The 227,998-nt window shown below is 62.1% G+C and carries 211 protein-coding genes, 2 pseudogenes and 1 riboswitch (1 of these 214 cut by a window edge); of the genes and pseudogenes, 106 read left to right on the top strand and 107 right to left on the bottom strand.

Translation table 11 applies throughout. The annotated features are described in order from the left end of the window. From H7995_RS05905 to H7995_RS05865, 9 genes are all read left to right on the top strand, one after another. On the top strand, positions 1-317 hold the 3' end of the coding sequence (locus H7995_RS05905; protein ID WP_166591250.1) for a putative nucleotidyltransferase substrate binding domain-containing protein. The gene continues 1,624 nt to the left of window position 1, outside the view; 317 of the gene's 1,941 nt are visible here — the last part of the coding sequence; the start codon falls outside the window, past its left edge; its stop codon occupies positions 315-317. Then, complete coding sequence (locus tag H7995_RS05900; protein ID WP_182342671.1) at positions 314-1,021, top strand: 3'-5' exonuclease; 708 nt, start codon at positions 314-316, stop codon at positions 1,019-1,021. The genes H7995_RS05905 and H7995_RS05900 overlap by 4 nt, the downstream gene beginning before the upstream one ends. Positions 1,022-1,131: 110 nt before the next feature. Continuing rightward, positions 1,132-1,650 (top strand): RNA polymerase sigma factor, encoded by a 519-nt coding sequence (locus H7995_RS05895; protein WP_166591248.1) that lies wholly within the window; start codon positions 1,132-1,134, stop codon positions 1,648-1,650. Further along, entirely contained in the window at positions 1,647-2,615 is a 969-nt protein-coding gene (locus H7995_RS05890; protein WP_185818112.1) for a FecR domain-containing protein, read from the top strand. The genes H7995_RS05895 and H7995_RS05890 overlap by 4 nt, the downstream gene beginning before the upstream one ends. A 131-nt stretch (positions 2,616-2,746) precedes the next feature. After that, complete coding sequence (locus H7995_RS05885; protein WP_166591246.1) at positions 2,747-5,173, top strand: TonB-dependent siderophore receptor; 2,427 nt, start codon at positions 2,747-2,749, stop codon at positions 5,171-5,173. Positions 5,174-5,245: 72 nt separating this feature from the next. After that, complete coding sequence (locus tag H7995_RS05880) at positions 5,246-6,376, top strand: PepSY-associated TM helix domain-containing protein (protein WP_185818111.1); 1,131 nt, start codon at positions 5,246-5,248, stop codon at positions 6,374-6,376. Continuing rightward, entirely contained in the window at positions 6,373-6,552 is a 180-nt protein-coding gene (locus H7995_RS05875) for a hypothetical protein (RefSeq protein ID WP_166591244.1), read from the top strand. Before H7995_RS05880 ends, H7995_RS05875 begins: the two co-directional genes overlap by 4 nt. 130 nt (positions 6,553-6,682) lie before the next feature. Further along, positions 6,683-7,312 carry a glutathione S-transferase gene (locus H7995_RS05870; protein ID WP_166591243.1) on the top strand — a complete coding sequence of 210 codons (630 nt, stop codon included), beginning with the start codon at positions 6,683-6,685 and terminating at the stop codon, positions 7,310-7,312. A 101-nt stretch (positions 7,313-7,413) separates the two neighbouring features. Further along, positions 7,414-8,412 carry an RHS repeat-associated core domain-containing protein gene (locus H7995_RS05865; protein ID WP_166591242.1) on the top strand — a complete coding sequence of 333 codons (999 nt, stop codon included), beginning with the start codon at positions 7,414-7,416 and terminating at the stop codon, positions 8,410-8,412. Positions 8,413-8,443: 31 nt separating this feature from the next. Here the strand turns inward: H7995_RS05865 and H7995_RS05860 are convergent, their stop codons facing one another. From H7995_RS05860 to rloA2, 5 genes are all read right to left on the bottom strand, one after another. Continuing rightward, positions 8,444-8,590, bottom strand: a complete 147-nt coding sequence (locus tag H7995_RS05860; RefSeq protein WP_166591241.1) for a hypothetical protein — start codon at positions 8,588-8,590, stop codon at positions 8,444-8,446. Then, positions 8,587-9,939 carry a cell envelope integrity protein CreD gene (gene creD / locus H7995_RS05855; protein WP_185818110.1) on the bottom strand — a complete coding sequence of 451 codons (1,353 nt, stop codon included), beginning with the start codon at positions 9,937-9,939 and terminating at the stop codon, positions 8,587-8,589. The genes H7995_RS05860 and creD overlap by 4 nt, the downstream gene beginning before the upstream one ends. Positions 9,940-10,066: 127 nt before the next feature. Continuing rightward, on the bottom strand, positions 10,067-11,485 hold the full coding sequence (gene creC, locus H7995_RS05850; RefSeq protein WP_185818109.1) for a two-component system sensor histidine kinase CreC: 1,419 nt from the start codon (positions 11,483-11,485) through the stop codon (positions 10,067-10,069). After that, positions 11,485-12,165: a two-component system response regulator CreB gene (gene creB, locus H7995_RS05845; protein WP_166591238.1), complete on the bottom strand. Its 681-nt coding sequence runs from the start codon at positions 12,163-12,165 to the stop codon at positions 11,485-11,487. Before creB ends, creC begins: the two co-directional genes overlap by 1 nt. Positions 12,166-12,315: 150 nt before the next feature. After that, positions 12,316-12,819, bottom strand: a complete 504-nt coding sequence (rloA2, locus tag H7995_RS05840) for a retropepsin-like aspartic peptidase RloA2 (RefSeq protein ID WP_185818108.1) — start codon at positions 12,817-12,819, stop codon at positions 12,316-12,318. A gap of 293 nt (positions 12,820-13,112) precedes the next feature. Here rloA2 and H7995_RS05835 point away from each other — a divergent pair, with 293 nt between their 5' ends. After that, the gene (locus H7995_RS05835) at positions 13,113-14,000 is read left to right on the top strand and encodes an acyltransferase (RefSeq protein WP_185818107.1); all 888 of its coding nucleotides are present in this window, start codon (positions 13,113-13,115) and stop codon (positions 13,998-14,000) included. A 7-nt stretch (positions 14,001-14,007) separates the two neighbouring features. Here the strand turns inward: H7995_RS05835 and H7995_RS05830 are convergent, their stop codons facing one another. Beyond that, positions 14,008-14,553 carry a DUF2780 domain-containing protein gene (locus H7995_RS05830; protein WP_166593178.1) on the bottom strand — a complete coding sequence of 182 codons (546 nt, stop codon included), beginning with the start codon at positions 14,551-14,553 and terminating at the stop codon, positions 14,008-14,010. Positions 14,554-14,820: 267 nt separating this feature from the next. Between H7995_RS05830 and H7995_RS05825 the strand changes: the two genes are divergently transcribed. Next, positions 14,821-15,876 carry an RHS repeat-associated core domain-containing protein gene (locus tag H7995_RS05825; protein ID WP_182342681.1) on the top strand — a complete coding sequence of 352 codons (1,056 nt, stop codon included), beginning with the start codon at positions 14,821-14,823 and terminating at the stop codon, positions 15,874-15,876. A gap of 22 nt (positions 15,877-15,898) precedes the next feature. Continuing rightward, entirely contained in the window at positions 15,899-16,963 is a 1,065-nt protein-coding gene (locus H7995_RS05820; protein WP_185818106.1) for an RHS repeat-associated core domain-containing protein, read from the top strand. A gap of 52 nt (positions 16,964-17,015) precedes the next feature. On the opposite strand, the pseudogene H7995_RS05815 reads toward H7995_RS05820, so the two are convergent. Continuing rightward, a pseudogene (locus H7995_RS05815) lies at positions 17,016-17,255 on the bottom strand (formaldehyde dehydrogenase, glutathione-independent); the annotation flags it as partial. A 127-nt stretch (positions 17,256-17,382) separates the two neighbouring features. On the opposite strand from H7995_RS05815, the gene H7995_RS05810 reads away from it, so the two are divergent. Both H7995_RS05810 and H7995_RS05805 read left to right on the top strand, forming a co-directional pair. Beyond that, entirely contained in the window at positions 17,383-18,372 is a 990-nt protein-coding gene (locus tag H7995_RS05810; RefSeq protein ID WP_185818105.1) for an RHS repeat-associated core domain-containing protein, read from the top strand. A 156-nt stretch (positions 18,373-18,528) separates the two neighbouring features. Further along, positions 18,529-19,623, top strand: a complete 1,095-nt coding sequence (locus H7995_RS05805; protein WP_185818104.1) for an RHS repeat-associated core domain-containing protein — start codon at positions 18,529-18,531, stop codon at positions 19,621-19,623. 96 nt (positions 19,624-19,719) lie between these two features. Here H7995_RS05805 and fdhA read toward each other — a convergent pair whose 3' ends face one another. The 8 genes from fdhA to H7995_RS05765 all read right to left on the bottom strand — a co-directional run bounded on the left by fdhA (position 19,720) and on the right by H7995_RS05765 (position 29,764). Further along, complete coding sequence (gene fdhA / locus H7995_RS05800) at positions 19,720-20,919, bottom strand: formaldehyde dehydrogenase, glutathione-independent (protein ID WP_095164333.1); 1,200 nt, start codon at positions 20,917-20,919, stop codon at positions 19,720-19,722. Between the two features lie 200 nt (positions 20,920-21,119). Continuing rightward, positions 21,120-21,977 carry a formyltetrahydrofolate deformylase gene (gene purU, locus H7995_RS05795; RefSeq protein WP_166592034.1) on the bottom strand — a complete coding sequence of 286 codons (858 nt, stop codon included), beginning with the start codon at positions 21,975-21,977 and terminating at the stop codon, positions 21,120-21,122. A 72-nt stretch (positions 21,978-22,049) separates the two neighbouring features. After that, positions 22,050-22,682, bottom strand: coding sequence for a sarcosine oxidase subunit gamma (locus tag H7995_RS05790; RefSeq protein ID WP_166592033.1), 633 nt, complete (start codon positions 22,680-22,682; stop codon positions 22,050-22,052). A gap of 181 nt (positions 22,683-22,863) precedes the next feature. Further along, positions 22,864-25,881 carry a sarcosine oxidase subunit alpha gene (locus tag H7995_RS05785; RefSeq protein ID WP_166592032.1) on the bottom strand — a complete coding sequence of 1,006 codons (3,018 nt, stop codon included), beginning with the start codon at positions 25,879-25,881 and terminating at the stop codon, positions 22,864-22,866. Continuing rightward, on the bottom strand, positions 25,878-26,207 hold the full coding sequence (locus tag H7995_RS05780; protein WP_166592031.1) for a sarcosine oxidase subunit delta: 330 nt from the start codon (positions 26,205-26,207) through the stop codon (positions 25,878-25,880). Before H7995_RS05780 ends, H7995_RS05785 begins: the two co-directional genes overlap by 4 nt. A gap of 15 nt (positions 26,208-26,222) precedes the next feature. Further along, entirely contained in the window at positions 26,223-27,473 is a 1,251-nt protein-coding gene (locus tag H7995_RS05775) for a sarcosine oxidase subunit beta (RefSeq protein ID WP_003206307.1), read from the bottom strand. Between the two features lie 23 nt (positions 27,474-27,496). Beyond that, entirely contained in the window at positions 27,497-28,750 is a 1,254-nt protein-coding gene (glyA, locus tag H7995_RS05770) for a serine hydroxymethyltransferase (protein WP_166592030.1), read from the bottom strand. Positions 28,751-29,047: 297 nt separating this feature from the next. Next, on the bottom strand, positions 29,048-29,764 hold the full coding sequence (locus H7995_RS05765; protein WP_244647624.1) for a TraX family protein: 717 nt from the start codon (positions 29,762-29,764) through the stop codon (positions 29,048-29,050). 131 nt (positions 29,765-29,895) lie between these two features. Here H7995_RS05765 and H7995_RS05760 point away from each other — a divergent pair, with 131 nt between their 5' ends. The 3 genes from H7995_RS05760 to H7995_RS05750 all read left to right on the top strand — a co-directional run bounded on the left by H7995_RS05760 (position 29,896) and on the right by H7995_RS05750 (position 32,377). Then, on the top strand, positions 29,896-30,936 hold the full coding sequence (locus tag H7995_RS05760) for a threonine aldolase family protein (protein WP_166592028.1): 1,041 nt from the start codon (positions 29,896-29,898) through the stop codon (positions 30,934-30,936). A gap of 189 nt (positions 30,937-31,125) precedes the next feature. Then, positions 31,126-31,329 carry a hypothetical protein gene (locus H7995_RS05755; RefSeq protein ID WP_166592027.1) on the top strand — a complete coding sequence of 68 codons (204 nt, stop codon included), beginning with the start codon at positions 31,126-31,128 and terminating at the stop codon, positions 31,327-31,329. 223 nt (positions 31,330-31,552) lie between these two features. Next, the gene (locus H7995_RS05750) at positions 31,553-32,377 is read left to right on the top strand and encodes an SDR family oxidoreductase (protein WP_182342689.1); all 825 of its coding nucleotides are present in this window, start codon (positions 31,553-31,555) and stop codon (positions 32,375-32,377) included. 59 nt (positions 32,378-32,436) lie between these two features. On the opposite strand, the gene gbcB is transcribed toward H7995_RS05750, so the two are convergent. Continuing rightward, positions 32,437-33,537 (bottom strand): glycine-betaine demethylase subunit GbcB, encoded by a 1,101-nt coding sequence (gbcB, locus tag H7995_RS05745; RefSeq protein ID WP_166592025.1) that lies wholly within the window; start codon positions 33,535-33,537, stop codon positions 32,437-32,439. Positions 33,538-33,819: 282 nt separating this feature from the next. On the opposite strand from gbcB, the gene gbcA reads away from it, so the two are divergent. Further along, on the top strand, positions 33,820-35,115 hold the full coding sequence (gene gbcA, locus H7995_RS05740) for a glycine-betaine demethylase subunit GbcA (protein WP_166592024.1): 1,296 nt from the start codon (positions 33,820-33,822) through the stop codon (positions 35,113-35,115). A 728-nt stretch (positions 35,116-35,843) separates the two neighbouring features. Here gbcA and H7995_RS05735 read toward each other — a convergent pair. From H7995_RS05735 to H7995_RS05705, 7 genes are all read right to left on the bottom strand, one after another. Then, a complete protein-coding gene (locus tag H7995_RS05735; RefSeq protein ID WP_185818102.1) occupies positions 35,844-36,704 on the bottom strand; it encodes an RHS repeat-associated core domain-containing protein in 861 nt (286 codons plus the stop codon). A 123-nt stretch (positions 36,705-36,827) separates the two neighbouring features. Then, entirely contained in the window at positions 36,828-37,598 is a 771-nt protein-coding gene (gene etfB / locus H7995_RS05730) for an electron transfer flavoprotein subunit beta (RefSeq protein WP_182342693.1), read from the bottom strand. A 15-nt stretch (positions 37,599-37,613) separates the two neighbouring features. Further along, positions 37,614-38,834, bottom strand: a complete 1,221-nt coding sequence (gene etfA / locus H7995_RS05725) for an electron transfer flavoprotein subunit alpha (RefSeq protein ID WP_166592021.1) — start codon at positions 38,832-38,834, stop codon at positions 37,614-37,616. Next, the gene (gene dgcB / locus H7995_RS05720; protein WP_185818101.1) at positions 38,834-40,783 is read right to left on the bottom strand and encodes a dimethylglycine demethylation protein DgcB; all 1,950 of its coding nucleotides are present in this window, start codon (positions 40,781-40,783) and stop codon (positions 38,834-38,836) included. The genes etfA and dgcB overlap by 1 nt, the downstream gene beginning before the upstream one ends. A gap of 163 nt (positions 40,784-40,946) precedes the next feature. Then, positions 40,947-43,007: a dimethylglycine demethylation protein DgcA gene (gene dgcA / locus H7995_RS05715; protein WP_182342695.1), complete on the bottom strand. Its 2,061-nt coding sequence runs from the start codon at positions 43,005-43,007 to the stop codon at positions 40,947-40,949. 15 nt (positions 43,008-43,022) lie between these two features. Next, positions 43,023-43,553 carry a DUF5943 domain-containing protein gene (locus tag H7995_RS05710; protein ID WP_003194877.1) on the bottom strand — a complete coding sequence of 177 codons (531 nt, stop codon included), beginning with the start codon at positions 43,551-43,553 and terminating at the stop codon, positions 43,023-43,025. Between the two features lie 213 nt (positions 43,554-43,766). Further along, a complete protein-coding gene (locus tag H7995_RS05705) occupies positions 43,767-44,744 on the bottom strand; it encodes a dipeptidase (protein WP_166592018.1) in 978 nt (325 codons plus the stop codon). 234 nt (positions 44,745-44,978) lie between these two features. Between H7995_RS05705 and H7995_RS05700 the strand changes: the two genes are divergently transcribed. Continuing rightward, complete coding sequence (locus H7995_RS05700; RefSeq protein WP_166592017.1) at positions 44,979-45,377, top strand: lysozyme inhibitor LprI family protein; 399 nt, start codon at positions 44,979-44,981, stop codon at positions 45,375-45,377. Positions 45,378-45,420: 43 nt separating this feature from the next. Continuing rightward, positions 45,421-45,837, top strand: a complete 417-nt coding sequence (locus H7995_RS05695; RefSeq protein ID WP_185818100.1) for a DUF3010 family protein — start codon at positions 45,421-45,423, stop codon at positions 45,835-45,837. 20 nt (positions 45,838-45,857) lie between these two features. On the opposite strand, the gene H7995_RS05690 is transcribed toward H7995_RS05695, so the two are convergent. Then, entirely contained in the window at positions 45,858-46,805 is a 948-nt protein-coding gene (locus H7995_RS05690; protein WP_185818099.1) for a GlxA family transcriptional regulator, read from the bottom strand. Positions 46,806-46,999: 194 nt separating this feature from the next. Here H7995_RS05690 and H7995_RS05685 point away from each other — a divergent pair, with 194 nt between their 5' ends. The 6 genes from H7995_RS05685 (at position 47,000) to H7995_RS05660 (ending at position 52,381) form a co-directional block, all read left to right on the top strand. Continuing rightward, positions 47,000-47,944: a choline ABC transporter substrate-binding protein gene (locus H7995_RS05685; protein WP_166592014.1), complete on the top strand. Its 945-nt coding sequence runs from the start codon at positions 47,000-47,002 to the stop codon at positions 47,942-47,944. Between the two features lie 87 nt (positions 47,945-48,031). Further along, complete coding sequence (cdhC, locus tag H7995_RS05680; RefSeq protein ID WP_182342701.1) at positions 48,032-48,919, top strand: 3-dehydrocarnitine:acetyl-CoA trimethylamine transferase CdhC; 888 nt, start codon at positions 48,032-48,034, stop codon at positions 48,917-48,919. 142 nt (positions 48,920-49,061) lie between these two features. Continuing rightward, the gene (locus H7995_RS05675) at positions 49,062-50,027 is read left to right on the top strand and encodes an L-carnitine dehydrogenase (protein WP_166592012.1); all 966 of its coding nucleotides are present in this window, start codon (positions 49,062-49,064) and stop codon (positions 50,025-50,027) included. A gap of 139 nt (positions 50,028-50,166) precedes the next feature. Then, the gene (locus H7995_RS05670) at positions 50,167-50,643 is read left to right on the top strand and encodes a thioesterase family protein (RefSeq protein WP_166592011.1); all 477 of its coding nucleotides are present in this window, start codon (positions 50,167-50,169) and stop codon (positions 50,641-50,643) included. 20 nt (positions 50,644-50,663) lie between these two features. Then, on the top strand, positions 50,664-51,827 hold the full coding sequence (locus H7995_RS05665) for a gamma-butyrobetaine dioxygenase (RefSeq protein WP_185818098.1): 1,164 nt from the start codon (positions 50,664-50,666) through the stop codon (positions 51,825-51,827). A 290-nt stretch (positions 51,828-52,117) separates the two neighbouring features. Then, positions 52,118-52,381, top strand: a complete 264-nt coding sequence (locus tag H7995_RS05660) for a hypothetical protein (RefSeq protein ID WP_159998327.1) — start codon at positions 52,118-52,120, stop codon at positions 52,379-52,381. 43 nt (positions 52,382-52,424) lie between these two features. Here H7995_RS05660 and gbdR read toward each other — a convergent pair whose 3' ends face one another. Beyond that, on the bottom strand, positions 52,425-53,528 hold the full coding sequence (gene gbdR, locus H7995_RS05655; protein WP_095164384.1) for a choline metabolism transcriptional regulator GbdR: 1,104 nt from the start codon (positions 53,526-53,528) through the stop codon (positions 52,425-52,427). 467 nt (positions 53,529-53,995) lie between these two features. Further along, positions 53,996-55,372 carry an L-serine ammonia-lyase gene (locus H7995_RS05650; protein ID WP_166592009.1) on the bottom strand — a complete coding sequence of 459 codons (1,377 nt, stop codon included), beginning with the start codon at positions 55,370-55,372 and terminating at the stop codon, positions 53,996-53,998. 434 nt (positions 55,373-55,806) lie between these two features. On the opposite strand from H7995_RS05650, the gene H7995_RS05645 reads away from it, so the two are divergent. From H7995_RS05645 to choV, 3 genes are all read left to right on the top strand, one after another. Then, on the top strand, positions 55,807-56,754 hold the full coding sequence (locus H7995_RS05645) for a choline ABC transporter substrate-binding protein (protein ID WP_166592008.1): 948 nt from the start codon (positions 55,807-55,809) through the stop codon (positions 56,752-56,754). 65 nt (positions 56,755-56,819) lie between these two features. Then, positions 56,820-57,668 (top strand): choline ABC transporter permease subunit, encoded by an 849-nt coding sequence (gene choW / locus H7995_RS05640; RefSeq protein ID WP_166592007.1) that lies wholly within the window; start codon positions 56,820-56,822, stop codon positions 57,666-57,668. Continuing rightward, on the top strand, positions 57,665-58,843 hold the full coding sequence (choV, locus tag H7995_RS05635) for a choline ABC transporter ATP-binding protein (RefSeq protein WP_166592006.1): 1,179 nt from the start codon (positions 57,665-57,667) through the stop codon (positions 58,841-58,843). Before choW ends, choV begins: the two co-directional genes overlap by 4 nt. Before the next feature lie 161 nt (positions 58,844-59,004). Here the strand turns inward: choV and H7995_RS05630 are convergent, their stop codons facing one another. Next, positions 59,005-60,945, bottom strand: a complete 1,941-nt coding sequence (locus H7995_RS05630) for a BCCT family transporter (RefSeq protein ID WP_232534647.1) — start codon at positions 60,943-60,945, stop codon at positions 59,005-59,007. Between the two features lie 378 nt (positions 60,946-61,323). On the opposite strand from H7995_RS05630, the gene betI reads away from it, so the two are divergent. The 10 genes from betI (at position 61,324) to yccS (ending at position 75,888) form a co-directional block, all read left to right on the top strand. Next, positions 61,324-61,917, top strand: coding sequence for a transcriptional regulator BetI (gene betI / locus H7995_RS05625; RefSeq protein WP_166592004.1), 594 nt, complete (start codon positions 61,324-61,326; stop codon positions 61,915-61,917). A gap of 110 nt (positions 61,918-62,027) precedes the next feature. After that, positions 62,028-63,500: a betaine-aldehyde dehydrogenase gene (gene betB / locus H7995_RS05620; RefSeq protein ID WP_166592003.1), complete on the top strand. Its 1,473-nt coding sequence runs from the start codon at positions 62,028-62,030 to the stop codon at positions 63,498-63,500. Positions 63,501-63,676: 176 nt separating this feature from the next. Next, a complete protein-coding gene (gene betA / locus H7995_RS05615; RefSeq protein ID WP_185818097.1) occupies positions 63,677-65,380 on the top strand; it encodes a choline dehydrogenase in 1,704 nt (567 codons plus the stop codon). 206 nt (positions 65,381-65,586) lie between these two features. Beyond that, on the top strand, positions 65,587-66,282 hold the full coding sequence (locus tag H7995_RS05610; protein WP_095147478.1) for an RraA family protein: 696 nt from the start codon (positions 65,587-65,589) through the stop codon (positions 66,280-66,282). Positions 66,283-66,381: 99 nt separating this feature from the next. Next, the gene (locus H7995_RS05605) at positions 66,382-67,824 is read left to right on the top strand and encodes a TldD/PmbA family protein (RefSeq protein ID WP_166592295.1); all 1,443 of its coding nucleotides are present in this window, start codon (positions 66,382-66,384) and stop codon (positions 67,822-67,824) included. Continuing rightward, a complete protein-coding gene (locus H7995_RS05600) occupies positions 67,824-69,161 on the top strand; it encodes a TldD/PmbA family protein (protein ID WP_182342705.1) in 1,338 nt (445 codons plus the stop codon). Before H7995_RS05605 ends, H7995_RS05600 begins: the two co-directional genes overlap by 1 nt. A gap of 193 nt (positions 69,162-69,354) precedes the next feature. Continuing rightward, the gene (mdtD, locus tag H7995_RS05595) at positions 69,355-70,782 is read left to right on the top strand and encodes a multidrug transporter subunit MdtD (protein WP_166592297.1); all 1,428 of its coding nucleotides are present in this window, start codon (positions 69,355-69,357) and stop codon (positions 70,780-70,782) included. A 105-nt stretch (positions 70,783-70,887) separates the two neighbouring features. Beyond that, positions 70,888-72,225: an ATP-dependent RNA helicase DbpA gene (gene dbpA / locus H7995_RS05590; RefSeq protein WP_232534648.1), complete on the top strand. Its 1,338-nt coding sequence runs from the start codon at positions 70,888-70,890 to the stop codon at positions 72,223-72,225. A 151-nt stretch (positions 72,226-72,376) separates the two neighbouring features. Beyond that, the gene (locus H7995_RS05585; protein ID WP_185818096.1) at positions 72,377-73,555 is read left to right on the top strand and encodes a BaiN/RdsA family NAD(P)/FAD-dependent oxidoreductase; all 1,179 of its coding nucleotides are present in this window, start codon (positions 72,377-72,379) and stop codon (positions 73,553-73,555) included. A 149-nt stretch (positions 73,556-73,704) separates the two neighbouring features. Continuing rightward, on the top strand, positions 73,705-75,888 hold the full coding sequence (yccS, locus tag H7995_RS05580; RefSeq protein ID WP_166592300.1) for a YccS family putative transporter: 2,184 nt from the start codon (positions 73,705-73,707) through the stop codon (positions 75,886-75,888). A 219-nt stretch (positions 75,889-76,107) separates the two neighbouring features. On the opposite strand, the gene H7995_RS05575 is transcribed toward yccS, so the two are convergent. Further along, positions 76,108-76,845 carry a substrate-binding periplasmic protein gene (locus H7995_RS05575; protein WP_182342709.1) on the bottom strand — a complete coding sequence of 246 codons (738 nt, stop codon included), beginning with the start codon at positions 76,843-76,845 and terminating at the stop codon, positions 76,108-76,110. 265 nt (positions 76,846-77,110) lie between these two features. Here H7995_RS05575 and H7995_RS05570 point away from each other — a divergent pair, with 265 nt between their 5' ends. Continuing rightward, complete coding sequence (locus H7995_RS05570) at positions 77,111-77,563, top strand: GNAT family N-acetyltransferase (protein WP_166592302.1); 453 nt, start codon at positions 77,111-77,113, stop codon at positions 77,561-77,563. 47 nt (positions 77,564-77,610) lie between these two features. Here H7995_RS05570 and H7995_RS05565 read toward each other — a convergent pair whose 3' ends face one another. From H7995_RS05565 to H7995_RS05555, 3 genes are read right to left on the bottom strand one after another with little or no spacing between them, the layout of a single operon-like run. Further along, positions 77,611-77,907 (bottom strand): winged helix-turn-helix domain-containing protein, encoded by a 297-nt coding sequence (locus H7995_RS05565; protein ID WP_166592303.1) that lies wholly within the window; start codon positions 77,905-77,907, stop codon positions 77,611-77,613. Positions 77,908-77,930: 23 nt separating this feature from the next. Beyond that, on the bottom strand, positions 77,931-78,422 hold the full coding sequence (locus H7995_RS05560; protein ID WP_166592304.1) for a M48 metallopeptidase family protein: 492 nt from the start codon (positions 78,420-78,422) through the stop codon (positions 77,931-77,933). 43 nt (positions 78,423-78,465) lie between these two features. Further along, complete coding sequence (locus H7995_RS05555; protein WP_185818095.1) at positions 78,466-80,589, bottom strand: putative bifunctional diguanylate cyclase/phosphodiesterase; 2,124 nt, start codon at positions 80,587-80,589, stop codon at positions 78,466-78,468. Between the two features lie 326 nt (positions 80,590-80,915). On the opposite strand from H7995_RS05555, the gene H7995_RS05550 reads away from it, so the two are divergent. Together H7995_RS05550 and alr are read left to right on the top strand one after the other, a co-directional pair. Beyond that, positions 80,916-81,584: a polysaccharide lyase family 7 protein gene (locus H7995_RS05550; protein ID WP_185818094.1), complete on the top strand. Its 669-nt coding sequence runs from the start codon at positions 80,916-80,918 to the stop codon at positions 81,582-81,584. A 155-nt stretch (positions 81,585-81,739) separates the two neighbouring features. Next, a complete protein-coding gene (gene alr / locus H7995_RS05545) occupies positions 81,740-82,969 on the top strand; it encodes an alanine racemase (RefSeq protein WP_166592307.1) in 1,230 nt (409 codons plus the stop codon). A 69-nt stretch (positions 82,970-83,038) separates the two neighbouring features. On the opposite strand, the gene fba is transcribed toward alr, so the two are convergent. The 6 genes from fba to tkt all read right to left on the bottom strand — a co-directional run bounded on the left by fba (position 83,039) and on the right by tkt (position 89,260). Beyond that, positions 83,039-84,103, bottom strand: a complete 1,065-nt coding sequence (gene fba, locus H7995_RS05540) for a class II fructose-bisphosphate aldolase (RefSeq protein ID WP_027617054.1) — start codon at positions 84,101-84,103, stop codon at positions 83,039-83,041. 116 nt (positions 84,104-84,219) lie between these two features. Further along, positions 84,220-84,552: an MliC family protein gene (locus tag H7995_RS05535; RefSeq protein WP_185818093.1), complete on the bottom strand. Its 333-nt coding sequence runs from the start codon at positions 84,550-84,552 to the stop codon at positions 84,220-84,222. Positions 84,553-84,611: 59 nt separating this feature from the next. Beyond that, positions 84,612-84,833 carry a hypothetical protein gene (locus tag H7995_RS05530; protein WP_166592309.1) on the bottom strand — a complete coding sequence of 74 codons (222 nt, stop codon included), beginning with the start codon at positions 84,831-84,833 and terminating at the stop codon, positions 84,612-84,614. A gap of 33 nt (positions 84,834-84,866) precedes the next feature. Continuing rightward, complete coding sequence (locus H7995_RS05525) at positions 84,867-86,030, bottom strand: phosphoglycerate kinase (RefSeq protein ID WP_166592310.1); 1,164 nt, start codon at positions 86,028-86,030, stop codon at positions 84,867-84,869. A gap of 25 nt (positions 86,031-86,055) precedes the next feature. Then, a complete protein-coding gene (gene epd, locus H7995_RS05520) occupies positions 86,056-87,111 on the bottom strand; it encodes an erythrose-4-phosphate dehydrogenase (protein ID WP_166592311.1) in 1,056 nt (351 codons plus the stop codon). Between the two features lie 151 nt (positions 87,112-87,262). Continuing rightward, the gene (gene tkt, locus H7995_RS05515) at positions 87,263-89,260 is read right to left on the bottom strand and encodes a transketolase (RefSeq protein WP_166592312.1); all 1,998 of its coding nucleotides are present in this window, start codon (positions 89,258-89,260) and stop codon (positions 87,263-87,265) included. A gap of 273 nt (positions 89,261-89,533) precedes the next feature. Here tkt and H7995_RS05510 point away from each other — a divergent pair, with 273 nt between their 5' ends. The 4 genes from H7995_RS05510 to H7995_RS05495 all read left to right on the top strand — a co-directional run bounded on the left by H7995_RS05510 (position 89,534) and on the right by H7995_RS05495 (position 94,066). Then, positions 89,534-90,529 (top strand): ArsR/SmtB family transcription factor, encoded by a 996-nt coding sequence (locus H7995_RS05510; protein ID WP_166592313.1) that lies wholly within the window; start codon positions 89,534-89,536, stop codon positions 90,527-90,529. Positions 90,530-90,548: 19 nt separating this feature from the next. After that, complete coding sequence (metK, locus tag H7995_RS05505; RefSeq protein WP_166592314.1) at positions 90,549-91,739, top strand: methionine adenosyltransferase; 1,191 nt, start codon at positions 90,549-90,551, stop codon at positions 91,737-91,739. A 152-nt stretch (positions 91,740-91,891) separates the two neighbouring features. Further along, positions 91,892-93,577 (top strand): NAD-dependent DNA ligase LigB, encoded by a 1,686-nt coding sequence (gene ligB / locus H7995_RS05500; RefSeq protein ID WP_185818092.1) that lies wholly within the window; start codon positions 91,892-91,894, stop codon positions 93,575-93,577. 93 nt (positions 93,578-93,670) lie between these two features. After that, positions 93,671-94,066 (top strand): DUF1090 domain-containing protein, encoded by a 396-nt coding sequence (locus tag H7995_RS05495; RefSeq protein ID WP_095164451.1) that lies wholly within the window; start codon positions 93,671-93,673, stop codon positions 94,064-94,066. Between the two features lie 66 nt (positions 94,067-94,132). Here H7995_RS05495 and H7995_RS05490 read toward each other — a convergent pair whose 3' ends face one another. After that, complete coding sequence (locus H7995_RS05490) at positions 94,133-94,582, bottom strand: c-type cytochrome (RefSeq protein WP_166592316.1); 450 nt, start codon at positions 94,580-94,582, stop codon at positions 94,133-94,135. Between the two features lie 129 nt (positions 94,583-94,711). Between H7995_RS05490 and mltA the strand changes: the two genes are divergently transcribed. Then, positions 94,712-95,884 (top strand): murein transglycosylase A, encoded by a 1,173-nt coding sequence (gene mltA / locus H7995_RS05485; protein WP_166592317.1) that lies wholly within the window; start codon positions 94,712-94,714, stop codon positions 95,882-95,884. 9 nt (positions 95,885-95,893) lie between these two features. Here mltA and H7995_RS05480 read toward each other — a convergent pair whose 3' ends face one another. Both H7995_RS05480 and H7995_RS05475 read right to left on the bottom strand, forming a co-directional pair. Beyond that, positions 95,894-96,277, bottom strand: coding sequence for an MAPEG family protein (locus tag H7995_RS05480; RefSeq protein ID WP_166592318.1), 384 nt, complete (start codon positions 96,275-96,277; stop codon positions 95,894-95,896). A 38-nt stretch (positions 96,278-96,315) separates the two neighbouring features. Then, positions 96,316-97,149 (bottom strand): EamA family transporter, encoded by an 834-nt coding sequence (locus tag H7995_RS05475; protein ID WP_166592319.1) that lies wholly within the window; start codon positions 97,147-97,149, stop codon positions 96,316-96,318. 193 nt (positions 97,150-97,342) lie between these two features. On the opposite strand from H7995_RS05475, the gene H7995_RS05470 reads away from it, so the two are divergent. Then, a complete protein-coding gene (locus H7995_RS05470; protein ID WP_185818091.1) occupies positions 97,343-98,518 on the top strand; it encodes an MFS transporter in 1,176 nt (391 codons plus the stop codon). Here the strand turns inward: H7995_RS05470 and H7995_RS05465 are convergent. The 3 genes from H7995_RS05465 to H7995_RS05455 form a co-directional block, all read right to left on the bottom strand. Continuing rightward, entirely contained in the window at positions 98,499-100,361 is a 1,863-nt protein-coding gene (locus H7995_RS05465) for a DUF3857 domain-containing transglutaminase family protein (RefSeq protein WP_185818090.1), read from the bottom strand. The two genes, H7995_RS05470 and H7995_RS05465, sit on opposite strands and share 20 nt — an antisense overlap. 128 nt (positions 100,362-100,489) lie before the next feature. After that, positions 100,490-101,371, bottom strand: a complete 882-nt coding sequence (locus tag H7995_RS05460; protein WP_166592322.1) for a formate/nitrite transporter family protein — start codon at positions 101,369-101,371, stop codon at positions 100,490-100,492. 65 nt (positions 101,372-101,436) lie between these two features. Next, a complete protein-coding gene (locus H7995_RS05455; RefSeq protein ID WP_166592323.1) occupies positions 101,437-101,841 on the bottom strand; it encodes an acyl-CoA thioesterase in 405 nt (134 codons plus the stop codon). Positions 101,842-102,038: 197 nt separating this feature from the next. After that, positions 102,039-102,141: riboswitch (S-adenosyl-L-homocysteine riboswitch) on the top strand. Positions 102,142-102,163: 22 nt separating this feature from the next. On the opposite strand from H7995_RS05455, the gene ahcY reads away from it, so the two are divergent. The 5 genes from ahcY to rhlE2 all read left to right on the top strand — a co-directional run bounded on the left by ahcY (position 102,164) and on the right by rhlE2 (position 108,699). After that, entirely contained in the window at positions 102,164-103,573 is a 1,410-nt protein-coding gene (gene ahcY / locus H7995_RS05450) for an adenosylhomocysteinase (RefSeq protein ID WP_166592324.1), read from the top strand. A gap of 154 nt (positions 103,574-103,727) precedes the next feature. Beyond that, a complete protein-coding gene (metF, locus tag H7995_RS05445) occupies positions 103,728-104,573 on the top strand; it encodes a methylenetetrahydrofolate reductase [NAD(P)H] (protein WP_185818089.1) in 846 nt (281 codons plus the stop codon). Positions 104,574-104,658: 85 nt separating this feature from the next. Continuing rightward, positions 104,659-105,741 (top strand): hypothetical protein, encoded by a 1,083-nt coding sequence (locus H7995_RS05440; RefSeq protein ID WP_185818088.1) that lies wholly within the window; start codon positions 104,659-104,661, stop codon positions 105,739-105,741. Positions 105,742-105,797: 56 nt separating this feature from the next. Further along, a complete protein-coding gene (locus tag H7995_RS05435; protein ID WP_182342726.1) occupies positions 105,798-106,613 on the top strand; it encodes a substrate-binding periplasmic protein in 816 nt (271 codons plus the stop codon). A 226-nt stretch (positions 106,614-106,839) separates the two neighbouring features. Further along, a complete protein-coding gene (rhlE2, locus tag H7995_RS05430) occupies positions 106,840-108,699 on the top strand; it encodes an RNA helicase RhlE2 (protein ID WP_185818087.1) in 1,860 nt (619 codons plus the stop codon). 68 nt (positions 108,700-108,767) lie between these two features. Here rhlE2 and H7995_RS05425 read toward each other — a convergent pair whose 3' ends face one another. After that, positions 108,768-109,346, bottom strand: coding sequence for a YceI family protein (locus tag H7995_RS05425; RefSeq protein ID WP_166592600.1), 579 nt, complete (start codon positions 109,344-109,346; stop codon positions 108,768-108,770). Positions 109,347-109,377: 31 nt separating this feature from the next. Continuing rightward, a complete protein-coding gene (locus tag H7995_RS05420; protein ID WP_166592599.1) occupies positions 109,378-109,929 on the bottom strand; it encodes a cytochrome b in 552 nt (183 codons plus the stop codon). Positions 109,930-110,230: 301 nt separating this feature from the next. On the opposite strand from H7995_RS05420, the gene H7995_RS05415 reads away from it, so the two are divergent. After that, positions 110,231-111,637 (top strand): adenosylmethionine--8-amino-7-oxononanoate transaminase, encoded by a 1,407-nt coding sequence (locus H7995_RS05415; protein ID WP_185818086.1) that lies wholly within the window; start codon positions 110,231-110,233, stop codon positions 111,635-111,637. Between the two features lie 50 nt (positions 111,638-111,687). Next, positions 111,688-112,407 (top strand): 16S rRNA (uracil(1498)-N(3))-methyltransferase, encoded by a 720-nt coding sequence (locus H7995_RS05410; protein WP_182342730.1) that lies wholly within the window; start codon positions 111,688-111,690, stop codon positions 112,405-112,407. A 31-nt stretch (positions 112,408-112,438) separates the two neighbouring features. Here the strand turns inward: H7995_RS05410 and H7995_RS05405 are convergent, their stop codons facing one another. Genes H7995_RS05405 through H7995_RS05395 form a run of 3 tightly spaced genes read right to left on the bottom strand, consistent with a single transcriptional unit; the run spans position 112,439 to position 114,992 of the window. Continuing rightward, the gene (locus H7995_RS05405; protein WP_166592596.1) at positions 112,439-113,341 is read right to left on the bottom strand and encodes a transporter substrate-binding domain-containing protein; all 903 of its coding nucleotides are present in this window, start codon (positions 113,339-113,341) and stop codon (positions 112,439-112,441) included. Between the two features lie 30 nt (positions 113,342-113,371). After that, on the bottom strand, positions 113,372-113,722 hold the full coding sequence (locus H7995_RS05400) for a RidA family protein (protein WP_185818085.1): 351 nt from the start codon (positions 113,720-113,722) through the stop codon (positions 113,372-113,374). A gap of 28 nt (positions 113,723-113,750) precedes the next feature. Beyond that, positions 113,751-114,992 (bottom strand): D-amino acid dehydrogenase, encoded by a 1,242-nt coding sequence (locus H7995_RS05395; RefSeq protein WP_166592594.1) that lies wholly within the window; start codon positions 114,990-114,992, stop codon positions 113,751-113,753. A 107-nt stretch (positions 114,993-115,099) separates the two neighbouring features. Here H7995_RS05395 and H7995_RS05390 point away from each other — a divergent pair, with 107 nt between their 5' ends. Continuing rightward, entirely contained in the window at positions 115,100-116,014 is a 915-nt protein-coding gene (locus H7995_RS05390; RefSeq protein ID WP_166592593.1) for a LysR family transcriptional regulator, read from the top strand. Positions 116,015-116,049: 35 nt separating this feature from the next. Here H7995_RS05390 and trhA read toward each other — a convergent pair whose 3' ends face one another. The 7 genes from trhA to pilG form a co-directional block, all read right to left on the bottom strand. Continuing rightward, positions 116,050-116,667: a PAQR family membrane homeostasis protein TrhA gene (gene trhA, locus H7995_RS05385; RefSeq protein ID WP_166592592.1), complete on the bottom strand. Its 618-nt coding sequence runs from the start codon at positions 116,665-116,667 to the stop codon at positions 116,050-116,052. Between the two features lie 65 nt (positions 116,668-116,732). Further along, positions 116,733-117,194 (bottom strand): chemotaxis protein CheW, encoded by a 462-nt coding sequence (locus H7995_RS05380; protein ID WP_166592591.1) that lies wholly within the window; start codon positions 117,192-117,194, stop codon positions 116,733-116,735. Then, entirely contained in the window at positions 117,187-123,084 is a 5,898-nt protein-coding gene (locus tag H7995_RS05375) for an Hpt domain-containing protein (protein ID WP_185818084.1), read from the bottom strand. Before H7995_RS05375 ends, H7995_RS05380 begins: the two co-directional genes overlap by 8 nt. A 38-nt stretch (positions 123,085-123,122) precedes the next feature. Next, positions 123,123-125,183: a methyl-accepting chemotaxis protein gene (locus tag H7995_RS05370; RefSeq protein ID WP_182342735.1), complete on the bottom strand. Its 2,061-nt coding sequence runs from the start codon at positions 125,181-125,183 to the stop codon at positions 123,123-123,125. A gap of 99 nt (positions 125,184-125,282) precedes the next feature. After that, positions 125,283-125,822: a chemotaxis protein CheW gene (locus H7995_RS05365; protein WP_166592588.1), complete on the bottom strand. Its 540-nt coding sequence runs from the start codon at positions 125,820-125,822 to the stop codon at positions 125,283-125,285. Positions 125,823-125,832: 10 nt separating this feature from the next. Next, on the bottom strand, positions 125,833-126,198 hold the full coding sequence (gene pilH / locus H7995_RS05360; protein WP_166592587.1) for a twitching motility response regulator PilH: 366 nt from the start codon (positions 126,196-126,198) through the stop codon (positions 125,833-125,835). Positions 126,199-126,255: 57 nt separating this feature from the next. Beyond that, complete coding sequence (pilG, locus tag H7995_RS05355; RefSeq protein WP_166592586.1) at positions 126,256-126,660, bottom strand: twitching motility response regulator PilG; 405 nt, start codon at positions 126,658-126,660, stop codon at positions 126,256-126,258. 281 nt (positions 126,661-126,941) lie between these two features. On the opposite strand from pilG, the gene gshB reads away from it, so the two are divergent. The 7 genes from gshB (at position 126,942) to H7995_RS05320 (ending at position 132,888) form a co-directional block, all read left to right on the top strand. Next, positions 126,942-127,895, top strand: a complete 954-nt coding sequence (gene gshB / locus H7995_RS05350) for a glutathione synthase (RefSeq protein WP_166592585.1) — start codon at positions 126,942-126,944, stop codon at positions 127,893-127,895. 77 nt (positions 127,896-127,972) lie between these two features. Then, complete coding sequence (locus H7995_RS05345; RefSeq protein ID WP_166592584.1) at positions 127,973-128,872, top strand: energy transducer TonB; 900 nt, start codon at positions 127,973-127,975, stop codon at positions 128,870-128,872. Between the two features lie 121 nt (positions 128,873-128,993). Then, complete coding sequence (locus H7995_RS05340) at positions 128,994-129,566, top strand: YqgE/AlgH family protein (RefSeq protein WP_185818083.1); 573 nt, start codon at positions 128,994-128,996, stop codon at positions 129,564-129,566. Then, the gene (gene ruvX / locus H7995_RS05335; RefSeq protein WP_008007435.1) at positions 129,566-130,003 is read left to right on the top strand and encodes a Holliday junction resolvase RuvX; all 438 of its coding nucleotides are present in this window, start codon (positions 129,566-129,568) and stop codon (positions 130,001-130,003) included. The genes H7995_RS05340 and ruvX overlap by 1 nt, the downstream gene beginning before the upstream one ends. An 81-nt stretch (positions 130,004-130,084) precedes the next feature. Beyond that, positions 130,085-130,588 (top strand): bifunctional pyr operon transcriptional regulator/uracil phosphoribosyltransferase PyrR, encoded by a 504-nt coding sequence (pyrR, locus tag H7995_RS05330; RefSeq protein WP_166592582.1) that lies wholly within the window; start codon positions 130,085-130,087, stop codon positions 130,586-130,588. Between the two features lie 27 nt (positions 130,589-130,615). Beyond that, on the top strand, positions 130,616-131,620 hold the full coding sequence (locus H7995_RS05325) for an aspartate carbamoyltransferase catalytic subunit (RefSeq protein WP_095164512.1): 1,005 nt from the start codon (positions 130,616-130,618) through the stop codon (positions 131,618-131,620). After that, on the top strand, positions 131,617-132,888 hold the full coding sequence (locus H7995_RS05320) for a dihydroorotase (RefSeq protein ID WP_166592581.1): 1,272 nt from the start codon (positions 131,617-131,619) through the stop codon (positions 132,886-132,888). The genes H7995_RS05325 and H7995_RS05320 overlap by 4 nt, the downstream gene beginning before the upstream one ends. Before the next feature lie 51 nt (positions 132,889-132,939). Here the strand turns inward: H7995_RS05320 and H7995_RS05315 are convergent, their stop codons facing one another. Continuing rightward, entirely contained in the window at positions 132,940-133,371 is a 432-nt protein-coding gene (locus H7995_RS05315; RefSeq protein WP_166592580.1) for an NINE protein, read from the bottom strand. A 250-nt stretch (positions 133,372-133,621) separates the two neighbouring features. On the opposite strand from H7995_RS05315, the gene H7995_RS05310 reads away from it, so the two are divergent. Continuing rightward, positions 133,622-134,242, top strand: a complete 621-nt coding sequence (locus tag H7995_RS05310; protein ID WP_166592579.1) for a C40 family peptidase — start codon at positions 133,622-133,624, stop codon at positions 134,240-134,242. A gap of 71 nt (positions 134,243-134,313) precedes the next feature. Here H7995_RS05310 and H7995_RS05305 read toward each other — a convergent pair whose 3' ends face one another. Continuing rightward, positions 134,314-135,348 carry a type IV pilus twitching motility protein PilT gene (locus tag H7995_RS05305; RefSeq protein WP_166592578.1) on the bottom strand — a complete coding sequence of 345 codons (1,035 nt, stop codon included), beginning with the start codon at positions 135,346-135,348 and terminating at the stop codon, positions 134,314-134,316. 56 nt (positions 135,349-135,404) lie between these two features. On the opposite strand from H7995_RS05305, the gene H7995_RS05300 reads away from it, so the two are divergent. From H7995_RS05300 to H7995_RS05255, 10 genes are all read left to right on the top strand, one after another. After that, on the top strand, positions 135,405-136,097 hold the full coding sequence (locus H7995_RS05300) for a YggS family pyridoxal phosphate-dependent enzyme (protein WP_185818082.1): 693 nt from the start codon (positions 135,405-135,407) through the stop codon (positions 136,095-136,097). A 54-nt stretch (positions 136,098-136,151) separates the two neighbouring features. Beyond that, on the top strand, positions 136,152-136,970 hold the full coding sequence (gene proC, locus H7995_RS05295; protein WP_166592576.1) for a pyrroline-5-carboxylate reductase: 819 nt from the start codon (positions 136,152-136,154) through the stop codon (positions 136,968-136,970). 10 nt (positions 136,971-136,980) lie between these two features. Beyond that, the gene (locus H7995_RS05290; protein WP_166592575.1) at positions 136,981-137,571 is read left to right on the top strand and encodes a YggT family protein; all 591 of its coding nucleotides are present in this window, start codon (positions 136,981-136,983) and stop codon (positions 137,569-137,571) included. Continuing rightward, positions 137,571-137,867, top strand: a complete 297-nt coding sequence (locus H7995_RS05285; RefSeq protein WP_095164528.1) for a DUF167 domain-containing protein — start codon at positions 137,571-137,573, stop codon at positions 137,865-137,867. The genes H7995_RS05290 and H7995_RS05285 overlap by 1 nt, the downstream gene beginning before the upstream one ends. A 181-nt stretch (positions 137,868-138,048) precedes the next feature. Then, positions 138,049-139,188 carry a homoserine O-succinyltransferase MetX gene (gene metX, locus H7995_RS05280; RefSeq protein WP_166592574.1) on the top strand — a complete coding sequence of 380 codons (1,140 nt, stop codon included), beginning with the start codon at positions 138,049-138,051 and terminating at the stop codon, positions 139,186-139,188. 7 nt (positions 139,189-139,195) lie between these two features. Beyond that, a complete protein-coding gene (metW, locus tag H7995_RS05275) occupies positions 139,196-139,816 on the top strand; it encodes a methionine biosynthesis protein MetW (RefSeq protein WP_166592573.1) in 621 nt (206 codons plus the stop codon). A gap of 24 nt (positions 139,817-139,840) precedes the next feature. Beyond that, positions 139,841-140,275, top strand: a complete 435-nt coding sequence (locus tag H7995_RS05270) for a DUF4426 domain-containing protein (RefSeq protein WP_185818081.1) — start codon at positions 139,841-139,843, stop codon at positions 140,273-140,275. Then, a complete protein-coding gene (gene rdgB / locus H7995_RS05265) occupies positions 140,272-140,868 on the top strand; it encodes an RdgB/HAM1 family non-canonical purine NTP pyrophosphatase (RefSeq protein ID WP_095164536.1) in 597 nt (198 codons plus the stop codon). The genes H7995_RS05270 and rdgB overlap by 4 nt, the downstream gene beginning before the upstream one ends. Then, the gene (hemW, locus tag H7995_RS05260; RefSeq protein WP_244647621.1) at positions 140,865-142,070 is read left to right on the top strand and encodes a radical SAM family heme chaperone HemW; all 1,206 of its coding nucleotides are present in this window, start codon (positions 140,865-140,867) and stop codon (positions 142,068-142,070) included. Before rdgB ends, hemW begins: the two co-directional genes overlap by 4 nt. 23 nt (positions 142,071-142,093) lie before the next feature. After that, positions 142,094-142,417: a DUF3392 domain-containing protein gene (locus H7995_RS05255; protein ID WP_166592518.1), complete on the top strand. Its 324-nt coding sequence runs from the start codon at positions 142,094-142,096 to the stop codon at positions 142,415-142,417. Positions 142,418-142,549: 132 nt separating this feature from the next. Here the strand turns inward: H7995_RS05255 and trmB are convergent, their stop codons facing one another. The 4 genes from trmB to H7995_RS05235 form a co-directional block, all read right to left on the bottom strand. Beyond that, the gene (gene trmB / locus H7995_RS05250) at positions 142,550-143,275 is read right to left on the bottom strand and encodes a tRNA (guanosine(46)-N7)-methyltransferase TrmB (RefSeq protein ID WP_166592519.1); all 726 of its coding nucleotides are present in this window, start codon (positions 143,273-143,275) and stop codon (positions 142,550-142,552) included. A gap of 9 nt (positions 143,276-143,284) precedes the next feature. Next, entirely contained in the window at positions 143,285-144,079 is a 795-nt protein-coding gene (locus tag H7995_RS05245; protein ID WP_166592520.1) for a thiazole synthase, read from the bottom strand. Positions 144,080-144,145: 66 nt separating this feature from the next. Further along, positions 144,146-144,346: a sulfur carrier protein ThiS gene (gene thiS, locus H7995_RS05240; RefSeq protein ID WP_166592521.1), complete on the bottom strand. Its 201-nt coding sequence runs from the start codon at positions 144,344-144,346 to the stop codon at positions 144,146-144,148. A gap of 71 nt (positions 144,347-144,417) precedes the next feature. After that, positions 144,418-144,798 (bottom strand): DUF423 domain-containing protein, encoded by a 381-nt coding sequence (locus H7995_RS05235; protein WP_185818080.1) that lies wholly within the window; start codon positions 144,796-144,798, stop codon positions 144,418-144,420. A 74-nt stretch (positions 144,799-144,872) separates the two neighbouring features. On the opposite strand from H7995_RS05235, the gene mtgA reads away from it, so the two are divergent. Beyond that, the gene (mtgA, locus tag H7995_RS05230) at positions 144,873-145,595 is read left to right on the top strand and encodes a monofunctional biosynthetic peptidoglycan transglycosylase (protein ID WP_166592523.1); all 723 of its coding nucleotides are present in this window, start codon (positions 144,873-144,875) and stop codon (positions 145,593-145,595) included. Positions 145,596-145,708: 113 nt separating this feature from the next. Here mtgA and rpoH read toward each other — a convergent pair whose 3' ends face one another. From rpoH to ftsY, 4 genes are all read right to left on the bottom strand, one after another. Further along, positions 145,709-146,563: an RNA polymerase sigma factor RpoH gene (rpoH, locus tag H7995_RS05225; RefSeq protein ID WP_166592524.1), complete on the bottom strand. Its 855-nt coding sequence runs from the start codon at positions 146,561-146,563 to the stop codon at positions 145,709-145,711. A 112-nt stretch (positions 146,564-146,675) separates the two neighbouring features. Further along, complete coding sequence (gene ftsX, locus H7995_RS05220; RefSeq protein ID WP_166592525.1) at positions 146,676-147,698, bottom strand: permease-like cell division protein FtsX; 1,023 nt, start codon at positions 147,696-147,698, stop codon at positions 146,676-146,678. Beyond that, the gene (ftsE, locus tag H7995_RS05215; RefSeq protein ID WP_095164552.1) at positions 147,695-148,366 is read right to left on the bottom strand and encodes a cell division ATP-binding protein FtsE; all 672 of its coding nucleotides are present in this window, start codon (positions 148,364-148,366) and stop codon (positions 147,695-147,697) included. The genes ftsX and ftsE overlap by 4 nt, the downstream gene beginning before the upstream one ends. Beyond that, a complete protein-coding gene (gene ftsY / locus H7995_RS05210) occupies positions 148,363-149,883 on the bottom strand; it encodes a signal recognition particle-docking protein FtsY (protein WP_182342743.1) in 1,521 nt (506 codons plus the stop codon). The genes ftsE and ftsY overlap by 4 nt, the downstream gene beginning before the upstream one ends. Before the next feature lie 344 nt (positions 149,884-150,227). On the opposite strand from ftsY, the gene H7995_RS05205 reads away from it, so the two are divergent. The 9 genes from H7995_RS05205 (at position 150,228) to H7995_RS05165 (ending at position 159,668) form a co-directional block, all read left to right on the top strand. Next, positions 150,228-151,589, top strand: a complete 1,362-nt coding sequence (locus tag H7995_RS05205) for a M16 family metallopeptidase (protein WP_182342745.1) — start codon at positions 150,228-150,230, stop codon at positions 151,587-151,589. Beyond that, the gene (locus H7995_RS05200) at positions 151,582-153,072 is read left to right on the top strand and encodes a M16 family metallopeptidase (protein ID WP_166592528.1); all 1,491 of its coding nucleotides are present in this window, start codon (positions 151,582-151,584) and stop codon (positions 153,070-153,072) included. The genes H7995_RS05205 and H7995_RS05200 overlap by 8 nt, the downstream gene beginning before the upstream one ends. Further along, positions 153,072-153,683, top strand: coding sequence for a 16S rRNA (guanine(966)-N(2))-methyltransferase RsmD (gene rsmD / locus H7995_RS05195; RefSeq protein WP_166592529.1), 612 nt, complete (start codon positions 153,072-153,074; stop codon positions 153,681-153,683). The genes H7995_RS05200 and rsmD overlap by 1 nt, the downstream gene beginning before the upstream one ends. Positions 153,684-153,818: 135 nt before the next feature. Then, on the top strand, positions 153,819-155,162 hold the full coding sequence (locus H7995_RS05190; protein ID WP_166592530.1) for a M16 family metallopeptidase: 1,344 nt from the start codon (positions 153,819-153,821) through the stop codon (positions 155,160-155,162). Continuing rightward, positions 155,155-156,624 carry a M16 family metallopeptidase gene (locus H7995_RS05185; protein WP_182342748.1) on the top strand — a complete coding sequence of 490 codons (1,470 nt, stop codon included), beginning with the start codon at positions 155,155-155,157 and terminating at the stop codon, positions 156,622-156,624. Before H7995_RS05190 ends, H7995_RS05185 begins: the two co-directional genes overlap by 8 nt. A 70-nt stretch (positions 156,625-156,694) precedes the next feature. Beyond that, positions 156,695-157,705: a hydrolase gene (locus H7995_RS05180; RefSeq protein ID WP_185818079.1), complete on the top strand. Its 1,011-nt coding sequence runs from the start codon at positions 156,695-156,697 to the stop codon at positions 157,703-157,705. Between the two features lie 4 nt (positions 157,706-157,709). Continuing rightward, positions 157,710-158,543, top strand: coding sequence for an AraC family transcriptional regulator (locus H7995_RS05175; RefSeq protein WP_166592533.1), 834 nt, complete (start codon positions 157,710-157,712; stop codon positions 158,541-158,543). A 79-nt stretch (positions 158,544-158,622) separates the two neighbouring features. Next, a complete protein-coding gene (locus H7995_RS05170; RefSeq protein WP_182342753.1) occupies positions 158,623-159,342 on the top strand; it encodes an AzlC family ABC transporter permease in 720 nt (239 codons plus the stop codon). Further along, a complete protein-coding gene (locus H7995_RS05165; RefSeq protein WP_166592535.1) occupies positions 159,339-159,668 on the top strand; it encodes an AzlD domain-containing protein in 330 nt (109 codons plus the stop codon). Before H7995_RS05170 ends, H7995_RS05165 begins: the two co-directional genes overlap by 4 nt. 3 nt (positions 159,669-159,671) lie before the next feature. On the opposite strand, the gene H7995_RS05160 is transcribed toward H7995_RS05165, so the two are convergent. Beyond that, on the bottom strand, positions 159,672-160,526 hold the full coding sequence (locus tag H7995_RS05160) for a sulfurtransferase (RefSeq protein WP_185818078.1): 855 nt from the start codon (positions 160,524-160,526) through the stop codon (positions 159,672-159,674). Between the two features lie 34 nt (positions 160,527-160,560). Beyond that, positions 160,561-161,232, bottom strand: a complete 672-nt coding sequence (locus H7995_RS05155) for a TetR/AcrR family transcriptional regulator (protein WP_166592537.1) — start codon at positions 161,230-161,232, stop codon at positions 160,561-160,563. Positions 161,233-161,379: 147 nt separating this feature from the next. On the opposite strand from H7995_RS05155, the gene H7995_RS05150 reads away from it, so the two are divergent. The 5 genes from H7995_RS05150 to H7995_RS05130 all read left to right on the top strand — a co-directional run bounded on the left by H7995_RS05150 (position 161,380) and on the right by H7995_RS05130 (position 166,048). After that, positions 161,380-162,810, top strand: a complete 1,431-nt coding sequence (locus H7995_RS05150) for a coniferyl aldehyde dehydrogenase (RefSeq protein ID WP_182342755.1) — start codon at positions 161,380-161,382, stop codon at positions 162,808-162,810. A gap of 26 nt (positions 162,811-162,836) precedes the next feature. Further along, entirely contained in the window at positions 162,837-163,382 is a 546-nt protein-coding gene (locus H7995_RS05145) for a twin-arginine translocation pathway signal protein (RefSeq protein WP_182342757.1), read from the top strand. Positions 163,383-163,425: 43 nt separating this feature from the next. After that, positions 163,426-165,021 carry a GMC family oxidoreductase gene (locus tag H7995_RS05140; RefSeq protein ID WP_182342759.1) on the top strand — a complete coding sequence of 532 codons (1,596 nt, stop codon included), beginning with the start codon at positions 163,426-163,428 and terminating at the stop codon, positions 165,019-165,021. Positions 165,022-165,136: 115 nt separating this feature from the next. Further along, entirely contained in the window at positions 165,137-165,616 is a 480-nt protein-coding gene (gene coaD, locus H7995_RS05135) for a pantetheine-phosphate adenylyltransferase (RefSeq protein ID WP_040071510.1), read from the top strand. 180 nt (positions 165,617-165,796) lie between these two features. Next, on the top strand, positions 165,797-166,048 hold the full coding sequence (locus H7995_RS05130; RefSeq protein WP_038358877.1) for a YfhL family 4Fe-4S dicluster ferredoxin: 252 nt from the start codon (positions 165,797-165,799) through the stop codon (positions 166,046-166,048). Between the two features lie 3 nt (positions 166,049-166,051). Here H7995_RS05130 and mutM read toward each other — a convergent pair whose 3' ends face one another. Continuing rightward, positions 166,052-166,864: a bifunctional DNA-formamidopyrimidine glycosylase/DNA-(apurinic or apyrimidinic site) lyase gene (gene mutM / locus H7995_RS05125; protein ID WP_182342761.1), complete on the bottom strand. Its 813-nt coding sequence runs from the start codon at positions 166,862-166,864 to the stop codon at positions 166,052-166,054. A 30-nt stretch (positions 166,865-166,894) separates the two neighbouring features. Continuing rightward, complete coding sequence (locus H7995_RS05120) at positions 166,895-167,764, bottom strand: HDOD domain-containing protein (protein ID WP_166592542.1); 870 nt, start codon at positions 167,762-167,764, stop codon at positions 166,895-166,897. Between the two features lie 143 nt (positions 167,765-167,907). On the opposite strand from H7995_RS05120, the gene H7995_RS05115 reads away from it, so the two are divergent. From H7995_RS05115 to ilvD, 3 genes are all read left to right on the top strand, one after another. Next, complete coding sequence (locus H7995_RS05115) at positions 167,908-169,104, top strand: class I SAM-dependent rRNA methyltransferase (RefSeq protein ID WP_095164601.1); 1,197 nt, start codon at positions 167,908-167,910, stop codon at positions 169,102-169,104. Positions 169,105-169,240: 136 nt separating this feature from the next. Continuing rightward, complete coding sequence (locus H7995_RS05110) at positions 169,241-169,699, top strand: REP-associated tyrosine transposase (protein ID WP_185818077.1); 459 nt, start codon at positions 169,241-169,243, stop codon at positions 169,697-169,699. Positions 169,700-170,041: 342 nt separating this feature from the next. Beyond that, the gene (gene ilvD / locus H7995_RS05105; protein ID WP_166592543.1) at positions 170,042-171,883 is read left to right on the top strand and encodes a dihydroxy-acid dehydratase; all 1,842 of its coding nucleotides are present in this window, start codon (positions 170,042-170,044) and stop codon (positions 171,881-171,883) included. Positions 171,884-172,065: 182 nt separating this feature from the next. Here the strand turns inward: ilvD and H7995_RS05100 are convergent, their stop codons facing one another. Next, the gene (locus H7995_RS05100; RefSeq protein WP_166592544.1) at positions 172,066-173,121 is read right to left on the bottom strand and encodes an HAD family hydrolase; all 1,056 of its coding nucleotides are present in this window, start codon (positions 173,119-173,121) and stop codon (positions 172,066-172,068) included. Positions 173,122-173,362: 241 nt separating this feature from the next. On the opposite strand from H7995_RS05100, the gene H7995_RS05095 reads away from it, so the two are divergent. Beyond that, positions 173,363-174,754: an L-cystine transporter gene (locus H7995_RS05095; protein WP_185818076.1), complete on the top strand. Its 1,392-nt coding sequence runs from the start codon at positions 173,363-173,365 to the stop codon at positions 174,752-174,754. Between the two features lie 122 nt (positions 174,755-174,876). Here the strand turns inward: H7995_RS05095 and H7995_RS05090 are convergent, their stop codons facing one another. Beyond that, a complete protein-coding gene (locus H7995_RS05090) occupies positions 174,877-175,389 on the bottom strand; it encodes a dihydrofolate reductase (RefSeq protein WP_166592746.1) in 513 nt (170 codons plus the stop codon). Between the two features lie 85 nt (positions 175,390-175,474). Between H7995_RS05090 and H7995_RS05085 the strand changes: the two genes are divergently transcribed. Both H7995_RS05085 and H7995_RS05080 read left to right on the top strand, forming a co-directional pair. Further along, positions 175,475-176,845, top strand: coding sequence for a DUF2868 domain-containing protein (locus H7995_RS05085; protein ID WP_166592745.1), 1,371 nt, complete (start codon positions 175,475-175,477; stop codon positions 176,843-176,845). Further along, positions 176,838-178,223 (top strand): GTPase/DUF3482 domain-containing protein, encoded by a 1,386-nt coding sequence (locus tag H7995_RS05080; protein ID WP_166592744.1) that lies wholly within the window; start codon positions 176,838-176,840, stop codon positions 178,221-178,223. Before H7995_RS05085 ends, H7995_RS05080 begins: the two co-directional genes overlap by 8 nt. Here H7995_RS05080 and H7995_RS05075 read toward each other — a convergent pair. The 7 genes from H7995_RS05075 to H7995_RS05045 all read right to left on the bottom strand — a co-directional run bounded on the left by H7995_RS05075 (position 178,220) and on the right by H7995_RS05045 (position 187,223). After that, a complete protein-coding gene (locus H7995_RS05075) occupies positions 178,220-178,777 on the bottom strand; it encodes a phosphonate degradation HD-domain oxygenase (protein WP_185818075.1) in 558 nt (185 codons plus the stop codon). The two genes, H7995_RS05080 and H7995_RS05075, sit on opposite strands and share 4 nt — an antisense overlap. Beyond that, entirely contained in the window at positions 178,777-179,910 is a 1,134-nt protein-coding gene (locus H7995_RS05070) for a TIGR03364 family FAD-dependent oxidoreductase (protein ID WP_185818074.1), read from the bottom strand. Before H7995_RS05070 ends, H7995_RS05075 begins: the two co-directional genes overlap by 1 nt. Before the next feature lie 130 nt (positions 179,911-180,040). Next, entirely contained in the window at positions 180,041-181,066 is a 1,026-nt protein-coding gene (locus tag H7995_RS05065; RefSeq protein WP_166592741.1) for a putative 2-aminoethylphosphonate ABC transporter substrate-binding protein, read from the bottom strand. A 50-nt stretch (positions 181,067-181,116) separates the two neighbouring features. Next, positions 181,117-182,841 carry a putative 2-aminoethylphosphonate ABC transporter permease subunit gene (locus tag H7995_RS05060; RefSeq protein ID WP_166592740.1) on the bottom strand — a complete coding sequence of 575 codons (1,725 nt, stop codon included), beginning with the start codon at positions 182,839-182,841 and terminating at the stop codon, positions 181,117-181,119. Further along, positions 182,841-183,917, bottom strand: coding sequence for a putative 2-aminoethylphosphonate ABC transporter ATP-binding protein (locus H7995_RS05055; RefSeq protein ID WP_166592739.1), 1,077 nt, complete (start codon positions 183,915-183,917; stop codon positions 182,841-182,843). Before H7995_RS05055 ends, H7995_RS05060 begins: the two co-directional genes overlap by 1 nt. 158 nt (positions 183,918-184,075) lie before the next feature. Further along, positions 184,076-184,939, bottom strand: a complete 864-nt coding sequence (locus H7995_RS05050; protein WP_166592738.1) for a LysR family transcriptional regulator — start codon at positions 184,937-184,939, stop codon at positions 184,076-184,078. A 16-nt stretch (positions 184,940-184,955) separates the two neighbouring features. After that, complete coding sequence (locus H7995_RS05045) at positions 184,956-187,223, bottom strand: heavy metal translocating P-type ATPase (protein WP_166592737.1); 2,268 nt, start codon at positions 187,221-187,223, stop codon at positions 184,956-184,958. A gap of 85 nt (positions 187,224-187,308) precedes the next feature. Between H7995_RS05045 and cadR the strand changes: the two genes are divergently transcribed. Continuing rightward, positions 187,309-187,758, top strand: a complete 450-nt coding sequence (gene cadR, locus H7995_RS05040; protein ID WP_095164637.1) for a Cd(II)/Pb(II)-responsive transcriptional regulator — start codon at positions 187,309-187,311, stop codon at positions 187,756-187,758. Between the two features lie 126 nt (positions 187,759-187,884). Here cadR and H7995_RS05035 read toward each other — a convergent pair whose 3' ends face one another. From H7995_RS05035 to H7995_RS05025, 3 genes are all read right to left on the bottom strand, one after another. Continuing rightward, entirely contained in the window at positions 187,885-188,856 is a 972-nt protein-coding gene (locus H7995_RS05035; protein ID WP_166592736.1) for a thymidylate synthase, read from the bottom strand. A gap of 57 nt (positions 188,857-188,913) precedes the next feature. After that, entirely contained in the window at positions 188,914-189,729 is an 816-nt protein-coding gene (gene lgt / locus H7995_RS05030; RefSeq protein ID WP_166592735.1) for a prolipoprotein diacylglyceryl transferase, read from the bottom strand. An 82-nt stretch (positions 189,730-189,811) separates the two neighbouring features. After that, positions 189,812-190,594: a sulfite exporter TauE/SafE family protein gene (locus tag H7995_RS05025; protein WP_095164642.1), complete on the bottom strand. Its 783-nt coding sequence runs from the start codon at positions 190,592-190,594 to the stop codon at positions 189,812-189,814. 135 nt (positions 190,595-190,729) lie between these two features. Between H7995_RS05025 and H7995_RS05020 the strand changes: the two genes are divergently transcribed. After that, on the top strand, positions 190,730-191,476 hold the full coding sequence (locus H7995_RS05020; RefSeq protein ID WP_182342783.1) for an NRDE family protein: 747 nt from the start codon (positions 190,730-190,732) through the stop codon (positions 191,474-191,476). 66 nt (positions 191,477-191,542) lie between these two features. On the opposite strand, the gene ptsP is transcribed toward H7995_RS05020, so the two are convergent. Both ptsP and H7995_RS05010 read right to left on the bottom strand, forming a co-directional pair. After that, positions 191,543-193,822 (bottom strand): phosphoenolpyruvate--protein phosphotransferase, encoded by a 2,280-nt coding sequence (gene ptsP / locus H7995_RS05015; protein WP_166592733.1) that lies wholly within the window; start codon positions 193,820-193,822, stop codon positions 191,543-191,545. 22 nt (positions 193,823-193,844) lie between these two features. Next, the gene (locus H7995_RS05010; protein ID WP_095083604.1) at positions 193,845-194,324 is read right to left on the bottom strand and encodes an RNA pyrophosphohydrolase; all 480 of its coding nucleotides are present in this window, start codon (positions 194,322-194,324) and stop codon (positions 193,845-193,847) included. A 143-nt stretch (positions 194,325-194,467) separates the two neighbouring features. Between H7995_RS05010 and H7995_RS05005 the strand changes: the two genes are divergently transcribed. Beyond that, positions 194,468-195,124, top strand: a complete 657-nt coding sequence (locus tag H7995_RS05005; RefSeq protein WP_166592732.1) for a histidinol-phosphatase — start codon at positions 194,468-194,470, stop codon at positions 195,122-195,124. Between the two features lie 122 nt (positions 195,125-195,246). Here H7995_RS05005 and H7995_RS05000 read toward each other — a convergent pair whose 3' ends face one another. Together H7995_RS05000 and ilvA are read right to left on the bottom strand one after the other, a co-directional pair. Beyond that, positions 195,247-195,672, bottom strand: a complete 426-nt coding sequence (locus H7995_RS05000) for a DUF2269 family protein (RefSeq protein WP_182342785.1) — start codon at positions 195,670-195,672, stop codon at positions 195,247-195,249. Between the two features lie 39 nt (positions 195,673-195,711). Continuing rightward, positions 195,712-197,226, bottom strand: coding sequence for a threonine ammonia-lyase, biosynthetic (ilvA, locus tag H7995_RS04995; RefSeq protein WP_166592730.1), 1,515 nt, complete (start codon positions 197,224-197,226; stop codon positions 195,712-195,714). Between the two features lie 145 nt (positions 197,227-197,371). Between ilvA and rpiA the strand changes: the two genes are divergently transcribed. Beyond that, positions 197,372-198,043 carry a ribose-5-phosphate isomerase RpiA gene (gene rpiA, locus H7995_RS04990; RefSeq protein WP_166592729.1) on the top strand — a complete coding sequence of 224 codons (672 nt, stop codon included), beginning with the start codon at positions 197,372-197,374 and terminating at the stop codon, positions 198,041-198,043. A 178-nt stretch (positions 198,044-198,221) separates the two neighbouring features. On the opposite strand, the gene H7995_RS04985 is transcribed toward rpiA, so the two are convergent. The 3 genes from H7995_RS04985 to H7995_RS04975 form a co-directional block, all read right to left on the bottom strand. Then, positions 198,222-199,136, bottom strand: coding sequence for an SdiA-regulated domain-containing protein (locus H7995_RS04985; protein WP_166592728.1), 915 nt, complete (start codon positions 199,134-199,136; stop codon positions 198,222-198,224). 159 nt (positions 199,137-199,295) lie between these two features. Continuing rightward, the gene (locus tag H7995_RS04980) at positions 199,296-199,961 is read right to left on the bottom strand and encodes a fumarylacetoacetate hydrolase family protein (protein WP_182342787.1); all 666 of its coding nucleotides are present in this window, start codon (positions 199,959-199,961) and stop codon (positions 199,296-199,298) included. 40 nt (positions 199,962-200,001) lie between these two features. Further along, positions 200,002-201,396, bottom strand: coding sequence for an FAD-binding oxidoreductase (locus H7995_RS04975; RefSeq protein WP_166592726.1), 1,395 nt, complete (start codon positions 201,394-201,396; stop codon positions 200,002-200,004). A gap of 210 nt (positions 201,397-201,606) precedes the next feature. Between H7995_RS04975 and serA the strand changes: the two genes are divergently transcribed. Then, positions 201,607-202,836, top strand: coding sequence for a phosphoglycerate dehydrogenase (gene serA, locus H7995_RS04970; RefSeq protein WP_095164654.1), 1,230 nt, complete (start codon positions 201,607-201,609; stop codon positions 202,834-202,836). Between the two features lie 59 nt (positions 202,837-202,895). Here the strand turns inward: serA and H7995_RS04965 are convergent, their stop codons facing one another. Further along, the gene (locus H7995_RS04965; RefSeq protein ID WP_185818073.1) at positions 202,896-203,318 is read right to left on the bottom strand and encodes a DUF4399 domain-containing protein; all 423 of its coding nucleotides are present in this window, start codon (positions 203,316-203,318) and stop codon (positions 202,896-202,898) included. A 132-nt stretch (positions 203,319-203,450) separates the two neighbouring features. On the opposite strand from H7995_RS04965, the gene H7995_RS04960 reads away from it, so the two are divergent. After that, on the top strand, positions 203,451-204,224 hold the full coding sequence (locus tag H7995_RS04960; RefSeq protein WP_166589176.1) for a transporter substrate-binding domain-containing protein: 774 nt from the start codon (positions 203,451-203,453) through the stop codon (positions 204,222-204,224). A 76-nt stretch (positions 204,225-204,300) separates the two neighbouring features. Here H7995_RS04960 and H7995_RS04955 read toward each other — a convergent pair whose 3' ends face one another. Then, a complete protein-coding gene (locus H7995_RS04955; RefSeq protein WP_166589334.1) occupies positions 204,301-204,786 on the bottom strand; it encodes a 2-thiouracil desulfurase family protein in 486 nt (161 codons plus the stop codon). Positions 204,787-204,788: 2 nt separating this feature from the next. Then, positions 204,789-205,421, bottom strand: a complete 633-nt coding sequence (locus tag H7995_RS04950; protein WP_166589177.1) for a 2OG-Fe(II) oxygenase — start codon at positions 205,419-205,421, stop codon at positions 204,789-204,791. 132 nt (positions 205,422-205,553) lie between these two features. On the opposite strand from H7995_RS04950, the gene H7995_RS04945 reads away from it, so the two are divergent. Continuing rightward, positions 205,554-206,306 (top strand): DUF2059 domain-containing protein, encoded by a 753-nt coding sequence (locus H7995_RS04945; RefSeq protein ID WP_182342791.1) that lies wholly within the window; start codon positions 205,554-205,556, stop codon positions 206,304-206,306. 22 nt (positions 206,307-206,328) lie between these two features. On the opposite strand, the gene bipL is transcribed toward H7995_RS04945, so the two are convergent. Continuing rightward, a complete protein-coding gene (gene bipL, locus H7995_RS04940) occupies positions 206,329-207,276 on the bottom strand; it encodes a phospholipase BipL (protein ID WP_166589179.1) in 948 nt (315 codons plus the stop codon). 96 nt (positions 207,277-207,372) lie between these two features. Here bipL and H7995_RS04935 point away from each other — a divergent pair, with 96 nt between their 5' ends. Both H7995_RS04935 and H7995_RS04930 read left to right on the top strand, forming a co-directional pair. Next, complete coding sequence (locus H7995_RS04935) at positions 207,373-207,951, top strand: DUF6436 domain-containing protein (RefSeq protein WP_166589180.1); 579 nt, start codon at positions 207,373-207,375, stop codon at positions 207,949-207,951. A 103-nt stretch (positions 207,952-208,054) separates the two neighbouring features. Further along, positions 208,055-210,454, top strand: a complete 2,400-nt coding sequence (locus H7995_RS04930; protein ID WP_185818072.1) for a penicillin acylase family protein — start codon at positions 208,055-208,057, stop codon at positions 210,452-210,454. Positions 210,455-210,576: 122 nt separating this feature from the next. Here the strand turns inward: H7995_RS04930 and H7995_RS04925 are convergent, their stop codons facing one another. From H7995_RS04925 to H7995_RS28810, 8 genes and pseudogenes are all read right to left on the bottom strand, one after another. Beyond that, on the bottom strand, positions 210,577-211,467 hold the full coding sequence (locus H7995_RS04925; protein ID WP_166589182.1) for an ABC transporter permease subunit: 891 nt from the start codon (positions 211,465-211,467) through the stop codon (positions 210,577-210,579). Next, positions 211,464-212,345 (bottom strand): ABC transporter permease subunit, encoded by an 882-nt coding sequence (locus H7995_RS04920; RefSeq protein ID WP_182344829.1) that lies wholly within the window; start codon positions 212,343-212,345, stop codon positions 211,464-211,466. Before H7995_RS04920 ends, H7995_RS04925 begins: the two co-directional genes overlap by 4 nt. A 35-nt stretch (positions 212,346-212,380) precedes the next feature. Then, the gene (locus H7995_RS04915; RefSeq protein WP_095164689.1) at positions 212,381-213,523 is read right to left on the bottom strand and encodes an ABC transporter ATP-binding protein; all 1,143 of its coding nucleotides are present in this window, start codon (positions 213,521-213,523) and stop codon (positions 212,381-212,383) included. A gap of 74 nt (positions 213,524-213,597) precedes the next feature. Further along, a complete protein-coding gene (locus H7995_RS04910; RefSeq protein ID WP_166589184.1) occupies positions 213,598-214,692 on the bottom strand; it encodes a polyamine ABC transporter substrate-binding protein in 1,095 nt (364 codons plus the stop codon). Between the two features lie 254 nt (positions 214,693-214,946). Then, positions 214,947-216,059 carry a polyamine ABC transporter substrate-binding protein gene (locus H7995_RS04905; RefSeq protein WP_182342795.1) on the bottom strand — a complete coding sequence of 371 codons (1,113 nt, stop codon included), beginning with the start codon at positions 216,057-216,059 and terminating at the stop codon, positions 214,947-214,949. Between the two features lie 168 nt (positions 216,060-216,227). Next, complete coding sequence (locus H7995_RS04900) at positions 216,228-217,592, bottom strand: aspartate aminotransferase family protein (protein WP_166589186.1); 1,365 nt, start codon at positions 217,590-217,592, stop codon at positions 216,228-216,230. 55 nt (positions 217,593-217,647) lie between these two features. Next, positions 217,648-219,006, bottom strand: a complete 1,359-nt coding sequence (locus tag H7995_RS04895) for a glutamine synthetase family protein (RefSeq protein ID WP_095164694.1) — start codon at positions 219,004-219,006, stop codon at positions 217,648-217,650. A gap of 170 nt (positions 219,007-219,176) precedes the next feature. Next, a pseudogene (locus H7995_RS28810) lies at positions 219,177-219,467 on the bottom strand (gamma-glutamyl-gamma-aminobutyrate hydrolase family protein); the annotation flags it as partial. A gap of 278 nt (positions 219,468-219,745) precedes the next feature. Here H7995_RS28810 and H7995_RS04890 point away from each other — a divergent pair. Beyond that, positions 219,746-221,122, top strand: a complete 1,377-nt coding sequence (locus H7995_RS04890; protein ID WP_071552890.1) for a glutamine synthetase family protein — start codon at positions 219,746-219,748, stop codon at positions 221,120-221,122. Between the two features lie 169 nt (positions 221,123-221,291). After that, positions 221,292-221,930, top strand: a complete 639-nt coding sequence (locus H7995_RS04885) for a TetR/AcrR family transcriptional regulator (protein ID WP_166589188.1) — start codon at positions 221,292-221,294, stop codon at positions 221,928-221,930. A gap of 98 nt (positions 221,931-222,028) precedes the next feature. On the opposite strand, the gene H7995_RS04880 is transcribed toward H7995_RS04885, so the two are convergent. The 7 genes from H7995_RS04880 to H7995_RS04850 all read right to left on the bottom strand — a co-directional run bounded on the left by H7995_RS04880 (position 222,029) and on the right by H7995_RS04850 (position 227,688). Next, a complete protein-coding gene (locus H7995_RS04880) occupies positions 222,029-222,244 on the bottom strand; it encodes a TOBE domain-containing protein (protein WP_003213899.1) in 216 nt (71 codons plus the stop codon). A gap of 33 nt (positions 222,245-222,277) precedes the next feature. Then, positions 222,278-223,084 carry an aliphatic sulfonates ABC transporter ATP-binding protein gene (gene ssuB / locus H7995_RS04875; RefSeq protein ID WP_166589189.1) on the bottom strand — a complete coding sequence of 269 codons (807 nt, stop codon included), beginning with the start codon at positions 223,082-223,084 and terminating at the stop codon, positions 222,278-222,280. Further along, the gene (gene ssuC, locus H7995_RS04870) at positions 223,081-223,869 is read right to left on the bottom strand and encodes an aliphatic sulfonate ABC transporter permease SsuC (RefSeq protein WP_182342797.1); all 789 of its coding nucleotides are present in this window, start codon (positions 223,867-223,869) and stop codon (positions 223,081-223,083) included. Before ssuC ends, ssuB begins: the two co-directional genes overlap by 4 nt. 8 nt (positions 223,870-223,877) lie before the next feature. Beyond that, positions 223,878-225,026: an FMNH2-dependent alkanesulfonate monooxygenase gene (gene ssuD / locus H7995_RS04865; RefSeq protein WP_182342799.1), complete on the bottom strand. Its 1,149-nt coding sequence runs from the start codon at positions 225,024-225,026 to the stop codon at positions 223,878-223,880. A gap of 25 nt (positions 225,027-225,051) precedes the next feature. Further along, positions 225,052-226,017: a sulfonate ABC transporter substrate-binding protein gene (locus tag H7995_RS04860; RefSeq protein ID WP_182342801.1), complete on the bottom strand. Its 966-nt coding sequence runs from the start codon at positions 226,015-226,017 to the stop codon at positions 225,052-225,054. Between the two features lie 90 nt (positions 226,018-226,107). Beyond that, on the bottom strand, positions 226,108-226,701 hold the full coding sequence (gene ssuE, locus H7995_RS04855) for an NADPH-dependent FMN reductase (protein ID WP_095164700.1): 594 nt from the start codon (positions 226,699-226,701) through the stop codon (positions 226,108-226,110). Positions 226,702-227,049: 348 nt separating this feature from the next. Next, the gene (locus H7995_RS04850; RefSeq protein ID WP_166589193.1) at positions 227,050-227,688 is read right to left on the bottom strand and encodes a peroxiredoxin; all 639 of its coding nucleotides are present in this window, start codon (positions 227,686-227,688) and stop codon (positions 227,050-227,052) included. Between the last annotated feature and the right edge of the window lie 310 nt (positions 227,689-227,998).

Raw genomic sequence — 227,998 nt, 5'->3', positions numbered from 1 at the left:
TGACGCCCTTCGTCGACGGCGCGCGCCTGTTGGCCCTGGCCAACGGCATTGAAACCAACAACACCCTGGAACGTTTCCGTGAGCTGGTGGCCAAGGACGTCATCGAGCCCCTGGACGGCGCGGCCTACGAAGAGGCCTATCACTTCATCCAGCAAACCCGCATGCAGCAACATCAGCGCCAGAGCCGCGAGAACCTGCCCTACTCCAACCGCGTCGACCCCGACAGCCTCAATCACCTGGACCGGCGCATCCTGCGCGAATCCCTGCGCCAGGCCCAACGCCTGCAAAGCAGCCTCAGCCTGCGGTACCAGCTATGAGCCTGTTTTCCTGGCTGCGTGCGGCCACCCCGACCCTGACCCTCGAACAGCAACAACGCCTGGCAAAACTGCCCGAGGCACCGACGCTGAACGATTGCAGCCTGCGCGAGCAACGCTGGGTAGTGCTCGACCTGGAAACCACCGGCTTGAACCTGAACAAGGACCTGGTGCTGTCCATCGGCGCCGTGGTCATCGAAGACGGCGCGATCGATTTCAGCCAGCAGTTCGAGCGCACCCTGCAGCGCCACGCGCACAAACTGGGACCCAGCGTGTTACTGCATGGCCTGGGGCCGAGCGCGATCGCCGCCGGCAGCGATCCGGTGGACGCCCTGCTGGACTTCATGGAGTTTGTCGGCGACAGCCCGCTCCTGGCCTTCCATGCCCCCTTCGATCAACACATGCTGGGTCGCGCCTTGAAGGACAGCCTGGGGTATCGCTTGCAACATAAGTTTCTTGATGTTGCCGACATGGCGCCACTGCTCTGCCCGCAAGCGCACATCCGCGAAGCCGGCCTGGATGACTGGATCAACTGGTTTCAACTGCAGATCTACGAGCGCCACAACGCCAGCGCCGACGCCATGGCCACGGCCGAGCTGGCGTTGATCCTGTTCAGCCGGGCGCGGGCGCAACAGATTGACAGCCCGTCACAGCTGCAACAACGGCTGAGCCAGTGGAAGCGGCGCCAGCAAAAACACTCCTTTTAATTGCGCTTTCGGCACAATCGACCCGACCAACGCCAATTGCACACGGCCATGGCCTCTGAGACAATCGCGAATAATTCTCGTTAGTTTAAACGTGTATTCGGTGAAGCCATTTGTCGTCAGTCCAAAGCCCTCACAGTGAACTGGTTGGTGCGTTGTATCGCGACCATCGCGGTTGGCTATTGGCCTGGCTACGGCGCAACGTGGCCTGCCCCTCCAAAGCCGAAGACCTGAGCCAGGACACCTTCGTGCGCTTGCTCGGGCGGGAAACGTTCAAACCGCCCCGCGAACCCCGGGCCTTCCTGGTGGCCATCGCCAAGGGCCTGCTGTTTGACTATTTCCGCCGCGCCGCACTGGAACAGGCCTACCTCACTGAATTGATGCTGATCCCCGAAGGCGAGCAACCCTCGGTGGAAGAACAGCAACTGATCCTCGAAGACCTCAAGACCATCGACCGCCTGCTCGGCAAGCTCTCGAGCAAAGCCCGCGCCGCCTTCCTCTATAACCGCCTCGACGGCCTCGGCCATGCCGAAATCGCCGAGCGCCTGGGCGTCTCCGTGCCACGGGTGCGGCAATACCTGGCCCAGGGTATCCGCCAGTGTTATGTGGCGCTGTACGGCGAGCCCGCATGAGTCCGGTCAGCTCCAAGCCCGTCTCGGCGCGGGTACTCGACGCCGCCATCGCCTGGCAACTGTCCCTGGATTCGGGGGCGGGCAGTGCGGTGGAACGCGAGGAATTCGCCAAATGGCACGCCGCCCATGAAGAACACGCCCGCGCCTGGCAGCAACTGGGCATGCTCGATCAGCGCTTCAGCGTGGCCAGCGGACCGGCCCGGGTGGCGCTGCTGCAATCGCGCGAGGGCATCCGTCGCCGGGTGCGCAAGCTTGGCAGCGGGATCGCCAGCGTCCTGCTGGTGATCGGCGTGGGATTGTTCGCTGGCGAGCGCTACCTGCCCCTCGACTACTGGCTGGCCGACCAACGCACCGCCACCGGCGAGCAACGCACCCTGCGCCTGGCCGACGGCACGGTGATCAACCTCAATACCCACAGCGCGCTGGACGTGCGTTTTGATGAGAAGCAGCGCCGGATCGTCCTGCGGGAAGGGGAGATCCGCATTGAAACCGGACACAACGACGCGCGCCCCTTCATCGTCGAAACCCGCGACGGCCAGATGCGCGCGCTCGGCACACGGTTCCTGGTCAAGCGCGAAGACCACGGCACGCGCCTGAGCGTGTTGCAGTCCGCGGTGGCCGCACGCCCCGAGACCCTGGCTGACGAACAGATCCTCAAGGAAGGCCAGCAGGTGCTGATGCAGCGCGACAGCCTCGGCCCGCTGCTGGCGCTCACCCCCGGCAGCGACGCCTGGACCCGCGGCATGCTGGTGGTGGACAACGTTCGCCTCGAAGACCTGGTCCACGAACTCGATCGGTATCGCCCGGGCCATCTCGGCGTCGATCCGGCCGTCGCCGACCTGCGGATCACCGGCAGCTTCCCGCTGCACAACACCGACCTGGCCCTCAGTGCCCTGCTGCCGACCCTGCCCGTGCAGATCGAACAGCACACCCCGTGGTGGGTCACCGTGATCGCCAAACCCTGAGGGTTGGGGACCGCCTCGGTCACCGGGGCCATTTTGGCTGAATCGAAATTATTTCCATCCAGCCCTATCACTTTTTCAATCTCGTTCGGCACATAGGCAATTGAGAAATATTTCCATTCAGGAGCTGCCGTATGTCACGTTCGCTAGACACCTTGTTGCGCCCCAGTCTCTTGGCCCTGGCCATTGCCTTCGGCACTCCGCTGACCAGCACCCTGCTGGTGGCCGCTGAACAGACGTCCAACGTTCGCGCCTACAACCTGCCAGCCGCGCCCCTGGCCAGCACCCTGAACCAGATCGCCAGCCAGGCCGGCCTCGCCTTGAGCCTCAACCCGTCCCTGGCCGCCGGCAAGACCTCCGCCCCGGTCAACGGCCAGTACGACGCCGCCAGCGCCCTGAGCCAGGCCCTGCGCGGCACCGGCCTGCAACTGGAACAAAGCAGCGCCGGCACCTACAGCCTGGTGGCGGTTCCCGAGGGCGTGATGGCGCTGCCGGAAACGGCGGTCATTGGTGTGGAAAACAGCGAAAGCGCCTGGGGGCCGGTAGAGGGTTACCTCGCCACCCGCACTGCCGCGGGTACCAAGACCGACACTTCGCTGCTTGAAGCGCCGCGCTCCATCTCGATTGCCACTCGCCAGCAGATGGAGGATCGCGGCGTCCAAAACCTCGATGACGCTGTGCGCTACATGCCCGGCATCGTCGCCAGCAGCTACGGCAGCGACACCCGTGCCGACTGGCTGCGGGTCCGCGGTTTCGAACCAACCCAGTTCCTTGACGGGCTGCCGCTGCCTAAAGGCGTGTACGCCAACCCGAAAATGGAAACCTGGAACCTGGACCGTATAGCCCTGCTGCGCGGACCGGCTTCTTCGGTCTACGGCCAGACCCCTCCAGGTGGCCTGCTGGACATGGTCAGCCGCCGCCCTAGCGAAGAGGCCAGCAGCGCCGTTCAAGTGCAGTACGGCAGTGACAACCACCGCCAGATCAACTTTTCCAGCACCGGCAAGATCGACGAAGAAGGCCAGTTCCTTTACGGCCTCAGCGGCGTGATACGGGACAGCGACACTCAGGTCGATGACGTTCCCAACCAGCGCTACAACATTGCTCCCAGCCTGACCTGGAACATCGACCCAGACACCAAACTGACGTTTCTCTCGCAGTTCACACGCGACGATACCGGCATCACCAGCCAGTTTCTGCCGGTCCAGGGCACCAAGATCGACATGCCGTTCGGTGATATCTCCCACCACAAAAACCTCGGGGACCCGGAGTGGGAGTACTACGACCGCACTTACTACGCCCTGGGCTATGCCTTTGAACATCGCTTGAACGATGTCTGGCAGTTCAAGCAAAACCTGCGCTACACCAAGTCGGACCTGTCTTTCCAGGCGATCACCGTGGGCTCCTACCCTTACACCGAAGTTGACGACCAAGGTAATGTCGGCCGCTCGACCACCAGTGCAGACGAAGACATCAGCCAGTTTGCCGTGGACAACCACTTCCAGGCCGACTTCGCCATAGGCGACATCACTCACACTCTCTTACTGGGCCTGGACCACCAGCGCACGAACACCAACTACACCTCGGTGTATGGCAGCGCGCCGCCGATCAACGTCAACGACCCAGCCCACGGCTTGCCGATCGTCCGGCCACCACGCTCCAGCGCGTACTATGACTACGACCAGAAGACCTACCAGACCGGTCTGTACGTTCAAGACCAGATGGCGCTCGACCAATGGCGCCTGACCCTGGGCGGCCGTGAAGACTGGGTGCACACCGGCACTCAATACTTCAACAAAAATGACGCCACAAACACCGACCGGAACAAGAACTTCAGCGCTAATGCGGCGATCAGCTACGTCTTCGATAACGGTTTCGTACCTTATCTGTCCTACGCCGAATCGTTCCAGCCAGCCAGCAACGCCAGCACCTCGCCCACCGACTCGTTCGAACCAACCGAAGGCAAGCAGTGGGAACTGGGCATCAAGTACCAGCCGCCCGGCAGCAACACCCTGTTGAGCGCAGCGGTGTATGACCTGACCCAGAAAAACGTCGATGTCACCACCACCGTCAACAACATCTCGGTTACCAGCCAGACGGGTGAAGTGAAAGTGAAGGGGCTTGAGCTGGAAGCGATTTCCGACGTGACTGAAAACCTCAAAGTCATTGCCGCTTACACCCTGGCCAAGTCGGAAGTGCAAAAAGGCGACTACAAAGGAAACCGCCTGCAATTAATGCCGAACCAGCAAGCATCGTTATGGACCGACTACACCTGGCACAACGGTGTATTGGACGGCTTTGGCGTAGGTGCCGGTGCGCGCTATACCGGCAACACCTACGGTGATCAGGGCAACACCTGGCTGGGCAAGGCAGACGCCTACACGGTGTTTGACGCTGCTGTTCATTACGACCTGGGTCGTCTGGACAACAGCCTCAAAGGCGCCTCCCTGGCGCTCAACGCCACAAACGTGTTCGACAAGGACTACATCTCCACTTGCGATAGCTTCTATTGCTACTACGGGGACCAGCGCAGCGTGGTCGCCAGTGCCACCTACAAGTGGTAACCCACTGACGTAATACGCGCCATTAACAGGCCGCCCTCACTGGGCGACCTGGGTCTTTCTGAAGGCAGTGAAATGAAAAGCAAAACCATCCGCCGCTGGTCCTTTATCCACACCTGGACCAGCCTGATTTGCACGGCGTTCCTGCTGATGCTCGCCCTGACTGGCCTGCCGCTGATCTTTCATCATGAGATCGAGCACCTGCTGGGCGATGCGCCCGAGCTGCGACAGATGCCGGCCGACACCCCGCACCTGGACCTGCAGCAACTGGTCGCAAAGGCCCAGGCCCATCGTCCCGGCGACGTCATGCAGTACTTCGGCTGGGATGAGGACGAGCCCAACGGCGTGATCACGATCATGGCCAAGACCGCCGGCACCGAACCCAACCTGTCCCACACCTACATGCTCGACGCCCGCACTGGCGAGCCGGTGGCCATGCCCTCGGCCAACGGCGGGCTGATGATGTTCATCCTGCGCCTGCACGTCGACCTGTTCGCCGGGCTACCGGGTAAGTTGCTGCTGGCGTTCATGGGCATCCTGTTCGTGCTGGCGATCGTCTCCGGGGCGGTGCTGTACCTGCCGTTCATGCGCCGCCTGAAGTTCGGCACCGTGCGCCAGGAAAAATCCACGCGCCTGCGCTGGCTCGACCTGCACAACCTGATCGGCATTGTCACCCTGACCTGGGCCCTGGTGGTGGGTGTCACCGGCGTGGTGAGCGCCTGCGCCGACCTGCTCATCGCCGCCTGGCGCAACGAAGCCCTGAGCGCGATGATCGAACCCTACCGCGAGGCGCCCCCCCTGACCCGCCTGGCACCCGCCAGCCAGCTGCTCGAGATTGCCCAGCGCGCCGCACCCGAGATGCAGGCCGACTTCATCGCCTTCCCCGGCACCCGTTTTTCCAGCGAACACCATTACGCGGTGTTCATGAAAGGCAGCACCCACCTGACCTCCCACTTGCTGACCCCGGTACTGATCGACGCCAGCACCCTGGAGGTCACCGCGATCGCCGAACGACCGTGGTACATGGACGTCATGGGCATGTCGCAGCCGCTGCACTTCGGTGACTACGGCGGCATGCCGATGAAAGTCCTCTGGGCGGCACTCGATGTACTGACCATCATCGTCCTCGGCAGCGGTCTGTACCTGTGGACAGCCCGGCGCCGGGCGGCAAAACCGCTGGCCGTGGCCCAGGAGAGCGCCCCATGAGACCGCGCCAGTCGAACTTCTGGAAAGTCTTCGCCACCCCCACCGTGATTGCCCTGCTCAGTGCCGCCGGGTTGTTCGCGGCGCTGTTGGGTGATGGGATCTGGGATGGCTTGAGCTGGATCGGCCTGGGCGTGCCGGCGGTGCTTGGGGTGCGGGGATTGATGCAACGCCAGTGAACCCTCACGCTGGGGGAGCGAACCGGCGGCGCTCCCCCATGAAATACGCTGGCAACGGCAAACCCCTCGCCAGCCACGCCGGAACTTACTAGGCTAAACCTCTGCTCCCCGATGATCGCCGAGGAATGCCATGTCCACCCCCAGCATGACCCTGTTCCACAACCCTGCCTCGCCCTTTGTGCGCAAAGTGATGGTGCTACTGCACGAGACCGGGCAGACCGACCGCGTCGCGCTGCAGCTCAGCCAACTGAGCCCGGTCAGCCCCGACCCGGTATTGAACCAGGACAACCCGTTGGGCAAGATCCCGGCCCTGCGCCTGGCCGACGGCAACGTGCTGTACGACAGCCGAGTGATCCTCGACTACCTCGACCAGCAACACGTCGGCAATCCGCTGATCCCCGCCGAAGGCACAGCCCGCTGGCGGCGTCTGACCCTGGCGGCACTGGCCGACGGGATCATGGATGCGGCGGTGATGGTGCGCTACGAATTGGCCCTGCGCGCCCCGGAAAAACACTGGCCGGAATGGCTCGACGCCCAGCGCGAAAAAATCCGCCGCGCCCTCTCAGTGCTCGAAGCTGACGCCATCGCCGAACTGACCTGCCACTTTGACGTCGCCGCCATCAGCGTCGCCTGCGCCCTGGGCTACCTCGACCTGCGCCACCCCGACCTGCACTGGCGCGACGCCCAACCGCAACTGGCGGCTTGGTATTTCGAAGTCAGCCAGCGCCCGTCGATGCTGGCGACGGTACCGAAGGTGTGAGGCGGCAAGCGGCGAAACACTAACAGTTCTGCTAGTTGGCAAATATTCACATAGCTCCGATGCTAAAGGCTCCACTCCAGACCTTGCTCGGAGCTCACCCCATGCCGACTTCCATCCTGAATCGTTACCAATACGACGCACTGAACCGCCAGATTGGCCGCACACCGTCGCAACAGCCGGTCATCCAGCATTTCCACTGCAACAGCCGATTGACCACCGAAATCCAGGGCGCAGCGTTCTGGAGCATCGTCCAGCACGACGAGCAGTTACTGGCACTCCAACAGTCGCAAGGCGCTGCACCCAACGCCACGTTACTGGCCACCGATCAGCAACGCTCGGTGTTGCACGCACGCGCCGGCAACCAGTCATCGGCCCTCACCTACACCGCCTACGGCCACCACACAGCGCAGAATGGCTTGCTCAGCTTGCTGGGATTTAACGGCGAACGACCCGACCCAGTAACCGGGTACTATCATTTGGGCAACGGCTATCGACAGTTCAATCCCGTGTTGATGCGATTTAACAGTCCGGACAATTTGAGTCCGTTTGGGAAGGGCGGTTTTAATGCATACGCATATTGTGCCGGGGACCCCGTCAACCGAGTCGATCCGTCCGGGCATTCGGTCCTGTCCAGGATTGCGAAAGTATTCAGGAAGACATTCCTGGACAAGACCATTAAAAACATGAAGAGAAACACAGAAGTATCTCCTTTCACAGTAGAGCTTCTGAGAGAGACAAAAACCAACCTGGGTGGGAGTAATAAAATAAAACAGATGGCTTCGACTAGCGGTGTAACCGCTGAAGAACTTCTATTGTATTCGGCCCGGATCACAGCGTTTAAAAAGGTCATGCCAGTATTAGCAAACCCTAAGGTTGTATCGATCTCCACTAATCAGCAATTCATAAAATATGCAACAGCTGGAGCTGAGATCACCAAAAGTAAACTTTTACATAGCCTCGACACGATTGATTGGTTACCAACGCCGGCTCGACAAACACCGACTTCATCAATGTCATCAAGTTATCAGTCGGTAGCGAACGCCGGACGAACCTCCCATCCTGCGGGAGAAAAAAATCGAGATATACGAAACTTAATGTAAAAACTCGCAGCAGTGGTATTTCACAGTCAGCTCAGTCACAGTCAGCCAGCGCCCGGCGAGGCTGGCGACCGTGCCGAGGGTCTAGTCCGCCACGCTGCGCCACCAACCATCCACTGATGTGCAGCAGCAATCGCGCCACCTGCACCCGCTCCTCACGCAAGCCCAGCGACCGGCTCATGCCGCCACCTGCGTCTTGCTCGTCTGACCTACCCCATACCAATCCAGCCGACGGGTCAGCACCATGAATACGCCGAGCAACCCGAACAGCAACAACGACCCCATCAACAGCGCGTAATCCTCGGCGCTCAGCAGTCCGTACAACAGCCCATACAACGCCGCCAGCCCCGCCGAAAAACCCAGGCCGTGCGGCGTGCTGTGCAGCACGTGGCGCACATAAAAACCGATCAGCAACACACAGGCACTGGCGGACAACAGGTAGGCCAGGGCGAACCCGATGTGCTCGGACAGCGACAACAGCAGCAAGTAGAAAAACGCCAGCGCCACCCCCACCAGGGCGTACTGCACCGGGTGCACCGCCAGCCCCTTGAGCACTTCGAAGAGAAAGAAGCCGGCGAAGGTCAGCACGATAAACAACAGGGCGTATTTGATTGCACGCTCGCTCTTGAGGTACTGGTCCACCGGGTCGATGAAGCTGACGCCAAAGTTGCGGCTCTTGAACTCTTCACAACCGCCACCGGCCACACAATTGCCAAGCGCCTCCTCCAGGTTGGTGGAGAAAAACGAGGTCTGCCAGTCGGCACTGAAACCTTCGGCGCTGATCTCGCGCTGCGCAGGCAAATAATTGCCGATGAAGCTTGGATGGGGCCAATCGGCCTTTAGCTTGACCTGGCTGGTTCTGCCCACCGGCGTGACCTGCAGTTGCCCGGTCCCCTGCAGGCGTAGATCAAAGCCGAACTGCAGCGTATTGGCTTTACGGCTATCCAGTGGCGCGAGCATCACGTGCACGCCCTCCCCCAGCCAGTCCTCCTGGGTTCCCGGCGCGAAGTCCAGGCGCTGGCCGTCGAGCTCCAGCTGCAAGGCATTTTCGATGCCGCGGATATCGCTGATGCCCACCGCCAGGTAAGGCTGGTCGAACTGGTAGTCGATAAAGTCTTCCTTGATGCCCAGGCGCTCGGGAAGGGAAAACTGCCCGCTGATGCGGTTGCTGGCGTGGAACAGCCGCGCCTCATAGATCCCTCGGGCCCGCAGTTCGGTCTGCACCTGGCCATCGAGCTCAAAGCGCTCCGGTAGGAAATACAAACGGCCGCGCTCCTGGCTGGTTTCCTGATAACGCTTGTTGGTTTTCTCGTTGAGCTTCCAGGTGCGCACCGCCTTGCGGTACGGCACCACCAGCAGCGGGCCGGTCAGTTGCTGGCGGTAGCTGGAACTGCGGGCGATGTCGTCGAGCACGCCATCGCGCAGTTGCTGGCGGTCGAAGATCATGCCGCTGATCATCAGCAAGGGAATCAGCAACAACAGAATCAATAGGGCAATCGCCCCGAGTTTTATGGCCAGGCTGCGGTTCATGGAAGTTCTCCCTGTTCGAATGAGGGAGAGTCTGCAAGGCCCGTGTGTGGGTTTTATGGAGCGAATATGCAGAGTGTGTGGAGAACCGGTATCTGTAGCAGCTGGCGCAGCCTGCGTTCGGCAGCGGCTACGGTAGGTGCAACGTCACCTCAACCCCATCGGGTACATTCCCAACCCGCAGTGTTCCCCCATGCAACTTCACCACCTCTTCCACAAAATTGAGCCCCAGCCCGGTGCTTTTACGTCCGCTGTCAGGCCGTGGCAGTGAGTAGAAACGCTCGCTCAGGCGGCCCAGGGCGTAATCGGGAATCGGGTCGGCCTGGTTGAACAGACTGAACTCGACCTGCTCGCCCCGCCGTTGCGCGCGAAAACGCAGGACGCCGTGGGACGGGGTGAAATCCAGAGCGTTCTCCAGCAGGTTGGCCAGCGCCTGGCGCAACAGAAAGGCTTCGCCTGACAGCGCCAGGTCCGCGGCGATGTGTTTTTCGATGCGCAGCTGTTTGCGTTCAATGCGTGCCTGCTGGGTCTCGAGCAACTCATCGACCAAGGCTGCCAAGGGCACCTGCACTCGCTCCTCGAGGGTTTGCCGTTGCTCGACCTGGGCCAGGTTCAACAGACGCTCGATCAACTGCTGCATACGCGCGCTTTCGCTGTCGATGTTGCTGACGAAACGCTGGCGCTGGGTGGCCGGCATCTCGTCCTGCAACAGTTCGGCCGCGCCACGAATCGCCGCCAGCGGGCTCTTCAATTCGTGGGTCAGGGTGTGCACATAACGCTCCACATACGCCTTGCCTTCCAGTTGCGTGCGCATGTGTTCCACTGCCACGGCCAGTTGCTCAAGCTCACCGCCACGGTAGTGCGGCAGCTCGGCCCGGCGCCCTTCGCTCACCGCCTGGGCATACGCGGTCAAGCGCCGCAGCGCCACGCTCAACCACCACGACAATGCCGCCCCGAACAGCAGGCCGAGGCCAATCAAGCCCGCACCGTAGCCGAGCAAACGGCGCTCGGTGCGGTCGACGTAAGGCTGCAATGAACTGTTGGGTTTGGCCACCGTGACCACACCGATGATTTGCCCGTTGTCGCGAATCGGTGCGCCAACGTGCATCACCGAAGAACTGGCGTCATCGGGATCGCTGCGGGTCGAGCGCGCGCCGTATTCACCGCGCAGGGTCAGGTACACATCGTTCCAGCGCGAGTAATCCTGGCCCACTGCACGGGCGCTGGAGTCCAGTACCACCACGCCTTTGGCGTCGGTCACGTAGATGCGATGGTTGACCTGATTCTTGGCCAGGCCCCAGATACTCGCCCCCGGCTGCCGCTCACCGTAGGCCTTGAGCAGTTCCGGCCAGCGGTTCTGATTGAGGGTTCCGGCCTTGAAGTCGTCGCGCAGGATTTCGGCCATCAGGTTGGCAGTGTCCACCAGGGTTTCTTCGGTGGACTGACGCACGCCGGGACGGATTTCTTCCATCACTGTGTTGAGCACAAAGTAACCGGTCAGGCCGACAAACAGCACATACACCAGGAAGATCCGGATCGCCAATGGCATCAGCTGGATCCCGGGCTGTAGCTGTAACCAAGGCCGCGGTGGGTCTGGATCGGCTCGGCATTGGCCGCCACCAGGCGCAACTTGGCGCGCACGCTCTTGATGTGGCTGTCGATGCTGCGCTCGTAACCGGCGTCGCTGGCAATGCCCAGCGCATCGAGCAACTGTTCGCGACTGAAGACCCGCTCCGGCTGCTCCAGCAGACACTGCAACAAGCGGTACTCATGCCGGGTCAAACTCAGAGGCTGGCCGCGATAAGTGATCAGCACACGCTCACTGTCCACCAGGAACAACGCACGGGTGGACTCGATCCCCGGTCGCGGGGCCATGCGCTTGAGAATCGCCCGCACCCGCGCCGCCACTTCCCGTGGGCTGAACGGTTTGACCACGTAGTCGTCGGCACCGATTTCCAGGCCGACGACTCGATCGATCTCGCCATCGCGGGCGCTGAGGAACATCACCGGCACTTCGCTGAACCGGCGCAACTGCTTGCAGGTTTCAAAACCGCTGATGTCCGGCAGGCCGATGTCGAGAATGATCAGGTCGGCGGGCGTTGCCTGTTGATGCTCAAGGGCGGCCGCCCCCAGGCTCACCCAGGTCGTGGTGAAACCCTCGCCTTGCAGGGCAAACACCAGGGTATCGGCAATCGCCGCTTCGTCTTCGACAATCAGGATATGAGGCATGGCATCCAGGCCCGGCAGTTAAGTGGGCGAACGGTGCCCCACGGTGTAATCGACGTCAATCCGACAAGTGTTACGCAGCGCCAAATACCGTAGGACCTTATCGGCCCCACCTGTAAGAAGTAGCTGAAAAGTCGCCACCGGCGGCTGGCCTCAACACTCCGGCTTATCCGCCGTAAACCGTCGAGCCGGATTCACCGCCGCGCCAAACTCACGCAGGGCCTTGGCACCAATCAACAACGGATAATTAAAGCTGCTGCGGTCAGTCAGGTTGACCTCGACCGTGCGTTTGACGTTGCCCAGGCACAACTCCAGATCGACCACCGGCCGCTTGCTGGGCGCGGCCACCTCTTCGTCCTCGTCCTCTTCGGAACGGGTCTTGATCTTGCTGATGCGCGCGACCTTGTGCTCGTAGACCTTGTTGCTGGCATCCTTGGTCGCGAGGCGGAAACGCACCCACTCCTCGCCATCGCGGGTGAAGGTCTCGATGTCCTTGGCCGACAGCGACGCGGTCAGCGCGCCGGTGTCCATCTTCGCCTTGAGCACTTCACCACCGATCTCCGGCAACTGGATGTACTCGTAACGGCCATACAGGGTCGGCTCGGCGGCCATGACCGGCAAGGCCAGGAGGGATAACAGTGCGAGGACAGATTTCACGTGGTGGATTCCCTGAAAGTAGGACAGCGGGATTTTAGACCGTCTGAAATGGATTGGTTCGTTCTCTGGATGGCAATCGCGGGCAAGCCCGCTCCCACATGGAACTCCACAGGTGATCCACTGTGGGAGCGGGCTTGCCCGCGAGAGGCCGGCGCACTCACCACAGCCCCCCCGCCCCATGAACATTGCTGCACCATACCCCCCAACCTGTGAAACATTCGTCAGCCCGCCGATTTGGCCTGCGCGTCGAAGCTGCTTATCATGGCCCGCCCAAAGGCTTTCAAGAGTTACTTATGCGCCGCCTGCTCACCGGCTGTTTCGTTACCCTTCTGCTGCTGCTCAACACCCTGGTCCTGATCGGGCCCCTGCTGGTGTTCGCCCTGCTCAAACTGGTCCTGCCGGGTCGTTATCGCGATGCCGCAAGCGCTGTGGTGATGTGGATCGCCGAAACCTGGGCGCAAATCGACAAACTGATTTTCGCCTGCTGCATCCCCACCCGCTGGGACATTCGTGGCGGCGAGGGCCTGCGGGTCGACACCTCCTACCTGGTGGTCAGCAACCACCAGTCATGGGTCGATATCCCCGCGCTGATCCAGACCCTCAATCGGCGCACGCCGTTCTTCAAGTTCTTCCTGAAAAAGGAACTGATCTGGGTGCCGTTCCTGGGCCTGGCCTGGTGGGCGCTGGATTACCCGTTCATGAAGCGCTATAGCAAGGCCTTCCTGGCCAGACACCCGGAGCTGCGGGGCCAGGACCTGGCAATTACCCGGGCCGCGTGCGAGCTGTTCAAGCGCCAGCCGGTGACGGTGGTCAACTACCTGGAAGGCACCCGCTTCACCCAGGCCAAGCGCAACGCCCAGCAATCCCCTTTCAAGCACCTGCTCAAACCCAAGGCCGGCGGCGTGGCGTTTGTGCTGGCGGCCATGGGCGAACAACTGGACGCCATGCTCGACGTCACCGTGGTCTATCCACAGGAGAAGATTCCGGGGTTCTGGGATTTGATCAGCGGTGCGGTGCCACGGGTGATCATCGACATCCAGACCCGTGAGCTGGATCCGGCGTTGTGGCAGGGCGATTACGAAAACGATCCGCTGTTTCGCCAAAGCGTCCAGAACTGGGTCAACCAGCTCTGGATCGACAAGGATGCACGCATCGACGCCTTGCACGCCGAGCGTGAGTGAGGCGCGGTCAGACGCCCCAGATGCTGCCCAGGCTCTTGAGCAGGGTACCGCCAACGCCTTGCTGGCCCAGGTACTGCAGCAGGATCGGGGCAAACTGACCGACCATGCCGCTGTCCATGCCCAGCGCGCTGAACGCGGTGTTCAGGTCGTTGGTGTCCTTGACGTTACCCAGGGCATTTTCCAGGCCCGCGGCCTTGCCGGACGAACCCAGCATGCCCGCGAGGGCGCCCAGGTTACCGCTGCCACCGGAGAGCTTGTCGATGCCCGGCACGCTCTTGGCCAGTTCCGAATAGTCGCTGGCGCTCAGCTGGTTCTTGGCCAGGCCCAACATCGCGCTGGTGCCACCAATGGCTTGTTCCGGCTTAACGTCCAGGGCACTCAGGGCGCTCAACAGACCGGCGGTCTGCGAGGTCGGCGCTGCGGTTGCGGCCTTGTCGCCACCTTGCATACCCGCTACCGCACCGGCCACATCGTTCAGGTTGAAACCGGCGAAGACCGGGCTGGCGACCAATGTCATGAGCGAAGCCAAAGCAAAACCGCGTGAAATCTTCATCGAAAAACTCCTGAACCTTCAAAAATGCCCTCAAGCGGGCGCAACGCTGGCATTTTGACTGAAAATCACCCGGTATTGTTCCGCGACGGCCATTCCTTTCTTCTCATGGACTGCGCAGAGGTTTTTTTCCCCAATAAACAGGAACACCACTCGTGGCACCCAGCGCCCTTTCCAGACGCCGCCCCTAGCAGTTCTGCCAGTAGGCAATCCAGTCGGGCTAAGTCACAGTAAAACTCTGTATTGCGCACCTCTCAGGGAGCTCCATTCATGCAATCCCTCCGCCAAACCCTGCTCTGCAGCTACCGCTACGACCCCTTGGATCGCCTTGCAAACTGCACCCCAACGGCACAGGCCAGCAGCCACCGCTTCTACCTTAACGACCGCCTGTCCACCGAGATTCAAGGCGTGCTACAGCACTCGATCATGCAGCATGAAGATCAACTGCTGGCGCAGCAACAACACCAGAACGGCACGCCGGAGTCCCACTTGCTGGCCACCGACCAGCAACGCTCGGTACTGTGCATCCTCGACGCCATACGCCCCCAGCCTCTTGCTTACGCACCTTATGGTCATCGCGTACCGGAGAGCAGCCTGCTCGGCTTCAACGGCGAACTGCCGGACCCGGTAACCGGGCACTATTTGCTGGGAAATGGCTATCGGGCGTTTAACCCGGTGTTGATGCGGTTCAACAGCCCGGACAGTTGGAGTCCCTTTGGGCGGGGTGGGCTAAATTCGTATGGGTATTGTGTCGGGGATCCGATAAATCAAATTGATCCAACGGGGCACTTAGGCAACCCGATTAAAGGCATCATGAACTTGTTTGGATTAAGAACCCCGAGCAAGACTGGCACAATTAATAACTTGACCCTTCTGGCTCAAGACGTATACGCCTTCACGGACGATTCAAAATCAGGCCCTCGACTTAATATCGCAGCCCATGGATTCGTAGACCCCGCGGCCCCCAATAAAAAGATAGTCGACATCAAAGCTGGCGACGAGGAATGGACTGCCAACCATCTGTATAAAAAGCTAGCCAAGGAATTCAACTTAAACAAAGTTGGAGAAATACGCCTACTTGTATGCGGCAGCGCGAATGAAAATAAATCTTCGTTCGCCCAACAGTTCTCGAACCTGACTGGAAAACCTGTAACCGGCCACAAAAACATTGTTTCCTTTACACCCCCCTTCAAATCAGTCGAAGATCTGTGGATAAAATCGCAAAGCATCCCCAACGGAGAAAAACATTTCAGGAACCATCCAAAATTACAGCGCTACCTGATCAAGCAACAGACGCCTAGAACCTTTACACCTAACATCCGCTGATACCCCTTCAATGGAGTGCCACATGAGTGTTAAACACAGAGAAGTTCTTTGCCAATACAATTACGACCCCTTAAATTTTCTCAGCACCCGCACCAAGACAACACAAGCATCCGCCAAGCAGTTCTACCTCAAGGAACACCTAGTCACCGAGATTCAAGGCACGCTCCAGCACTCGGTCATGCAGTATGAGAATCACTTGCTGGCCCACCAGCAACGCCAAGCCGGCACGCGACACACTCACTTGCTGGCCACCGATCAACAACGCTCAGTGCTGGCCCTGATCGACTCGACGCGCGCCCATCTCCTCGCCTATTCGCCATACGGTCATCGCGCCCCGGAAAACGGCTTGCTCAGCCTGCTCGCTTTCAACGGTGAACGGCCGGATCCGGTAACCGGATGTTATTTGCTGGGCAATGGCTATCGGGCGTTTAACCCGGTGTTGATGCGGTTCAACAGCCCGGACAGTTGGAGTCCGTTTGGGCGGGGTGGGTTGAATGCGTATGGGTACTGTGTGGGGGATCCGATCAATAGACAGGATCCTAACGGACATATACCAGGACTCGTGAAGGATTTTCTGCGCTGGGCACGGATAATGAAGCCCTCCCCTAAAACGAGCAGCAACCATACTTCTAACTCTACGACTGGAAGAAACTCAACTGTCACCCCTCCCAACAGCCAGCCATACAACGTCACTGACGACAAGTCGGTTTTTCTCGGCTATCACGGCACAAGTGTGGAAAACGCGCAAAGCATGTTAACCAACGGAGTTCACAACGACACTAAACACCTCTTCATAACCAACACTTATGAAGGAGCAAGAGCTTACGCAAACTTTCACACAAGAGGCGAAGTAGTTTCTGTTCACACAACAGACTTTAAACTCCTCCACTCGAACGCTGCACGTGGAACCGCGAAAGCAGGCACCATGCAAATAGATCAAGTGAAAATCGCAAAAGCAGCGCACAGCTCGCTAGCCTTAACAATCACAGGCGACGCACAAGTGAGTTCAAACTTCAATCGATTCATGTCAGAACAAGAGCATACTAATCATTGGGTAATGAGATTTAGAGATGTACGGGAACAATAAAAACAACGCCATACCGTTCAGCGTCGCTGATGTAAATGGCGAAATAAACCTCTTACATCACACTAAAAAGCTTATGCAGATCAATCACAAACTTCTTCGGCACGCTGGCATCGAACTCGCCATAACCACGTGGCGCGTCGTCCAGGCTGATCACTTCCACCCCAACGATGTCGGCAATATGAATGCGGTCCCACATGATCGTCCGCATCAGTTGGCGGTTGTACTTCATGACCGGGGTCTGGCCGGTGTGGAAGCTGTGGGATTTGGCTCAGCCCAGGCCAAAGCGGATGTTCGGGCTGTCCATCGTTGCGACAGCGCCCTTTCCAAACGCCGACCCTAGCAGTTCTGCTAGTAGGCAACTCAGTCGGGCTAGGTCACAGTAAAACCCTGTATTGCGCATCTCTCAGGGAGCCTCATCCATGCACCCCCAGCGCAAAACCCTGCTCTGCAGCTACCGCTACGACCCACTGGATCGCCTGGCCGACTGCACCCCAACAGCACAGGCCAGCAGCCAACGTTTCTACCTCAAAGACCGCCTGTCCACCGAGATTCAAGGCGTGCTACAGCACTCGATCATGCAGCATGAAGATCAACTGCTGGCGCAGCAACGGCGTCAGAACGGCACATCGCAATCGCGCTTGCTCGTCACCGATCAGCAACGCTCCGTGCTGTCCATCCTCGACGCCACGCGTTTCCTGCACCTTGCCTACACCCCTTATGGTCATCACGTATCAAAGAGCTGCCTGCTCGGCTTCAACGGCGAACGGCCGGACCCGGTGACCGGGCATTATGTGTTGGGCAATGGTTATCGGGCGCTTAATACGGTGTTGATGCGGTTTAACAGTCCGGACAGTTGGAGTCCGTTTGGGCGGGGTGGGTTGAATGCGTATGGGTATTGCGTGGGGGATCCGGTGAATCGGAGTGATCCGACAGGGCATTCCAATTTCATAATGCGTTTTGGCAAAGGATTAGCAAACCTTTTGGGTCTCAGACAACGGAGGCCTGAGAAGACTCCAGCCTGGACAACGCGAGACTTGTTCTCTGTAGATGCAACTTCAACGACCCAGCTCCAAACGTCGGCAAGGCACTCGACATCTTCCGGCTCTGTTGAAACGGCACTCACTTCACTAACAGAGGCACCTGCGAGGTATACAAACCCTTACAGCTCCTCGCCGCCAACAAGCGGGGCGCGCGAAATTCCGACTACAAATAGAAACATCACCGACATACAGAGCACTGTGAGGAATCTTCATTCAAGTGCACGGCGTCCTTGGCAACTGCACGACAAACCACCTCCGTACTCAGAATACGCACCTCCTCGTTATGATGAATGGTTAAAACGCAACTCAACTTCAAGCACCGAAGGTCGCCGCCCTAAAGATATCCGAGGCGCCCCAGAAAATAGTTGATAACGAAAGTTTCCACCGCCAACGCCACAAGCTTGTGCTTTGGTCTTGTTGCCAGTGCCTATCTGTTCACTGGGAGAACACACTAGCAGTTCGACTATTAGGCAGAGTCGTCCGGCTGGTCCAAAGTAATCCCATGTCGCTCAAGGAGTTCGCCCCATGTCGACTCAACGCCAAACCCAGCTCTGCAGCTACCGCTACGACCCACTGGATCGCCTGGCCGACTGCACCCCAACGGCAAAGGCCAGCAGCCAACGTTTCTACCTCAAAGACCGCCTGTCCACCGAGGTTCAAGGCGTGCTACAGCACTCGATCATGCAGCACGAAGATCAACTGCTGGCGCAGCAACGGCGTCAGAACGGCATATCGCAATCGCGCTTGCTCGTCACCGATCAGCAACGTTCCGTGCTGTCCATCCTCGACGCCACGCGTTTCCTGCACCTTGCCTACACCCCTTATGGTCATCACGTATCAAAGAGCTGCCTGCTCGGCTTCAACGGCGAACGGCCGGACCCGGTGACCGGGCATTATGTGTTGGGCAATGGTTATCGGGCGCTCAATACGGTGTTGATGCGGTTTAACAGTCCGGACAGTTGGAGTCCGTTTGGGGAGGGGGGAGTGAATGCTTATTCATATGCTGCGGGCAACCCAAGTAAGTACTCTGACCCAACAGGCCATGGCCGCTTTGACTTCATTTCTAAGTTTTTTTCTACAACACCACCGTCAACGAAGCGGAATTCATTAAATATTTTCCAATATGGTGGCTCTAACCGCCAGGCAACTGCACGCTGGGGTGAAAGACGGCCTCTTGAAATCACTTCATCTCAGAAATCAAAAAGACGCAGCTCTCTTCCAGAGCTTGGCACGCCACCAGCTCAGGACCAGTTCATCGGCTACCACGGCACCGACGATACTTCAGCCAACCGCTTACTGAATGAAGGTGTTAATCAAAAATATTTCAAGAGCACAAATTTGGGTGCTGGATTTTATGTCTCCCCGAATTTATCTGTCGCACAGAAATACGCAGGACTGAGCAAAAATGGTCGTGGCCAAGTTGTCGAGGTCCACATGAAAAACTTCTCAGGCATGAAGCCTGGAAGAGACTATGACTTCAAACACCATGACGTAGCTCCAACACTGAACATGGAGATGGTCATTAGACCCCACCAAATAAAAGCTATCTCGATCAGAAAGCTCGGCTCCTACTCTGGCAAGAATAAAAGCACCCCAAGGGCGCTGGAAGTTCATTTTTGAGCTTTTTCGATTGCATCAAGCCAACGAACAGACCTGATCAGATTTACATTGTAAAAAGCGGCGATCCAAGGATCGCCGCTTCCTCGATTTTTATGCTTAAGCCGCACTAAACAACTTATGCGGATCAATCACAAACTTCTTCGGCACGCCCGCATCGAACTCGCCATAACCACGTGGCGCGTCGTCCAGGCTGATCACTTCCACCCCAACGATGTCGGCAATATGGATGCGGTCCCACATGATCGCCTGCATCAGCTGGCGGTTGTACTTCATCACCGGGGTCTGGCCGGTGTGGAAGCTGTGGGATTTGGCCCAGCCCAGGCCAAAGCGGATGCTCAGGCTGCCCATCTTGGCGGCGGCATCCACCGCACCCGGGTCCTCTGTGACATAGAGGCCAGGGATACCGATTTTGCCAGCCACACGCACCACGCCCATCAATGAGTTGAGCACGGTGGCCGGGGCTTCATGTTTCACCCCGGCATGGCCATGCCCGCGAGCTTCGAAGCCAACGGCATCGACGGCGCAATCGACTTCCGGCTCACCCAGCAGCGCGGCGATCTGTTCGTGCAGCGGGGTGTCCAGGGACAGGTCGGCAATTTCGAAGCCCTGGGCCTTGGCGTGCGCCAGGCGGATTGGGTTGACGTCACCGATGATCACCACCGCGGCGCCCAGCAGACGGGCCGAAGCGGCAGCCGCCAGACCGACGGGGCCGGCACCGGCCACATACACGGTGCTGCCCGGGCCAACGCCGGCAGTCACGGCGCCGTGATAACCGGTAGGCAGGATGTCGGAGAGGCAGGTCAGGTCGCGGATCTTCTCCATGGCGCGGTCGCGATCCGGCAGTTTCAGCAGGTTGAAGTCAGCGTACGGCACCATGGCGTATTCGGCCTGGCCACCGGTCCAGTCGCCCATGTCGACATAACCATAGGCGCCGCCCGGGCGAGCCGGGTTCACGCTCAGGCACACGCCGGTGTGCATTTCCTTGCAGGAACGGCAGCGCCCGCAAGCCACGTTGAACGGGACCGAGACCAGGTCACCGATTTTCAGGTTCTCGACGTCGCTGCCCTTCTCGATCACTTCGCCGGTGATCTCGTGCCCCAGCACCAGCCCGGTCTGGGCCGTGGTGCGACCGCGCACCATGTGCTGGTCGGAACCACAGATGTTGGTGGAGACCACGCGCAGGATCACCCCGTGCTCGATCTTGCGGCCGCGCGGGTCCTGCATTTTCGGATAGTCGATTTTCTGTACTTCGACCTTGCCCGCGCCGAGATACACCACACCACGATTGCCAGACATGCTTTCACCTCGCTGTTGTTTTTATGAAACCGCGTTGCCCAGGCAGGCAGCGCGTTAAGTGCTCGGGTACAGATGCTGAATCTTGTGCTGCTTGTAATGACCTCATCGCCAGCAGGCCAGCCCCCACACTTATTCGGGGTGGACACAGGATTGGTGAACAACCCAGAACCTGTGGGAGCTGGCCTGCCAGCGATGGCGATCTAAAGAACGACCGTGCGATTGGCGTTCAAGAACACCCGCCGCTCAATGTGATAACCCACCGCCCGGGCCAGCGTCAGGCCTTCGATATCCCGCCCCTTGGCGATCAGGTCTTCGGGGTAATGGCTGTGATCCACCGCCTCCACGCCCTGGGCAATGATCGGGCCTTCGTCCAGGTCGTTGTTGATGTAGTGCGCCGTGGCGCCGACCAGCTTCACGCCCTTGTTGTAAGCCTGGTGGTAGGGCTTGGCGCCCTTGAAACCGGGCAGCAACGAGTGGTGGATGTTGATCGCCTTGCCGTCGAGCTTGCGGCACAGTTCCGGCGACAGCACTTGCATGTAACGCGCAAGGATCACCAGTTCGGCGCCGGACTCCTCGATCACCTGCCACACCTGACGCTCCTGGGACGGTTTGTCGTTGGGGTCGAGGGGGAAGTGGTAATAGGGAATGCCGTGCCAGTCGGCCAATGGCTTGAGGTCCGGGTGGTTGGAGACCACCGCCGCCACGTCCATCGACAGCTGGCCGATGCGTTGACGGTAGAGCAGATCGTTGAGGCAGTGATCGGCCTTGGAGACCATGATCACCACTTTTGGCCGGTGGTGCGGCGGGGTCAGTTCGAAAATCATCCCGAAGCCTTCGCCGCGCTCGGCCAGGCCGGCACGGAAGGACTGCTCGTCGAACCCCTCGGGCTGGCGAAACTCCACACGAATGAAAAAGCGTCCCGAGAGCCGGTCATCGAAGGAGTGGTGCTCGGTGACGTAGCAGCCTTGCTCGAACAGAAAGCGGGTCACCGCGTCCACGGTGCCGAGGACGCTGGGGCAGTCGGCGGTCAGAATCCATGTGTCTGGGGCGCGGCTCATAGTGCGGTGACTCCTGTGAAATCGGTGGATGCCTACTGTAGGAGCGAGCAGGCTCGCTCCTACAGGTTCTCATCAAGCCTGAACGCTCAGCCCGTACTCGGCCGCAGCGTCCTGCAACCACAACCACCAGTAATCCGAGAAGCTGCGGCGGATCAGCAATTCCCAGGTGTCTTCTGCGGTGTGGCGGATCACCAGTTGCGACTTGGCGAACACCGTGCCCACGGCCTTGCCCACCGGGAAGTTGTTGGGGTGCACGTCGTAGCTGGTGGACTTCATCAGCACCTGGCGCACGTTCGGGCCGCTCAGTTCGAGGATCTGCTGGCCACCGCTGACGTTGACGATCTGGATGTGCAACTCGCCCAGGGCTTCACGCAGCTTCTGCTCGGCGGCGAACTCTTCACCGCCTGGCACGATCAGCAGCCATTCATCCGGGCCCATCCATTGCAGGCTGGTTTCACCCTTGACGATGACACTCAACGCACCTGGCAATTCGATGCCCAGGGCCTTGTGCACACCGGCGGCGAACGCGGCATCGTGACCGTCGCCACGCAGGGTCAGGTGACCGAGGAGCTTTTTCTCACGCACGATCACGCCGGCGTTTTTGCGGCCCTTGCCCACCAGGCTGGCGAGGTCGGCATGATGCAACGACGACTCGGCCTTGGCCCCGGTGGTTGGGCGTTGTTGGTACACATTGGCTACGGTCATAAAGCACCTGCTTGAATTCTGTTGGTTCCGACCTTTGTGGTGGCTGTTCTATTGCCATCGCGAGCAAGCTCGCTCCCACAGTGGATTGATGCCTGACACAAACTTTTCCGGCGACTTCGATCCTGTGGGAGCGAGCTTGCTCGCGATGGCGGCAGCTCACACCCCACAGGACCCAAAGCAATCACACGTTCTGGCGATCACCCTTCGGATCGAAGAACACCGAAGAAACGATTTCCGCCTCGATCACGCTGCCATCGGCCAACGGCGCGAATACCCGCTCGCCGATGCGCTTCAAGCCGCCTTTGACCACGCCCATGGCAAACGAGTAGCCCAGGGAGTTGTGCAGGTAGCTGGAGGTCACGTGACCGACCATGCTCATCGGGATCGCCTGCTTGGTGTTGAACACCAGCTGCGCACCCTCCGGCAGCCACTTGGTCGGATCGATCGGCTTGAGCCCGACCAGCTGTTTACGCTGATCACGCACGCAGTCTTCGCGGTTCATGCCCCGCCAGCCGATCCACGAGAACGGTTTGGTGCGTCCCACACACCAGCCCATGTTCAGGTCGTCCGGGGTCATCGAACTGTCGGTGTCCTGGCCAACGATGATGAAGCCCTTCTCGGCCCGCAGTACGTGCATGGTCTCGGTGCCGTACGGGGTCAGGTTGTACTTCTTGCCGGCCTCGACGATTTTTTCCAGTACGCCCATGGCGTAGTCGGCCTGCACGTTGACTTCGTACGACAGCTCACCGGTAAAGGAAATCCGGAACACTCGCGCCGGCACGCCACCCACCAGGCCTTCTTTCCAGGTCATGAACGGGAAGCCGTCCTTGTCCAGGTCGATGTCGGTGACTTCGCTGAGCAGCTTGCGGCTGTTCGGCCCGGAGAGCGTCATGGTGGCCCAATGGTCCGTCACGGAAGTGAAGTACACCTTCAGGTCCGGCCATTCGGTCTGGTGGTAGATCTCCAGCCATTGCAGCACGCGAGCCGCGCCGCCGGTGGTGGTGGTCATGACGAAATGGTTGTCGGCCAGGCACGCCGTCACACCGTCGTCGAAGACCATGCCGTCTTCCTTGCACATCAGGCCGTAGCGCGCCTTGCCCACGTCCAGCTTGGTCCAGGCGTTGGTGTAGACGCGGTTGAGGAACTCGCGAGCGTCCGGGCCTTGAATGTCGATTTTGCCGAGGGTCGAGGCGTCCAGCAGGCCGACGCTTTCGCGCACCGCCAGGCATTCACGCTTGACCGCCGCATGCAGGTCTTCGCCGTTGCGCGGGAAGTACCACGGACGTTTCCACTGACCGACGTCTTCGAATTCGGCGCCGTTTTTCAGGTGCCATTGATGCAGTGCGGTATAGCGCACCGGCTCGAAGATGTGCCCACAGTGACGACCGGCTACCGCACCGAAGGTCACCGGGGTGTAGTTGGGGCGGAACATGGTGGTGCCCATCTGCGGGATCGTCACGTTCAGCGAACGGGCCGCGATGGCCAGGCCGTTGACGTTGCCCAGCTTGCCCTGGTCAGTACCGAAGCCCAGCGCGGTGTAGCGCTTCACGTGCTCGACCGACTCGAACCCCTCGCGGGTCGCCAGTTCGATCGCCGCGGCAGTGACGTCGTTCTGCAGGTCGACAAATTGTTTCGGCGCCCGTGCGGTGTTCTTTTCATGGGGCACCTGGAACAGCGCCAGGGTCGCCTCTTCATGGCGACTCAGGGCTTTGGGCAACACACCCTCGACCGTCTGGAACCCGGCTTCGGCAGCGGCGCGGGCGCCGCCTTCAAAACCGTCGGCCAGGGAATCGCCGAGGCCATAGACGCCGTTGATCCCGCCCACGCACACGCGTTTTTGCGGCGCTTCGCCCGGGACAAAACCGAGGATGTCTTCACGCCAGGTCGGCTTGCCGCCCAGGTGCGACGCCAGGTGGACCACCGGGCTGTAGCCGCCGGAACTGGCCACCAGGTCGCACTCCAGCCATTCGCCCGGGCTGGTCACGGTGTGCGCCTTGACGTCGATCGCGGCCACACGGGCGGCGGTCACATGTTTGCTGCCACGGGTTTCGATCACCGCGCTGCCGGTCAGGATGCGGATGCCCTTGGCCCGGGCTTCTTCCACCAGCGCACCGCGTGGGTTGCTGCGGGCATCGGCGATGGCCACCACTTGCAGGCTGGCGTCGAGCCAGTCCAGGGCGACGCGGTAGGCGTGATCATTGTTGGTGCTCAAAATCAGCTTCTTGCCCGGTGCCACGCCGTAGCGCCGCACGTAGGTGGAGACCGCACCAGCCAGCATATTGCCCGGCACGTCGTTGTTGCCGTAGACCAGCGGCCGCTCGCACGCGCCGGTCGCCAGCACCACGCGCTTGGCGCGAACCCGGTGGATGCGCTGGCGCACCTGGCCAATCGGCGCACGGTCACCGAGGTGGTCGGTGAGGCGCTCGTGAATGGTCAGGAAGTTATGGTCGTGGTAACCGTTGACCGTGGCGCGCGGCAACAGCAGCACGTCCGGGGTGTCTTTCAGTTCAGCGATGACGCTGGCGACCCAGTCGGTGGCCGGCTTGCCGTCGAGGCTTTCGCGCGAATCCAGCAGGCTGCCGCCGAACTCTTCCTGTTCGTCGGCGAGGATCACCCGCGCCCCGCTGCGCGCAGCCGCCAGTGCCGCGGCCAGGCCAGCAGGACCGGCGCCGACGATCAGCACGTCGCAGTGCTGGTTCATGTAGTCGTAGGTGTCCGGATCGTTTTCGGTCGGCGAGCGACCCAGGCCAGCGGCCTTGCGGATGTACTTCTCGTAGGTCATCCAGAACGATTGCGGGTACATGAAGGTTTTGTAGTAGAAACCCGGCGGCATCAGCTTGCCGCCGACCTTGCCGAGAATCCCCATCATGTCGTTGTTCACGCTTGGCCAGCCGTTGGTGCTGGTGGCGACCAGGCCCTGGTACAGCGCCTGTTGGGTGGCACGCACGTTGGGGATCTGGGTGGCTTCGGTGGCGCCGATCTGCAGCACCGCGTTCGGCTCTTCGGCACCGGCGGCGAAGATCCCGCGCGGACGGGAATACTTGAAGCTGCGACCGATGATGTCGACGCCGTTGGCCAACAGGGCCGCGGCCAGGGAGTCACCTTCAAAGCCCTTGTACACCTGGCCGTTGAACGTGAAGCTGAGGACTTTGTTGCGGTCGATCCGTCCACCGTTGGACAGGCGATTGATCTGGCTCATACCTTCGCTCCCAGAGCCTGCGCGGCCGCTTTCGAACTATCAGTCTTGTCGGTGAACTGCGGCTTGCTGCCGATCTTGTAGGTTTCGAGAATCTCGTAGGTCACGGTGTCGCGGGTGACGTTGAAATACTGGCGGCAACCGGCGACGTGATCCCAGAGTTCGTGGTGCAGGCCACGGGGGTTGTCACGGAAGAACAGGTAGTCGCCCCACTCCTCGTCGGTGCAGGTGTTCGGATCCAGCGGACGCGGGATGTGCGCCTGGCCGGAAGCGTGGAATTCCTCTTCGGAGCGCAGTTCGCCGCAGTGAGGACAGAAGATATGCAACATAGGAAATTTCTCCTGTTAGTGGGCGACGGCAGCAGCGCCGTGTTCGTCGATCAGCGCACCGTTGTGGAACCGGTCGATGGAGAAAGGTGCCGCCAGCGGGTGCATTTCACCCTTGGCCAGGCTCGCCGCAAACACGTTGCCCGAACCCGGCGTGGCCTTGAAGCCACCGGTACCCCAGCCGCAGTTGAAAAACATGTTCGGCACCGGGGTCTTGGAAATGATCGGGCAGGCATCCGGCGTGGTGTCGACGATGCCGCCCCACTGGCGGTTCATGCGCACCCGCGACAGCACCGGGAACATCTCGACGATGGCCTGGATGGTGTGCTCGATCACCGGGTACGAACCGCGCTGGCCGTAGCCGTTGTAGCCGTCGATACCGGCGCCGATCACCAGGTCGCCCTTGTCGGACTGGCTGATGTAACCGTGCACCGCGTTGGACATGATCACGCTGTCGATAATCGGCTTGATCGGCTCGGACACCAGCGCTTGCAGTGGGTGTGATTCGATCGGCAGACGGAAGCCGGCGAGCTTGGCCATGTGCCCGGAGTTACCGGCTGTCACCACACCGACGCGCTTGGCACCGATGAAGCCCTTGTTGGTTTCGACGCCGATGCACACGCCGTTTTCCTTGCGAAAGCCGATCACTTCGGTCTGCTGGATCAAGTCCACGCCGAGGGCGTCGGCGGCCCGGGCAAAGCCCCAGGCCACGGCATCGTGACGGGCCACGCCGCCGCGCCGCTGGACGGTAGCGCCCATCACCGGGTAGCGGGTGTTCTTCGAGCAGTCCAGGTACGGAATCTCGTCGGCAACCTGTTTGGCGTTGAGCAGTTCGCCGTCGACGCCATTGAGGCGGTTGGCGCTGACCCGACGCTCGGAATCACGAATGTCCTGCAGGGTGTGGCACAGGTTGTAGACGCCACGCTGGGAGAACATCACGTTGTAGTTGAGGTCCTGGGACAGGCCTTCCCAGAGTTTCATCGCGTGTTCGTAGAGGTGCGCCGACTCGTCCCACAGGTAGTTGGAACGCACGATGGTGGTGTTGCGCGCGGTGTTACCGCCGCCCAGCCAGCCTTTCTCGACCACGGCCACGTTGGTGATGCCGTGCTCCTTGGCCAGGTAGTAGGCGGTTGCCAGACCATGCCCGCCACCGCCGACGATGACCACGTCGTAGACTTTTTTCGGGGTCGGCGTGCGCCACATGCGCTGCCAGTTTTCGTGGTGGCTGAGGGAGTGTTTGAAGAGGCCGAAGCCTGAGTAGCGTTGCATAGTCATTTCTCCAAAAACCGCGCTCAGCGATAAACCGGGAAGTCAGCGCACAGGGCCGAGACCTGCTGGGCGACATTGGCCTCGACATCGGCATCGCCGAGGTTGTCGAGGATGTCGCAGATCCAGCCGGCCAGCGTGACGCACTGACTCACTTTGAAGCCGCGCGTGGTGACCGCCGGGGTGCCGATGCGCAGGCCGGAAGTGACGAACGGCGACTGTGGGTCATTCGGCACGGCGTTCTTGTTCACCGTGATGTGCGCACGACCAAGGGCGGCATCGGCGTCTTTGCCGGTGAGACCCTGGCGGATCAGGCTGACCAGGAACAGGTGATTGTCGGTGCCGCCGGACACTACATCGTAGCCACGTTTGATAAACACGCTGGCCATGGCCTGGGCGTTGTCGATCACTTGTTGCTGATAAGCCTTGAAGCCTGGCTCCAGCGCTTCCTTGAAGCACACGGCCTTGCCGGCAATCACGTGCATCAGCGGGCCACCCTGGGCACCGGGGAACACAGCGGCGTTGAGCTTCTTCTCGATTTCCTCGTTGGCCTTGGCCAGGATCAGGCCGCCACGCGGACCGCGCAGGGTCTTGTGGGTGGTGGTGGTGACCACGTCGGCGTACGGCAGCGGATTGGGGTACAGACCGGCAGCGACCAGGCCGGCAACGTGGGCCATGTCGACGAACAGCAGCGCGCCGACCTTGTCGGCAATCTGCCGGAAGCGCGGGAAGTCGAGGGTCTTGGAGTAGGCCGAGAAGCCGGCGACGATCATCTTCGGCTGGCACTCGACGGCCAGGCGCTCGACCTCGTCGTAGTCGATCAGGCCGGTCTTGGTGTCGATCCCGTACTGCACGGCGTTGTACAGCTTGCCCGAGGACGACACCTTGGCGCCGTGGGTCAGGTGACCGCCGTGGGCCAGGCTCATGCCCAGGATGGTATCGCCAGCCTGGATCAGGGCCAGGTACACCGCGCTGTTGGCCGAAGAGCCGGAGTGCGGCTGGACGTTGGCGTAGTCGGCACCGAACAGTTGCTTGGCGCGCTCGATGGCCAACGCTTCGACTTTATCCACATGCTCGCAGCCACCGTAGTAACGCTTGCCCGGATACCCTTCGGCGTATTTGTTGGTCAGGCCACTGCCCTGTGCTTGCATGACGCGCTTGCTGGTGTAGTTCTCTGACGCGATCAGCTCGATGTGATCTTCCTGGCGTTGCTCCTCGGCATTCATCGCCGCCAGCAGTGCATCGTCATAACCCTGGATCTGGTCTTGCTTGCTGAACATCGCGTCTCTCCCAGCGGCGGTGGTGCGCCATTTTGTCTTGGTGAGGCACCGGCCTGGCGGCAGTGCCCTTTGATGCGATGGTATGACCGGCGCAGACCGGTCAAATGCCTACGGACGCCACACAAAGGTGCGTTTACGACATGGGCTGAAATGGACACGTCGTACTCGCTCACAAGATCAACACACTACCTGTGGGAGCGGGCTTGCTCCGGGCGGCGTTCCGACGATGGCGGAGGGTCAGCCGACTCTTATGCCGGATGTGACGCCGTCATCTCGGGCAAGCCGGCTCCCACACGGTTATGCGGCGATATTGCGGACGAGTAACAGAAGCAGAAAATGTAGCGGATACAAGGCATACGCCCAACGGCGCATCGGCGGTGGCTTGAGATGTCTGGTATGTCGCAACAAGACCAGACCCAGCAATGGCGCAATCAGGCAGACACCAAGAGCGACCACCGCCACCGGGTTGCCCAGGCGGGTGGCGGCAATCAGCACCTGCCATTGATTCGCCGCCAGGCAGACCAGCCCCGGCAACACGGCCCAGTACCATGGCCGACGCATCACCAGCCATGTCGCCAACGGTAGCAACACGCCAAAGACGCCAAACATCAGTCGCTCACTCAACAGCGTCGCCAGCAGCAGCGCGACCAGCCCCAAGCCCCGCGCCTGCAGGTCCTTTCGCAACCAGCCACGCGCCACCAGCAAGCCCAACGCCAGCGTCGGCAACACGTTCAGCACATCGGGGTCGGGAATGAATAGGCGGTAGGGGATTTCGCTCACCAGGCTAAACAGCATCAACCACCCCAGATAACGCCACTGACCGCCGGTCGGCGCTGTCGACGTACGGGCCAGGTTTACCGCCATCGCCAGGCAGAACCAGGGAAACGCCAGGCGGCCCGGCACATAGAGCACATCGAGCGGCCAACCGACATAGCGCAGATGGTCCAGAACCATGCTCAGCAGTGCCAACCATTTGAGCAGATCGAGTGCACCGTCACGTTGCGTCACGTGCATAATTGCGCCTCGACTGTGTAGTTTTCTGACAGATACATCGCGTGTGCTCTCCGGACGATCTTCGGTAACGTACGCACCCTCATTGACCACGAGCCGCTTCACCATAAGCGCCTCGACCACGGAAGCCGGCCATGACCGATAAGAGCCAACAATTCGCCAGTGACAACTATTCCGGCATCTGCCCTGAAGCCTGGGCGGCCATGGAACAGGCCAACCAGGGCCACCAGCGCGCCTACGGCGACGATGAATGGACCGCCCGCGCCTCGGACTATTTCCGCAAACTGTTCGAAACCGACTGCGAAGTGTTCTTCGCCTTCAACGGCACCGCCGCCAACTCCCTGGCCTTGTCGTCGTTGTGCCAGAGTTACCACAGCGTGATCTGCTCGGAAACCGCCCACGTCGAAACCGACGAATGTGGCGCCCCGGAATTCTTCTCCAACGGCTCCAAGCTGCTCACCGCGCGCACCGAAAACGGCAAGCTGACGCCGGAGTCGATCCGCGAGATCGCCCTCAAGCGCCAGGACATCCACTACCCCAAACCACGGGTCGTGACCCTGACCCAGGCCACCGAAGTCGGCAGCGTCTACACCCCGGAAGAAATTCGCGCCATCAGCGCCACCTGCAAAGAGCTGGGCCTGAACCTGCACATGGACGGCGCGCGTTTTTCCAACGCCTGTGCCTTCCTCGATTGCTCGCCGGCCGACCTGACCTGGAAAGCCGGGGTCGACGTCTTGTGTTTTGGTGGCACGAAAAACGGCATGGCGGTGGGTGAAGCGATTCTGTTCTTCAACCAGAAACTGGCCGAAGACTTCGACTACCGCTGCAAACAGGCCGGACAACTGGCGTCGAAGATGCGCTTCCTCTCGGCGCCCTGGGTTGGCCTGCTGGAGCACGACGCCTGGCTCAAGCACGCCCGCCACGCCAACTACTGCGCACAGCTGCTGGCGGAACTGGTCAGCGACATTCCCGGCGTCGAACTGATGTTCCCGGTGCAGGCCAACGGCGTGTTCCTGCAACTTTCGGAAGCCGCCGTGGCCGCACTCACCGCTCGCGGCTGGCGCTTCTACACCTTCATCGGCAAAGGCGGCGCACGCTTCATGTGCTCCTGGGACACCGAGGAAGAACGCGTGCGGGAATTGGCGCGGGACATCCGTGAGGTGATGAGCGCCTGAGGTCGCTGCCAACGGCGCTGCACATCTCGGCGGCGCCGTTCATCCGAACTGGCATTTCTGACAGTTCAACGCCTCCAAGTCGCCAGCGTAGCCTGTACGCACCTGAAAAGGAGTTCACGCAGTCTTTCAGGAACCATGGTCTGTCGAAGATTCGACGGAGAACCTGAATTCCAGAAGAGCGCAATCAAAATGAACGATAAAACCTTGGGCCAACCGCTGACAAACGACTCCGAAAGCACCGCCACGCCTATCACGTGGGACGAATTGGTCAAAATTGTGCAGGTCGGCGACATCGTTCGCAGGTCAAACAGAAACTCACAGATCACGGGCAAGGAATTCAAGGAGGATGCGCAAGGGCTATTCAACATAATGCTGATTAGCCGTGAAGTTTAAGTACCGACGCCAATAGCCCGCATCATCGATTAATGGCGGCTTGAGTCCTGACTCACTCCACTGCGGCCAGATGCTTGCCGCCTCGGCGCAGTGGCCTCCACCCACCACAGACACTGTGGATCGAAACCTCCAGAAGCCATCCCTCACACCGACGCCTGCAAGACTTCGTCTACATTGTCTATCGAGCCAACCCGCTCGCATAACAATAATCAGGAGCGTCAGCATGTCATTGCAAGGCAAAACCCTGTTCATCACCGGCGCCAGCCGCGGCATCGGCCGCGAGATCGCCCTGCGGGCCGCGCGCGATGGCGCCAACATTGTGATCGCCGCCAAAAGTGCCGAGCCCCACGCCAAGCTGCCGGGGACGATTTTCAGTGTCGCAGAGGAAGTGCAGGCCGCCGGGGGTAAAGCCTTGGCGCTGCAGGTTGATGTGCGTGATGAAGACGCTGTGCGGGCGGCGCTGGCCCGGGCCAACGAACATTTCGGCAGCATTGATGCACTGATCAACAACGCCGGGGCGATCAAGCTGACCGGGGTGCAACACATCGAGCTCAAGCGTTTCGACCTGATGCACCAGATCAACACCCGCGCGGTCTTGCTGTGCAGCCAGGCTGCGTTGCCGTACCTGAAAAAGTCCGGCGGCCACATCCTCAACCTGTCCCCACCGCTGAACCTGGACACCAAGTGGTTCGCCCAGTACAGCCCTTACACCGTCACCAAATACGGCATGAGCATGCTGACGCTGGGCATGAGTGAGGAATTCAAGGGTTACGGGATCAGCGTCAACTCGCTATGGCCGCAGACGATGATCGCCACCGCCGCAATCGAGTTCCAGTTGGGCTCACGGGAATCGTTCAAGCATGCGCGCCTGCCTGCGATCATGGCCGATGCTGCCCATGTGATTCTGAGCAGCAGCGGGCGCAGCCTGACCGGGCGCTTACTGATTGATGAGCAAATACTGCGCGAAAGCGGCGTGACGGAGTTCGAACACTACCGGTTCGCACCCGACAGCAGCGACACGTTGATGACGGATCTCTTCGTCGACTGAAAAACACCCTTCCCTGTAGGCGCGAGCGCCCGCTTGCTCCTACAGTAGATCGGTGTTGATCAGAACTCGATCCGCACATCCCCCTTCGGCACGCTGCAGCACGACAGGATGAACCCTTCGGCCTCGTCTTCCTCGGTGATCCCGCCGTTGTGATCCATCTCCACCTCGCCCCCCAGCTTCATCACCTTGCAGGTCCCGCAAATGCCCATGCCGCAGGCCTTGGGAATCAGCAGGCCAAGCTTGGCCGCCGCCGCGTGCACGGTTTCTCCCGGGGCCACGCGGATGCTTTTGCCGGACGCGGTGAACTCCACCTGGTGCAGGTCGGCGACGTCGATTTCCGGGGCATCGGCCGCCTGCTCCGCTTGCTCCACCGCATCGGCGCGGGCTTCCGGCGGCGTGGCACCGAAGGACTCCTCGTGGTAGCGCGTCATGTCGAAGCCTGCCGCCTCCAGCAAGCGCTTGACCGCATTCATGTACGGCGTCGGGCCGCAGCAGAACACTTCACGCTCGAGGAAGTCCGGCGCCATCAGTTCGAGCATCTTGTGGTTCAGGTAACCGCGATAACCGGACCACGGCTCGCCCAGGCCGTGCTTCTCGCAAATCAGGTGCAGGCTGAAGTTGTCGATCCGCGACGCCATGTGCTCCAGCTCGCGGTGATAAATGATGTCTTTCGGGGAGCGGGCGCTGTGGATAAACACCATGTCGACATTGCCGTTGGTGTCGTAGAACCAGCGCGCCATCGACATCACCGGGGTAATGCCCACGCCGCCGCTGAGGTAGAGCACTTTCGGCGCGGTGAAATCCATCGCGTTGAACAGCCCGACCGGCCCGTGCACCGCCAACTCCTGGCCTTCGTGCAGGGTGTCGTGCAGCCAGTTTGAGACCTTGCCGCCCGGCACCCGCTTGATGGTCACCGAGAAGCTGTAGGGCACCGACGGCGAGCTGGAGATGGTGTATGAGCGCATGATCGGCTGGCCGTCGATTTCCAGCTCCAGGGTGACAAACTGCCCCGGCTTGAAAAAGAACATGATCGGCTGGTCGGCCATGAAACAGAAGGTGCGCACGTCCCAGGTTTCCTGGATGACTTTGACGCAACGGACAATGTGTCGACCATTGGCCCAGGTCTGGGTGGTTACCGGGTTCAGGAAGCTGTTGGACATGCTGTTCTCCACGGCCGACTGTCGGCCTCATGTTGGCGATTCTGCGTATAGCGCTGACCGGCCATTTACCTATCTGCGACATTCACATGCTTATCGCGACCAGCCCCTTGCTACCGGGGGTTGAGCGTCGGGAACAGAGTGGGCCATGTCGCTCGTGGATAAGGTTCTGGGCGGCTGCAGCCCCACACTCGCCTCAACAGATAAACACTGTTTATGTCTTGCGTAGCAACCGTATCAGCCACTATTCGCCGGCCACACAGAATGGCCTTGAGGACTCAATCGATGGACGTCACCGCAAAAATCAGCCTGGGCGATCCGCTGGAACCCGCACGCAAGGCCACCGCCCAGATGTTGCAGGAACGTGAGCGCACGTTCTCGCTGCCCCAGCCGTTCTACTCTGATGAGCGGCTGTTCGATATCGACATGCAGGAGATTTTTCAGAAAGAGTGGTTGATCGCCGGCATGACGTGCGAAATCCCGACCAAGGGCAACTACCTGACCCTGCAGATCGGCAAGAACCCGATCATCGTGATCCGCGGTGCCGAGGGGGTGGTGCATGCCTTCCACAACGTCTGCCGCCACCGTGGCTCGCGCCTGTGCACCAGCGATAAAGGCAAGGTGGCCAAGCTGGTCTGCCACTACCACCAGTGGACCTATGAGCTGGACGGTCGCCTGCTGTTTGCCGGCACCGAGATGGGTGACGACTTCGACATGAAGCAGTACGGCCTCAAGCCGGTGAATGTGAAGACCGCGGGGGGCTATATCTTCATCAGCCTGGCGGAAAACCCGCCGGCCATCGATGACTTCCTGTCGACGCTGAACCACTACATGGAACCGTACGATATGGAGAACACCAAGGTGGCGATCACCACCACCTTGATGGAAAAAGCCAACTGGAAGCTGGTGCTGGAGAACAACCGCGAGTGCTACCACTGCAACGCCTCGCACCCGGAACTGCTGAAAACCCTGCTCGAATGGGACGACGTCACCGACCCCCGTGCCGACCAGGCCTTCAAGGACCACGTCGCCGCCTCTGCCGCCGCCTGGGAAGCCGAGAAGATTCCGTACGCCCACGCCAGCTTCGGCCTGCGCAACCGCATTGTGCGCATGCCGCTGCTCAAGGGCACCGTGTCGATGACCCTGGACGGCAAGCAAGGCTGCAAGAAACTCATGGGGCGCATCCAGAACCCGGACCTGGGCTCGATGCGCATCCTGCACCTGCCGCACTCCTGGAACCACTGCATGGGCGATCACATCATTGTGTTCACCGTGTGGCCGATCAGCGCCCAGGAAACCATGGTCACCACCAAGTGGCTGGTGCACAAGGACGCCGTCGAAGGCGTGGACTACGACGTCGACCGCATGCGCCAGGTCTGGGACGCCACCAACGACCAGGACCGTCGCCTGGCCGAAGAGAACCAGCGCGGCATCAACTCCACCGCCTACCAGCCAGGGCCCTACTCCAAGACCTATGAGTTCGGCGTGGTGAACTTTGTCGATTGGTACAGCGAGCGGTTGCTGAGCAACCTGGGCGCTGAGCCTGCGCCTTACCTCAAAGGGGTTCCGGTTCAAGGCTGACGCCACCGCCCGTGTAGGCGCGAGAAAGCTCGTGCCTACACGGGGCTTGTTCGCAACTTCCGTTAGAACTGTACGAAATATGATCTATTGCGTTCAGAGCTATATTGCACGTGCCTCCCAGCCTTCAGTAAACAAGTTATCCACACCTCCACCCACAGCTAATGGGGACAACTGTGGAAATGCTGCCGATTTTCTCCACAGAAACTGAAGAAAATCCGTGACTTATCCAAATGTGTGGTTTTCACCGGTGATTGGTTGTTTTTTGATCGAAAGCCTGAAAGCCTCGGCCTGTATGGCTCTTATCAGATCGCAAACACCTTATCCACAGAAGCGCCAACAGACTTTGGGGGCAACTTGTGCACCGTCGCCCTGTTGTGTGGAAAACCCTGTCCAGACAGCAGATTTCAAGGCGTCCAGAGTGCATCGAGGGGTATAAACAGGCATTTGGTTATTTATTGACCAAAATCTTGAAAGGCCCGATTAATAAGGCTCACAGCCAATAGTGAACATCTTATCCACAGAAGCGCCAACAGAGATTGGGGGCAAGTCTTGAACCCGGCAGCGCCTCATCCACTGAAAAAAGCTCGAAAAAACAAGCAATAGCACTGGTTGTTTTTCGTACAAAGGCCTGCAGGGCTTGCTGTGCAGGGCGTGTAGCGATGGGCGAACATGTTATCCACAGAAGCGCTAACAGGGATTGTGGGTAACCGATGCGCACTCTTTGCGATCTAGGTTTTCCTGATCTGCGAAGCATCCTGTATTGGCAGGCCGGACAAACCAGCTGAAGTTGGAACAGAAGATCCGGGAACAGAATCACTCAAAGGTATAACTGTAACCTGAGTAATCGAAGCGGGAGGTTGAACGTTTTTTGTCGAACCAAACGAAGGCAACAAGCTTTTGAGGTTATCTGTGATGGTTTTCCACAGCCCCCTCCCCTTATAGGCATTCGCAGCTCCGATAGCCACTCGCGTTAAAGCCCCCGTCAGCAATGCTGCGGTTCCTACATTGGCAACATGGTTTCCAAGCGCGCTTCCCGATAAATGCAAAGCCGCCCCAGCAGCACTGGTGAGCGAGCCGGCCAAGCTGATACGCGAGGCATTCAAAGCGGCTCCAGTAAGCTTGGGTCCTATCAGTGTGGCCCCCGTGACTGCGGTGTGCAGTCCAGCGGTCAGGAACGGCTGAATGAGCTTGGCTACAAACACAGGGTACTCACCCGTCGGATCCTTAAAGTTGACCGGATCACCCCTGGAGTAGGTGTACGAGTTGATCCCCCCTTTATCAAACGGACTCAACCGATCCGGGCTGTGAAACCGCATCAACAGCGGGTTATAGACCCGATGGCCATTGCCCAGGTGATACCAGCCAGTAGGACGTTCTTTGAGCTGCCCATTGAAGCCCAGGCCCGCACTCGTCGGCCTCAGGCTACTGGGCGAACCATAGGGGGTGTAAGCGCGAAGGTTCGGACCGCTGCGGTCCAACTCGGCGAGGATGGATTGTTGCAGGTCGGTAGCCAGCAACAAGGTACGCGGCTGCAAAACAGTGGCGGCCGGTGAGCGGACAGGAAGAGGAGAATTACCGGTAACGTGCATCAGGCAGCCTCGCATCGATCCAGACGCCCCGCAGCACGCCTGCGGGGGCTCATCCATGCTCATCAACCTAACAAAAGCGCATTGAATGCAACACTAGCAGTTCTGCTAGGAACGCCGTCAGAACTAGCGAACAACGCCCTCTTCGACCAGCAACTTGAGGATCGCCTCGGCACCTTCCTGGGCGGTCACGCCCTTGAGCACCTGGCCACCGCCACCGCTGGCCTTGGCCGTCGCGGCTTTCATACGGTCGGCACCGCTTTTGGCCTTGATCACCTTCAAGCGTTTGGGCCGTGGCTTGGCCGGATGCAGGGTGGCGACCGCCAATAGTTCATCGTCGACGATCTCCACGTCCTCGGCCTGCAACACCCCGCGCCGGGCCGGGCCGTAGGCGCTCTGGCGTGGCTTGGGTGCGGCGTTATCCACCGTCGCCAGGAACGGCAGGCGCACCTTCAAGCGACGGCGTTGACCGCGGGGCAAGGCTTGCAGCACCAGCGCAGACGCGCCGTCGATCGACTCCACCTGCGCCAGCCCCACCACCAGCGGCCAGCCGAGGCTTTCAGCCAGCAGGAACGGCAACATGCCCGAGCCTTCACCGGTTTCCGCCTGGCTACCGGTCAGCACCACCTGGGCTCCGGCATCACGCAAGTACGCGGTCAAGGCCGGCAGCGCATCGGCGCCTTCCGGTTGTTCCAGCACATGCAGCTGTTCCAGCCCCATGCCCAGGTAAGCGCGCAGGGCGGGCTCGGCGATGTCGCCGGCATGCAGCACCTGCAAGTTATCCCCAGCCAGTTGCAGACCCAGTTCCACCGCCCGCGCATCCTGCTCCGCGCGACGGGGCCGACCGGAAGTCGGGTGGGCGCCGATGGAGACCAGGCTGATGATTTTCGTGCTCATAACCCTTTCCTTCCCTTAAGCCGCATCGCGCTTGGCACCGTTGCGGTAAGCCTCTACCGCCGCGATCAAGGCGTGAAGAATCTCGGCGCTCTCGCCGATCACCGACAGGTCGGCCCGCTTGATCATGTCGCACCCGGGATCCAGGTTGATCGCCACCACCTTGTCGCAGGCACCGATGCCCTGCAGGTGCTGGATCGCCCCGGAAATCCCCACCGCCACGTAGACCCGTGCGGTGACCCAGGTGCCGGACGCCCCGACCTGCCGGTCGCGGGCCATGAAGCCGTCGTCCACCGCCACCCGCGAGGCGCCTTCGGTGGCCCCCAGCGCAGCGGCGGTCTGGTGGAACAACGCCCAATCCTTGACCCCGTTACCGCCCGAGAAGATGAACTCGGCTTCGGCCATCGGAATTGCTGCCGGGTCCACTGCCACCGCCCCCAGATCCTCAATCCGCGAGAGACTGCGCGCGACGGTTGTGGATAACTCCACCGGCAAGGCTTCGTGACGGGTTTCGCTGACCGGTTCGGCGCATTCGACGGCGGCCAGAATCAAGCGTGCGAGCGGACGAGCAAGGTCTTGCAAGCCGGCGCCGGCACGGCCGATGCACGCCTGGTCCTTGACCTGCCAGACCCGCGTGGCCGGGCGTTCGCCCAGGGCGGCGGCGAAGCGCCGACCCAGTTCACCGCCACCGGTGCGACTGTCCGGCAGCAACCAGTGACGCGGGCTGAACTGGTTATCCACAGCCCGCAGGCCCTGGACCCGTTGTTCCGGTGCATAACCGCTGAACTGCTCGCCTTCGAGCACCAGCAAGCGATCAACGCCAGCCGTGGCGAAGGCGCTCTCTTTGTGTTCGCCGAAGACCACGGCCAGGACCGCGCCGTCCTTGCCGGCCAATTGATGCGCCAGGCCGAGCAAGTCGCGGTCATGGCTGCTCAAGCGGCCGCCGACCATGTCCGGCACCACGCTGATGTAAAACGCCGGTGCAGGCACCTGATGCAACGGCAACTGCACTTCAACGGCGGCCGTACGCTTGGTCGCGCCGCCCTGCTGCGCGCCACTGCGGTCGATGCGCTTGACCCCGTTGGGGCCGATGAAGCCGACTCCATGGGGATTCTTGCGGATGACGCCGTTAGGCCCCATCCAGCTGTGTTGCGCCGGTTGCATGGCCGCGTGCAGCGGGTGCAGGCGGTTGCGGGCAATCCATTCAGCACGGGGGTCGCGGCGGATAATCTCGCTCATCAGTGCAACTCCGCAGGTTCACGTTGGGCCGGCGTGATCGGCTTGCTGGGTGCCTGGTCTTCCAGCAGCGCATCGGCCACCAATTCGGCAATGTCCTTGATCAACGGTCGCGGCTCGACCACGCCTTCCAGCATCGCGGTGCACTGCGGGCAGCCCACGGCCACCAGTTCGGCACCTGTTTCGCGGATGTCTTCCATGCGCATGTCCGGAATCCGCTGCTTGCCGGGGATGTCCGTGATCGGCGCGCCGCCGCCACCGCCGCAGCAGCGCGAGCGGAAGCCGGAGCGTTGCATCTCTTTGACTTCGATACCGAGGGCGCGCAGCACTTCACGCGGTGCCTCATATTCGCCGTTGTAGCGGCCCAGGTAGCACGGGTCGTGATAGGTCACGCTATTGCCTTTGTGCTGGCCGAGGTTCAACGCACCGGCACCGATGATTTGTGCCATGTAGGTACTGTGGTGCTGTACCAGGTAATTGCCATCGAACGCGCCGTACTCGTTTTTCAGCACGTGGAAGCTGTGCGGGTCACAAGTGACGATACGGTTGAAGCGGTATTTGGCCAGGGTCTGGATGTTGCGTTTGGCCAACAGTTGGAAGGTCGCTTCATCGCCCAGGCGTCGGGCCACGTCACCGCTGTCGCGCTCTTCGAGGCCAAGCACGGCGAAGTCGACTTTGGCCGCTTTCAGCACTTTGACGAACGCGCGCAGCGTGCGCTGGTTGCGCATGTCGAAGGCGCCGTCGCCGACCCATAACAGCACGTCGGTGGATTGCTTCTCGCTGAGCAGGTTCAGGTTCAGGTCCGCCGCCCAGTTCATCCGCCCGCCAGGGGCGAAGCCGCCCGGGTTGTCGGTGGCGATCAGGTTTTCCAGGACCTCGGCACCCTTGTTCGGGGTCGCGCCTTTTTCCAGGGTCAGGTGCCGGCGCATGTCGACGATAGCGTCCACGTGCTCGATCATCATCGGGCATTCTTCGACGCAGGCCCGGCAGGTGGTGCACGACCACAGGGTCTCGGCGTCCACCAGACCGTTGACGATCGGCTGATGCGGATTGCCTGCATGTTCGCCGATTGGCTTGCCTGGGTACGGGCTGCCGGCGAACTTGGCGTCGGTGCCACCGGCCAGGCCGACCACCATGTCCTGAATCAGCTTTTTCGGGTTCAGCGGTTGGCCGGCGGCAAACGCCGGGCACGCGGCTTCGCACTTGCCGCACTGCACGCAGGCGTCAAACCCCAGCAGTTGGTTCCAGGTGAAATCCTTGGGTTTTTCCACGCCCAGCGGTGCGCTTGGATCGTTCAGATCCAGTGGTTTCAAACCGGTGGAGCGACCGCCACCAAAACGCTCGGCGCGACGGTGCCAGGCCAGATGCAAGGCGCCGGCGAAGGCGTGCTTCATCGGCCCGCCCCAGGTCATGCCGAAGAACAACTCGGACACACCCCACAGCACCCCCAGCCCGAGGATAGCCACCACCAGCCAGCCACCGAAATGCTCCGGGAGAATGCCCGCCACTGGCAGGGTCACCAGGAAGAAAGACGCCGAGAACGCCAGCAGGCTCTTCGGCAAACGCATCCACGGGCCTTTGGACAACCGGGCTGGCGGGTTGCGCCGGCGCAGGTAAACGAAGATCGCCCCCACGAACATCACTGCCGTCATCAACAGCAGCGCATACCCCAGGAAGCGGTTATGCAGGCCAAATCCGTGGACCAGGATCGCCAGAACCGCCGACGCGACAGCGCCGCCGGCCGTGGCGACGTGGGTATTGGCGATGTATTTGTCCCGCGCCACCACGTGGTGCAGGTCGACCATGTAGCGCTTGGGCATGGCGAGCAGGCCGCCGATCAGGTCGACTTTCGAAGCCCGGCCCCGACGCCACATGGCCACCCGCCGCAAGGCGCCCAGGACAGCCAGGCCCAAGGCAGCAAACAGCAGGATGGGAAGAATTGTGTTCAACATGGGTGTTGCTCCCAAAGACCTCAGGGTCTTAACGATCTGGATACCTGACCCGACTCCTGTGGGAGCGGGCTTGCCCGCGATAGCGATAGGTCAGTCAACATTGGTGTTGAATGTGCTGCCGTCATCGCGGGCAAGCCCGCTCCCACATTGGTTTGGCGTCGTATCAGAAATCCTTACACAGCCGCAGGGCGTCATAGATCGCAGCATGCGTGTTGCGCTGGGCCACGCAGTCGCCGATGCGGAACAGCAGATAACCGTCGCCGCTCTGCTCCAGGCAAGGCTGGGGCTTGATCGCGAACAGCGCTTCAACGTCCATCTGGCCCTTGTTGCGCGAACCTTCCTTCAGCGCGTAGTAGATTTCTTCATCTGGCCGCACGCCGTTTTCCACCACCACCTGGTCGACCACCCGCTCCTCCTTGGCGCCGGTGTATTCGTTCTCCAGCACGGCAATCAGCTTGTCGCCTTCGCGGTAGACCTTTTCCAGCATCATGTCGCCGGTCATGATCACTTCCTTGGGGTACATGCTGCGGTAGTAGGTCGGGAACGACGTACCGCCGATGGCCACGCCGGGCTTGATGTCGTCGGTGACGATCTCGACCTGGCAACCCTTGTCGGCCAGGAAGTCGGCCACCGACATCCCGGTGAATTCACAGATGGTGTCGTAGACCAGCACGTTCTTGCCGGGCGCCACCTTGCCGTCGAGCACGTCCCAACTGCTGACCACCAGGCCTTCGGCCGCGCCCCAGTGTTCGTTCTGCTCCAGGAACGGATGCCCGCCAACCGCCAGCACCACCACGTCCGGACGCAGGTCGAGAATGGTCGCGGCATCGGCCGCCACACCCAGGCGCAGGTCGACTTTCAGGCGTGCCAGTTCCAGCTGGAACCAGCGGGTGATACCGGCGATCTGGTCCCGTTGCGGGGCTTTGGAGGCCGTGGTGATCTGCCCACCGATGAATTCCTTCTTCTCGAACAGGGTCACGTCATGGCCACGTTCCGCCGCGACGCGCGCAGCTTCCATCCCGGCCGGGCCGGCACCGACCACGACCACCTTGCGTTTCGGCCCGGTGGACTTCTCGATGATGTGCGGCACGCCCATGTATTCACGGGACGTCGCGGCGTTCTGGATGCACAACACGTCCAGGCCCTGGTACTGCCGGTCGATGCAGTAGTTGGCACCCACGCATTGCTTGATCTGGTCGATCTGGCCCATCTTGATCTTGGCGATCAGGTGCGGGTCGGCGATATGGGCGCGGGTCATGCCGACCATATCGACATAGCCGCCTTCCAGAATCCGCGTGGCCTGGTTCGGGTCCTTGATGTTCTGCGCGTGCAACACCGGAACCTTGACCACTTCCTTGATCCCGGCCGCCAGGTGCAGGAACGGCTCCGGTGGATAACTCATGTTGGGGATCACGTTGGCCAGGGTGTTGTGGGTATCGCACCCCGAGCCGACCACACCGATGAAATCGAGCATGCCGGTGTCGTCGTAGTACTTGGCGATCTGCTTCATGTCTTCGTGGGACAGACCGTCCGGGTGGAACTCGTCACCGCACAGGCGGATGCCGACACAGAAGTCGTCACCGACCTCGGCACGCACTGCCTTGAGCACTTCCAGGCCAAACTTCATGCGGCCTTCAAAGGTGCCACCCCACTCGTCAGTGCGCTTGTTGACCCGCGGGCTCCAGAACTGGTCGATCATGTGCTGGTGCACGGCCGACAGCTCGACGCCGTCCAGGCCGCCGGCCTTGGCCCGACGCGCGGCCTGGGCGTAGTTGCCGATGACCCGCCAGATTTCTTCCGGCTCGATGGTCTTGCACGTGGCGCGGTGTACCGGTTCACGGATGCCCGACGGCGACATCAGGGTCGGCCAGTTAAAACCGTCCCACCGTGAGCGGCGGCCCATGTGGGTAATCTGAATCATGATCTTGGCGCCATGCTTGTGCATGGCGTCGGCGAGGTTCTGGAAGTGAGGAATGATGCGGTCGGTGGACAGGTTGACCGAGCTCCACCATTCCTGCGGGCTGTCGATGGCCACCACCGACGAACCGCCGCAAATCGCCAGGCCGATCCCGCCCTTGGCTTTCTCTTCGTAATACTTGACGTACCGATCGGTGGTCATGCCGCCGTCAGTGGCATACACCTCGGCGTGCGCGGTGCTGAGCACGCGGTTGCGGATGGTCAGTTTGCCGATCTGGATCGGCTGGAACATTGCTTCGAAAGCCATGGCAGGATCCTCGACTTACAACGGCTTGACGGTGAACAAGCCGTCGTCGTGGCCTTCTTCGGAGCCACCGTAAACCTGTTCGGCGACGGTGCGGATGTTGCTGCCGCGCGCCTGCAGGATCTGGTCCATGGCACCGGCAAACCAGCCGGTGAACATGTAGTCGACCTTGCGTCCAACCTTGCCGTACACATAGACAAACGCCGAGTGCTCGAGCTTGACGCTGGCAGTGCCTTTGTCGAGGTCAATGTCCTGGATCTTGAACAGGCCCCAGCCCCGTTGCGACAGGCGCTTCATGTAGTGCTCGAACACCGCGACACCTTCCAGGCCGTGGCATTCGGCTTCCTTCTCGCACCAGTGCCAGGCGGACTTGTAGCCGGCCTTGTAGAGGATTTCGGCGTAGGCGTCGGCACCCAGTACTTCTTCGATGCCCATGTGGTTGTTGACGAAGAAATGGCGCGGCACGTACAGCATTGGCAGGGCGTCGGAGGTCCAGACACCGGTCTCGCTGTCGACTTCGATTGGCAATTGCGGGGCGATCTTGGCCATGGAAACTAAACTCCAGAAAATTCGTGGTCAGTGCTTAGCAAAGCTTTTGCTTTGCTCTTATAAACAAGCTGTGTGAATGACTTTGGAGCCGTAGCGAGCACGTCGAGAGCAAGGAAGGACCGGAGCGACAAGCGAGACAGTACGGGACGTACGGCGAGCTTGGCGCGAAGACCTGACGCAGCTATCGGCGAGCGGAGTAGGCTCCAGAGTTATTCACTCGCCCCAGACGTCTTTGAGAACGTTCACCCAGTTCTCGCCCATGATCTTGCGCACCACGCGCTCAGGATGGCCGCGCTTGAGCAGGGTTTCGGTCAGGTTCGGGAACTCGCCCACGGTACGGATGCCCAGTGGGTTGATGATCTTGCCGAAGCTGGTCAGACGGCGGGCGTAGCCCTTGTCGTGGGTCAGGTATTCGAAGAAGTCCTGGCCATGGCCCTGGGTGAAGTCGGTGCCGATACCGATGGCGTCTTCGCCGACAATGTTCATGGTGTATTCGATGGCTTCGGCGTAGTCGTCGATGGTCGAATCGATGCCCTTGGCCAGGAACGGCGCGAACATGGTCACACCGACAAAACCGCCGTGATCGGCAATGAACTTGAGCTCTTCATCGGACTTGTTGCGCGGGTGCTCCTTGAGACCCGACGGCAGGCAGTGGGAGTAGCAGACCGGCTTTTTCGATTCGAGGATGACTTCTTCCGAGGTCTTGGAGCCGACGTGGGACAGGTCGCACATCACGCCGACGCGGTTCATCTCGGCGACGATCTCCCGACCGAAGCCCGACAGGCCGCCGTCACGCTCGTAGCAACCGGTGCCCACCAGGTTCTGGGTGTTGTAGCACATCTGCACAATGCCAACGCCGAGCTGCTTGAACACCTCGACATAGCCGATCTGGTCTTCGAAGGCGTGGGCATTCTGGAAGCCGAAGAGGATCCCGGTCTTGCCCAGTTCCTTGGCCTTGCGGATGTCGGCGGTGGTGCGCACCGGCATCACCAGGTCGCTGTTCTCGCGGATCAGTTTCTGACTGGCGGCGATGTTGTTGATGGTGGCCTGGAAGCCTTCCCACACTGACACGGTGCAGTTGGCCGCAGTCAGGCCACCCTTGCGCATGTCTTCAAACAGCTCACGGTTCCACTTGGCAATGATCAGCCCGTCGATAACGATGCTGTCGGCGTGCAGTTCGGCTGGGCTCATCAGGCTGTCCCCTTATTGGCGATTCATGCGCCGAATCGTCTGCCGGCGCTTTGGGTCAGCATATGCCTCGGTGCCTGGGCAGCCGGGTGCAAAAACGACAGGGGGTTTGCCGAAAGCGTCAATCCACGACAAAGGGTCACATCACCACCGGTTTGCCCGTCTGTTCTTTACCCCGCGCTTGGGCCAGAATCCGCCGCATCACTGAATGCTTCACGGAATTGGGACGACAGCTCAATGAAATCGATCTTCTTCGCATTGGCACTGATCGCGACCGGGGTACAGGCAGCTGAAGACGCTGACAACAACCCTTGTGATGCGGTCGAAAACGACATCCAGACCCTGGAATGCTCGGCGTACAACAAGACCACCGCCGAACAACTGCTCAAGGACAACTACCAGGGTTTGCTGGAGCGGTTCAGGGCTGAATACGCAGGCAACAAGACTCAGTTGGCGGACATCACCGGCAAACTGCAGGTCGCCGAACAACTGTGGATCAAGTCGCGGGACGCCGATTGCGCGATCGCGCCATTCCCTGCCGCCGTGGGCAGCAAGGCCTACATCATCGATCAGAACGACTGCCTGGCGAACAAGAGTGACGAACGCTCGGAGTTCCTGGAGTCACTGGCTCAGTGACGCAGCCACACCCCTCAACAACTGACTGAAAAAGGCGACCTCCATGAAACTCTGCGGCATCGAAATCAAAGGCAGTGAAGCGATCATCGCCGTCGCCTCCCTCGACGGCAAGGTGCTCAGCCACGTCGCCCTTTCCACCAAGAAAATCGCCCTGGACGATGACGACGACGCCGCCCACGTCAAACTGTTCGCCGCGCAAGTCGCAGCATTCGTCCGCGAGAACTCGATCGACCGCATCGCGATCAAAAAGCGCAGCAAGAAAGGCGAGTTCGCCGGCGGCCCGACCACCTTCAAGATCGAAGGCATATTCCAGCTGCTCGACAGCTGCGAAGTCACCCTGCTGTCGCCCCAGACCATCAACGCGCAGGCCAAAAAACACGACTTCGCCCTGCCGGCCACCCTCAACAAGTACCAGCATGAGGCCTACAAGGCGGCGTGTTCGGCCTTGATGAAGTCGTAGGAACAGAACAAACCTCATCGCTAGCAAGCCGTGCGCTGGCTCCGATCCTCTCGCGGACAGCGCTCGAACCGGGCCCGGTAGCTGCGGGTGAAATAGGACGGCGATTCAAAGCCGCAAGCGATGCTCACCTCCAGGACGCTCATGTCGGTCTGGCGCAGCAGTTTCCGGGCTTTTTCCAGGCGCAGGCCCAGGTAGAAATTGCTCGGGGTGTCGTTGAGGTGCAGGCGGAACAGACGCTCCAGCTGGCGCCGGGTAACTTTGATCGACTCTGCCAGTTCCAGGGTGCTCAGGGGCGGCTCGCTGTGCTGCTCCATCTCGCCAATCACCTGCACCAGCTTCTTGTTGCTGATGCCATAGCGCGTGGCGATCTGCATGCGCTGGTGGTCCTTGCGCGGGCGAATGCGCCCCAGCACGAACTGCTCGCTGACCTCGATCGCCAGCTCCGGGCCGTGGGCCTGGGCGATCAGGTCGAGCATCAGGTCGATGGACGCCGTACCGCCGGCCGAGGTGATACGCCGACGGTCGATTTCGAACAGCTCCTGGGTCACGCTGAGCTGTGGATAAGACTCCTTGAACGCCTCGATGGCTTCCCAGTGCAGGGTCACCCGATGGCCGTCCAGCAGACCCGCCTGGGCGAGGACAACACTGCCGGTATCGATCCCGCCGAGGGTGACGCCCTCGTGATCGAGGCGGTGCAGCCAGTGCTCCAGCGCCGGGTCGACGAACTTCAGCGGTTCGAAGCCGGCGACCACCAATAACGTCGCCCCCCTCTTCAACGGCTCCAGCGCCGCGTCGGCGTTGAGCGACATGCCGTTGCTGGCCAACACCGGCCCACCGTCGGCGCTCAGCACGTGCCAGCGATACAGCTCACCACGAAAGCGGTTGGCCACCCGCAGCGGCTCGATCGCCGAAATAAAACCGATGGCCGAAAAGCCCGGCATCAACAAGAAGTAGAAATCCTGGGACATGGAGCGCACTCGGTTGACGGGTAGCGTGGGGACGTTGATACGCCACTTGCAACAGGCATTCAAGAGCACAGGTCGCTGCAGTGCAAGAGCTGGTCGCCGTGGTGCGCTTTCATGGGCCTTGAGCTGCGTAACTTGGCATCACCGGCGCACAAAGACGACCGGACCCACAATAACGAACTGCCGAGGAACCTGAGATGAAACGACTGATAAGCCGCTGTGTTGTTGCGCTCAGCGCTAGTGCTTTGCTGAGTTCCGGCGCCATGGCCGCCGACCCCGCCGCGTGCCAGAACGTGCGCATGGGCGTGGTCAACTGGACCGACGTGATCGCCACCAGCGCCATGACCCAGGTCCTGCTCGACGGCCTCGGCTACAAGACCAAACAGACCAGCGCCTCGCAACAGATCATCTTCGCCGGCATTCGCGACCAGCGCCTGGACCTGTTCCTCGGCTACTGGAATCCGCTGATGACCCAGACCATCACCCCGTTCGTCGAAGCCAAGCAGGTCACGGTCCTGGCTGAACCCAGCCTCAAGGACGCCCGCGCCACCCTGGCCGTGCCGACGTACCTGGCCGACAAGGGCTTGAAGACTTTCGCCGACATCGCCAGGTTCGAAAAAGAACTGGGCGGCAAGATCTATGGCATCGAGCCCGGCTCGGGTGCCAACACCCAGATCAAGGCGATGATCGCCAAGAACCAGTTCGGCCTGGGCAAATTCCAGCTGGTCGAGTCCAGCGAGGCCGGCATGCTCGCGGCGGTCGACCGTGCCGTACGGCGCAAGGAAGCCGTGGTGTTCTTCGGCTGGGCGCCGCACCCGATGAACGTCAACGTGCAAATGACTTACCTGACCGGCAGCCAGGACGCCCTGGGGCCGAACGAAGGCTCGGCCACCGTCTGGACCGTGACCGCCCCCCAGTACGCCAGCCAGTGCCCGAACGTCAGCCGCCTGCTCAGCAACCTGACGTTCACCGCCGAAGATGAGAGCCGGATGATGCAACCGCTGCTGGACCACAAGGATGCGTTCGAGTCAGCCAAGCAGTGGCTCAAGGATCACCCGCAAGACCAGCAGCGCTGGCTGGAGGGCGTGACCACCTTTGACGGCAAGCCGGCGGCCGAGAACCTGCAACTGACCAGCAAATAAACCCGAATCGATCACCGTTTCGCAGCCGAGCGTGGCTGCGAACGGGCGCCCTATGCCCCACACAACCGGCCTGAAGGAAATTACCCCATGAACCACGACGTCATCATCACCTGCGCACTGACCGGTGCTGGCGACACGACCGCCAAGAGCCCCCACGTGCCGGTCACTCCGAAACAGATTGCCGCCGCCGCGGTGGAAGCCGCCAAGGCCGGGGCCACGGTGGTCCACTGTCATGTGCGCAACCCGCAGACTGGCAAGTTCAGCCGCGACGTGGCGCTGTACCGCGAGGTGATGGAGCGCATTCGCGAAGCGGATGTCGACATCATCGTCAACCTCACCGCCGGCATGGGTGGCGACCTGGAAATCGGCGCCGGCGAGAACCCGATGGAGTTCGGCCCCAACACGGATCTGGTCGGTCCGCTGACCCGCCTGGCTCACGTCGAGGCACTGCTGCCGGAAATCTGCACCCTGGACTGCGGCACCCTCAACTTCGGCGACGGCGACACCATCTACGTCTCCACGCCTGCGCAACTGCGGGCCGGGGCCAAACGCATCCAGGAACTGGGGGTCAAGGCCGAGCTGGAAATCTTCGACACCGGCCACCTGTGGTTCGCCAAACAACTGATCAAGGAAGGCCTGCTGGACGATCCGCTGTTCCAGCTGTGCCTGGGCATTCCGTGGGGCGCGCCGGCCGACACCACCAGCATGAAAGCCATGGTCGACAACCTGCCCGCCAATGCGGTGTGGGCCGGCTTTGGCATCGGTCGCATGCAGATGCCCATGGCTGCCCAGGCGGTGCTGCTGGGCGGCAACGTGCGGGTCGGGCTGGAAGACAACATCTGGCTGGACAAGGGCGTGCTGGCGACCAATGGCCAACTGGTGGAGCGCGCCGGCGAAATCCTCAGCCGCCTCGGCGCCCGCGTCCTGACCCCAGCCGAAGGGCGCAAGAAAATGGGCCTGGTCCAGCGCGGCTAAGCCCAACCTACTTCTAACACCTGTGGGAGCGGGCTTGCCCGCGAAGAGGCCGGTGCAACCAAAGCCTCCTCAGTGGTGATCCACCGCTTTCGCGGGCAAGCCCGCTCCCACAGGGATCGCCGGTATCTTTCAGGAAATCGCCATGAGCTTTATCACCGAAATCAAAACCTTCGCAGCGTTAGGCAGTGGTGTCATCGGCAGCGGCTGGGTGTCCCGCGCCCTCGCCCATGGTCTGGATGTAGTGGCCTGGGACCCAGCGCCCGGGGCCGAAGCGGCGCTGCGCAAGCGTGTTGCCAACGCCTGGGGTGCCCTGGAAAAACAAGGCCTGGCACCCGGCGCGTCACAGGATCGGCTGCGTTTTGTCGACACCATCGAAGCCTGCGTAAAGGACGCCGACTTCATCCAGGAAAGCGCCCCGGAACGCCTTGAATTGAAACTCGACCTGCACAGCAAGATCAGCGCCGCGGCCAAGCCCAACGCACTGATCGGTTCGAGCACCTCGGGCCTGTTGCCCAGTGAGTTCTACGAGGGCTCGACCCACCCGGAACGCTGCGTGGTCGGCCACCCGTTCAACCCGGTGTACCTGCTGCCGCTGGTGGAAGTGGTCGGCGGCAAGCACACCGCGCCCGAGGCGGTACAGGCGGCCATGCAGGTCTATGAATCCCTGGGCATGCGCCCCCTGCATGTGCGCAAGGAAGTGCCGGGGTTCATCGCCGACCGCTTGCTCGAAGCCCTGTGGCGCGAGGCGTTGCACCTGGTCAACGACGGCGTGGCCACCACCGGCGAGATCGACGATGCGATCCGCTTTGGCGCCGGCCTGCGCTGGTCGTTCATGGGCACGTTCCTCACCTACACCCTGGCCGGCGGCGATGCCGGAATGCGCCACTTCATGGCGCAGTTCGGTCCGGCCCTGCAACTGCCGTGGACCTACCTGCCCGCCCCGCAGTTGACCGAAAAACTGATTGATGATGTGGTGGACGGCACCCGCGAACAGCTGGGCAACCACAGCATTGCGGCGCTGGAGCGCTATCGTGATGACTGCCTGTTGGCCGTACTGGACGCGGTGAAAAACACCAAGCAAAAGCACGGGATGAGCTTCAGCGAGTAATGAATCGGCTGGTCTGGCCCCTTCGCGGGCAACCCCGCTCCCACAGGTTTTGCCCTGACCATGTGGGAGCGGGCCGGGCGGCGTTCCGCTTGCCCGCGAAAGCGCCAGTCCTGTCACCCCCCCTATCGGAACCTGAAACATGCCCGCACTCACCACCTACCAGACCACCATCATCGCCGACTGGGTCGACTACAACGGCCATCTGCGCGATGCCTTTTACCTGCTGATCTTCAGCTACGCCACCGACGCGCTGATGGACCAGTTGGGCATGGACAGCGACAACCGCGAGGCCACCGGCAACTCGCTGTTCACCCTCGAACTGCACCTCAATTACCTGCACGAAGTGAAGCTCGGCGCCGACGTCGAAGTGCGTACGCAGATCATCGGCCATGACCGCAAACGCCTGCACCTCTACCACAGCCTGCACCGGGTGGGAGAGGCTCAGGAACTGGCGGGCAACGAGCAGATGCTGCTCCACGTCGACCTGGCCGGCCCGCGTTCGGCGCCGTTCAGCGAGCAGGTGGCGAACAAGCTGCTGGCCATGACCGCGCTGCAATCAGACCTGCCCACACCCGCCTATCTCGGCCGGGTGATCGCCCTGCCAGCGGAAAAATAATCACAAGACAAGGAGCGCTCATGAACACCGCCGCCCCCATTGCCGACTTTCGCCGTTACCCCATGATCAGCGCGTTGACCGCCGTGCAAACCCTGGCCGATCGCGTTTCAGTGCAGTGGGCCGATGGCCGGACCAGCCCCTTCCACCACCCCTGGCTACGGGACAACTGCCCCTGCGCCAAGTGCGTCTACAGCGTTACCCGCGAGCAGGTGCTGGAGATCGTCGACGTCCCTGAAGATCTGCTCCCCCGCGCTACCCGGGTGGACAGCGATGGCTGCCTGCACATCGACTGGCAGGACGGCCATGTCAGCCGCTTCGACCCCGGCTGGTTGCGCGCCCACGCCTATGACGATGCTTCCCGCGCCGAGCGCCGTGCGGCAAAACCGCAAAGTCGGCTGTGGGACAGCCAGTTGCAGCTGCCGGTGTTCGAGTACCAGGCGCTGATGGACGACTCCCAGGCCCTGCTGCAATGGCTACTTGCACTGCGCGATATCGGCCTGAGCCAGGTGCGTGGCGTGCCCACCGAACCGGGCTCACTGACATCGATCGCCAAGCGGATTTCCTTCATTCGCGAGAGCAATTTTGGCGTGCTGTTCAACGTGCAATCACGTGCCGACGCCGACAGCAACGCCTACACCGCCTTCAACCTGCCGCTGCACAGCGACCTGCCGACACGCGAGTTGCAACCGGGGCTGCAGTTTTTGCACTGCCTGGTCAATGAGGCACAGGGTGGCGAGAGTATTTTTGTCGATGGTTTTGCCATCGCCCATGCATTGCGCCAGGAAGACCCCGAGGCCTTTCGCGCACTGTGTGAAATCCCCGTGGAGTTTCGCAACAAGGACCGTCACAGCGACTACCGCTTCCAGGCACCGATCATCGCCCTCGATGCATCCGGGCAAGTGGCGGAGATCCGCATGGCGAATTTCCTGCGCGGACCGTTCGATGCTTCGGTCGAGCAGATGCCCGACCTCTATCGGGCCTATCGGCGCTTTATGGCCATGACCCGCGAGCCCCGATTCCGCCTGATCCAGCGCCTGGAACCCGGCGAACTCTGGTGCTTCGACAACCGCCGTACCCTGCACGCGCGCAACGCCTTCGACCCCACCAGCGGCGCCCGACACTTTCAGGGCTGTTATGTGGACCGCGATGAATTGTTGTCGCGGATTCTGGTGTTGCAGCGCTAGCGCTCACCGCGGGCAGGCCTGTGCAACTCCCGGATTCACAGGCAAAAAAAACCCCGATTCAGCCGTGACTGGATCGGGGCCCAAGGTACTGTTGAGGAGCCGTTGCGCGAGGGTGACCAAACCTTCGTGTAGCGAGCTGGGATCAGTGTGCCCAGTCCCTGACAGGGTGAGTTAGCCGAAAACGACCTGTTCATAGGTATTGCGGCCATTACGACAATTCGCCCTTGCCCACACCCCAAGCCCCCACCAGAATCGAATCACGACACCGTTCCCTGAAGAAGGATTGCGTCATGATGCACGCCGATTTGATAGACCAGGAAGACCTGTTGGGCCAACTGAAGTCATTGGGGTTTCAAGTACCGAGCGGCTCCACCGCCGAGCAGGCGTGCGAGTGTGCGGTGCGCGGCTTGAACGATGAGCGGGCCAACACCCTGCGCACCATGATCAAGCAGATGTACACCAGCAGCGCGACAATCCTGCCGGCCGTGCGCCAGGCCATCGACAAGCAACTGTTGCCGGCATTGACGGCGTATCAGCAGAGCCGCAGCGCCTGACAGATCCAATCGCCAGCAGGCTGGCGATGAACGATGCCTCGGTTTAAAGCCTTACGCTAGCGAACGTCGACTCATTACGCGCCTGGCTCAACGCCGACATCGGCCCGGACAACGGCGCCAGCACCAGCGCCTGCGGGATCGGCATCATCGCCACTTGCTGAGAGTTGTTGGAGCCAACACGTTCGTCACGCGGTGGAATACCGAAGTATTCGCGGTAGCACTTGGAGAAGTGCGGCGTGGAGACAAAACCGCAGACCGATGCCACCTCGATGATCGACATCGGCGTTTGCTTGAGCAACTGCCGGGCGCGGATCAGGCGCAGCTTGAGGTAGTAGCGCGACGGCGAGCAGTGCAGGTATTTCTGGAACAGCCGCTCCAGCTGCCGACGCGACACGGCGACGTACACCGCCAGCTCATCGAGGTCGATGGGCTCTTCCAGGTTGGCCTCCATCAGCGCGACGATTTCCTGCAGCTTCGGCTGATTGGTGCCCAGCATATGCTTGAGGGGCACGCGCTGGTGATCCTGTTCGTTACGAATGCGCTCGTAGACAAACATTTCCGAAATCGCTGCCGACAGTTCGCGACCGTGATCGCGGCTGATCAGGTGCAGCATCATGTCCAGCGGCGCGGTGCCGCCGGAGCTGGTGAAGCGGTTGCGGTCGAGGGTGAACAAGCGGGTGCTCATGGCCACGCGCGGGAAGGCTTCCTGCATCGCGGCCAGGCATTCCCAGTGCACGCTGCAATCAAAACCGTCCAGCAGCCCTGCGCAGGCCAGTGCCCAACTGCCGGTGCAGACAGCGCCAAGACGGCGCGATTGACGAGCCTGGCTTTGCAGCCATGACACGTGTTCGCGGGTCACCGTACGCTGGATGCCGATACCGCCACAGACGATGATGGTGTCCAGTGGCGGGGCTTTGTGCATGGAGGCGTCGGGGGTGATCTGCAAGCCGTCACTGGCCCAGACCTGGCCTCCGTCGACGGTGAGAGTCGTCCAGCGATACAGCTCGCGACCGGACAACTGGTTGGCCATGCGCAGGGGTTCGACTGCGGAGGCCAGAGAAATCAGCGTGAAATTGTCCAGCAGCAAAAAGCCGATGGATTGAGGCGCACGGTTCTGGGGTTGAGCCCCGGAGTTGAACGACGTCATCGCGGTATCTCCTCACACAAAGCGGGTGATGGCCTCAGGCGGAGGCTCTTGTTATGGCCATCGTTCTCGCGTGGGAGACGGGCTTTGTAATGACAGAGCAATTGCCATGCCTAAAGTTGAATGCGTATTCAATAACTCCTGAAAACGACGTCGCGGCGTGTCTATATAAGACGCGCGGGAAGTAGGGATTAACCGCTCTCTTTCTGGCGGCAAGTGCGCTGTACCCCGGCCCGTGAGCAAATCGGTAGCACTTGTGGGAAGAGGGCTACAGGGCATCGGGCAAGAGTGTCACCGCAGGCACAGGTGACAGACGGTAAGCGCCGGTTTGGATCCCTGGGCGGGAGTCGCGGGCTTGTCTGATAGCGACGCGCCAAAAGGTGGCGCGTCGAGGTGCAACTGTTCACTGAGCGAGCACTTTTGACTGATGGCCTCCCCTCAATCTGCTCGCGAAAAGGCGCAATCGCCTCTCAGCATTCCACCGCGCTGACCGCCAAGCCACCGCGCGAAGTCTCTTTGTATTTGTCATGCATGTCGGCCCCGGTGTCACGCATAGTGCGGATCACCCGATCCAGGGAGATGAAGTGCTGGCCATCGCCGCGCAAGGCCATCTGCGCCGCGTTGATCGCCTTCACCGCAGCAATGGCGTTGCGCTCGATGCAGGGCACTTGCACCAGGCCGCCGACCGGATCGCAGGTCAGCCCCAGGTTATGTTCCAGGCCGATCTCCGCCGCGTTGCACAGTTGCTCCGGCGTGGCCCCGAGAATCTCCGCCAGCCCGGCCGCGGCCATGGCGCAGGCAGAACCGACCTCCCCCTGGCAGCCGACCTCGGCGCCGGAAATCGATGCATTCTTCTTGCACAGGATGCCCACGGCCGCGGCGCCGAGGAAGTAATCGACCACGTTGGCGTCGGTCACCGCCTCGCTGAATTTCATGAAGTAGTGCAGCACCGCCGGGATGATCCCCGCCGCCCCGTTGGTCGGCGCCGTGACCATGCGCCCACCGGCAGCATTTTCTTCGTTGACCGCCAGGGCAAACAGATTGACCCACTCCATGGCACTCAAGGTCGAGCCGATCACATTCGGTTTGCCCAGCTCTTGCAGGCTGCGATGCAACTTGGCGGCGCGCCGGCGCACGTTCAGGCCACCCGGCAGGATGCCTTCGTGCTTGAGGCCCTGCTCGACGCAATCCTGCATGGCGCGCCAGAGCTTCATCAGGCCGCTGCGGATGTCTTCTTCCGAACGCCAGACCTTCTCGTTCGCCATCATCAGTTCGGCGACCCGCAGGTTGTGTTTCTGGCACAGGGCAAGCAACTCCACCGCGCTGGAAAAGTCGTAGGGCAGCACGGTGCGATCCAGGTCCACCACGCCACTCGACGCCTGGGCCTCATCCACCACAAAACCGCCACCGACCGAATAGTAGGTATCGCGGTGCAATTCCCCCGCCTCACCTTCGGCCACCAGCGTCATGGCGTTGGGGTGGAATGGCAGGTTTTCGTCGATCAGGCGCATGTCCCGCGACCAGACGAAGGGCACCGGCAAGCGCCCGTCGAGCAGCAAGGTCTGGGTTTCGCGCAGGGTCTCGATGCGCACGCCAATCAACGACGGATCGATCGCATCCGGCCACTCCCCCATCAAGCCCATGATCACCGCGTTGTCGCTGCCATGACCGATACCCGTGGCCGACAACGAACCATACAGCTGTACCTCAATGCGCCGTACCTGCTCCAGCAGGCACTTTTCCCGCAGCGCCTGGACAAACAACGCGGCCGCCCGCATGGGGCCGACGGTGTGCGAACTGGAGGGGCCGATGCCGATTTTGAACAGATCGAAAACACTGATAGCCATGACGTACGGGACTCCTCGATGAGCGGATTCCAGGCGTCAAAGCGCCTGGCGACGGAGCTGCTACGCTCAAGCAGCAATCCGTTGACTGGCCGCATCATCAGGCTTTTGCGAGGTCGCTCAACGTCTCACACCGACGTAACCATGCCCACTAACGCCGCTGGCCGCAGACGACACATTACGGCGTATTTTTTGCGGTGCAGAGCGCTGAAAAGGTCCGAATAAAGCTGTAAACGACCTCGCTGACACTGGATGCGACCCTCCCTGTACTGGATACGACGCACCCTGTAGGCGTCAGATTTTCACTGGTACATGATCGGTTACGACTCGATTGCGAGGCGCCGTGGCAGAGCAGTTGCCAGGCACCACCAACCGCAACACTTATAAGTGCGGTGTCCTGTCGGAACACCGCCAAGAAAACACCAAGGAGTCCACCCATGAAAGGTTCCCCGTCGTTGTTGTTGGCCGCCATGCTGAGTTTGCCGGTGCTGGCTCAAGCTGCAGAACCGGCCCAATGCAGCACCGTAAACTTCTCCGATGTTGGTTGGACCGACATCACCGTGACGACCGCCACCACCAGCGTCATCCTCGACGCCCTCGGCTACAAGACCAAGACCACCATGATCTCCGTGCCCGTGACCTACAAGTCGCTGGCCGACGGCAAGAACATGGACATTTTCCTCGGCAACTGGATGCCGACCATGGAAAACGACATCAAGCCGTACCGTGAGGCCGGCACCGTGGAGACCGTGCGCGCCAACCTGGAAAACGCCAAGTACACCCTCGCGGTGCCAGAGGCGCTGTACGAAAAAGGTCTGAAGGATTTCGCCGACATCGCCAAGTTCAAGAAGGAACTGGACGGCAAGATCTACGGGATCGAGCCGGGCAACGACGGCAACCGCATGATCCAGAGCATGATCGACAAGAACGCCTTCGGTCTCAAGGACGCCGGTTTCAAGGTCGTCGAATCCAGCGAAGCCGGCATGCTGTCCCAGGTCGAGCGCGCCTCGCGCCGTAACACCGACGTGGTGTTCCTGGGCTGGGAACCGCACCCGATGAACACCCGCTTCAAGATGAAGTACCTGACCGGCGGGGACGATTTCTTCGGTCCCAACTATGGCCAGGCCACCATCTACACCAACACTCGCAAGGGCTATAGCCAGGAGTGCAGCAACGTTGGCCAGTTGCTGAAGAACCTGTCGTTCACCCTGAACATGGAAAGCACCCTCATGGGTAACGTTCTGGACGACAAGATGAAACCGGACGCGGCTGCCAAAGCGTGGCTGAAGAATAACCCACAGGTCCTCGATACCTGGCTCGCTGGCGTCACCACCATTGACGGTAAACCAGGGCTGGAAGCCGTGAAAGCCAAGCTCGGGCAGTAATCGCGACGCCGGGCGAGCGCGCTCGCCCGGGCTGTTTTTTTCCTTGCATGCGGACGTTCACTACCATGCTGATTGATCAGAAAATCCCTTTAGGCCAGTACATCGCTGCCTTCGTTGAATGGTTGACGCAACACGGCGCCAATACCTTTGATGCGATTGCCGTGACACTGGAAACGATGATCCACGGCGTGACGTTTGCGCTGACCTGGTTCAACCCGCTGGCATTGATCGGCCTGATCGCCTTGCTGGCGCACTTCATTCAACGCAAATGGGGCCTGACCGGCTTCGTCATCCTGTCCTTCCTGCTGATCCTCAACCTGGGTTACTGGCAGGAAACCATGGAAACCCTGGCCCAGGTGTTGTTCGCCACCCTGGTCTGCGTGCTCATTGGCGTGCCGTTGGGCATCGTCGCCGCGCACAAACCGATGTTCTACACCATGATGCGACCGGTACTCGATCTGATGCAGACCGTACCGACGTTCGTGTACCTCATTCCTACCCTGACCCTGTTTGGTCTGGGCGTTGTCCCAGGGCTGATCTCCACGGTGGTGTTCGCGATTGCCGCGCCCATCCGCCTGACCTACCTGGGCATTCGTGATGTGCCACAAGAACTGATGGACGCCGGCAAGGCCTTTGGCTGCTCGCGCCGGCAGTTGCTCTCGCGAATAGAACTGCCCTACGCGATGCCCAGCATCGCGGCCGGTATCACCCAGTGCATCATGCTGTCGTTGTCGATGGTGGTGATCGCCGCACTGGTGGGCGCCGATGGCCTGGGCAAACCCGTGGTCAACGCACTGAACACCGCCGATATCGCCCTGGGCTTCGAAGCCGGGCTGGCGATCGTCCTGCTGGCAATCATGCTCGACCGTATCTGCAAACAACCCGATGCAAAAGTAGTAGGGGGTGACGCATGAGCATAATCCGCTTCGATAACGTCGACGTTATCTTCTCCAAGGATCCACGCGAGGCCCTCAAGCTGCTGGACCAGGGCATGACCCGCAATGAAATCCTGAAAAAGACCGGTCAGATCGTTGGCGTGGAAAAGGCCAGCCTGGACGTCGAGAAAGGTGAAATCTGCGTGCTGATGGGCCTCTCCGGTTCCGGCAAGTCGAGCCTGCTGCGCTGTATCAACGGCCTGAACACGGTGAGCCGCGGCAAGCTGTTCGTCGAGCACGAAGGCCGGCAGATCGATATCGCCTCGTGCACCCCGGCAGAACTGAAAATGATGCGCACCAAGCGCATTGCCATGGTGTTCCAGAAGTTCGCCCTGATGCCCTGGCTGACCGTGCGCGAGAACATCAGCTTTGGCCTGGAAATGCAGGGTCGTCCCGAAAAGGAACGACGCAAGCTGGTCGACGAGAAGCTGGAGCTGGTGGGCCTGACCCAATGGCGCAACAAGAAACCCGACGAGCTGTCCGGCGGCATGCAGCAACGCGTCGGCCTGGCTCGCGCCCTGGCGATGGACGCCGACATCCTGCTGATGGACGAACCCTTCTCGGCCCTCGACCCGCTGATCCGCCAGGGGCTGCAGGACGAACTGCTGGAACTGCAACGCAAGCTGAGCAAGACCATCGTGTTCGTCAGCCACGACCTCGATGAGGCGCTGAAACTGGGCAGCCGCATCGCGATCATGAAAGACGGCCGGATCATCCAGTACAGCAAGCCCGAAGAAATTGTGCTCAACCCGGCCGACGACTATGTGCGCACCTTCGTCGCCCACACCAACCCGCTCAACGTCCTCTGCGGTCGCAGCCTGATGCGCACCCTGGACAACTGCAAACGCATCAACGGCTCGGTGTGCCTGGACCCAGGCGGCGATTCATGGCTGGACCTGGCCGAAGGCAACACCATCAAGGGCGCCCGCCAGAACGGTGCGAGCCTGGACCTGCAGAACTGGGTCCCGGGGCAATCGGTAGAAGGCCTGGGCCGGCGGCCGACCCTGGTGGACTCCAGCATCGGCATGCGTGACGCGCTGCAGATCCGTTACCAGACCGGCAACAAACTGGTGCTGCACGACAATAACCATGTGGTCGGGATTCTCGGCGACAGCGAGCTGTACCACGCGCTGCTCGGCAAGAACCTGGGATAGACCAGACAGCAGACACAAAAACGCCGCGAGAGGATCGCGGCGTTTTTGTTTATAGGGAAATCGGGCGCTGCGGTGTTGAAGTTGAAGGCCCCATCGCTTGCGGCCTGCTGGCGATGATGCCGACGCGGTGCTTCTGACTGAAACACCGCGTCACTCACACCTCAGCTATAGACACGGCCAAGGAGCTGCCGATGGCTTTCAAACTGATCGAGCACGTCACGGGTGATCTGATCCTGGGTGAAGCCCATCAAGTCGTACTCCTGGCTGCCGTTGTGCAGGTACACCTCGGCGCGGTAGTAACGGGTGCGGGTTTCATCCGGGCTCGGCGATTCGCTTGGCGCCGCCAGGTAACCGTCCAGGCTGACCTCGTAGACAAACGGGTTGCCCTCTTCCATCTCGATCCGCAGGCCCATGCAGCGCTTGGCTTTACCCAGCAGGGTTTGCACGTCCAGCCCTTGCGTGCGCAACTGCACCGCCGCGTCTTCCAGCGCCGGGCTCACGTGCTTGTCCATGAAACGTTGCACGATCGCCTGGGTCGGTTGCAGTTCCAGTGCCGTCAGCCGCTCGCTGAAACCACGACGACCCCGCGCCGCCAGCTCGGCCTGTTCCTGTTCGATCTGCACGTCCTGGCGCATGGCCTTGTGCAAGCCGAACATGAAGCACACCAGCACCACCGAGAACGGCAGCCCGGCCAGCACCACCATGGTTTGCATGGCTTCGAAGTTACCGGCGAACAACAGACCGATGGTCACCAGGGTGATCACCACCGACCAGAAGATCCGCAGCCAGTGCGGCGCATCTTCATCCACGTTGCCGCCCTTGCAGGACAGGTTCGCCATCATCACCGCGCCGGAGTCGGCCGGGGTCAGGAACAGCACGAAGCCGACGAAGATCGACACCCCGATCACCACTTTCGATGCCGGGTAATGCTCGAGCAACTGATAGATCGCCATCGACGGCTGCTCGAGCGCCGTCTTGCCCAGCTCCACCGCCCCCTGGTTCATCACCAGGTCCAGGGCCGAGTTACCGAAGATCGACAGCCAGGCCAGGGTGAAGCCCAGTGGAATCAGGAGCACACCGGCAACCAGCTCGCGCACGGTCCGGCCACGGGAAATACGCGCGATGAACATGCCGACGAAAGGTGCCCAGGAAATCCACCAGGCCCAGTAGAACAGGGTCCACAGGCCCAGCCAGCGCTCGGACTTGGCGGTGTCGGCTTCGTACACATACAGGTCGAACGTCTTCAGCACCACGCCGTTGAGGTAGTCACCGACGTTCTGCACAAAGCCGTTGAGCAGGTGCAGGGTCGGGCCGAACAACAGCACAAAAATCAGCAGGCCACTGAACAGCACGATGTTCAGGTTGGACAGGCGACGAATGCCGTTCTCCACACCCGACACGGCCGCGATGGTCGCCACGGTGCTCATCACGATGATCACGATCAGCAGGTTGGTATTGTTGTGCTCCATGCCGAACAGGTTCTCCAGCCCCGACGACACCTGCAGCGAGCCGATCCCCAGGTTGGTCACCAGGCCCAGCAGGGTCACGAACATGCCGAAGCCGTCCACCGCATGCCCGGCCGCCCCCTTCACCCAACGCTCGCCGACCAGCGGATAGAGCGCCGAACGCAGCGCCAGCGGCTGGTTGTGACGGTAGGCAAAGTACGCCACGGCCAGGCCGACCAGGGCATAGATCGCCCAGCCGTGCAGGCCCCAGTGCAGGAACGTCAGTTGCACCGCCTGGCGCGCGGCCAACTGGCTGCCCGCCACGCCTTCTGGCGGGTTGAAGTAGTGATCCAGGGGCTCCGAAGCACCGAAGTACAGCAGCGAGATGCCGATACCGGACGAGAACAGCATCCCGGCCCAGGCGCCATAGCTGAAGTCCGGGGTATCGTCCTTGCTGCCCAGCTTGAGCTTGCCGTAGGACGAAAACGCCAGGCCGACCACAAACACCAGGTAGGCGGCAATCACCACCATGTAGTACCAGCCGAAGCTGCGCGACAACCAGGCCTGGGCAATCCCCAACATTCTCCCGGCTTCTTGCGGCGCGGCGATGAGAATGGCGGTCAACAGCAGGATCAACGCGGTAGAGGTGTAGAACACCCAACCGTTGACCGTCACCTTCTCGGGTGGGGTCTTTATAAGAGAGGCAGAACTCATTGCACAGATGCTCCAGGCAGTGCGAGAGAAGGACACAAGGCAAAGCAGCACCCGACTAATCGGTTAGTGGGCAGCCGACCGACGGGTGATATAAAGACACCCCGAAAAAAGCCCGAAGCCCGCAAGCGCCAGAGCACGTGGGTTTCGAGCATTTTTGGATGCCGTTTTTCCGCCAACCATACGTAGGAAAAACCTGTAGGTAGCGACGATTTGTCGCAGATCTTATTCTTTGTTGATTGAACGTTCAATCAAAACAAAATAGACTGGCCCTCAATCCGACAGACGCTTTGCGCCTGCCGGAAGGCCTAAGGAGATGTGCAGATGCCCAAGGTCGGTATGCAACCCATCCGCCGCCAGCAATTGATCGAAGCCACGTTGCTGGCTGTAGATCAGGTCGGAATGGGGGACGCCAGCATTGCGCTGATCGCCCGTTTGGCTGGTGTCTCGAATGGCATCATCAGTCACTACTTCAAGGACAAGAACGGTCTGATCGCCGCCACGGCGCAGTACCTGATGAGTGTCCTCAGCGAGAACGTCACCGCGCGCCGTCAGGCGCTGGTGGACAACAGCCCGCGGGCCCACCTGAAAGTGATTATCGAAGGCAACTTCGACGCCAGCCAAGTCAATGGCCCGGCAATGAAAACCTGGCTGGCCTTCTGGGCCACCAGCATGCACCACCCGTCTTTGCACAGGTTGCAGCGGATTAACGATCACCGCCTGTATTCCAACCTGTGCTGCCAGTTCCGCCGAGTGTTGCCGCTTGATCAAGCGCGCAGTGCAGCCCGCGGCCTGGCGGCCCTCATTGACGGCCTGTGGTTGCGCGGCGCGCTGTCGGGAGATGCTTTCGACACCACGCAAGCGCACCAGATTGCGTACGAATACATGGATTTCCAACTGGCCAAGCAGGCGTGCTAGAGCACACATAAAACGCTCAGCCCCTGAACTGTCGCGAATCGGTGATGCCACACCCTTAGGGCACCACCGTTGTGACCAACGCCAACCACTTATGCACTTGCGAGGACTTTATGGCCCGTTTCGAACTGCAAAAACTCTACATCGACGGCGGCTACACCGACGCTGGCAGCGATGCCACCTTCGAAGCCATCAACCCGGCTAACGGTGAAGTTCTCGCCAACGTGCAACGTGCCACTTTCGACGACGTTGAACGCGCCGTTGTCAGCGCCGAGAAAGGCCAGAAGATCTGGGCCGCGATGACCGCCATGGAGCGTTCGCGCATCCTGCGCCGTGCCGTCGACATTCTGCGTGAGCGCAACGACGAACTGGCCGCCCTGGAAACCCTGGACACCGGCAAGTCGTACTCCGAGACACGCTACGTCGACATCGTCACCGGTGCTGACGTGCTGGAATACTACGCCGGCCTGGTGCCCGCCATCGAAGGCGAGCAGATCCCGCTGCGCACCACCTCCTTCGTCTACACCCGTCGCGAGCCGCTGGGCGTCGTGGCCGGCATCGGCGCGTGGAACTACCCGATCCAGATCGCCCTGTGGAAATCCGCCCCGGCCCTGGCGGCGGGTAACGCGATGATCTTCAAGCCGAGCGAAGTGACGTCCCTGACCACCCTGAAACTGGCCGAGATCTACACCGAAGCCGGCGTTCCGGATGGCGTGTTCAACGTCCTGACCGGCAGCGGCCGTGAAGTCGGCACCTGGCTGACCGAGCACCCGCGCATCGAGAAAATTTCCTTCACCGGCGGTACCGACACCGGCAAGAAGGTCATGGCCAGCGCCTCGAGCTCTTCGCTCAAGGACGTGACCATGGAACTGGGCGGCAAGTCCCCGCTGATCATCTTCGACGACGCCGACCTCGATCGCGCCGCCGACACCGCCATGATGGCCAACTTCTACAGCTCCGGTCAGGTCTGCACCAACGGCACCCGCGTCTTCGTGCCGAGCCACCTGAAAGCCGCGTTTGAAGCCAAGATCGCCGAGCGTGTTGCGCGCATCCGCGTGGGCGACCCGCAAGACGAGAACACCAACTTCGGCCCGCTGGTCAGCTTCGCCCACATGGAAAGCGTGCTGGGCTACATCGCCAAGGGCAAGGAAGAAGGCGCTCGCGTACTGTGCGGCGGCAACCGCCTGACCGACGGCGAATTCGCCAAGGGCGCGTTCGTTGCGCCGACCGTGTTCACTGACTGCACCGACGAGATGACCATCGTCCGTGAAGAAATCTTCGGCCCGGTGATGAGCATCCTCACCTACGAAACCGAAGAAGAAGTGATCCGCCGTGCCAACGACACCGACTTCGGCCTGGCCGCCGGTATCGTCACCAAGGACCTGAACCGCGCCCACCGCGTGATTCATCAGCTCGAAGCCGGTATCTGCTGGATCAACGCCTGGGGCGAATCCGACGCCAAGATGCCGGTCGGTGGCTACAAGCAGTCGGGCGTGGGTCGTGAGAACGGCATCAGCTCGCTGAACAATTTCACTCGCATCAAATCGGTACAGGTCGAACTGGGCGATTACGCCTCGGTGTTCTAAGGCGTCAATCGCCTCGCCTGCGAGGCCGTCATCGCCAGCAGGCTGGCTCCCACAGGTTTGGTGTCATGCACCAAATCTGTGGCATCCCCAATCCCCTGTGGGAGCCAGCCTGCTGGCGATTGAGTGCAAAGCACTCACCCGGCCTGACCTGACCACTATCAAAGAGGGTGCATCCAATGTCCCAAGAATACGACTACATCATTGTGGGTGCCGGCTCGGCCGGTAACACCCTGGCGACCCGTCTGACCGAAGACGAAGGCGTCACCGTCCTGCTGCTGGAAGCCGGTGGACCGGACTATCGTTTTGACTTCCGCACACAAATGCCGGCAGCCCTGGCGTTCCCGCTGCAAGGCCGACGCTACAACTGGGCCTACGAAACCGATCCAGAGCCACACATGGACGGCCGCCGGATGGAATGCGGTCGCGGCAAGGGCCTGGGTGGCTCGTCCCTGATCAACGGCATGTGCTACATCCGTGGCAACGCCATGGACTACGACGGCTGGGCCAAACTCCCTGGCCTGGAAGACTGGACCTACCTGGACTGCCTGCCGTATTTCCGCAAGGCGGAAACCCGCGACATCGGCCCGAACGACTACCACGGTGGCGACGGTCCGGTCAGCGTGACCACGCCCAAGGCCGGCAACAACCCGCTGTTCCACGCGATGGTTGAAGCCGGTGTACAGGCCGGTTACCCGCGCACTGAAGACCTGAACGGTTACCAGCAGGAAGGTTTCGGCCCGATGGACCGTACCGTCACGCCCAACGGCCGTCGCGCCAGCACCGCTCGCGGTTACCTGGACACCGCCAAGAAGCGTTCGACCCTGAACATCGTCACCCATGCCCTGACCGACAAGATTCTGTTCGAAGGCAAGCGTGCGGTTGGCGTGCGTTACCTGGTCGGCAGCGCCGAAGAGCGGGTTGAAGCCCGTGCCCGCAAGGAAGTGCTGGTGTGCAGCGGCGCGATCGCGTCCCCGCAACTACTGCAACGCTCCGGCGTCGGCCCGGCCAAGCTCCTGGAAAGCCTGGACATCCCGGTGGTTCACGACCTGCCGGGCGTGGGCGAGAACCTGCAGGATCACCTTGAGCTGTACCTGCAATACGCCTGCACCCAGCCGGTGTCCCTGTACCCGTCGCTGCTCTGGTACAACCAGCCGGCGATCGGTGCCGAGTGGCTGTTCAACGGCACCGGGATCGGCGCCAGCAACCAGTTCGAAGCCGGCGGTTTTATCCGTACCCGTCCTGACTTCGAATGGCCGAACATCCAGTACCACTTCCTGCCGGTGGCGATTAACTACAACGGCAGCAACGGGGTGAAAGAGCACGGCTTCCAGGCACACATGGGCTCCATGCGTTCGCCAAGCCGTGGGCGGATCCAGGTCAAGTCCAAGGACCCACGCCAGCACCCGAGCATCCTGTTCAACTACATGGCCACCGAACAGGACTGGCAGGAATTCCGTGACGGCATCCGCCTGACCCGGGAAATCATGCAGCAGCCGGCACTCGACCCCTTCCGTGGTCGCGAGCTGAGCCCGGGCATCGAGGTGCAAACCGACGAGCAACTGGACACCTTCATTCGCGAACACGCCGAAACCGCGTTCCACCCGTCCTGCTCGTGCAAGATGGGCACCGACGAGATGGCGGTGGTCGATGGCGAAGGTCGCGTCCACGGGATGCAGGGCCTGCGCGTCGTCGATGCCTCGATCATGCCGCTGATCACCACCGGCAACCTGAACGCGCCAACGATCATGATCGCCGAGAAAATCGCCGACAAGATCCGCGGTCGCCAACCGTTGCCTCGCAGCCAGGCCAAGTACTACGTCGCGGGCGAAACCCCGGTGCGTGGCAAGCCACTGCGTGAAGTGAGCCGGACTGCGCAATAACCCGGCGCCTTCGGCGCATCCCGAGCAAGCGGAGCGGCGCTCCGCTTGCCCGCGATCGCTTGCTACCCAACGCTACTCATCCCCCGTCCTACACCGCCCCACCCTTGCTCCCACCCCCTGCGCCGGCCTACTCTAGGCACCGCGCAAACGTTTCACCCCCCCGCCCCACCGACAAGCCGCCACCTGGCTGGCCACGAGGCTTACTCATGTTTGATGTCGTCTCTTCGAGCAAATGGCCCACCGGCTATCTGATCAATCCCAACGTAGAACCCCTCGATCCGAAATGGCTGACCGAGTTCAGCAAGATCCCCGCCGCCGCCGTCAGTGACTGCCTGGGACGCAACGTCGGAGGCCTGGGGCTCAAGGCCTTCCATGGCAATGCGCCGATGCTCGGCAGCGCCCTGACCGTGCGCGTTCGCCCCGGCGACAACCTGATGATCCTCAAGGCCATGCAGATGGCCCGCCCCGGTGACGTGCTGGTGATCGACGGCAGCGCCGACCTGACCCGCGCCGTGTTCGGCGGCATCATGCGCGCCATGGCCCTCAAGGCCGGCATCGTCGGCGTGGTGATCAACGGCGCCCTGCGCGACCTCGACGAATGGCAGACCGGCGAACTGCCGGCCTATGCCATCGGTGGCGTGCACCGGGGCCCGAGCACCGACGGTGGCGGCGAGATCAACGTACCGATCTCCTGCGCCGGCATGCTCGTAGCACCTGGCGACCTGATGATCGGCGACGGTGACGGCGTCGTCGCCGCTGCCCGCGCCGAATTGCCGGAACTGCTGGTGCGTTGCCACGACCTGCTGGCCCGCGAACAGGCTACGCTTGCGGCTATCGAAGCTGGCACCCTGGACCCGGATCGCTTTGACGCTATCCTGCGCGCCAAGGGTTGCCCGGTCTGACGCCAAAAGCATCGCGAGCAAGCCGCAAGCGGGCGCCCGCTTGCGGCTTGCCCGCGATGAGGTCCACAAGGTCACCGCCACTCACAAGGAGGTTCGTGCATGTTCGATTTCCACCCCCAGCTCAAGCAGCGTTTCGCTGCCCTGCGCACGGGCGCTGAATTTTTTTCGCTGCGCTACGTGCGCGAATCTGGCCAGTACCTGTCGGTACGCAAGAACGTCGCCGAGCCACCCCACCTGAGCCGCGACGAAGGCGCGATGCTGACCGCCCGGGTCAATGGCGTCGAAGCCTATGCCGCGACCAACGACCTGTCGCCCGCCGGCCTGCAGGCCGCCCTCGACCGCGCCGAACAACAGGCCCGCGCGCTCGCGGCCCACGCCCTGCTCGACCTGCGCCAGCAGGCCGTTTCCAGCGAACGTGGCGACTACCTGTCACCGAATCTGCAACAGCCCTTCCCGTCCCTCAGCGAGTGCTACCAACTGCTCGGCGCCGAATCCGCCGCCGTGCCCAAGGACGAGCGCCTGGTGAACTGGCAGGTCAGCATCGGCATCAACCATGTCGAGCAGATTTACCTCAACAGCGCCGGCGCCGAACTGCGCCAGGCGCAACGTTTTGTCTACCCGGGCCTGGACGTCACCGCCTACGACGGCCACGACAGCCAGACCCGCAGCCTGGGCCGCGAGAACTTCGGCCAGCAAGGCAGCGCCGACGTCATCAGTCGTTGCGGGCTGATCGGCGCAGGCCCCCTGGTCGCCGACCAGGCCCTGCAGTTGCTCCTCGCCCCCAACACCCCGCAAGGTGTGCGCGACCTGCTGTTGATGCCCGACCAGATGATGCTGCAGATCCACGAATCCATCGGCCACCCGCTGGAGCTGGACCGCATCCTCGGTGACGAGCGCAATTACGCCGGCACCAGCTTCGTCAAGGCCAGCGACTTCGGCCACCTGCAATATGGCTCGCGGCTGCTCAATGTGACCTTCGACCCGGACATTCCCGAAGAGCTCGCCAGCTACGCCCATGACGACGACGGCACTGCCGCCAGCAAGCAGTTCCTGATCCGCGAGGGCCGGCTGGAACGCCCACTGGGCGGTGCGCTGTCGCAGTTTCGCGCCGGCCTCGGCGGCGTTGCCAACAGCCGCGCCTGCGGCTGGAACCGGCCGCCGATCGACCGCATGGCCAACCTCAACATCGAGCCGGGCGAGCAGTCCCTCGAGCAACTGATCGGCGGCATCGAGCACGGCGTGATGATGTCGACCAACCGCTCCTGGTCCATCGACGATGCGCGCAACAAGTTCCAGTTCGGCTGCGAGTGGGGCCAACTGATTGAAAACGGCGAACTCAAGGGCGTGGTGAAGAACCCCAACTACCGGGGCATCAGCGCGCAGTTCTGGAACAACCTCAGCGCCGTGGGCGACCGCAGTACGTTCAAGGTGCTGGGCACGCCGAACTGTGGCAAAGGCGAACCGAACCAGGTGATCCGCGTGGGTCATGCCTCGCCGGCCTGCGTATTCAGCAACATTGATGTGTTTGGGGGAGATGCCTGATGAGCAGCGCATTGAGTCAGGTCGAACAGTTCAAGGCCCTGGTGTCCTGGCTGCGCAGCGCCTTGCGCGAGCCGGAGCAATTCACCTTGAGCTATGCCGCCGAATCCTCGGCGTTCGTACGCTTCAACCACGCCAAAGTGCGCCAGGCCGGAGAGGTGCAACAGGCCAGCCTGGGCTTCAAGCTGATCGACGAGGACCGGCACGCCGACCTCAACATCACCCTGGCCGGCGACCCGCAAGTCGACCAGCAACGCCTGGCCGAGGGCCTGCAGCAGTTGCGCGAGACCCTGCCCTTGCTGCCACCGGACCCGTACCTGCTGCTCAACCACACCGGCTGGCAGAGCAAGCAAGTGCAGGAGCACCCGCTGCCGGACACCGCCCAGGTGGTGGAGCAGATCACCCGTGCGGCCGAAGGCCTGGACCTGGTCGGTTTTTATGCCGCCGGCCCCATCAGCCGTGGTTTTGCCAGCTCGGCCGGCGCTTTCGGTTGGCACCAGGCCAACAGCTTCAACTTTGATTTCAGCCTGTTCCACGCCAATGGCCAGGCGGTAAAGGCCAGCTACGCCGGGCACGACTGGAGCGACGCCGGTTTTGCCAAACGCTTTGAACAGGCGCGCGAGCAACTGCAGTACCTGGGCCGACCGCTGCATACCCTGGCACCCGGGCAATACCGGGCCTACCTGGCCCCGGCCGCACTCGACGAGATTCTCGGCATGCTCTGCTGGGGTGGTTTCTCGGCACAGTCGATTGCCAGCAAAAGCAGTCCGTTGCAAAAACTCTACGGCGGCGACCAGCACTTCAGCCCGCTGCTGGATCTTGCGGAGAAAGTCAGCGGCTCCCTGAGCCCGGCGTTTTCCGGCGAGGGCTACCCACGCAGCGACCTGGCACTGATTGTCGCCGGCGCGGCAGGCGAACGACTGGTGGGCTCGCGCAGCGCCGCCGAGTATGGCCTGACCGCCAACGGTGCGGGCGGCGGTGAGTCGCCCAGCGCCCTGAACATGGCGGCCGGCACCCTGCCCGAAGCCGAGATTCTCAAGCAACTGGGCACGGGCCTGTACATCAGCAACCTGTGGTACCTGAACTACTCGGACCAGCCGGCCGCGCGCCTGACGGGCATGACCCGTTTCGCCACCTTCTGGGTCGAGAACGGCGAGATCCAGGCACCGGTCAACACCATGCGTTTCGACGACAGCGCCTACAGCCTGCTGGGCTCGCAGCTGGAAGCGCTGACCCAGGAGCGCGAGCTGATTCTGTCGGCCAGCACCTACGACCAGCGTGCCACGGCATCGGCGCTGCTGCCGGGAGCGCTGGTCAGCCGTTTGACCCTGACCTTGTAAACACACTCTGTAGCCGTTGGCGAAGCCTGCGTTCGAGGACGCAGTCCTCGCAAAATCCGCAAGCGCATTTCTTCTGAAGAAACGTGATTGTCAGGTTTCACAACCGCTTCGCGGCCGAATGCAGGCTTCGCCAGCGGCTACAGGGGTTCCATCGCTCTGCGGCTGATGTCATCAAACAATGCCTAGAGGTCCCATGCCCAATCGCCCTGACCTGGACGCCACCACCGCCCGCTGGATTCCCTGGGTGGTGGCGATTGCGTTTTTCATGCAGTCCCTCGACGGGACCATCCTCAACACCGCCCTGCCCGCCATGGCCCGCGACTTGGCCGAAGACCCATTGCGCATGCAGGGGGTGATCATTGCCTACATGCTCACCGTGGCACTGCTGATTCCCGCGTCGGGCTGGATCGCCGACCGCTTCGGCACCAAAAAGATCTTCTTCAGCGCGATCCTGCTGTTCAGCTTTGGCTCCCTGCTCTGCGCGCTGTCGCAGACCCTGAGCATGCTGATCGGCGCCCGGGTGATCCAAGGCCTGGGGGGCGCCTTGATGTTGCCGGTCGGGCGCCTGGTGGTGTTGCGCGCCTACCCCCGCTCGGAACTGGTGCGGATCATGGGGTTCATCACCATTCCCGGCCTGCTCGGCCCGCTGATCGGGCCGACCATGGGCGGCTGGATGGTGCAGTACCTGACCTGGCACTGGATCTTCCTGATCAACCTGCCCGTGGGCCTGGTGGGTTGCTACGCCGTCTGGAAGTTCATCCCCGACCTGCGGGGCACTGAGCGCACGCGCTTCGATGGCCTGGGCTTCGTGCTGTTCGGCGCGGCCATGGTGCTGATTACCATCGCCATGGAAGGCCTGGGCGAACTGCACCTACCGCACCTGCGGGTAATGTTGCTGCTGTTCGGTGGCATGGCCTGCCTGGCGGCCTACTGGCTGCGGGCCGGGCATATCGACAACCCGCTGTTCGCGCCGTCGCTGTTCCGGACCCGAACCTTCGCCGTGGGCATTCTGGGCAACCTGTTCGCCCGCCTGGGCAGCGGCGCATTGCCGTTCCTGGTGCCATTGCTGCTGCAGGTGGCACTGGGTTATTCGCCCTCCCAGGCCGGGATGAGCATGCTGCCATTGGCCGCGGCCGCCATGCTTGCCAAGTCGGTGGCACGACCGTTGATCGAGCGTTTTGGCTACCGCATGGTGCTCACCAGCAACACCCTGGCGCTGGGGATCATGCTGGCGAGCATGGGCCTGGTCAGCGAGCAGACGCCCTACTGGCTGCTGCTGGTGCACCTGGGCGTGCTCGGGGCCATCAACTCCCTGCAGTTCACCGCGATGAACACCGTGACCCTGATCGACCTCGACGACGCCAGCGCCAGCAGCGGCAACAGCCTGCTGTCGGTGGTCGCGCAACTGTCCCTGAGCCTGGGGGTGGCCTGTGCCGGCGCGTTGCTGGGCGGCTTCACCGCCGAGGTCGGCAACGATGGCGTGGACACCATTCTCGGGGCGTTTCAGCTGACCTTTGTCACCGTCGGCATCATGGCCATGCTGGCCGCGACGATCTTCTCCCAGCTGTCCAGAGAAGACGGACGGCGCGTCAAACGTCCGGAATCGCACATCGAACCTTAGGGCGAATGGCCACCGGACTGGTACACTGCGCGACATTTTGTTTTGCAGGCCAGTCCCGTGACCACCATCGCCACCGCTTTTAATACTTTGCCGCTGTCCGCCGCCATGCTGGCTAACCTCGACTCTTTGGGTTATGCCGAGATGACGCCGATCCAGGCGCAAAGCTTGCCGGTGATCCTCAAGGGGATGGATCTGATTGCCCAGGCCAAGACCGGCAGCGGCAAGACTGCCGCCTTTGGTATCGGCCTGCTGAACCCGATCAACCCGCGCTTCTTCGGTTGCCAGGCGCTGGTCATCTGCCCGACCCGCGAGCTGGCCGACCAGGTCGCCAAGGAAATCCGTCGCCTGGCCCGTGCCGAAGACAACATCAAGGTCCTGACCCTGTGTGGCGGCGTACCGTTCGGCCCGCAGATCGGCTCCCTGGAGCACGGCGCGCACATCATCGTCGGCACCCCGGGCCGCATCCAGCAGCACCTGCGCAAGGGTTCGCTGGTCCTGCACGGCCTGAACACGCTGATCCTCGACGAAGCCGACCGCATGCTCGACATGGGTTTCTACGACTCCATCGAAGAAATCATTGCCCAGAGCCCGGAGCGCCGCCAGACCCTGCTGTTCTCCGCCACTTACCCGGTGGGCATCAAGCAACTGGCCGCCAAGTTCATGCGCAACCCGCAGCAAGTGAAGGCCGAGGCGTTCCACGACGACACCCAGATCGAGCAGCGCTTCTTCGAGATTTCCCCGGAAGAGCGCATGGACGCCGTGGTCAAGGTGCTTGCGCACTACCGTCCGCAGTCCACCGTGGCGTTCTGCTTCACCAAGCAGCAAGTGCAGGAAACCGTCGATCACCTGACCGCCAAGGGCATCTCGGCCGTCGGCCTGCACGGTGACCTGGAGCAACGTGACCGTGACCAGGTCCTGGCGATGTTCGCCAACCGCAGCACCTCGGTCCTGGTCGCCACCGATGTGGCCGCCCGTGGCCTGGACATCGATGCGCTGGACATGGTGATCAACGTCGAGCTGGCCCGGGATTCGGAAATCCATATCCACCGCGTTGGCCGTACCGGTCGTGCCGGTGAAAAAGGTATCGCGATCAGCCTGGTGGCGCCGTCCGAAGCCCACCGTGCCCAGGCCATCGAGCTGCTGCAGAAGTCGCCGCTGAGCTGGGATCAACTGAGCAACCTGCCCTCCCAGGGCGGTGGTCCGCTGCTGCCGGCCATGAGCACCCTGTGCATCGGTGCCGGGCGCAAGGACAAGGTGCGTCCGGGCGATATCCTTGGCGCACTGACCGGCGACGCCGGCGTGCCGGGTGCCCAGGTCGGCAAGATCGCGATCTTCGACTTCCAGGCCTACGTGGCCGTGGACCGCAGCATCGCCAAGCAGGCTGTGCAGCGCTTGAGCGAAGGCAAGATCAAAGGCCGCTCGTTGCGCGTGCGGATTTTGTAAGCGATCTTCATCCCAACGAAGATCCCTGTGGGAGCGGGCTTGCCCGCGATAGCGGACTGACAGACAACATCAATGTTGAATGTGCCAGCCCCATCGCAAGCAAGCCCGCTCCCACAGTCAGTTTTGTGATGACACACCAGAGGACACCGTTTTGCGCTCTACCGAAGTCGTGATCATTGGCGCTGGCGCCGCAGGGTTGATGTGTGCGCTGACCGCTGCCGGACGCGGGCGCAAGGTGTTGTTGCTGGACCACGCCAACAAGGCCGGCAAGAAAATCCTCATGTCGGGCGGCGGTCGCTGCAATTTCACCAACATGTACACCGAACCGAGCAATTTTCTCTCGCAGAATGCGCATTTCTGCAAATCCGCACTGGCCCGCTACACCCAGTGGGACTTCATCGGCATGGTGGCCAAGCATGGCGTGCCGTACCACGAGAAGAAGCTCGGCCAACTGTTCTGCGATAACAAGTCCAGTGACATCCTCGAGATGTTGCTCAGCGAGTGCGACCAGGCCGGCGTCAGCCTGCACCTGGACACCTCGATCCAGACCATCGAGAAGCTCGCCAGCGGCTACCTGCTGGACACCACCCTCGGCCAATTGACGTGCGAGTCCCTGGTGATCGCCACCGGCGGCCTGTCGATCCCGACCCTGGGTGCCACGGGCTTCGGGTATCAGGTCGCCCGCCAGTTCGGTCACGAACTGCTGCCGACCCGCGCCGGCCTGGTGCCGTTCACCATCACCGACCAGCTCAAGGAGCTGTGCGGCGAGTTGTCCGGCACCTCGGTGGACTGCCTGGTGAGCTGCAACGAGCAGAGTTTCCGCGAGAACATCCTGTTCACCCACCGCGGCCTCAGCGGCCCGGCGATCCTGCAGATTTCTTCGTTCTGGCAGTCCGGCGACACGGTTGAAATCAACCTGATGCCCGACCACGACGTACCGGCCTGGCTGCAACAGCAGCAAGCCGAACGGCCCAACAGCGAGCTGAAAACCCTGCTCGGCGAGATCTTCACCAAGAAGATGGCCAACCTGCTGGCTGACAACTGGTTCGTCTCCAAGCCGATGAAGCAGTACACCCACGCCGAAATTGCCGAGATCGCCGACAAGCTGGCGAGCTGGAAGCTGGTACCGGCCGGCACCGAAGGCTACCGCAATGCCGAGGTCACCCTGGGCGGTGTCGACACCCATGAAGTGTCCTCCAAGACCATGGAATCGCTGAAAAGCCCCGGGCTGTATTTCATCGGCGAAGTGCTGGATGTCACCGGCCACCTGGGCGGCTTCAACTTCCAGTGGGCCTGGGCTTCGGGCTACGCGGCGGCGCAGTACGTCTGATGCCTGCGTGCCCTTTGCAGGGGGCACGCAAACCGCCAAGGCCAATCCGACAAGGAACACTTTTTGCTGTCAGATGTGATCGACGCCATTGCGTCGGCGTCATTACTGGCTCAATTTAGCGTCATTGCCCCGGAAGGCCTTCGCACTTCATGCCATCGACTTCGTTTCGTCAGTCTCTGCGTCGCCTTTGGGCACTGGATAAATTCAGCTACAGCGTGCGGGTGTTCATCGCCCTGACCGGCAGCATGGCGCTGTGCTGGTACCAGGATGAGATGGGCCTGCTGATCCCGCTGTTCCTGGGGATTATCGCCAGCGCCCTGGCCGAAACCGACGACAGCTGGCAAGGCCGGCTCAATGCGCTGGCGGTCACGCTGGTGTGTTTCAGCGTCGCGGCATTCTCGGTCGAGCTGTTATTCCCCTACCCCTATATCTTCGTGTGCGCCCTGGCGCTGGCCAGCTTTGGCCTGACCATGCTCGGCGCCCTGGGCGAGCGGTATGGGGCGATTGCCTCGGCGACCCTGATTCTCTCGGTCTACACCATGATTGGCGTAGACCAGCGCGGCGGCGCGGTCACCGACTTGTGGCACGAGCCCCTGCTGCTGGTGGCCGGGGCGGCCTGGTACGGCCTGCTCTCGGTGTTGTGGCAGGCGCTGTTTTCCAACCAGCCGGTGCAACAGAGCCTGGCGCGGCTGTTCCGCGAGCTGGGGTTTTACCTCAAGCTCAAATCATCGCTGTTCGAGCCCGTCCGGCAGATGGACGTCGAGGCCCGGCGCCTGGAACTGGCGCAGCAGAACGGGCGAGTGGTCGCCGCCCTGAACGCCGCCAAGGAAATCATCCTGCACCGGGTCGGCAACGGGCGGCCGGGGTCGAAGGTCAGCCGCTACCTGAAGCTGTACTTCCTCGCCCAGGACATCCACGAACGCGCCAGCTCCTCGCACTACCCCTACAACGCCCTGGCCGATGCCTTCTTCCACAGTGACGTGCTGTTCCGCTGCCAACGCCTGCTGCGCCAGCAAGGCAAGGCCTGCCGGGCGCTGGCCGAGTCGATCCAGATGCGCCAGCCGTTTGTCTACGACGCCAGCTTCGCCCAGGCCCTGAGCGACCTCGACGCGTCCCTGGAGCACCTGCGCATCCAGAGCAATCCGGCCTGGCGCGGCCTGCTGCGCTCCTTGCGGGCCTTGGCCGCCAACCTTGGCACCCTCGACCGCCTGCTCAGCGATGCAAGCAACCCCGACAGCCTGGCCGATGCGACCGACAGCAGCCTGCTCGACCGCTCGCCACGCAACCTCAAGGATGTCTGGACCCGCCTGCGCACCCAACTGACGCCCACCTCGCTGCTGTTCCGGCATGCCCTGCGCCTGCCCCTGGCGTTGACCATCGGCTACGCCATGGTGCATTTGATCCACCCCTCGCAGGGCTACTGGATCATCCTCACCACGCTGTTTGTCTGCCAGCCGAACTACGGCGCGACCCGGCGCAAACTCGGGCAACGGATCATCGGCACCGCCATCGGCCTGACCGTGGCCTGGGCGCTGTTCGACCTGTTCCCCAATCCGCTGGTGCAATCGTGCTTCGCGATCGCCGCCGGCGTGGTGTTCTTCATCAACCGCACCACCCGCTACACCTTGGCCACGGCGGCAATCACGGTGATGGTGCTGTTCTGCTTCAACCAGGTCGGCGACGGCTACGGGCTGTTCCTGCCACGCCTGTTCGATACCTTGCTCGGCAGCCTTATCGCCGGCCTGGCGGTGTTCCTGTTCCTGCCGGACTGGCAGGGCCGCCGACTGAACAAGGTGCTGGCCAACACCCTGACCTGCAACAGCATCTACCTGCGCCAGATCATGCAGCAATATGCCGCCGGCAAACGGGACGACCTGGCCTACCGCCTGGCCCGCCGCAACGCGCACAACGCCGATGCCGCACTGTCCACGACCCTGGCCAACATGCTCATGGAGCCTGGGCATTTCCGTAAGGAAGCAGACGTCGGCTTCCGCTTCCTGGTGCTGTCCCACACCTTGCTCAGCTACCTCTCGGGCCTGGGTGCGCACCGCGAGACGCAGCTCCCGGATGAAGTGCGCGAGCACCTGATCGAAGGTGCCGGTGTCAGCCTGGCGGCGAGCATCGACGAAATCGCCCAGGGCCTGGCAAGCAAACTGCCGATCGCCATTCACAGCGACGCCGAAGAAGCCCTGGCCGCAGAGCTTGAGCAGATGCCGGATGAAATCGATGAAGGCCAGCGCCTGGTACAGAGCCAACTGGCGCTGATCTGCCGTCAGCTCGGGCCGTTAAGGACGCTGGCAGCGCATTTGATCAAGGATACGCGCCAGGATTGATCGCCGGGGGGGCTGTCGGGACCTCATCGCGGGCAGACGGAGTCCCGCCCGGCTCGCACACAGTAAATCTGGCGGCCCACAAATTTTGCGTATGGCCGCCAAATCTGTGGGGCCGGGCGCCCGCTGCGGCTTGCCCGGGGCCCGGGATGGCAGTGGGTCAGGCACCATAAATGTTGAATGGGGCGGCCCCATCGCTAGCAGGCTAGCCCCCGCAGGGTTTCACATCCCATGCTGACGAAGCAGCCGGTCGTAACTCCCATCGGCCTTCATCTCGGCGATTTCCCGATCGAACCCGGCGACGATCTTCGCGTGGTCCGGGTTCTTCAGGCTGACCAGGATATGCAGGCTGTTTTCACTCAAGGGCCGGGGCAAGAACTCCACCGCGTTGCGCACCTTGGGTGACTCACGCGCCAGGTAGTAGCGGGCCACATACTCGTCCTCCAGGGTCAATTGCACCCGGTCAGCCGCCAGCATCCGCACGGCCATGGCGAAGTTGTGCACCTGGACCTTCTGCAGGGCGGCGTCGCCGTCAAAGTCCGGGGAATAGGCATAACCGCGCACCACCGCGATCGGGTAGGTGTGCAACTGCTGCAGGTTGTTGTATTCGATGGGAGCATCCCTGCGCTTGAGAAAGCGGATGCGATTGAGCAGGTACTCGGCGGAATACTGCCCCAGATGGGTGCGCTCCTCGTTGTACCAGGCATTGACCAGGACGTCGTAGCGCCCCTCGCCCAGGCCCAGCAACGCCCTGGCCCAGGGTACTTGCTGGAAATCACTGGCATAACCGGCCCGCGCCAGCGCGGTGCTGACAATATCAGTGGCCAATCCACCATTGACCAGCGTGGCGTCAGTGAAGGGAGGCCAGACATCGGCCACCAGGCGCAACTTGTCTGCTGCAGCGCTCTGGCTCAGCAACAGCAGGCCAATCAAGGCCAAGACTCGATGCAATCGCGGCATGCCCATGGATCCTTAAAGGGCGCGAAGCCCAGCGTGTGTTGAGCCGGATTCGATACCCCGTACGCCGACTGGCGGCCACAACCCGGGCTATAACAATAGCTGACCACGGCTTCGGCAAAGTGCCTCAAAGCAGATTACACAAAGATGACCACGCCGCGCTAAATGAATGATGGCATTTTGGTCTTTGTCACAGAATTTCCTGCAGACAAGACATCACGCAGCCAGACGCTTAGTATCAGGACCAGACTTTTCTAAGGACGCGAAGATGACGGTTGAATGGGTTTGCAAACACCACAGTGACCTGGGCAAAGAGCAGCTCTATGCCATTTTGCAGTTGCGCACAGAGGTGTTCGTGGTCGAACAGAAGTGTGCCTACCAGGAAGTCGATGGCCTGGACCTGGACAGCGACACCTGCCACTTGATGGCCTGGGACGGTGATCAACTGGTGGCCTACGTGCGCCTGCTCGACCCGACCTCGCAAGGCGGTGACGTGGTGCTCGGCCGAGTGGTGATTGCACCGCAGGCCCGGGGCCAGGGCCTGGGTCATGAGCTGATGGCGCAGGCGCTCAAGCAGGCCGAGAAGCATTGGCCGCAGACTCCGATCTACCTGTCGGCCCAGGCCCATCTGCAGGGGTATTACGGGCGCTACGGGTTTGCCGTGGCCGGCGAGCAATACCTGGAAGACGGCATTGCGCATATCGGCATGCGCCGGCCCTGAAGGCTTTTCGCACAGTCGTGCTGGTTTGCCAGCACTCCTGTGCGAACTCAGGGATACCCCAACACCGCCTTGATCTGCCGCAGATGCTGCTCGATCCAGCGTGGATCGATCGCCCCCCACTCGCGAATACAGTAACGTCCGGCGTGGTTGCGCGCGCCGTCCTCCTGCTCGAACTCGCAGACCACATCCAGGTCCGCCAGGGCGGCAATGGTGTCCTGGGCCGTGCGCCGGGGCATACCGGTGATTTCGGTCAGCGCCGGGACACTGCTGGCCAGCCCGCTGTCGATCAGGTACGCCACGTACAGGCGACGGTAGAAGCTGCTCTTGGTCTTGCTCACGTCCATCCAGACACTCCTGCTGGTGATGATTACTGCATGTCCCGCCAGGTCAGATAAACCCGCAAATCGAATTCCAACTGGTGATAACCGGGCAGCATGTGTTCGCACAACTTGTAGAACGCCTTGTTGTGGTCGGACTCTTTGAAATGCGCAAGTTCGTGCACCACGATCATCTTGAGGAACTGCGGCGCGGCCTCCTTGAACAACGAGGCGATGCGGATTTCTTTCTTGGCCTTGAGCTTGCCGCCCTGCACCCGGGAGATGGCGGTATGCAGGCCCAGTGCGCGATGGGTCAGGTCCAGGCGGTTGTCGAACAACACTTTGTCGATGGCCGGCGCGTTGCGCAGGTACTCCTGCTTGAGCTCCAGCGCATAGCTGTACAGCGCCTTGTCACTCTGCACGGCGTGCTTGTCCGGGTAGCGTTGGCTCAGGTACTCGCCCAGCCGATCCTGCTCGATCAGTTGATGCACCTGCTGTTGCAGGGCGGCGGGATAAGCCTGGAGGTATTTAAGCGCGGTCATGGGGCAACGACAGAAGTCACGAAAGATCGCCAGTGTAGCGAATTCAGACGGTCGTCGCGCTCCAGTCGAACGGCTGCACAAAGTCCCTGACCTCCTCCGCCATCAATGGCCGCGCCACCAGGCAACCCTGGGCAAAGGGACAACCATTGGCCAGCAGCCACTGATACTGGGCAATCGATTCGACCCCTTCGGCGATCACCAGCACGCCGAATTGCCGCGCCAGCTCGATGATGTTTCGCGCCAGTGCCGCATCCCGGGGGGAGTCCAGGACCCGGGCGACCAGATGCCGGTCGAGCTTCAGGGTATCGAGTTCGACATCGCGCAGATGGGTCAGCGAACAAGGCCCCGCGCCGAAGTCGTCGAGCGCCACCCGCACCCCGAGGCTGCGCAGCAGGCGCAGTTGCTTGCGCGCTTCCTCGGGGTTGTGCAGCAAGGCCTCTTCGGTGATTTCCAGCTCCAATTGACGGGGCATCAACTGATGGCGCTCCAGCACCAGCCGCAACTCGGTAGCCAGGTTGGGCATGCCGAACTGGGTGTGGCTCAGGCTGACCGCCAGCACCATGTCTTCGCTGAACAGTTTGTCCCAGGTCTTTCGTTGCTGGGCACTGCTCTGGTAGATCCAGCTGCCCAGGCGACTGATCAGTTGTGCCTCTTCCAGCAACGGCAAGAACAGCCCCGGCGAGACATCGCCCACACTGGGATGTTGCCAGCGCAGCAAGGCCTCGAACCCACGTATGCGTCCATCGACCAACGAAACCTGAGGCTGGTAGACCAGGTTGAACTCCTTGTGTTCGATGGCCGAGCGCACGCTCTCCTCGAGCATCAAGCGGGTCCGCGCGCGACCATTCATGTCGTGGTCGTAGAAGCGGTACTGCTGGCGACCCGCGCGCTTGGCCTCATACATGGCGATATCGGCGGTACGCAGCAAGTCGTCGAGGCTGGCGCCGCAATCCGGGTACGTGGCGATGCCGATGCTCGCGCCCAGCGCCACGTCCAGCCCGTCAATCTGCTGACAGACCGACACCCGTTCTATGAGTTTTTCCGCCATCTTCGCCGCTTGCTCGGCAAACTCGAGGTCGAGCAGCGCGGTGAATTCATCCCCGCCCATGCGCGCCAGAATATCGAAGGGGCGCAGGCAGGCCTTCAACTGCTCCGCAACCCAGCGCAGCACCCGATCGCCGGCGTCATGCCCCAACGAATCGTTGACCCGCTTGAAGCCATCCAGATCCAGGTACAGCAACACCCAGACACTGCCCGCGCGCTCGCCGCGCAGCAGCAGGTTTTCCGTGGCCTGGTAGAACCCCCGGCGGTTGAGCAGGCCGGTCAGCGGATCGGTGACCGCCTGGAACTCCAGTTGCTGATGCAGGTGGCAGACCACCGACATGTCGAGCACGGTGACCACCATCGCTCGCTGCTCGGGCGGCAGCGGCGCACAGGATAGCGCCACCGGCACTTGCTGCCCGGACGCAGTGCGCAGCATCGCATCATGGGCGCGCCAGGTCTCGCCACGGCGGTAGTGAGCGTGGATATCCGAACCGCTCCACAGCGTGATCGGCGGCTTTTGCAGAAAATCGATGAAGCCTGTCCCCTGCAACTCGTCGACCCTGGCGCTGAGCAAGCGGCACATGGCCGGGTTGGCAAAGCGAACTCGCCCATCCTCGCCCACCACCAGGATGCCTTCGGCGGCATTCTCCAGCACCGAGGCGTTAAAGGCTCGCGCAGCCTCCAGGTCCCGGCTCAACTGCTGCAAGGCCCGGCGACTGCGCTGGTGCTCCAGCAGGGCCTGGACCTTGGGCTTGAGAATCTGTGGGTCGAACGGTTTGAACAGGTAGTCCACCGCGCCATGGGCATAGCCCTTGATCACGGCATCCGGGGATTGCTCGTTGGCGGTCAGGAAAATGATCGGGGTCAGTTGGGTGCGCTGGCTGCCGCGCATCAGGCGGGCCACTTCGAAGCCATCCATCCCCGGCATCTGCACGTCCAGCAGCACCAGGTCGACCTCGTGTTCAAGTAACAGATTCAGGGCTTCCAGGCCCGAGGCCGCGGTCATTACCTGCCAGTCCTGGCGCTGCAGCAAGGCACGCATGCTGACCAGGTTTTCCGGGTAATCATCAACGATCAAAAGAACCGAGCGGCCGTCACCTGGCTTAGGTTGCGCGCATTCCATGCTGCTTCTCTTTGTGGGGAGGGGTGAAACGGCTTACCGAAAAAACCGGAAAATTGCTGTGGTTTCACTCTAGACCGGGTTTTGCCCAATCAGTAGGCATCAACACGCCATCACCGCACCAAAGCAGGCGGCTCCCGACTAACGGACTGTCTTTGCAGGCCCCGCAAACCGCTAGGTGTGGCACGTCGCCATTTGGCTGGCGCCAATTAACCGCCAGACGGGCATTAACAACGCGCGCTCCCGAGCTTATAAAGGCCGCCCCCAAGATGGCCGGACCAGAGCTTGTGCCGCGCCATTTCCGCCAGAACCCGTGGAATTCTTTGACGATGATCGATCTCGCGACCTGGAACCTCAGCGTTCCCGTTGGCACGCCCCCGGCTACCATCGACACCCCGAAACTGGTCAGTGGTTTCAAGAACCAATACTTCCATTCCGACACCGGCACCCTGTTTTTCTGGGCACCGGTGACCGGCACCCGCACTGAAAACGCGATCTATCCACGCACCGAGCTGCGCGAAACCTACAGCAACGGCACCCTGCGCAACTGGCTCTACCCGGACGCCGACAACTCGTTGCGGGCGACCCTGGCGGTGAATCAGGTGCCGAGTTCGGGCAAGTTGGTGATCGGCCAGATCCACGCGTACGACAGCCAGAAACCGCTGGTGAAACTCGAGTACCAGTACAAAAGCACAACCGCCACCGGCAACATCGTCGCCAAGGTGCGGATGCGCCCGGACGATGCCGAAGGCCGGGTGATCATCATCGCCAGTGGGGTCAAGCTCGACCGCGACTTCTCCTACCTGATCCACCTGAGCCCGGGCGGCGCCCTGGGCATCAGCGCCGCCGGCGCCCAGTGGGACAGCAAGATCAGCTCCACCTGGCGCAACAAACCGCTGTATTTCAAGGCCGGGGTCTATGTGCAGGACAACAGTGGCAACAGCCAGGAAGGCGGCAAGGTGACCTTCAGCAAGCTGGACATCGATCACGACAAATAAACGGGTGTGGCACGGGCGAGACGGGACACAGATGCAGCACCACGACGCTTTCAGACAGATCCGCGTCGAGGGGGTCGACATTTTTGTAGGACAATCTGAGTATTGCCCCGCGTAAATACGACACCCCCTATCAGTACGTCATGGAGACACACCCGATGCCCTTTACTCGCTCCCTTCTCGCACTCTCTCTGGGCATGGCTTTGTTGCACAACCCGGTCTTCGCGGCGCCCCCTTTGTCGATGACCGATGGGGTGGCTCAGGTCCACGCCCAGGACAGCAACGCCTGGGTCGAAATCAACAAGAGCGCGTTCGAAAACAACATTCGCGCCTTGCAAGCCACCCTCGCCGATAAATCAAAACTCTGCGCCGTACTCAAGGCGGACGCCTACGGCCACGGCATTGGCCTACTGATGCCGTCGGTGATCGCCATGGGCGTGCCCTGCGTGGGCGTTGCCAGCAACGAGGAAATCCGTGTGGTGCGCGAAAGCGGCTTCAAGGGCCAATTGATCCGCGTGCGCACGGCTGCCTTGAGTGAGCTGGAAGCGGCCCTGCCCTACAACGTCGAAGAGTTGGTGGGTAACCTCGACTTCGCCGTCAAAGCCAGCCTGATTGCCGAACAGCATGGCCGGCCGCTCGTGGTGCACATTGGCCTGAACTCCAGCGGCATGAGCCGCAACGGCGTGGAAATGACCACTGCCCAGGGTCGCCGCGACGCGGTAGCCATTACCAAGGTGCCGAACCTGGACGTGCGGGCAATCATGACCCACTTCGCGGTGGAGGACGCCGCCGACGTGCGTGCCGGCCTCAAAGCGTTCAACCAGCAAGCCAAATGGCTGATGAGCGTGGCCCAACTGGACCGCAGCAAGATCACCCTGCATGCGGCCAACTCCTTCGCCACCCTGGAAGTGCCCGAGTCGCACCTGGACATGGTCCGTCCCGGCGGCGCGCTGTTCGGCGACACCGTGCCATCCCATACCGAATACACCCGGGTGATGCAGTTCAAATCCCACGTTGCCTCGGTCAACAGCTACCCCAAGGGCAACACCGTCGGCTACGACCGCACCTTCACCCTGGCCCGTGACTCGAAACTGGCCAACATCACCGTGGGCTACTCCGACGGCTACCGTCGTGCGTTCACCAACAAGGGCATCGTGCTGATCAACGGCCATCGCGTGCCGGTCGTTGGCAAGGTTTCGATGAACACCTTGATGGTCGACGTTACCGATGTACCGAGCGTAAAAAGCGGCGATGAGGTGGTGTTGTTCGGCAAGCAGGGCAACGCCGAGATTGCCCAGGCAGAAGTCGAAGACATCAACGGCGCGCTGCTGGCCGACCTGTATACGGTGTGGGGCAACTCCAACCCGAAACTGCTGGTCGACAAATAAGCCCACACCGAGCACAAAAAACCCGCCTTTCGGCGGGTTTTTTTATGCAGGCGGTGCAACGCTCGAGGCTTAGTTGACCTTGGCGTTCAGCTCACCTTTGAGGTAACGCTGGTACATCGCTTCCAGGGAGATCGGCTTGATCTTCGAAGCGTTGCCGGCGGTGCCGAAGGCTTCGTAGCGGGCAATGCACACGTCGCGCATGGCGGTCACGGTGGCGCCGAAGAATTTACGTGGGTCGAACTCGCTCGGGTTGGTGGCCATCAGGCGACGCATCGCACCGGTGGACGCCAGGCGCAGGTCGGTGTCGATGTTGACCTTGCGCACGCCGTGCTTGATGCCTTCGACGATTTCTTCAACCGGTACGCCGTAGGTTTCTTTGATGTCGCCGCCGTACTGGTTGATGATCGCCAGCCACTCTTGCGGAACCGAGGAAGAGCCGTGCATCACCAGGTGGGTGTTAGGGATGCGCTTGTGGATTTCCTTGATGCGGTCGATCGCCAGCACGTCGCCGGTAGGTGGCTTGGTGAACTTGTAGGCGCCGTGGCTGGTGCCGATGGCGATGGCCAGGGCATCGACCTGAGTGCGCTTGACGAAGTCAGCCGCTTCTTCCGGGTCGGTCAGCATCTGGCTGTGGTCCAGCACGCCTTCGGCGCCGATGCCGTCTTCTTCACCGGCCATGCCGGTTTCCAGCGAACCCAGGCAACCCAGCTCGCCTTCTACCGATACGCCGCAGGCGTGGGCCAGGGCAACGGTCTGCTGAGTGACACGGACGTTGTAGTCGTAGTCGGTCGGGGTCTTGCCGTCTTCACCCAGGGAGCCGTCCATCATGACCGAGCTGAAGCCCAGTTGGATCGAACGCTGGCAGACGTCAGGGCTGGTGCCGTGGTCCTGGTGCATGCACACCGGGATATGCGGGAATTCTTCGATTGCCGCCAGGATCAGGTGCCGCAGGAATGGCGCGCCAGCGTATTTACGGGCGCCGGCCGAAGCCTGGACGATCACCGGGGAGTCAGTCTTGTCAGCGGCTTCCATGATGGCGCGCATCTGCTCAAGGTTGTTGACGTTGAAAGCTGGAACGCCGTAGCCGAATTCGGCCGCGTGGTCCAGCATCTGGCGCATGCTGATAAGTGCCATTGTGTGTGTCTCTCCCGGTTTAGGGTCGTTAATCGTGCAAGCCTGCCGTAGCGGCGGCTGCTATTCAAGTTATTGCAGATCGGGGGTCAAGCCGACCTGCGTGCATTCGCTGTGTATTACTTGGCCTTGCAGCCACGGCCGATCAAATCATTGGTAGCCACCCAGTACACCAGGCCTTCCTCACCCTTGAGGTGAAATGCCAGTTGGTCGTCGCTGTACAACGCGCCACTGCCGGCCGGCTCGAGCTTCAAGCGATGCACCTGGTCATCCCCCAGCCGTACTTCCACGGATTCCTGCGTGGTGTCGGTGAAGCGCCAGTGCACCTGGGCCTGGCTATCACAGACCCAGTCGGTCCACGTGCCGGACGCTGCCGGCGCTGATGCAAACGGGTTCAAACTGGCGCAACCGGCAAGCACTGCCAGGGACGCCACGGCGATCAAGCCTTTCATCCATCTTCCTCGGCGCTCGGCACATGCCAACCGCACTGGGCGTTAGTGAATCAGACCGGTCAGGGACAACCCTGTTCCTTGGCCGGAGTGTGCGTCTCGTACTTATCCAGGCCCTCGGGCCCGGAACGCTTGTTGAGCACCGGGTTGGTTTCCGCCTGCCAGTCGGCCTGGTAACAGCCTTTATCGGGCGCGCCGGTATCCGGGTCCTTGGCGGCCTTGGGATGACTCCCACAGCCGGCCAGCACCGCCGCGGCGATCAACGTCGCTAACGTCTTGACCATGTGAACACTCCTTTGCCTGGTCAACGGGCGGCCTTAGGCCTTGGCCCGGCTTTCCAGGACTTCTACGGCTGGCAGCACTTTGCCTTCGACGAATTCGAGGAACGCGCCGCCACCGGTAGAAATGTAGGAGATTTGCTCGGCAACGCCATATTTATCGATGGCCGCCAGGGTATCGCCACCGCCCGCGATGGAGAACGCCGAGCTGTCTGCGATGGCCTGGGCCAGCACTTTGGTGCCGTTGCCGAACTGATCGAACTCAAACACGCCGACTGGACCGTTCCACAGAATGGTCTTCGACGACTTCAACAGCTCGGCGAAATGCGCAGCTGTCTGTGGGCCGATGTCCAGGATCATGTCGTCTTCAGCCACATCAGCGATCAGCTTGACGGTGGCCGCGGCGCTTTCAGCGAATTCCTTGGCAACCACCACGTCGACCGGCAATGGCACGCTGACTTTGGCGGCGATGGCGCGCGCGGTGTCCAGCAGGTCCGGCTCGTACAGGGACTTGCCGACCGGGTGTCCGGCCGCGGCGAGGAAGGTGTTGGCGATGCCGCCGCCGACGATCAACTGGTCGCAGATCTGGCTCAGGCTGTTGAGCACGTCCAGCTTGGTCGACACCTTGGAGCCGGCCACGATGGCGGCCATTGGCTGGGCCGGGGCGCCCAGGGCCTTGCCCAGCGCATCCAGCTCGGCAGCCAGCAACGGGCCAGCAGCGGCCACCTTGGCGAACTTGGCCACGCCGTGGGTCGAACCCTCGGCACGGTGCGCGGTGCCGAAGGCGTCCATCACGAACACGTCGCACAGGGCCGCGTACTGCTGGGCCAGTTCGTCGGCGTTCTTTTTCTCGCCCTTGTTGAAGCGCACGTTTTCAAACAGCACGATGTCGCCGGCCTTGACGTCGACGCCACCCAGGTAGTCGGCCACCAGTGGCACTTCACGACCCAGCGCCTTGCTCAGGTACGCAGCAACCGGTGCCAGGCTGTTCTCGGCGGAGAATTCACCTTCGGTCGGACGACCCAGGTGCGAGCAGACCATCACGGCCGCGCCTTTTTCCAGGGCCAGCTTGATGGTCGGCAGCGAAGCCAGGATACGCGCATCGCTGGTGACTACACCGTCCTTGACTGGGACGTTGAGGTCTTCGCGGATCAATACGCGCTTACCTTGCAGATCGAGGTCGGACATCTTCAACACGGTCATGGGTCGCACTTCCTGTTAGCTCAGGTTAGAGAGCAGGTTTCTTGATAGCTGTTTGCAGATAATGTTCTGCAACATCCAGCATTCGGTTGGCAAAACCCCATTCGTTGTCGAACCAGGCCAGGACGTTCACCAGCCGGGGGCCGGAAACGCGGGTCTGACTGGCATCGACAATCGCCGAATGTGGGTCATGGTTAAAATCACAACTGGCGTGAGGCAATTCGGTGTAGGCCAGCAGCCCCTTGAGCGGGCCGCTGGTGGCGGCCTCGCGCAGGAGTCGATTGACCTCGGCCGCATCGGTGTCGGTCACCGTCTGCATGGTGATATCCAGACAGGACACATTCACCGTCGGCACCCGTACCGCTTTGGCCTGAATTCGCCCGGCAAGTTCCGGCAACAGGCGTTCGATGCCACGCGCCAGACCAGTGGACACCGGGATCACCGACTGGAACGCCGAGCGGGTGCGGCGCAGGTCCTCGTGGTGATAGGCATCAATCACTGGCTGGTCGTTCATCGCTGAGTGAATGGTGGTGATCGACACGTAGTCCAGGCCGAATGCCTGATCCAGCAGGCGCAGCAGCGGCACACCGCAGTTGGTGGTGCAGGAGGCGTTGGACACCAGCAGCTCAGCGCCGGTCAGGCAGTCCTGGTTGACGCCAAAGACGATGGTGGCGTCGACATCGGCCTCGCTGGCCATCGGCTGGGAAAACAACACCCGTGGCGCGCCGGCGTCGAGGAACCGCTGGCCGTCGGCGCGGGTGTTGTAGGCACCGGAACATTCGAGCACCAGATCGACGCCCAGGGACGCCCAATCGATGCCTTCGGGGGTGGCACTGCGCAGGACCTTCACGCAGTCGCCATTAATATGCAGACAATCGCCCTCGACCTTCACTTCGCCGGGAAACCGGCCGTGGGTGGAGTCGAAGCGTGTCAGGTATTCAATGCTGGCCATGTCAGCCAGATCGTTGATCGCGACAATTTCAAACCCGGCCGCCGAGCCTCGCTCGAACAACGCCCGCAAGACGCAACGACCAATGCGGCCGTAGCCGTTGAGTGCAACTTTGTAAGGACGCGGTTGAGGCATGGGGTTCTCGATTACCGTGGTGAATCCATTAATGCAGCGTCACCTGAGCGACCGCTATCGCGGGCAAGCCCGCTCCCACATGGACGGTGTATATCCCTGTGGGAGCGGGCTTGCCCGCGATGGCGTCGGCTCAGGCAACACCTTTTCTGGATCAGTCTTCCAGCAACTCTTCAGCCTGGCCCAGGATGTTCTCCAGGGTAAAGCCGAACTCTTCGAACAAGGCTGGCGCAGGCGCCGACTCGCCGTAGGTGGTCATGCCGATGACGCGGCCTTCCAGGCCCACGTACTTGTACCAGTAGTCGGCGTGAGCCGCCTCGATGGCGATACGGGCGCTGACCTGCAACGGCAGGACCGATTGCTTGTAGCCGGCGTCCTGGGCTTCGAACACGCTGGTGCAGGGCATGGACACAACGCGCACGTTGCGGCCTTGCTCGGTCAGCTTGTCGTAGGCCTGAACGGTCAGGCCCACCTCCGAACCGGTGGAGATCAGGATCAGCTCAGGCTCGCCGATGCAGTCCTTGAGCACGTAGCCGCCACGGCTGATGTCGGCGATCTGTGCGTCGGTGCGCACCTGATGCTGCAGGTTCTGGCGCGAGAAGATCAGCGCCGAAGGGCCGTCCTTGCGCTCGATGGCGTGCTTCCAGGCCACGGCGGATTCGACCGCGTCGGCTGGGCGCCAGCAGTCCAGGTTCGGCGTGGTACGCAGGCTGGTCAGTTGCTCGACCGGCTGGTGCGTCGGGCCGTCTTCGCCCAGACCGATGGAGTCGTGGGTGTAGACATGAATCACACGCTTCTTCATCAGCGCGGCCATGCGCACCGCGTTGCGGGCGTATTCCATGAACATCAGGAAGGTCGCGCCGTAAGGCACCAGGCCGCCGTGCAGGGCAACGCCGTTCATGATGGCGCTCATGCCGAACTCGCGCACGCCGTAGTACATGTAGTTGCCGCTGGCGTCTTCGGCCGAGACACCTTTGCAGCCTTTCCACAGGGTCAGGTTGGAACCGGCCAGGTCGGCCGAACCACCGAGCAGTTCAGGCAGCAGCGGGCCGTAGGCATTCAGAGCATTCTGGCTGGCTTTGCGGCTGGCAATGCTTTCACCCTTGGCGGCCACTTCGGCGATGTACGCGTCGGCCTTGGCCGAGAAGTCCAGCGGCAGGTCGCCGTTGAGGCGGCTCATCAGCTCAATGGCCAATGCCGGGAATTCGGCGGCGTAGGCTTCAAAACGCTGGTCCCACTCGGCTTCTGCGGCACGGCCGGCTTCCTTGGCGTCCCACTCGGCGTAGATATCAGCCGGGATTTCGAACGGGCCGTGGTTCCACTTCAGCGCTGCACGGGTCAGGGCGATTTCCGCGTCACCCAGCGGGGCACCGTGGCAATCTTCCTTGCCTTGCTTGTTTGGCGAACCGAAGCCGATGGTGGTCTTGCAGCAGATCAGGGTCGGCTGCTCGCTTTTGCGGGCCGTCTCGATCGCGGTCTTGATCTCTTCTGGGTCGTGACCGTCAACGTTGCGGATCACCTGCCAGTTGTAGGCTTCGAAGCGCTTAGGTGTGTCATCGGTGAACCAGCCTTCGACTTCGCCGTCGATGGAGATGCCGTTGTCATCGTAGAAAGCGATCAGCTTGCCCAGGCCCAGGGTACCGGCCAGGGAAGCGACTTCGTGGGAAATGCCTTCCATCATGCAGCCATCACCCAGGAACACGTAGGTGTGGTGGTCGACAATGTTGTGCCCAGTGCGGTTGAACTGCGCTGCCAGGACTTTTTCCGCCAGGGCGAAGCCCACAGCGTTGGCCAGGCCCTGACCCAGTGGGCCGGTGGTGGTTTCAACGCCTGGGGTGTAACCGAATTCCGGGTGGCCCGGAGTACGGCTGTGCAGTTGACGGAAGCTTTTCAGGTCGTCGATCGACAGGTCGTAGCCAGTCAGGTGCAGCAGCGAGTAGATCAGCATCGAGCCATGGCCGTTGGACAGCACGAAGCGGTCACGGTCGGCGAACGATGGGTTGCTCGGGTTGTGCTTGAGGTAGTCACGCCAAAGCACTTCGGCGATATCCGCCATACCCATAGGGGCACCGGGATGGCCGCTGTTGGCTTTTTGCACGGCATCCATGCTGAGGGCACGAATGGCGTTGGCACGCTCACGACGGCTTGGCATCGCTGTTCTCCTGAGGATTTTGAATCGAGAGTGAATAAAACGGCACGGAAAAAAGGCGAGCATTTTCCCTCAGCGGACAGCCTCGGGGCAATGACAGATAGTCGATCAGGCACGTTTTTCCTGTGGATAAGTGTGCATTCGCCAGGTGAAACCTTTCCGCACTTGGTTTGTAGAGTAAGGTTCGGCGAAAGAAGTGCCATCCATCGAGCAATATCAAAACTTTTTGATATTGAACTTGCGGGGATTTCTAGGCGTGACTAGACTGCCGGCCTTATGAACTTACGCGCGCCTTCCATTCGCCCAGACGATTGTGATGAGCTGGCGGCCCTGTGCAAGGCCGGCGGCGATCCGTTGCGCCTGAATGTATTGCGCGCCCTGGCCAATGACTCGTTTGGTGTACTGGAGCTGGCGCAGATCTTTGCCACCGGCCAATCCGGCATGAGCCACCACCTCAAAGTGCTGGCCCAGGCCGACCTGGTGGCGACTCGCCGTGAAGGCAATGCGATTTTTTACCGGCGCGCCCTGCCCCACACCGAATTGCCAGGCGGCAAGCTGCATGCCGCCCTGCTCGAAGAAGTCGACAACCTGACCCTGCCCGGCGACGTGCAATCGCGTATCGCACAGGTCCACGGACAACGGGCTGCCGCCAGCCAGGACTTTTTCTCACGGGTTGCGGACAAATTTCGCGCCCAGCAAGACTTGATCGCCGGCCTGCCGCAGTACCGCGAAAGCGTGCTGGCGCTGCTCGACAAGCTGAGCTTCAGTGAGACGGCCACAGCGATTGAAGTCGGCCCCGGGGATGGCAGTTTTCTCCCGGAACTGGCCCGGCGTTTCAGTCAGGTCACGGCGCTCGACAATAGCCCGGCGATGCTCGAACTGGCGCGCCAGGTGTGTGAACGGGAAATGCTGACTAACGTCAGCCTGCAGTTGGCCGATGCCCTGAATGGCGTGAGCCTGGCAGCCGACTGCGTGGTACTGAATATGGTCCTGCACCATTTCGCCGCCCCGGCCGATGCGCTCAAGCACATGGCCGGCTTGCTACAACCAGGCGGCAGCCTGCTCGTGACAGATTTATGCAGTCACAACCAAAGTTGGGCCAGGGAGGCCTGCGGTGATCTTTGGTTGGGGTTTGAACAGGACGATCTGGCCCGTTGGGCCACCGCTGCGGGACTCGTTCCCGGGGAAAGTCTCTATGTAGGCTTACGTAATGGTTTCCAGATCCAGGTCCGCCATTTTCAGCGACCGGCTGGCGACACTCACCATCGGTAAATTTCAGGAAAACATCGAGATGAGCGAATACTCCCTTTTCACCTCCGAGTCCGTGTCTGAAGGGCATCCGGACAAAATCGCCGACCAGATTTCTGATGCGGTGCTGGACGCAATCATTGCTGAAGACAAGTTCGCCCGCGTGGCGTGCGAGACGCTGGTGAAAACGGGCGTGGCGATCATCGCCGGCGAAGTCACTACTTCCGCCTGGGTTGACCTGGAGCAGATCGTTCGTGATGTCATCACCGACATCGGCTACAACAGCTCCGACGTTGGTTTTGACGGCGCAACCTGCGGCGTGATGAACATCATCGGCAAGCAGTCCCCGGACATCAACCAGGGTGTCGACCGTGCCAAGCCAGAAGACCAGGGCGCCGGCGACCAGGGCCTGATGTTCGGCTACGCCAGCAACGAGACCGACGTGCTGATGCCTGCGCCGATCACCTTCTCGCACCAACTGGTGCAGCGTCAGGCCGAAGCCCGTAAATCCGGCCTGCTGCCGTGGCTGCGCCCGGATGCCAAGTCCCAGGTTACCTGCCGCTACGAAGGCGGCAAGGTCGTCGGTATCGACGCCGTCGTCCTGTCGACCCAGCACAACCCGGACGTGTCGTACAAAGACCTGCGCGAAGGCGTGATGGAGCTGATCGTCAAGCACGTACTGCCGGCCGAACTGCTGAGCAAGGACACCCAGTTCCACATCAACCCGACTGGCCAGTTCATCATCGGTGGCCCGGTTGGCGACTGCGGCCTGACCGGTCGCAAGATCATCGTCGACAGCTATGGCGGCATGGCCCGTCACGGCGGCGGCGCGTTCTCCGGCAAGGATCCATCGAAGGTTGACCGTTCGGCCGCCTACGCCGGTCGCTACGTGGCCAAGAACATCGTGGCCGCCGGCCTGGCCGAGCGTTGCGAGATTCAGGTGTCCTACGCCATCGGCGTCGCTCAGCCTACCTCGATCTCGCTGAACACCTTCGGCACCGGCAAGATCAGCGATGACAAGATCGTCAAGCTGGTACGCGAAGTGTTCGACCTGCGTCCTTACGCCATCACCAAAATGCTCGACCTGCTGCACCCGATGTATCAGGAAACCGCAGCCTACGGCCATTTCGGTCGCACGCCGCAAACCAAGACCGTGGGCGACGACACCTTCACCACGTTCACCTGGGAAAAAACCGACCGCGCCGACGCCTTGCGCGCTGCCGCCGGCCTGTAAGCCCAACGGCCTGCAACACAAGCCCCGCCCGGTTCGCCGCGCGGGGCTTGTGCTTTTTCGGGGGCGCGACACACCCTGCAAAGCACTGCGCAACACCCGCTTCGGTCCTGATCTAGCCTTGAGTTTCTCCCCCTCGGGCAAGGACGCTCACGATGCTGGCTCACTTCCCTCTGTTGCTCGGCTTATGCCTGGGCAGCGCCTGCCTGCTGGCCAATGCCACCACCTGCCCCGATTGGCCCGCCGAGCGCGCGACTGCTGAAATCGAGGCCCTGCAGCAACAGATCCAGCGCTGGGACGAGCGCTATCACCGCCAAGGCCAGTCTCCGGTGGCAGATGAGCTCTATGACCAGTCTCGCGCCCGGCTCAGCACCTGGCGTAGCTGCTTCAATGCGCACGCCAAAGCCGACAATCCGTTACTGACCGCTCGCGGCACCCTGGCCCACCCCACGCCCCATACCGGCCTGGACAAGCTCAGCGACGGCCAGGCCGTCAACGACTGGCTCGCCTCACGCCAACAGGTCTGGGTGCAGCCCAAGGTCGACGGGGTGGCGGTGACCCTGGTTTACCAGCAGGGCCGACTGGCCCAGGCCATCAGTCGTGGCGACGGCATCCTGGGACAGGACTGGACCGCCCAGGCCCGCAAGCTCAGCGCCGTCCCCCAGCAATTGCCGCAAGCCATTGACCTGCTGGTGCAGGGCGAACTCTATTGGCGCCTGACCGATCACGTACAGGCCACGGCGGGCAGCCGCAGTGCCCGCAGCAACGTGGCCGGGCTGATGGCCCGCAAGACCCTGCAACCCGAGGAGGCCGAGGGGATCGGTCTGTTTGTCTGGGACTGGCCCCGGGGTCCCGTCGAGTTGCCGGCCCGTGCCGCCGCCCTGGCTGCCCTGGGGTTCGGCGACACGCAGCCCTTCAGCCAACCGGTGGAAACCTTTGCCGACGCCGAGCACTGGCGCGAGCACTGGTATCGCACGCCCCTGCCGTTCGCCACGGACGGCATTGTCCTGCGCCAGCAACAACGGCCGCCTGCCGCCCGCTGGCAAGCCCGGTCGCCGTATTGGGCCATCGCCTGGAAATACCCCTTCGCCCAGGCCTTGGCCGAGGTGCGCAAGGTGCACTTCAAGATCGGCCGCACCGGACGCATCACCCCGGTGCTGGAGCTTGCCCCCTTCACCCTCGATGACCGACAGATCAGGCGAGTCAGCGTCAGTTCACTGGAGCGTTGGCAACGCCTGGACATCCGCCCCGGCGATCATGTCGCAATCAGCCTGGCCGGCCTGACGATCCCGCGGCTCGACAGCGTGGTACTGCGCAGCACCGAACGCGCCCAGGTCCTGGTGCCGCGCGCTGAAGACTTCCATCCCCTGAGTTGCTGGCAACCGACCCCCGGCTGTGAAAGCCAGTTCCTGGCCCGCCTGACCTGGCTCAGTGGCAAGCAGGGCCTGGCCTTGGCCCAGGTAGGACCCGGCACCTGGGAGAAGCTGGTCAAGGCCGGCCGTATCAAAGGGTTACTGGATTGGTTGACCCTCGATGCCCAAGAGCTTGCTACCATTGACGGTTTCGGCGAACGCAACAGCGCACGCCTGATGGAGAGTCTGCAGCGTGCCCGCCAGCAACCATTCGCCCGCTGGCTAAAGGCCTTGGGTGTTCCGCCCACGGGCGCGGCAAGGCTGGTAGGCCCATGGCCACTGCTGGCACAGCGAAACACCGCTCAATGGTTAGCCGAAGGTGCCATCGGCCCGGGCCGCGCGGCGCAGTTAAGCGCCTTTTTTCGCGACCCGCACGTGCTGGCCTTGAGCGAACAATTACGGGCTGCCGGTATCGACGGATTTCAGTGACCGGGATACCTGCACCCTTGAACCGAATGAGTATCGATGCGCTCAAACAGACCATCTGCTCGCCGACTTGATTACCTGTTGAACGGAGCTTTCATGAAACGTCTTTCACCGCTCGCCCTGTTAACCCTGTGCAGCGTCCTGGCTGCCCCACTGATGGCGGCCGAACAAGCCCCGGAACTCACCGGCTGCGCCGCCAAGCGCCAGTCCATCAGCACCCAGATCGAGCAGGCCAAGGCCCACGGCAATGCCGAGCAACAGGCTGGCCTGGAAAAAGCCCTGAGCGAAGTCACCGCCCACTGCACCGATGCCTCCCTGAAGAAAGAGCGCGAAAGCAAGGTGCTCGATGCCAAGCACGAAGTCAGCAAGCGTCAGGCCGACCTCGACAAGGCGATGAAAAAGGGCGACCCGGAGAAGATCAACAAACGTAAAGACAAACTCGCCGAGTCCCGCAAGGAATTGCAGGAAGCGCTGGACGAGCTGGACAAGTAAGCACTACACCGAACCCAGGTTGTGCAGGAGCTGGCGGCTAGCCAGCTCCTGCAACAGCCAGTGCACTCAGTGATCGCGAAACTCTTTATGACAGGCACTGCACGCGTCTTCGACTTTCTGCACCGCAGGGCCGAGGTTGCTCGCCTTGTAGGGCTGGACCTGGCTGGCAACCACCAGTTCAGCGGTGGCCGCTTCCAGCGTGCGGGCCATTTCCTGGAAACGAGCCTGCTTCTGCCAGACCTCATCCTTGGCGCTGCTGTGATCCTCCTCGCGAACCTGGGGAAAATGCTTCCACGGCTCCCGGGACAGGGCGTCGAGCTTGACGGCGCCCTCGGCAAAACGCGGACCGTCGAACGGTATGCGCCCACGCAACATGCCGCCCAGGTCTTCGCCGGTCTTGAGCATTTGCTTGAAGATCGCCTTGCGCTGACCCAGCGGCGAGTTCGGATCGACACCGCCGCAGGCAGACAGCGTCAGGCAGGCCAGCAATACAACAGAAATTCTTTTAAGAGTCATGGTGGCTCAAGGTCACGGAAATCGGCGGCCAGTATCCTCGCCTGATCCACAAAGACCAATAGCCCTATTAACAATAAGGGTTGCCAGAGTGCCTGACGGCCTCCGGCAGCCGGTCACAGGAAGTACCGCATGAACAGTCGTTTCAAGGCCTGGCGCAAGCACCTGGGCTGGACCTTTCCGATGATCGCCCTCCTCGCCGGTTGCAACGGTGGCGATAGCACCAAACCGCAAACCCACGCACTCGCCACCTATTCCAGCGCGACCTGGGACGCCTTGCCGGCGGTCTCCGATAGCGACCTGCTGGCCGGGTTCGGTTCCTGGCGCAGCGCCTGCACCCGCCTCAAGGCCGATCCCGTCTGGGGCGCGCCCTGCGCCGCGGCGGCCAACGTGCCACAAGACGCCACGGCAATTCGCGCCTTCCTCCAGGAACAGCTTCAGGTCTACGGCCTGCGCTCCTCCGGCGGCAATGCCAACGGCTTGATCACCGGTTACTACGAACCGGTGTACCCCGGCAGCCTGACGCAGACCCCGGCAGCCAACGTGCCGATCTACGGCGTGCCGGAAGACATGATCATCGTCTCCCTGGACAGTCTTTACCCCGAGCTCAAGGGCAAGCGCCTGCGCGGCCGCCTCGAAGGGCGAGTGCTCAAGCCTTACGATGACGCCGCCACCATCGGAACCCAAGGGGTCAAGGCTCCGGTAGTGGCCTGGTTGACAGACCCGATGGACCTGCAATTCCTGCAGATCCAGGGCTCGGGCCGGGTCCAGCTGGCCGATGGCCGGCAACTGCGCATCGCCTATGCCGACCAGAACGGCCACCCGTATCGGCCCATTGGCCGCTGGCTGGTGGAACAGGGCGAACTGAAGAAAGAAGAAGTGACCATGGGCGCCATCAGCGCCTGGGCCAAGGCCAATCCGACCCGCATTCCCGAACTGTTGGCCAGCAACCCGAGCTATGTGTTCTTCACCCGAAACCCCGACAGCAACGAAGGCCCGCGCGGCTCGCTGAACGTGCCGCTGACCTCGGGTTACAGCGTGGCGGTGGACCGCAAGGTGATTCCGCTGGGCAGCTTGCTGTGGCTATCGACCACTCGCCCCGATGGCACCCCACTGGTTCGCCCGGTGGCCGCACAGGACACCGGCGGCGCGATCACGGGCGAAGTGCGCGCCGACCTGTTCTGGGGAACCGGCGATGCCGCCGGGCACTTGGCCGGCGACATGAAGCAGCAGGGGCAGATCTGGATGTTGTGGCCGAAAGGCGCGCCGCTGCCTGAACTGCCACAGGTGCCTGACACCAAGTGACTGGCCGTATCAGATCGAGACGAAAAAGAAGCTGATGATCAGGCCGACGCCGACAAACCACACCAGCGACCGCAGGATCGCCCAGTCGGCCAGGTAGCAGATGATGTACAGCAGCCGGCTGGTGATGAACAACACCGACAACACGTTGATCGTCACCAGCTCGGCGTTGCCGGCCAAATGCGCAACGATGACCGCCGCGGCGAATGCCGGGGTGATCTCGAAACTGTTGAGTTGGGCCGCATGCGCGCGCTTGGCGAAGCCGTCCAGGGTCAACGCAAACGAACGCGGGTCATGGTTATCCCGCAGCCGGTAGCCGCCGCCGATCTTGGCGACGGCCGTGCACAGGTACGGCAGGAAAATTGCGATCAAGATGCACCACAGAGCCACAGTCATTACCGATTCCTTCTTTTTGGGGTTTTATGAGCCTTGGCTCAGAACTTCATCACGAGCATGCCGATCAGCACCAGCCCACAGGCTAAGAGCCGCGGTCTGCCGAAAGGTTCTTTGAGGTAACGCATACCAAAGAGCACCACCAGGATCACGCTGATCTCGCGCAACGCTGCCGCTTCGGCAATCGACCCCAACTGCATGGCCCAGAGCACCAAAGCGTAACTGAACAACACGCAGAATCCGACCGCCAGCCCCAGCCGCCACTGCTCTCGCCAGAACAGCATGAACGCCGGCCGCTTGCGCACCATGGCCAGCAACGGGAACGGCCAGGCACTGAGCAACGTGACCCAGACCAGGTAATCCAGCGGGTGCGACCAGCGACGAATCGCCTGGCCATCGATGAACGTGTAGCAACCGATGCACAGGCCGATCAACGCCACCACCGGCAGCATCGTCCACGGCAAGCGCTCGCCACCACCGCCCTGCCACAGCAGACAGAGCATGCCGAACGGGATCAGCAGGATGCCGAGGATCTGCTGGGTGCTCAGCACTTCGCCGGCGAAGATCAGGGTCAACGCCAACACCACCAGCGGCGACAACCCGCGCATCAACGGATAGACCAGGCCCAGGTCACCCACCCGGTAAGCCTGGATCAGCAGGTAGCGATAGAGCAGCTCAAAGGCCGCCGACGCGAGGATCCACGGCCAGATGTCCAGCGGCGGCAAGCTCACGAACGGCAGCGCCAACGCCACGAACAACAGCGCCACGCTGTCCATGCAGGCCACCACCAGCAAACGTTCGGCGCTGAACTTGATCAGGGTATTCCAGGCCGCATGCAACAGCGCCGCCACCAAAACCAGAACTGTCGCGAGCACGTAGCCTCCTTGCCCTAGTGAATTGATTCGCCATATGTCAGTAGCTGTTTATACTGCAAGCGACCACGCCGCACTCACTTGCGCACATACTTATTCCAATAAATTTCTGCTGCGACCTGACTCTTCAACGACTCGGGAGCCGGCAGGCGTTCGCCTGATCAAAGCGTCAAGACTACCCATAGAGACCTTGCGCATGCCACTGGCCTTGCTTGCTTTGGCCGTTGCCGCTTTTGGCATCGGCACCACCGAATTCGTCATCATGGGCCTGCTGCCCGATGTCGCCCGCGACCTCGCGGTGAGCATCCCCGACGCCGGCCTGCTGATTACCGGCTATGCCCTGGGCGTGGTGTTCGGCGCCCCGATCCTCGCGATCGGCACCGCCAACATGCCCCGCAAGGCTACATTGCTGGGCATGACGCTGATGTTCATCCTCGGCAACATCCTCTGCGCCCTGGCGCCAAACTACGCCACGCTGATGGCGGCCCGGGTGATCACCGCGCTGTGCCATGGTGCCTTTTTTGGCATCGGCTCGGTGGTCGCCGCCGGCCTGGTGGCACCGAACAAACGGGCCCAGGCGATTGCGCTGATGTTCACCGGCCTGACCCTGGCCAATGTGCTGGGCGTACCCCTGGGCACGGCCTTGGGCCAATACGCCGGCTGGCGCTCGACGTTCTGGGCGGTGTCGGTCATCGGGGTGATTGCGGCCCTCGCCCAATGGCTGTGGCTGCCCAAGGACATCGCCATGGACAAGGCCAACCTGGCCAGTGAGTTCAAGGTGCTGGGCAAGCCCAGTGTCCTGCTGGCACTGGGCATGAGCGTGCTGGCATCCACCAGTCTGTTCAGCGTGTTTACCTACATCGCGCCGATCCTGCAGGACATCACCGGCGTCAGCCCCCACGGCGTGACCCTCATGCTGCTGCTCTTCGGCGTGGGCCTGACGGCGGGCAGCATGCTTGGCGGCAAGCTGGCCGACAGCCGGTTGCTGCCATCACTGGTGGGCATGGCACTGGCGGTCATGGTGGTATTGGCGGCATTCAGCCAGACCAGCCACTCGGTGATCCCGGCAGCCATTACCCTGGTGCTCTGGGGGATATTTGCCTTTGCCCTGTGCCCGATCCTGCAACTGCTGATCATCGACCAGGCCCATGAAGCGCCCAACCTGGGCTCGACCCTGAACCAGAGCGCCTTCAACCTGGGTAACGCTGCCGGCGCCTGGATCGGCGGCCTGGTGGTGGCCAGCGGCGCCGACCTCGCAGACCTGCCCTGGACCGGCGCGCTGGTCAGCGGCCTGACCGTAATGACCGCGCTGTACTTCATCTACCGGCAACGCCGGGCGAGCGCCCTGGCGCTTAAAGCGACTGCACAATGATCTGGCTTTTCAGGTCATTGGCCGCGGCCTCAGCCATGGCTTTCATCGACTTGAAGTCATCCGGGGTGCACACCGCGCCCGGCTGCTTGAAGTCGAAGCGGCGCTTGACCACCACCGCGTTGCCCTCGCGGGCATAGGTCGAACTGTAGTCAAACCGCTCGTGGTTCAGTGTCACGTTCTTCGGTGCCGCGAGAATGCTGACATCCTGCGGGAACTCAAAACGCGCCTGCTCCTCGGTCACCCCGGAAATACAGGTGAACGCCTGAGTCCGCTCCGGCTCCATGAGCAGGCTGAAGACACTTTGCGCAATCCCGCCGGCAAGGCTGCTCATGGTCAGCACGCCAATCGGACCCGGAAGATTGACCAGGTTTTCCACGCGCCCGGCCATGTTCATTTCATAACCCTGGCCGCTCCCCTCGAACTTCCCGGCATCAAACGTGCCGCTGCCGTTGAGCCCGTAGGACGCGAGGACCTGCTGGATCAGCAGGTCGCGGTCGGCGGGTTTCATCGACTTGACCCCATAGCGATTCACCTCGGCGGCCCAGCCGATCACAGTGGAGGTATGGCTGAAGTCGGCAGCGCCTTTTGACGAAACCTTGAACAGCAAGCTGTTTTCCACCAGGCCCTCTTGTGAGGTCGGCGTGTGCCCAACATCACCGGACTTGCTCAGCACCACCGGCTTGTCCAGCACCGGCACCGGCAGGTAACCCGCGGCAATGCCTTCGGCGGTGGAATCGAGATACAGGTTCAGGCTCGGCACATAGGTGATGGCGTGGTTGAGCAGCCCCAGCGTCGGCACCTTGGGCAACACATAGGCATTGCCCAGGTTGACCAGGGCCGGTGAACTCTCGATCCCCACGGCCGCCAGCATGGCTTCCAGCAGTGCAACGTGGTCCTTACAGTCGCCATAGCGGTTGGCCAGAATCGTGTCCACCGGATGGGGCACCACACCGCCAGGGCCGACGTAGACCGCAACATAACGAATGTGCTTGCGCACCCAGTCGCTCAGCGCAATCGCCTTGGCCCGGGGCGTGTCGAGCCCGGCCGTGAGGCTGTTGGCGAGGTCCTGGATCTGCGGTGTCAGGGTACTGTGGGCTCGTGCATCGTAGGCCTTGGCGAATGTGGCGAAATCGCCGAATGTCGACACGGCCAGGTATTGGCCGTAGTCCAGGTAAGACACCGCCCCCTGCTCGATTCGCGCCTTTTGCGCAGGCACATAGTCCCAGCGATAGACTTTACGTCCCGGCCCGGCGGCCGGTGTGCTCGCGGTAAAGCCCTTGGCATCGGCGTGCAGCGGCATGTCGGCCGGCAAGTCATAGATCAGGGTGAATTGCCGGGTCGGGAAAAACGCCGGGTAGGACAGGTCTTCGAAATGGCCAGGAAACAGCGCCGTGCTGCGCTTTTTCTTGAACTGAACCACCAGCCGGTCGCCCACGGCCACCTCAGGGAAGATCACCACCTTGAGCAGTGTGTCCTGGAACATCGGGGCATCCGCAGACGCTCGCTCCTGCTGCTCCTTGATCTGGTCGGCCTTGACCTGCACTTTGCGTCCGTCAGGCTTTTGCGTATACGCCTGGACCACCTCCAGGGTTTCCAGGGTCCGGTTGTAACTCATCGAACGTTGCGCCCAGGCCTTGATCGCCCGTTCTTCGTTGATCAGGTGCACCGTTTCCAAGGTCGCCACGAAACTGCCGTCGGCATTGACCACATTGGTCTGGATTTCTTTCTCGATGGTGATCGAAAGGTCAGTGCCATCGTCCTTGGCCTGGGCGGTGCCCACAACCAGGACAGACACCAGCAGCGCACTCAGAAGGCGCGCAGGGGAGAAGCATGAGAACTGCATAAAGATCCGTCTTTTTCATGAATGGGAAGCGTTCGCAATATACAGCAAGCACTGCCCCATCATTTCGACATCTTTGAATAATTGTTCAAATTCAGGCTCTTACCCGCGCAGCAGGGTGAACCTGCGGCTCATTTGTCCGGCGTGTGCGGACCGGCCACAGGCGCTTCTGTGTTCTTCGGCGGTCCACTCTCGCTGCGAATTTGCGCATGACTGAGCAGGGCAAAGATGAAGCTGCCGCCAATGATGTTCCCCGCCAGCGTAGGACCTGCAAACACCAGCCAGAAGTCCGCCCACGACAATTGGCCCGCGAACACCAGGTAGGAGACCTCAGCCGAACCGACCACGATGTGGGTGAAGTCCCCCAGCGCCATCAGGTAAGTGATGAGGATGATGATCCACATCTTGGCGCTTTCCATGGAAGGGATCATCCAGACCATGGTGGCGATCATCCAGCCCGAGACGATGCCCTTGGCGAACATCTTGCTGGCGTCGTTCTCCATGACCTTGCGCCCGATATCGAGGAAGGCCAGGTCGGTCCGGGTGTCGAAAATCGGCAGGTGCAACATCACGTAGGCCACCAGCAAGGTCCCACACAGATTGCCAAACAAGACCACCGTCCACAGGCGCAACAGCCGGCCGAAATTGTTCAACGTGGGTTTGGTCATGACCGGCAGCACGGCGGTCAGGGTGTTTTCCGTGAATAACTGCTGGCGGGCGAGGATCACCGCCAGGAACCCGGCGCAGTAGCCAAAACTGGCGATCACCTTGAAGGCTTCGCCCTCCGGCAGTCGCGAGTTCAGCAGCCCCATGGCCATCAGCGACAGGCCCATGGTCAAGCCGGCGGCCAAGGCAGACCACCAGAGCGCGGCGACACTGCGCTCCAGCTCCTGGTCACCCTGGGTGCGGATAATTTCATGCAGCACCGCCGCGCGCGGTGGCTGGTTCTTGTCGACGTCGTGCTGTTCCTGCGCCGAAAGGTTCGGGGTCTTGCCGTCTTTTTCAGTGTTCATGGAGTCCGCAACCTGTGGCGTGTCGTTTAAGTACGACACGCGAGGTGCGGCATACGTTCTGTGTTTTATTCGACGCCGGCGCCATCCTGGAACTGGTCCTTGACGTATCTGATCTCGGTCCGCCCGTGCGCGGCCGGCAGGCCGTCCTCGCCGAGGTTCACAAAGACCATCTTCTCCACCGTGAGGATGCTCTTGCGAGTGATCTTGTTGCGCACTTCGCAGGTCAGGGTGATCGAGGTACGACCGAATTCGGTGGCGGTGATGCCCAGTTCGATGATGTCGCCCTGGCGCGAGGCGCTGACAAAGTTGATTTCGGAAATGTACTTGGTGACTACGCGCTGGTTGCCCAGCTGGACAATGGCATAGATCGCCGCTTCTTCGTCGATCCAGCGCAACAGGCTACCGCCGAACAGCGTGCCGTTGGGGTTGAGGTCTTCGGGTTTTACCCATTTGCGGGTGTGGAAATTCATGCTCACTCCTGACCGTCTTGCCGATTGATGCCGACCATCATGGCAGAGCCCGACGCAGAGCTCTACGCAGCATCGACTATGGTCTCGATCAAGATTATCAACCAGCCGACAGAAACCCTTTGGAAGATCCGCCCGGCCCGCTATAATCGCCCCCGTTTCAAAACGGTCATCTTCAATTGCTACCGTTTTCCCGCCACCTGTCCGAGGGGCGCTGCAGCAGGTTCGACCTGTCAGGCTCGGATGGGGCGTTGCCTGGCCTTGAACCGCCAGACTCTAAACGCACAACGGCGCCCATTCGCCTACTTACGAATGGAGGCTCTTCATGAGCGCTGTCAACACGCCTGCAGATTTCAACGACTACAAAGTCGCCGACATGTCCCTGGCTGCCTGGGGCCGTCGCGAAACCATCATCGCCGAATCGGAAATGCCGGCCCTGATGGGTCTGCGCCGCAAGTACGCCGAAGAGCAACCGCTCAAAGGCGCGAAGATCCTCGGCTGCATCCACATGACCATTCAGACTGCCGTGCTGATCGAAACCCTGGTTGCCCTGGGTGCCGAAGTGCGCTGGTCGTCCTGCAACATTTTCTCGACTCAAGACCAGGCTGCCGCGTCCATCGCCGCTGCCGGCATTCCGGTTTTCGCCTGGAAAGGCGAGACCGAAGAAGAGTACGAGTGGTGCCTGGAGCAAACCATCCTGAAAGATGGCGCGCCTTGGGATGCCAACATGATCCTCGACGACGGCGGCGACCTGACTCAGTTGCTGCACGACAAGTACCCACAGGTTCTGGATCGCGTCCACGGCGTGACCGAAGAAACCACCACCGGCGTGCATCGCCTGCTGGACATGCTGGCCAAGGGCGAGCTGAAAATCCCGGCCATCAACGTCAACGACTCGGTGACCAAGAGCAAGAACGACAACAAGTACGGCTGCCGTCACAGCCTCAACGATGCGATCAAGCGTGGTACCGACCACCTGCTGTCCGGCAAACAAGCGCTGGTCATCGGCTACGGTGACGTGGGCAAGGGTTCGGCCCAGTCCCTGCGTCAGGAAGGCATGATCGTCAAGGTTTCCGAAGTTGACCCGATCTGCGCCATGCAAGCCTGCATGGACGGTTTTGAACTGGTATCGCCGTTCATCGACGGGATCAACACCGGCACCGAAGCAAGCATCGACAAAGCGCTGCTGGGCAAGATCGACCTGATCGTGACCACCACCGGTAACGTCAACGTTTGCGACTCGAACATGCTCAAGGCCCTGAAGAAGCGCGCTGTTGTCTGCAACATCGGCCACTTCGACAACGAAATCGACACCGCTTTCATGCGCAAGAACTGGGCATGGGAAGAAGTGAAGCCACAGGTGCACAAGATCCACCGCACCGGCCCTGGCGATTTCGACGCACAAAACGACGACTACCTGATCCTGCTGGCCGAAGGTCGCCTGGTGAACCTGGGTAACGCCACCGGTCACCCAAGCCGCATCATGGACGGTTCGTTCGCCAACCAGGTCCTGGCACAGATCTTCCTGTTCGGCCAGAAGTACGCCGACCTGTCGCCAGCCCAGAAAGCCGAGCGCCTGACCGTTGAAGTACTGCCGAAGAAACTCGACGAAGAAGTGGCCCTGGAAATGGTCCGCGGTTTCGGCGGCGTTGTGACTCAACTGACCAAGACCCAGGCCGACTACATCGGCGTGACCGTCGAAGGCCCGTTCAAGCCGCACGCTTACCGTTACTAACAGACGCTGACCGTTCGCTCTCCCTGTGAGAGCGAGCTTTTGTGGGAGCCGGGCTTGCCCGCGATGGCATCGCAGGCAAGCCAGCCCCCACAAAAGCCCGCTCCCACCTGGGCAGTGCAGCTTCGAAGGTTCTCGTGTTTCCAAGGATATGACCATGTCCCAAGATCGTCGCTACAGCTTCGAGTTCTTCCCGACCAAGACCGATGCTGGGCATGAAAAGCTGCTCGCCACTGCCCGTCAGCTGGCCACCTACAACCCCGATTTCTTCTCCTGCACCTATGGCGCTGGCGGTTCGACCCGTGATCGCACCATCAACACCGTGTTGCAGCTGGAAAGCGAAGTCAAAGTCCCTGCCGCCCCGCACCTGTCCTGCGTCGGCGACAGCAAGGCCGACCTGCGCGCCCTGCTGAGCCAGTACCAGGCGGCAGGCATCACCCGGATCGTTGCCTTGCGTGGCGACTTGCCGTCGGGCATGGGCATGGCCAGCGGTGAACTGCGCCACGCCAATGACCTGGTGCAATTCATTCGTGAAGAAACCGGTGATCATTTCCACATCGAAGTCGCCGCCTACCCGGAAATGCATCCGCAAGCGCGCAATTTCGAAGACGATCTCACCAACTTCGTGCGCAAGGCCAACGCTGGCGCCGACAGCGCGATCACCCAGTACTTCTTCAACGCCGACAGCTACTTCTACTTCGTCGAGCGTGTACGGGCGATGGGCGTGAACATCCCGATCGTGCCGGGTATCATGCCGATCACCAACTACAGCAAGCTGGCGCGCTTCTCTGATGCCTGCGGTGCGGAAATCCCGCGCTGGATCCGCAAGCAGCTGGAAGCCTACGGCGACGACACCCAGAGCATTCAGGGTTTCGGCGAGCAGGTGATCACACAAATGTGTGAGCGTTTGTTACAAGGCGGCGCACCAGGGCTGCATTTCTATACCCTGAACCAGGCGGATCCTAGCCTCGCTGTCTGGAACAATCTGAAACTGCCACGCTAATCACGGCAGTGCATTCAGAAAAATGGCCCTGGCGAACCCCAGGGCCTTTTTTTTACTTGTCACTCAACCGGGAAAACTGCAGTAGATGTCGACACCCAGCTCAACGCCAACCCCACAACTGATCTACCTGGTCTACGGTACCTGCACTTACCACCAGGAAGCACTCTTCAGTATTGCCAGTGCGTTGGCGGGCCTGCGCAAAACGCCGGGGGAAGCGCTCGACATCCAGGTCTTCACCGACAACCCGGCGCCCTACCGCGACCTGCCGGTACGGATTCGCCAGTTCGACGAAGCCACCCGCCAGGGCTGGATCGCGCCCCACGGCTACCACTTCCGCGCCAAACACGCGGTCATGCAACAGGTCCTGGCCGAGTCGGAACTGGCCCTGCTGATCGACACCGACACCTTCTTCCACTGCTCGCCCCTGGAGCTGTTCCGGCGCATCCAGCCTGGCACCCTGCTGTGCAACACCCTCGGCATGTCCTACGGCAGCAACAAGCAGACCCGCCTCTACCAGACCCTGGCCGAGGTGCTGCAACAGCGACAACTGGCAGACGACCAGATGCCCCTGCTGAACTCCGGGGTCATCGGCCTGTACCGCCAAGATGCCGACATCCTCGCCCACTCCCTGGCCCTGATGGACGAGTTTTATCCCCTGGCCCAGGGCGCCTACACCCTTGAGGAGTTCTGCCTGTCGGTGGCCGCCTACCGTCAGCGTGAGGTGCGCGATTGCCCGGACCTGATCCATCACTATTGGAGCCGCAAGGAGCTGTTTCGCGCCAAGACCAATGCCTGGCTTGAAAAACACCGCTCCAACCTCACCAGCACCCTGGCCCTGGACGAAACGTCACTGGTAACGGCGACTCTGCCGCGCCCACCGACCCTGCAGCGCCTGGCCTATAAGATCGTGACCCTGGCCTTGCCCCGCCAGCAGCGCCAGTTCATGCGCGAAATCCTCTACGGCTGCTACCGCCATGCCAATCCGTTTGATCAGGCCTGTACGCCGGTCTGGTGGGAAAAAGCCCATGCCAATGTGGAAAAACGCCTGAAACGGCCGCTGGAAAACGATCAACTGGAGCGCTGGTTCAACCACCCGATCAACCGCCTGGTTCTGGGCCGGCGACGCCAGGCCATCTACCTACACCTGATGCAGGCAAAAGGCGACTAAGCCTCAGGCTAGACAGCCTCTAGCTATTTCACTGCCTATCGTCGTAATCTCCAGCGATGCCCGTCATTGCCCAATTGCTGACAGCCGCGCTTCTTGTTTGCCTGAGCTTTGCTGCCCGGGCGGAAAAGTTGCGCATCGTCACCGAGCCCTGGGCACCTTACGTGTACGAGGAAAACGGCCAGCCCCGGGGGCTGGACTACGAGACCACGGCCATTGTCTTCCAGCGCCTGGGTATCGAAGTGCAATGGCAGTTCCTGCCGTGGAAGCGCTGCCTGGCCATGCTCGATCAAGGGCTGGCCGACGGCGCACTCGACATCTTCCACAGCAACGAACGCGACGCCACCCTGCTCTACCCCAGCGAACCGCTGTCGCAAGTCGAGTTCGTGATGTTCTACGCCAACGCCCGCCCCCACCCGTTCAACACCCTCGAAGATCTGCGCGGCCTGACCATCGGCACCTCCCCCGGCTACCTGTACAGCCAGGACTTTCGCGAGTCCACGCTGTTTACCCGGGAGCCGGCGCCGACCCATGAAGCCAACTTCGGCAAGCTGGCACGCGGGCGCATCGACCTGTTGATCACCGACCGCCGGGTCGGGCAAACCCTGCTCGACAGCCTGAACCTGCGTGACCAGATCAGCGAAAGCCCGACCGTCATCAGCCGCGAGAGCCAGTTCCTGGCCGTGCGCCGCAATGCCGGCATGGACCTGCTGGTGCAGCGTTTCGGCGCCGAACTCAAGCGCTTCAAGCGTGAGCCGGCCTACGCCCAACTCAGCGCGCGCTATGGCGCGGCGCCGGCCAAGGACCAGACACTTGTGCCGGCGCAAGCCCGTGAAGAAAAAACCGTTGAGCAGCAGGAAAGCAGCGCACAGTGATTGCTCTGTTATACTCCGGCCTTCCCGCCAGGCTTACGCCCGGACGCTCGGCACTGTTTCAGGCCTCTCGACATCGCTACAGCGCAGCTTTTCAGCCCGCGCGAGCACTCGCAGATGAGCCATCAGGGCCCAGCAGGACCGGACGCGATTGCGCTTCTCTCAAACGCCACTCGCGCCAGGCAAGACTATCCCATTGGGCCAAGCCCTAACTAAAACAGGATTACTCATGTCCTTTGCTTCCCTCGGTCTCTCCGAGGCTTTAGTCGGCGCCATCGAAGCCGCCGGCTATACCCAGCCTACTCCGGTGCAACAGCGGGCCATTCCCGCCGTGTTGCAAGGTCGCGACTTGATGGTTGCGGCACAGACAGGCACTGGCAAAACCGGCGGCTTTGCCCTGCCGATTCTGGAACGCCTGTTCCCCAACGGTCACCCGGACAAGTCCCAGCGTCACGGCCCGCGCCAACCGCGCGTACTGGTCCTGACCCCGACCCGCGAACTGGCCGCCCAGGTGCACGAGAGCTTCAAGCTCTATGCCCGCGACCTCAAGTTCGTCAGTGCCTGCATCTTCGGCGGCGTTGGCATGAACCCTCAGGTTCAGGCCATGGCCCGCGGTGTTGACGTGCTGGTAGCCTGCCCGGGTCGTTTGCTCGACCTGGCCGGCCAAGGCAGTGTCGACCTGTCCCACGTGGAAATCCTCGTGCTCGACGAAGCCGACCGCATGCTCGACATGGGTTTTGTCCATGACGTGAAGAAGGTCCTGGCCCGTCTGCCGGCCAAACGTCAGAACCTGCTGTTCTCGGCGACGTTCTCCAAGGACATCACCGACCTCGCCGGCAAGCTGCTGCACAACCCCGAGCGCATCGAAGTCACGCCGCCCAACACCACGGTCGAGCGGATCGAGCAACGTGTGTTCCGCCTGCCGGCGAGCCACAAGCGTTCGCTGCTGGCGCACCTGATCACCGCCGGCGCCTGGGAACAGGTACTGGTCTTCACCCGTACCAAGCACGGCGCCAACCGCCTGGCCGAGTACCTGGACAAACACGGCCTGAGCGCCGTGGCCATCCACGGTAACAAGAGCCAGAACGCCCGCACCAAAGCCCTGGCCGACTTCAAGGCCGGTGAAGTGCGGATCCTGGTTGCCACCGACATCGCGGCGCGCGGCCTGGACATCGACCAACTGCCACACGTGGTCAACTTCGAACTGCCGAACGTCGACGAAGACTACGTGCACCGCATTGGCCGTACGGGCCGTGCCGGTCGTTCGGGCGAGGCGATCTCGCTGGTCGCTCCGGACGAAGAAAAACTGCTGAAAAGCATCGAGCGCATGACCAAACAGAAGATCGCCGATGGCGACCTGATGGGGTTTGATGCCAGCAGCGTCGAGGCCGAGAAGCCAGAAGTGCGCGAGCGTCCGGATGTGCGTAACCCGCGCAACCCACGTGGCCCGCGCGGCGACGGTCCGAACGGCGGTGGCGGTGGCGGCGGTCGCAAGGACAAAGGCAAGGACAAGGGCGGCAAGGAAAAGCCGGCAGCCAACCGTGGCGAACGCCCGGCGCAAAAGCCGCGTGAAGGCACCCCTGCCCGCGAACAACAGCGCCCTGCCCCGCGTGCGGCCGCTGACCGGGCACCGGACGAGTTCCTCGACGACGATGTGGATAACTTCGGTAACCGCGTCGACTACGTGCCACAGCAGAAACCGGCCCAAGGCCGTGGTCGCCGTCCAGGTGCCCCGGCACAAGGCGCAGGCGCCGGCGCTCCACGCACTGGCCAGCCACAGGGCCGGCAGAACGGTCCACGCAACAGCAGCGGCGCCAGCACTGGCACCCCGCCCGCCAAGCGCAGCGGCCCACGCAGTGGCGCACCCCGTGACGGCCAGGCCCGTCGCGAGGAGTCCCGCAACCGTCGCCCGGCCCGTGATGATCAACCACGCCAGGAGCCAGCGGTACAAAACCCGCGCGGTGGCCCGGCACCGAAGATCATTCACAAGGAGTCCAAGACCGACCGGTTCCCGACTCCTGAGCAGCTCGATCAACTGCCAAGCCGTCCACGTGGCGAAAAACCAGCGCTGCTGACCCGCAACCGCTGATTTTCAACGCGCCATAAAAAATGCCCCACATCCAAGGATGCGGGGCATTTTTGTTTGCGTGGCGAAAATTACTTCGCTTTCACGCCTTCAAACGAAACGTACAACTCGACTGCGTCGGACGCTGGGCCCAGGTCTTTCTGCTTGCCGAAGTCGGAACGCTTGATGCTGGTAGTGCCTTCGAAGCCGGCACGGTAGCCGCCCCATGGATCCTTGCCTTCGCCGAGGAAAGTGGCCTTGACCACGACCGGCTTGGTCACGCCTGCGATGGTCAGGTCGCCGGTCACGTCAGCGGTTTTTTCGCCAGTGGATTTGACGCTGGTGGAAACAAACGTCGCCTTGGCGAATTTGCTCGCATTCAGGAAGTCAGCGCTGGCGATGTGCTTGTCGCGCTCAGCGTGGTTGGTGAACACGCTGGCGGTGTTGACGTTGAACTCGATTTTGCTGTCTTCAGGCTTGGCAGCGTCAAAGCTGAACTTGCCGTCGATATCCTTGAAAGTACCGGTGATGTAGCTGTAGCCCAGGTGGCTGATCTTGAAGTCAACGAAGGCGTGCTGGCCTTCCTTGTCGACAACGTAGTCGGCTGCCATCACGTTGGCCGACAGCAGAGCCGCACCGATTGCCAGAGCGGCGAGAGACTTTTTCAACATGCTTTCTATTCCTTGGAGTCGAGGTTGAACATCAGGCTTTGCGACCCAGCATGCGTGCCAGGGTCACATCACGATCGATAAAGTGGTGCTTCAATGCTGCCAACGCATGGAGGCCGGAGACAATCACCAGCGCCCATGCCAGGTAGAAATGAATCTCACCGGCCAGGTCTGCCTGGTCCGGTAAACCGGAAATCAGGGCAGGGACTTCAAACAAGCCAAACACCGGTATCCCGACGCCGTCTGCGGTGGAAATCAGGTAACCGGCAATCATGACGGCAAACAGGCTGACATACAGAAACCCGTGACCGACCTTGGCGCCAATGCGGGTCAGGCGATCGTAGCTGGCCAGGGTCGGCGGTGGTGGGCTGATCAGACGCCAGAGCACCCGCAGCAGCATGACCGCGAAGAGCACCAGACCCACGCTTTTATGCAGGTCCGGGGCGTCCTTGCGCCAGGTGCTGTAGTAATCCAGCCCGACCATCCACAAGCCCAGGGCGAACAGACCCACCACAGCCAGGGCTACACCCCAGTGCATGAAAATACTGACCCAACCGTAGCGGGAGGAAGAATTACGTAGCTGCATTTCCTAAATCCTGTAAGAACTGCGATCAAGACTATCGAGTTATCTATCGAATTAAAGCGGAAAAATTCGCTTTGAAATATCGAGAAATACGATCTTGAGTCTGGTGCCGGTTGGTTAAGGAAAGATTAACCACGTCAGAGACTTGTCCTCCCGGCCCCACAAACGTGGCCTCCAGAACGGGTTTATCGTCAGCCCAGGCAACTGAAAAAAACCACAATAGGTTGTCCGCATGCCCGGCATTGCATAGGCTTGCGCGATTGTTTGCCCGCGAAACCAGCGCGCCGTCTCGAGGAGAATTTACATGGGCTTGAATAATCAGTGGATGCAGCGCGATCTCGCGGTGTTGTGGCATCCCTGCACCCAGATGAAAGACCACGAACAACTGCCGTTGATCCCGATCAAACGGGGTGAAGGCGTGTGGCTGGAGGACTTCGAAGGCAAGCGTTACCTCGACGCCGTCAGTTCCTGGTGGGTCAACGTGTTCGGCCACGCCAATCCGCGGATCAACCAGCGGATCAAGGATCAGGTCGACCAACTCGAACACGTGATCCTCGCCGGCTTCAGCCACCAGCCAGTGATCGAACTGTCCGAGCGCCTGGTGAAGATGACACCCGAGGGGCTGACACGGTGCTTCTACGCCGATAACGGCTCATCGTGCATCGAAGTCGCACTGAAAATGAGCTTTCACTACTGGCTCAACCGCGGCCAGCCGAACAAGAAGCGCTTTGTCACCCTGACCAACAGCTACCACGGCGAAACCATGGCCGCGATGTCGGTCGGTGACGTGCCCTTGTTCACGGAGACCTACAAGGCCCTGCTGCTGGACACCATCAAGGTGCCGAGTCCCGATTGCTACCTGCGCCCCGACGGCATGAGCTGGGAGGAGCACTCGCGGAACATGTTCACGGCGATGGAGCACACCCTGGCCGAGCACCACGACAGCGTTGCGGCGGTGATCGTCGAGCCGTTGATCCAGGGCGCCGGCGGCATGCGCATGTACCACCCGGTGTACCTCAAGCTGCTGCGCGAAGCCTGTGACCGCTACGGTGTGCACCTGATCCACGACGAAATCGCCGTCGGTTTCGGCCGCACCGGAACCATGTTTGCCTGTGAACAGGCCGGCATCCGTCCGGACTTCCTGTGCCTGTCCAAGGCCCTGACCGGCGGCTACCTGCCACTGGCGGCCTGCGTCACCACCGAGGAGGTCTACAGCGCCTTCTACGACGACTACCCGACCCTGCGTGCGTTCCTCCACTCCCACAGCTACACCGGCAACCCGCTGGCCTGTGCCGCCGCGTTGGCGACCCTGGATATTTTCGAACAAGACAACGTCATCGAGAACAACAAGGCCCTGGCCCAGCGCATGGCGACCTCGACCGCACACCTGACCGATCACCCGAACGTGTCGGAGGTGCGTCAGACCGGCATGGTGCTGGCCATCGAGATGGTCAAGGACAAGGCCAGCAAAGAGGCCTATCCGTGGCAAGAGCGTCGCGGCCTGAAAGTGTTCCAGCACGCCCTGGAGCGCGGCGCGCTGTTGCGCCCGCTGGGCAGCGTGGTGTATTTCCTGCCGCCCTACGTGATCACCCCCGAGCAGATCGACTTCCTCGCCGAAGTGGCCAGCGAAGGCATCGACATCGCCACCCGCGACTCGGTCAGTGTCGCCGTGCCGAAGGACTTCCACCCGGGGTTCCGTGATCCGGGCTAGCAGCCGCTAAATCCCACTCAGATGAATGACACCTTTTACAGAGACCCCGCATGAGACTGTCGCGCTTTTTTATCGATGCCCCCTTGAGCCTTGGCGAGCATGAATTGCCGGAGGCCCAGGCCCATTACATCAGCCGCGTGCTGCGCATGGCCGAGGGTGATGCGCTGCAAGTGTTCGACGGCTCAGGCCAGGAATACCTCGGCACGCTGGCGGAAGTCGGCAAGAAGCGCGTGCGCGTGGCGTTGACCGAACGCTTTGCCGGGCAAATCGAATCGCCACTGCAGATTCACCTGGGCCAGGGCTTGTCCCGGGGTGAACGCATGGATTGGGCGATTCAGAAAGCCACGGAGCTGGGGGTGAGTGAAATCACGCCGATCTTCAGTGACCGCTGCGAAGTGCGGCTCAAGGACGAACGCGCCGACAAACGCCTGCAGCACTGGCGCCAGGTGGCGATCAGCGCCTGCGAGCAATGTGGGCGCTCGCGGGTGCCGGTGATCCATCCGCCGATGCTGCTGGCAGACTGGATCAAGCAGGTCCCGGCCGAGCTGAAACTGGTGCTGCACCCGGTGGCAGAGCCATGGGCCAGCCACGCCAGGCCCGCGACCCTGGCATTCTTGATCGGCCCTGAAGGTGGCTTGTCGGACGCCGAAGTGGAGCAGGCCAAGGCTGGCGGTTTTCAGGCCGCACGCCTGGGCCCTCGGGTGCTACGCACCGAAACAGCGCCGGTCGTGGCGCTGGCGGTAGCACAACAGCTATGGGGCGATTTCTAAGCCCGCAGGCTGCAATCGCCTGATCTGAAAATCACTGCACCGGATCACTCGTCGGCTTGGCAATGATCGCCTTGAGTTCGCTGGTCATCGGGAACTCAAGGTTCAGGCCTTTTGGCGGGATCGGCTGTTCAAACCAGCGCTGGTAGATCCCGTTGATTTCCCCTGAGCTGTACAGCTCACCCAGTGTCGAATTCACCAGGGCGAGGAACTGCGGATCGTCCTTGCGCACCATGCAGCTGTAGATTTCCCGCGACTGCTCTTCCCCGACCACGACCCACTTGTGCGGATCGCGAGCCTTGGCGCGTTCGCCGTAGAGCAACGCATCGTCCATGTAGAACGCCGCCGCCCGACCGGACTGCAACATCTGGAAGGCTTCGCCGTGATCCTTGGCGCTGATCACGAACATGTCGATCTTGTTGTCGACGTTGTAGCTCTTCAGATAGCGCTCGTTGGTGGTGCCGGCGGTGGTCACTACGTTCTTGCCACGCAAGTCGGCGAAGCTCTTGATCCCGCTGTCGTTGGCGGTCAGCAACTGGCCTTTGACATAGATAAAGCCGTAGGAAAACGCCACCTGCTTTTGCCGCTCAGCCGTCACGCCGGTCGACCCACACTCCAGGTCGACCGTGCCGTTCTGCACCAGCGGGATGCGGGTTTGCGAGGTCACCAGGTTGTATTTCACCTGGAGCTTGGGCACCGCGAGCTTCTGCTGCACACGCTCGACAATCTTGCTTGCCAGGTCTACCGAGTACCCCATCGGTTGACCCGAGTGATCACCCACGTAGGAAAACGGTACTGACGCATCGCGATAACCCAGGGTAATGCTCTGGGTGCTGGCAATCTTGCTCAGAGTGGGGCCCAGCGGGGCTTCTTCAGCCTGCACTTGAGTGCCAAGCAACACGCCCAGGGTGCAGCCGAGCAACGTGATTTTTTGCATTGTTATTCTCCGTTGTGGGTGATGGATGACTTAGCGGCGTGCCGCGATAACGCTGATTTCGACTCGCACCTGCGGGCGGGCCAGCTCGGCCTGCAAGGTGGTGCGACTCGGTGCCTGGCCAGGCGACAACCAGGCCGACCAGACATCATTCATCGCCGCGAAATCCTCACCGATATCCTTCAGGTAAATGGTCGCGCTGAGCAGATGATCCTTGTCGCTGCCCGCTTCGGCCAGCAGCGCGTCGATTTTTTCCAGCACCTGGCGAGTCTGGCCACTGGCATCGGTGGCATCACCCGGCACCTGGCCGGAGAGAAACACCAGGTCGCCAAAGGTCACGGCACCGGACAAACGTGGATTGGTCTGGATACGGCTGATGGTCATCGGATAGTCCTTTTCTTGGGTAATGGTTTCAGGCCGCACGGGGCGTAAAGCCTTGCAGGTCAATGGAGGGGCGGCGCTGGCCGATCAGTTCACTGAGCAACTGCGCGCTGCCGCAGGCCAGGGTGAAACCCAGGGCGCCATGGCCAAGGTTCAGCCACAGGTTGCAATACCCCGTAGCGCCCAGCAGCGGCACGCCGCTGGGGGTCGCCGGGCGCATGCCGGCCCATTCGATGGCCTGCTCGTAGTCGCCGGCGTTGGCAAAGGTGTCACGCGCCTGACGCTTGATCAGGGCCAGGCGCTTGGGGTCCAGCGCCGGGTCAAAACCGACGATGTCGACCATGGCCGCCACCCGCAATTGCTCGCCAATGCGGGCGTAGACGATCTTGCGGTCATAGTCGGTGATGCTCAGGTCCGGGGCCCGGTGTTGGGCGCCGATTGGCACGGTCAGGCTATAACCCTTGAGCGGATACAGGGGCAGGTGCACGCCGGGCAACGCCAGCAGTGGGCTGCGATGGCCGGCGGCAATCACCAGGTGTTCCACTGGCAGCACTTCATCCCCCAGTTCGATTGCACTCACCACGCCATTGGCCTGGCGAATACCGGTCACGGCCTGGCCCAGGCGGAACTCGCAACGGCCCGAGGCCCGCAAACGCGCCGCCAGTTGCTGGCAAAAACCGTGGCAGTCACCGACTTCCTCATCCGGGGTGTAGATCGCGCCAACAAAGGGCGCATCGGCCAGTGCCGGATCCAGGCGGGCACAGTCGGCGGACGACAGCACCTGCTGTTGCTGGGGGTCGGTCAGTTTGTGGCGGGCATGTTCGAAGCTGGCGGCGTTTCGAAAGGTCACCAGCTTGCCGTTGCGCCGCCAGTGGAATCCATCCAGGGCATCGGCTTCGCGCCAGGTCTGCAGGGTGGACTGGCTGAACAACGCCAGGCGCAATAAATGGGCTGCGTTGGCGCGGTTGACCGAGGAGCGGCAGGCCCCCAGGAAGGACGCCATCCAGCGCCACTGCGCTGGGTCGAAACGTGGGCGCAGCTTCAACGGTGAGTCACCGCGCAGCATCCAGCCAATGGCTTGCAACGGCACGCCGGCATCGGCCAGGGGCGCCACGTAGCGATAGGACAACTGGCCGCCATTGGCAAAGCTGGTTTCGCTGCCCAACGAATCCCGCGCCTCGACCAGGGTCACCTCAACGCCATCGCGCACCAGCGCGTAGGCCGTTGCCAGGCCAATGACGCCGCCGCCGATGATGCATACACGCTGAGCCATGTCAGTCCTTAATCGTGGTTGAGACGAGCCCGAGGTTAGAGCCAGGTGACAGGCGCCGAACAATGAATAAAGATGGTCACCCCATAAACAAAGGTTATGGACTCGCCATGCGCCTTCGCCACATCGAGATTTTCCAGGCCATCCGCCAGACCGGTTCGGTCAGCGCCGCAGCGCAATTGCTGCACGTCTCCCAACCCGCCGTGACCAAAGTGCTGCAACACGCCGAGCAGCACCTGGGCTTCCCGCTGTTTCTGCGGGTGCGCGGCAAACTCCAGGCCACCCCGGAGGCGCTGGAACTGGAGCGTGAAGTCGACAAGGTCACCGAGAGCCTGCAAGGGGTGCGACGCCTGGCCCAGAGCCTGCGTCGCGAGCCGGGCCAGAGCCTGCGGATCGGCGCGACCCCGGCCCTGGCCCTGTCGTTGTTGCCCCCGGCCATCCATGAGTGGACGCAACGTTATCCGGAGATCGCCTGCGAGCTGTCCAGTGCCCACAGCCGCGAGCTGGTGCAAAACCTGCTGATGCGCGAAATCGATGTCGCCCTGACCCTGCAACGCCCCGATCACCCGGGACTCAAGGCCCAGGCGCTGGCCAGCGGGGTGCTGGTGGCGCTGGCGCCGGCCGGTTACTGGCCCTCGGGAGAGGAAGGCCTGCCGTTGCCGCTGCAGGCCCTGGCCGATGCACCGCTGATCGGGCTATCCAGTGCCGATCCACTGTCGGCGCGGCTCGACAGTTATCTCAAGGCCGTCGAGCCACCACCCCGGGTCAGCATCGCGGTGCAGACGTATTCACTGGCCAGGGCGATGGTCGAATCCGGGGCCGGACTGACCGTGATCGACCCCTTCACCGCCCTCGGTGCCTCGCCCACAACCACCGCCATCCGCCCCCTGGCGCCGGCGCTGCCAATCACCCTCTACGCGGTGACCCGCGCAACCGAACCGCCACCGCACACCCTGAACGAGCTGCTGAGCATCTTCAGCCACCGCGCGCAGGAGCAATTGGACAGGTTGGTCGGGCGGACGTAGTGACGCCGCGAAAGCGCGGTCCCTGCCCCCAGCAATCAGATCACATAAAACAGAATGGCCACGAAGTGCAGCAGACTGCCGGTGATCACAAACAAGTGCCAGATCCCGTGGGCATGGCGCAGCCGGCTGTCGAGGGCGAAAAAAATGATGCCCACGGTATAAAACACTCCGCCGGCCGCCAGCCAGGCGAACCCCGTGGTGCCCAGCGCAGCGATCAGCGGCTTGACCGCCACCAGCACGATCCAGCCCATCACCGCGTAGATCACCAGCGACAGAATCCGCGCCTCGGAGCGCGGCTTGATCTCTTGCAGCATGCCGATCACCGCCAGCGTCCAGACAATCCCGAACAGCGACCAGCCCCATGGGCCACGCAGGGTCACCAGGCAAAAAGGCGTGTAACTGCCGGCAATCAGCAGGTAGATCGACAGGTGATCGACCTTCTGCATGATCACCTTCGCCCGTCCGCGCACGCTGTGGTAGACCGTCGACACGCTGTACAGCACCAGCAAGGTCACCCCGTAGATCGCCACGCTGACAATCTTCCAGGGACTGCCATCGAGACTGGCCACCACCAGCAACCAAACCGCCCCGACAAACGCCGCAACCGCGCCGAACAAATGGCTCCAGGCGTTGAATCTTTCTCCGTGGTACATGGGCCTCCCAATGCATAAGCCAGACAACGACACATGAATACTTTCATACGCCTATATGGGAACACTCATTCAACAACCAACCCCGCCCCCAGCAACAACGCCTCCAACGCGAGCAAGTCGGGGATTTTTGCCACTTGGTCGACGACTTGCACCGCGGCCTGTTCCAGCGCACACAGCGGCACGTCGACGTAGCTCAACTGGCTGTCGAGCTTGCAGGAGCGCGGGATGCCCTGGACCAGCAGGGCAATGAACCTGAGGTTGGCCCGCCCGCTGAGGGTATTGAGGATGACGATGCGTGCGCGTTCGCCGATCACGGTTTTACCGCCGCAGGCCGACTCGAAACTCAGCAGCGGGATCTGTCGGTCGCGCCAGTTGACCTGGCCCAGGTACCAGGGCGGTGAGTCGAGGTCGAAGGTCCCGGGCTGGTAGTCGATCAGCTCGGCAACGGCGACGTTGGGCAGGATCAGGGTGCGGTCGGCCAGGGGCAACAACAGCCCGGTGAGGTGGCTGCTACGGTGCTCAAGCATGGGCCTTGCTCCACAGGGCGATACTGTCGAGCAACACCGATTCCTGGTACGGCTTGCCCAGGTAGTCGTTGACACCGATGGCCATTGCCCGGTCGCGGTGTTTTTGCCCGGTGCGCGAAGTAATCATGATAATCGGCAGGTGCTGCAGGCGGGGATCGTTACGCACCTGGGTGGCGACTTCGAAGCCGTCCATGCGCGGCATTTCGATGTCCAGCAGCATCAGGTCGGGCATGTGTTCTTCCAGCAACTGCATGGCGTCCACCCCATCCTTGGCCGTGAGCACGCTCATGCCGTGGCGCTCCAGCAGCCGACTGGTGACTTTGCGCACGGTGACCGAATCGTCCACCACCAGCACCAGCATCGAGCGCTGCGGCTCTGCTTCCGGGCTGGTCGCGGCCTGCGCCGGCAAACGTACCTGCATCGCCCGCAAGGGCGCCAGCAGGTCGAGAATCAGCACCACCCGGCCATCGCCGAGAATCGTCGCGCCGGACAGGCCCTGAACCGCCGCAAACTGCGGGCCGAGGCTCTTGACCACAATTTCCCGGGTGCCGGCCATGGCGTCGACCTGCACCGCGATATGCCGCTCGTTGCACTGCACCAGCAGCACCGGCAGCGGCAAGTTCTGCCCCAGCAAGCGGGGCCGCACGCTGGTCTTGAGCACCTCGCCCAGGTAGCACAACTCATAACGTTGCCCGGCGTACTCGTACCGAGGCGGGTCCAGCTGGTAGCGGGCCTCCAGTTCGCTGGGCAGGACGCGCACCATGCCTTCGATGGTGTTCAGGGGAATCGCGTACTGATCCTCACCACACTGCACCATCAACGCCCGGTTGACCGACACCGTGAACGGCAGGCGAATGCGAAAATGCACGCCCTTGCCCGGGACCGAGTCGATGCTCATCAGGCCGCCGAGTTGGCGCACCTCTTCATGCACCACGTCCATGCCCACCCCACGTCCGGAGATCTGGGTGATCTTCTCGGCGGTGGAGAAGCCAGGCTGCAGGATGAACTGCAGTACGTCGCGGTCACTCAGGGTGCTCTCGGGGGCCAGCAGCCCACGCTTGATCGCCTTGCGCCGCACGGCGTCGAGGGGCACGCCGGCGCCGTCGTCGCGGATGTCAAAAATGATGTCGCCGCCCTCGCGGGACAGGTCCAGGCTGATCCGCCCCTGCTCGGGCTTGCCGGCGGCGCGGCGCACTTGCGGGGACTCCAGGCCATGGTCGATGGCGTTGCGCAGCATGTGCTCAAGCGGAGCGGCCATGCGCTCCAGGACATTGCGGTCCATCTCGCCCTCGGCGTTGCCGACGATGAACTCGACGTCCTTGCCCAACTCGCTGGAGACCTGGCGGACGATGCGCTTGAGGCGCGGCAGCATCCGCTCGAACGGCACCATGCGCGTGCGCATCAGGCCTTCTTGCAGCTCGGTGTTGATCCGTCCCTGTTGCTGCAACAGGTTCTCGGCGTCGTGGTTGCGCCGCTCGAGGGTTTCCTTGAGGTCGAGCAAGTCGGAGGCGGACTCGAACATCGCCCGCGACAACTGCTGCAGCTGCGAATGACGGTCCATTTCCAGGGGGTCGAACTCTTCGTAGCCCTGGCGCTCGGCGTCGACTTGTTGGCGACTGAGGATGCGTCCCTGGGTTTCGGTGTCGAGGCGGCGCAGTTGATCGCGCATGCGCTCGATGGTGGTTTCCATCTCGCTCAAGGTCACCCGGGCATCGTTGACCTGTTGCTCGATACGCCCACGAAAGATCGAAGTCTCGGCGGCCAGGTTGACCAGGTCGTCAAGCAGTTCGGCGGACACCTTGACCATGTCGGCGCCCGCTTCGGCGGGCAACGCCGGCGGCTCCGGCTTGTTCTGCGCCAGGCTGTCGAGCGCTACCGGGGCAACCGCCCGCTCGACCGCCGACGGGTGACTGAAGGCCTGGATAGCCTCGATCAGGCGCTCGGCCGGCGCTACCGGCTGACCGGCGCGGGTGGCGTCGAGCATCTGCGCCAACCGGTCATGGCTGCGTTGCAACAGCCCGAACAGCGCCGGTGTGGCCTGCAGCAAGCCGGTCGACAGGCCTTCGTAGAGAAATTCCAGTTCATGGGCCAGGTCGCCAATGGGCGCTATCTCGACCATTCGCGCGCCGCCCTTGAGGGTGTGCAGATCGCGCAGCAGGGTTTCCATTTCCTGGCGGTTTTGCGGGTCGGCCTGCCAGCGCACCAAGGCCGCGCCGGAACTGTCGATGATGTCGAAGCCTTCCTCGAGGAAGATTTCCAGCAGCTCCGGGTCATTGCCCGGCCCATCGTCGGCCGGTGCCTCTGCTCCGACTTCGGCGTGGCTGACGCTACTCTGGCGCCACTGCGCGATGGCCGCGATCAAGGCCGTGCAATCGCCCAGCGGTTGTTGGCGTTGCAGTTGTTCGAGCAGTTGGGCGAGGCGGTCGTGGCTCTGCTGCAACAGCTGGCCCAACTCGGCGCTGTAGCTCAAGCGCCGGTCCACCAACCCCTCGTAAAGGCTTTCCAGCTCATGGGCCAGGTCACCTACCGGTCCGATCTCGGCCATCCGCGCCCCACCCTTGAGGGTGTGCAAGTCCCGTTGCAGCGACAACAACGGCGCCGGGTTCTGCGGCTCAGAGAGCCAACGCTGCAGGGCCTGCCCAGCGCTCTCCAGGATGTCGACGGCCTCTTCGAGAAAGATCGCCGCCATTTCATCGTCCGCCGCCAACGGCGTCAGTGAGGACTGCCCGAGTTCGGCGGTGACGCTGCCCAGCTCGGTGATGCTCAGGGTGCGACTGCCGTCGCTGCGGATCAGGCCCATCGCGGACGGATCCAGGCCTTCATTGAGCAGATCGCGCAGGGCCTGCACACGGGCCGGTTGGTGACTGACTTCCTGGCCTGCCGCCAGTTCGTCGAGCATGTTGATCAAGGCTTCATGGGCACTTTGGGCCTCGTGAAAGAACCGTTCGCTGACCGCCAGGCTGCTTTCCTCCACCGCGCCGTACAGGTCGAGCAAGGCCTCGCACAACTCATCCATCGGGTGCAGGTCGGCCAGGTGCGCGCCTTCGCCCAGGGTCGTCAGCTCATCCAGCAAGGCACTCAGTTCCTGACGCTCGCCGGGGTGTTGCTGCCAACGGCGCAACAGGTTTTCGGCGTCCAGCAGGATGTCCATGCCCTGGGCCAGGAAACTGTTGATCAACTGCGGGGCACGCTTGATCCGCGCACCGCTGTCGGACGCGCTGTGCAGGGCCTCCAGGCGCTCGGTCAGCAGCGCCTGGGTGCGCTGGATCAGTTCAGGAGCACCTGGGATTTCCACCAGCGGGTCGTCCTGCAACTGCGCCAGGCCTCGGCGCAGCAAGCCTTCGGCCTCCAGCAGCAGGTCGACTTCATCCAGGTCCAGGGCCAGCAGGTGGGCCTTGTATTCGCGGGCCAGTTGATCGAAGGGGGCCGCCAGTTCGGCGATCGGCACCACACCGGCCACCGAAGCACTGCCCTTGAGGGTGTGCAGCGCACGCTGCAACTCGTCAGTGGCCTGCAACGGCAGGTGTTCGGCGGCCTGCTCGAGAAAACGCTTGAGGCTGTTGAGGTGGGTGTCGGCTTCGTTGCGGAAAATGTCCAGCAACTGCGGGTCGGCGGCGCTGGCGTGCGCCCCGCCCGCCGGCTCGGGCAGCGCAGCGCCCCGGGCCAACGCGTGGGCACGGGCCGCCAGGCGGTCGACATCATCGCGTTGGCGCTGGTGGTTGGCGGCGAATTCCGCCACCAGTTCCGGCAGCAGTTGCAGCGTATCGCGCAGCAGCTCATCGACCTGCGGCCCAGGCTCGACACTGTGTTCGAGCACTCGGTTGAGCAGGTTCTCCACGGCCCAGGCGAGCTCGCCGAGCACCAGCGCACGGACCATGCGCCCACTGCCTTTCAACGTATGAAAGGCCCGGCGCAGTTCGCCCAGGACCGCTGCACTGCCTGGGCTGGCCGACCAGCGCGGCAAGTACTCGCGCAGGATATCCAGGACTTCGGCGGTCTCCTCGAGGAACACCTCGCGCAGCTCGTCATCCACCGGGTCTTCATCGGCCGGCGGTGGTAGCAGGCTGTCGGGGGGACTCATGGCCGGCGGGTTGACGGCCGAAACCGGGCGGGCCAGGACATCCACCAGCGACGGCTGGCCAGCCTGGTCCGCTTCGGCGAACCGACCGTCCTCGGCACTCGACGACGGATTGAACGACGGCAGATGAACCGCGCTGGGCAGGTAGCCCAGTGTCGCCAGACTCTGTTCGGCCACATCCAGCACTTGCTCGCCAAGGGCCTGTGGGTCCTCGCTCAAGCGCTCCAGGTAATACTCGATGCTGGTGATGGCATCGGCCAGGTTGTCCAGGTGCTGCCAATCCGGCGGTGTGCGGTCCGCCAGCAGGTGTTCGCGAATATAGCTATTGCAGGCTTCCAGCAGGCTCGCCGCACGGTGCAGGGGAATCATCGCCAGCGCCCCGCGCACCTGGGTCAGCAAGTCCGGCAGCAACTGCAATGGCTGGCGATCCCAGTGGGCATCGATGTATTCGACGATCATGTCCTTGGCCTGTTGCAGGCACAGCCGGGCTTCCTTGATGACGATCTGGTGGATCTGCGTCAGGTCCGTGGTCGGCAGCCGGCTTTCTTCACGGCGCTCCTCGACGATGCCGACCATGCCCGCCAGGGTCGCCTCGACGTAGAGCAAGGCGCCGGCGACGTCCATCAGGATCGCATCGTTCGGTTCGCGCTGACCCTGGGCCAGGCTCATGACCACGCCCAGCTGGTCGATGATGACCTTGCGTGGCTGGCCAAAACCGAGCACCGCCAGGGTGTCGGCGATTTGTCGCAACGGCGCCAGCAGGCTGTCGAGGTCCGAGGCATGCTGGCGGTCGCTGCGCACGAACAGGTCCAGGCGCTCCTTGACCCGCACCAGCTCCTCGCACAAGGCGGCCAGCACCGAGCGCATGGCGTCACGGTCAGGTCCGGCCAGGCGCGCGCGCTCCGCATCCAGCAGGGCATTGTCAGGCAAGGCGTCATCCAGCCCGTAGCGATCTTTCATGATTAACATCCGGGCACTGGGGGATTGCGCCTTGGCGATATAAAACAGCAGGCTTTTCAGCAGTTCGGGTGGCGGCACCTGGTTGATGGCCGGCATGCCGTGCTCAAGCAGGCGCTTGAGTTCCTTGTCGGTTTCCTTGAACAAGCTGCGCAGCGCCGGACTGTTGTCGATACGGCCACCGAGCATGCCCTCGACCAGCGCTGAAGCCACCTGCCACAGCGGGCTCAGGGGCGCGTCGGCACACAGCGTTTCCAGGCGTGCAAAGACCTTGGCCAGGTACCCGAGGTTGGTGCTGTCGTCCTGTTCGCGCAGCAGGCCGACCAGGCCCATCTGCAGCATCTGCCGCAGTTTGCGCAACACATTGGGCAAGTCTGCCGGCTCCAGCAGCGCCAGTTGCGCATCCGTCAGGGGCGGCAGTTCTTGCAGTTGTGGGCTGAACAGGCTGGTTTCCGCGAGCAGGCCCTCGCCTCGGGCGCTGCGCAGGTCATTGATCAGCGGCAGCACTACCAGGGGCAGGTCGCGCCGGGCGCTGAGCACGCGGTCGAGGTAAATCGGCAACTGGCCGAGGGCCTGTTGCAGCAGGCGGATGGCTTCGTCACGATGGGCCACCATGCCGCGCTGCAAGGCCGCCGCCAGTTGCTCCATCTCTTCGGCAAGCAGGGCCGCACCGTAGAACTCGACCATCTGCAGACTGCCATGGACCTGATGGATGCCCGCCAGGCATTGCTCGAGCGCGTGCAGCGCCTGCGGGTCCTCGATCAGGCGATCGAGAGCAAAGTAGGCCTGCTTCAGCGTTTCGGCAATTTCGCCCTTGACCCACTCGAGGGCCACATAGTCGTGCCGATCACCCATAACCACTCCAGTCAAAATTCGTTTGCAGCGTGCCGGGTTCAGTGCTTGTCGGTTCCGCGCTCCGGTACCGCCGGCAAGGTGAAGCCGGACACCGAGCGCCGCAGCTGACTGGCCATTTTCGCCAGGTTGCCAATGCTCTCGGCGGTGGCCGTGGAGCCCGACGAGGTTTGCGTGGTGATCTGCTGGATCACGTTCATGGTCAAGGAAATCTGCCCCGCCGACGACGTCTGTTGCTGCGCCGCATTGGAAATACTCTGGATCAGCGCGGCGAGGGTTTTCGAAACGCCTTCGATTTCTTCCAGGGCGACTCCAGCATCCTGCGCCAGCCGCGCGCCGCGCACCACCTCGGTGGTGGTCTGCTCCATGGAGATGACCGCCTCATTGGTATCGGTCTGGATCGCCCGCACCAGGGTTTCGATCTGCCGGGTGGCGGCGGACGACCGTTCAGCCAGGCGCTGCACCTCGTCGGCCACCACGGCAAACCCGCGCCCGGCGTCGCCGGCCATGGAGGCCTGGATCGCCGCGTTGAGGGCCAGGATATTGGTCTGGTCGGCGATGTCGTCGATCAGGCTGACGATATCGCCGATTTCCTGGGACGACTCGCCCAGGCGCTTGATGCGCTTGGCGGTGTCCTGGATCTGTTCACGAATGTTGTCCATGCCGTGAATGGTGTTGTGCACCACCTCGTTGCCCTTGTTGGCGATTTCCACCGAGCGCTCGGCCACGGCCGATGACTCGGCGGCGTTCGCCGACACCTGGTCGATGGACTGGGCCATGTCGTTGATCGAGGCCGATGCTTCGCTGATCTGCTGGGCCTGATGCTCCGAGGCCTGGGCCAGGTGCATCGCGGTGGCCTGGGTTTCCTGCACGGCGGCGGCGACCTGGCCGGCGGTGAGGTTGATGGTGGCCACCAGGTCGCGCAGTTGGTCGACCGAGTAGTTGATGGAGTCGGCAATGGTCCCGGTGAAGTCTTCCGTCACCGAGGCCGTCACGGTCAGGTCGCCGTCTGCCAGGTCTTCGATTTCGTCGAGCAGGCGCATGATCGCGTTCTGGTTGCGTTCGTTCTTCTCGGCGGTTTCGCGCAACTGGCGGTTGGTTTCACGCACCATCACCAGGCCGATCAGGATGATCGAGGCCAGCGCGAGCAGGCCCAGCACGTAACCGCCGATGGTATCGGTGGAACGCCCGCCCACCAGGTTTTCGAAGCCGTTGGCCAGGTGCGAGGCCTCCTCCAGCAGGGTCTGCGACAGGTTGAAGATATTGCCCGCCGACTCGCGGACCTTGAACAGTTGGGGCGAGGTTTCGAGGATTTCGTCCACCGACCCCGAGACGAACTGGAACAGCTCGGCGATCTCGGTCAAACGGGCGCGGGCATCGCGGTCCTCGACCTGGCTGATCTTGAGCGCCGGATTGCCCTGCAGCATGCCGTTGAGCACCTGGCCGAAGCGCGCCGCGTCCCGGCCAAACACGTCGGCGGCCTGCTGGGCGTTTTCATCGCCGGCCAGCACGGTGTTGACCGCCCCAAGGATGCGCTCGGCCAGCAGCGACTGGCGCTGGGCCATGGCCACCTGAGTGGCTGGCGCGCCGCGCTGCAGCAGGATTTCGACGACTTTTTCGTACTCGACCTGCAACTGCGGCACGGTCTCGGCCAGTGTCGCGGCCACCTGGTGCAGCGACAGCACGGTCTGCTCACTGGAGAGGATCGCGTCAGTGTTTTTCAGCAAGCGCTCCCAATCCAGTTGCACGGCGCGCATTTGCGGACGCACCGCCGCCGGAGCTGGCGGCAGGCCGGTGACGGGGTCGCCTTTCTTCAGGTAGCTCCAGCGCTGCGCAAAGTCATTGCGCGCATCGCTGAGCAGCTTGAACGCCGCGGCTTTGCCGGCAGCCGCTTCGGTGGCGTTCTTGGCAATACGCTGGGACAACACGCGCAATTCACCGGCATGGCCGATGTACTGCTTGTCGTAGGAGGCCTGGGTGTTGAGGTAGGCAAAGTTGGCGAACAACAACACGATGAACACGATCAGCGCGATGAACAGCGCAATGATCTGCGAACGACTGCGCGTTCCATCGCTTGAGGTGCCCGTGTTGACTTTAATCATCGCTCTTCGCCTGTTGACCCACATTGTGAAACCCGTCCGGCGTCCTTGCGCGTGCTGCGCACTCGAACGCAGCCTTCGGCAGCTGCTACAGGTACCCGCCTACACCGCTACATCCATGAAGCGTGGTGACTGCGCCACGGCAAACGGACTGAACACCTGCCAGCGTTGTTCGCGCTCGAACCGGCCCTTGATGAACGTCGCTGCCGGGTCGTCCTGGCTACCCAGCGCTCCCGGTTCGAACCGGGCCTGATCGAAGTGCTGCATGCCCAGCACCTCATCGACCATCAGCCCGACGAACACCTCCTTGTACTCGACCACCAGGACCCGGCGCTGCTTGCGCTGAGCCGACAACTCGGCGCCCAGAAAGCCGCACAGGTCCATCACCGGCAGCAAGCGGCCACGCAGGTTGGCCACCCCCCTGACCCACGGCTTGACCCCCGGCAACTGGGTCAGGCGCGGCTCATGCAGGACTTCGCTGACCTCGCCCATGGGCGCCACGTACCAGTGTTCGCCCAGGCGAAAGCCAATGCCGCTCCAGCCGTGATTGCGGGTGGGCTGGGACGGCAAGTCAGCGGCCAGCAAGCGGCAACGCTGGTCAATCTGCAGCAGCAGTTCAAAGGCGCTCAGCGACTCGGCCATGGCGCGGCCGTCAGCCTGCCAGCACGGCGTTCAGGGTCTTGATCAGGGTGTCTTCGTCCACCGGCTTGGTCAGGTAGTCCTTGGCGCCCTGGCGAGTGCCCCAGACCTTGTCGGTCTCCTGGTCCTTGGTGGTGATGATGATCACCGGAATATGGCCGGTCTCCGGGTCCTTGGTCAGTTGACGGGTCGCCTGGAAGCCGTTGAGGCCGGGCATGACGATGTCCATCAAGACCGCGTCGGGCTTTTCCTGACGGGCCAGCGCCACGCCATCGGCACCGTTCTGCGCCTTCAACACTTCATGGCCGTGCTTTTCCAGCATGCCGGTGAGTTTGTACATTTCGGTCGGCGAGTCATCGACGATCAGAATACGTGCCATGGTCTTCCCCATTCTTGTAGACACCAGGCCGGTTGGCCGGGCATCACTGTGCGTGTCTTACAGCGGCGCATCGGCAGCGAAACCCGGTACATGAGCGCGAATCGCGTTCAACAGTTCTTCCTTGCTGAATGGCTTGGTCAAAAACTGATCGGAACCGACAATCCGCCCCTTGGCCTTGTCGAACAGCCCGTCCTTGGACGACAGCATGATCACGGGCGTGGCTTTGAACGCGCTGTTGTTCTTGATTAAAGCGCAGGTCTGATAACCATCCAGACGCGGCATCATGATGTCGACAAAGATGATCCCCGGATGATTGTCGGCAATCTTGGCCAGCGCATCAAAACCATCGATGGCGGTGATCACCTCGCAGCCCGCATTGCGCAACAAGGTTTCAGCGGTGCGGCGAATGGTCTTCGAATCGTCGATCACCATGACCTTCAGGGCGTTGGAATGCTGTTCCATATCTGCTCTACCATCGCCTGGGCGAATCAGTTTGTCCGTTTGCGGCTGCCCGTTGGCTCGAAACCCTTGATGTTCAAGGGCCAGCGCGACATGCCAGCCTTTTTAGCACAGTCTCCATGTCCAATCTATCGGCCGACCCGCGAGGCGGTTTTTCCTTGACCGGGAACCCACCGGGCGCCACTCTGACGCCACTTTTTCTGGCCTTCGGCTGGTCTTCTGCAGGCGCGGGCTTGCTCGTTCCTAAACCAGACATCCAGCCCTTCAAACTCGAGGAAACACCCATGAGCGTTCGCGTCGGGATTGTCATGGACCCTATCGCCAGCATTTCCTATAAAAAGGATAGTTCGCTGGCCATGCTGCTGGCCGCCCAGGCGCGCGGCTGGGAACTGTTCTATATGGAACAGAGCGACCTGTACCAGGGCGAAGGTGAGGCACGGGCGCGCATGCGACCGTTGAAAGTCTTCGCCGACCCGCAGAAATGGTTCGAGCTGCAAGCCGAGACCGACGCGCTGCTGAGCGACCTGGATGTGATCCTGATGCGCAAGGATCCGCCTTTCGACATGGAGTTCGTCTACTCCACCTACCTGCTCGAGCAAGCGGAGCGCGCCGGTGTTCTGGTGGTCAACAAACCCCAGAGCCTGCGCGACTGCAATGAAAAGCTGTTCGCCACCCTGTTCCCCCAGTGCACCCCGCCGACCGTGGTCAGCCGCCGCGCCGACGTGTTGCGCGAGTTCGCCGCCAAACACGGCGATGTGATCCTCAAGCCGCTGGACGGCATGGGCGGCACCTCGATCTTCCGTCATCGCGCGGGCGATCCGAACCTGTCGGTGATCCTCGAGACCCTGACCGCCCTGGGCACCCAGCAGATCATGGGCCAGGCCTACCTGCCGGCAATCAAGGACGGCGACAAGCGCATCCTGATGATCGACGGTGAGCCGGTGGACTACTGCCTGGCGCGCATACCGGCCCAGGGCGAAACCCGCGGCAACCTGGCCGCCGGCGGCCGTGGTGAAGCGCGTCCACTGAGCGACAAGGACCGCTGGATCGCCGCCCAGGTTGGCCCGACCCTGCGGGAAAAAGGCCTGCTGTTCGTCGGCCTCGACGTGATTGGTGAGCACCTGACCGAAATCAACGTCACCAGCCCGACCTGCATTCGCGAGATCGACAATGCCTTTGGCACGAACATCGGCGAAATGCTGATGGCGGCCATCGATCAGAAGCTCAAGGCACGTTGATATAGAACCCCCAAGGGCAGACCAACATTGCGTTATCATGCGCGGCCTGTGCAAAACGCGATGTTGGTTTCCTTGTCATGACCCTGCCGTCCGATCTGCCCCCTGAACTCGCCCACCGCGGCGTGCGCCCGGCCGATCGCCTGGGATTTACCCTGTTCCTGGCGGCGCTGATCCACCTGGCGCTGATCCTCGGCCTGGGTTTTACCTTTGCCGAACCCAAGCAGATCAGTAGGACCCTGGAAATCACCCTCGCCACCTTCAAAAGCGAGACCCAGCCGAAAAAAGCCGATTTCCTGGCCCAGGAAAATCAGCAAGGCAGCGGCACCCTGGATAAAAAGGCGATCCCCAAGACCACCGAGATCGCGCCGTTCCAGGACAACAAGGTGCAAAAGGTCACGCCACCGCCCACGGTCAAGCCCCAGGTACCGGTCGCCGCCCCCAAGGCCGCCGTGACCACCGTGGCGCCAGCACCGAAGAAAGCCGCGACCAAGAAAGAAGAAGTGAAGTCGGCGCCGACCCCCAAGCCGGTGACGCCGACTTTCGACAGCGCCCAGCTGTCCAGCGACATCGCCAGCCTCGAGGCGGAACTGGCCAACGAACAACAGTTGTACGCCAAGCGCCCGCGCATCCACCGCCTGAGCGCGGCCTCGACCATGCGCGACAAGGGGGCCTGGTACAAGGATGCATGGCGCAAGAAGGTCGAGCGCATCGGCAACCTGAACTATCCCGACGAAGCGCGGCGGCAACAGATCTACGGCAATTTGCGCCTGATGGTCTCGATCAACCGCGACGGCTCGCTGTATGAAGTGCTGGTCCTGGAGTCTTCCGGGCAGCCGCTGCTGGACCAGGCCGCCCAACGCATCGTGCGCCTGGCAGCGCCCTTTGCGCCTTTTACTGGCGACCTGGCGGACATCGACCGGCTGGAAATCATCCGTACCTGGAGGTTTGCCCGCGGGGATCGGTTGTCCAGCAATTGAACAGCACCAAACCCTGTGGGAGCGGGCGCCCACAGGGGTCTGAGTTAATCGCGGATATTCAGGGCATTTCCTGCGCATCCCCAGCTTGTCAGTTTGCCCCTCCAACGCCACACTAGCGCACATGAAAAACGTCATCCCCAGCTACCTCAAGCATCACTTCCTGATCGCCATGCCTCATATGGCCGACCCGAACTTTGCGCACACCTTGACCTACATCGTCGAGCACACGACCAATGGTGCCATGGGGCTGGTGATCAACCGCCCGCAAGACCTTAGCCTGGCGGATATTCTTGAGCAATTGCGCCCCGACGTCGAACCTCCGGTGTTGTGCCAGCACGTGCCGATTTTCACCGGTGGCCCGGTGCAGACTGACCGTGGTTTTGTTTTGCACCCCTCGGGCATGACATTCCAGGCGACCGTTGATCTGGAAGGTGGATTGTCTCTGTCTACCTCCCAGGACGTGCTGTTTGCCATCGCCGACGGCGTGGGCCCGGCCAAGAGCCTGATCGCCCTCGGTTATGCCGGCTGGGAAGCCGGGCAACTGGAAGCCGAACTGGCCGACAACGCCTGGCTGACCTGCCCGTTCGACACCGACATCCTGTTTAACACCAGCAGCGAACTGCGCCTGGACGCGGCGGCCAAGCACCTGGGCGTCAACCTCAGCCTGCTCACCAGCCAGGCGGGGCACGCCTGATGGCCCTGCGTCTGATCCTCGGTTTTGACTACGGCACCAAACAGATCGGCGTGGCCGTTGGCCAGGTGATTACCGGCCAGGCCCGCGAGCTGTGCACCCTCAAGGCGCAAAACGGCATCCCCGACTGGAATCAGGTCGAAGCCCTGATCAAGGAGTGGAAGCCCGACGCGGTGGTGGTTGGCTTGCCGCTGAACATGGACGGCACGCCCAGCGACATGTGCCTGCGCGCGGAGAAATTCGCCCGACGCCTCAATGGCCGCTACAACCTGCCGTTCTATACCCACGATGAACGCCTGACCACCTTCGAGGCCAAAGGCGAACGCCTGGTCCGTGGGGGGCAGAAAGGCAGCTACCGCGACAACCCGGTCGACGCCATCGCCGCCGCCCTGCTGCTGCAAGGCTGGCTCGATGAAAACAGCGCACTGTTCGAATCCTGAAGAGCCGCAGCAAGCGTCTCTCTTAGCTACAACCCGAGCCTCTCCCTGCAAGTCCCGGCTCGGGCCCAAGAAGGAGCAACCATGAGCCTGCCCAATCCCGCCGAACTGATCAGCCAGATGGCGACCCAGCTTGACGCCTACCTGGCCAAACGCGGCATCAGCGAACCGCGCTACATCGGCATTCGCACCGGCGGCGTGTGGGTCGCTCAGGCCCTGCTCGAAGCATTGGGCAGCGACGCGCCACTGGGTACCCTGGACGTTTCCTTCTACCGCGACGACTTCAGCCAGAATGGCCTGCACCCGCAAGTGCGCCCATCGGCCCTGCCCTTCGAGATCGAAGGCCAGCACCTGGTGCTGATTGACGACGTGCTGATGAGCGGGCGGACCATCCGCGCCGCCATGAACGAACTCTTCGACTATGGCCGCCCCGCCAGCGTGACCCTGGTCTGCCTGCTGGACCTGGACGCCGGCGAGCTGCCGATCCGCCCGAACGTGGTCGGTGCAACCCTGTCCCTGGCCGCCCACGAACGGGTCAAGCTGTCCGGTCCGGAACTTGCGCTCGAACTGCAAGACCTCGCCCTTTAATCCGCCCTATTGAGAGTCCCCCTCGCGATGACGCCTCTAGATACCAAGCGCCCGCTGCAGCTCAATGATCAGGGCCAGCTGCGCCACTTCCTCTCCCTCGACGGCCTGCGCCGCGAGCTGTTGACGGAAATCCTCGACACCGCCGACTCGTTCCTCGAAGTCGGCGCCCGGGCGGTGAAAAAAGTCCCGTTGCTGCGCGGCAAGACCGTGTGCAACGTGTTCTTCGAGAACTCCACCCGTACCCGCACCACCTTCGAACTGGCGGCCCAGCGGCTGTCGGCGGACGTCATCACCCTCAATGTGTCCACGTCGTCGGCGAGCAAGGGCGAAACCCTGCTCGACACCCTGCGCAACCTTGAGGCCATGGCGGCCGACATGTTCGTCGTGCGCCACGGCGACTCCGGCGCCGCGCACTTCATTGCCGAGCATGTCTGCCCGCAAGTGGCGATCATCAACGGCGGTGACGGCCGGCATGCCCACCCGACCCAGGGCATGCTCGACATGCTCACCATCCGTCGGCACAAGGGCAGCTTCGAGAACCTTTCGGTGGCCATTGTCGGCGACATCCTGCACTCGCGGGTCGCACGCTCGAACATGCTGGCGCTGAAAACCCTCGGCTGCCCGGACATCCGCGTGATCGCGCCGAAAACCCTGCTGCCGATCGGCATCGAGCAATACGGCGTGAAGGTCTACACCGACATGACTGAAGGCCTGAAGGATGTCGACGTAGTGATCATGCTGCGCCTGCAACGTGAACGCATGACCGGTGGCCTGCTGCCGAGCGAAGGTGAGTTCTATCGCTTGTTCGGCCTGACCACCGCACGCCTGGCCGGCGCCAAGCCGGACTGCATCGTCATGCACCCGGGGCCGATCAACCGCGGGGTGGAGATCGAGTCGGCGGTGGCCGACGGTCCGCACTCGGTGATTCTCAACCAGGTGACCTACGGGATCGCCATTCGTATGGCCGTGTTGTCCATGGCCATGAGCGGGCAGACTGCCCAGCGCCAATTCGAGCAGGAGAACGCCCAGTGAAGCTCAGCATTCTCGGCGCCCGCGTCATCGATCCAAGCAGCGGCCTGGATCAAGTCACCGATATCCACATCGAAGCCTGCAAGATCGTCGCCCTGGGCGCCGCCCCCGCCGGTTTCGTCGCCGCTCAGACCATCGAGGCCCAGGGCCTGGTGGTCGCGCCCGGGCTGGTCGACCTCAACGTCGCCTTGCGCGAACCGGGTTACAGCCGCAAAGGCACGATTGCCAGCGAAACCCGCGCCGCCGCGGCCGGTGGCGTCACCAGCCTGTGCTGTCCGCCCCGTACCAAGCCGGTGCTGGACACCTCGGCCGTGGCCGAGCTGATCCTCGACCGCGCCCGCGAAGCCGGCAATGCCAAGGTGTTCCCGATCGGCGCCCTGAGCAAGGGCCTGGAGGGCGAGCAACTGGCCGAGCTGATTGCCCTGCGCGACACCGGTTGCGTGGCCTTCGGCAACGGCCTGGACAGCTTCCGCAACACCCGCACCCTGTGCCGGGCCCTGGAATATGCCGCCACCTTTGACCTGACGGTGATCTTCCACTCCCAGGACCATGACCTGGCCGAAGGTGGCCTGGCCCACGAAGGCCCGACCGCCAGCTTCCTCGGCCTGCCGGGGATTCCCGAAACCGCGGAAACCGTGGCCCTGGCCCGGGACCTGCTGCTGGTGGAGCAAACCGGGGTGCGTGCGCACTTCAGCCAGCTCACCAGTGCCCGCGGCGTGGCCCTGATCGCTCAGGCCCAGGCGCGTGGATTGCCGGTGACTGCCGATGTGGCGCTGTATCAGTTGATCCTTACCGACGAGGCGCTGATCGACTTCAACAGCCTGTACCACGTGCAACCGCCACTGCGCACCCGCGCCGACCGCGATGGCCTGCGCGAGGCGGTGAAGTCCGGGGTGGTGCAAGCCATCTCCAGCCATCACCAGCCCCACGAGCGCGACGCCAAGCTGGCACCGTTCGGCGCTACCGAACCCGGCATCAGCAGCGTTGAACTGTTGCTGCCGTTGGCCATGACCCTGGTCGAAGACGGCCTGCTCGACCTGCCGACCCTGCTGGCACGCCTCAGCGCCGGCCCGGCCGAGGCCCTGCGCCTGCCGGCGGGCAAGCTGGCGGTGGGTGCTGCGGCTGACCTGGTGGTGTTCGACCCGGCCGCCTCGACCGTCGCCGGCGAGACCTGGCTGTCGAAGGGCGAAAACTGCCCGTTCCTCGGCCACAGCCTGCCGGGCGTGGTGCGCTACACCCTGGTGGATGGACGGATCAGCCACCAGGCCTGAACCGTGTCGCTCCAATCGCGGGCAGGCGCAGCGCCGCCTGCCCGCGATGCTTTACTGGAAAGCGCCGCGATTCTGCGCGTTGCGCACGGAAACCTGATCGTTCAGGGTCCAGAAGTCATACAGCACCCCCAGAAAGAACAACCCGCCCGTCACCAGGTACAGCAAACCGCTGATCCACTTCCCCTGATACATGCGGTGTATACCGAACACGCCGAGGAACGTCAGCAGAATCCAGGCCACGTTGTATTCGATCGGCCCTGCGGTAAAACGTAGATCCGCTTCACGGTCCATGGCCGGGATCAGGAACAGGTCGATCAGCCAGCCGATGCCCAGCAAACCAAACGTGAAAAACCAGATCGTGCCGGTCACCGGCTTGCCGTAATAGAAGCGGTGTGCCCCGGTAAAACCGAAAATCCACAACAGATAACCGATCACCTTGCTGTGGGTGTCCTGGGGTGAAACATCCTGACGATAGGTGTTCATGTAGTCCCTCATATGCCGCGATAGAAAAATAATTTTGTGACTTGTGTGACTTTTTTATGTCGTGCCGACAAGTGGTTTGTCTGTCCGGCACTTCCCGCAAAGCCTTGTACCACCTGACTTGTGTCCGACAATCAAGCCAATTTGCCGCCGCTTCGCCGGTTTTGAGCCCCGGTTTGAATCGACCAACGGCCCCGAAAAGGACAAAAAAGCTGTTATAAAGTTGCGCGTTCCCAATATAGAGCCTTGCCTAATGCGTCCATTTTTCAAGACATGGCTAACCATTTGCCTATTATTGCCACTGGCCGCCCACGCCACCAATCGTGAGCAACGTCTTCCAAACGTTAATGGTTACACCCCTAAATCTCATGTTTCTGCCGTTACCAGCAAAAACAAACACAGTGTAAAAAGCCCACAACTGAGCAAGGCCAACAGCTCGCTGGTGCCGCCGATGGCCACCAAGCAGAGCAGCGATGTCCTGAGTCGCGCGGTCAATGTGCTCGGTACCCCGTATCGTTGGGGTGGCAGCAGCCCAAGTAAAGGCTTTGATTGCAGCGGCCTGGTGAAATACGCCTTCAATGACGTAGCCGCCGTCGATCTGCCGCGTACCTCCAATGCCATGGCCTCCGGCCACGGGCTGAAAGTCGATCGCAAGGACCTGAAACCCGGCGACCTGATTTTCTTCAAACTCAAGAGCCGCAGGGTCAATCATGTTGCCATCTACCTGGGCAACGACCGCTTCATCCACGCACCACGCCGTGGCAAGTCGGTTTCCATCGACACCCTGAAGAAGCCGTACTGGGATAACCACTACGTGGTTGCCAAGCGGGTTCTGCCAAAAGAGCCGAACACCATGCGGATTGTTCAGCGCTGAGTTGAGCTGAGTCAAAGCAAGATCAACAGATCGCAGCCGGTGGCATTCCCGCCGGCTGCGATTTTTTGCATTTACAGGCCTTCGGCCGAGCGCGCCCGCTCTCGCGCATGCTCACGACTGATCAACCCCCTGCCCAGCAACGACCTCAGGCTCATGTCCAGGGTCTGCATGCCCAGCGCGCCCCCCGTCTGGATCGCCGAATACATCTGCGCCACCTTGTCCTCGCGGATCAGGTTACGGATTGCCGGGGTACCCAGCATGATTTCGTGGGCCGCCACCCGGCCGCCTCCGACCTTCTTCACCAGCGCCTGGGACACCACCGCCTGCAGCGACTCCGAGAGCATCGAGCGGACCATGGCCTTCTCGTCACCGGGAAACACATCCACCACCCGGTCGACGGTTTTCGCCGCCGAACTGGTGTGCAACGTGCCGAACACCAGGTGCCCGGTCTCGGCCGCGGTGAGGGCCAGGCGAATGGTTTCCAGGTCCCGCATCTCCCCCACCAGGATCACGTCCGGGTCCTCGCGCAGGGCCGAACGCAGCGCAGCCGCGAAGCTGTGGCTATCGCGGTGCACTTCGCGCTGATTGATCAGGCATTTGCGCGGCTCGTGGACAAACTCGATCGGGTCTTCAATGGTCAGGATGTGTTGATGCCGGTGGCTGTTGAGGTGATCGATCATGGCCGCCAGAGTGGTCGACTTGCCGGAGCCCGTCGGCCCCGTGACCAGCACCAGGCCCCGCGGCATCTCGGCAATACGACGAAACACATCCCCCAGGCCCAGCGCGTCCAGGCTCGGCACCTTCGACGGGATGATGCGCAATACCGCGCCCGGCCCCCGGTGCTGATGGAAGACATTGACCCGAAAGCGCGCCACGCCCGGCGCCGAGTAGCAGAAGTCGAGTTCCAGCGCCTGCGCGAACGCGGCTTGCTGTGATTCGCTCATGAGCCCGTTGATCAGCGCCGTCACCTGCCGGGCGTCCTGTGGCGGCAGGTTGATCCGCCGCACATCGCCATCGACCCGGATCATCGGTGGCAGGCCGGTGGACAAGTGCAAGTCGCAGGCGCCCTGTTTGACGCTGAAGGCCAGCAGCTCAGTGATATCCATAGCACTCCTCAATTCCAGTAGAATGCCGCGAACCTCAGACTGCCGGCGTCCCTTGAATGTCCACGATAGCAGACAACATCTCCCAGGTAGCGGCACGCATCCGCCGTGCTGAACAGGCCGCGCAACGTGCCGCAGACAGCGTCCAGCTGCTGGCCGTGAGCAAGACCAAACCCGCCGCCGCCGTGCGCGAAGCGTACGCTGCCGGGGTCCGCGACTTTGGCGAAAACTACCTGCAGGAAGCCTTGGGCAAGCAACGGGAATTGACCGACCTGCCCTTGTGTTGGCACTTCATCGGCCCCATTCAATCGAACAAGACGCGAGATATCGCGCAAAACTTCGCTTGGGTGCACTCCGTGGATCGCTTGAAAATCGCACAACGCCTGTCCGAACAACGCCCCGCTGAATTACCAGCCCTGAACATCTGCATCCAGGTCAACGTCAGCGGTGAAGCCAGCAAGTCCGGTTGCACCCCGGCCGACCTGCCGGCCCTGGCGGCGGCGATCAGCGCCCTGCCGCACCTGACCTTGCGCGGATTGATGGCGATTCCCGAGCCCACCGACGATCGCGCCGAGCAGGATGCCGCCTTCGCTGCCGTACGCGAGCTGAACAAAAGCCTGCAAGACAGCCTCAACCTGCCGCTCGACACACTGTCCATGGGCATGAGCCACGACCTCGAGTCGGCTATTGCCCAAGGCGCCACCTGGGTCCGGATCGGTACAGCCCTGTTTGGTGCGCGCGACTATCCATAAAAACATGGCCAGCCAAGAACCCTGGCTGGCACTCCACTTTAAAAAGGACCTGACATGAGCAAGACGCGTATTGCCTTTATCGGTGCCGGAAACATGGCCGCCAGCCTGATCGGCGGCCTGCGGGCCAAGGGCCTGGATGCCGCACAGATTCGCGCCAGCGATCCAGGCGCCGAGACCCGTGCGCGGGTGGCCGCAGAGCACGGCATTGAAGTATTCGCCGACAACGCAGACGCCATCGCCGGCGCCGATGTGGTGGTGCTGGCAGTCAAGCCGCAGGCAATGAAAGCCGTCTGCGAGGCGCTGCGCCCGAGCCTGCAACCGCAGCAACTGGTGGTTTCGATTGCCGCTGGCATCACCTGCGCCAGCATGAACAACTGGCTCGGCGCCCAGCCGATCGTGCGCTGCATGCCCAACACGCCGGCCCTGCTGCGCCAGGGCGTGAGCGGCCTGTTCGCGACCGCCCAGGTCACGGCCGAGCAACGCCAGCAAGCACAAGACCTGTTGTCGGCCGTGGGCATCGCCCTGTGGCTGGATCAAGAGCAGCAACTGGATGCCGTCACCGCCGTGTCTGGCAGTGGCCCGGCGTATTTCTTCCTGCTGATCGAAGCCATGACCGCCGCGGGCGAGAAGCTCGGCCTGCCACGGGAAACCGCAGCCCAACTGACCTTGCAAACCGCACTCGGCGCCGCGCACATGGCGGTTGCCAGTGACGTCGACGCCGCTGAACTGCGCCGCCGCGTCACTTCACCTGCCGGCACCACCGAAGCGGCGATCAAGGCCTTCCAGGCCGGCGGTTTCGAAGCCCTGGTGGAACACGCACTGGGTGCCGCTGCACACCGTTCAGCCGAGATGGCTGAGCAACTGGGTCAATAAGGAGCCATACATGATTGGATTGAACACTGCAGCGGTGTACGTGCTGCAAACCCTCGGCAGCCTGTACCTGCTGATCGTACTGCTGCGCTTTGTGCTGCAACTGGTGCGGGCCAACTTCTACAACCCGCTGTGCCAGTTCGCCGTGAAGGCTACCCAACCCCTGCTCAAGCCACTGCGCCGGATCATTCCGAGCGTGTTCGGCCTCGACATGTCGTCGCTGGTCCTGGCAATCCTGGTGCAACTGGCGTTGATGGCCCTGACCCTGCTGCTGACTTACGGCACCACCGGCAACCCACTGCAGCTGCTGATCTGGTCGCTTATCGGGGTCACCGCGCTGTTCCTCAACATCTTCTTCTATGCCCTGATCATCAGTGTGATCCTTTCGTGGGTCGCGCCCGGCAGCCATAACCCAGGTGCCGAGTTGGTCAACCAGATCTGCGAGCCGGCCCTGGCGCCATTCCGCAAGATCCTGCCTAACCTGGGCGGCCTGGACATTTCGCCAATCCTGGCGTTCATGGTGCTCAAGCTGATCGACATGCTGGTGATCAACAACCTTGCCGCCATGACCCAGATGCCGGAAATCCTGCGCCTGCTGATCTGATGAGCTATTACCGCTGGGACGGCGCGGACCTGATCCTCGAATGCCACCTGCAACCGGCGGCCCGCAGCGATGATTTCGCGGGCCTGCACGGTGATCGCCTGAAGATCCGCCTCACCGCCCCACCGGTCGAAGGCAAGGCCAACGCCTACCTGATGGCTTTCCTGGCCAAGGCCTTTGGCGTCTCCAAGAGCCAGGTGAGCCTGCTCAGCGGCGAGCTGAGCAGGCAGAAGCGGGTGCGGATCTGCTCACCACAGAAGCTCCCGGACTTGCCGGATCTGGTGCGACAGCCTGGGTGACCGCGTCATCGTTCATCGCGGGCAAGCCACGCTCCCACATGGGAATGCGCCCCTTGTGGGAGCGTGGCTTGCCCGCGATGGCCGCGCCCCGGTCTGACAGGAAAAATCATCCCCGCCCTTTGCTTGCCGCTGACCACAGCGGTCTTTAGACTTACGCCTCATTTCAACGAGAGCAGGGTCGATGCCAACTGCCTTTCCCGCCGATTCTGTTGGTCTGGTGACGCCCCAAGTGGCGCACTTCAACGAGCCCCTGGCCCTTGCCTGCGGCCGTTCCTTGTCAGCCTATGACCTGATCTACGAAACCTACGGCACGCTGAACGCCACGGCGAGCAACGCCGTGCTGATCTGCCATGCCTTGTCCGGGCACCATCACGCGGCCGGCTTCCACAGCCCCGACGACCGCAAACCCGGTTGGTGGGACAGCTGCATTGGCCCCGGCAAGCCGATCGACACCGACAAATTCTTCGTCGTCAGCCTGAACAACCTCGGCGGCTGCAACGGCTCCACCGGCCCCAGCAGCATTAACCCGGAGACCGGCAAACCATTCGGCGCCGAGTTCCCGGTGCTGACCGTCGAGGACTGGGTCCACAGCCAGGCCCGCCTGGCCGACCGTATCGGCATCGCGCAGTGGGCCGCCGTGATCGGTGGCAGCCTGGGCGGCATGCAGGCGATGCAATGGAGCATCACCTACCCTGACCGCATCCGCCACTGCCTGGCCATTGCCTCGGCTCCCAAGCTCTCGGCGCAGAACATCGCCTTCAACGAAGTCGCGCGCCAGGCCATCCTCACCGATCCGGAGTTCCATGGCGGTTCGTTCCAGGAAGCCGGGGTGATTCCCAAGCGCGGCCTGATGCTGGCGCGCATGGTCGGGCACATCACTTACCTGTCGGACGACTCGATGGGTGAGAAATTCGGCCGCGGCCTCAAGAGCGAAAAACTCAACTACGATTTCCACAGCGTCGAGTTCCAGGTCGAGAGCTACCTGCGTTATCAGGGTGAAGAGTTCTCCGGGCGGTTCGACGCCAACACCTACCTGCTGATGACCAAGGCACTGGACTACTTCGATCCGGCGGCGAACTTCGACGATAACCTGGCGAAAACCTTCGCCGGTGCCAAAGCCAAATTCTGTGTGATGTCCTTTACCACCGACTGGCGCTTCTCCCCGGCCCGCTCCCGCGAGCTGGTAGATGCCCTGATGGCCGCCAAGAAAGACGTTTGCTACCTGGAGATCGACGCTCCGCAAGGCCACGACGCCTTCCTGATACCGATCCCGCGCTACCTGCAGGCGTTCAGCAATTACATGAAGCGAATTACGGTGTGAACAAGCCATGAGAGCTGATCTGGAAATCATCCAGGAATGGATCCCCGCCGGCAGCCGCGTGCTCGACCTGGGCTGCGGTGATGGCGAACTGCTGACCTGGCTGCGCGACAACAAGCAAGTCACCGGCTACGGCCTGGAAAACGACCCGGACAACATTGCCGAGTGCGTGGCCAAGGGCATCAACGTCATCGAGCAGGACCTGGACAAGGGCCTGGGCAACTTTGCCAGCAACAGCTTCGACATCGTGGTCATGACCCAGGCCCTGCAGGCCGTGCATTACCCCGACAAGATCCTCGACGAAATGCTGCGGGTCGGTCGCCAGTGCATCATCACCTTCCCCAACTTCGGGCACTGGCGCTGCCGCTGGTACCTGGCGAGCAAGGGCCGGATGCCGGTTTCCGAGTTTCTGCCGTACACCTGGTACAACACGCCGAACATTCACTTCTGCACTTTCGAGGACTTTGAAGCCTTGTGCCGTGAACGTGAAGCCAAGGTCATTGATCGGCTTGCCGTGGATCAACAGCATCGGCATGGGTGGGCCAGTAAGCTATGGCCTAATCTATTAGGTGAGATTGGCATTTACCGTGTCAGCAGTCCTGGCCTGCAGGATCACCAGGTAGCGGTCTAACCCGTTTTTCAAAGGAGTACGATCATGAGTCGTCTAGCTCTGCTTGCCTTAACCGCGTGCCTGAGCGTCAGCGCCATGGCGGCCGACGTCATCAAGGGCGAGCGCCAGGAAACCTTCGGCGATGTGACGGTGCACTACAACACCTTCAACTCGACCTTCATTCAGCCGGACATCGCCAAGGCCGCCGAACTGATCCGCAGCAAGAACCAGGGCGTGATCAACGTCTCGGTGATCAAGGCCGGCCAGCCCATGGTGGCCAGCGTCACCGGCACCGTGAAGGACCTGACCAGCAAGACCGTGCCACTGAACTTCAAGCAAGTCACCGAACAGGGGGCGATCTACTACCTCGCCCAGTACCCGGTGGACCAGCAGGAAGTCCGCACCTTTGAGATCAAGGTGCAGACCGGCGACAAGATCAACACCATCAATTTCAACCAAGAGCTTTTCCCCGGCGAATGATCACCTTCACCCAACTCGTACTGGCCAGCCATAACGCCGGCAAACTCAAGGAACTCCAGGCCATGCTCGGCGAATCGGTGCAACTGCGCTCGATTGGCGAGTTCAGCAGCGTGGAGCCGGAAGAAACCGGTCTGTCGTTCGTCGAAAACGCCATTCTCAAGGCCCGTAATGCCGCCCGTATCTCCGGCTTGCCGGCACTGGCCGACGACTCGGGGCTGGCAGTGGACTTTCTCGGGGGTGCGCCGGGCATTTACTCGGCGCGCTACGCCAACGGCCAGGGTGATGCGGCGAACAACGCCAAGCTGCTCGACGTGCTCAAGGACGTCCCGGCCGCCGAGCGCGGCGCCCAGTTCGTCTGTGTGCTGGCCCTGGTGCGCCACGCCGATGACCCGCTGCCGATTCTCTGCGAAGGGCTGTGGCACGGACGCATCCTGACCCAGGCCAGCGGCGAACACGGCTTTGGCTACGACCCGCTGTTCTGGGTACCGGAGCGTGACTGCTCAAGCGCCGAACTGAGCCCGGCCGACAAGAACCTCATCAGCCACCGCGCCCGCGCAATGGATCTGCTGCGCCAGCGTCTGGGCCTGAAATGACCCACGAACCCTGCGCGTTGCCGCTGATTGTCGGTGGCACCGCGCCATCGCCCCGGGCCGCCCTGCCTACGCTGCCGCCCCTGGCGCTGTACATCCACATTCCGTGGTGTGTGCGCAAATGCCCCTATTGCGACTTCAACTCGCACACCGCCAGCCCCGTGCTGCCGGAAGAAGAGTACGTCGACGCCCTGCTGGCGGACCTTGATCAGGACCTGCACGCGGTCTACGGCCGGGAGCTGAGTTCGATCTTTTTTGGCGGCGGCACCCCGAGCCTGTTCAGCGCCGTGGCCCTGGGCCGCTTGCTCAAGGGTGTGGAACAACGCATCCCGTTCGCCAGCGACATCGAAATCACCCTGGAAGCCAACCCGGGCACCTTCGAGCAGGAGAAGTTCGTCGCCTACCGGGCGCTGGGCATCAATCGCCTGTCGATCGGCATCCAGAGTTTCCAGCAGGAAAAACTCCAGGCCCTGGGCCGCATCCACAACGGCGACGAAGCCATTCGCGCCGCCGGCATGGCGCGCCAGGCCGGGTTCGACAACTTCAACCTGGACCTGATGCACGGCTTGCCCGATCAGTCCCTGGACGACGCCCTGGACGACCTGCGCCAGGCCATCGCCCTCAAGCCCACCCACCTGTCCTGGTATCAGCTGACACTGGAGCCCAATACGGTGTTCTGGAATCAGCCGCCGACGCTGCCGGAAGACGACACCCTGTGGGACATCCAGGAGGCCGGCCAGGCCCTGCTGGCCGAGCACGGCTACGCCCAGTACGAAGTCTCGGCGTACGCCCAGGCCGGCCGTGCGGCGCGGCACAACCTCAACTACTGGAGCTTCGGCGACTTCATCGGCATTGGCGCCGGCGCCCACGGCAAGCTGAGCCATCCGGACGGGCGCATCGTGCGTACCTGGAAGACGCGCCTGCCCAAGGACTACCTCAACCCGGCCAAGAGCTTCAAGGCGGGCGAGAAAGCCCTGAGCAATGACGAGCTGCCGTTCGAGTTCCTGATGAATGCCTTGCGCCTGACCGAGGGTGTCGAGGCGCGCCTGTACCCCGAACGCACCGGGCTGAGCCTGGAAAGTCTTGCCGAAGGCCGGCGCGAAGCCGAACAAAGTGGTTTGTTGCAGGTCGAACCGTCACGCCTGGCAGCGACACTGCGTGGACAGCTGTTTCTCAATGACTTGCTGCAGAACTTTCTGAGCTGATTTTCAGAACTAAGGGAAAACGAATGGATTTGGTACTCGACCTGCTCGCCACTGTGTCTCGCTGGAGCCGCAGTAACCTGTCGGAAATTTCCCTGGCATTGGTGGGGTGTTTGCTGGTGCTGTTTGGCGCGGATTTCAAAGGCTGGGTCGAGCAGCGCCTGGGCAACATCGCCGGTGCATTGCGCGTGCCGATGATGGCCCTGCTGTGTGTGATCGGCAGCGGTGCGTCCCTGATCTACGCCACGCCCTGGATCGTCAAGGGCCTGAGCCAGTTCAACAACTACAGCCTGGCGCCGGTGTTGCTGGTGGTGCTGGTGCTGATTGGGGTCGTGGCTGATCGCCGCTAACCCTGCGCCCTATACAAATCCACTGTAGGAGCGAGCTTGCTCGCGATGGTCGCAAACGAAAACGCGGGGTATCTGAAGCCCCGCGTTGATGTGTAGTTTTTCGTCGGAACGCCGCCCGGAGCAGGCTCGCTCCTACAACAGCTTCTCGAACTTCAAGTCCCACACGCCATGCCCAAGACGTTCGCCGCGGCGTTCGAACTTGGTGATCGGGCGCTCGGCCGGGCGCGGCACGCACTTGCCGTCTTCGGCCAGGTTGCGGTAACCCGGCGCGACGTTCATCACTTCCAGCATGTATTCGGCGTACGGCTCCCAGTCGGTGGCCATGTGCAGCACACCACCGACCTTCAACTTGCTGCGTACCAGCTCAGCAAAAGATGCCTGGACGATCCGGCGTTTGTGGTGACGGCTCTTGTGCCAAGGGTCCGGGAAAAACAGCATCAGGCGATCCAGGCTGTTGTCCGCCACGCAGCGGTTGAGCACTTCGATCGCATCACAATCGTAGACCCGCAGGTTGGTCAGGCCCTGGGTGAGCACGCCATTGAGCAGCGCCCCCACACCTGGACGGTGCACTTCGACCCCGATGAAGTCCTGGTCCGGCGCAGCCGCGGCCATTTCCAGCAGCGAGTGGCCCATGCCGAAGCCGATTTCCAGCGAGCGCGGGGCCGAGCGGCCGAACACCTGGTCAAAGTCCACCGGCGCGTCGGCCAATGGCAAGACGAACAGCGGCGTGCCCTGCTCCAGGCCCTTTTGCTGGCCTTCGGTCATGCGCCCGGCGCGCATCACAAAACTCTTGATGCGGCGGTGTTGGCGCTCTTCGCCTTCTTCCGTCTGGATAGGCGTGTCGTTCGATTCAGTCATCAATGGCTCTTACTTGATCAGACCATCCAGCGGCGAGGAGGCGCTGGCATAGAGTTTTTTCGGCATGCGGCCGGCGAGGTACGCCAGGCGACCTGCCACAATCGCGTGTTTCATGGCTTCAGCCATCATGATCGGTTGCTGGGCATGGGCGATGGCCGAGTTCATCAGCACCGCCTCGCAGCCCAACTCCATGGCGATGGTGGCGTCGGACGCCGTGCCGACACCGGCATCCACCAGCACAGGCACCTTGGTTTCTTCGAGGATGATCTGCAGGTTGTACGGGTTGCAGATCCCCAGGCCCGAACCGATCAAGCCGGCCAGCGGCATGATGGCGATGCAGCCGATGTCCGCCAGTTGCCGGGCGATGATCGGGTCATCACTGGTGTAGACCATTACGTCGAAGCCTTCCTTGACCAGCGTTTCGGCGGCCTTGAGGGTTTCGATCACGTTGGGGAACAGGGTTTTCTGGTCGGCCAGTACTTCCAGCTTCACCAGATTGTGCCCGCCGAGCAGCTCACGGGCCAGGCGACAGGTGCGCACGGCCTCGATCGCGTCATAGCAACCGGCGGTGTTCGGCAGGAAGGTGTAGCGCTCTGGCGACAGCACATCGAGCAGGTTCGGCTCGCCCTCGTTCTGGCCCAGGTTGGTGCGGCGCACGGCGAAGGTGACGATCTCAGCACCCGAGGCTTCGATGGCCAGGCGGGTTTCTTCCATGTCACGGTACTTGCCGGTACCTACCAGCAAACGCGACTGGTAAGTACGACCGGCCAGGACGAAAGGCTTGTCGCTGCGAACGTTGCTCATCGGAAATCCTCTGGTGGGGTGAGGTTCTTGCACAATGCGGGTGGGCGCGGTTGTCGCGGTGGGCGACTAGCCGCCACCGATGGCGTGTACCACTTCCACCGAGTCGCCCTCGGTGAGGGTGGTGTCAGCGTGCTGGCTGCGCGGGACGATATCCAGGTTGAGCTCGACCGCCACCCGGCGACCGGTCAGGTCCAGTCGGGTCAGCAGGGCCGCAACGGTCTCACCGTCGGGCAGTTCAAAGGATTCGCCGTTCAACTGAATGCGCATGCCGGATGCCGCCATCATTTTTAGGGGCCAGCATTCTAGCCCGATCATGACCTAAAGGTCAGCTACAAGTGTCAGGCGGTTACCTGCAAGCGCCAGGCGGTAATGCCCAGTAGCAACCAGCCCACGAGGAATGCCAGGCCGCCAAATGGGGTGACGATCCCCAGCTTGCTGATGCCCGTCAGCGTCAGCAGGTACAGGCTGCCGGAAAACAGCAGGATGCCCACGGCAAAACAGACGCCGGCCCAGGTCACCAGGCGACCGGGAATCTGTGTGGCCAGCAGCGCGATACCCAGCAGCGCCAGGGTATGCACCAGTTGGTAGGTGACGCCGGTATGAAAAATCGCCAGGTATTCGCTGCTCAAGCGGCCCTTGAGGCCATGGGCGGCAAATGCGCCCAGGGCGACGCCGGTAAAACCGAAAAAAGCGGCCAGCATCAAAAAGCCACGCAGCATGAGGAACTCCAGTCAGATTCATTGGGCAGGGTCTGTATAATGGCCCGCTCGACGGGTTCGGCCAAGCCATCTCTATGCTGCCAATATTTGTGCGCCGCTTCATGAAAGCCCTGCTCTGGTTTGCCGGCGGCAGCATCGTGCTGGTCCTGCTGTTGCGTTTTATCCCGCCACCGGGGACCGCACTGATGGTCGAGCGCAAGATCGAATCCTGGTTCGATGGCGAGCCCATCGACTTGCAGCGCGACTGGCAGTCCTGGGACAACATCAGCGACGACCTGAAAGTCGCGGTGATGGCCGGCGAAGACCAGAAGTTCCCCGAGCACTGGGGTTTTGACTTCGGCGCGATCCAGGCCGCGCTGGCCCACAACGAACGCGGCGGCTCGATCCGTGGCGCCAGTACGCTGAGCCAGCAAGTGGCGAAGAACCTGTTCCTCTGGTCCGGCCGCAGTTGGCTGCGCAAAGGCCTGGAAGCCTGGTTTACGGCACTGATCGAAGTGTTCTGGCCCAAGCAGCGGATTCTCGAGGTGTACCTCAACAGCGTGGAGTGGGATGCCGGCGTATTTGGCGCCGAGGCCGCAGCGCGCCATCACTTCGGCGTCAGCGCCCGCTCACTGAGCCGCCAGCAGGCCAGCCTGCTGGCGGCCGTGCTGCCGAATCCGCGGGTGTATAGCGCCAGCCATCCGAGCGCCTACGTGGCCCGGCGTGCGGGTTGGATTCGCCAGCAGATGAGCCAGTTGGGCGGCGACAGCTACCTGATCGGTCTCAACGATTCGCGTCGGGCGCCTTGGGCGCAATAGCCGAACACATTCTTCCAGACACAGCCCCCACAAGGGCCAAGGTGAATCTGGAAAATGGGCACAAACAAAAAACCCCCGATCGATGATCGGGGGTTTTTGCATTGCGCCGCAGGTTAAGCGGCGATCGACAACTTGAGCTTGTTCATCGCGCTCTTCTCAAGCTGACGGATCCGCTCGGCCGACACGTTGTACTTCTGCGCCAGGTCGTGCAGCGTGGCTTTTTCTTCTGCCAGCCAACGCTGGTAGAGGATGTCACGGCTGCGGTCGTCCAGCACATCCAGCGCCTCGTGCAGGTTGCTGGTGGAGTTGTCGCTCCAGTCTGCATCCTCCAGTTGACGGGCCGGGTCGTACCGGTGGTCTTCCAGGTAGTTGGCTGGCGACTGGAAAGCGCTGTCGTCGTCCGCTTCGGCGGCCGGGTCGAAGGCCATGTCATGGCCGGTCAGGCGGCTTTCCATCTCGCGCACTTCCCGCGGCTCTACGCCGAGGCTTTCAGCCACGCGATGGACTTCTTCGTTGTTCAGCCACGCCAGGCGTTTTTTCTGGCTGCGCAGGTTGAAGAACAGCTTGCGCTGGGCCTTGGTGGTCGCCACTTTGACGATGCGCCAGTTGCGCAGGATGAATTCGTGGATTTCCGCCTTGATCCAGTGCACGGCAAAGGACACCAGGCGCACACCCATTTCCGGGTTGAAGCGCTTGACCGCTTTCATCAGGCCAACGTTGCCTTCCTGGATCAGGTCAGCCTGGGCCAGGCCGTAGCCGCTATAGCTACGGGCGATATGTACGACAAAACGCAGGTGGGCGAGCACCATCTGCCGAGCCGCCCCCAAATCCTGCTCATAGTAGAGACTCTCGGCCAGTTCACGCTCCTGCTCCGGCGTCAGCAATGGAATGCTGTTGACCGTGTGCACATAGGCCTCCAGGTTTGCGCCTGGGACTAGAGCATAAGCAGGTTGCAAAGAAGTGGTCATACGAAAAAACCTCCGACTCACATAACTCGTGCAGTTCAGCACTGCGAAAATTGACCGGGAACCGAAGGAAAAGTTCCCCTACACGCTGAAAGGATATACAAGCAAAAAGACACTATTTCGGTGCAAGCTCTCTCAAATGGCGCGCTACCGCAATCCACGCACCGATATAACCCAACAACACCGCACCAAGCAAGAGCGACAGACCATCGGCTACTGGCACACCCGCCAGGGCAAAATTACTGCCATACAAACCGGCCAGCCCGGTGACCGCATCATTCAGCCAGTTCAGGCCAAATGCCAGGACACCCCAGGAAAGAACCCCAGCGCCAAAGCCATAAAGCGCACCCATATAGAGAAAAGGCCTACGCACATAGCTATCAGTGCCGCCGACCAGTTTAATCACTTCTATCTCGGTGCGGCGGTTTTCAATATGAAGACGAATGGTATTGCCTATCACCAAAAGTAATGCAGAAACCAGTAACACCGTCAGGCCGAAGACAAACCGCTCGCCCAGCTTGAGAATCGCCGCCAGGCGCTCGACCCACACCAGGTCAAGTTGCGCCTGCTGCACCTTCGGCAACTCGGCCAGGCGCTGACGCAAGCCTTCCAGGGCCGCTTTGTCGACCTCCTTGGGGGTCACCAGCACCACGCCCGGCAGCGGGTTCTCCGGCAACTCCTTGAGTGCTTCGCCCAGGCCGGACTGCTGCTGGAACTCCTGCAGCGCCTGCTCTGGACTGATGTACTCGGCCTCGGCCACGCCCGGCATGGCCTTGATCTGCTCACGCAGTTGCTCGCCTTCGCTGGCGCTGGCATCCAATTGCAGGTACAGGGAAATCTGCGCCGCACGCTGCCAGGAGCCGCCGAGGCGCTCGACGTTACTCAGCAAAAGTGACAGCCCCATCGGCAAGCTCAGGGCGACGGCCATTACCAGGCAGGTAAAGAAGCTGCCGATCGGCTGCTTGCCCAGGCGGCGCAGGCTGTCGAGCAGGCTGGCGCGATGGCTTTCGATCCAGGCACGCAACAGGGTGCGGAAGTCCGGACCATCGTCTTCGTCATGTTTTTTCTTCTGCGGTTGCGGATCGGCGGCCTTGGGGGCCACGCGCTCGGAAACCTTCGGACTGCGCGTCGCACTCATACCCCGGCCTCCCCGTCGCCGATCAATCGGCCACGTTGCAGGGTCAGCATGCGGTGACGCATGCGGGCGATCAGCGCCAGGTCGTGACTGGCGATCAACACGCTGGTGCCCAGGCGGTTGATGTCTTCGAACACGCCCATGATTTCAGCCGCCAGGCGCGGGTCGAGGTTACCGGTCGGTTCGTCCGCCAGCAGCAAGGCCGGGCGATGGACGATGGCGCGGGCAATGCCGACGCGCTGTTGCTGGCCGGTGGACAGATCGCCCGGGTACAGGTCGGTCTTGTCCGAGAGCGCCACGCGCTCCAGGGCTGAATCCACGCGCTTGACGATCTCGGCCTTGGACAGGCCAAGAATCTGCAGCGGCAGCGCGACGTTGTTGAACACCGTGCGATCGAACAGCAACTGGTGGTTCTGGAACACCACGCCGATCTGCCGGCGCAGGAAGGGAATCTGCGCGTTGCTGATGGTGGCCAGGTCCTGGCCGGCCAGCAGCAACTTGCCAGTGGTGGGACGTTCCATCGCCAGCAACAAGCGCAGCAGGGTACTTTTACCGGCACCCGAGTGCCCGGTGACAAACAAGAACTCGCCCCGACGGACTCGAAAGCTCAGCTCATGCAAGCCGACGTGACCGTTCGGATAGCGCTTACCGACCTGTTCGAAACGAATCATGAACGCTCCCGCTCGGCAAACAGTGCCTGGACAAAGGGTTCTGCTTCAAAGGTACGCAAGTCATCGATGCCTTCACCGACACCGATGTAGCGAATCGGCAAACCAAACTGCTTGGCCAGGGCGAAGATCACCCCACCTTTGGCCGTCCCATCGAGCTTGGTCAGGGCCAGGCCGGTCAGGGCGACCGTCTGGTTGAATTGCTTGGCCTGGTTGATGGCGTTCTGCCCGGTGCCCGCGTCGAGCACCAGCAGCACCTCGTGCGGGGCGTCGGCATCGAGCTTGCCGATGACCCGGCGAACCTTCTTCAACTCTTCCATCAGGTTGTCTTTGGTATGCAGGCGACCGGCGGTATCGGCAATCAACACGTCGATGTTGCGCGCCTTGGCCGCCTGCACCGCGTCGAAGATCACCGACGCCGAGTCGGCACCGGTGTGCTGGGCGATCACCGCAATATTGTTGCGCTCGCCCCAGACCTGCAACTGCTCGACCGCGGCCGCGCGGAAGGTGTCACCCGCTGCCAGCATGACTTTCTTGCCTTCGAGCTGCAGCTTTTTGGCCAGCTTGCCGATGGTGGTGGTCTTGCCGGCGCCGTTGACGCCCACCACCAGGATGACGAATGGCTTGTTCTGCGAGGTGATTTTCAGCGGCTGCTCAACGGGCTTGAGCATCGCCGCCAGTTCCACCTGCAGGGATTTGTACAGGGCATCGGCGTCGGCCAGCTCCTTGCGCGCCACCTTCTGGGTCAGGCGCTGGATGATCACCGACGTGGCCTCGACACCCACATCGGCGGTCAGCAGACGGGTTTCGATGTCTTCGAGCAACTCGTCATCGATGATCTTCTTGCCCAGGAACAGGCTGGCCATGCCCTCGCCAATGCTGGCACTGGTTTTCGACAGGCCTTGCTTGAGGCGGGCGAAAAAGCCGGTCTTGGTTTCTTCGCTACGCGCCGGCTCAGCGGCCACCGGCTCTGGCACAACGGGGGCAATGGGTGCAACCGGCGCGGGCGTGACCACCGCGGGAGCGACCACCGGTGCCGGTGCCGGCTGTGGCGCGACGAACGCGGCAATGACCGGCTGCGGCAGATCCGGCTCCTCAACCACCAACGGCTCGACCAACGGCTTGGCGTCGACCACCAGCAGCTCAACGGCTTGCTGGACCACGGTAGGGGCGGGAATCGGCGGGGTAATGTGCGGCGCCTGCTCGTCTGCAACCAAGGCCACCGGCTCTTCAGGAACCGGCAGGGTCAGCCACGGCGTGCGCACCGGCTCTGGAACGGGTTCTGGCGCAGGCGCGGGCTCGACCACCGGCTGCAACACCGGCTCGGCCAACGGCAATACGACAGGGGCTACGGTTTCGACCACCGGCGCGGCTTCTATTACCGGCTCTGGCGCCACCTCAGGCAGTGGCTGTGGCTGTTCGACGACGGGTTCCTGCGGTTTTTTGCGCAGCCACCCGAACAGGCTTTTTTTCTCGCCAGCCGCAGCTGGGTTCTTCTTGTCGTCGTTGGAACCAAACATGGAGGACGGCTATCTCACGGTAGCGACGCGCCAATGGCGCCTCGGCAATTGAATATTCGATGCAGAACAGACTGTGTTTCACTCAGCTTGTTCACGCGCAACATTTTGTCGAGGTGCTCAACAGCACCTCAAAGCTCGACTAATACCAAGGACTAAAACGGTATCTTCGGCGAAAACGCAGAGTTTAGCTGACAAACCCAAAGCTTCTTGCGCAAACCCATACAACCTACTGACCGATCAATGGCCTCATAGGCGTGGCCGCCAGTAAAACGGATCAGTATCCTAGCACCTCCTCGCCCGCCGACGCTAAGACCAAGCGGGCAGCCCAACAGGTTAAAAAACGAATGAATGCTCTAGCCCGCCGCGCTGCTGGCCTGCTGCTCAGCACAGTTTGTCTGCCCCTCGCAGCCCTGGCTGCCGCCCCTCAACCGACCCACGAATTCACCCTCGACAATGGCCTGAAGGTCATCGTGCGTGAAGACCACCGAGCGCCCGTGGTGGTTTCCCAGGTCTGGTACAAGGTGGGCTCCAGCTACGAAACCCCGGGCCAGACCGGCTTGTCCCACGCCCTGGAGCACATGATGTTCAAGGGCAGCGAGAAAGTCGGCCCTGGCGAGGCGTCGTTGATCCTGCGCGACCTGGGCGCCGAAGAGAACGCCTTCACCAGCGATGACTTCACCGCCTACTACCAGGTGCTGGCCCGTGATCGCCTGGCCGTGGCCTTCGAGCTTGAAGCCGACCGCATGGCCACCCTGCGCCTGCCGGCCGACGAGTTCAGCCGCGAGATCGAAGTGATCAAGGAAGAGCGCCGCCTGCGCACCGACGACAAGCCGATGTCCAAGGCCTACGAGCGTTTCAAGGCCATGGCCTACCCGGCCAGCGGCTACCACACGCCGACCATCGGCTGGATGGCTGACCTGGACCGCATGAAGGTCGAGGATCTGCGCCACTGGTACGAGTCCTGGTACGCGCCGAACAACGCAACCCTGGTGGTGGTCGGCGACGTGACCCCGGACGAAGTCAAGACCCTGGCCCAACGCTACTTCGGCCCAATCGCCAAGCGCGCCGTGCCACCGGCGAAGATTCCCCTGGAGCTGTCCGAGCCCGGCGAACGGCAGATCACCCTGCACGTGCAGACCCAACTGCCGGCCCTGATGCTGGCCTTCAACGTTCCCAGCATTGCCACCACCCAGGACAAACGCTCGGTCAACGCCTTGCGCCTGATCTCCGCGCTGCTCGATGGCGGCTACAGCGGGCGCATCCCGACGCAGCTGGAGCGCGGTGAAGAACTGGTCTCCGGCGGTTCGTCGAGTTACGACGCCTACACCCGTGGCGACAGCCTGTTCACCCTGTCGGCAACCCCCAACACCCAGAAGCACAAAACCATGGCCCAAGCGCAGGCCGGCCTGTGGAAACTGCTTGAGCAACTGAAGACCACCGCGCCATCCGCTGAAGAACTGGAGCGTGTACGGGCCCAGGTGATTGCCGGCCTGGTCTACGAGCGCGACTCGATCACCAGCCAGGCCACCGCCATCGGCCAGCTGGAAACCGTCGGCCTGTCCTGGAAACTGATGGACACCGAACTGGCCGAACTGGAAAGCGTGACCCCGCAAGACATCCAGAACGCCGCCCGTACCTATTTCACCCGCGAACGTCTGAGCGTTGCGCATGTACTGCCACTGCCCCAGGAGAACGCGCATGAGTGAGATCAACAAGTCACGGGTGGCCCTGGTCGCCCTGGCCGTCGTCGCGCTCGCCGCTGCGGCCGTGTTCTATGTCATCCGCCCCGGCGAGATCAACGCCAGCGAAGCCCTGGACAAGGCCAAGTCGAGCCAGAAGCTGCAATCGCTGGCCGAGCTCGACGGCAAGGCGCCGAGCCGGCGCACCCTGGACGTGCAGACCTGGAACACCGCCGAAGGGGCCAAGGTGCTGTTCGTCGCCGCGCCTGAGTTGCCGATGTTCGACCTGCGCCTGATTTTCGCCGCTGGCAGCAGCCAGGACGGCAACACACCGGGCCTGGCGATGCTGACCAACGCCATGCTCAACGAAGGTGTGGCCGGCCAGGACGTCAGCCAGATCGCCCAGGGCTTCGAAGGCCTGGGTGCCGACTTCGGCAATGGCGCCTACAAGGACATGGCCATTGCCTCGCTGCGCAGCCTGAGCGCCGTGGACAAACGCGAGCCGGCCCTCAAGCTGTTCGCCGAAGTGGTGGGCAAACCGACCTTCCCGGCCGACTCCCTGGCCCGGATCAAGAACCAGATGCTTGCCGGCTTCGAATACCAGAAGCAGAACTCGGCCAAGGTCGCCAGCCTGGAGCTGATGCGCCGCCTGTATGGCCAACACCCCTACGCCCACGCCAGCGACGGTAACGCACTGAGCATCCCGGACATCACCCAGGCGCAGCTCAAGGCCTTCCACGCCAAGGCCTACGCGGCCGGCAACGTGGTGATCGCGCTGGTCGGCGACCTGTCGCGCAGTGAGGCCGAGGCGATTGCCGCTCAGGTGTCCGCTGCCCTGCCCAAGGGCCCGGCGCTGGCGAAAATCCCCCAGCCTGAAGAACCCAAGCCCGGCATCAGCCGCGTCGAGTTCCCGGCCAAGCAGACCAACCTGATGCTCGCGCAATTGGGCATCGACCGTGACGATCCGGACTACGCCGCCGTCTCCATGGGCAACCAGATTCTCGGTGGCGGCGGTTTCGGCACCCGGCTGATGAGCGAAGTGCGGGAGAAACGTGGCCTGACCTACGGCGTGTACTCGGGCTTTTCACCGATGCAGGCCCGCGGCCCCTTCATGATCAACCTGCAAACCCGCGCCGAAATGAGCGAAGGCACGCTCAAGCTGGTGCAGGACGTCATGGCCGACTACCTTAAAACCGGGCCGACCCAGAAAGAACTCGACGACGCCAAGCGCGAACTGGCGGGCAGCTTCCCGCTGTCGACAGCCAGCAATGCCGACATCGTCGGGCAACTGGGCGCCATGGGTTTCTACAACCTGCCGCTGAGCTACCTCGAAGACTTCATGCAGCAGTCGCAGAACCTGACCGTCGAGCAAGTGACCACGGCCATGAACAAACACTTGAGCATGGATAAAATGGTGATCGTCACCGTCGGTCCTACCGTGCCGCAAAAGCCGTTACCGGCCCCTACTGACAAACCTTCCGAGCAGCCGCTCGGGGTTCCGGAGCATTAATGGCCACTCGCCCTAAAAAACCCGTGCACAACGTCCACAACGGTGTGAACCAGCTACGCATTATCGGTGGCGAATGGCGCAGCCGCCGCCTGAGCTTCCCCGACGCCCCGGGCTTGCGCCCGACGCCGGACCGCGTGCGTGAAACCCTGTTCAACTGGCTCGCGCCCTATGTAGCCGGGGCCAAGGTGCTCGATCCGTTCGCCGGCAGCGGCGCGCTGTTCCTCGAAGCGCTGTCCCGTGGCGCCGCCATGGGCCAGGCGCTGGATGCCAGCAGCCTGGCGGTGTCGAGCCTGAAAGAACACCTGGGCACCCTGCGCTGCACCGTCGGCCAGGTGCAGACCGCCGACGCCCTGCGCTACCTGGAAACCCAGCCAGCCAGCGCCTACGACCTGGTCTTCCTTGACCCGCCGTTCAACCAGAACCTGCTGCCGGCGGTGTGCTCGCTGCTGGAAGAACGCCAGTGGCTGGCCGACGACGCCTGGATCTACACCGAAAGCGAAAACGCACCGTCGACCCTTGGCCTGCCGGGTGCCTGGCGCCTGCACCGGGAGCAGAAATCCGGACGGGTGTACTACGCGTTGTGGCATCGCCTGGTCGAACAAGCCGCTTGAAGCCCTGCCTGGGCAGTCTCCCTGACTGCCCAGGCGTCGGCCGCACTCCAGATACATAGTTAATACCCGCCCCCTCTGTGCATCACCGACATTGATTGAGCGTTTTTCACGTCAATCAACGAGGATGCACAACCAATGAACATCTACTGCAGCGCCCTGCTGCTACTGAGTGGGCTGATGCCCATGATGGCGCTCACGGCCAGCGCGTCGACCACCCACGAGTTCAGCCTGGAAAACGGCTTGAAGGTCGTGGTGCGCGAAGACCACCGCGCCCCCGTGACCACCTCCCAACTGTGGTTCAAGGTCGGTTCCAGCCAGGAGCCTCCAGGCCAGTCCGGGCTGTCCCACGCGCTTGAACACATGCTCTACCAGGGCAGCAGCAAAACCTGCGCCGGTGAAACCTCGGCCATCCTGGAACGACTCGGGGCCGCGGAAAACGCCTTCACCAGCAACGACTACACCACCTACCACCAAACCCTGGCACCCGATCACCTGGGCGTGTCGTTTGAACTGATGGCCGACCTGATGACCACCGCGCACCTGCGCACCGACGCGTTTGCCACTGAAATCGAAGTGATCAAGCAAGAGCGCCGCGAACGCACCGATGACGTGCCCCACGGCCTGGCCATGGAGCGGCTGCAGGCCATCGCCTTCCCCTCCAGCGCCCAGGCCACGCCGACCATCGGCTGGATGCACGACCTGCAACGGATGAGCGCGCCCCAGCTGCGTGAGTGGTACCAACGCTGGTACGCCCCCAACAACGCGACCCTGGTCATCGCCGGTGATGTCCGCCTTGACCAGATAAAACCCGTGGTCGAACGCTACTTCGGCGGCATTCCCCGCAAGACCCTGCCCGAGGTGTACGCCCCCCTGGAACTGGCCGAGCCGGGCGAGCGGACCATCACCCTGCACCAAGCCATTCATGCGCCGCAGTTGCTCATGAGCTTCAACCTGCCCAGCCTGACCACTGCGCCCGACCGGCGTACGGTGCAGGCCCTGCGGTTGCTCGACATACTGCTGGCCGGGTCCAACAGCGCTCGCCTGAAAAAGCACCTGCAATTCAATGAAGAACTGTTCTCCCAGATCTCCTCCGGGTACAACCCGTTCAACCGTGGCGACAGCCTGCTGTTACTCAGCGCTCAACTCAACACCCATCAGCAGATCACTCTGGACCAGGCTCAGGCGCGTATTTGGCAGGTGATTGAACACCTGAAAACCACCCCCCTGGACCCGGAAGAACTGGAGCGCGCGCGCACCGTGCTGATTGCCAACCAGGTGTATGAGCAGGACTCCATCGAATCGCAGGCCGTGCGCATGGGCACGCTGGAAAGCATTGGCCTGTCATGGCGCCTCATGGATGAAGACATCGAGGCACTGAACCAGGTGAGCGCCAAGGATATCCAGCAGGCGGCCGCGACCTACTTGACTCGACAACGCCTGAGCGTGGCGTATCTGCTGCCGGAGAAAAACCATGGGTAAGTGCAGATTCTCACGTTATGCGCAGCCGTTCCTCAGCCTGGCAGTTTTCTGCTGCCTGTCGGCTCAGGCCCAGACTCCGACCCCGCCGGTGGCAAAACTGCAATCACTGGCCGAATTGAAGGCGCCATCCTCCGCCCCCCGGGCGCTGAAGATCCAGGCCTGGAAAACCCTGGCAGGCACCAAGGTGCTGTTTATCCAGACGTCGGAGCTGCCGATGTTCGACGTGCTCGTCAGCTTTGCCGCAGGCAGTGCAAGGGATCCGCAACACCCGGCCCTGGCCGCTACCACGTTCAGCCTGTTGAACGAAGGCATCCAGGGCATGGGTCTGGCGCAGATCAATGAAACCTTCGACAGTCTTGGGGCCCGCTTGGACATGGGCATCAGCCAGGACCGCACCTCGTTCTCGATGCGCAGCCTCAGCGCACCGCAAAAGCGTGAACCGGCCCTGCAATTGTTCGCACAAATACTCGGCCAGCCGCTGCTGGCCGATGACGCCCTACAACGGGTCAAGAACGAGCTGCAGGAACGCCTTGCGTACCAGCAGCAAGACCCCGCGACCCAAGTTTTCCAGGGCATGAGGGAATTACTCTTCAACGGGCACCCCTATGCCCAGGCGACCTACGGAACGACACAGGACCTGGCAACCCTGACGCGCGAACAGGTCCAGGCCTTTCATAAGGCCCACTACCACGCCGACAACGCCCAGATCACGCTGGTCGGGGACCTGACCCTGGAGCAAGCGCAGGGTCTGAGCCTGCAGATCAGCAACAGCCTGCCGCCAAAACCCACCACGCTGACCGTGCCGGACGCCCCGGTCACGCCATCCACCGCCGCCTCGCGGCATATTGAACACGCCCTGAGCCAGACCCACCTGGTGCTGACGCAACCCGGCGTCAGCCGTCAGCACCCCGACTATGCTGCACTCAGGGTGGCCAACCTGATCTTCGCCGGTGGCAGCTTTGGATCGCGGCTGATGAAAGAACTGCGCGGGAAACGCGGTCTGACTTACAGCGTGTCCATGGACACTGCCGACAAGCAATGGGCCAATCCCACCGTTATCTATTTGCAAACCCAACCGCAATTCAGTGAAGGCACGCTGACCCTGATCAAACGCCTGTTCCGCGACTACCTGCACACCGGACCGACCCCGCAGGAACTGGACGACGCCAAGCGCCTGATCCTGGGCAGTACCGCACTGGCCAGTGCCAGCAATGCGCAGATCCTCTCCGGACTGTCTGAGATCAGCCGCCATGAGTTGCCCTTCGACCTGGATTTTTCCGCGCATCAGGCCCAATCGTTGACGGTCGAACAGATCAAGGCAGCACTCAAGCGGCACTACAACGCTGAGCGCTGGAGCGTGGTCACGCTGGGGCCGACCACGACTCAGCAAGCCTTGCCGGAACCCGTCGATCGACCCGGCCTGGGCATGTGTCGCGCTGAGGAGCAGATTGTGGCAAGTTAGTTTTCCAGTTGTACCGGCAGAACGGGCCCCTCGTTCTGCCACCTTGTCCATCCGCAGCAACGAGATCGTCGTGCCCCAACCCTCACCCGCACCGGCAAAACCCTTCACCCCGGCATTCGGCCTCGGCAACCCGCACCTGCAAACCCTGTGGGGGCCGCTGTGGCGCAAGACCACCCACCTGGAGCGGCCGCGCGAACGCCTATGGCTCGACGACGGCGACTTCCTCGATCTCGACTGGCACGGCCCACACAGCGTCGACGCGCCCCTGGTGCTGGTGCTGCACGGGCTGACCGGTTCCTCCAATTCGCCCTATGTCGCCGGCCTGCAACGCGCCCTCGCCGCGCAAGGCTGGGCCAGCGTCGCGCTGAACTGGCGCGGATGCTCGGGTGAACCGAATCTGCTGCCACGCAGTTACCACTCCGGTGCCAGCGAGGACCTCGCGGCGGCGATCAACCACCTGCGGGCAACGCGGCCACTGGCCCCGCTGTATGCGGTCGGCTACTCCCTGGGGGGCAACGTGCTGCTCAAGCACCTGGGGGAAACCGGCAGCGCCAGCCCGTTGCTGGGCGCGGTGGCGGTCTCGGTGCCCTTTCGCCTGGACCAGTGCGCGGACCGTATCGGGCAGGGTTTCTCCAAGGTCTACCAGGCGCACTTCATGCGCGAAATGCTGGCCTACATCAAGAACAAGCAGCGCCAGTTTCTCCAGGACGGGCGCCATGAAGGCCTCGCGACCCTCGCCAGCCTCGGCTCGCTGGACAAGATGCGCACCTTCTGGGACTTCGACGGTCGGGTCACCGCACCGCTGCACGGCTACGCCGATGCCCAGGACTACTACCGTCGCGCCTCCAGTCGCTACTTCCTCGGCGAGATCCGCACCCCGACCCTGATCATCCAGGCCGCCGACGACCCCTTCGTCTACCCCCACAGCCTGCCGGAAGCCAGTGAACTGTCGGCGTGCACCCGCTTCGAGCTACAGGCCAAGGGCGGGCACGTCGGTTTTGTCGACGGCAGCCTGCGCACTCCGGGTTATTACCTGGAGCGGCGCATCCCCCAGTGGCTCAGCCAGGCAAGTCGCGGGTAAGGCCATGGACAGCCACTCGGGCGAGTCGATCCGTTTTTGGCAAACCGACCCTTTGGCCGGGGTCGAACTGCTGTCGGCGCGCTACATCGAGCAACGCTTCGTACCCCATGTGCACGACGGTTTTGTGATCGGCATGATCATGGCGGGCGCCCAGCGCTACCGTTATCGCGGTGCCGAACACCTGGCCGGCAGCGGCACCCTGGTGGTCATCAACCCGGACGAACTGCACACCGGCCACAAGGGCACCGAGGATGGCTGGCTGTACCGCGCGTTCTACCCGGACAACGGGCAAATCCTCGGGCTGCTGGCCGAACTCGAATTACCCACCCACACCTTGCCGGCCTTCGGCGCCACGCTGTATCGCGACCCGGACCTGGTCAGCGGGTTCTGCCAGTTGCACCGCTTGCTGGAAAGCCCGGCCAGCGCCCTGCAACAGCAGACCTTGTGGCGGGAAATGATGCTTTCGCTGCTGCAGCGCCATGCCGCCGTGGCCATGCCTGGGCAGCCGGGCCGGGAGCACCGGGCCATTGCCCGGGCCAAGGAGTTGCTGCATGCGCAACTGGCGGCACCGCCGTCACTGGAAGCGCTCGCGGCGGCGGTCAACCTGTCACCCTTCCACTTCGCCCGAGTGTTCCGCCACGCCACCGGCATGCCGCCGCACACCTGGCTGATGCAACAGCGCATCGCCCAGGCCCGGGCGCTACTGCGCGAAGGCTGCCTGCCGCTGGCGGTCGCCACACAACTGGGGTTTGCCGACCAGAGCCATTTGACCCGACAATTCAAGAAGGTCTACGGCGTCGGCCCTGGCGCCTACCGCTCTGCCAGAATGGCCCCGTAGAAACCGAGGAAAATCTGCAAGATCGTTCAAGACAACTCTTTGTCAGGCCGCGCAAGATGCCGGCACAAGGAGAGTCTCCATGACCCGTCAGCAACTTTTTTCCCGTGGCATCCGCGACAGTTTCGCCATGGCGGTGGGCATCCTGCCGTTCGGCCTGATCTTCGGCACCCTGGCCGGCGCGGCAGGCCTGACCCTGTGGCAGGCGGTCGGTATGTCACTGCTGGTGTATGCCGGCTCTGCGCAACTGATCGCCCTCAGTCTGTTGGGCACCGGCGCCAGCGTGCTGGTGATCCTGTTGACCACCTTCATCGTCAACCTGCGTCACGTGCTCTACAGCGCCACCCTGCAACCCTATGTCGGCCGCCTGCCGCAGCACTGGCGCCTACTCCTGGCCTTCTGGCTGACCGACGAAACCTTTGCCGTGGTCCAGCGGTTCTACCTGCTGCACGGCGACAAGCCCCTGGCGCAGTGGTACTGGCTGGGCGTCGCCAGCTCGCTGTATGCCTGCTGGGTGGGCAGTTCGCTGGCCGGCGTGCTGTTTGGCCAGGCAGTGCCGGACCTGGCGAGCTGGGGCCTGGAGTTCGCGATGCTGGCGACCTTTATCGGGATTGTCGTGCCGCTGTTGCGCAACCGGCCGCAAATTGCCGCGGCCCTGGCCGCCGGCGCCGTGGCCCTGGCCACCCTGCACTGGCCCTACAAACTGGGCCTGATGGCCGCGGCTTTCAGCGGGATCGCCGTGGGCGTGCTGCTGGAGCGCCGCCAAACGCAGCAACACCCCGCCAGGGAGTTGCGCTCATGAGTGACGGCTGGCTGATTCTGGGAATGATGGCGATCACCTTTGCGCTGCGCTACAGCCTGTTCGCCTGGCCCAACCTGAAGTTCCCGCCGCTGGTGCGCCAGGGCCTGCACTACGTGCCGACGGCGGTCCTGACAGCCATCGTGGTGCCAGGCATGCTGTTACCCGATGGCCAGCACTGGGCGCTGACCCTGGACAATGCCTACCTGTTGGCGGGGTTGGCAGCCATTGCCATCGCAGCCACCACCCGCCACCTGCTGGCGACCATCGGTGGCGGCATGCTCGTGTTCTTTGGCTTGCGCTGGCTGCTGGGGCAGTTACCGCTCTAAGGCTTAATCGCCGGTGGCAATCGCGCGCTGCGGATCGGTGATCCATTCGCTCCACGAGCCGGCGTACAGTGCCCCCAACGGGTAGCCGGCGAGGCACAGGGCAAACAGGTTGTGGCAAGCCGTCACGCCCGAGCCGCAGTACGCCACCAGTTCGCTCGGCGAGCGCTGCGCCAATTTCTCGGCAAACCGCTGCTGGAGTTGCGCAGCCGGTAGAAAGCACCCGTCCGGCCCCAGGTTATCGGTGAAGGCCGCACATGACGCGCCCGGGATGTGCCCGGCCACCGGATCGATCGGCTCGACCTCGCCGCGAAAACGCGGCAGCCCCCGGGCATCGAGCAGGGTCAGCTCCGGCCGGGCGAGGCGTTGCTGCAGTTGGTCGGCGCTCAAGACCATCGCCGCGTCCGGGGCACCGCTGAACGTGCCGCGGTGATTGCCCGGCGCATCCAGGCTCAGCGGCAGGCCGGCGGCGTGCCAGGCCTTGAGGCCACCGTCGAGAATAAACACGCCATCACGCTTGCCCAGCCACGCCAGCAACCACCAGGCCCGGGCCGCATACGCACCGGGACCGTCGTCATACAGCACCACCTGGCTGTCGTTACCGATGCCCCAGGCTTGCAGGCGCTCGATCAGGGCCTGGGGGTCCGGCAGCGGGTGACGGCCAGTGACCCCCTTGATCACCGGCCCGCTGAGGTCACGCTCCAGATCGGCAAACGAGGCGCCGGCGATATGCCCGTCGGCATAGCTGCGCTGGCCATAATCCGGGTCTTCGAGGGCAAAACGACAATCCAGGATCACCAGAGCGGCCTGATCCTTTTTCTGGTCCAGGGCAAGGGGGCTGATCAGTTGCGCGATGGGCATAGCGGGCTCCTGTGAGGTAAGTCTTGGCGCGATCCTACTGCACTTCTTCGAGGGCCTGGCCCAGCGGCACGTAAAACTCCTCGAACAGGGCGTCGATTTCCTCGCGCGATTGTTCGGTGACAAACCCGGCTTCCAGCACCAGCACCTGGTACACGCCGCGTTTAATGGCCTGTTCACTGAGGTGGCTGGAGTTTTCCCGGGTGGTGCACAGAAAACGCACCCAGGACGTCAGGATGATCCAGGCGTTGAGCGTCAGGGATTCGATCTGCACCTTGTTCATGGCGAGAATGCCCGCCTCGACAAAACCGGCGTAGATCGCCGTGCCCTGGATCAGGCAGCGTTGGGAGAAACGTCGATAACGGGCCGCCAGCTCCGGATCATTGTCCAGCAGGTGCTCCAGGTCGCGGTGCAAAAACCGGTAGCGCCACATCGCATCCAGCAGTTCCTGCAGGTAGTAGCGCTTGTCTTCGACTGTGGCGGCGCGCCCTTGCGGCGGGCGCAGGAAGCTTTCCACCAGGGCCTCGTACTCGCTGAACAACACGGCGATGATCGCCTGCTTGTTAGGGAAGTGGTAGTACAGGTTGCCCGGGGATATCTCCATGTGCGCGGCGATATGGTTGGTGCTGATGCTGCGCTCACCCTGCTGGTTGAACAGCTCCAGGCTGTTCTGCACGATGCGCTCGCTGGTTTTTATTCGTGGGGCCATGGCTTGAGCTTTAATTCTGCTGTGCGTTGTGGGCATCTTACGACCTATCCGTCGGCGGATAAATCATCGCTTCCCGAGGAAGTCATTTGACTTTTTAGAGCATAGACTCTAAAAACTTCCCCATTAAAAAAAAAACCTGGAGCTACCATGACCGCCGAAATTGCCTACCTGCAAGACTCCCAGCAGCCATTGAGTGAGCTTCACAACCTGTTTACCGCCCAGCGCCAGGCGTATGCGGCCAACCCGATGCCGCCCGCGGCCCAGCGCCAGATGTGGCTCAAGGTGTTGAGCGACGTCCTGAGTGACCAGCGCCAGAAGTTGATCGACGCGATCAGCGAAGACTTCAGCAACCGCAGCGCCGATGAAACCCTGCTCGCCGAACTGATGCCGAGCCTGCATTGCATCCATTACGCCAGCAAACACCTCAAGGGCTGGATGAAAGCCTCACCGCGCAAAGTGGGCGTGGCCTTCCAGCCGGCCAAGGCCAAGGTGGTCTACCAACCGTTGGGGGTGGTCGGGGTCATCGTGCCGTGGAACTACCCGTTGTACCTGGCGATCGGCCCGCTGGTCGGCGCCCTCTCGGCGGGCAACCGGGTGATGCTCAAACTCAGCGAATCCACCCCGGCCACCGGCAAGCTGCTTAAATTCCTGCTGGGCCAGATCTTTCCCGAGGACCTGGTGACCGTGGTGCTGGGCGAGGCCGACGTGGGCGTGGCGTTTTCCCAACTGCCGTTCGACCATCTGCTGTTCACCGGCGCCACCAGCATTGGCAAACACGTGATGCGCGCGGCGGCCGAAAACCTGACACCGGTGACCCTGGAACTGGGTGGCAAATCCCCGGCCATCGTCTCCCACGACGTGCCCCTCAAGGATGCCGCCGAACGCATCGCCTTCGGCAAGACCCTGAACGCCGGGCAGACCTGCGTCGCTCCCGACTATGTACTGGTGCCGCAGGACCGGGTCGAGTCTTTCGTCGAGGCCTATCGCCAGGCGGTGCGTGGCTTCTACCCGACCCTGGCGGACAACCCGGACTACACCGCCATCATCAACCCACGCCAACTGGCGCGGTTGCACAGTTACCTGAGTGACGCGAGCGCCAAGGGCGCGCAGGTGATCCCGCTGTTCGAGCAAGACCAGGATCGACGCATGGGCCACAGCGTGCTGTTGAACGTCAGCGACGAGATGATCGTGATGCAGGATGAAATCTTCGGCCCGCTGCTACCAGTGGTCCCTTACACGACCCTGGACCAGGCGTTTGCCTACATCAATCAACGGCCCCGTCCACTGGCGCTTTACTACTTTGGCTACAACAAGGCCGAACAGAATCGCGTACTCCAGGAAACCCACTCCGGCGGCGTCTGCCTCAACGACACCCTGCTGCACGTTGCCCAGGACGACATGCCGTTTGGTGGCATCGGCGCTTCCGGCATGGGCCATTACCACGGCCGGGAAGGTTTCCTGACGTTCAGCAAAGCCAAGGGCGTGCTGATCAAGCAGCGCTTCAACGCGGCCAAGTTGATCTACCCACCCTACGGCAAGTCGATCCAGAAACTGATCCAGAAACTGTTCATCCGCTGACTCTTCACTGCCGGGTAAAAACAATAATGAACCCACGCTTTTACGATGCCCCCGCGCTGTCCCGGCGCGGCCTGCTCAAATTCAGCCTCGGCGCCACCGCCTTCCTCGCCACCGCGGGCCTGGGCGCCAGCCTCAGCGGTTGCTCGGCCAGCAGCCCGGCCAACGGTTTTGCAATTATCCGCGACAGTGACCTGGGTTTTTTGCGGGCGCTGTTGCCGGTGATGCTCGAGGGCACCGTGGCGGCCGAAAAACTCCCCGCCGCCACTGAACAAACCTTGCGCAGCCTGGACCACGGCCTCGATCACCTGTCGCCACAAATGCTCAAGCTGACTCAGCAACTGTTCGACGTGCTGGGCATGTCGGTCACCCGTGGGCCACTGACCGGAATCTGGGGCAGTTGGGAAAATGCCAGCAGCGAGGCCATCCGCCACTTCCTGCAACGCTGGCAAAACAGCTCATTAAGCCTGCTGCGCATGGGCCACAGTTCGATCCTGCAACTGGTGATGATGGCCTGGTACAGCCGCGCCGAGTCGTGGGCCCATTGCGGCTATCCCGGACCACCGAAGGTCTGAGATCCACGCCCCTCACCACCTCATAAATATAAGAGAGCCCCAGATGCCCGTACCCGATCCGTTCCGCGAAGGCATGGCCCGCGGCTGGAAAACCTACAACGGCTCACAACTGGCCAATGACCTGACCCTGGAAGCCGACATCGCCATCATCGGCAGCGGCGCGGGCGGTGGCACCACGGCCGAGATCCTCAGTGCGGCCGGCTATAAGGTGCTGCTGATCGAAGAAGGCCAGCTCAAGACCAGCAGCGACTTCAAAATGCTCGAAGACCAGGCCTACGCCAACCTCTACCAGGAGGGCATCGGCCGCATGAGCAAGGACGGTGCGATCACCATCCTCCAGGGCCGCGCGGTGGGTGGCACGACACTGATCAACTGGACCTCGAGCTTTCGCACCCCCGAACAGACCCTCGAACACTGGGCCAGGGAGCATGCCGTCAAGGGCCACAGCCCGACGGACATGGCGCCCTGGTTCGAAAAAATGGAACAACGCCTGGGCGTCGCGCCCTGGCTGGTGCCGCCCAATGCCAACAATGAAGTGATCAAGAAAGGCTGCGAGCAACTCGGCTACAGCTGGCACGTGATTCCACGCAACGTGCGCGGGTGCTGGAACCTCGGCTATTGCGGCATGGGCTGCCCGACCAATGCCAAGCAGTCGATGATGGTCACTACCATTCCCGCGACGCTGGAAAAAGGCGGCGAGCTGCTGTACCTGGCTCGCGCCGAACAGCTGTTGATCAAGGACGACCAGGTCACCGGCCTGCTGTGCGTGGCCATGGATGAGCGCTGCGTGGCGCCCACTGGCCGCACCATTACCGTCAAGGCACGGCACTACGTATTGGCCGGAGGCGGGATCAACAGCCCGGCACTGTTGCTGCGCTCCAAGGCACCCGACCCCCACGAACGCCTCGGCAAACGCACTTTCCTGCACCTGGTGAACATGTCCGCCGGGCTGTTCGATGAAGTCATCAACCCGTTCTACGGTGCGCCGCAGTCGATTTACTCCGACCACTTTCAATGGCAGGACGGCACCACCGGCAAAATGTCCTACAAGCTCGAAGTGCCGCCGCTGCACCCGGCGCTGGCGGCGACCCTGCTCGGCGGTTTCGGCGCCGAGAGCGCGGCGCACATGCAGCAACTGCCCCATACCCACGCCATGCTGGCCCTGCTGCGTGACGGTTTCCACCCGGACAGCAGCGGCGGCAGTGTCGAGTTACGCAGCGATGGCACGCCGGTGCTCGACTACCAGGTCTCCGACTATGCCTGGGACGGCCTGCGCCGGGCGTTTCACAGCATGGCCGAGATCCAGTTCGCCGGGGGCGCCAAGGCCGTCATGCCGATGCACGCCGATGCGCGCTACGTGAACAGCCTCGCGCAAGCCCGCACCCTGATCGACGGCCTGAGCCTGGAGCTGTATCGCACCCGCCTGGGCAGTGCCCACGTCATGGGTGGTTGCGCCATGGGTGAAGACCCGGCCCACGCCGTGACCGACAGCCTCGGGCGGCATCATCAATTGCGCAATCTGTCGGTGCATGACGGCTCGCTGTTCCCCACCAGCATTGGCGCCAACCCACAACTATCGGTCTACGGGCTGACCGCGCAACTGGCGAGCGCACTGGCTGAACGCCTGCGAAACCCATGAAAAAACTGCTTATTCGCCGGATCTATAGTGCGTTCTTAGCCCAATGGCGACTTGGCCGACCGGGAAGGCTGCGATACCATCCGACTCCCCAACGGATTCCCGCCAGGACGACGCGATGAACCGAGTGTTGTACCCAGGTACCTTCGACCCTATTACCAAGGGCCATGGCGATCTGGTCGAACGCGCCGCGCGCCTGTTCGACCATGTGATCATTGCTGTCGCCGCCAGCCCCAAGAAAAACCCGCTATTCCCCCTGGAACAGCGTGTGGAGCTGGCCCGCGAGGTCACCAAACATCTGCCGAACGTCGAAGTCGTCGGCTTCTCGACGCTGCTGGCGCATTTCGCCAAAGAGCAGAATGCCAATGTATTCCTGCGTGGTTTGCGTGCGGTCTCGGATTTCGAGTACGAATTCCAGCTGGCCAACATGAACCGCCAGTTGGCCCCGGACGTGGAAAGCCTGTTCCTGACGCCGTCCGAGCGCTATTCGTTTATATCTTCGACGCTGGTCCGTGAAATTGCGGCCTTGGGCGGCGATATCACCAAATTCGTCCACCCGGCCGTGGCCGATGCTCTTACACTCCGGTTCAAGAAATAGACCCCGACTGTAGGAGCTGGCTTGCCAGCGAAAAACGTCAACGATTACGCAGCGCTATCAGAAAGTACACAGCGCCCTGACGTTTTTCGCGAGCAAGCTCGCTCCTACAGCGTCAATGCGGCACAATTGTGCGCATTAGTTTTCAGATGCCCGGGCCGACGACCCTGGCTGGAGTCCCCAATGTCCCTGATCATCACCGACGATTGCATCAACTGCGATGTCTGCGAACCCGAGTGCCCGAACGCCGCCATCTCCCAGGGCGAAGAGATCTACGTGATCGACCCGAACCTGTGCACCCAGTGCGTCGGTCACTACGACGAACCGCAATGCCAGCAGGTTTGCCCGGTCGATTGCATTCCGCTGGATGAAGCCCATCCGGAAACTGAAGAACAGTTGATGGAAAAGTACCGGATCATTACCGGCAAGGCCTAAGGCTTATCGCTGGCACCTGGGGCAAAACACACTCGCTCGCTGCCCCAGTTTCACCTCTCTAAGTTCTGTCCCGCAGACCTTGCAGCCCTCGCCGCCCCGGCCATAGACGAACAGTTCCTGCTGGAAATAGCCCGGCTGGCCGTCTCCGCCGATAAAGTCGCGCAAGGTGGTACCGCCGCGTTCGATGGCGGCGGCCAGGATGCGTTTGATCTCGATCGCCAACTTCAGGTAACGCGCCCGGGAGATGCCCTTGGCCTCGCGGCGCGGGTCGATCCCGGCGGCGAACAGCGCTTCGGTCGCATAAATATTGCCGACCCCCACCACCACCGCGTTGTCCATGATGAACGGCTTGACCGCCATCGAACGCCCACGTGACAGCTGAAACAGGCGCTCGCCGTCGAACAGGTCAGTCAGCGGTTCCGGCCCCAGGCGCAGCAGCAGTTCGTGGTTGAGCGGGTCGAGGCTCCAGAGCATCGCCCCGAAACGGCGTGGGTCGGTGTAGCGCAGGGCCAGGCCGGACTCCAGCTCGATGTCCACATGCTCATGCTTGGCCGCCGGCAGGCCGATCTCCACCAGGCGCAGATTCCCCGACATGCCCAGGTGGCTGATCAAGGTGCCGACCTCGGCGTTGATCAGCAAATACTTGGCACGTCGCTCCACCAGCACAATGCGCTGCCCGGACAGGCGCACATCGAGGTCCTCGGGGATCGGCCAGCGCAGGCGTCGCTCACGCACCACGACCCGGCTGACGCGCTGGCCTTCCAGGTAGGGCGCAATGCCGCGGCGGGTGGTTTCGACTTCCGGCAATTCAGGCATGGCGTACTCGGCTCAGGAAAGGTTCGGCGCTCAATGGTGCGCGCCGAGCTCACGGATCGTCTGTTTGAGGTTCTCGAAGTCGTAGTCCGAGAGGCCGACATAATCGAGCACCAGGTGGCCGATGCTGTCCCACTCGTGGTCTTCGGTCTGGTTGCCCAGCACCCGGTAAGAGGCACAGATGTGTTCCGCCATCTTGAGGATCGCCAGCAGGTTCTTCAACTGGCTGTTGCGCGAGGACTCGTCGCTGAAGATCGCCAGGGCGTTGTGGTGATTGGCGATGGCGTGGCTCACATGTTCCGGCAGGCGCCAGGATTTGGCCGTGTAGTAGCCGACCACCGCGTGGTTGGTGTTGAAGGCATGGTTTTCCGTGTCCACTACCCGGCAATCGACGCCGGCGTTGGCATAGGCCTGCTCCACCACCGCCATATAGTTGGGGAAGCGCTTGAGCATCAGCGGCACGCCACAGTCATGGAACAGCCCCAGGGCATAGGCTTCGTCCACCGCTTGCGAGCCGATGCGCTTGGCCAGGCTGAGACTGGTCATGGCCACGTCCTGCGCCGTGTCCCAGAAGCGGTTGAGGGTGACGATGGTGTCGTCATTCATCTCGCCCTTGATCGACTGCGCGTTGATCATGTTGATCACCGAGCGGCTGCCCAGCAGGTTCACCGCCCGCTGGATCGAGGCAATCTTGTTGCTCAGGCCGAAGTACGGTGAGTTGACGATTTTCAACAGCGCGCCGGAGAGACCCGGGTCCTGGGAGATCAGCTTCGCGATCACTTCAAGGTCCGGGTCCGGCATGTACTGCTCCATCTGCAAATCCACCATGATTTGCGGTTGAGGCGGAACACTGATGCCTTGCAGGGCCTGCTGAATCTGTTCGGAAGATAGCTCTTGGGACATAAGTACTCACTCTGGGCAGGCGGCGATTCTAACCCTTAAGCGCAGGTGGCCGACACCTCAAACCGCTGCCGCAGTCCATCCGGTGAGCCCGCCAACGGCTGCACAACAGGGTATACTCCCGCTCTTTTTTCTGGAGCGACGTCATGTCCCTGCCAAGCTTGCGCCTCAAAGCCAATGCCGACCGTCGCCTGCGCGCCGGCCACCTGTGGGTCTACAGTAACGAGATCGACGTAGCCGCCACCCCGCTGCACGGCTTCAAGGCCGGCGATCAGGCGATCCTGGAAGCCGCCGGTGGCAAGCCGCTGGGCATCGTCGCCATGAGCCCGAACAACCTGATCTGCGCCCGCCTGCTGTCGCGCGACATCAAGCTGCCACTGGACAAGTCGCTGCTGGTGCACCGCCTGAACGTCGCCCTGTCGCTGCGCGAGCGTCTGTTCGACAAGCCGTTCTACCGCCTGGTCTACGGCGATTCCGACCTGCTGCCGGGCCTGGTCGTCGACCGTTTCGGCGACATCCTGGTGGTGCAGATCGCCTCGGCGACCATGGAAACCCATAAAGACGACGTGATCGCCGCGCTGACCCAGGTGCTCAAGCCGAGCGGCATTCTGTTCAAGAATGACTCCGCCGCGCGCGACGCCGAAGGCCTCGAGCGCTACGTCGACACCGTGTTCGGCCTGGTGCCGGAGTGGGTAGCCCTGGAAGAGAACGGCGTGAAGTTCGAAGCGCCGGTCATTCAAGGCCAGAAAACCGGCTGGTTCTACGACCACCGCATGAACCGCGCCCGCCTGGCCCCGTACGCCAAAGGCAAACGCGTCCTCGACCTCTACAGCTACATCGGTGGCTGGGGCGTTCAGGCTGCGGCATTCGGCGCCAGCGAAGTGTTCTGCGTCGACGCCTCGGCCTTCGCCCTCGACGGTGTTGAGCGCAACGCTGCGTTGAACGGCTTCGCCGACAAGATGACCTGCATCGAAGGCGACGTGTTCGAAGCCCTGAAAGAATTGAAAGCCAGCGAAGAGCGTTTCGACGTGATCGTGGCCGACCCGCCGGCGTTCATCAAACGCAAGAAAGACATGAAGAACGGCGAAGGCGCCTACCGTCGCCTGAACGAGCAAGCCATGCGCCTGCTCAACAAGGACGGCATCCTGGTCAGCGCCTCGTGCTCGATGCACCTGCCCGAAGATGACCTGCAGAACATCCTGCTGACCAGCGCCCGCCACCTGGACCGCAACATCCAGCTGCTGGAACGCGGCGGCCAGGGCCCGGACCACCCAGTCCACCCGGCAATCGCCGAGACACGCTACATCAAGAGCATCACCTGCCGGCTGTTGCCCAACAGCTGATAACGCAAAACCTATGTAGGAGCGAGCGCCCGCTTGCTCCTACAGGTGCAGGACACATTCTGATCCACTGCCGAAGCGACAACCTCCCACCCCACGCCTACCGTTTTCTCTTCCCATCACCGAAGAGGACAACGGAATGTCCAACACGCCAAAAGCCCATCGATTACGCACAGGTCGGCACTCGCAATCCGGTCGTATCTATCACCTGAGCGCTGTCACCCATGAACGACAACCGATCTTCAATGATTTGTACGTTGGACGCTTGCTAGTGAGTGAACTCAGAAGAGCTCATGAAGCCGGCAATGCCACCTCAATAGCCTGGGTCGTCATGCCGGATCACTTTCATTGGCTGGTTGAATTGCACAACGGTGATTTGCCGAGACTGATGCAGGCGGCCAAATCCAGAAGTGCTCGCGCCATCAACCAGCAAAGAGGTCGCCACGAAACGCTATGGCAAAAGGGTTACTTCGATCGGGCCTTGCGTCGCGAGGAAGATCTGAAAGCCATCGCCCGATACATCATCGCCAACCCTTTGCGCGCCGGGCTTGTGACTCGAGTTGGAGACTATCCGCTGTGGGATGCCATGTGGATTTAATACTGTAGGAGCGAGCTCGCTCGCGATGGTGGTCAACGATAACGCGGGGAACCTGATGCCCCGCGGTGTTCTCGGGTTCATCGCGAGCGAGCTCGCTCCTACGGAGGTGGTCGCCAAACGTCTTGTGAATGCTTGCAGCCATTCCCTCCAGCCGCCAGCGGTGTAGAATCGAACGATTCATCGCCAGTCATCCCCCGGCGGGTTTATGAGCTCAAGCTGAAGCGCGCGGCGATCCCGCAAAGTTTTCGGCAACTTCCGGACACCCGGCTATTTCTGAGTGTTCCAGACGTCAATAGAAGCTCACTTCCCTTTTGATACCTGATTAGCCGCCCGGAGTGCTTCATGCCTGATTACCGCTCGAAAACATCCACCCACGGTCGCAACATGGCCGGTGCTCGCGCTCTGTGGCGCGCCACGGGGATGAAAGATGACGACTTCAAAAAGCCGATCATCGCCATTGCCAACTCCTTCACCCAATTCGTACCGGGCCACGTCCACCTCAAGGACCTGGGGCAACTGGTTGCCCGCGAGATCGAACGCGCTGGCGGCGTGGCCAAGGAATTCAACACCATCGCGGTCGATGACGGCATCGCCATGGGTCACGACGGCATGCTCTATTCGCTGCCGAGCCGCGAGATCATCGCCGACTCCGTCGAGTACATGGTCAACGCCCACTGCGCCGACGCGATCGTCTGCATCTCCAACTGCGACAAGATCACCCCCGGCATGCTGATGGCCGCCTTGCGCCTGAACATCCCTGTGATCTTCGTCTCCGGTGGTCCGATGGAAGCCGGCAAGACCAAGCTCGCCTCCCACGGCCTGGACCTGGTTGACGCCATGGTGATCGCCGCCGACTCCAGCGCATCTGACGAGAAAGTCGCTGAGTACGAGCGCAGCGCCTGCCCGACGTGCGGCTCGTGCTCCGGCATGTTCACCGCCAACTCGATGAACTGCCTGACCGAAGCCCTCGGCCTCGCGTTGCCGGGCAACGGCTCGACACTGGCCACCCACAGCGACCGCGAACAGCTGTTCCTGCAGGCCGGGCGCACCATCGTCGAACTGTGCAAACGTTACTACGGCGACAACGACGACTCGGTATTGCCGCGCAATATCGCCAACTTCAAGGCGTTCGAAAACGCCATGACGCTGGACATCGCCATGGGCGGTTCCACCAACACCATCCTGCACTTGCTGGCCGCCGCCCAGGAAGCCGAGATCGACTTCGACCTGAAGGACATCGACCGCCTTTCGCGCCACGTGCCGCAACTGTGCAAGGTCGCGCCGAACATCCAGAAGTACCACATGGAAGACGTGCACCGCGCCGGCGGGATCTTCTCGATCCTCGGCTCCCTGGCCCGTGGCGGCCTGCTGCACACCGACCTGCCGACCGTGCACAGCAAGACCATGGCCGAAGGTATCGCCAAGTGGGACATCACCCAGACCACCGACGAAGCCGTGCACCACTTCTTCAAGGCCGGCCCGGCGGGCATCCCGACCCAGACCGCGTTCAGCCAGTCGACCCGCTGGGACACCCTGGACGACGACCGTGAAAACGGCTGCATCCGCAGTGTCGAGCATGCCTATTCGCAAGAAGGCGGCCTGGCCGTGCTGTACGGCAACATCGCCCTGGACGGCTGCGTGGTGAAAACCGCCGGTGTCGACGAGTCGATCCACGTGTTCGAAGGCAACGCGAAGATCTTCGAAAGCCAGGACAGCGCCGTACGCGGCATCCTCGCCGACGAAGTGAAGGAAGGCGACATCGTCATCATTCGCTACGAAGGCCCGAAAGGCGGACCGGGCATGCAGGAAATGCTCTATCCGACCTCCTACCTGAAGTCCAAGGGCCTGGGCAAAGCCTGCGCCCTGCTCACCGACGGTCGTTTCTCCGGCGGCACCTCGGGCCTGTCCATCGGCCACGCTTCGCCAGAAGCCGCTGCCGGCGGCGCGATTGGCCTGGTGCAGGACGGCGACAAAGTGCTGATCGACATTCCCAACCGCTCGATCAACCTGTTGGTCAGCGACGAAGAACTGGCGGCACGCCGGGTCGAGCAGGACAAGAAAGGCTGGAAGCCGGTAGAAGTGCGTCCACGTAAAGTGACCACCGCACTGAAAGCCTACGCCCTGCTGGCCACCAGCGCCGACAAGGGCGCCGTGCGCAACAAGGCAATGCTCGACGGGCTGTAAGGCTTAACCGTCGAACAAAAAAATACCCCGCCAAGTGCGGGGTATTTTTTTGGGCAACATCCGGTCAACTGTAGGAGCGAGCCTGCTCGCGAAAAACCTGAGAGCACCGCGGGGTATCAGGCTTCCAGCGTTATCGTTGACGACCATCGCGAGCAGGCTCGCTCCTACAGTGAAGCAAATCCTTACTGAATCTCCTCCGGCTTGACGATCACCCAGTTCTTGTCCGCCGTCACTGGCAGCCCTTCCTTGGCCTGGGCCGCAGCGTGCTTGGCCATCATGCCGTTGATCTGGGCCATGTACTTATCCTTGCGGTTGACCCACAGGTGGATGCCGCCCTTGGCCACGTCGACGCTGTGGAACAGCATGTAGCCGTCGCTGGTCGGGGTATCGCCGCCCACCAGCACTGGTTTTTTCCACTCATCGATGTAGGTCAGGATCGCGGCCTGCTTGCCAGCCATCCAGGTCGCGGGGGTCCACAGGTACGGGGTCAGCTCCAGGCCCAGGTTGGCTTTCTCGTCATACTTGCCGGCGCTGATCTGCTTGCGCGCGGTGGTCAGCTCGCCGCTTTTGCGGTCCTTGAGCAGCATCGTCACGCCGATCACGTTTTGCGGTTTGACGTTGTAGCCATACTTGGGATCGGAGGCGACCATGCGCACCAGCTCTTCCGAGGCGGCGGTCATCACATAGACCTCGATGCCGTTTTCCATCAGCTTGTTGTACAGCTCGGCTTGCCCGGTGAAGATCTTCGGTGGGTTGACCTCGATGGTCTTGACCACGTCGCCGTCGTAATAGGTGCTGGGCACTGGCTTGCCGGAGGCCATCAACTCGTCGACGTAGCCCTTGAGTTCCTTGAGGGTGAAGCCGGAAAAGACCTGGGCGACCCAGGGGTAGCAGACCATGTCATCGAGCTCGCACAGCCGGTAGTAGTAACTGAACAGGCTTTCCTGGTGCTCGGCGGTGTCCTTGAACGGGATCAGTTTCAGGGAGGGGTCCAGCTTCTCGCGGGTGATCAGGCCCTTGTTTTCCATGAACGGCAACAGCGACTCTTCCAGGTCGTAGCGGTAGCTGGTGTTGTCCATGTCGAACACCGCGTAGTTACCCTTGTTGGCGTTGGCCGCGATCATCGCGTCCAGTTGTTTGGCCTGATCCTGGGGCCAATGTTTGAGATCGGTGGCGAACACCTGGCCGGCAAGGCCCAGGCACATGGCGACGGCTAACACGTGCGTGGCGACTTTCATGTGCATTTCTCCCTGAATGAAAGTCATCGACGCTAACAAATCTGCATGACCGTCCCCGTCTGAGCGCGACCGCTTGCGTGCTGATTCCGTCACCGGCATAACCGACAGCGTCAGGCCCTTATTCCAAAAACGACAGTCACCATGCGTTTTTGATATTAATTCAATAGATTTCAAGCTGTTAGGCTTGCCGGTTCGCAATTGCCCCGTGAGGCAATTGGCACAAGTCTTTTTTGGAGTCTCGATGAATCTGCCGCTGTTCCTCAATCTGCTGGTGTTCCTGGCCTTGCTGTTTGGCCTGGCACAAACCCGCCACACCACCTGGAGCCTGGCCAAGAAAGTGCTGCTGGCACTGGTCATGGGCGTGGCGTTTGGCGTGGCTTTGCACACGATTTACGGTGCTGGCAACCCCGTGCTCAAAGCCTCCATCGGCTGGTTCGACCTGGTGGGCAACGGTTACGTGCAACTGCTGCAAATGATCGTGATCCCCTTGGTATTTGCTTCGATCCTCAGTGCTGTTGCCAGGCTGCACAATGCCTCGTCCCTGGGCAAGATCAGCTTCCTGACCATCGGCACCCTGCTGTTCACCACCGCCATCGCGGCGCTGATCGGCATTGGCCTGACCAACCTGTTCGGCCTGACCGCCGAAGGCCTGGTGGCCGGCACCCAGGAAATGGCGCGCCTGCAAACCATCCAGAGCGACTACGCGGGCAAGGTCGCCGACCTCAATGTGCCGCAGTTGCTGCTGTCGTTCATCCCGCAGAACCCGTTCGCCGACCTGGCCCGGGCCAAGCCGACGTCGATCATCAGCGTGGTGATTTTTGCCGCCTTCCTCGGTATTGCAGCCCTGCAATTGCTCAAGGATGACGTGGAAAAAGGTCAGAAAGTGATCAACGCCATCGACACCCTGCAAGCCTGGGTGATGCGCCTGGTGCGCCTGGTGATGAAGTTGACCCCCTACGGCGTGCTGGCGCTGATGACCAAAGTGGTCGCCGGCTCCAACCTGCAGGACATCATCAAGCTCGGCAGTTTCGTGGTGGTGTCGTACTTGGGCCTGGGCCTGATGTTCGTAGTCCACGGCCTGCTGGTGGCGTTGGCCGGGATCAACCCGCTGCGCTTTTTCCGCAAGGTCTGGCCGGTACTGACCTTCGCCTTCACCAGCCGCTCCAGCGCCGCGAGCATTCCGCTGAGCATCGAAGCACAAACCCGCCGCCTGGGGATTCCGCAGTCGATCGCCAGCTTCGCCGCTTCGTTTGGCGCCACCATTGGCCAGAACGGCTGTGCCGGTCTCTATCCGGCAATGTTGGCGGTGATGGTCGCCCCGACCGTGGGCATCAACCCGCTCGACCCGCTGTGGATCGCAACATTGGTGGCGATTGTGACCTTGAGTTCGGCCGGGGTGGCCGGGGTCGGCGGTGGCGCTACCTTTGCCGCGCTGATCGTGCTGCCGGCCATGGGCTTGCCGGTGTCACTGGTGGCGCTGCTGATTTCGGTCGAGCCGCTGATCGACATGGGCCGCACGGCGCTGAACGTCAGTGGTTCGATGACGGCCGGGGCGATTACCAGCCAGATCATGCAGCAGACGGATAAAGAGCTGCTGCAGGCTGATGAGCACGAGGAGTTGGCGCACGCTTAAATTCTTTAGCGTCTGATCTGGCCTCATCGCCAGCAGGCTGGCTCCCACAGGGATTTTTGGTGTTCATACAATCTGTGTTTCACCTCAAACCCACTGTGGGAGCCAGCCTGCTGGCGATGCTTTCAGGCTTTTTCCCAGATTTCGAAGCTGTACGCCGGCTTGTCGCCTTCGGCCGGATTCGGCAGATTCGACACCCGCTTCCACTGGTTCAAATCAAACGCCGGAAACCACGCATCACCCTCGGGGCTCAGCGCCACGCGGGTCAGGTACAGCCGATCGGCCTGGGCCAATCCTTGCGCATATAGCTGCGCGCCGCCAATCAGCATCAACTCATCGACACCTTGTTCCAGCGCCCATTGCTGTGCTCGCTCGACGGCGGCGTCCAGCGACGGATAGACCTCGGCGCCTTCCAGCTGCAGGTCGGCCTGGCGGCTGACGACGATATTCAACCGCCCCGGCAACGGCCTGCCGAGGGAATCCCAGGTCTTGCGACCCATGATGATCGGCTTGCCCAGGGTGGTGGCCTTGAAGTATTTGAAATCCCCCGGCAGGTGCCAGGGCATGCTGTTGTCGACGCCGATCACGCGGTTTTCACCGAGGGCTGCGATCAGGCTCAAAGGGAGAGTTTTTTTCATGCCGGCGAGGATACCAGAGCCGGGCTTTCCCCGATAAGCGCCACAGCGGTTATGCTCACAGCTCATTTAAGCGACGGGATGCCGCGTGACTGAACTGAACAACCTCTGGCTGACAGAAACCATCCGCCTGCGCGAAGAGCACGCCGGCCCCCTGGAAGATCTGGAAGCCAACCGACTGGCCCGCAGCGCGGCCGGCGATTTGCCGACGCGTATTCAGCGCCGTGCCCTATGGCTGGCGGAACGCGATGGCTTGAGCGACGCACTCAAACACTGGCTGCAAGGTGCGCGACTGGCGCTGATCGTACTGACGGTGTTGGCCGTGGTCAGCGGCGCCGGCCTGGCGTTTGCCGCAATGGGCGACGGACTGCACCCGGTGAATGTGTTCTGGGCCTTGGGCAGCCTGCTCGGCCTTAATCTGATTCTATTGTTGAGTTGGGCGCTGGGCCTGGTGTTTGCCGGTGAACACGGCGCCAGCCTCGGGCGCCTGTGGCTGTGGCTCAGTGAAAAATTTGCCCGGGATGCCAAAGCCGCGCAACTGGCGCCGGCCCTGCTGCTGTTGCTGCAACGGCAGAAACTCAATCGCTGGGCCATCGGCGTGCTGGTCAACAGCCTGTGGTTGCTGGCGATGCTCAGTGCACTGGTGATCTTGCTGACGCTGATGGCGACCCGGCGCTATGGCTTCGTCTGGGAAACCACCATTCTCAGCGCCGACACCTTTATTGCCGTGACCCAGGCGCTCGGCGCACTGCCGGCCCTCCTCGGCTTCAGCGTGCCGACCGAAGAAATGATCCGCGCCAGTGGCGATGCCGCACTGAATATCGAAAGTGCCCGGCAGGCCTGGGCCGCATGGTTGGTCGGTGTGCTGCTGGTGTACGGCGTGGTGCCGCGCTTGTTGCTCGCGGTGTTGTGCCTGTGGCGCTGGAAATCCGGGAAAGCGGCCCTGTGCCTGGATTTAAACCTGCCCGGCTACGCCCAACTGCGCGAACGGTTGATGCCCACCAGCGAACGCCTGGGCGTCAGCGATGCCGCGCCGCAGCAACTTCATCGCGTGGAAAGCGGCGTCAGTGAACAGCAAAGCGAGGGCGCGTTACTGGTCGCCATCGAACTGGACGACGACCGCCCCTGGCCACCGCAACTGCCGAACAACGTCAGCAACGCCGGCATCCTCGACAGCCGTGAATCGCGGAACAAACTGCTCGAACAGTTGAGTCGTTTTCCCCCGGCACGCTTGGCCATCGCCTGCGATCCGCGGCGCTCACCGGATCGCGGCAGCCTCGCATTGATCGCCGAACTGGCCCGCAACGCCAGCGCCACCCGCGTGTGGTTGCTGCAGGCACCACCCGGCGAAGCGCTGGACGCCGATCGCCTCGGCGATTGGCATGTGGCGTTGGAACAACTGGAGCTGCCGTTTGCCGATTGTGCGCCGATGAACTGGCTGGAGACGGGTCATGACTGACACCAACAAGCAGCCTCTGAAACTCGCCGTCGTCGGCCACACCAACGTCGGCAAAACCTCGCTCTTGCGCACCCTGACCCGCGATGTCGGTTTCGGCGAAGTGTCCCACCGCCCCAGCACCACGCGGCATGTAGAAGGTGCGCGGCTGTCGGTGGACGGCGAGCCATTGCTCGACCTGTACGACACGCCCGGCCTGGAAGACGCCATCGCCCTGCTTGATTACCTCGAACGCCTGGAACGCCCCGGCGAGCGCCTCGATGGTCCAGCGCGACTGGCACGTTTCCTCGATGGCAGTGAAGCGCGGCAGCGTTTCGAACAGGAAGCCAAAGTCCTGCGTCAGTTACTGGCCTCGGACGCCGGTCTCTATGTGATCGACGCCCGGGAGCCGGTGCTGGCCAAGTACCGCGATGAGCTGGAAGTGTTGGCCAGTTGCGGTAAACCGCTGCTGCCGGTGCTGAATTTCGTCAGCAGCGCCAACCATCGCGAACCGGCATGGCGTGAAGCATTAGCGCGGCTGGGTCTGCATGCACTGGTGCGATTCGACAGCGTCGCGCCGCCGGAGGATGGCGAGCGCCGCCTCTATGAAAGCCTCGCCCTGCTGCTGGAAACTGCGCGACCGCAACTGGAGCGCCTGATCGCCGACCAGCAGGCGCAACGCCTGGCGCGCCAGCAAAGCGCTGCCCGCTTGATCGCCGAATTGCTGATCGACTGCGCCGCCTGCCGCCGCAGCGTGGCCAGCGACGCCGAGCAGGAGCAGCAGGCCATCGCCCAACTGCGCAAAGCCGTGCGCCAACGCGAACAGCGTTGCGTCGAAGCCCTGCTCAAGCTCTACGCCTTCCGCCCGCAGGACGCGGCCGCCAGCGATCTGCCGCTGCTGGACGGACGCTGGGGTGATGATTTGTTCAACCCCGAAACCCTCAAGCAACTGGGGGTGCGCGTCGGTGGTGGGATTGCCGCAGGAGCGGCGGCCGGGGCCGGCGTCGACCTGCTGGTGGGTGGCCTGACCCTCGGCGCGGCCGCACTGGCCGGCGCGATTGCCGGCGGCGCCCTGCAAACCGCGCGCAGTTACGGCAGCCGTTTGCTGGGCAAGATCAAGGGCCAGCGCGAGCTGACGGTCGACGACAGCGTGTTGCGTTTATTAGCACTGCGCCAGCGCCAACTGGTGCTCGCCCTCGACCAGCGCGGGCATGCCGCAATGGACAGCATCCAGCTGGCCACGCCCCAGGACAAGAGCTGGCGTGAAGGCAAGCTGCCCGAAGCCTTGAACAAGGCTCGGGCGCATCCACAATGGTCGTCGCTCAATCCCCAGGGCAAATTGAACCAGGCCGAGCGCCAGGAGCAGGTGGAACTGTTGGCGCAGAAGGTGATCGGCGACTAACCCTGTAGCAGCTGCAGCGCCTTGCCCTTCAAAACGTCCAGGTCGATCACCGGCACGTTCATTTCCTTGGCCTGCTCATCCCACTGGCGCATGCGCAAGCTGACGGCACACAGCGGGTCGCGGGCGAACACCCGGGCTTCGTCCTCGCTCATCACCCCGCCCTGGTATTCCAGGGTGCGGCGACTGGCTTCACTCAGGCGCTGGTAGTAGCCGGGTTCGGTCAGCGTCAGGTAACGCTTGGCTTGCACGTGATACTCCACCAACCGCGCCATGCGCTCGCTGAAACCCTGGCGCCGCAAGTAGTCGGCACCGAGGCGTTCATGGCTGACCACGCCAAACCCACCCATGTTCTGTGTGCTCTCGCTGCACAGATGGCCGATGTCGTGGAAGAACGCCGCCAGCACCACCTCATCGTCGAAACCCTCGGCCATGGCCAGTTCGGCAGCCTGGGACATATGCTCGATCTGCGACACGGGTTCGCCGATGTAATCGCTGGCACCGAAGCGCTCATACCAGCCGAACACTTCGGCGATCACTTGCTCAGTGCGGTCCATCAGTGCGCTCCAAATAATGTGCTGATGTTGGATTCGGCCATCGCCGGGCCGATGCTCATGCCCACGCCCGTGTGCATCAGGGCGGCATGCACGCCTGGCGCGGCCTGCAGGAAGGAAAACGGCGCCGGCCCTTGAGCACCATAGACGCCCTGCCAGCGCTCGACCACCTGCACCTTGCAACCCAGGGTCTGCTCGGCCAGCTCGATCATCCAGTCATCCACCTGCTCGGCATTGAACGGCGATGGATCGCTGCCGTAGTGGTGAGAGTCGCCAATGATCAGCTCACCATGGGGTGTCGGGCTGATCAGCAGGTGAATGCCCTGTTCATGCAGGTGCGGGGTCTCTCGCAGAATCTGCGCCTGCACGGCCTGCGCTTGCGGCAGGTCGGCGAAAGCACCGTAGTGCACGCAGCTCAACCCGGTGAGCAAGGCGTGTTGCAGATTGAGGTCGATCAGCGGCCGGGCGCGGAGCATTTGCAAGCGACAGACCTGCGGCTTGAGCGCGGCAATGGGCTCGGCCAACAGGGTTTGGTAATCGTGACCGGAACAGACAATGATCTGCTCGCCACTGAAGCTGCCCGCGGTGCTGTGCACACGCCCCGGTTCGACGTCGCGCACCAGGGTCGAGAAGTGAAACTCGACCGCCAGCTCCCGGCGCAGGTAGTCGATCAAGGCTGGGAGGGCCTCGCGGGAATACAGCTGCTGATCGTCCAGGCCATGCAACGCCGCGCGGTGATGGCTGAACTGGCCGCCATACAGATCACGCAATGCAGCGCCGCGCAGCAGTTCGACGCGGTAACCGTGCTCGATCGCGCGGCCTTCGCAGAAGGCTGACAACAGTTGCTCTTCCGCTTCGGTGCGGGCAAACAGATAGGAGCCGTTGCGTTTGAGTTGCAAGCCGGCGCGCTGCGCCCATTGGCCCCAGATATCCCGGCTGGCCCTGGCCAGTTCGAGCATCTGCCCGGGCGGTTGACCGGTGACCAGGGCCTGGCCGAAATTGCGCACCGAGGCCCCCAAGGGCGTGGCGCTGCGTTCGAAAACCCTGACCTTGAGGCCACGTTTGGCGGCGGCATAGGCGTGGGACAGCCCGAGAATGCCGGCGCCGACGATCAGTAGGTCGTTGTGTTGTGTCATTAAGAGATGTCCTGAATTCAAAGCCGCCTTCGCGGGCAAGCGGAGCGCCGCCCGGCCCGCTCCCACAGAGGACGCATTCCACTGTGGGGGCGGGCCCGCCCGCGATAGCGCCCCTCAGCCAATAGAGAGCTTACTTGGCCGCCACTTTCTCGGACTTGCCGTCATAACGCTTGCGCCACTCGGCCAGGATCTCGTCGCGGTTTTTCGAGGCCCAGGCGAAGTCGTTCTTGATCAGGCGCTGCTCGTAGTCGGCCGGCAGTTCGGTCTGCGGCTTGGCGATGCCGGGCTGGGCGAGCACGGCGAAGTTTTCCTTGTACAGCTCCATGGCCGCGGTGCTTGCGGAGAAGTCGGCGAGTTTTTTCGCGGCCTCTTCATGGGGCGTGCCCTTGATCACGGCGGTGGCTTCGATTTCCCAGCCCAGGCCCTCTTTCGGCAGGACGATATCCAGCGGTGCGCCCTGGCGCTTCAACTGCACGGCCGGGTATTCGAAGGAAATGCCGATCGGGAATTCCCCGGCGGCCGCCAGCTTGCAGGGCTTTGAACCGGAGTGAACGTACTGGCCGATGTTCTGGTGCAGGTCGTCCATGTACTGCCAGCCCTGCTTCTCGCCAAAGGTCTGCAGCCAGGCGCTGACGTCAAGGAAACCGGTGCCCGAGGATGCCGGGTTGGGCATGACGATCTTGCCTTTGTACTCAGGCTTGGTCAGGTCCTGCCAGCTCACCGGCTTGCTCAGGCCCTGCTTCTCGGCTTCCACGGTGTTGAAGCAGATGGTCGCGGCCCACACGTCCATGCCCACCCAGGCCGGCGGGTTGGCGGCGTCGCGGTAGTTAGCGCCGATCTTGCCCAGGTCCTTCGGTGCGTAGCTTTGCAGCATGCCTTGCTGATCGAGGATCGCCAGGCTCGACGCCGCCAGGCCCCAGACCGCATCGGCCTGCGGGCGGGCTTTTTCCGCCAGCAGCTTGGCGGTGATGATGCCGGTGGAGTCACGTACCCACTTGATCTCGACATCCGGGTTGGCCGCTTCGAACGCCTGCTTGTAGGTTTTCAGCTGTTCGGCTTCCAGCGCGGTGTAGACGGTCAGTTCGGTTTTCGCCGCGAAGGCGTTCATGCTGAAAGCAGTGAGGACAGCAGCGGCTAGAGCCAAGGGCTTGAACATGGTGCGGTTCCTTTCAGGTGCGGATCAGAGGGTTGTGGGGTTGAGTCGATTCAGTTGCCGGGCGCGGTCTGGCGCCAGGCCTGGGAGCGCCGCAGCAAGCCGCGCGAGGCCCAGGCCAGGAGCAGGGACACGCCCGCCGAGGTGAACAGGATCAGGGTCGACATGGCGGCGGCACCGCCGACGTTGCCGGCGTCGTCCATGTTCAGGACCGCCACCGCCGCGAGGATGGTGTCGGGGCTGTAGAGGAAGATCGCCGCCGAGACGGTGGTCATGGCCGAGACGAACAGGTAGCGCACGATGTCCAGCAGCGCCGGCAGGCAGATCGGCACGGTGACGCGCAAATAGTGGCGGTACAGCGGCGCCTTGAGCGACAGCGCGGCGGCTTCGAACTCTGCGTCGAGTTGGCGCAGCGCGGTGGTGGCGGTCATTTGGGCGGTGGTCAGGTAGTGCGCAATGGTGCACACCACCAGCAGGGTCATGGTGCCGTAGAGCACATGCAGCGGGTTGCCGTTGAGGTTGAAGAAGAATACGTAGCCCAAGCCCAGGACCAGCCCCGGCACCGCCATCGGCACAAAGCTGAGCATGCGCAGCGCCAGGTTCAGGCCACGCTGGCCACGGGTCTTTTCCATCAGGTAGGCGCCGGTGAAGATCAGCCCGCTGCCGATCAGCGCCGAGCACAGGGCCATCTTCACGCTGTTGCCATAGGCCAGCCAGCCACCGCCTGCGGTGTCGCCGAACTGATAGTGCTTGAGCGACAACGACAGGTTGTACGGCCAGAATTTCACCAGCGAGGAGTACACCGCCATGCCGAACACCAGCAACAGCACGGCGCAGATCACCAGCACGATGCCCAGGTAACAGCCATCCCGCAGTCGCGACGGCGCCGGTTGGAAGACTTGCGCCCGGCCGCTCATGGAGTCGCCATGGCGACGACGCAACCAGGCATCGACCGCAAAGCTGAGCAGTGCCGGCACCAACAGGACCATGCCGATCAGCGCACCGCGACCGAATTGCTGCTGGCCGACCACCGCCTTGTAGGCTTCCAGCGCCAACACCTGATAGTCGCCACCGACCACCACCGGCACGCCGAAGTCGGTGATGGTCAGGGTGAACACCAGGCAGAACGCGGCGAACACCGCCTGGCGCGTCGCCGGCCAGGTGATGCTGCGAAAGGCCCTGGATGGGCTGGCGCCCATGCTCGACGCGGCGTCGAACAGCCGCGCATCCGCCAGGGACAGCGCCGACAGCAGGATCATCAAGGCGTGGGGAAAGGTGTAGATCACCTCGCCCAGCACGATGCCCCAGAAACCGTAGATGTTGTCCGACAGCAGCCCACGCAGCAGGCCCTGGTTACCGAACAGGTACACCAGCGCGATGCCCGGCAGCATCGATGGCGCCATCAACGGCAGCAGCGACAGGCCGCGCCAGATGGCCTTGCCGGGGATCAGCGTGCGCTGCAGGGCGTAGGCAAACAGGTAGGCCAGCGGGACCACAATGGCCGCGACGCTGAGGGACACTTTCAGGCTGTTGCCGAGCAACCAGTGAAAGTTGGCACTGGTCAGCAGCTCGCGGGCGGCGACCAGGCCACCCCCCTGCCCGGCATCATTGCTGAAGCCGCGCCAGAAGATCGCCAGCAACGGCATCAACACCGCGACGCTGAGCAGGCACAGGAGCAGGACCTTGCCGCCGAGGACAAAAATCCGGTCGCCGATCTGGGCTCGGGACGTCTGCCGAACCTGCTTGTGCGGTATCGGCAGGGCCATTTGCGTGCTCATCAGGCAAACACCTGCAGGCTGCGCGGTGGCAAGGCGACCATGATGTCCTGGGCACCGAGACGCGGCATGGCTTCGGGTGCCAGCTCGGCGAGCAGCGCATGGCCTGGCAGGTGATTGAGCTCAAAGCTCATGCGGCAGCGATTGCCCAGGAAGGTGATCTCACGCACCTTGGCCGGGAACAAGTTTTCCTCATGCACCAGCGGGTTGACGCTGATGGCTTCCGGGCGACAGAACAGCCGGCCAGACGCCGCTTTACCGCTGTTATCGGCCAGGCGCACGGGCATCCCACCGACATGGGCGTGGCTGTCACTGCTGCGCTGGAACGGCAACCAGTTGCCCTGGCCGACGAACTCGGCAACGAATGGGGTGGCCGGGCGGTTGTAGATTTCCTGCGGGGTGGCGTACTGCTCGACCTTGCCGTTGTTCATCACGGCAATGCGGTCGGCCATCAGCATGGCCTCGTCCTGGTTGTGGGTCACCATCAGGGTGGTGATGCCCAGGCTGCGCTGCAATTGGCGCAACTCGGTGCACAGATGCTCGCGAACCCGGGCATCGAGGGCCGACATCGGCTCGTCCAGCAGCAGCAGTGAAGGCGCCGGCGCCAAGGCCCGGGCCAGTGCCACGCGCTGTTGCTGGCCACCAGACAACTGGCCGGGGTATTTCTTTTCACTGCCGGTCAGGCCCACCAGCTCGAGCATCTGCGCCACGCGCTGGCGCACTTGCTCACGGCCACTGCCGGCCAGGCCGTAGGCAATGTTGGCTTCGACGCTGAGGTTGGGAAACAGTGCGTAGGACTGGAACAGAATCCCGTAGTCCCGGGCCTGTGGGGCCAGACGGGAAACGTCACGATCCCCCAGGTACAACTCGCCGCGATCCTGGCGCTCCAGGCCGGCAATGCACCGCAGCAAGGTGGTCTTGCCGCAGCCCGAGGGACCGAGCAGGCACACCAGTTCACCGGCCTGCACGTCCAGTGACACGTTATCCAGCGCGGTGAAGGCGCCGAAGCGCTTCTCGATACCGCGCACCTTCATCGGGGTGCCGGGGAAAACCTGGGCAGTTGCATTCGAGTGGTTCATGGACGGACCTCATCAAGCAGATGTGGGCCATCCTAGGGAGCGAATGCGTAGTTCGTGTGGCAGCGAGGCAAAAACCGCTGATAGTGGTATTGGGGGATTTTGGTTCAGCACCTACAGCAGCGGCTGTCTGCGATGCGCCAGTGCTGGCACCGTAGATCTCAGGCCGGCGCCATTTCCTGCGCCAAACCCAGAAACGCCGCCGGCAACCGGGCGCTCTTGCGCTCCTTGAGGCAATACAGGTATTCCGGGATCTGCGGCGCGTTCTCGATGCTCAACACCCGCAGTTGCGGGTCATGGGGCACTTCCTGGCGGGCGATGATGCTGATGCCGATATTGCGCAGTACCGCTTCACGAATCGATTCGCGGCTGCCGATTTCCAGCAGCGGGCCAAACCCCACCCCGGCACTGGCGAGCAATTCTTCGGTCAGGCGGCGGGTGGTCGAGCCGCTCTCGCGCATCAACAGGGTATGCCCGGCCAAGGCGCTCAGCGGCACGTGGTCGTGTACCGCCAGCGGATGATTGCGGTGCACGGCCAGCACCAACGGATCGCTGCCCAGCACCCGGCGGATCAAACGGGTGTCTTCCAGCAGTTGCGAGGACGCGGCCAGGTCCACCCGGTAGTCCTCCAAGGCTTCGAGAACCTGCTGGGAGTTGCCGATTTCCACCGAGACCTCCACCTGGGGCAGCCGCTCGCGGAAAGCTTTCACCAGGTCGAGAATGTAATACGGCGCGGTCGCGGCGATGCGCAATGCCCCCTGGACCTGACCACTGTTGCGCAGGAAAAACTCGATGTCGGCTTCCTGCTGCAGCAGTGTCTTGACCATGGGCAGCAGGCGCGCGCCCTCCTCGCTGACAGTCAGGCGGCGCCCGCCGCGGTAGAACAGCTCGACCGAGTACTGACTCTCCAGGTGGCGAATCTGGGTCGTCACCGTGGGCTGGCTCAGGCCGAGCTTTTTCGCTGCCAGGGTAATACTGCCCAAACGCGCGACCATGTAAAAAGCCTTCAGCTCGGCACTCAGCACATCAGCCTCTCTTTGTTTATTTGCGCAGCAGGCGCAGACCGTTGAACACCACCAGCAGGGCCACGCCCATGTCGGCAAACACGGCCATCCACATGGTGGCCAGTCCGAAGAAGGTTACCCCAAGAAAGATCGCCTTGATGACCAGGGCCAGGGCGATATTTTGCGTGAGGATATGGGACGTCTGGCGTGACAGGCGAATAAACGCTGGAATCTTGCGCAGATCGTCGTCCATCAGGGCGACATCAGCGGTCTCGATGGCGGTATCGGTACCGGCCGCCGCCATGGCGAACCCGATCTCGGCCCGGGCCAGCGCCGGCGCGTCGTTGATCCCGTCGCCCACCATGCCGACTCGGTGCCCCTGGGCATACAAGTCCTCGATCGCCTTGAGCTTGTCGGTTGGCAGCAAGTCACCCTGGGCCTGGTCGATGCCCACCTGCGCGGCAATCGCCCGCGCCGTGTGCGGGTTGTCGCCGGTCAGCATCAGGGTTTTCACCCCCAGCGCATGCAACTGCTCAATGGCCTCGCGGCTGGATTCCTTGACCGTGTCGGCTACGGCAAACAGGGCCAGCGGGCCAGAGGCGTCGAGCAACAGGACCACGGTCTTGCCTTGTTCTTCCAGGGCGGAGAGTTTTTCTTCCAGCGCTGGCGAGCACAGGCCCAGCTCCTCCACCAGGCGATGGTTGCCCAGATGGTAGGCCTGGCCGTCGATCTCGCCACGCACACCACGGCCGGCCAGGGCTGCGAAGTTATCCACAGCGAGCAGGCTCAGGTCTTTATCCACAGCCGCCTTGGCGATGGCCAGCGATACCGGGTGGTCGGAGCGTCCAGCGAGGCTGGCGGCAAGCACCTGAGCGCGGGTCTCGACCGTGGGGTCCAGCGCCAGGTAGTCGGTTTGCACCGGCTTGCCATGGGTAATGGTGCCGGTCTTGTCCAAGGCCAGGAAGTCGAGCTTGTAGCCGCCCTCCAGGTACACGCCCCCCTTGATCAGGATGCCTTTGCGCGCAGCCGCCGCCAGGCCGCTGACGATGGTTACCGGGGTGGAAATCACCAGCGCACAAGGGCACGCCACCACCAGCAGCACCAGCGCGCGGTAGATCCAGTCGAACCAGGCCGCGCCCATGAACAACGGTGGAATCAGCGCCACACCGAGGGCAAAGACGAACACCACCGGGGTGTAGATTTTCGAGAAGCTGTCGACAAAACGCTGGGTCGGCGCACGCGCGCCCTGGGCTTCTTCCACGGCGTGGATGATCCGCGCCAGGGTCGAGTGGTTGGCGGCGGCGGTTACCCGGTACTCCAGGGCGCCGGCCTGGTTGATGGTGCCGGCGAACACCTTGTCGCCCACTGTCTTCTCCACCGGCAGGCTTTCCCCGGTAATGGGCGCCTGGTCGATGGTCGAGTTGCCGGCGACCACTTCGCCGTCCAGGCCAATGCGTTCACCCGGGCGAACCCGTACTAACGCGCCCAGCTCAACACTTTTAGCCTCACGTTCGACCCATGAACCGTCGGCCTGCTGCACCGTGACCTGTTCCGGGGTCATCTGCATCAGGCCGCTGATGGCATTGCGCGCGCGGTCGAGGGATTTGGCTTCGATCAGCTCGGCCACGGTGAACAGGAACATCACCATCGCCGCTTCCGGCCATTGGCCGATCAGCACGGCGCCGGTCACCGCGATGCTCATCAGGGCATTGATGTTCAGGTTGAGGTTCTTCAGGGCAATCCAGCCCTTTTTATAGGTGCCCAGACCGCCGCTGAGAATCGAAACCAGCGCGACCAGCGCCACCACCCAGGTCGGTGCGGAGCTGGTGAAGTGGATCACTTCGGCGGCCAGTGCCGTGACCCCGGAAAGCGCCAGCGGCCACCAGGGCTTTTTCATCGGCGCCGCGCGACTGTCATCCGCCTGCGCGCCGTCTTCGATCGGCTCGGCCAGCATGCCGATGGATTTGATCGCGTCGATGATCGGCGCCGTGGTCGGCAGGTCGTGGGTCACGCCCAGCACCCGGTTGATCAGGTTGAACTCCAGTTGCTGCACGCCGGCCAACTTGCCGAGCTTGTTCTGGATCAGCGTCTGTTCCGTCGGGCAGTCCATGGCCTCGATGCGGAAACGACTCAGGCGAGCGCCCTCGGTGGGCGCGTCACTGATTTTGACCAGCGCAGGCGCTGCACTTGAGCAGCAGGAGCCGCCGTGGCTAGCGTGATCGTGTTTATCTACCGGTTGAAGTTTGTCCCCGTGACTGTGCTCATGCGCAGTACCGGGTTTGTGGGTGTGCTGGGAATCGCTCATCAGGTCGCGTCCGTGTAGGTGCCTGTTGCCAAGTAAAGACCCTGTAGCCACTATAGGGTCAAGCACCCATTTGGAGATTATCGCGATGAAGATCGGAGAACTGGCGAAACTGACCGATTGCGCCGTCGAAACCATCCGCTACTACGAGCGTGAAGGCCTGCTGCCGGAGCCGGCCCGCAGCGACGGCAACTACCGCGTCTACACCCAGGCCCATGCCGAGCGCCTGACCTTCATCCGCAACTGCCGCACCCTGGACATGACCCTCGAAGAAATCCGCAGCCTGCTGGGCCTGCGCGACAGTCCACAGGACCAGTGCGAAAGCGTGAACGCCCTGATCGACGAACACATCCACCACGTCAAGGCACGGATCGACGGCCTGCTCGCCCTGCAGGCGCAACTCATCGACCTGCGCCAACGCTGCAGCGAAGGGCCGGATATCGAACAGTGCGGGATCTTGCAGCGCCTGGAAGTCAGTGGCGGAGTGGTTGCAACGGAGGTCGAACATTCCCACGTAGGCCGCAGCCACGGCCACTAGGCACATCACAAAACACTGTGGGACCGGGCTTGCCCGGGATGGCGGTGGGTCAGGGGCCATAAATGTTGGCTGTACCGGCCCCATCGCGGGCAAGCCCGCTCCCACAGGGGTGTTGCGTATGGCTTGTCAGACCGCCATCGGCGCGGTCATGGGCGCGTGGTGCTCATAACCTTCGAGCGAAAAATCACCCGGCTCGATCAGCTCCAGCCACTCCGGCTGATACACCCCGGTCTTGGCAAACTCCGGCACACGATCCGAGATTTTCAGCTGCGGCATCGGGAACGGCTCGCGCTTGAGCTGTTCGTTGAGCATGTCCAGGTGGTTTTCGTAGACGTGGGCATCGCCGATGAAATAGGTGAACCAGCGCGGCGTGTAACCGGTCAGGCGACCGATCAGGCTCAGCAGCGCGGCACCCTCGGTGAGGTTGAACGGCGTGCCCAGGCCCAGGTCGTTGGAGCGGATGTAGAGGGTCAAAGAGATCTCTTTGGTCTCGACATTCGGGTGGAACTGGTACAGCAGGTGGCACGGCGGCAGGGCCATTTCATCGAGCTGGGCGACGTTCCAGCCGTGGAACAGGATACGCCGGCTGCCCGGGTCCTTGATGATGGTATCGACACACTGGCGAACCTGGTCGATGGCCTTGTACAGCACCACGTAGGCCTGACCGTCTTCCTCGCCTTCGGCAATCTGCCGGTAACCCTGGGCCAGGGTCTGCTCGATGGCGGCCGGGTTGCTCAGGGGGATCTGCTTGTACGCTGGCCACTTGCGCCATTGCACGCCGTAGATCTCGCCCAGGTCATCTGCGCCCTGGCGGAACGGGTTGGCCAGCCACTGCGCGTTTTCATTGGCATTCTGGTCCCAGACCTTGCAGCCCAAGGCGCGGAACTCGGCGGCGTTGTTGACCCCGCGCAGGAAACCGCACATCTCGCCGATGGCCGACTTGAAGGCCATCTTGCGGGTGGTGATCGCCGGGAAACCTTCTTGCAGGTCATAACGCAGCATCGCACCCGGGAAGCTGATGGTGTTGACGCCGGTACGGTTGGCTTGCTTGGTGCCGTTCTTGATGACGTGGGCGACCAGATCGAGATATTGCTTCATGTATTACCTGTGTCCTTGAAGGCAGGGCTCGCGGCCCTGCGCTTCGAATATAAAGCGTCAGGCGGCCGGGACAGCCGGTGCCTTGGGTGCGCGGTGATAGGCCAGCCAGATCAGGAACAGTCCGCCAACGATCATCGGGATGCACAATACTTGGCCCATGGTCAGCCAGTTCCACGCCAGGTAGCCCAACTGGGCGTCCGGCACGCGGTAGAACTCGACGACAAAGCGGAAGATTCCGTAGAACAGCGCGAACATCCCGGAGACCGCCATGGTCGGCCGCGGCTTGCGCGAGAACAGCCAGAGGATGGCGAACAGCGCCACGCCTTCGAGGGCGAACTGATACAGCTGCGACGGGTGGCGCGCCAACTGGGCCGGGTCGCTGAACGACGGGAAGACCATGGCCCACGGCACGTCGGTCGGCTTGCCCCACAACTCGGCGTTGATGAAGTTACCGATCCGCCCGGCCCCCAGGCCGATCGGCACCATCGGTGCAACGAAGTCCATCAGCTGGAAGAACGACTTGCCGTTCTTTTTGCCGAACCACAGGGCTGCCAGCATCACGCCGATGAAACCACCGTGGAACGACATGCCGCCCTTCCACACCTCGAAAATCAAGGTCGGGTTGGCGAGGTAGGCGCTCAGGTCGTAAAACAGCACATACCCCAGGCGACCACCGACAATCACGCCCATCGACATCCAGAAGACCATGTCGGAGAGTTTTTCCTTGGTCCAGGTCGGGTCGAAGCGGTTCAACCTGCGCGACGCCAACAGCCAGGCACCGCCGATGCCGATCAGGTACATCAGGCCGTACCAGTGGATTTTCAGCGGGCCAATGGCCAGGGCCACCGGGTCAATCTGCGGGTAAGGCAGCATTGCGACTCCTCGTTAGAGTTGAAACTTAAAATTCCTGGCGCGACCCTGCCACGCCGGGATTAAGCCAGGATTGCGCCCTGCCTCAGAGCAGGAAACTGGTGCCCACGCACAACAGCAAAGCGGCAAACAGTCTTTTCAGCAATCGCGGCGACAACCGGTGGGCCAGTCGCGCGCCAAAACGGGCGAAGACCATGCTGGTCAGGGCAATGCCCAGCAGCGCCGGCAAATAAACGAAACCCAGACTATGAGCGGGCAACAGGGGATCATGCCAGCCCAGAATCATGAAACTTAATGCACTTGCCAAAGCGATCGGCAACCCGCAGGCAGACGACGTCGCCACGGCCTGCTGCATTGGCACACTGCGCCAAGTCAGGAATGGCACGGTCAGCGAACCGCCGCCAATCCCGAAGATCGCCGAGGCCCAGCCAATCACGCTGCCGGCCACGGTCAGACCGAACTTGCCGGGAACCGTTCGACTGGCCTTGGGCTTGAGCTCCAGGGCCATCTGCACGGCGATCACCAGGGCAAACACACCAATGATCTTCTGTAGGTGCGGACCGGAAATCGCCTCGGCGGTCAACGCGCCGAAGCCGGCCCCGAGCAGGATCCCCAGGGTCATCCAGGCAAAGATCGGCCAGCGCACCGCGCCTTTGCGCTGGTGCTCGCGCACCGCGTTGATCGAGGTGAAAATGATGGTGGCCAGCGACGTGCCGACGGCCAGGTGGGTCAGCACCGACGCATCAAAACCCTGCAAGGTGAAGCTGAACACCAGCACCGGCACGATGATGATCCCGCCACCCACCCCAAACAGCCCGGCCAGCACGCCTGCACAGGCGCCCAGCAGCAGATAGAGCAAAAATTCCATGATCGTCCTTGTCCGCTTCGCAAAAAAGCAGCCGCATGGTAACGGATGCGGGGGCCCGGGCTCCACTGTGGATGACGATGGATCGATGAGCGATGTCTGCGTACAGTGGGCAGAAAAACACACAAGGACCACCTTATGTGCCTGATTATTTTTGCCTGGCGCCCGGATCACGCCACTCCCCTGATCGTCGCGGCCAACCGTGATGAGTTCTATGCCCGCCCCAGCCTGCCGCTGGCGGCATGGCCCGAAGCGCCACAGGTGCATGCCGGACGCGACCTGGAGGCCGGAGGCACTTGGCTGGGCGTCGGCGCGGACGGACGTTTTGCCGCCCTGACCAACATCCGCAATCCGCACCAGCCGCCGGCGCGCAAATCCCGTGGCGAACTGGTGGCGCGATTTCTCACCGGCGAAATGCCGATTGATCAGTATTTAGCCGATGTTGTCGGCAGATCGCTGGAATATGCCGGCTTTAACCTGCTGATCGGCAATCGCCAGGAGCTCTGGCACTACAACGCGCAAGAAACCGCGCCGAACCCGTTGGCGGCCGGAGTCTATGGATTGTCCAACGCCGGGCTCGATACCCCCTGGCCCAAGCTGGTCAAGGCCAAGGCGGCACTGACCGAAGTGCTCGATGATCCACAACCGCAGGCGTTGCTGGCATTGCTGGGCGATCCGCAGACGGCACCGTTCGGTGACTTGCCGGACACCGGAGTCGGGCTGGCGACTGAGAGTCTGCTGTCGAGCGTGTTTATCGCCAGCCCCACGTATGGCACCCGCGCCAGTACCGCGCTGATTGTCCAGGCCGATGGTTCACGGGTGATGGTGGAGCGCAGTTTCGGGCCCTATGGCGGGCATCTTGGGGAAGTGCAGATCAGGCTTTGAGGGGGGGTGTGGTGTTGCCTGGACTGGCCCCATCGCGGGCTTGCCCGCGATGAAACCGCCGCAGGTTCAGAGCGGCTTGATCGCCGCCGGGTTGGTCATCCGCGCCAGGCCGAGGTTTTTCAACGCCAGTTGCAGCGAGCTGTGGATAACTTGCGGGTTGTCGATGGTCATCAGCTCCGCCAGCAGGTCCTTGGCCCAGCTGAGGTTGATCTGGCGCAGCATCCATTTCACTTTCGGCAGGTTGGTGGCGTTCATCGACAGGCTGTCAAAACCCATCGCCATCAACAGCACGGCCGCTGCCGGGTCACCGGCCATTTCGCCGCAGATGCTCACCGGCTTGCCTTCGGCATGGGCATCGCGCACCACGGTCTGCAGGGCCTGCAGCACCGCCGGGTGCATGTAGTCGTACAAGTCCGCCACCCGTGGGTTGTTGCGGTCCACGGCCAGCAGGTACTGGGTCAGGTCGTTGGAGCCGACCGACAGGAAGTCCACCTGCCGCGCCAGTTCCTTGGTCTGGTAGACCGCCGCCGGAATCTCGATCATCACGCCCACCGGCGGCATCGGCACGTCGGTGCCTTCGTCACGCACTTCGCCCCAGGCACGGTGAATCAGGTGCAGGGCTTCTTCGAGTTCGTGGGTGCCGGAGATCATCGGCAGGAGGATGCGCAGGTTGTTCAGGCCTTCGCTGGCCTTGAGCATGGCGCGGGTCTGGACCAGGAAGATTTCCGGGTGGTCGAGGGTGACGCGAATCCCGCGCCAGCCGAGGAACGGGTTGTCTTCCTTGATCGGGAAGTAGGACAGTGACTTGTCGCCGCCGATGTCCAGGCTGCGCATCGTCACCGGTTGCGGGTGGAAGGCGGCGAGTTGCTCGCGATAGATCGCCAGCTGCTCCTTTTCGCTCGGGAACCGTTGATTGATCATGAACGGTACTTCGGTGCGATACAGGCCCACCCCTTCGGCGCCGCGCTTCTGCGCCCGCGCCACGTCCGCCAGCAGGCCGGTGTTGACCCACAGCGGCATGCGGTGGCCGTCGAGGGTCACGCAGGGCAAGTCACGCAGGGAGTCGAGCCCCAGGGCCAGTTGCTTCTCTTCTTCGACCACCTCGGCGAATTGCTTGCGCAACACGTCGCTGGGGTTGGTGTAGACCTCACCCCGATTGCCGTCGACGATCAACTCGATGCCATCGACCTTGGCATACGGCAGGTCGACCAGGCCCATCACCGTCGGGATGCCCATGGCTCGTGCCAGGATCGCGACGTGGGAGTTGCCCGAACCCAGGACCGAGACCAGGCCGACCAGCGTACCTTCCGGCACCTCGCCGAGCATGGCCGGCGTCAGTTCTTCGCTGACCAGAATGGTCTTTTCCGGGTAGACCAGGTTTTGCTGGCGCTCTTCCTGCAAGTAGGCCAGCAGGCGGCGGCCGAGGTCCTTGACGTCCGACGCCCGCTCGCGCAGGTAGGCGTCGTCCATCAGTTCAAAGCGGTTGACGTGATCGGTGACCACCTGGCGCAACGCACCCTGGGCCCATTGGCCGGTCTTGATCACAGTGGTGACTTCGCTGCCCAGCGCGGCATCGTCGAGCATCATCAGGTAGACGTCGAACAGCGCGCGCTCTTCCGGGCGCAACTGGGTTGCCAGCTTGGCGGACAAGGCCCGCATGTCGGCGCGCACGCCTTCGATGGCGGTCTTGAACAGGCCCAGTTCGGCGTCGATGTCGGTGATGGTCTTGTCCGGCACCACATCGAGATCCGCCGGTGGCAGCATGACCACCGCGGTACCGACCGCCGCACCCGGCGAACCCGGCACGCCGATGAATTTGGCTTCCTGGATGCCCTTGCCCTGGCGCCCCAGGCCGCGGATCGAACCGGTGGCCTCGGCGTGGGCGATAACCCCGGCGAGCTGGGCGCTCATGGTCACGAGGAACGCTTCTTCGCCCTCATCGAACTGACGCCGCTCTTTTTGCTGGATGACCAATACGCCGACGACGCGACGGTGGTGAATGATCGGCGCGCCGAGGAACGAGGCATAACGCTCTTCACCGGTCTCGGCGAAGTAGCGATAACGCGGGTGGTCGGCGGCGTTTTCCAGGTTCAACGGTTCTTCACGCGTGCCCACCAGGCCCACCAGGCCTTCGTTGGGCGCCATGCTGACTTTGCCGATCGAGCGCTTGTTCAAGCCTTCGGTGGCCATCAGCACAAAACGGTTGGTTTCGGGGTCGAGCAGGTAGACCGAGCAGACCTGGCTGCCCATGGCCTCTTTGACGCGCAATACAATAATGCCCAACGCCGCCTTGAGATCCTTGGCGGAGTTAACTTCCTGGACGATCTTGCGCAGCGTATTGAGCATGGCTCGGGGTCGAACTCCGTCGTCAGTCGCGCGTTAGAAGGCGCGGGGCAAGCTCTTTGAGAGCGCGGCGATACACCTCGCGCTTGAATGTCACCACCTGGCCCAACGGATACCAATAGCTGACCCAACGCCAGCCATCGAACTCCGGTTTACCGGTCAAATCCATCCGCACCCGCTGCTCGTTGGAGACCAGGCGCAGGAGAAACCATTTCTGCTTCTGGCCGATGCACAGCGGTTGGCTGTGGGTACGGACCAGACGTTGCGGCAAACGATAGCGCAACCAGCCACGCGTGCAGGCGAGAATTTCAACATCTTCGCGCTCCAGGCCGACTTCTTCGTTCAACTCGCGATACAAGGCGTCTTCCGGCGTCTCCTGAGGGTTGATTCCACCTTGAGGAAACTGCCAGGCATCTTGATTGATACGGCGAGCCCATAGCACCTGGCCGGCATCATTCGTCAGAATGATCCCCACATTGGGGCGGAAACCATCGGGGTCGATCACGGCAACAACCTCGCAAACGCATGTCGCCGCATTGTTCCACAAAGGTTGGGAAGGCGGCAACGAAGCTTCCTACCTTATGTGCACTCTTGTGAAAAGACCGTATTCTTAACCCCTTTTTACTGACTTATCAGCGGGTAACTGCAATGCGCCTGGCTTTATTCGATCTGGACAACACACTTTTGGGCGGCGACAGCGATCACGCATGGGGCGATTACCTGTGTGAACGGGAGATCCTCGACCCTGTCGCGTACAAAGCGCGCAACGACGAGTTCTACCAGGATTACCTGGCCGGCAAGCTGGACAATGCCGCGTACCTGAACTTCTGCCTGGAAATCCTCGGCCGCACCGAGATGGCCCAACTCGATGAATGGCACCGCGACTTCATGCGCGATTGCATCGAGCCGCTCATGCTGCCCAAGGCTGTGGAACTGCTGGCCAAGCACCGCGCCGACGGTGACAAGCTGGTGATCATCACCGCCACCAACCGTTTCGTCACCGCACCGATTGCCGAACACCTGGGGGTGGAAACCCTGATCGCCACCGAATGTGAAATGCACGAGGGCCGCTACACCGGGCGCAGCACCGATGTACCGTGCTTTCGCGAAGGCAAGGTGACGCGCTTGAATCGTTGGCTGGAGGAGACCGGGCTGTCGCTGGAAGGCAGTTACTTCTATAGCGACTCGATGAATGATCTGGCGCTGCTGGAGCGGGTGGCGAACCCCGTGGCCGTGGACCCGGACCCGAACCTGCGGGCCGAGGCCGATAAGCGCGGCTGGCCGGTGATTTCGTTGCGCGACTGAGAATGCCATCGCGGGCAAGCCCGCTCCCACAAGGGGCTTGGGTGTGCATGCAATCTATGCCACCCGGCAAAACCTGTGGGAGCGGGCTTGCCCGCGATTAGGGTCACCTCGGTACCAAGCTGCTAAACCGGCTTGGCGCCCATCAAGCCGGCAATCGCGATCAAGCTGACCACGCTGACCAACGCCAGGGCAAAGGTGAACCTGCCGCTGCCACCCGGCGCCGTACGCTGGCGGTTGAGCCGTGCCAGCAGCCAGAAACCACTCAGCACCGTTACTGCATACAGCACGCTGGACGCCAGCAGCCAGGTCTGCCCCAGCGGCCAGCCAACCAGGTGCACCATCCACCAGCCAGTGAACGGCATGCTCAGCAACGCCAGGCCCATCAGCAGCCAGACGAACAGCCATGGCCGTTGCAACGTGCGCACCGGCGCCGTGGCATCCCCGTTGCGCCGGGTCCGCCAGACCCAGAGCGCCAGGCCCAGTGCACCGGCCAGCAGCAACAGGGTCGCCACCCTGTGGACCATTTTCAGCGCGATCAAGGTATCCATACGTCTATTCCCTCAAGTCCTGTGCATCAGCGTAGCCATTCAGCCCAGAAACAGCTGATAGGCCGGGTTGTCGCTTTCATCCCAATACGGGTAGCCGATTTCCGCCAGCGCCGCCGGCACCAGGTGGCGCTCGTCGTGGGGCACCTGCAAGCCGGCGACTACCCGGCCGTCGGCCGCGCCGTGGTTACGGTAGTGGAACATCGAGATGTTCCAGCGCCCGCCGAGCTTGCTGAGGAAGTTGAACAGCGCGCCGGGGCGCTCTGGAAATTCGAAACGCAGGATCACTTCGTCGACCACATGGGCCGCACGACCGCCGACCATGTGGCGAATGTGCAACTTGGCCAGTTCGTTGTCGGTCAGGTCGAGCACCGGGAAACCCTGCTCGCTCAGGCTGGCGATCAGCGCACTGCGTGGATCGTTTTCCGGATGGGTCTGCACACCGACAAAAATGTGCGCCTCGCTGCCGGTGTTGTAGCGATAGTTGAATTCGGTGATCTGGCGCTTGCCGATGGCTTCGCAGAACGCCTTGAAACTGCCCGGCTGCTCCGGAATGGTCACCGCGATAATGGCTTCGCGGCCCTCGCCCAACTCGGCGCGCTCGGCGACATGGCGCAGGCGATCGAAATTGACGTTGGCGCCGGAGTCGATGGCCACCAGGGTCTGCCCGGTGACGCCGCGCAACTCGACGTACTTCTTGATCCCGGCCACGCCCAGGGCGCCGGCCGGCTCGGTGATCGAGCGGGTGTCGTCGTAGATGTCCTTGATCGCCGCGCAGATTTCATCGGTGCTGACGGTAATCACTTCATCGACATAGTCTTTGCAGATATCGAAGGTGTGCTGGCCGATCTGGGCCACAGCCACACCGTCGGCAAAGATCCCCACGGTCGGCAACACCACTCGCTCGCCGGCAGCCATGGCCGCTTGCAGGCAATTGGAGTCATCCGGCTCGACGCCGATGATCTTGATGTCCGGACGCAGGTATTTGACGTAGGCCGCGATCCCGGCGATCAGGCCGCCACCGCCCACCGGCACGAAGATCGCGTCCAGCGGACCCGGATGCTGGCGCAGGATTTCCATGGCCACCGTGCCCTGCCCGGCAATGGTGTGCGGATCATCGTAGGGGTGAATGTAGACGTAGCCTTTTTCGTCGACCAGCTTCAGCGAATAGGCCAGGGCCTCCGGGAACGAATCCCCGTGCAGCACCACTTTGCCGCCACGCGAACGCACGCCTTCGACCTTGATCTCCGGGGTGGTCTTGGGCATCACGATAGTCGCCTTGACCCCCAGCACCTTGGCCGCCAGGGCCAGGCCCTGCGCGTGGTTGCCCGCCGAGGCAGTGACCACGCCGCGTGCGCGCTCTTCGTCGGTCAACTGAGTCAGCTTGTTGTAAGCGCCGCGTATCTTGAACGAGAACACCGGCTGCAAGTCTTCGCGCTTGAGCCAGATCGTGTTGCCCAGCCGCTCGGAGAGCTGGCGGGCAGTCTGCAAAGGGGTTTCCACGGCAACGTCATAAACGCGCGAGGTGAGGATCTTTTTGACGTACTGTTCAAGCATCGGAAAGCATCACTGAGCGGGTTGGGCGGGACCACGGAGTCTAACCCGGCTTTTGCCCGGGCGACCACACGAATACAGAGGTTTTAGCCGGCCATGGCGCTATAATGCCGGCCTTCTGTCCCCCTCATGGCACCTCGGAGCCCGCATGACCCAGGATCAACTCAAACAGGCAGTGGCGCAGGCCGCCGTCGATTTCATCCTTCCCAAACTCGACGACAAGAGCATCGTCGGGGTCGGCACCGGCTCCACCGCCAACTGCTTCATCGACGCCCTGGCCCTGCACAAGGGCGCCTTCGACGGCGCGGTCGCCAGCTCCGAAGCCACCGCCGCGCGCCTCAAGGGCCACGGGATCCCGGTGTATGAGCTCAATACGGTCAGCGACCTGGAGTTCTACGTCGACGGCGCCGACGAAAGTGACGAGCACCTGAACCTGATCAAGGGCGGCGGCGCCGCCCTGACCCGCGAGAAGATCGTCGCGGCCGTGGCCAAGACTTTCATCTGCATCGCCGACGCCAGCAAGCTGGTGCCGGTGCTGGGCAACTTCCCGCTGCCGGTCGAAGTGATCCCGATGGCCCGCAGCCACGTGGCTCGCGAGCTGGTCAAACTGGGCGGCGACCCGGTGTACCGTGAAGGCGTGTTGACCGACAACGGCAACATCATCCTCGACGTGTTCAACATGCAGATCACCAACCCGGTGGAGTTGGAGAAGCAGATCAACGCCATCGTCGGCGTGGTCACCAACGGCTTGTTCGCCGCCCGCCCGGCGGACCTGTTGCTGCTGGGCACCAGCGAAGGCGTGAAGACTCTCAAGGCCTGAGGCTGTAGCTGGTACCCGATTGCGGCACCCACTTGCACCTTGTGGCTTGCAGCTTGCCCGCGATGACGGTGTGTCTGGCACCATCGGTGTTGGCTGTGCCGGCCTCATCGCGAGCAAGCCGCAAGCGGGCGCTCGCTCCCACAGGTTTTGCATACACCCCGTGGGAGCAGGCTTGCGGCTACGGATTGGGCTTCTTGAAAACGTAGAACAGGTTCGGTTCGCTCACCAGGTACAAGGTCCCGTCGTCATCCATGGCGATCCCCTCCGCTTGCGGCACGGTCTTTTGCAGGCCCTGACGCCCCTTGCTCAACGACATGGTGCTTAACGGCCGCCCGTCGATATCCAGTTCCAGCACCAGGAAAGACTCGTCCGACAGCGCCAGCAAGTGGCCGCTGCGTTCGTCGTATTGCAGGCTCGACAGATCGCGCACAAACAGCCCGGCATCGCGCTTGGGGTTGTTGATCACGTGCACGGCGTAGGATTTTTCCGGGTTGTAATGGGGAAAACCCTTCACTTCATAGATCAGCATCGGGTCGCGCTCCTTGGCGACAAACAAGCGCTTGCCCTTGGAGTCGTAGGCCAGGCCCTCGAACCCCTTGTTGCGGGTCATGTGCACGCCCAGGGTCATCTGCTCGGCATCCGCGGCGTCGAGGAAGGTGGTGTCGTCTTCGAGATGAATCTTGATCAGCCGTTGCTGGCGCTCATCGCTGATCACGTACGTGTCGGCGCTGATGAACTCCACGGCTTCCGGGTCGCCAAAGCCGATCAGCGCGACCCGGCGCAGAATGCGCCCGTCGAGGGACATTTCGACCAGTTCGGAATTCTTGTTGGTGACGGTGAACAGGCTTTTGCGCACCGGATCATAGGTCAAGGCCGAGACGTCATCGTCCAGCCCTTCGATCGGCTTCGCCTCGATCACCACTCGATAGTCGTTGAGCGCCATCGAATGCTCACCGACCGGGTGCAACCAGGCTTGCAGGTTAAACCAGGTGCGCTCGTAGAGGCGGTAGTACTGGCCCAGCATGGCCAACGCCAGCAAGGCGGCGATCAACAGGATCAGGGCAAGGGGCTTGGGGCGGGCAAGTCGGCGCATGGGGCGAGCTCAAAAACCAATCGGGCGGATGAAATATCACGCGTTGATGAATTCAAGCTTAATGGAGTTGGGTTTGTAGCCACGCTCCATGGCATAGAGAGACCCTGTGGGAGCGGGCTTTCCCGCTCCCACAGGGTCAGTGCTGTGCCGTATCTTGATTCAGCGCACGCTGCTGGCGAAGCTGCCGGCACCCGGCAGTTCCAGGACCAGTTCATCCCCGACATTCAGCGGGCCGACACCCACCGGCGTACCGGTCAGGATCACGTCACCGGCCTGCAGCGAGAAGCAACCGGCCATGTGCTGGATCATCGGCACGATCGGGTTGAGCATGGCGCTGCTGTTGCCATCCTGGCGAACTTCGCCATTGATGGTCAGGCGAATGCCGATGTCGGTCAGGTCGGCAAAGGTGCTGCTGACCACGAACGGCGCCAGCACGCAGGCGCCGTCGAACGACTTGGCGATTTCCCACGGCAGCCCCTTGGCCTTGAGCTCGGCCTGCTTGTCGCGCAGGGTCAGGTCCAGGGCCGGGGCGAACCCGGAGATCGCATCCAGCACTTCTTCACGGCTTGGCTTGGTCGACAAGGGCTTGCCGATCAACACCGCGATCTCCGCCTCGTAATGCACCGAGCCGCGCTCGGTCGGAATCGTAAAACCACCTTCCAGCGGCACCACGCAACTGCCCGGCTTGATGAACAACAACGGCTCGGTCGGTACCGGGTTGTCCAGTTCCTTGGCGTGTTCGGCGTAGTTGCGCCCGATGCACACCACTTTCCCTACCGGGAAATGAATGCGGGTACCGTCGACATACTGGTGCTGATAGCTCATTACCGCCTCCTGCCTTAGGGATTCTTCAGGTGCCGCGCCTTCAAACAGCGAAGATTTTGCCCGGGTTCATGATGCCGTTCGGGTCGAACACCGCCTTCACGGCTTTCATGTATTCGATTTCCACCGGCGAACGGCTGTAGGTCAGGTAATCACGCTTGGTCATGCCCACGCCGTGTTCGGCCGAGATCGAGCCGTTGTACTTCTCGACGGTTTCAAACACCCACTTGTTGACCGTCGCACACTTGGCAAAGAACTCGTCCTTGCTCAGGTTTTCCGGCTTCAGGATGTTCAGGTGCAGGTTGCCGTCGCCGATGTGGCCGAACCAGACGATTTCGAAGTCGGGGTAGTGTTTGCCGACAATCGCGTCGATTTCCTTCAAGAACGCCGGGACTTTCGACACAGTGACCGAAATGTCGTTCTTGTACGGGGTCCAGTGGGAAATGGTCTCGGAGATGTACTCGCGCAGTTTCCACAGGTTTTGCAGTTGGGACTCGCTCTGGCTCATCACGCCATCAAGCACCCAGCCCTCTTCAACGCAGTGTTCGAAGGTTTCCAGGGCGTGGTTGGCCACTTCTTCAGTGGTCGCTTCGAATTCCAGCAGCGCGTAGAACGGGCATTCGGATTCGAACGGCGCTGGCACGTCGCCACGTGCAAGGACCTTGGCCAGGGCCTTGTCGGAGAAAAATTCGAAAGCGGTCAGGTCCAGCTTGCTCTGGAAGGCGTGCAGCACCGGCATGATCGAATCGAAATCGGCGGTGCCGAGGACCATCGCGGTGAGGTTTTTCGGCGCACGGTCCAGGCGCATGGTCGCTTCGACCACAAAACCCAGGGTGCCTTCGGCGCCGATGAACAGCTGGCGCATGTCGTAGCCGGTGGCGTTCTTGATCAGGTCGCGGTTCAACTCCAGCAGGTCGCCCTTGCCGGTGACGACTTTCATGCCCGCCACCCAGTTGCGGGTCATGCCGTAGCGAATGACCTTGATCCCGCCGGCATTGGTGCCGATATTGCCGCCAATCTGGCTGGAACCGGCCGAAGCGAAGTCCACCGGGTAGTACAGGCCCTTTTCTTCAGCCACGTTCTGCAGATGCTCGGTGACCACGCCCGGCTGGCACACCACTGTGCGATCCGTCAGGTTCACATCGAGAATCTGGTTCATGTAGTCGAACGAAACCACCACTTCGCCATTGGCGGCCACTGCAGCAGCCGACAGTCCGGTACGCCCGCCGGACGGCACCAGGGCGACCTTGTGCTGGTTGGCCCAGCGCACGATGGCCTGGACCTGCTCGGTGGTCTTGGGGAACACGATAGCCGTCGGGGCCGGGGCGAAATGCTTGGTCCAATCCTTACCGTAAGCATTCAGGGAGTCGGCGTCGGTCAACACCTTGCCAGGCTCAACCAGGGTCTTCAGCTCATCAATCAGGGCAGGATTGGTCATCGAAAGAACTCTCGAACAATTCATGGTCATCCTGAGAACGCTTCACGTCGCAGGAATGAGTGTTTAGCGGGGTGCGTATGCTAGCATACCGACCCCGCAGGGTAGTGCCCAAAGGCTGTTCTGCGGTGACGGCGTTCCTGCCGTTCGGGTCAGCTCTGGGCTGCTCCCCTCCCTCCCTGCCATTTTTCTCCGGGATACAGGTTTACGCAGATGAGCAAGACTTCTCTCGATAAGAGCAAGATCAAGTTCCTTCTTCTCGAAGGCGTCCACCAATCGGCTGTCGACGTTCTCAAGTCGGCTGGCTACACCAGCATCGAGTACCTCACAGGTTCTCTGCCGGAAGCCCAGTTGAAGGAAAAGATCGCTGATGCGCATTTCATCGGCATTCGCTCCCGCACTCAACTGACCGAAGAGATCTTCGATCACGCGAAGAAGCTGGTCGCCGTCGGCTGTTTCTGCATCGGCACCAACCAGGTGGATTTGAACGCAGCCCGCGAACGCGGCATCGCCGTGTTCAACGCGCCGTACTCCAACACCCGCTCCGTTGCCGAGCTGGTGCTGGCCGAAGCGATCCTGCTGCTGCGCGGCATCCCGGAGAAGAACGCCTCCTGCCACCGTGGCGGCTGGATCAAGAGCGCGGCCAACTCCTTCGAAATCCGGGGCAAGAAGCTGGGTATCGTCGGCTACGGCTCGATCGGCACTCAACTGTCGGTGCTGGCTGAAGGCCTGGGCATGCAAGTTTACTTCTACGACACCGTGACCAAGCTGCCACTGGGTAACGCCACCCAGGTCGGCAACCTGCACGAGCTGTTGGGCATGTCCGACATCGTCACCCTGCACGTTCCGGAAACCGCTGCGACCCAGTGGATGATCGGCGAGAAGGAAATCCGCGCCATCAAGAAGGGCGGCATCCTGATCAACGCCGCACGCGGCACCGTGGTTGAACTGGACCACCTGGCCGCTGCGATCAAGGACAAGCACCTGATTGGCGCTGCCATCGACGTATTCCCGGTGGAGCCACGCTCCAACGACGAAGAGTTCGAAAGCCCGCTGCGTGGCCTGGACAACGTGATCCTGACCCCGCACATCGGCGGCTCCACCGCTGAAGCGCAAGCCAACATCGGCCTGGAAGTGGCCGAGAAGCTGGTCAAGTACAGCGACAACGGTACGTCGGTGTCCTCGGTCAACTTCCCGGAAGTGGCCCTGCCGGCTCACCCTGGCAAGCACCGCCTGCTGCACATCCACGAGAACATCCCGGGTGTGATGAGCGAGATCAACAAGGTCTTCGCCGAAAACGGCATCAACATTTCCGGTCAGTTCCTGCAGACCAACGAGAAAGTCGGCTACGTCGTGATCGACGTCGACGCCGAGTACTCGGACCTGGCGCAAGAGAAGCTGCAACACATCAACGGCACCATTCGTTGCCGCGTGTTGTTCTAACGCTCAAGTGTCAATAAAAAGGGAGCCCCGCGGGGCTCCCTTTTTTATGCCTGGACGAATTACTTCACCGTCACAGTGATTTTTTCCGAAATGATCGGCGGCTCGAAGGCCATGTGGTTCTTGTCGCCCAACTCCAGCTGCAAGGTGTGCGTGCCAGGCGTCAGGGTCAGCTCGGTTTCGGTCTGGGCCTTGCCGAAATGCACGTGCTGGGCGTCAGCCGGGATCACCTGGCCCGCGGCGATCGGGCCGGTGTCGATCAGCAGGTGGTGATGGCCGGTGTTCTTGGTGGCATCGCCCGCCGGGGCCAACGCCACGCCTTCGATGCCGAACTTGACCTTGAAGGTCTTGTCCACGGTAGCGCCATTTTCCGGGGAGACAATAAACGCCTTGGCGCTAGCCGGGGCGGGGGTTGCAGCGCTGGCCATCATCGAAGCACCGAGCAGCAGGCTGGCCAAAACAGCACGTGACATAAAGGTTTTCATTCTTTTCTCCAGTTTTACGCTTAATCTTTATGAGTGTGACAACTTCGTGGCGATTCGTTGTCGAAGGACCTCAACACCATAGCAAAGCGCGCCGCAGCAGCGCGCCGCACATAACGAATTCAAGGAGTGACCATGCGCTTTTTGCCTGGCCTGATACTGTTGCTGCCCCTTGTGAGCCCATTGGCTCATGCTGAACTGATTGACGATGTAAACGACCGTGGCGAACTGCGCATTGCGCTGGAAGCCAACAGCCCGCCGTTCAACTTCAAGGATGACGGCCGGCTTACCGGCTTTGAAGTCGAGCTTGGCCAACTGCTGGCCAGTGAACTGGATGTACGCGCCGACTTCGTGGTGACCGACTCCACCGACCTGCTGCCAGGCGTCGAGAGTGGCAAGTACGACATCGCCATCAATCACATAGCACTGACCCCGGAACTCAAGGATCGTTTCGATTTCAGCGAACCTTACAGCTATTCCAGCGCACAACTGATCGTGCGCCAGGAGGAACAACGTCCACTGAGCTCTCTGCTGGCCCTCAACGGCAAGGCCCTGGGCGTGGCGCAAGGCAGTCAGTTCGTCGACCAGGCCCGCAGCGTCGAAGGCATCAACCTGCACAGCTACCCCGACGCGCAGCAGCCCCTCAAGGACGTGGCCGACAAACAACTCGACGCCGCCATCAGCGATCGCCTGCTGATCCCCTATGCCATCCGCGACAGCCGCCTGCCGGTGAAAGAAGGCGCCAAGGTCGGTCCGACCCTGAGCCTGGCGATTCCGTTCCAGAAGGGCAACCCGGCCTTCCAGGCCAGCCTCGACCAGGCCCTGCAACGGATCAAGAAAGATGGACGCCTGATGGCGCTGTCGGAAAAGTGGTTCGGCATGGACGCGAGCCAGCCGCCAAAACCGTAGTCGTCGAGGGGCCCTTGTGGGAGCGAGCAGACGGAGCGCCGCCCGGCGCGCTCCCACAGCGGATCTGCACAGCCCGTCAGATAAGGCTAGCCAGTGCCGCCGCGGCTTCAGCCAGTTGCAGTTCGCTGAACACCTGCACCCCATGCCGGGTCAGCAGGGCTGCGGTGACGCCTTCGCCGCTGACCTTGACCCCGCTGAAGGTTCCGTCATACGTCAGCAGATTGCCGCAGGACGGGCTGTTGGCCTTGAGCACAGCGATCCGGATGGCGTGCTGCTGCACCAGCGCCAGGGCCTGCTGTGCACCTGACAGAAATTCGGCGCTGACATCCTCGCCCTCGGTGGTAATCACCCGGGCGTGACCGTCCAGTACCTGCGTCCCCTGCCCACCGGGAATCTCCGCTGCCGCCCGGGGCGTGGGCAGGCCGCCGGCCACTTCCGGACACAGGGCGACCACCCGCCCTTCGGCAATCCACTGCTGCAATTGATCGAACGGCCCGCTGGCACCACCGTCGTAACGTACGCGGTGGCCGAGCAGGCAACGGCTGACCAGGATTTTCTGCATCATCAGAACAACTCGTTACCGCGCCGACGAAACCAGCCCGTCAATGACAGGCGCTCGCGGGTCGCGGGTAGGACTTCGTGGGGCACTTCGCCCGACAGGAATACCACCAGGCAACCGCCGATGGGTACCACATCGTGCTCCACGTCTTCCGCAAGGTACATGCGCAACTGACCGCCATGCTCCGGCAGCCAGTCGTCGTTGAGGTAGATCACCGCCGAGACCATGCGCCGGTCGTCGTCGCGAAAGCGGTCGACATGCTTGAGGTAGAACGCCCCGGGCGGGTACAGCGCAAAATGGCTTTCGAAATCCTCAAGACCCAGGTACAGGCCCCGGTTCATGGCTTCGCGCAGGCTGTCCATCAAGCCCAGGTACAGGTCGCACGCCTCGACCTGGCCCGGCTCCAGCCACTGGATGTGATCGCCGCGAATGCCCTCGCGGATCTCTGAAAACGGCCCGCGCCCGACGGCCGCAGGTGCCAATTCACCCTCGGCCGCACGTTTACGGCACTCAGCCGCCAGTGCTCGGGTCAGAACCTGAGGCAGGAAAATCGGCTGTTGCGACCAGCCGCGCACAGCGAGATCGTCCACGATACGTAACAGCAGCGGGTCATCGGAGGGTATTTGCATGGCGCGCATAGTATTCCTGCGCCAGCAAATCCGACAGCACCACATAGCGGAGGATCGTCGGATAAGCTGATGAACATGATACGAATTCTCGACAACCTGTGTCTGGCCCCGGAGAATAGTCGCCTGCCGACAGGAGTCCTTATGCGCCGTTTGCTTTTTTCACTGTTGATGCTCTGCACTTTTCCCTCCTGGGCAGACGGCCACGACCAGTTGTACAAGGTCGCCGGCTGGCCCGACCAGCGCGCGCATTTTAGCGATGCCCTCAACGCCGCCCAGCAACGCTACCAAAGCAGCTTGCCGCCGGCGGTGTTCCAGGCGCTGGTCAATAACAGCAATCAGCGATTTGCGCCGCAGGCCATGGATCGCCGGGCCGAAGCGCAATTGCGCAAGAACCTCGCCGACCCCAAGCCGGCACTGGGGTTTTTCCAGTCGCCGCTGGGCCGCAAGATCATTGCCGCCGAACTGCTGGCGACCCGGCGCGACCAGTTGGCGAAGAACGCCAAGGGCCTGCCGAAAATCGAAGCCAGCGACACCCGTCAGTTGATCATTGGCCATCTGGCCCAGGCACTGCCGGCCCGTGAAGCCGGTGCCGAAGTCAGCCTGGCGATCGCCGGTGTGGCGGCGGACAGCCTGAGTCAGATGATTCCCGGCCTGCTCGGCGGTGGTCAGGCCCAGAGCATGTTGAACGGCCAGCGCCAGCGGCTGATGGAACAGATTGGCAGCGACCTGAACAACACCCTGCTGTATGTCTATCGCGACCTGTCGGACGCGGAACTGGAAGAGTTCGCCAACTTTGCCGAATCGGCCGAAGGCCAGGCGTACTACCAGGCAGCACTGGCCGCGATCCGCGCGGGCCTGGCCGTAGGCCAAAGCACTTCGAACCTGAATCAGTAACAGTCAGCGCTGCCAGGGGGTGTTACGGATTACGCCCCTTGATCCGCTTGGTCAAAAAGCCGAAATACTCCTGGCGCAATGCCTGGGTTTCATTGGCCAGATGATGCCGAGCCTCGGGCAGCTTCAACACCTGGGGCCGGTCGAACTTACCCGCCAGCACTTCAAGGTTGTGCTGCCAATCCACCGTCATGTCCGCCTGGCCCTGAATGATCAGCGGTCGCCGGTCGCTGCGCGGGGCCGCTTCGATACGCTTGATCCAGCGGGCCAGCGCGCCCACCCAGGCGGTCGGCAGACGCAGCGGTTGCAACGGGTCGGCTTGCAGGAACGGCAGGAACGCCGGGTCGTTGGAGTTTTCACTGAAGCGCCGGGCGATGCCTTTGACGAAAGGCTTGAGCAGGTAGTAACTCAGGTGTGACCAGCCCCAGGCACGCGGCCGCACCAGCGGCGACAGCAGCACCACCTGGCCCTGCGCTGGGCTGTTTTGCCCCTGGTTGAGCACATGATCAATCACGATCGCCCCGCCGGTACTCTGGCCGCACAGGTGCCACGGCTGCGGCAAATCGATGGATTGCGCCTCGACGAACAGCCCCTGCAGGGTGTCCTGGTACTCGGCAAAATCGCGAATGCTCGCGCGCTCACCGCTGGACAGGCCGTGCCCCGGCAGGTCGCAGGCAATCACCGCAAACCCCTGGTCCAGCGCCCACTCGATCACATGCCGATAGAGCCCGGTGTGATCGTAGAAGCCGTGAAACAGAAAGAGCGTCGCCTTGGCCCGCTCGGGCCACCAGAACTGGCTGACCAGCTCATAACCATCGACCTCGAACCGCCCCAGCCCGGTACGCAGGGCACGACCCGCAAAGTCCAGGCCGTAGAACCGCTGATAGGCCCGGCCTTCCTCCGACAACGGCTGCGCGCAGGCCAGGGCTTGCAGGCTGGCGCGCAAATGATCGGCATTGAAGGTGGCAGGCATATCGGGATTCCAGCGCGAAACAGACTTTATGGGCCTGCGATATTCTTCTGTCGCGGCAAGCATGGCAAGCTACGCGACCTTCGAGGAAGCTTTCCCATGCGCCCGCACGCCCGCACGACATTGCTTGCCACCCTGCTCGCCCTGCTATGCGCCGGCGTCCTGTGGGCGGCGTATGACTGGTTCCAGGGACGCTACCTGCGGGCGTTCAGCTCGCACACGGCGGTGTTTTCCGGCGACCCCTTGCGCCTTCCGGAACACCTGGCCGGCCCCGGGGCGATTCGCGTGGTGCACTTCTGGGACCCGGCCTGCCCGTGCAACGTCGGCAATCAGCAGCACCTGGCCGAACTGCTCGAGCACTACGGGCCACAAGGCGTGCAGTTCTACGCCGTGCAAAAGCCCGGCAGCCAGGGCCAACTGCCCAGCACCTTGAGCAACCTCAAACCCCTCGAACGTCTCCCAGGCTCCGAGCACGTCCCCGCCAGCCCCGCCGTGGCGATCTGGGACCGCGGCGGCAAACTGGCCTACTTCGGCCCCTACAGCGAAGGCCTGACCTGCAACTCCAGTAACAGCTTTATCGAGCCGATCCTCCAGGCCCTGAGCGACGACCGTCCGGTGAATGCCATCAATACTTTGGCGGTGGGCTGCTACTGTCCTTGGGCCAATGAAGCACCCTAGGGCATTCCGGACTTTTCAGGGTACTGGCTGCCCGGTGCATCAGCTCTGTGCTACATGTTGACCGCCCCGACAGGCGGTACCCTGACAAGAACAAGGAGTCACCATGAAACGCGCCCTGAGCTTACTGGCCCTGTTACTCGTGCTGCTGGCCGCCGCAGCCGGCTGGTATGTGTACAGCAAACAACCATCGCGTCAGGGTCAGGTGCAGTTGCAGCACCTGGAGGGTTCAGTGACCGTGCGCTACGACGAACGTGGCATTCCTCACGTGCGTGCCGGCAATGAGATCGACCTGTATCGCGCCCTCGGTTATGTCCAGGCCCAGGACCGGCTGTTCCAGATGGAAATCATGCGGCGCCTGTCCCGGGGTGAACTGGCCGAGGTGCTCGGGCCAAAACTGTTGGATACCGACAAACTGTTCCGCAGCCTGCGCATTCGCGAGCGCGCCGAGAGTTATGTGGCCGCACTGGATAAGGAGTCGGCGGCGTGGAAGGCCCTACAGGCCTATCTGGACGGGATCAACCAGTATCAGGACACACACGCTGCGCCCATTGAGTTCGACGTGCTGGGCATCGCCAAGCGGCCGTTCACCGCCCAGGACAGCGTCAGCGTCGCCGGCTACATGGCCTACAGCTTTGCCGCGGCCTTTCGCACCGAGCCCCTGCTGACCTACGTGCGCGATCAGTTGGGCAATGACTACCTGAACATCTTCGACCTCGACTGGCAGCCCAAAGGCGTGCTGGCCCAGCAACACAGCAGCGCGCCGGTCCTGAGCAACGCCGACTGGCAAGACCTCAACGCCATTGCCCGTCTCAGCCAGCAGGCGCTGGCCGAGCACGGCCTGCCGCAATTGGAGGGCAGCAATGCCTGGGTGGTTGCCGGCAGTCGCACCAAGAGCGGCAAGCCCTTGTTGGCCGGCGACCCGCACATTCGGTTCTCGACGCCTTCGGTGTGGTACGAGGCGCAACTGTCGGCCCCCGGCTTCGAACTCTACGGACACTATCAGGCGCTGGTGCCGTTTGCCTTCCTTGGCCACAACCTGGACTTCGGCTGGAGCCTGACGATGTTCCAGAACGACGACCTCGACCTGATCGCCGAGAAGGTCAACCCGGACAACGCCAACCAGGTCTGGTACCACGGCAAGTGGGTCGATCTGATCAACAGCGAGCACCAGATTGCCGTCAAGGGCCAGGCCCCCGTGACCCTGACACTGCGCCAATCGCCCCACGGCCCGATCATCAACGATGTCCTGGGCGCCAGCGCCGGCAAGACCCCCATCGCGATGTGGTGGGCGTTCCTCGATACCCAGAACCCGATCCTCGAAGGTTTTTACCAACTCAACCGCGCCGACACCCTGGCCAAGGCCCGGGCCGCATCCGCCAAGGTCCAGGCCCCGGGGTTGAACATCGTCTGGGCCAACGCCAAGGGGGATATCGGCTGGTGGGCGGCCGCGCAACTGCCCAAGCGTCCGGCGGGGGTCAAGCCGGGCTTCATCCTCGACGGCAGCAGCAATCAGGCGGACAAGGACGGCTTCTACCCCTTCAGCGCCAACCCGCAGGAAGAGAACCCGGCCCGCGGCTACATCGTCTCCGCCAACTTCCAGCCGCTGTCACCGACCGGCCTGGAGATTCCCGGTTACTACAACCTGGCCGACCGCGGTCAGCAGCTCAACCTGCAATTGAGCGACAAGAACTTCAAGTGGGACCTGGACAACACCCAGGCACTGCAACTGGGCACCACGACCGGGTACGGTCAACGCCTGCTGGCGCCGCTGCTGCCGGTATTGCGCGAGGTGGTCAGCGACCCGCAGGAACGGCAATGGCTGGATCAACTGAGCGCCTGGAAAGGCGATTACCCGCTGGAGTCCACCAGCGCCACGCTGTTCAACCAGTTCCTGTTCAACCTGGCCGATGGGGCCCTGCACGATGAGCTGGGCGACAGCTTTTTCGACACCCTGCTCTCGACCCGGGTGATCGATGCCGCCCTGCCCCGACTGGCTGCCAACCCCGACTCAGTGTGGTGGGACAACCGCGACACCCTGGGCAAGGAGTCCCGCGCCGACGTGGTCAAGGCCGCGTGGCACGCCAGCATCGCCCACCTGAAAACCACCCTCGGCGCAGACGCCACGCAATGGCAGTGGGGCAAGGCCCACACCCTCACCCACGGCCATCCGCTGGGCACGCAAAAACCCTTGGAGCGCATTTTTAACGTCGGTCCGTTCGAAGCCCCGGGCAGTCACGAAGTGCCGAACAACCTGTCGGCGAAAATCGGCCCGGCACCCTGGCCCGTGACCTATGGCCCGTCGACCCGGCGCATCATCGACTTCGCCGACCCGGCCCACGGCCTGACCATCAACCCGATCGGCCAGAGCGGCGTGCCTTTCGATGCGCACTATCAAGACCAGGCCGAGGCGTACATCGAGGGTGTCTACCACCAGGCGCATTTCAGCGAGGAAGAAGTGAGCGCCAATACGCGCAGCACCTTGAAGCTGCTGCCGGCCCACTGACGGCAACGGCGACACAGGTCGCGGTGATTTGCGTTATTCGCGAGCGCACCGCAAGCGGGCGCTTGCGGCGACAGGGGGTGGCGTTGAGGGTTGACCGCAGGAATGCGGTCAACCCGTTCGACTTACGTCGCTCCCGGCGCCTGGGCCCGGCGTACGTCGGGCTGTTTCCAGGAGTCGGCAGCACTTTCCTCGATGGCCTGCTGGATCGCCCGCTTGCGGTTTTCTTCGGCGCGGCGGCTGAAGAACCAGACCATGAAGGTAACGATCGACACGGCCAACAGGATCAGGCTGGCCACGGCGTTGATCTCGGGTTTGACCCCCAGGCGCACCGCCGAGAACACTTCCATCGGCAGGGTGGTGGAGCCCGGGCCCGAGACGAAGCTGGCCAGTACCAGGTCATCCAGCGACAGGGCGAACGACATCATGCCGCCCGCTGCCAGCGAAGGCGCAATCATCGGGATAGTGATCAGGAAGAACACCTTCCACGGCCGCGCACCCAGGTCCATGGCCGCCTCTTCGATGGACAGGTCCAGCTCACGCAAGCGTGCCGATACCACCACCGCCACATAGGCGGCACAGAAGGTGGTGTGGGCGATCCAGATGGTGACGATGCCCCGCTCCTGCGGCCAGCCGATCATCTGCGCCATAGCCACGAACAGCAGCAACAGCGACAGACCGGTGATCACTTCCGGCATCACCAACGGCGCGGTGACCAGGCCGCCGAACAGCGTGCGGCCCTTGAAGTGGGTGATCCGGGTCAGCACGAACGCGGCCAGTGTGCCCAGGGCAACGGCTGCGACCGCGGTGTAGCAGGCGATTTCCAGCGAGCGCACCACCGAGCCCATCAGTTGGCTGTTGTCCAGCAGGCCGACGTACCACTTGATCGACCAGCCGCCCCACACCGTCACCAGTTTCGAGGCGTTGAACGAGTAGATCACCAGGATCAGCATCGGCAGGTAGATGAACAACAGACCCACTACCAGCATCAGGCTGGAGAAACGGAAGCGCTTCATTCTTTACCCTCCATTTCCTTGGCCTGACTGCGGTTGAACAGGATGATCGGCACAATCAGGATCGCCAGCATCACCACCGCCAGGGCGGAAGCCACCGGCCAGTCACGGTTGTTGAAGAACTCTTGCCACAGCACTTTACCGATCATCAGGGTTTCCGGACCGCCCAGCAGTTCCGGGATCACGAACTCACCCACCACCGGGATGAACACCAGCATGCAGCCGGCGATGATGCCGTTCTTGGACAGCGGGATGGTGATTTTCCAGAAGCTGTTGAACGTGCTCGAACCCAGGTCGGACGCGGCTTCCAGCAGGCTGGTGTCGTGTTTTACCAGGTTGGCGTAGAGCGGCAGGATCATGAACGGCAGGTAGGAATAGACCACGCCGATATAGACCGCCAGGTTGGTATTGAGGATCTGCAGCGGCTCATCGATAAAGCCCATGCTCATCAAGAAGCCGTTGAGCAGGCCGTTGTTGCTGAGGATGCCCATCCACGCATACACGCGGATCAGGATCGCGGTCCAGGTCGGCATCATGATCAGCAGTACCAGTACGGTCTGCATTTCCTTGCGCGCACTGGCGATGGCGTAGGCCATCGGGTAGCCGATCAACAGGCACAAAATGGTGCTGATCAGCGCCATCTTCAACGAGCCGAGGTAAGCGGCAATGTACAGCTCGTCCTCGCTGAGCATCACGTAGTTGCCCAGGTTGAGCAGCAACTGCAGCTTCTGCTCGACGAAGCTGTAGATCTCGGTGTACGGCGGAATGGCCACGTCTGCTTCGGCGAAGCTGATCTTCAATACGATGAAGAACGGCAGCATGAAGAACAGGAACAGCCACAGGAAAGGAACGCCGATGACCAACTGGCGGCCACCGGGAATTATTCGACTGAGTCGACGCTTGAGTTTTCGCATGTTCATGAGCGCAGTACCACGCCGCTGTCGTCTTCCCACCAGACGTAGACCTGGTCACCCCAGGTCGGACGCTGGCCCCGGCGCTCGGCGTTGGCCACGAACGATTGCACCAGCTTGCCGCTCGGCAATTCGACGTAGAACACCGAGTGGCCGCCCAGGTAGGCAATGTCATGGACCTTGCCGCTCGACCAGTTGTGCTCGCAGGTCGGCATATCGGCGGTGACCAGCAGTTTTTCCGGGCGAATCGCGTAGGTCACCGACTTGTCTTGCACCGAGGTGCTGATGCCGTGGCCGACGTAGATGTTGCGGTCCAGGTCCTTGCAGGTGATCAGTGCATGGCCCTCGGCGTCGTCCACCACTTCACCTTCGAAGATGTTGACGTTGCCGATGAATTCGCAGACCAGGCGGCTGGTCGGGGTTTCGTAGATGTCGATCGGGCTGCCGATCTGGGCAATCCAGCCCAGGTGCATGATCGCGATGCGCTCGGCCATGGTCATGGCCTCTTCCTGGTCGTGGGTCACCATGACGCAGGTCACGCCGACGCGCTCGATGATTTCCACCAGCTCCAGCTGCATCTGTGAACGCAGTTTTTTGTCGAGGGCGCCCATCGGTTCGTCGAGCAGCAACAGCTTCGGCCGCTTGGCCAGGGAACGGGCCAGGGCGACACGCTGGCGCTGGCCACCGGAGAGCTGGTGCGGCTTGCGCTTGGCATACTGGCTCATCTGCACCAGCTTGAGCATCTCGGCCACCCGGGCGTCGACTTCAGCCGCCGGGATCTTGTCCTGCTTGAGGCCGAAGGCGATGTTCTGCGCCACGGTCATGTGCGGGAACAGCGCGTAGGACTGGAACATCATGTTGATCGGCCGCTCGTACGGCGGCATGTCGGTGATGTCCACGCCGTCGAGGAAAATCCGCCCCTCGGTCGGTCGCTCGAAACCGGCGAGCATACGCAACAAGGTCGATTTGCCCGAACCCGAACCGCCGAGCAAGGCGAAGATTTCGCCCTTCTTGATTTCCAGGGACACATCGTCCACGGCAATCGTCTCGTCGAACTTCTTCGTGACCCGGTCGATTTTGACCAGCACCTGTTTAGGTGTCTGATCGCCCTCGAGGGCTTTCTTATAGGCGCCGGAGGCAACTGCCATTTACGAAACTCCCAACAAAAAGAGTGCAGTTCGCCCAACACGGGCGAAACCTTGGATAGGTTGAGCCTTTGTCACTATTTACCCGACTTGACCTTGGTCCAGCTGCGGGTCATCAAACGTTGAATGTTCGGTGGTAGTTCGATCGACACGTAGGTCTTGTCGAGGACCGCCTGGGGTGGATACACCGACTCGTCTTCGCGGATCGACTGTTCCATCAACGTGTCCGACCCCGGGTTCGGGTTGGCGTAGCCCACGTAATCGCTGACCTGGGCGATCACCTCAGGCTTGAGCAGGTAGTTGATGAAGGCATGGGCCTCTTTGGCATTGGACGAGTCCTTGGGAATCGCCAGCATGTCGAACCACAGGGCGCCGCCCTCTTTCGGGATCGAGTAGGCAATGTTCACGCCTTTGCCGGCTTCCGCTGCCCGGGCCTTGGCCTGGAACATGTCGCCGGAGAACCCGATGGCCACGCAGATGTCGCCGTTGGCCAGGTCCGCGATGTATTTGGAGGAGTGGAAGTACGTCACGAAAGGCCGCACCGCGAGCAACTTGGCTTCGGCTTTTTTGTAATCGGCAGGGTTGGTGCTGTTGGCATCCAGGCCCATGTAGTTGAGGACGGTGGGCATCATTTCATCGGCGGAATCAAGGAACGCGACGCCGCAGCTCTGCAGTTTCTTGATGTTTTCCGGCTCGAACACCGCCGCCCAGGAATCGATCTTGTCGACCCCCAGTACCGCCTTGACCTTGTCGACGTTGTAACCGATGCCGTTGGTGCCCCACAGGTACGGCACGGCGTACAGGTTGCCCGGGTCGTTCTGTTCCAGGCGCTTGAGCAGCACCGGGTCGAGGTTGGCGTAGTTGGGCAGTTGCGACTTGTCGAGCTTCTGGAAGGCCCCGGCCTTGATCTGCTTGCCCAGGAAGTGGTTCGACGGCACGACCACGTCATAACCGGTGCGCCCGGCCAGCAACTTGCCTTCCAGGGTTTCGTTGGAATCAAACACGTCATACACCGGCTTGATGCCCGTGGCTTTTTCGAAATCCGCCAGGGTTGATTCGCCGATGTAGTCCGACCAGTTATAAATATGCACGGTGGAGGCGGCTTGCACACTGACCGCAAGTGTCAGGCCGGCGCCAACTAGCATGGCTTTACGAAACAAAGAAATAGGCAATTGGAGGTCCTCTGAAATAGTTGGGCCCAAGTTGCCCAGCGTTACATGACAGCCATGGCTGCCTGGCAACAAAACCGGCGCGCAACTTACCCTCGATAAACCGATCCAGCAAACTTTAAAAAGATCCTGGTAGGAGCGAGCTTGCTCGCGATGGTCGACAACGATAACGCGGGGTGCCTGGCACTGCGCGGCGTTGCGATTTTTTTCGCGAGCAGACCGCAAGCGGGCACCCGCTCCTACAAGGGTTCTACTTGTTATTTACCCGATTTGATCTTGGTCCAGCTGCGGGTCATGATCCGCTGGGTCGCGGCCGGCAAATCGGCAATCGCGTACAGCTTGGCCAGCACGTCCGCCGGTGGGTAAACACCCGGATCACTGGTGATGTCTTTATCGACCAGAGGGGTTGCAGCGGCGTTACCGTTCGGGAAGCGTACGGCGTTGGTAATCTCGGCCATGATTTCCGGCTTCTGCAGGAAGGTCATGAACTTGTAGGCGCCTTCGACGTTCTCGGCATCTTTAGGGATGGCGACCATGTCGTAGAAGCTGCCTGCACCTTCTTTGGGAATGTTGTAGCTGACCTTGACCTTGTCACCGGCTTCACTGGCGCGGGTCTTGGCCTGGTAGATGTCGCCCGAGTAACCGATAGCCACGCAGATGTTGCCGTTGGCCAGGTCGGAGATGTACTTGGAGGAGTGGAAGTAGCCGATCGAAGGACGCACTTTCAGGAACAGCGCTTCAGCTTCGGCCAGTTGTTTTTTATCCTGGCTGTCGGTTGGATAGCCCAGGTAGTGCAGTGCCACCGGAATCATCTCGGTTGGCGAATCCAGGACGCTGATCCCGCATGCCTTGAGCTTGGCGGCGTTTTCCGGCTTGAAGATCAAGTCCCAGGAGTTGGTCGGTGCGTCGTCACCCAGTGCAGCCTTGACCTTCTCGGCGTTAAAACCGATACCGATCGAGCCCCACATGTAAGGGAAGGCGTGCTCGTTACCCGGGTCGCTGACCGAAACGGCCTTGAGCAGGTCGGTATTGAGGTTTTTCCAGTTCGGCAGCTTGGACTTGTCCAGCTTCTGGTAGACACCGGCCTTGATCTGCTTGGCCAGGAAGTTGTTCGACGGCACAACGATGTCGTAGCCGGACTTGCCGGCCAGCAACTTGGCTTCCAGGGTTTCGTTACTGTCGAAGACGTCGTAGACGACCTTGATGCCTGACTCCTCCTCGAACTTCTTGACGGTGTCCGGCGCGATGTAGTCGGACCAGTTGTAGACGTGCAGTACTTTGTCATCTGCCTGAACCGCGCCCGCCATCACGCCCATCAGGGACATGGCAAGAAGTGTCTTGCCTGCGAGCTTTTTACCGAGTGCCTTCATGCGTAATGCTCCAAATTTTTCTTTTTTGAACCACCTGTTCCGCGCCGAACCCTGGCGTCTGGAACTGTGGCTAGTCTGGCAACATCCATGGCGGTCTTTCAAGGAAAGGCCAAGCTTTCTGACCGCTCTGAGCGAAAGTTCATACAACTCCCGCTCAGAGCCTAGCACTTAGCCCTGCAATGCACTCAGGGTCAGGTCCAGACACTTGCGTGCCTTGGCCACCAACTCATCGATTTCTGCCGGTGTGATCACCAGCGGCGGAGCGATGATCATGGTGTCGCCCACTGCGCGCATGATCAGCCCGTTGTCGAAGCAGAACTGCCGGCAGATCATGCCCACACCCTTGCCTTCGTAACGTTTGCGCGTGGCCTTGTCCTGAACCAGTTCGATTGCCCCCAACAGCCCCACTCCGCGAACTTCGCCCACCAGAGGGTGATCGTTCAGTTCACGTAGACGCTTTTGCAAATACGGTGCCGTTTCTGTGTGGACGCGCTCGATAATTTTTTCGTCGCGCATGATGCGGATGTTTTCCAGGGCCACTGCCGCTGCCACCGGGTGACCGGAGTAAGTAAAGCCGTGGTTGAAATCGCCGCCCTCGTTGAGCACCTCGACCACGCTGTCACGCACGATCAGGCCACCCATCGGGATGTAGCCGGAGGTCAGGCCCTTGGCGATGGTCATCATGTCTGGCTTGAGGTCGTAGTAATCGCTGCCGAACCACTCACCGGTACGGCCGAAACCACAGATCACCTCGTCGGCGACGAACAGGATGTCGTACTTGGCGAGGATTTCCTTGATGCGCGGCCAGTAGCTTTCTGGCGGCACGATCACGCCGCCGGCACCCTGGATCGGCTCGGCGATAAAGGCGCCGACGTTGTCGACACCGATTTCGAGAATCTTTTCTTCCAACTGGTTGGCGGCCCAGACCCCGAACTCTTCCGGGGTCATGTCGCCACCTTCACCGAACCAGTAAGGCTGCGCAATGTGCACGATCCCCGGGATCGGCAAGTCGCCCTGTTCGTGCATATAGGTCATGCCGCCCAGGCTGGCGCCGGCCACGGTCGAACCGTGGTAGCCGTTTTTGCGGCTGATGATGACTTTCTTGTTCGGCTGGCCCTTGATCGCCCAGTAGTGGCGGACCATTCGCAGCATGGTGTCGTTGCCTTCGGAGCCGGAACCGGTGAAGAACACGTGGTTCATGCCTTGCGGGGCGATGTCGGCGATCGCCTTGGCCAGCTCCAGCACCGGCGGGTGGGCGGTCTGGAAGAACAGGTTGTAGTACGGCAGCTCGCGCATCTGTTTGCTGGCGGCGTCCGCCAGCTCATCGCGACCGTAGCCGATGGCCACACACCACAGGCCGGCCATGCCGTCGAGGATCTTGTTGCCTTCGCTGTCCCACAGGTAAACGCCCTTGGCGCTGGTGATGATGCGCGGGCCTTTTTCCTTGAGCTGCTTGAAGTCACTGAACGGCGCCAGGTGGTGCTCGTTGCTCAGGCTTTGCCATTCACGGGTTTGCGGGTTGTTGCTGCTCATAAAGCGCTCCTTCCTAGTGAGGTAAGAGTGCGGCTGGTGGGCCGCACCCGGCGTGTCAGACGGCGAATAGCAGGAATTCCCGTTCCCACGAACTGATCACGCGCTTGAAGTTTTCATGCTCGGCCCGCTTGACCGCGACGTAGCCAGTGATGAAGTTGTGACCCAGGTATTTCTCGATGGTCTTGCTGTTTTCCATGCGCTCCAGGGCGTCCTCGATGGTCAGCGGCAGACGCAGGTTGCGTCGCTCATAACCACGTCCAACCACCGGCGCGCTTGGGTTGAGGCCTTCGACCATGCCGATGTAGCCGCACAACAGGCTGGCGGCAATCGCCAGGTACGGGTTGGCATCGGCCCCCGGCAGGCGGTTTTCCACCCGACGGTTCTGTGGCCCCGCGTCCGGAACCCGCAGGCCCACGGTGCGGTTCTCTTCGCCCCACTCCACGTTGACCGGTGCCGAGGTGTCCGGCAGGAAGCGGCGGAACGAGTTGACGTTGGGGGCGAACAGCGGCAGCAGCTCAGGGATGAACTTCTGCAGGCCACCAATGTGATTGAGGAACAGTTGGCTCATGGTCCCGTCTTCATTGGAGAAGACGTTCTTGCCAGTCTCGATGTCGATGATGCTCTGGTGCAGGTGCATGGCGCTGCCCGGCTCGCCCGTCATCGGCTTGGCCATGAACGTCGCCGCCACGTCGTGCTTGAGCGCGGCTTCGCGCATGGTGCGCTTGAACACCAGGATCTGGTCGGCCAGGGACAGTGCGTCACCGTGACGGAAGTTGATTTCCATCTGCGCCGTGCCGTCCTCGTGGATCAGCGTGTCCAGGTCCAGCTCCTGCAGCTCGCACCAGTCGTAGACGTCTTCAAACAGCGGATCGAATTCGTTGGCCGCTTCAATGGAGAACGACTGGCGACCGATTTCCGGACGCCCGGAACGGCCGATCGGCGGTTGCAGCGGATAGTCCGGGTCGTCGCTGCGCTTGGTCAGGTAAAACTCCATCTCCGGCGCCACGATGGGCTGCCAGCCCTTGTCGGCATAGAGCTTGAGGACCTTCTTGAGCACGTTGCGCGGCGACAGCTCGATCGGGTTGCCCTGCTTGTCGTAGGTGTCGTGGATCACCTGGGCGGTCGGCTCGATGGCCCAGGGCACCAGGAACACAGCGTTCTGGTCGGGGCGGCAGATCATGTCGATGTCGGCCGGGTCGAGCAGCTCGTAATAGATGTCGTCTTCGACATAGTCGCCCGTCACTGTTTGCAGCAGCACACTCTCGGGCAGGCGCATGCCTTTTTCGGCAATGAACTTGTTGGTCGGCGAAATCTTGCCGCGGGTGATCCCGGTCAAGTCGGCGATCATGCATTCGACTTCTGTGATCTTGTGGTCTTTCAACCAATCGGTGAGCTGGTCGAGGTTGTTACTCATAAATGCCTCTGGGCTGAGTGTCCTGACGTCATTAAGAGTCAGGCGATATGTGACGCATCCGCGTCGCGTTGTCGTGTCTGGGCCATGGCCAGGCCATGTGGGTTAGAGCTTACCTGCCATTGGGGCCGGGTTTGCACACTTGCAGCAAAAGCCGTGCGTGCAGGAACCGCAACGACAGCGCGAATCAATGGGCAGGGAATGGCAACGCGTGCAGAATCATGAGCAGTTCCCGGTGTATTCGCAGGACCGCTATAGTGAACAGGATCTATAGTGAAAGAAGTGCCACGACTAAAGAGAAAGGCATCCGCAACGTCCAGAATATCGGACGGGGAACGCTGCTCCGGGAGCGCCGACAGGCCCTTGGCCACCGCGCGGACGGACGTGTCGCCACTGATGTGGCAAGCATGCAGACCGATCTGCCTGGAGCAGGTGGTCACGCCGATTGACGGCAGGCGAGACATGAAGCACCCCGGTATTATTGCTGTTATGGGTTTGATTCGAGCTTAGCCTTGTTCATTTTTTTACACAACACCCCCGTAAAAAATACAACACGGCCCGCTCAAGCCTGCGGGCGGCAACGAAGGGAAAGGGATTAAAACGCCCCAAAGTGCCTCAAAAATGCCCTGCGAGCGCTTTTTTAGGGCAAAAAAGCCCTCGCTTGACTTCGGCATGCCGTTCGGGTTGACTGGAATCTGAAAAGATCAATGATTGATATTTTTAACAACAAAGGTGTTGCATCATGTCGGTACCCCCGCGTGCCGTTCAGCTTAACGAAGCGAACGCGTTCCTTAAGGAACATCCTGAGGTTCTGTACGTTGACCTTCTGATTGCGGATATGAATGGTGTGGTGCGCGGCAAGCGCATCGAACGCACCAGTCTCCACAAGGTTTACGAGAAAGGCATCAACCTGCCGGCCTCTCTATTTGCTCTGGATATCAATGGTTCGACGGTGGAAAGCACCGGCCTGGGCCTGGACATCGGCGATGCTGACCGAATCTGCTATCCAATCCCCGACACCCTGTGCAATGAGCCTTGGCAAAAGCGCCCGACCGCGCAACTGCTGATGACCATGCACGAACTTGAAGGTGAACCTTTCTTCGCCGACCCGCGCGAAGTCCTGCGACAAGTCGTGACCAAGTTCGACGAACTGGGCCTGACTATCTGCGCCGCATTCGAGCTGGAGTTCTACCTGATCGACCAGGAGAACGTGAATGGCCGGCCACAACCGCCACGCTCGCCGATCTCCGGCAAACGCCCGCACTCGACACAGGTCTACCTGATCGACGACCTCGACGAATACGTCGACTGCCTCCAGGACATCCTGGAAGGTGCGAAGGAGCAAGGCATCCCGGCTGACGCCATCGTCAAGGAAAGTGCGCCGGCGCAGTTCGAAGTGAACCTGCACCACGTTGCCGACCCGATCAAGGCCTGCGACTACGCGGTACTGCTCAAGCGTCTGATCAAGAACATCGCCTACGACCATGAGATGGACACCACCTTCATGGCCAAGCCTTACCCAGGCCAGGCGGGTAATGGTCTGCACGTCCACATCTCGATCCTTGATAAAGACGGCAAGAATATTTTTGCCAGTGAGGATCCCGAGCAGAACGCCGCACTGCGTCACGCGATCGGCGGTGTGCTCGAGACCCTACCGGCGCAGATGGCTTTCCTCTGCCCGAACGTCAACTCCTACCGTCGTTTCGGCGCACAGTTCTACGTGCCGAACTCGCCGTGCTGGGGCCTGGACAACCGCACTGTGGCGATTCGCGTGCCGACCGGTTCCTCCGATGCCGTGCGCATCGAACACCGTGTGGCCGGCGCCGATGCCAACCCGTACCTGCTGATGGCTTCGGTCCTGGCAGGCGTGCACCACGGCCTGGTCAACAAGATCGAGCCTGGCGCACCGGTGGAAGGCAACAGCTACGAGCAGAACGAGCAGAGCCTGCCGAACAACCTGCGTGACGCCTTGCGCGAGTTGGACGACAGCGAAGTCATGGCCAAGTACATCGATCCGAAATACATCGATATCTTCGTGGCCTGTAAAGAGAGCGAGCTGGAGGAGTTCGAACACTCCATCTCCGACCTCGAGTACAACTGGTACCTGCACACCGTGTAAGCGCTTGCAGTAAAACAAACGCCATCGTGCCTAATTGGCCGATGGCGTTTTTTTATGGCCGCCTGCGGAGGATCGCTAGCGCCCGCTTGCGGCCTGCTAGCGATGGCGTCCGGGCAGACAACACCCACCCCTGCTCGTACAATGCCCGCTGCCTTTGCAGGAGACTTCAATGACCCGGCCCGCCACTCTTCGTAAACCCCGTGCCCGCAGCCAGGCGCGAATCGATTCGATACTCGATGCCGCCCGCACACTGCTGGCTGCCGAGGGCGTAGCCAGTTTGTCGATCTACAGTGTCGCCGAGCGCGCGCAAATCCCACCCTCCTCCGTCTACCATTTCTTCGCCAGCGTCCCGAGCCTGCTCGAAGCACTGACGGCCGATGTCCACGCCGCGTTCCGCGCCTGCCTGCAAGCGCCTATCGACCATGACACCCTCACCGGCTGGCGAGACCTGTCGCGGCTGGTGGAGCAACGCATGCTGCAGATCTACAGCGAAGACGCCGCCGCCCGCCAGTTGATCCTGGCCCAGCACGGGCTCACCGAGGTCACCCAGGCCGACCGCCAGCACGACCTGGAACTGGGCGACCTGATGCACACCCTCTTCAACCAGCACTTTGAACTGCCGGCGCTGCCCAGCGACGTCGACGTGTTTGCCCTGGCCATGGAGCTGGGCGATCGGGTTTATGCGCGTTCGGTACAGCAGCATGGGCAGATCACCCCGCGTATGGCGGAGGAAGGGATGCGGGTGTTTGATGCGTACCTGGGGTTGTATCTGCCGCCCTATCTGCCTAAACGCAACCACCCGGCCTGAATCCGGACTCGCGATGGCGACCCACCCGCAACCCCAAAAAAACCCATAAAAAACCCCCGAAGGGCTCACACCCTTCGGGGTTGTTCGTCGTGCATGGCTTACAACTTGGCGATCGAGACCTCGGTGGACTTCACGAAGGCGATCACTTCGCTGCCAATCACCAGCTCCAGCTCCTTGACCGAGCGGGTGGTGATCACCGAGGTGACGATGCCGGAAGCGGTTTGCACGTCGATTTCCGACAGCACATCGCCTTCGACGATTTCCTTGATGGTGCCTTTGAACTGGTTGCGAACGTTGATGGCTTTGATAGTCATGAGGGTGATTCCTGTCGTGGGAAGAACGATGAGTTATTGAGCCCAGCGCAATTGCGTGGGCAAGGGTGAAACAGGTTCCGGCTCGGGCGGTACACCCGGCAGGGCCAACACGCGGTTGAGCACTTCGGTTTCCAGCGCTGCCAGCCGATGGGAACCGCGGACCCGAGGGCGCGGTAACTCGACGTGCAGGTCCAGGCCAATCTCGCCCTCTTCGATCAGCAGCACCCGGTCGGCAATCGCCACCGCTTCGCTGACATCGTGGGTCACCAGCAGCACGGTAAAACCATGCTGCTGCCACAGGCGCTCAATCAGTTGCTGCATTTCAATCCGGGTCAGGGCGTCCAGGGCGCCGAGCGGCTCGTCGAGCAGCAGCAGGCGCGGCTGGTGGATCAGTGCCCGGGCCAGGGCCACCCGTTGTTTCTGCCCGCCGGACAATGCCGCCGGCCATTCATCGGCGCGGTCGGCCAGGCCTACCGCTTCCAGGGCATCCAGGGCCTGCTGGCGCCAGTTGCCCTTGAGGCCGAGGCCCACGTTGTCGATGACCTTTTTCCAGGGCAGCAACCGCGCCTCCTGGAACATCAGCCGGGTGTCTTGCCGTGCTTCGCTGAGGGCTGCCGAGCCCGCCAGCAATTGCCCGTCGGTTGGCTGGTCGAGGCCGGCGAGCAAACGCAGCAAAGTGCTTTTGCCACAGCCACTGCGACCGACCACCGCGACGAACTGGCCGGCTGGAATATGCAGATCGATGTCGCGCAGCACTTGCCGCGCACCAAAGGTCTTTTGCAGCTTGCGCACGGCCAGGGGAATCCCACGCAGCAGGCGCGGCGGTTGTTGAGCCGTCATGCGCCACCTCCCTTGGCCACTTGATAGGCCGGGTGCCAGCGCAGCCACACCCGCTCCAGGCCTCGGGCCGCGAGGTCGGCCAACTTGCCGAGCACCGCATAGAGCACAATCGCCAGCACCACCACGTCGGTCTGCAGGAACTCCCGGGCGTTCATTGCCAGGTAGCCGATACCCGAGCTGGCCGAGATGGTTTCGGCCACGATCAGCGTCAACCACATGAAGCCCAGGGCAAAACGCACCCCCACCAGAATCGACGGCAGCGCACCCGGCAGGATCACCTGGCGGAACAGGCTGAAACCGCTCAAGCCATAACTGCGTGCCATTTCCACCAGCGCCGGGTCGACGTTACGAATACCGTGGTAGGTGTTGAGGTAGATCGGGAACAACGTGCCCAGGGCCACCAGGAAAATCTTTGCCGACTCGTCGATGCCGAACCACAGGATCACCAGCGGGATCAACGCCAGGTGCGGCACGTTGCGGATCATCTGCACCGAACTGTCAAGCAGGCGCTCGCCCCACTTCGACAGGCCGGTGATGAAACCCAGCACCAGGCCGATGCCGCCGCCAATGACAAAACCGACGCCAGCACGCCAGCCGCTGATGGCCAGGTGTTTCCAGATTTCGCCGCTTTGCACCAGGCTCACGCCCGCTTCGATCACCGCGATCGGAGCCGGCAGAATCCGCGTCGACAACCACCCCGCCGACACCGACAACTGCCACACCGCCAGCAACAGCACCGGCAGGGCCCAGGGCGCGAGACTGTGGATAAGGGTTTGCTTCTTCATGGCGCGCCTCAGCTCTGGGACGCGGCTTTGGGAAGAATGTCGTTGGCCACCATTTCACCGAACGGGCTGACGTAGCCGCCCGTTTTCGGCAACTCAGGACGCTCTATGTCGAGGTGCGGGAACAGCAGTTCGGCCACCCGATACGACTCTTCCAGGTGTGGATAACCGGAGAAGATGAAGGTGTCGATGCCCAGGTCCGCGTACTCCTTGACCCGTGCCGCCACCGTCGGGCCATCGCCGACCAGCGCCGTTCCGGCACCGCCACGTACCAGGCCGACACCGGCCCACAGGTTCGGGCTGACTTCCAGATTGTCGCGGCTGCCCCCATGCAGCGCAGCCATGCGTTGCTGGCCCACCGAGTCAAAGCGCGCCAACGACGCCTGGGCCCGGGCGATAGTGTCGTCATCCAGATGGGAAATCAGACGGTCCGCGGCCCGCCAGGCTTCGTCATTGGTCTCGCGCACGATCACGTGCAGACGAATGCCGAAGCGTACGGTACGGCCCAGCTTGGCCGCCTTCTCCCGCACTTGCGCGATTTTCTCGGCGACCGCGGCCGGTGGCTCGCCCCAGGTCAACACCATTTCGACCTGCTCGGCGGCCAGGTCCTGCGCCGCTTCTGAAGAGCCACCGAAGTACAGCGGTGGACGCGGTTGCTGGATGGGTGGATAGAGCAACTTGGCGCCTTTGACGCTGATGTGTTGCCCGTCGTAATCAACGGTTTCGCCTTCCAGCACGCGGCGCCAGATCCGGGTGAACTCCACGGAGGCCTGATAACGCTCTTCGTGGCTGAGGAACAAGCCATCGCCCGCCAACTCTTCCGGGTCACCGCCGGTCACCAGATTGAACAACGCCCGGCCACCGGACAACCGGTCCAGGGTCGCCGCCTGACGCGCCGCCACCGTCGGGGAAATGATCCCGGGGCGCAGGGCAACCAGGAACTTCAGGCGCTGGGTCACCGGGATCAGCGAGGCTGCCACCAGCCACGAGTCTTCGCAGGAGCGCCCGGTGGGGATCAACACCCCGCCGAACCCCAGGCGGTCCGCCGCCTGGGCGACTTGTTGCAGGTAGCCATGGTCCACGGCGCGCGCGCCTTCGGCAGTGCCAAGGTAATGGCCGTCGCCGTGGGTAGGCAGGAACCAGAAAATATTGAGGCTCATGGAGTGGTCTCCTTGGAAAGTCGAACTACTGGGTTTTGGCAACGGTCGCCGGCGGCGTCCAGATCACGTCTTTGATGCTCAAGGGTTTAGGGATCAACTTGAGCTGGTAGAAGCTGTCGGCGATCTTCTGCTGCGCCGCGACCACTTCCGGCGTCAGGAAGTGCGCACCGTAGCCCTGGCGTTTCACCGAGGTCAGGGTGATGTCGGCAGGCAGGCCGAGCAGTGGCGCCACCTGTTTGGTCACATCCTCGGGGTTGGCCTGGGACCACTCACCGACAGCGCGGACTTCATCCACCAGGGTCTTGATCACGGCCGGGTGCTGCTCGGCGTAAGGCTTGGTGGCCAGGTAGAACTGATGGTTGTCGACGATGCCTTTGCCATCACGCAGGGTGCGGGCCTGCAGTTGCTGTTCGGCGGCGGCCTGGTACGGGTCCCAGATCACCCAGGCGTCGACGCTGCCGCGCTCGAACGCTGCGCGGGCATCGGCTGGGGGCAGGAATACGGTCTGGATGTCGCTGTATTTGAGGCCGGCGTCTTCCAGGGCGCGCACCAGCAGGTAGTGCACGTTGGAGCCCTTGTTGAGCACGACTTTCTTGCCCTTGAGATCCTGTACCGATTGGATTGCCGAGTCCTTCGGCACCAGGATCGCTTCACTGTGGGGAGCGGGTGGCTCGTAGGCGACATAGAGCAGATCGGCACCGGCGGCCTGGGCGAACACTGGCGGGGTTTCGCCGGTCACGCCGAAGTCGATGGAGCCGACGTTCAAACCTTCGAGCAGTTGCGGGCCACCGGGGAATTCGGTCCATTGCACGTCGACGCCTTGGGCGGCGAGGCTTTTCTCCAGGGTGCCCTTGGCTTTGAGCAGCACCAGGGTGCCGTATTTCTGATAGCCGATACGTAGGGTCTCGGCCTGGGCTTGAGTAATGGCGCCGAAGGACACAGCCGCAGCAAACAGAGCGACCAGACCGCGACGCAAAATGACAGGGCGCATGGCGCTCTCCTTTTTGCAGTGGGGTTGTGGCTGCACCTGCTTGCCCGTTAGCGGGCGAGTAAGGCCAGTACTTCAGATTTCGGGTGGGACTCAAATGCTCCAGCGAGCACTCAACAAACGTTCATTCAACAGGTGTGGATCAAGTGGCTTCGGGCGGCGGGCCATGGCGCTGAAAAACTGCTCCAGGGCTTCGTTCAAGCGTTGCTCCAGCTCCGGTGCCAACTTCGCCTGGGCACTGCCTTCGCCATAGGCGATCTGGTTATCTTCGGCAAAGATGCCGTGCAGCATTTCCTGGGCCTTGAGTGCCGACAGCACCGGCTTGAGCGCGTAATCCACCGCCAGCATGTGAGCAATACTGCCGCCCGTAGCCATCGGCAGTACCACCTTGTGGCTCAGGGCGCGTTCAGGCAGCAGGTCCAGGACGGTTTTCAGTGCGCCCGAAAAGGACGCCTTGTAGACCGGCGTGGCGATCAGCAGCCCATCGGCATTGGCAATCTGTTGCAGCAGGTCGATCACCTTCGGGCTGTCGAAGCGGGCATGCAGTAAATCTTCGGCCGGGAAGTCCCGTACCTGGTAACTCACCACTTCCACACCCTGTTGTTGCAACCAGCGCTGGGAGCGATCCAGCAGCACCCCGGAACGGGAGCGTTGGCTGGGACTTCCTCCGAGTGAGACGACCAGCATTACCTTGATTCCTTGCATGTAGTGGGCGATTCGCAACTTGCGATCTCGCGGTGATGGAGTGACCTTAACAGGTGATTTATATATCTATAAATCATATTTATTCATTTGTTTATACTAAAAATGAATATTAAAAACTGCCCGGGCGCAGACAAAAAAAAGGCCGTCGAAACGGCCTGAAAACCCCTGCTTTGTGATTCTGGTTCACGCGGATTGTTGCGGTGGTCAATCCGACCCCATCGCGGGCAAACCCGCTCCCACAGGATGTGCGCGATGCGTTGTGGGAGCGGGCCGGGCGGCGTTCCGCTTGCCCGCGATGGGGTGGTAAGGCGCGCCACAAAAGCTGGCGGATTACCGGTTCGGCTGCGGCGTCAGGCGCAGGTAGGGCTTCACCGCGCGGTAACCTTTGGGGAAGCGCTGGGCGATCTCTGCTTCGTCCTTGAGCGAGGGCACAATCACCACTTCGTCACCGTCCTGCCAGTTGGCCGGCGTGGCCACCTTGTAGTGGTCGGTGAGCTGCAGCGAGTCGATCACCCGCAGGATTTCGTTGAAGTTGCGCCCAGTACTGGCCGGATAGGTGATGGTCAGCCGCACCTTTTTGTTCGGGTCGATCACGAACAGCGAACGCACGGTCAGGGTGTCGTTGGCGTTCGGGTGGATCAGGTCGTAGAGGTCCGAGACCTTGCGGTCGGCGTCGGCCAGGATCGGGAAGTTGACCAGGGTGTCCTGGGTTTCGTTGATGTCTTCGATCCAGCGGTGATGCGAATCCACCGGGTCGACGGACAAGGCAATGGCCTTGACCCCGCGCTGGGCAAACTCGTCCTTGAGCTTGGCGGTAAACCCCAGCTCCGTGGTGCACACCGGCGTGAAGTCCGCCGGATGGGAAAACAGCACGCCCCAACTGTCGCCCAGCCACTCATGGAAACGAATGGTGCCGGCGCTGGAATCCTGTTCGAAATCGGGGGCGATGTCGCCCAGTCTGAGGCTCATGGTGCTGCTCCTGATGAGTGCGGAATGAGCCTACTGTGCCTTGTCTTTTTCCCAGTTAAAAAGAATAAATATCGATTTATTTAGAACTTAAACGAATATTAAATATCTGTTCACTGGACGCCTGCGCCCGCAGCGCCCACGCTGGCGCCCAAGGTTCGAGAAGGCCTTGAGTTGCGGTAAAAGAGGGAAGCCGGCAGACACACGGGGGTGGGTCTACCGGTAAACAAAAGCCCCGCCAGGCGCAATGCCTGGCGGGGCTTTTTTTAGGTTCTTCACGGAATCCCGGGAAACACAGAAACAAGAACGCCGA

The sequence above is a fragment of the Pseudomonas kielensis genome (assembly GCF_014236655.1).
Taxonomy (GTDB): domain Bacteria; phylum Pseudomonadota; class Gammaproteobacteria; order Pseudomonadales; family Pseudomonadaceae; genus Aquipseudomonas; species Aquipseudomonas kielensis.
This window is presented reverse-complemented; position numbering and strand designations above follow the sequence as displayed.

Excerpts from the sequence above, each read along its gene's own strand:
- H7995_RS05900 (WP_182342671.1), top strand. The coding sequence starts at position 314 with ATGAGCCTGTTTTCCTGGCTGCGTGCGGCCACCCCGACCCTGACCCTC.
- H7995_RS05890 (WP_185818112.1), top strand. The coding sequence starts at position 1,647 with ATGAGTCCGGTCAGCTCCAAGCCCGTCTCGGCGCGGGTACTCGACGCC.
- H7995_RS05885 (WP_166591246.1), top strand. The coding sequence starts at position 2,747 with ATGTCACGTTCGCTAGACACCTTGTTGCGCCCCAGTCTCTTGGCCCTG.
- H7995_RS05880 (WP_185818111.1), top strand. The coding sequence starts at position 5,246 with ATGAAAAGCAAAACCATCCGCCGCTGGTCCTTTATCCACACCTGGACC.
- H7995_RS05875 (WP_166591244.1), top strand. The coding sequence starts at position 6,373 with ATGAGACCGCGCCAGTCGAACTTCTGGAAAGTCTTCGCCACCCCCACC.
- H7995_RS05870 (WP_166591243.1), top strand. The coding sequence starts at position 6,683 with ATGTCCACCCCCAGCATGACCCTGTTCCACAACCCTGCCTCGCCCTTT.
- H7995_RS05865 (WP_166591242.1), top strand. The coding sequence starts at position 7,414 with ATGCCGACTTCCATCCTGAATCGTTACCAATACGACGCACTGAACCGC.
- H7995_RS05860 (WP_166591241.1), bottom strand. The coding sequence starts at position 8,590 with ATGAGCCGGTCGCTGGGCTTGCGTGAGGAGCGGGTGCAGGTGGCGCGA.
- creD (WP_185818110.1), bottom strand. The coding sequence starts at position 9,939 with ATGAACCGCAGCCTGGCCATAAAACTCGGGGCGATTGCCCTATTGATT.
- creC (WP_185818109.1), bottom strand. The coding sequence starts at position 11,485 with ATGCCATTGGCGATCCGGATCTTCCTGGTGTATGTGCTGTTTGTCGGC.
- creB (WP_166591238.1), bottom strand. The coding sequence starts at position 12,165 with ATGCCTCATATCCTGATTGTCGAAGACGAAGCGGCGATTGCCGATACC.
- H7995_RS05835 (WP_185818107.1), top strand. The coding sequence starts at position 13,113 with ATGCGCCGCCTGCTCACCGGCTGTTTCGTTACCCTTCTGCTGCTGCTC.
- H7995_RS05830 (WP_166593178.1), bottom strand. The coding sequence starts at position 14,553 with ATGAAGATTTCACGCGGTTTTGCTTTGGCTTCGCTCATGACATTGGTC.
- H7995_RS05825 (WP_182342681.1), top strand. The coding sequence starts at position 14,821 with ATGCAATCCCTCCGCCAAACCCTGCTCTGCAGCTACCGCTACGACCCC.
- H7995_RS05820 (WP_185818106.1), top strand. The coding sequence starts at position 15,899 with ATGAGTGTTAAACACAGAGAAGTTCTTTGCCAATACAATTACGACCCC.
- H7995_RS05810 (WP_185818105.1), top strand. The coding sequence starts at position 17,383 with ATGCACCCCCAGCGCAAAACCCTGCTCTGCAGCTACCGCTACGACCCA.
- H7995_RS05805 (WP_185818104.1), top strand. The coding sequence starts at position 18,529 with ATGTCGACTCAACGCCAAACCCAGCTCTGCAGCTACCGCTACGACCCA.
- fdhA (WP_095164333.1), bottom strand. The coding sequence starts at position 20,919 with ATGTCTGGCAATCGTGGTGTGGTGTATCTCGGCGCGGGCAAGGTCGAA.
- purU (WP_166592034.1), bottom strand. The coding sequence starts at position 21,977 with ATGAGCCGCGCCCCAGACACATGGATTCTGACCGCCGACTGCCCCAGC.
- H7995_RS05790 (WP_166592033.1), bottom strand. The coding sequence starts at position 22,682 with ATGACCGTAGCCAATGTGTACCAACAACGCCCAACCACCGGGGCCAAG.
- H7995_RS05785 (WP_166592032.1), bottom strand. The coding sequence starts at position 25,881 with ATGAGCCAGATCAATCGCCTGTCCAACGGTGGACGGATCGACCGCAAC.
- H7995_RS05780 (WP_166592031.1), bottom strand. The coding sequence starts at position 26,207 with ATGTTGCATATCTTCTGTCCTCACTGCGGCGAACTGCGCTCCGAAGAG.
- H7995_RS05775 (WP_003206307.1), bottom strand. The coding sequence starts at position 27,473 with ATGCAACGCTACTCAGGCTTCGGCCTCTTCAAACACTCCCTCAGCCAC.
- glyA (WP_166592030.1), bottom strand. The coding sequence starts at position 28,750 with ATGTTCAGCAAGCAAGACCAGATCCAGGGTTATGACGATGCACTGCTG.
- H7995_RS05765 (WP_244647624.1), bottom strand. The coding sequence starts at position 29,764 with ATGCACGTGACGCAACGTGACGGTGCACTCGATCTGCTCAAATGGTTG.
- H7995_RS05760 (WP_166592028.1), top strand. The coding sequence starts at position 29,896 with ATGACCGATAAGAGCCAACAATTCGCCAGTGACAACTATTCCGGCATC.
- H7995_RS05755 (WP_166592027.1), top strand. The coding sequence starts at position 31,126 with ATGAACGATAAAACCTTGGGCCAACCGCTGACAAACGACTCCGAAAGC.
- H7995_RS05750 (WP_182342689.1), top strand. The coding sequence starts at position 31,553 with ATGTCATTGCAAGGCAAAACCCTGTTCATCACCGGCGCCAGCCGCGGC.
- gbcB (WP_166592025.1), bottom strand. The coding sequence starts at position 33,537 with ATGTCCAACAGCTTCCTGAACCCGGTAACCACCCAGACCTGGGCCAAT.
- gbcA (WP_166592024.1), top strand. The coding sequence starts at position 33,820 with ATGGACGTCACCGCAAAAATCAGCCTGGGCGATCCGCTGGAACCCGCA.
- H7995_RS05735 (WP_185818102.1), bottom strand. The coding sequence starts at position 36,704 with ATGCACGTTACCGGTAATTCTCCTCTTCCTGTCCGCTCACCGGCCGCC.
- etfB (WP_182342693.1), bottom strand. The coding sequence starts at position 37,598 with ATGAGCACGAAAATCATCAGCCTGGTCTCCATCGGCGCCCACCCGACT.
- etfA (WP_166592021.1), bottom strand. The coding sequence starts at position 38,834 with ATGAGCGAGATTATCCGCCGCGACCCCCGTGCTGAATGGATTGCCCGC.
- dgcB (WP_185818101.1), bottom strand. The coding sequence starts at position 40,783 with ATGTTGAACACAATTCTTCCCATCCTGCTGTTTGCTGCCTTGGGCCTG.
- dgcA (WP_182342695.1), bottom strand. The coding sequence starts at position 43,007 with ATGGCTTTCGAAGCAATGTTCCAGCCGATCCAGATCGGCAAACTGACC.
- H7995_RS05710 (WP_003194877.1), bottom strand. The coding sequence starts at position 43,553 with ATGGCCAAGATCGCCCCGCAATTGCCAATCGAAGTCGACAGCGAGACC.
- H7995_RS05705 (WP_166592018.1), bottom strand. The coding sequence starts at position 44,744 with ATGAGCCCAGCCGAACTGCACGCCGACAGCATCGTTATCGACGGGCTG.
- H7995_RS05700 (WP_166592017.1), top strand. The coding sequence starts at position 44,979 with ATGAAATCGATCTTCTTCGCATTGGCACTGATCGCGACCGGGGTACAG.
- H7995_RS05695 (WP_185818100.1), top strand. The coding sequence starts at position 45,421 with ATGAAACTCTGCGGCATCGAAATCAAAGGCAGTGAAGCGATCATCGCC.
- H7995_RS05690 (WP_185818099.1), bottom strand. The coding sequence starts at position 46,805 with ATGTCCCAGGATTTCTACTTCTTGTTGATGCCGGGCTTTTCGGCCATC.
- H7995_RS05685 (WP_166592014.1), top strand. The coding sequence starts at position 47,000 with ATGAAACGACTGATAAGCCGCTGTGTTGTTGCGCTCAGCGCTAGTGCT.
- cdhC (WP_182342701.1), top strand. The coding sequence starts at position 48,032 with ATGAACCACGACGTCATCATCACCTGCGCACTGACCGGTGCTGGCGAC.
- H7995_RS05675 (WP_166592012.1), top strand. The coding sequence starts at position 49,062 with ATGAGCTTTATCACCGAAATCAAAACCTTCGCAGCGTTAGGCAGTGGT.
- H7995_RS05670 (WP_166592011.1), top strand. The coding sequence starts at position 50,167 with ATGCCCGCACTCACCACCTACCAGACCACCATCATCGCCGACTGGGTC.
- H7995_RS05665 (WP_185818098.1), top strand. The coding sequence starts at position 50,664 with ATGAACACCGCCGCCCCCATTGCCGACTTTCGCCGTTACCCCATGATC.
- H7995_RS05660 (WP_159998327.1), top strand. The coding sequence starts at position 52,118 with ATGATGCACGCCGATTTGATAGACCAGGAAGACCTGTTGGGCCAACTG.
- gbdR (WP_095164384.1), bottom strand. The coding sequence starts at position 53,528 with ATGACGTCGTTCAACTCCGGGGCTCAACCCCAGAACCGTGCGCCTCAA.
- H7995_RS05650 (WP_166592009.1), bottom strand. The coding sequence starts at position 55,372 with ATGGCTATCAGTGTTTTCGATCTGTTCAAAATCGGCATCGGCCCCTCC.
- H7995_RS05645 (WP_166592008.1), top strand. The coding sequence starts at position 55,807 with ATGAAAGGTTCCCCGTCGTTGTTGTTGGCCGCCATGCTGAGTTTGCCG.
- choW (WP_166592007.1), top strand. The coding sequence starts at position 56,820 with ATGCTGATTGATCAGAAAATCCCTTTAGGCCAGTACATCGCTGCCTTC.
- choV (WP_166592006.1), top strand. The coding sequence starts at position 57,665 with ATGAGCATAATCCGCTTCGATAACGTCGACGTTATCTTCTCCAAGGAT.
- betI (WP_166592004.1), top strand. The coding sequence starts at position 61,324 with ATGCCCAAGGTCGGTATGCAACCCATCCGCCGCCAGCAATTGATCGAA.
- betB (WP_166592003.1), top strand. The coding sequence starts at position 62,028 with ATGGCCCGTTTCGAACTGCAAAAACTCTACATCGACGGCGGCTACACC.
- betA (WP_185818097.1), top strand. The coding sequence starts at position 63,677 with ATGTCCCAAGAATACGACTACATCATTGTGGGTGCCGGCTCGGCCGGT.
- H7995_RS05610 (WP_095147478.1), top strand. The coding sequence starts at position 65,587 with ATGTTTGATGTCGTCTCTTCGAGCAAATGGCCCACCGGCTATCTGATC.
- H7995_RS05605 (WP_166592295.1), top strand. The coding sequence starts at position 66,382 with ATGTTCGATTTCCACCCCCAGCTCAAGCAGCGTTTCGCTGCCCTGCGC.
- H7995_RS05600 (WP_182342705.1), top strand. The coding sequence starts at position 67,824 with ATGAGCAGCGCATTGAGTCAGGTCGAACAGTTCAAGGCCCTGGTGTCC.
- mdtD (WP_166592297.1), top strand. The coding sequence starts at position 69,355 with ATGCCCAATCGCCCTGACCTGGACGCCACCACCGCCCGCTGGATTCCC.
- dbpA (WP_232534648.1), top strand. The coding sequence starts at position 70,888 with ATGCTGGCTAACCTCGACTCTTTGGGTTATGCCGAGATGACGCCGATC.
- yccS (WP_166592300.1), top strand. The coding sequence starts at position 73,705 with ATGCCATCGACTTCGTTTCGTCAGTCTCTGCGTCGCCTTTGGGCACTG.
- H7995_RS05575 (WP_182342709.1), bottom strand. The coding sequence starts at position 76,845 with ATGCCGCGATTGCATCGAGTCTTGGCCTTGATTGGCCTGCTGTTGCTG.
- H7995_RS05570 (WP_166592302.1), top strand. The coding sequence starts at position 77,111 with ATGACGGTTGAATGGGTTTGCAAACACCACAGTGACCTGGGCAAAGAG.
- H7995_RS05565 (WP_166592303.1), bottom strand. The coding sequence starts at position 77,907 with ATGGACGTGAGCAAGACCAAGAGCAGCTTCTACCGTCGCCTGTACGTG.
- H7995_RS05560 (WP_166592304.1), bottom strand. The coding sequence starts at position 78,422 with ATGACCGCGCTTAAATACCTCCAGGCTTATCCCGCCGCCCTGCAACAG.
- H7995_RS05555 (WP_185818095.1), bottom strand. The coding sequence starts at position 80,589 with ATGGAATGCGCGCAACCTAAGCCAGGTGACGGCCGCTCGGTTCTTTTG.
- H7995_RS05550 (WP_185818094.1), top strand. The coding sequence starts at position 80,916 with ATGATCGATCTCGCGACCTGGAACCTCAGCGTTCCCGTTGGCACGCCC.
- alr (WP_166592307.1), top strand. The coding sequence starts at position 81,740 with ATGCCCTTTACTCGCTCCCTTCTCGCACTCTCTCTGGGCATGGCTTTG.
- fba (WP_027617054.1), bottom strand. The coding sequence starts at position 84,103 with ATGGCACTTATCAGCATGCGCCAGATGCTGGACCACGCGGCCGAATTC.
- H7995_RS05535 (WP_185818093.1), bottom strand. The coding sequence starts at position 84,552 with ATGAAAGGCTTGATCGCCGTGGCGTCCCTGGCAGTGCTTGCCGGTTGC.
- H7995_RS05530 (WP_166592309.1), bottom strand. The coding sequence starts at position 84,833 with ATGGTCAAGACGTTAGCGACGTTGATCGCCGCGGCGGTGCTGGCCGGC.
- H7995_RS05525 (WP_166592310.1), bottom strand. The coding sequence starts at position 86,030 with ATGACCGTGTTGAAGATGTCCGACCTCGATCTGCAAGGTAAGCGCGTA.
- epd (WP_166592311.1), bottom strand. The coding sequence starts at position 87,111 with ATGCCTCAACCGCGTCCTTACAAAGTTGCACTCAACGGCTACGGCCGC.
- tkt (WP_166592312.1), bottom strand. The coding sequence starts at position 89,260 with ATGCCAAGCCGTCGTGAGCGTGCCAACGCCATTCGTGCCCTCAGCATG.
- H7995_RS05510 (WP_166592313.1), top strand. The coding sequence starts at position 89,534 with ATGAACTTACGCGCGCCTTCCATTCGCCCAGACGATTGTGATGAGCTG.
- metK (WP_166592314.1), top strand. The coding sequence starts at position 90,549 with ATGAGCGAATACTCCCTTTTCACCTCCGAGTCCGTGTCTGAAGGGCAT.
- ligB (WP_185818092.1), top strand. The coding sequence starts at position 91,892 with ATGCTGGCTCACTTCCCTCTGTTGCTCGGCTTATGCCTGGGCAGCGCC.
- H7995_RS05495 (WP_095164451.1), top strand. The coding sequence starts at position 93,671 with ATGAAACGTCTTTCACCGCTCGCCCTGTTAACCCTGTGCAGCGTCCTG.
- H7995_RS05490 (WP_166592316.1), bottom strand. The coding sequence starts at position 94,582 with ATGACTCTTAAAAGAATTTCTGTTGTATTGCTGGCCTGCCTGACGCTG.
- mltA (WP_166592317.1), top strand. The coding sequence starts at position 94,712 with ATGAACAGTCGTTTCAAGGCCTGGCGCAAGCACCTGGGCTGGACCTTT.
- H7995_RS05480 (WP_166592318.1), bottom strand. The coding sequence starts at position 96,277 with ATGACTGTGGCTCTGTGGTGCATCTTGATCGCAATTTTCCTGCCGTAC.
- H7995_RS05470 (WP_185818091.1), top strand. The coding sequence starts at position 97,343 with ATGCCACTGGCCTTGCTTGCTTTGGCCGTTGCCGCTTTTGGCATCGGC.
- H7995_RS05465 (WP_185818090.1), bottom strand. The coding sequence starts at position 100,361 with ATGCAGTTCTCATGCTTCTCCCCTGCGCGCCTTCTGAGTGCGCTGCTG.
- H7995_RS05460 (WP_166592322.1), bottom strand. The coding sequence starts at position 101,371 with ATGAACACTGAAAAAGACGGCAAGACCCCGAACCTTTCGGCGCAGGAA.
- H7995_RS05455 (WP_166592323.1), bottom strand. The coding sequence starts at position 101,841 with ATGAATTTCCACACCCGCAAATGGGTAAAACCCGAAGACCTCAACCCC.
- ahcY (WP_166592324.1), top strand. The coding sequence starts at position 102,164 with ATGAGCGCTGTCAACACGCCTGCAGATTTCAACGACTACAAAGTCGCC.
- metF (WP_185818089.1), top strand. The coding sequence starts at position 103,728 with ATGTCCCAAGATCGTCGCTACAGCTTCGAGTTCTTCCCGACCAAGACC.
- H7995_RS05440 (WP_185818088.1), top strand. The coding sequence starts at position 104,659 with ATGTCGACACCCAGCTCAACGCCAACCCCACAACTGATCTACCTGGTC.
- H7995_RS05435 (WP_182342726.1), top strand. The coding sequence starts at position 105,798 with ATGCCCGTCATTGCCCAATTGCTGACAGCCGCGCTTCTTGTTTGCCTG.
- rhlE2 (WP_185818087.1), top strand. The coding sequence starts at position 106,840 with ATGTCCTTTGCTTCCCTCGGTCTCTCCGAGGCTTTAGTCGGCGCCATC.
- H7995_RS05425 (WP_166592600.1), bottom strand. The coding sequence starts at position 109,346 with ATGTTGAAAAAGTCTCTCGCCGCTCTGGCAATCGGTGCGGCTCTGCTG.
- H7995_RS05420 (WP_166592599.1), bottom strand. The coding sequence starts at position 109,929 with ATGCAGCTACGTAATTCTTCCTCCCGCTACGGTTGGGTCAGTATTTTC.
- H7995_RS05415 (WP_185818086.1), top strand. The coding sequence starts at position 110,231 with ATGGGCTTGAATAATCAGTGGATGCAGCGCGATCTCGCGGTGTTGTGG.
- H7995_RS05410 (WP_182342730.1), top strand. The coding sequence starts at position 111,688 with ATGAGACTGTCGCGCTTTTTTATCGATGCCCCCTTGAGCCTTGGCGAG.
- H7995_RS05405 (WP_166592596.1), bottom strand. The coding sequence starts at position 113,341 with ATGCAAAAAATCACGTTGCTCGGCTGCACCCTGGGCGTGTTGCTTGGC.
- H7995_RS05400 (WP_185818085.1), bottom strand. The coding sequence starts at position 113,722 with ATGACCATCAGCCGTATCCAGACCAATCCACGTTTGTCCGGTGCCGTG.
- H7995_RS05395 (WP_166592594.1), bottom strand. The coding sequence starts at position 114,992 with ATGGCTCAGCGTGTATGCATCATCGGCGGCGGCGTCATTGGCCTGGCA.
- H7995_RS05390 (WP_166592593.1), top strand. The coding sequence starts at position 115,100 with ATGCGCCTTCGCCACATCGAGATTTTCCAGGCCATCCGCCAGACCGGT.
- trhA (WP_166592592.1), bottom strand. The coding sequence starts at position 116,667 with ATGTACCACGGAGAAAGATTCAACGCCTGGAGCCATTTGTTCGGCGCG.
- H7995_RS05380 (WP_166592591.1), bottom strand. The coding sequence starts at position 117,194 with ATGCTTGAGCACCGTAGCAGCCACCTCACCGGGCTGTTGTTGCCCCTG.
- H7995_RS05375 (WP_185818084.1), bottom strand. The coding sequence starts at position 123,084 with ATGGGTGATCGGCACGACTATGTGGCCCTCGAGTGGGTCAAGGGCGAA.
- H7995_RS05370 (WP_182342735.1), bottom strand. The coding sequence starts at position 125,183 with ATGATTAAAGTCAACACGGGCACCTCAAGCGATGGAACGCGCAGTCGT.
- H7995_RS05365 (WP_166592588.1), bottom strand. The coding sequence starts at position 125,822 with ATGGCCGAGTCGCTGAGCGCCTTTGAACTGCTGCTGCAGATTGACCAG.
- pilH (WP_166592587.1), bottom strand. The coding sequence starts at position 126,198 with ATGGCACGTATTCTGATCGTCGATGACTCGCCGACCGAAATGTACAAA.
- pilG (WP_166592586.1), bottom strand. The coding sequence starts at position 126,660 with ATGGAACAGCATTCCAACGCCCTGAAGGTCATGGTGATCGACGATTCG.
- gshB (WP_166592585.1), top strand. The coding sequence starts at position 126,942 with ATGAGCGTTCGCGTCGGGATTGTCATGGACCCTATCGCCAGCATTTCC.
- H7995_RS05345 (WP_166592584.1), top strand. The coding sequence starts at position 127,973 with ATGACCCTGCCGTCCGATCTGCCCCCTGAACTCGCCCACCGCGGCGTG.
- H7995_RS05340 (WP_185818083.1), top strand. The coding sequence starts at position 128,994 with ATGAAAAACGTCATCCCCAGCTACCTCAAGCATCACTTCCTGATCGCC.
- ruvX (WP_008007435.1), top strand. The coding sequence starts at position 129,566 with ATGGCCCTGCGTCTGATCCTCGGTTTTGACTACGGCACCAAACAGATC.
- pyrR (WP_166592582.1), top strand. The coding sequence starts at position 130,085 with ATGAGCCTGCCCAATCCCGCCGAACTGATCAGCCAGATGGCGACCCAG.
- H7995_RS05325 (WP_095164512.1), top strand. The coding sequence starts at position 130,616 with ATGACGCCTCTAGATACCAAGCGCCCGCTGCAGCTCAATGATCAGGGC.
- H7995_RS05315 (WP_166592580.1), bottom strand. The coding sequence starts at position 133,371 with ATGAACACCTATCGTCAGGATGTTTCACCCCAGGACACCCACAGCAAG.
- H7995_RS05310 (WP_166592579.1), top strand. The coding sequence starts at position 133,622 with ATGCGTCCATTTTTCAAGACATGGCTAACCATTTGCCTATTATTGCCA.
- H7995_RS05305 (WP_166592578.1), bottom strand. The coding sequence starts at position 135,348 with ATGGATATCACTGAGCTGCTGGCCTTCAGCGTCAAACAGGGCGCCTGC.
- H7995_RS05300 (WP_185818082.1), top strand. The coding sequence starts at position 135,405 with ATGTCCACGATAGCAGACAACATCTCCCAGGTAGCGGCACGCATCCGC.
- proC (WP_166592576.1), top strand. The coding sequence starts at position 136,152 with ATGAGCAAGACGCGTATTGCCTTTATCGGTGCCGGAAACATGGCCGCC.
- H7995_RS05290 (WP_166592575.1), top strand. The coding sequence starts at position 136,981 with ATGATTGGATTGAACACTGCAGCGGTGTACGTGCTGCAAACCCTCGGC.
- H7995_RS05285 (WP_095164528.1), top strand. The coding sequence starts at position 137,571 with ATGAGCTATTACCGCTGGGACGGCGCGGACCTGATCCTCGAATGCCAC.
- metX (WP_166592574.1), top strand. The coding sequence starts at position 138,049 with ATGCCAACTGCCTTTCCCGCCGATTCTGTTGGTCTGGTGACGCCCCAA.
- metW (WP_166592573.1), top strand. The coding sequence starts at position 139,196 with ATGAGAGCTGATCTGGAAATCATCCAGGAATGGATCCCCGCCGGCAGC.
- H7995_RS05270 (WP_185818081.1), top strand. The coding sequence starts at position 139,841 with ATGAGTCGTCTAGCTCTGCTTGCCTTAACCGCGTGCCTGAGCGTCAGC.
- rdgB (WP_095164536.1), top strand. The coding sequence starts at position 140,272 with ATGATCACCTTCACCCAACTCGTACTGGCCAGCCATAACGCCGGCAAA.
- hemW (WP_244647621.1), top strand. The coding sequence starts at position 140,865 with ATGACCCACGAACCCTGCGCGTTGCCGCTGATTGTCGGTGGCACCGCG.
- H7995_RS05255 (WP_166592518.1), top strand. The coding sequence starts at position 142,094 with ATGGATTTGGTACTCGACCTGCTCGCCACTGTGTCTCGCTGGAGCCGC.
- trmB (WP_166592519.1), bottom strand. The coding sequence starts at position 143,275 with ATGACTGAATCGAACGACACGCCTATCCAGACGGAAGAAGGCGAAGAG.
- H7995_RS05245 (WP_166592520.1), bottom strand. The coding sequence starts at position 144,079 with ATGAGCAACGTTCGCAGCGACAAGCCTTTCGTCCTGGCCGGTCGTACT.
- thiS (WP_166592521.1), bottom strand. The coding sequence starts at position 144,346 with ATGCGCATTCAGTTGAACGGCGAATCCTTTGAACTGCCCGACGGTGAG.
- H7995_RS05235 (WP_185818080.1), bottom strand. The coding sequence starts at position 144,798 with ATGCTGCGTGGCTTTTTGATGCTGGCCGCTTTTTTCGGTTTTACCGGC.
- mtgA (WP_166592523.1), top strand. The coding sequence starts at position 144,873 with ATGCTGCCAATATTTGTGCGCCGCTTCATGAAAGCCCTGCTCTGGTTT.
- rpoH (WP_166592524.1), bottom strand. The coding sequence starts at position 146,563 with ATGACCACTTCTTTGCAACCTGCTTATGCTCTAGTCCCAGGCGCAAAC.
- ftsX (WP_166592525.1), bottom strand. The coding sequence starts at position 147,698 with ATGAGTGCGACGCGCAGTCCGAAGGTTTCCGAGCGCGTGGCCCCCAAG.
- ftsE (WP_095164552.1), bottom strand. The coding sequence starts at position 148,366 with ATGATTCGTTTCGAACAGGTCGGTAAGCGCTATCCGAACGGTCACGTC.
- ftsY (WP_182342743.1), bottom strand. The coding sequence starts at position 149,883 with ATGTTTGGTTCCAACGACGACAAGAAGAACCCAGCTGCGGCTGGCGAG.
- H7995_RS05205 (WP_182342745.1), top strand. The coding sequence starts at position 150,228 with ATGAATGCTCTAGCCCGCCGCGCTGCTGGCCTGCTGCTCAGCACAGTT.
- H7995_RS05200 (WP_166592528.1), top strand. The coding sequence starts at position 151,582 with ATGAGTGAGATCAACAAGTCACGGGTGGCCCTGGTCGCCCTGGCCGTC.
- rsmD (WP_166592529.1), top strand. The coding sequence starts at position 153,072 with ATGGCCACTCGCCCTAAAAAACCCGTGCACAACGTCCACAACGGTGTG.
- H7995_RS05190 (WP_166592530.1), top strand. The coding sequence starts at position 153,819 with ATGAACATCTACTGCAGCGCCCTGCTGCTACTGAGTGGGCTGATGCCC.
- H7995_RS05185 (WP_182342748.1), top strand. The coding sequence starts at position 155,155 with ATGGGTAAGTGCAGATTCTCACGTTATGCGCAGCCGTTCCTCAGCCTG.
- H7995_RS05175 (WP_166592533.1), top strand. The coding sequence starts at position 157,710 with ATGGACAGCCACTCGGGCGAGTCGATCCGTTTTTGGCAAACCGACCCT.
- H7995_RS05170 (WP_182342753.1), top strand. The coding sequence starts at position 158,623 with ATGACCCGTCAGCAACTTTTTTCCCGTGGCATCCGCGACAGTTTCGCC.
- H7995_RS05165 (WP_166592535.1), top strand. The coding sequence starts at position 159,339 with ATGAGTGACGGCTGGCTGATTCTGGGAATGATGGCGATCACCTTTGCG.
- H7995_RS05160 (WP_185818078.1), bottom strand. The coding sequence starts at position 160,526 with ATGCCCATCGCGCAACTGATCAGCCCCCTTGCCCTGGACCAGAAAAAG.
- H7995_RS05155 (WP_166592537.1), bottom strand. The coding sequence starts at position 161,232 with ATGGCCCCACGAATAAAAACCAGCGAGCGCATCGTGCAGAACAGCCTG.
- H7995_RS05150 (WP_182342755.1), top strand. The coding sequence starts at position 161,380 with ATGACCGCCGAAATTGCCTACCTGCAAGACTCCCAGCAGCCATTGAGT.
- H7995_RS05145 (WP_182342757.1), top strand. The coding sequence starts at position 162,837 with ATGAACCCACGCTTTTACGATGCCCCCGCGCTGTCCCGGCGCGGCCTG.
- H7995_RS05140 (WP_182342759.1), top strand. The coding sequence starts at position 163,426 with ATGCCCGTACCCGATCCGTTCCGCGAAGGCATGGCCCGCGGCTGGAAA.
- coaD (WP_040071510.1), top strand. The coding sequence starts at position 165,137 with ATGAACCGAGTGTTGTACCCAGGTACCTTCGACCCTATTACCAAGGGC.
- H7995_RS05130 (WP_038358877.1), top strand. The coding sequence starts at position 165,797 with ATGTCCCTGATCATCACCGACGATTGCATCAACTGCGATGTCTGCGAA.
- mutM (WP_182342761.1), bottom strand. The coding sequence starts at position 166,864 with ATGCCTGAATTGCCGGAAGTCGAAACCACCCGCCGCGGCATTGCGCCC.
- H7995_RS05120 (WP_166592542.1), bottom strand. The coding sequence starts at position 167,764 with ATGTCCCAAGAGCTATCTTCCGAACAGATTCAGCAGGCCCTGCAAGGC.
- H7995_RS05115 (WP_095164601.1), top strand. The coding sequence starts at position 167,908 with ATGTCCCTGCCAAGCTTGCGCCTCAAAGCCAATGCCGACCGTCGCCTG.
- H7995_RS05110 (WP_185818077.1), top strand. The coding sequence starts at position 169,241 with ATGTCCAACACGCCAAAAGCCCATCGATTACGCACAGGTCGGCACTCG.
- ilvD (WP_166592543.1), top strand. The coding sequence starts at position 170,042 with ATGCCTGATTACCGCTCGAAAACATCCACCCACGGTCGCAACATGGCC.
- H7995_RS05100 (WP_166592544.1), bottom strand. The coding sequence starts at position 173,121 with ATGAAAGTCGCCACGCACGTGTTAGCCGTCGCCATGTGCCTGGGCCTT.
- H7995_RS05095 (WP_185818076.1), top strand. The coding sequence starts at position 173,363 with ATGAATCTGCCGCTGTTCCTCAATCTGCTGGTGTTCCTGGCCTTGCTG.
- H7995_RS05090 (WP_166592746.1), bottom strand. The coding sequence starts at position 175,389 with ATGAAAAAAACTCTCCCTTTGAGCCTGATCGCAGCCCTCGGTGAAAAC.
- H7995_RS05080 (WP_166592744.1), top strand. The coding sequence starts at position 176,838 with ATGACTGACACCAACAAGCAGCCTCTGAAACTCGCCGTCGTCGGCCAC.
- H7995_RS05075 (WP_185818075.1), bottom strand. The coding sequence starts at position 178,777 with ATGGACCGCACTGAGCAAGTGATCGCCGAAGTGTTCGGCTGGTATGAG.
- H7995_RS05070 (WP_185818074.1), bottom strand. The coding sequence starts at position 179,910 with ATGACACAACACAACGACCTACTGATCGTCGGCGCCGGCATTCTCGGG.
- H7995_RS05065 (WP_166592741.1), bottom strand. The coding sequence starts at position 181,066 with ATGTTCAAGCCCTTGGCTCTAGCCGCTGCTGTCCTCACTGCTTTCAGC.
- H7995_RS05060 (WP_166592740.1), bottom strand. The coding sequence starts at position 182,841 with ATGAGCACGCAAATGGCCCTGCCGATACCGCACAAGCAGGTTCGGCAG.
- H7995_RS05055 (WP_166592739.1), bottom strand. The coding sequence starts at position 183,917 with ATGAACCACTCGAATGCAACTGCCCAGGTTTTCCCCGGCACCCCGATG.
- H7995_RS05045 (WP_166592737.1), bottom strand. The coding sequence starts at position 187,223 with ATGAGCGATTCCCAGCACACCCACAAACCCGGTACTGCGCATGAGCAC.
- cadR (WP_095164637.1), top strand. The coding sequence starts at position 187,309 with ATGAAGATCGGAGAACTGGCGAAACTGACCGATTGCGCCGTCGAAACC.
- H7995_RS05035 (WP_166592736.1), bottom strand. The coding sequence starts at position 188,856 with ATGAAGCAATATCTCGATCTGGTCGCCCACGTCATCAAGAACGGCACC.
- lgt (WP_166592735.1), bottom strand. The coding sequence starts at position 189,729 with ATGCTGCCTTACCCGCAGATTGACCCGGTGGCCCTGGCCATTGGCCCG.
- H7995_RS05025 (WP_095164642.1), bottom strand. The coding sequence starts at position 190,594 with ATGGAATTTTTGCTCTATCTGCTGCTGGGCGCCTGTGCAGGCGTGCTG.
- H7995_RS05020 (WP_182342783.1), top strand. The coding sequence starts at position 190,730 with ATGTGCCTGATTATTTTTGCCTGGCGCCCGGATCACGCCACTCCCCTG.
- ptsP (WP_166592733.1), bottom strand. The coding sequence starts at position 193,822 with ATGCTCAATACGCTGCGCAAGATCGTCCAGGAAGTTAACTCCGCCAAG.
- H7995_RS05005 (WP_166592732.1), top strand. The coding sequence starts at position 194,468 with ATGCGCCTGGCTTTATTCGATCTGGACAACACACTTTTGGGCGGCGAC.
- H7995_RS05000 (WP_182342785.1), bottom strand. The coding sequence starts at position 195,672 with ATGGATACCTTGATCGCGCTGAAAATGGTCCACAGGGTGGCGACCCTG.
- ilvA (WP_166592730.1), bottom strand. The coding sequence starts at position 197,226 with ATGCTTGAACAGTACGTCAAAAAGATCCTCACCTCGCGCGTTTATGAC.
- rpiA (WP_166592729.1), top strand. The coding sequence starts at position 197,372 with ATGACCCAGGATCAACTCAAACAGGCAGTGGCGCAGGCCGCCGTCGAT.
- H7995_RS04985 (WP_166592728.1), bottom strand. The coding sequence starts at position 199,136 with ATGCGCCGACTTGCCCGCCCCAAGCCCCTTGCCCTGATCCTGTTGATC.
- H7995_RS04980 (WP_182342787.1), bottom strand. The coding sequence starts at position 199,961 with ATGAGCTATCAGCACCAGTATGTCGACGGTACCCGCATTCATTTCCCG.
- H7995_RS04975 (WP_166592726.1), bottom strand. The coding sequence starts at position 201,396 with ATGACCAATCCTGCCCTGATTGATGAGCTGAAGACCCTGGTTGAGCCT.
- serA (WP_095164654.1), top strand. The coding sequence starts at position 201,607 with ATGAGCAAGACTTCTCTCGATAAGAGCAAGATCAAGTTCCTTCTTCTC.
- H7995_RS04965 (WP_185818073.1), bottom strand. The coding sequence starts at position 203,318 with ATGAAAACCTTTATGTCACGTGCTGTTTTGGCCAGCCTGCTGCTCGGT.
- H7995_RS04960 (WP_166589176.1), top strand. The coding sequence starts at position 203,451 with ATGCGCTTTTTGCCTGGCCTGATACTGTTGCTGCCCCTTGTGAGCCCA.
- H7995_RS04955 (WP_166589334.1), bottom strand. The coding sequence starts at position 204,786 with ATGCAGAAAATCCTGGTCAGCCGTTGCCTGCTCGGCCACCGCGTACGT.
- H7995_RS04950 (WP_166589177.1), bottom strand. The coding sequence starts at position 205,421 with ATGCGCGCCATGCAAATACCCTCCGATGACCCGCTGCTGTTACGTATC.
- H7995_RS04945 (WP_182342791.1), top strand. The coding sequence starts at position 205,554 with ATGCGCCGTTTGCTTTTTTCACTGTTGATGCTCTGCACTTTTCCCTCC.
- bipL (WP_166589179.1), bottom strand. The coding sequence starts at position 207,276 with ATGCCTGCCACCTTCAATGCCGATCATTTGCGCGCCAGCCTGCAAGCC.
- H7995_RS04935 (WP_166589180.1), top strand. The coding sequence starts at position 207,373 with ATGCGCCCGCACGCCCGCACGACATTGCTTGCCACCCTGCTCGCCCTG.
- H7995_RS04930 (WP_185818072.1), top strand. The coding sequence starts at position 208,055 with ATGAAACGCGCCCTGAGCTTACTGGCCCTGTTACTCGTGCTGCTGGCC.
- H7995_RS04925 (WP_166589182.1), bottom strand. The coding sequence starts at position 211,467 with ATGAAGCGCTTCCGTTTCTCCAGCCTGATGCTGGTAGTGGGTCTGTTG.
- H7995_RS04915 (WP_095164689.1), bottom strand. The coding sequence starts at position 213,523 with ATGGCAGTTGCCTCCGGCGCCTATAAGAAAGCCCTCGAGGGCGATCAG.
- H7995_RS04905 (WP_182342795.1), bottom strand. The coding sequence starts at position 216,059 with ATGAAGGCACTCGGTAAAAAGCTCGCAGGCAAGACACTTCTTGCCATG.
- H7995_RS04900 (WP_166589186.1), bottom strand. The coding sequence starts at position 217,592 with ATGAGCAGCAACAACCCGCAAACCCGTGAATGGCAAAGCCTGAGCAAC.
- H7995_RS04895 (WP_095164694.1), bottom strand. The coding sequence starts at position 219,006 with ATGAGTAACAACCTCGACCAGCTCACCGATTGGTTGAAAGACCACAAG.
- H7995_RS04890 (WP_071552890.1), top strand. The coding sequence starts at position 219,746 with ATGTCGGTACCCCCGCGTGCCGTTCAGCTTAACGAAGCGAACGCGTTC.
- H7995_RS04885 (WP_166589188.1), top strand. The coding sequence starts at position 221,292 with ATGACCCGGCCCGCCACTCTTCGTAAACCCCGTGCCCGCAGCCAGGCG.
- H7995_RS04880 (WP_003213899.1), bottom strand. The coding sequence starts at position 222,244 with ATGACTATCAAAGCCATCAACGTTCGCAACCAGTTCAAAGGCACCATC.
- ssuB (WP_166589189.1), bottom strand. The coding sequence starts at position 223,084 with ATGACGGCTCAACAACCGCCGCGCCTGCTGCGTGGGATTCCCCTGGCC.
- ssuC (WP_182342797.1), bottom strand. The coding sequence starts at position 223,869 with ATGAAGAAGCAAACCCTTATCCACAGTCTCGCGCCCTGGGCCCTGCCG.
- ssuD (WP_182342799.1), bottom strand. The coding sequence starts at position 225,026 with ATGAGCCTCAATATTTTCTGGTTCCTGCCTACCCACGGCGACGGCCAT.
- H7995_RS04860 (WP_182342801.1), bottom strand. The coding sequence starts at position 226,017 with ATGCGCCCTGTCATTTTGCGTCGCGGTCTGGTCGCTCTGTTTGCTGCG.
- ssuE (WP_095164700.1), bottom strand. The coding sequence starts at position 226,701 with ATGCTGGTCGTCTCACTCGGAGGAAGTCCCAGCCAACGCTCCCGTTCC.
- H7995_RS04850 (WP_166589193.1), bottom strand. The coding sequence starts at position 227,688 with ATGAGCCTCAGACTGGGCGACATCGCCCCCGATTTCGAACAGGATTCC.